General features: G+C 75.9%; 201 protein-coding genes, 3 tRNA genes and 2 pseudogenes (1 of these 206 running past the window's edge). 57 read left to right on the top strand and 149 right to left on the bottom strand.

Going from position 1 to position 213,419, the window contains the following annotated elements:
* Positions 1 to 271: 271 nt before the first annotated feature.
* The 8 genes from dapB to CHB98_RS03505 form a co-directional block, all read right to left on the bottom strand.
* Positions 272 to 1,078, bottom strand: a complete 807-nt coding sequence (gene dapB, locus CHB98_RS03540; protein WP_089304163.1) for a 4-hydroxy-tetrahydrodipicolinate reductase — start codon at positions 1,076 to 1,078, stop codon at positions 272 to 274.
* Positions 1,079 to 1,122: 44 nt separating this feature from the next.
* A complete protein-coding gene (locus tag CHB98_RS03535; protein WP_089304162.1) occupies positions 1,123 to 1,491 on the bottom strand; it encodes a VanZ family protein in 369 nt (122 codons plus the stop codon).
* Entirely contained in the window at positions 1,491 to 2,861 is a 1,371-nt protein-coding gene (locus tag CHB98_RS03530; RefSeq protein WP_089304161.1) for a M16 family metallopeptidase, read from the bottom strand. The genes CHB98_RS03535 and CHB98_RS03530 overlap by 1 nt, the downstream gene beginning before the upstream one ends.
* Positions 2,858 to 5,134, bottom strand: a complete 2,277-nt coding sequence (locus tag CHB98_RS03525; RefSeq protein ID WP_089304160.1) for a polyribonucleotide nucleotidyltransferase — start codon at positions 5,132 to 5,134, stop codon at positions 2,858 to 2,860. The genes CHB98_RS03530 and CHB98_RS03525 overlap by 4 nt, the downstream gene beginning before the upstream one ends.
* Before the next feature lie 234 nt (positions 5,135 to 5,368).
* Entirely contained in the window at positions 5,369 to 5,638 is a 270-nt protein-coding gene (gene rpsO / locus CHB98_RS03520; RefSeq protein ID WP_075015773.1) for a 30S ribosomal protein S15, read from the bottom strand.
* Between the two features lie 163 nt (positions 5,639 to 5,801).
* Positions 5,802 to 6,806, bottom strand: coding sequence for a bifunctional riboflavin kinase/FAD synthetase (locus tag CHB98_RS03515; protein ID WP_089304159.1), 1,005 nt, complete (start codon positions 6,804 to 6,806; stop codon positions 5,802 to 5,804).
* A 4-nt stretch (positions 6,807 to 6,810) separates the two neighbouring features.
* Positions 6,811 to 7,950 (bottom strand): branched-chain amino acid aminotransferase, encoded by a 1,140-nt coding sequence (locus tag CHB98_RS03510; RefSeq protein WP_179224102.1) that lies wholly within the window; start codon positions 7,948 to 7,950, stop codon positions 6,811 to 6,813.
* A 109-nt stretch (positions 7,951 to 8,059) separates the two neighbouring features.
* The gene (locus tag CHB98_RS03505) at positions 8,060 to 8,383 is read right to left on the bottom strand and encodes an antibiotic biosynthesis monooxygenase family protein (RefSeq protein ID WP_089304250.1); all 324 of its coding nucleotides are present in this window, start codon (positions 8,381 to 8,383) and stop codon (positions 8,060 to 8,062) included.
* A gap of 78 nt (positions 8,384 to 8,461) precedes the next feature.
* On the opposite strand from CHB98_RS03505, the gene CHB98_RS03500 reads away from it, so the two are divergent.
* Complete coding sequence (locus tag CHB98_RS03500; RefSeq protein WP_089304158.1) at positions 8,462 to 9,139, top strand: HAD family hydrolase; 678 nt, start codon at positions 8,462 to 8,464, stop codon at positions 9,137 to 9,139.
* A 16-nt stretch (positions 9,140 to 9,155) separates the two neighbouring features.
* Here CHB98_RS03500 and truB read toward each other — a convergent pair whose 3' ends face one another.
* The 11 genes and pseudogenes from truB to rimP all read right to left on the bottom strand — a co-directional run bounded on the left by truB (position 9,156) and on the right by rimP (position 18,898).
* Positions 9,156 to 10,070 (bottom strand): tRNA pseudouridine(55) synthase TruB, encoded by a 915-nt coding sequence (gene truB / locus CHB98_RS03495; protein WP_089304157.1) that lies wholly within the window; start codon positions 10,068 to 10,070, stop codon positions 9,156 to 9,158.
* Positions 10,067 to 11,383: an MATE family efflux transporter gene (locus tag CHB98_RS03490; protein WP_245820898.1), complete on the bottom strand. Its 1,317-nt coding sequence runs from the start codon at positions 11,381 to 11,383 to the stop codon at positions 10,067 to 10,069. Before CHB98_RS03490 ends, truB begins: the two co-directional genes overlap by 4 nt.
* Positions 11,380 to 12,396, bottom strand: coding sequence for a DHH family phosphoesterase (locus CHB98_RS03485; RefSeq protein WP_245820897.1), 1,017 nt, complete (start codon positions 12,394 to 12,396; stop codon positions 11,380 to 11,382). The genes CHB98_RS03490 and CHB98_RS03485 overlap by 4 nt, the downstream gene beginning before the upstream one ends.
* Positions 12,393 to 12,626 carry a hypothetical protein gene (locus CHB98_RS03480; protein WP_089304156.1) on the bottom strand — a complete coding sequence of 78 codons (234 nt, stop codon included), beginning with the start codon at positions 12,624 to 12,626 and terminating at the stop codon, positions 12,393 to 12,395. The genes CHB98_RS03485 and CHB98_RS03480 overlap by 4 nt, the downstream gene beginning before the upstream one ends.
* 64 nt (positions 12,627 to 12,690) lie before the next feature.
* Positions 12,691 to 13,206, bottom strand: coding sequence for a 30S ribosome-binding factor RbfA (rbfA, locus tag CHB98_RS03475; RefSeq protein WP_089304155.1), 516 nt, complete (start codon positions 13,204 to 13,206; stop codon positions 12,691 to 12,693).
* A gap of 82 nt (positions 13,207 to 13,288) precedes the next feature.
* Positions 13,289 to 13,603 carry a DUF503 domain-containing protein gene (locus CHB98_RS03470; protein WP_245820896.1) on the bottom strand — a complete coding sequence of 105 codons (315 nt, stop codon included), beginning with the start codon at positions 13,601 to 13,603 and terminating at the stop codon, positions 13,289 to 13,291.
* A gap of 61 nt (positions 13,604 to 13,664) precedes the next feature.
* Complete coding sequence (infB, locus tag CHB98_RS03465) at positions 13,665 to 15,827, bottom strand: translation initiation factor IF-2 (protein ID WP_245820908.1); 2,163 nt, start codon at positions 15,825 to 15,827, stop codon at positions 13,665 to 13,667.
* A gap of 684 nt (positions 15,828 to 16,511) precedes the next feature.
* Positions 16,512 to 16,655, bottom strand: a pseudogene (locus tag CHB98_RS22625) (translation initiation factor IF-2 N-terminal domain-containing protein); the annotation flags it as partial.
* Between the two features lie 106 nt (positions 16,656 to 16,761).
* Positions 16,762 to 17,157 (bottom strand): YlxR family protein, encoded by a 396-nt coding sequence (locus tag CHB98_RS03460; RefSeq protein ID WP_089304153.1) that lies wholly within the window; start codon positions 17,155 to 17,157, stop codon positions 16,762 to 16,764.
* A 5-nt stretch (positions 17,158 to 17,162) separates the two neighbouring features.
* A complete protein-coding gene (nusA, locus tag CHB98_RS03455) occupies positions 17,163 to 18,293 on the bottom strand; it encodes a transcription termination factor NusA (RefSeq protein ID WP_245820895.1) in 1,131 nt (376 codons plus the stop codon).
* 8 nt (positions 18,294 to 18,301) lie between these two features.
* Positions 18,302 to 18,898: a ribosome maturation factor RimP gene (gene rimP / locus CHB98_RS03450; protein ID WP_089304151.1), complete on the bottom strand. Its 597-nt coding sequence runs from the start codon at positions 18,896 to 18,898 to the stop codon at positions 18,302 to 18,304.
* A 215-nt stretch (positions 18,899 to 19,113) separates the two neighbouring features.
* Between rimP and CHB98_RS03445 the strand changes: the two genes are divergently transcribed.
* The 3 genes from CHB98_RS03445 (at position 19,114) to CHB98_RS03435 (ending at position 20,887) form a co-directional block, all read left to right on the top strand.
* Positions 19,114 to 19,608, top strand: coding sequence for a hypothetical protein (locus tag CHB98_RS03445; RefSeq protein WP_089304150.1), 495 nt, complete (start codon positions 19,114 to 19,116; stop codon positions 19,606 to 19,608).
* A gap of 15 nt (positions 19,609 to 19,623) precedes the next feature.
* Positions 19,624 to 20,094: a ferritin-like domain-containing protein gene (locus CHB98_RS03440; RefSeq protein WP_245820894.1), complete on the top strand. Its 471-nt coding sequence runs from the start codon at positions 19,624 to 19,626 to the stop codon at positions 20,092 to 20,094.
* Between the two features lie 70 nt (positions 20,095 to 20,164).
* Positions 20,165 to 20,887: a hemerythrin domain-containing protein gene (locus CHB98_RS03435; protein ID WP_089304149.1), complete on the top strand. Its 723-nt coding sequence runs from the start codon at positions 20,165 to 20,167 to the stop codon at positions 20,885 to 20,887.
* Here CHB98_RS03435 and CHB98_RS03430 read toward each other — a convergent pair.
* From CHB98_RS03430 to dxr, 5 genes are all read right to left on the bottom strand, one after another.
* On the bottom strand, positions 20,878 to 22,779 hold the full coding sequence (locus tag CHB98_RS03430; RefSeq protein ID WP_089304148.1) for a penicillin-binding transpeptidase domain-containing protein: 1,902 nt from the start codon (positions 22,777 to 22,779) through the stop codon (positions 20,878 to 20,880). The genes CHB98_RS03435 and CHB98_RS03430 overlap by 10 nt on opposite strands.
* Positions 22,780 to 22,947: 168 nt before the next feature.
* Positions 22,948 to 23,799 carry a GNAT family N-acetyltransferase gene (locus CHB98_RS03425; protein WP_218822219.1) on the bottom strand — a complete coding sequence of 284 codons (852 nt, stop codon included), beginning with the start codon at positions 23,797 to 23,799 and terminating at the stop codon, positions 22,948 to 22,950.
* 8 nt (positions 23,800 to 23,807) lie between these two features.
* The gene (gene ispG, locus CHB98_RS03420; protein WP_089304147.1) at positions 23,808 to 24,983 is read right to left on the bottom strand and encodes a flavodoxin-dependent (E)-4-hydroxy-3-methylbut-2-enyl-diphosphate synthase; all 1,176 of its coding nucleotides are present in this window, start codon (positions 24,981 to 24,983) and stop codon (positions 23,808 to 23,810) included.
* 41 nt (positions 24,984 to 25,024) lie between these two features.
* Entirely contained in the window at positions 25,025 to 26,419 is a 1,395-nt protein-coding gene (locus CHB98_RS03415) for a M50 family metallopeptidase (RefSeq protein ID WP_245820893.1), read from the bottom strand.
* Complete coding sequence (gene dxr, locus CHB98_RS03410) at positions 26,400 to 27,596, bottom strand: 1-deoxy-D-xylulose-5-phosphate reductoisomerase (RefSeq protein ID WP_089304146.1); 1,197 nt, start codon at positions 27,594 to 27,596, stop codon at positions 26,400 to 26,402. The genes CHB98_RS03415 and dxr overlap by 20 nt, the downstream gene beginning before the upstream one ends.
* Before the next feature lie 71 nt (positions 27,597 to 27,667).
* Here dxr and CHB98_RS03405 point away from each other — a divergent pair, with 71 nt between their 5' ends.
* Positions 27,668 to 27,994 carry a DUF2631 domain-containing protein gene (locus CHB98_RS03405; RefSeq protein WP_089304145.1) on the top strand — a complete coding sequence of 109 codons (327 nt, stop codon included), beginning with the start codon at positions 27,668 to 27,670 and terminating at the stop codon, positions 27,992 to 27,994.
* An 81-nt stretch (positions 27,995 to 28,075) separates the two neighbouring features.
* Here the strand turns inward: CHB98_RS03405 and CHB98_RS03400 are convergent, their stop codons facing one another.
* The 3 genes and pseudogenes from CHB98_RS03400 to CHB98_RS22855 form a co-directional block, all read right to left on the bottom strand.
* Positions 28,076 to 28,792 carry a VIT1/CCC1 transporter family protein gene (locus tag CHB98_RS03400; RefSeq protein WP_089304243.1) on the bottom strand — a complete coding sequence of 239 codons (717 nt, stop codon included), beginning with the start codon at positions 28,790 to 28,792 and terminating at the stop codon, positions 28,076 to 28,078.
* Positions 28,789 to 29,964: a dual-specificity RNA methyltransferase RlmN gene (gene rlmN / locus CHB98_RS03395; protein WP_089304242.1), complete on the bottom strand. Its 1,176-nt coding sequence runs from the start codon at positions 29,962 to 29,964 to the stop codon at positions 28,789 to 28,791. The genes CHB98_RS03400 and rlmN overlap by 4 nt, the downstream gene beginning before the upstream one ends.
* Before the next feature lie 208 nt (positions 29,965 to 30,172).
* A pseudogene (locus tag CHB98_RS22855) lies at positions 30,173 to 30,904 on the bottom strand (pentapeptide repeat-containing protein); the annotation flags it as partial.
* 233 nt (positions 30,905 to 31,137) lie between these two features.
* Between CHB98_RS22855 and CHB98_RS03385 the strand changes: the two are divergent.
* The 4 genes from CHB98_RS03385 (at position 31,138) to CHB98_RS03370 (ending at position 33,831) form a co-directional block, all read left to right on the top strand.
* A complete protein-coding gene (locus tag CHB98_RS03385) occupies positions 31,138 to 31,767 on the top strand; it encodes a TrmH family RNA methyltransferase (RefSeq protein ID WP_089304144.1) in 630 nt (209 codons plus the stop codon).
* A gap of 75 nt (positions 31,768 to 31,842) precedes the next feature.
* Positions 31,843 to 32,613 carry a polyphosphate kinase 2 family protein gene (locus tag CHB98_RS03380; RefSeq protein WP_089304143.1) on the top strand — a complete coding sequence of 257 codons (771 nt, stop codon included), beginning with the start codon at positions 31,843 to 31,845 and terminating at the stop codon, positions 32,611 to 32,613.
* 169 nt (positions 32,614 to 32,782) lie between these two features.
* Entirely contained in the window at positions 32,783 to 33,310 is a 528-nt protein-coding gene (locus CHB98_RS03375; RefSeq protein ID WP_143424918.1) for a hypothetical protein, read from the top strand.
* Positions 33,250 to 33,831, top strand: a complete 582-nt coding sequence (locus tag CHB98_RS03370) for a GNAT family N-acetyltransferase (RefSeq protein ID WP_281251821.1) — start codon at positions 33,250 to 33,252, stop codon at positions 33,829 to 33,831. Before CHB98_RS03375 ends, CHB98_RS03370 begins: the two co-directional genes overlap by 61 nt.
* Here CHB98_RS03370 and CHB98_RS03365 read toward each other — a convergent pair.
* The 5 genes from CHB98_RS03365 to rpsB all read right to left on the bottom strand — a co-directional run bounded on the left by CHB98_RS03365 (position 33,755) and on the right by rpsB (position 38,236).
* Positions 33,755 to 34,801, bottom strand: a complete 1,047-nt coding sequence (locus CHB98_RS03365; RefSeq protein WP_089304141.1) for a phosphatidate cytidylyltransferase — start codon at positions 34,799 to 34,801, stop codon at positions 33,755 to 33,757. The genes CHB98_RS03370 and CHB98_RS03365 overlap by 77 nt on opposite strands.
* A gap of 18 nt (positions 34,802 to 34,819) precedes the next feature.
* Positions 34,820 to 35,377: a ribosome recycling factor gene (frr, locus tag CHB98_RS03360; protein WP_089304140.1), complete on the bottom strand. Its 558-nt coding sequence runs from the start codon at positions 35,375 to 35,377 to the stop codon at positions 34,820 to 34,822.
* A 68-nt stretch (positions 35,378 to 35,445) separates the two neighbouring features.
* Complete coding sequence (gene pyrH / locus CHB98_RS03355; protein WP_425432508.1) at positions 35,446 to 36,231, bottom strand: UMP kinase; 786 nt, start codon at positions 36,229 to 36,231, stop codon at positions 35,446 to 35,448.
* A 161-nt stretch (positions 36,232 to 36,392) separates the two neighbouring features.
* Complete coding sequence (gene tsf, locus CHB98_RS03350; RefSeq protein WP_089304139.1) at positions 36,393 to 37,208, bottom strand: translation elongation factor Ts; 816 nt, start codon at positions 37,206 to 37,208, stop codon at positions 36,393 to 36,395.
* A gap of 71 nt (positions 37,209 to 37,279) precedes the next feature.
* Complete coding sequence (gene rpsB / locus CHB98_RS03345) at positions 37,280 to 38,236, bottom strand: 30S ribosomal protein S2 (RefSeq protein ID WP_089304138.1); 957 nt, start codon at positions 38,234 to 38,236, stop codon at positions 37,280 to 37,282.
* Between the two features lie 300 nt (positions 38,237 to 38,536).
* Between rpsB and CHB98_RS03340 the strand changes: the two genes are divergently transcribed.
* The gene (locus CHB98_RS03340) at positions 38,537 to 39,040 is read left to right on the top strand and encodes a murein hydrolase activator EnvC family protein (RefSeq protein WP_089304240.1); all 504 of its coding nucleotides are present in this window, start codon (positions 38,537 to 38,539) and stop codon (positions 39,038 to 39,040) included.
* Positions 39,041 to 39,065: 25 nt separating this feature from the next.
* On the opposite strand, the gene hepT is transcribed toward CHB98_RS03340, so the two are convergent.
* The 17 genes from hepT to CHB98_RS03245 form a co-directional block, all read right to left on the bottom strand.
* Positions 39,066 to 39,491 carry a type VII toxin-antitoxin system HepT family RNase toxin gene (gene hepT / locus CHB98_RS03335; protein WP_089304137.1) on the bottom strand — a complete coding sequence of 142 codons (426 nt, stop codon included), beginning with the start codon at positions 39,489 to 39,491 and terminating at the stop codon, positions 39,066 to 39,068.
* Between the two features lie 445 nt (positions 39,492 to 39,936).
* Positions 39,937 to 40,737, bottom strand: a complete 801-nt coding sequence (whiG, locus tag CHB98_RS03325) for an RNA polymerase sigma factor WhiG (RefSeq protein WP_089304136.1) — start codon at positions 40,735 to 40,737, stop codon at positions 39,937 to 39,939.
* Between the two features lie 115 nt (positions 40,738 to 40,852).
* Complete coding sequence (locus CHB98_RS03320) at positions 40,853 to 41,788, bottom strand: tyrosine recombinase XerC (protein ID WP_089304239.1); 936 nt, start codon at positions 41,786 to 41,788, stop codon at positions 40,853 to 40,855.
* Positions 41,789 to 41,858: 70 nt separating this feature from the next.
* Positions 41,859 to 43,115, bottom strand: a complete 1,257-nt coding sequence (dprA, locus tag CHB98_RS03315; protein ID WP_245820891.1) for a DNA-processing protein DprA — start codon at positions 43,113 to 43,115, stop codon at positions 41,859 to 41,861.
* Positions 43,112 to 44,632, bottom strand: a complete 1,521-nt coding sequence (locus CHB98_RS03310; RefSeq protein ID WP_089304135.1) for a YifB family Mg chelatase-like AAA ATPase — start codon at positions 44,630 to 44,632, stop codon at positions 43,112 to 43,114. Before CHB98_RS03310 ends, dprA begins: the two co-directional genes overlap by 4 nt.
* Positions 44,629 to 44,988 carry a YraN family protein gene (locus tag CHB98_RS03305; protein WP_089304134.1) on the bottom strand — a complete coding sequence of 120 codons (360 nt, stop codon included), beginning with the start codon at positions 44,986 to 44,988 and terminating at the stop codon, positions 44,629 to 44,631. The genes CHB98_RS03310 and CHB98_RS03305 overlap by 4 nt, the downstream gene beginning before the upstream one ends.
* 132 nt (positions 44,989 to 45,120) lie before the next feature.
* Positions 45,121 to 45,441 carry a DUF2469 domain-containing protein gene (locus CHB98_RS03300; protein WP_089304133.1) on the bottom strand — a complete coding sequence of 107 codons (321 nt, stop codon included), beginning with the start codon at positions 45,439 to 45,441 and terminating at the stop codon, positions 45,121 to 45,123.
* Positions 45,438 to 46,214, bottom strand: a complete 777-nt coding sequence (locus tag CHB98_RS03295) for a ribonuclease HII (protein ID WP_089304132.1) — start codon at positions 46,212 to 46,214, stop codon at positions 45,438 to 45,440. Before CHB98_RS03295 ends, CHB98_RS03300 begins: the two co-directional genes overlap by 4 nt.
* 137 nt (positions 46,215 to 46,351) lie before the next feature.
* Entirely contained in the window at positions 46,352 to 47,059 is a 708-nt protein-coding gene (locus CHB98_RS03290) for a response regulator transcription factor (RefSeq protein ID WP_245820890.1), read from the bottom strand.
* Positions 47,060 to 47,318: 259 nt separating this feature from the next.
* The gene (gene lepB / locus CHB98_RS03280; protein WP_089304130.1) at positions 47,319 to 48,251 is read right to left on the bottom strand and encodes a signal peptidase I; all 933 of its coding nucleotides are present in this window, start codon (positions 48,249 to 48,251) and stop codon (positions 47,319 to 47,321) included.
* A 68-nt stretch (positions 48,252 to 48,319) separates the two neighbouring features.
* A complete protein-coding gene (gene rplS, locus CHB98_RS03275) occupies positions 48,320 to 48,676 on the bottom strand; it encodes a 50S ribosomal protein L19 (protein ID WP_089304129.1) in 357 nt (118 codons plus the stop codon).
* 145 nt (positions 48,677 to 48,821) lie between these two features.
* Complete coding sequence (locus CHB98_RS03270) at positions 48,822 to 49,322, bottom strand: NUDIX domain-containing protein (RefSeq protein WP_089304128.1); 501 nt, start codon at positions 49,320 to 49,322, stop codon at positions 48,822 to 48,824.
* Positions 49,315 to 50,055 carry a tRNA (guanosine(37)-N1)-methyltransferase TrmD gene (gene trmD, locus CHB98_RS03265; protein ID WP_089304127.1) on the bottom strand — a complete coding sequence of 247 codons (741 nt, stop codon included), beginning with the start codon at positions 50,053 to 50,055 and terminating at the stop codon, positions 49,315 to 49,317. Before trmD ends, CHB98_RS03270 begins: the two co-directional genes overlap by 8 nt.
* On the bottom strand, positions 50,052 to 50,573 hold the full coding sequence (gene rimM / locus CHB98_RS03260) for a ribosome maturation factor RimM (RefSeq protein WP_089304236.1): 522 nt from the start codon (positions 50,571 to 50,573) through the stop codon (positions 50,052 to 50,054). Before rimM ends, trmD begins: the two co-directional genes overlap by 4 nt.
* A 37-nt stretch (positions 50,574 to 50,610) precedes the next feature.
* The gene (locus tag CHB98_RS03255) at positions 50,611 to 50,847 is read right to left on the bottom strand and encodes an RNA-binding protein (RefSeq protein WP_089304126.1); all 237 of its coding nucleotides are present in this window, start codon (positions 50,845 to 50,847) and stop codon (positions 50,611 to 50,613) included.
* 3 nt (positions 50,848 to 50,850) lie between these two features.
* Positions 50,851 to 51,336, bottom strand: a complete 486-nt coding sequence (gene rpsP / locus CHB98_RS03250; RefSeq protein WP_089304125.1) for a 30S ribosomal protein S16 — start codon at positions 51,334 to 51,336, stop codon at positions 50,851 to 50,853.
* A 216-nt stretch (positions 51,337 to 51,552) separates the two neighbouring features.
* Positions 51,553 to 53,679 carry a molybdopterin-containing oxidoreductase family protein gene (locus CHB98_RS03245; protein WP_245820889.1) on the bottom strand — a complete coding sequence of 709 codons (2,127 nt, stop codon included), beginning with the start codon at positions 53,677 to 53,679 and terminating at the stop codon, positions 51,553 to 51,555.
* Between the two features lie 186 nt (positions 53,680 to 53,865).
* On the opposite strand from CHB98_RS03245, the gene CHB98_RS03240 reads away from it, so the two are divergent.
* Positions 53,866 to 54,801 carry a helix-turn-helix domain-containing protein gene (locus tag CHB98_RS03240; protein ID WP_143424917.1) on the top strand — a complete coding sequence of 312 codons (936 nt, stop codon included), beginning with the start codon at positions 53,866 to 53,868 and terminating at the stop codon, positions 54,799 to 54,801.
* Positions 54,802 to 54,858: 57 nt separating this feature from the next.
* On the opposite strand, the gene CHB98_RS03235 is transcribed toward CHB98_RS03240, so the two are convergent.
* The 4 genes from CHB98_RS03235 to CHB98_RS03220 all read right to left on the bottom strand — a co-directional run bounded on the left by CHB98_RS03235 (position 54,859) and on the right by CHB98_RS03220 (position 59,875).
* Complete coding sequence (locus CHB98_RS03235; protein WP_245820888.1) at positions 54,859 to 56,598, bottom strand: proline--tRNA ligase; 1,740 nt, start codon at positions 56,596 to 56,598, stop codon at positions 54,859 to 54,861.
* A 147-nt stretch (positions 56,599 to 56,745) separates the two neighbouring features.
* A complete protein-coding gene (locus tag CHB98_RS03230) occupies positions 56,746 to 57,825 on the bottom strand; it encodes an amidohydrolase family protein (RefSeq protein ID WP_089304122.1) in 1,080 nt (359 codons plus the stop codon).
* Positions 57,822 to 59,411 carry a signal recognition particle protein gene (ffh, locus tag CHB98_RS03225; protein ID WP_089304121.1) on the bottom strand — a complete coding sequence of 530 codons (1,590 nt, stop codon included), beginning with the start codon at positions 59,409 to 59,411 and terminating at the stop codon, positions 57,822 to 57,824. Before ffh ends, CHB98_RS03230 begins: the two co-directional genes overlap by 4 nt.
* A 149-nt stretch (positions 59,412 to 59,560) precedes the next feature.
* Positions 59,561 to 59,875, bottom strand: coding sequence for a helix-turn-helix transcriptional regulator (locus tag CHB98_RS03220; protein WP_245820887.1), 315 nt, complete (start codon positions 59,873 to 59,875; stop codon positions 59,561 to 59,563).
* 202 nt (positions 59,876 to 60,077) lie between these two features.
* Between CHB98_RS03220 and CHB98_RS03215 the strand changes: the two genes are divergently transcribed.
* The gene (locus tag CHB98_RS03215) at positions 60,078 to 60,527 is read left to right on the top strand and encodes a hypothetical protein (protein WP_089304119.1); all 450 of its coding nucleotides are present in this window, start codon (positions 60,078 to 60,080) and stop codon (positions 60,525 to 60,527) included.
* A complete protein-coding gene (locus CHB98_RS03210; protein WP_089304118.1) occupies positions 60,524 to 61,570 on the top strand; it encodes a baeRF3 domain-containing protein in 1,047 nt (348 codons plus the stop codon). Before CHB98_RS03215 ends, CHB98_RS03210 begins: the two co-directional genes overlap by 4 nt.
* A gap of 38 nt (positions 61,571 to 61,608) precedes the next feature.
* Here CHB98_RS03210 and CHB98_RS03205 read toward each other — a convergent pair whose 3' ends face one another.
* From CHB98_RS03205 to CHB98_RS03190, 4 genes are all read right to left on the bottom strand, one after another.
* On the bottom strand, positions 61,609 to 61,830 hold the full coding sequence (locus tag CHB98_RS03205) for a hypothetical protein (protein ID WP_089304117.1): 222 nt from the start codon (positions 61,828 to 61,830) through the stop codon (positions 61,609 to 61,611).
* An 88-nt stretch (positions 61,831 to 61,918) separates the two neighbouring features.
* Positions 61,919 to 64,297, bottom strand: coding sequence for a [protein-PII] uridylyltransferase (locus CHB98_RS03200; RefSeq protein WP_089304116.1), 2,379 nt, complete (start codon positions 64,295 to 64,297; stop codon positions 61,919 to 61,921).
* Between the two features lie 132 nt (positions 64,298 to 64,429).
* Entirely contained in the window at positions 64,430 to 64,768 is a 339-nt protein-coding gene (locus CHB98_RS03195) for a P-II family nitrogen regulator (protein WP_089304115.1), read from the bottom strand.
* Complete coding sequence (locus tag CHB98_RS03190; RefSeq protein ID WP_089304114.1) at positions 64,765 to 66,138, bottom strand: ammonium transporter; 1,374 nt, start codon at positions 66,136 to 66,138, stop codon at positions 64,765 to 64,767. Before CHB98_RS03190 ends, CHB98_RS03195 begins: the two co-directional genes overlap by 4 nt.
* Before the next feature lie 336 nt (positions 66,139 to 66,474).
* Between CHB98_RS03190 and CHB98_RS03185 the strand changes: the two genes are divergently transcribed.
* The 6 genes from CHB98_RS03185 to CHB98_RS03165 all read left to right on the top strand — a co-directional run bounded on the left by CHB98_RS03185 (position 66,475) and on the right by CHB98_RS03165 (position 70,426).
* Positions 66,475 to 67,176, top strand: a complete 702-nt coding sequence (locus CHB98_RS03185; RefSeq protein WP_179224100.1) for an energy-coupling factor ABC transporter permease — start codon at positions 66,475 to 66,477, stop codon at positions 67,174 to 67,176.
* Positions 67,173 to 67,505, top strand: coding sequence for a PDGLE domain-containing protein (locus CHB98_RS21335; protein ID WP_179224098.1), 333 nt, complete (start codon positions 67,173 to 67,175; stop codon positions 67,503 to 67,505). Before CHB98_RS03185 ends, CHB98_RS21335 begins: the two co-directional genes overlap by 4 nt.
* A gap of 1 nt (position 67,506) precedes the next feature.
* Complete coding sequence (gene cbiQ, locus CHB98_RS03180) at positions 67,507 to 68,289, top strand: cobalt ECF transporter T component CbiQ (protein ID WP_089304113.1); 783 nt, start codon at positions 67,507 to 67,509, stop codon at positions 68,287 to 68,289.
* A complete protein-coding gene (locus tag CHB98_RS03175) occupies positions 68,286 to 69,032 on the top strand; it encodes an energy-coupling factor ABC transporter ATP-binding protein (RefSeq protein WP_089304112.1) in 747 nt (248 codons plus the stop codon). Before cbiQ ends, CHB98_RS03175 begins: the two co-directional genes overlap by 4 nt.
* Positions 69,033 to 69,108: 76 nt before the next feature.
* A complete protein-coding gene (locus CHB98_RS03170) occupies positions 69,109 to 69,345 on the top strand; it encodes a hypothetical protein (RefSeq protein WP_089304111.1) in 237 nt (78 codons plus the stop codon).
* A gap of 4 nt (positions 69,346 to 69,349) precedes the next feature.
* Positions 69,350 to 70,426, top strand: coding sequence for a threonine aldolase family protein (locus CHB98_RS03165; RefSeq protein WP_089304110.1), 1,077 nt, complete (start codon positions 69,350 to 69,352; stop codon positions 70,424 to 70,426).
* Between the two features lie 554 nt (positions 70,427 to 70,980).
* Here CHB98_RS03165 and ftsY read toward each other — a convergent pair.
* On the bottom strand, positions 70,981 to 72,207 hold the full coding sequence (gene ftsY / locus CHB98_RS03160) for a signal recognition particle-docking protein FtsY (protein WP_089304109.1): 1,227 nt from the start codon (positions 72,205 to 72,207) through the stop codon (positions 70,981 to 70,983).
* Positions 72,208 to 72,281: 74 nt separating this feature from the next.
* Between ftsY and CHB98_RS03155 the strand changes: the two genes are divergently transcribed.
* Complete coding sequence (locus tag CHB98_RS03155; RefSeq protein WP_089304108.1) at positions 72,282 to 73,976, top strand: alkaline phosphatase D family protein; 1,695 nt, start codon at positions 72,282 to 72,284, stop codon at positions 73,974 to 73,976.
* Positions 73,977 to 73,980: 4 nt separating this feature from the next.
* Positions 73,981 to 74,796, top strand: a complete 816-nt coding sequence (locus tag CHB98_RS03150) for an endonuclease/exonuclease/phosphatase family protein (RefSeq protein ID WP_089304107.1) — start codon at positions 73,981 to 73,983, stop codon at positions 74,794 to 74,796.
* 65 nt (positions 74,797 to 74,861) lie between these two features.
* Here the strand turns inward: CHB98_RS03150 and CHB98_RS03145 are convergent, their stop codons facing one another.
* The 13 genes from CHB98_RS03145 to CHB98_RS03085 form a co-directional block, all read right to left on the bottom strand.
* Entirely contained in the window at positions 74,862 to 77,195 is a 2,334-nt protein-coding gene (locus CHB98_RS03145) for a glycoside hydrolase family 65 protein (protein WP_089304106.1), read from the bottom strand.
* A gap of 101 nt (positions 77,196 to 77,296) precedes the next feature.
* On the bottom strand, positions 77,297 to 80,863 hold the full coding sequence (smc, locus tag CHB98_RS03140) for a chromosome segregation protein SMC (RefSeq protein WP_089304105.1): 3,567 nt from the start codon (positions 80,861 to 80,863) through the stop codon (positions 77,297 to 77,299).
* 86 nt (positions 80,864 to 80,949) lie between these two features.
* Positions 80,950 to 81,141 (bottom strand): hypothetical protein, encoded by a 192-nt coding sequence (locus CHB98_RS03135; RefSeq protein ID WP_089304104.1) that lies wholly within the window; start codon positions 81,139 to 81,141, stop codon positions 80,950 to 80,952.
* A 148-nt stretch (positions 81,142 to 81,289) separates the two neighbouring features.
* Complete coding sequence (locus CHB98_RS03130) at positions 81,290 to 81,556, bottom strand: acylphosphatase (RefSeq protein ID WP_245820886.1); 267 nt, start codon at positions 81,554 to 81,556, stop codon at positions 81,290 to 81,292.
* Positions 81,553 to 82,443 carry a bifunctional DNA-formamidopyrimidine glycosylase/DNA-(apurinic or apyrimidinic site) lyase gene (mutM, locus tag CHB98_RS03125; RefSeq protein WP_089304103.1) on the bottom strand — a complete coding sequence of 297 codons (891 nt, stop codon included), beginning with the start codon at positions 82,441 to 82,443 and terminating at the stop codon, positions 81,553 to 81,555. Before mutM ends, CHB98_RS03130 begins: the two co-directional genes overlap by 4 nt.
* Positions 82,444 to 82,447: 4 nt before the next feature.
* The gene (gene rnc / locus CHB98_RS03120; protein WP_089304102.1) at positions 82,448 to 83,272 is read right to left on the bottom strand and encodes a ribonuclease III; all 825 of its coding nucleotides are present in this window, start codon (positions 83,270 to 83,272) and stop codon (positions 82,448 to 82,450) included.
* A gap of 17 nt (positions 83,273 to 83,289) precedes the next feature.
* Positions 83,290 to 83,469 (bottom strand): 50S ribosomal protein L32, encoded by a 180-nt coding sequence (rpmF, locus tag CHB98_RS03115; RefSeq protein WP_089304101.1) that lies wholly within the window; start codon positions 83,467 to 83,469, stop codon positions 83,290 to 83,292.
* 1 nt (position 83,470) lies between these two features.
* Positions 83,471 to 84,091 (bottom strand): YceD family protein, encoded by a 621-nt coding sequence (locus CHB98_RS03110; protein ID WP_089304100.1) that lies wholly within the window; start codon positions 84,089 to 84,091, stop codon positions 83,471 to 83,473.
* A 109-nt stretch (positions 84,092 to 84,200) separates the two neighbouring features.
* Positions 84,201 to 84,893 carry a hypothetical protein gene (locus tag CHB98_RS03105; protein WP_089304099.1) on the bottom strand — a complete coding sequence of 231 codons (693 nt, stop codon included), beginning with the start codon at positions 84,891 to 84,893 and terminating at the stop codon, positions 84,201 to 84,203.
* On the bottom strand, positions 84,890 to 85,378 hold the full coding sequence (coaD, locus tag CHB98_RS03100; RefSeq protein WP_089304098.1) for a pantetheine-phosphate adenylyltransferase: 489 nt from the start codon (positions 85,376 to 85,378) through the stop codon (positions 84,890 to 84,892). The genes CHB98_RS03105 and coaD overlap by 4 nt, the downstream gene beginning before the upstream one ends.
* A complete protein-coding gene (gene rsmD / locus CHB98_RS03095) occupies positions 85,375 to 85,929 on the bottom strand; it encodes a 16S rRNA (guanine(966)-N(2))-methyltransferase RsmD (RefSeq protein WP_089304097.1) in 555 nt (184 codons plus the stop codon). Before rsmD ends, coaD begins: the two co-directional genes overlap by 4 nt.
* A gap of 58 nt (positions 85,930 to 85,987) precedes the next feature.
* Complete coding sequence (gene recG, locus CHB98_RS03090; RefSeq protein ID WP_218822217.1) at positions 85,988 to 88,168, bottom strand: ATP-dependent DNA helicase RecG; 2,181 nt, start codon at positions 88,166 to 88,168, stop codon at positions 85,988 to 85,990.
* Positions 88,168 to 89,796 (bottom strand): DAK2 domain-containing protein, encoded by a 1,629-nt coding sequence (locus CHB98_RS03085; RefSeq protein WP_089304096.1) that lies wholly within the window; start codon positions 89,794 to 89,796, stop codon positions 88,168 to 88,170. The genes recG and CHB98_RS03085 overlap by 1 nt, the downstream gene beginning before the upstream one ends.
* Before the next feature lie 173 nt (positions 89,797 to 89,969).
* Between CHB98_RS03085 and rpmB the strand changes: the two genes are divergently transcribed.
* Both rpmB and CHB98_RS22615 read left to right on the top strand, forming a co-directional pair.
* Entirely contained in the window at positions 89,970 to 90,152 is a 183-nt protein-coding gene (gene rpmB, locus CHB98_RS03080) for a 50S ribosomal protein L28 (RefSeq protein WP_425432354.1), read from the top strand.
* Between the two features lie 147 nt (positions 90,153 to 90,299).
* A complete protein-coding gene (locus tag CHB98_RS22615; protein WP_089304094.1) occupies positions 90,300 to 90,785 on the top strand; it encodes an endonuclease domain-containing protein in 486 nt (161 codons plus the stop codon).
* 76 nt (positions 90,786 to 90,861) lie between these two features.
* On the opposite strand, the gene CHB98_RS03070 is transcribed toward CHB98_RS22615, so the two are convergent.
* The 3 genes from CHB98_RS03070 to CHB98_RS03060 are packed head-to-tail and all read right to left on the bottom strand — an operon-like array spanning position 90,862 to position 93,006.
* Positions 90,862 to 91,488 carry a cytidylate kinase-like family protein gene (locus CHB98_RS03070; protein WP_089304093.1) on the bottom strand — a complete coding sequence of 209 codons (627 nt, stop codon included), beginning with the start codon at positions 91,486 to 91,488 and terminating at the stop codon, positions 90,862 to 90,864.
* Positions 91,485 to 91,988, bottom strand: coding sequence for a GNAT family N-acetyltransferase (locus tag CHB98_RS03065; protein ID WP_089304092.1), 504 nt, complete (start codon positions 91,986 to 91,988; stop codon positions 91,485 to 91,487). The genes CHB98_RS03070 and CHB98_RS03065 overlap by 4 nt, the downstream gene beginning before the upstream one ends.
* Positions 91,972 to 93,006, bottom strand: a complete 1,035-nt coding sequence (locus CHB98_RS03060) for a thiamine-phosphate kinase (RefSeq protein WP_089304091.1) — start codon at positions 93,004 to 93,006, stop codon at positions 91,972 to 91,974. The genes CHB98_RS03065 and CHB98_RS03060 overlap by 17 nt, the downstream gene beginning before the upstream one ends.
* Positions 93,007 to 93,098: 92 nt before the next feature.
* Between CHB98_RS03060 and CHB98_RS03055 the strand changes: the two genes are divergently transcribed.
* Positions 93,099 to 93,332, top strand: a complete 234-nt coding sequence (locus tag CHB98_RS03055) for an Lrp/AsnC ligand binding domain-containing protein (RefSeq protein ID WP_089304090.1) — start codon at positions 93,099 to 93,101, stop codon at positions 93,330 to 93,332.
* Between the two features lie 74 nt (positions 93,333 to 93,406).
* On the top strand, positions 93,407 to 93,958 hold the full coding sequence (locus tag CHB98_RS03050) for a DUF3515 domain-containing protein (RefSeq protein ID WP_245820884.1): 552 nt from the start codon (positions 93,407 to 93,409) through the stop codon (positions 93,956 to 93,958).
* Position 93,959: 1 nt separating this feature from the next.
* Here the strand turns inward: CHB98_RS03050 and CHB98_RS03045 are convergent, their stop codons facing one another.
* Positions 93,960 to 94,604 (bottom strand): DUF7373 family lipoprotein, encoded by a 645-nt coding sequence (locus tag CHB98_RS03045; protein WP_089304089.1) that lies wholly within the window; start codon positions 94,602 to 94,604, stop codon positions 93,960 to 93,962.
* On the bottom strand, positions 94,601 to 95,752 hold the full coding sequence (locus tag CHB98_RS03040; protein WP_089304088.1) for a D-alanine--D-alanine ligase family protein: 1,152 nt from the start codon (positions 95,750 to 95,752) through the stop codon (positions 94,601 to 94,603). Before CHB98_RS03040 ends, CHB98_RS03045 begins: the two co-directional genes overlap by 4 nt.
* A gap of 116 nt (positions 95,753 to 95,868) precedes the next feature.
* Between CHB98_RS03040 and CHB98_RS03035 the strand changes: the two genes are divergently transcribed.
* Positions 95,869 to 96,627, top strand: a complete 759-nt coding sequence (locus CHB98_RS03035) for a CDP-alcohol phosphatidyltransferase family protein (protein ID WP_089304087.1) — start codon at positions 95,869 to 95,871, stop codon at positions 96,625 to 96,627.
* Here CHB98_RS03035 and CHB98_RS03030 read toward each other — a convergent pair.
* From CHB98_RS03030 to CHB98_RS03020, 3 genes are read right to left on the bottom strand one after another with little or no spacing between them, the layout of a single operon-like run.
* The gene (locus CHB98_RS03030; protein ID WP_089304086.1) at positions 96,624 to 97,760 is read right to left on the bottom strand and encodes a cystathionine gamma-lyase; all 1,137 of its coding nucleotides are present in this window, start codon (positions 97,758 to 97,760) and stop codon (positions 96,624 to 96,626) included. The genes CHB98_RS03035 and CHB98_RS03030 overlap by 4 nt on opposite strands.
* Positions 97,757 to 98,752: an NAD(P)H-dependent glycerol-3-phosphate dehydrogenase gene (locus tag CHB98_RS03025; RefSeq protein ID WP_089304085.1), complete on the bottom strand. Its 996-nt coding sequence runs from the start codon at positions 98,750 to 98,752 to the stop codon at positions 97,757 to 97,759. The genes CHB98_RS03030 and CHB98_RS03025 overlap by 4 nt, the downstream gene beginning before the upstream one ends.
* On the bottom strand, positions 98,749 to 99,564 hold the full coding sequence (locus tag CHB98_RS03020; protein ID WP_089304084.1) for a lysophospholipid acyltransferase family protein: 816 nt from the start codon (positions 99,562 to 99,564) through the stop codon (positions 98,749 to 98,751). Before CHB98_RS03020 ends, CHB98_RS03025 begins: the two co-directional genes overlap by 4 nt.
* 134 nt (positions 99,565 to 99,698) lie before the next feature.
* On the opposite strand from CHB98_RS03020, the gene cofC reads away from it, so the two are divergent.
* From cofC to CHB98_RS03005, 3 genes are read left to right on the top strand one after another with little or no spacing between them, the layout of a single operon-like run.
* Complete coding sequence (cofC, locus tag CHB98_RS03015) at positions 99,699 to 100,352, top strand: 2-phospho-L-lactate guanylyltransferase (protein WP_245820883.1); 654 nt, start codon at positions 99,699 to 99,701, stop codon at positions 100,350 to 100,352.
* A 48-nt stretch (positions 100,353 to 100,400) separates the two neighbouring features.
* Complete coding sequence (locus CHB98_RS03010) at positions 100,401 to 102,449, top strand: RNA degradosome polyphosphate kinase (RefSeq protein WP_089304082.1); 2,049 nt, start codon at positions 100,401 to 100,403, stop codon at positions 102,447 to 102,449.
* Positions 102,439 to 103,383 (top strand): NUDIX hydrolase, encoded by a 945-nt coding sequence (locus tag CHB98_RS03005; protein WP_089304081.1) that lies wholly within the window; start codon positions 102,439 to 102,441, stop codon positions 103,381 to 103,383. The genes CHB98_RS03010 and CHB98_RS03005 overlap by 11 nt, the downstream gene beginning before the upstream one ends.
* Positions 103,384 to 103,405: 22 nt before the next feature.
* On the opposite strand, the gene leuD is transcribed toward CHB98_RS03005, so the two are convergent.
* Entirely contained in the window at positions 103,406 to 104,005 is a 600-nt protein-coding gene (leuD, locus tag CHB98_RS03000) for a 3-isopropylmalate dehydratase small subunit (protein WP_089304080.1), read from the bottom strand.
* Positions 104,006 to 104,020: 15 nt separating this feature from the next.
* Positions 104,021 to 105,439 (bottom strand): 3-isopropylmalate dehydratase large subunit, encoded by a 1,419-nt coding sequence (gene leuC, locus CHB98_RS02995; protein WP_089304079.1) that lies wholly within the window; start codon positions 105,437 to 105,439, stop codon positions 104,021 to 104,023.
* Between the two features lie 13 nt (positions 105,440 to 105,452).
* Here leuC and CHB98_RS02990 point away from each other — a divergent pair, with 13 nt between their 5' ends.
* Positions 105,453 to 106,202: an IclR family transcriptional regulator gene (locus CHB98_RS02990; RefSeq protein ID WP_425432507.1), complete on the top strand. Its 750-nt coding sequence runs from the start codon at positions 105,453 to 105,455 to the stop codon at positions 106,200 to 106,202.
* 21 nt (positions 106,203 to 106,223) lie between these two features.
* On the opposite strand, the gene CHB98_RS02985 is transcribed toward CHB98_RS02990, so the two are convergent.
* The 10 genes from CHB98_RS02985 to CHB98_RS02940 form a co-directional block, all read right to left on the bottom strand.
* Positions 106,224 to 106,535, bottom strand: a complete 312-nt coding sequence (locus CHB98_RS02985) for a hypothetical protein (protein WP_089304077.1) — start codon at positions 106,533 to 106,535, stop codon at positions 106,224 to 106,226.
* A gap of 29 nt (positions 106,536 to 106,564) precedes the next feature.
* Complete coding sequence (locus tag CHB98_RS02980; RefSeq protein WP_245820881.1) at positions 106,565 to 108,229, bottom strand: sodium:solute symporter family protein; 1,665 nt, start codon at positions 108,227 to 108,229, stop codon at positions 106,565 to 106,567.
* A gap of 29 nt (positions 108,230 to 108,258) precedes the next feature.
* The gene (gene galK, locus CHB98_RS02975; RefSeq protein ID WP_089304076.1) at positions 108,259 to 109,416 is read right to left on the bottom strand and encodes a galactokinase; all 1,158 of its coding nucleotides are present in this window, start codon (positions 109,414 to 109,416) and stop codon (positions 108,259 to 108,261) included.
* Positions 109,413 to 110,531 (bottom strand): galactose-1-phosphate uridylyltransferase, encoded by a 1,119-nt coding sequence (galT, locus tag CHB98_RS02970; protein ID WP_089304075.1) that lies wholly within the window; start codon positions 110,529 to 110,531, stop codon positions 109,413 to 109,415. Before galT ends, galK begins: the two co-directional genes overlap by 4 nt.
* A 208-nt stretch (positions 110,532 to 110,739) precedes the next feature.
* Positions 110,740 to 110,812, bottom strand: a tRNA-Glu gene (locus CHB98_RS02965).
* A 108-nt stretch (positions 110,813 to 110,920) separates the two neighbouring features.
* Positions 110,921 to 110,993, bottom strand: a tRNA-Glu gene (locus CHB98_RS02960).
* A 54-nt stretch (positions 110,994 to 111,047) separates the two neighbouring features.
* Positions 111,048 to 111,119 (bottom strand) — tRNA-Gln (locus tag CHB98_RS02955).
* A complete protein-coding gene (locus CHB98_RS02950) occupies positions 111,105 to 112,328 on the bottom strand; it encodes a CPBP family intramembrane glutamic endopeptidase (RefSeq protein ID WP_089304074.1) in 1,224 nt (407 codons plus the stop codon). Before CHB98_RS02950 ends, CHB98_RS02955 begins: the two co-directional genes overlap by 15 nt.
* Positions 112,328 to 113,794 (bottom strand): glutamate--tRNA ligase, encoded by a 1,467-nt coding sequence (gene gltX, locus CHB98_RS02945; protein WP_089304073.1) that lies wholly within the window; start codon positions 113,792 to 113,794, stop codon positions 112,328 to 112,330. Before gltX ends, CHB98_RS02950 begins: the two co-directional genes overlap by 1 nt.
* Positions 113,791 to 114,603: a fumarylacetoacetate hydrolase family protein gene (locus CHB98_RS02940; RefSeq protein ID WP_089304072.1), complete on the bottom strand. Its 813-nt coding sequence runs from the start codon at positions 114,601 to 114,603 to the stop codon at positions 113,791 to 113,793. The genes gltX and CHB98_RS02940 overlap by 4 nt, the downstream gene beginning before the upstream one ends.
* A gap of 115 nt (positions 114,604 to 114,718) precedes the next feature.
* Here CHB98_RS02940 and CHB98_RS02935 point away from each other — a divergent pair, with 115 nt between their 5' ends.
* Positions 114,719 to 115,048 carry a putative quinol monooxygenase gene (locus tag CHB98_RS02935; protein ID WP_089304071.1) on the top strand — a complete coding sequence of 110 codons (330 nt, stop codon included), beginning with the start codon at positions 114,719 to 114,721 and terminating at the stop codon, positions 115,046 to 115,048.
* Positions 115,049 to 115,278: 230 nt separating this feature from the next.
* Here CHB98_RS02935 and CHB98_RS02930 read toward each other — a convergent pair whose 3' ends face one another.
* Together CHB98_RS02930 and serA are read right to left on the bottom strand one after the other, a co-directional pair.
* A complete protein-coding gene (locus CHB98_RS02930) occupies positions 115,279 to 116,301 on the bottom strand; it encodes a 3-isopropylmalate dehydrogenase (protein WP_089304070.1) in 1,023 nt (340 codons plus the stop codon).
* A 14-nt stretch (positions 116,302 to 116,315) separates the two neighbouring features.
* Positions 116,316 to 117,929, bottom strand: coding sequence for a phosphoglycerate dehydrogenase (serA, locus tag CHB98_RS02925; RefSeq protein ID WP_245820880.1), 1,614 nt, complete (start codon positions 117,927 to 117,929; stop codon positions 116,316 to 116,318).
* 159 nt (positions 117,930 to 118,088) lie between these two features.
* Between serA and CHB98_RS02920 the strand changes: the two genes are divergently transcribed.
* Positions 118,089 to 118,844, top strand: a complete 756-nt coding sequence (locus CHB98_RS02920; protein WP_089304069.1) for a hypothetical protein — start codon at positions 118,089 to 118,091, stop codon at positions 118,842 to 118,844.
* A 17-nt stretch (positions 118,845 to 118,861) separates the two neighbouring features.
* A complete protein-coding gene (locus tag CHB98_RS02915; RefSeq protein ID WP_089304068.1) occupies positions 118,862 to 119,278 on the top strand; it encodes a hypothetical protein in 417 nt (138 codons plus the stop codon).
* A gap of 43 nt (positions 119,279 to 119,321) precedes the next feature.
* Here CHB98_RS02915 and ilvC read toward each other — a convergent pair whose 3' ends face one another.
* The 5 genes from ilvC to ilvD all read right to left on the bottom strand — a co-directional run bounded on the left by ilvC (position 119,322) and on the right by ilvD (position 127,784).
* On the bottom strand, positions 119,322 to 120,350 hold the full coding sequence (ilvC, locus tag CHB98_RS02910; protein WP_089304067.1) for a ketol-acid reductoisomerase: 1,029 nt from the start codon (positions 120,348 to 120,350) through the stop codon (positions 119,322 to 119,324).
* A gap of 92 nt (positions 120,351 to 120,442) precedes the next feature.
* On the bottom strand, positions 120,443 to 120,970 hold the full coding sequence (gene ilvN, locus CHB98_RS02905) for an acetolactate synthase small subunit (protein ID WP_089304066.1): 528 nt from the start codon (positions 120,968 to 120,970) through the stop codon (positions 120,443 to 120,445).
* Positions 120,971 to 121,068: 98 nt separating this feature from the next.
* Positions 121,069 to 122,973, bottom strand: coding sequence for an acetolactate synthase large subunit (locus CHB98_RS02900; protein WP_089304065.1), 1,905 nt, complete (start codon positions 122,971 to 122,973; stop codon positions 121,069 to 121,071).
* Positions 122,974 to 123,286: 313 nt separating this feature from the next.
* On the bottom strand, positions 123,287 to 125,923 hold the full coding sequence (locus tag CHB98_RS02895; RefSeq protein ID WP_089304064.1) for a putative bifunctional diguanylate cyclase/phosphodiesterase: 2,637 nt from the start codon (positions 125,921 to 125,923) through the stop codon (positions 123,287 to 123,289).
* A gap of 157 nt (positions 125,924 to 126,080) precedes the next feature.
* Positions 126,081 to 127,784, bottom strand: a complete 1,704-nt coding sequence (ilvD, locus tag CHB98_RS02890) for a dihydroxy-acid dehydratase (protein WP_179224096.1) — start codon at positions 127,782 to 127,784, stop codon at positions 126,081 to 126,083.
* A 90-nt stretch (positions 127,785 to 127,874) separates the two neighbouring features.
* Between ilvD and CHB98_RS02885 the strand changes: the two genes are divergently transcribed.
* Genes CHB98_RS02885 through CHB98_RS02875 form a run of 3 tightly spaced genes read left to right on the top strand, consistent with a single transcriptional unit; the run spans position 127,875 to position 130,328 of the window.
* Complete coding sequence (locus CHB98_RS02885) at positions 127,875 to 128,726, top strand: helix-turn-helix transcriptional regulator (protein WP_089304063.1); 852 nt, start codon at positions 127,875 to 127,877, stop codon at positions 128,724 to 128,726.
* 24 nt (positions 128,727 to 128,750) lie between these two features.
* The gene (locus CHB98_RS02880; RefSeq protein ID WP_089304062.1) at positions 128,751 to 129,116 is read left to right on the top strand and encodes a PH domain-containing protein; all 366 of its coding nucleotides are present in this window, start codon (positions 128,751 to 128,753) and stop codon (positions 129,114 to 129,116) included.
* 51 nt (positions 129,117 to 129,167) lie between these two features.
* Positions 129,168 to 130,328 carry a PQQ-dependent sugar dehydrogenase gene (locus CHB98_RS02875; RefSeq protein WP_089304061.1) on the top strand — a complete coding sequence of 387 codons (1,161 nt, stop codon included), beginning with the start codon at positions 129,168 to 129,170 and terminating at the stop codon, positions 130,326 to 130,328.
* Positions 130,329 to 130,405: 77 nt separating this feature from the next.
* Here CHB98_RS02875 and gatB read toward each other — a convergent pair whose 3' ends face one another.
* The 4 genes from gatB to gatC are packed head-to-tail and all read right to left on the bottom strand — an operon-like array spanning position 130,406 to position 133,918.
* Entirely contained in the window at positions 130,406 to 131,905 is a 1,500-nt protein-coding gene (gene gatB, locus CHB98_RS02870) for an Asp-tRNA(Asn)/Glu-tRNA(Gln) amidotransferase subunit GatB (protein ID WP_089304060.1), read from the bottom strand.
* Positions 131,902 to 132,081: an LPXTG cell wall anchor domain-containing protein gene (locus CHB98_RS02865; protein ID WP_089304059.1), complete on the bottom strand. Its 180-nt coding sequence runs from the start codon at positions 132,079 to 132,081 to the stop codon at positions 131,902 to 131,904. The genes gatB and CHB98_RS02865 overlap by 4 nt, the downstream gene beginning before the upstream one ends.
* Positions 132,078 to 133,598 (bottom strand): Asp-tRNA(Asn)/Glu-tRNA(Gln) amidotransferase subunit GatA, encoded by a 1,521-nt coding sequence (gene gatA, locus CHB98_RS02860; protein WP_089304058.1) that lies wholly within the window; start codon positions 133,596 to 133,598, stop codon positions 132,078 to 132,080. Before gatA ends, CHB98_RS02865 begins: the two co-directional genes overlap by 4 nt.
* Positions 133,595 to 133,918: an Asp-tRNA(Asn)/Glu-tRNA(Gln) amidotransferase subunit GatC gene (gene gatC / locus CHB98_RS02855; protein ID WP_089304057.1), complete on the bottom strand. Its 324-nt coding sequence runs from the start codon at positions 133,916 to 133,918 to the stop codon at positions 133,595 to 133,597. The genes gatA and gatC overlap by 4 nt, the downstream gene beginning before the upstream one ends.
* A gap of 156 nt (positions 133,919 to 134,074) precedes the next feature.
* Between gatC and CHB98_RS02850 the strand changes: the two genes are divergently transcribed.
* Entirely contained in the window at positions 134,075 to 134,755 is a 681-nt protein-coding gene (locus tag CHB98_RS02850; protein ID WP_089304056.1) for an ACT domain-containing protein, read from the top strand.
* Between the two features lie 85 nt (positions 134,756 to 134,840).
* Here CHB98_RS02850 and ligA read toward each other — a convergent pair whose 3' ends face one another.
* Positions 134,841 to 137,051 (bottom strand): NAD-dependent DNA ligase LigA, encoded by a 2,211-nt coding sequence (gene ligA / locus CHB98_RS02845; protein ID WP_089304055.1) that lies wholly within the window; start codon positions 137,049 to 137,051, stop codon positions 134,841 to 134,843.
* 157 nt (positions 137,052 to 137,208) lie between these two features.
* Here ligA and CHB98_RS02840 point away from each other — a divergent pair, with 157 nt between their 5' ends.
* Positions 137,209 to 139,242 (top strand): cation:proton antiporter domain-containing protein, encoded by a 2,034-nt coding sequence (locus CHB98_RS02840; protein WP_089304054.1) that lies wholly within the window; start codon positions 137,209 to 137,211, stop codon positions 139,240 to 139,242.
* A gap of 21 nt (positions 139,243 to 139,263) precedes the next feature.
* Here the strand turns inward: CHB98_RS02840 and CHB98_RS02835 are convergent, their stop codons facing one another.
* The 10 genes from CHB98_RS02835 to CHB98_RS02790 all read right to left on the bottom strand — a co-directional run bounded on the left by CHB98_RS02835 (position 139,264) and on the right by CHB98_RS02790 (position 151,381).
* Positions 139,264 to 140,331 (bottom strand): methionine synthase, encoded by a 1,068-nt coding sequence (locus CHB98_RS02835; protein ID WP_245820879.1) that lies wholly within the window; start codon positions 140,329 to 140,331, stop codon positions 139,264 to 139,266.
* A gap of 89 nt (positions 140,332 to 140,420) precedes the next feature.
* Complete coding sequence (gene mnmA / locus CHB98_RS02830; RefSeq protein ID WP_179224094.1) at positions 140,421 to 141,497, bottom strand: tRNA 2-thiouridine(34) synthase MnmA; 1,077 nt, start codon at positions 141,495 to 141,497, stop codon at positions 140,421 to 140,423.
* Complete coding sequence (locus CHB98_RS02825; protein ID WP_089304053.1) at positions 141,494 to 142,711, bottom strand: cysteine desulfurase family protein; 1,218 nt, start codon at positions 142,709 to 142,711, stop codon at positions 141,494 to 141,496. The genes mnmA and CHB98_RS02825 overlap by 4 nt, the downstream gene beginning before the upstream one ends.
* Positions 142,708 to 144,096 carry an MFS transporter gene (locus CHB98_RS02820; protein WP_245820878.1) on the bottom strand — a complete coding sequence of 463 codons (1,389 nt, stop codon included), beginning with the start codon at positions 144,094 to 144,096 and terminating at the stop codon, positions 142,708 to 142,710. The genes CHB98_RS02825 and CHB98_RS02820 overlap by 4 nt, the downstream gene beginning before the upstream one ends.
* 107 nt (positions 144,097 to 144,203) lie before the next feature.
* Positions 144,204 to 145,166: an electron transfer flavoprotein subunit alpha/FixB family protein gene (locus tag CHB98_RS02815; RefSeq protein ID WP_089304052.1), complete on the bottom strand. Its 963-nt coding sequence runs from the start codon at positions 145,164 to 145,166 to the stop codon at positions 144,204 to 144,206.
* 31 nt (positions 145,167 to 145,197) lie between these two features.
* Positions 145,198 to 145,977 (bottom strand): electron transfer flavoprotein subunit beta/FixA family protein, encoded by a 780-nt coding sequence (locus CHB98_RS02810; protein ID WP_089304051.1) that lies wholly within the window; start codon positions 145,975 to 145,977, stop codon positions 145,198 to 145,200.
* 125 nt (positions 145,978 to 146,102) lie between these two features.
* Complete coding sequence (locus CHB98_RS02805) at positions 146,103 to 146,888, bottom strand: enoyl-CoA hydratase/isomerase family protein (protein ID WP_089304050.1); 786 nt, start codon at positions 146,886 to 146,888, stop codon at positions 146,103 to 146,105.
* A gap of 38 nt (positions 146,889 to 146,926) precedes the next feature.
* Positions 146,927 to 148,576: a glycosyltransferase family 39 protein gene (locus CHB98_RS02800; protein WP_089304049.1), complete on the bottom strand. Its 1,650-nt coding sequence runs from the start codon at positions 148,574 to 148,576 to the stop codon at positions 146,927 to 146,929.
* Positions 148,577 to 148,691: 115 nt separating this feature from the next.
* Positions 148,692 to 150,383, bottom strand: a complete 1,692-nt coding sequence (locus tag CHB98_RS02795) for a hypothetical protein (RefSeq protein ID WP_089304048.1) — start codon at positions 150,381 to 150,383, stop codon at positions 148,692 to 148,694.
* Between the two features lie 197 nt (positions 150,384 to 150,580).
* Positions 150,581 to 151,381 (bottom strand): ABC transporter ATP-binding protein, encoded by an 801-nt coding sequence (locus CHB98_RS02790; protein WP_089304047.1) that lies wholly within the window; start codon positions 151,379 to 151,381, stop codon positions 150,581 to 150,583.
* Between the two features lie 68 nt (positions 151,382 to 151,449).
* Here CHB98_RS02790 and glgX point away from each other — a divergent pair, with 68 nt between their 5' ends.
* Positions 151,450 to 153,582: a glycogen debranching protein GlgX gene (gene glgX / locus CHB98_RS02785; protein ID WP_089304046.1), complete on the top strand. Its 2,133-nt coding sequence runs from the start codon at positions 151,450 to 151,452 to the stop codon at positions 153,580 to 153,582.
* A gap of 96 nt (positions 153,583 to 153,678) precedes the next feature.
* On the opposite strand, the gene CHB98_RS02780 is transcribed toward glgX, so the two are convergent.
* Together CHB98_RS02780 and glgP are read right to left on the bottom strand one after the other, a co-directional pair.
* Complete coding sequence (locus tag CHB98_RS02780) at positions 153,679 to 154,653, bottom strand: FHA domain-containing protein (protein ID WP_089304045.1); 975 nt, start codon at positions 154,651 to 154,653, stop codon at positions 153,679 to 153,681.
* A gap of 127 nt (positions 154,654 to 154,780) precedes the next feature.
* Positions 154,781 to 157,330, bottom strand: coding sequence for an alpha-glucan family phosphorylase (glgP, locus tag CHB98_RS02775; protein ID WP_089304044.1), 2,550 nt, complete (start codon positions 157,328 to 157,330; stop codon positions 154,781 to 154,783).
* A gap of 179 nt (positions 157,331 to 157,509) precedes the next feature.
* Here glgP and CHB98_RS02770 point away from each other — a divergent pair, with 179 nt between their 5' ends.
* The 5 genes from CHB98_RS02770 (at position 157,510) to CHB98_RS02750 (ending at position 167,201) form a co-directional block, all read left to right on the top strand.
* The gene (locus CHB98_RS02770; RefSeq protein WP_089304225.1) at positions 157,510 to 159,543 is read left to right on the top strand and encodes an alpha-1,4-glucan--maltose-1-phosphate maltosyltransferase; all 2,034 of its coding nucleotides are present in this window, start codon (positions 157,510 to 157,512) and stop codon (positions 159,541 to 159,543) included.
* Positions 159,544 to 159,646: 103 nt separating this feature from the next.
* Complete coding sequence (gene treS / locus CHB98_RS02765; RefSeq protein WP_089304043.1) at positions 159,647 to 161,479, top strand: maltose alpha-D-glucosyltransferase; 1,833 nt, start codon at positions 159,647 to 159,649, stop codon at positions 161,477 to 161,479.
* Complete coding sequence (locus tag CHB98_RS02760) at positions 161,476 to 162,849, top strand: maltokinase N-terminal cap-like domain-containing protein (protein ID WP_089304042.1); 1,374 nt, start codon at positions 161,476 to 161,478, stop codon at positions 162,847 to 162,849. Before treS ends, CHB98_RS02760 begins: the two co-directional genes overlap by 4 nt.
* Positions 162,850 to 162,899: 50 nt before the next feature.
* Positions 162,900 to 165,680, top strand: a complete 2,781-nt coding sequence (glgB, locus tag CHB98_RS02755) for a 1,4-alpha-glucan branching protein GlgB (protein WP_089304041.1) — start codon at positions 162,900 to 162,902, stop codon at positions 165,678 to 165,680.
* A 123-nt stretch (positions 165,681 to 165,803) separates the two neighbouring features.
* Positions 165,804 to 167,201: a neutral zinc metallopeptidase gene (locus CHB98_RS02750; RefSeq protein WP_089304040.1), complete on the top strand. Its 1,398-nt coding sequence runs from the start codon at positions 165,804 to 165,806 to the stop codon at positions 167,199 to 167,201.
* Here CHB98_RS02750 and CHB98_RS02745 read toward each other — a convergent pair.
* Positions 167,198 to 168,166: a tetratricopeptide repeat protein gene (locus CHB98_RS02745; protein ID WP_089304224.1), complete on the bottom strand. Its 969-nt coding sequence runs from the start codon at positions 168,164 to 168,166 to the stop codon at positions 167,198 to 167,200. The genes CHB98_RS02750 and CHB98_RS02745 overlap by 4 nt on opposite strands.
* Before the next feature lie 42 nt (positions 168,167 to 168,208).
* Positions 168,209 to 168,733 carry a MarR family winged helix-turn-helix transcriptional regulator gene (locus CHB98_RS02740; RefSeq protein ID WP_179224092.1) on the bottom strand — a complete coding sequence of 175 codons (525 nt, stop codon included), beginning with the start codon at positions 168,731 to 168,733 and terminating at the stop codon, positions 168,209 to 168,211.
* A 146-nt stretch (positions 168,734 to 168,879) separates the two neighbouring features.
* On the opposite strand from CHB98_RS02740, the gene CHB98_RS02735 reads away from it, so the two are divergent.
* Positions 168,880 to 169,770, top strand: a complete 891-nt coding sequence (locus CHB98_RS02735; RefSeq protein ID WP_089304038.1) for a hypothetical protein — start codon at positions 168,880 to 168,882, stop codon at positions 169,768 to 169,770.
* A gap of 61 nt (positions 169,771 to 169,831) precedes the next feature.
* Here CHB98_RS02735 and CHB98_RS02730 read toward each other — a convergent pair whose 3' ends face one another.
* From CHB98_RS02730 to CHB98_RS02720, 3 genes are all read right to left on the bottom strand, one after another.
* Positions 169,832 to 171,307 (bottom strand): phytoene desaturase family protein, encoded by a 1,476-nt coding sequence (locus tag CHB98_RS02730; protein WP_089304037.1) that lies wholly within the window; start codon positions 171,305 to 171,307, stop codon positions 169,832 to 169,834.
* 87 nt (positions 171,308 to 171,394) lie between these two features.
* Positions 171,395 to 172,411 (bottom strand): methylmalonyl Co-A mutase-associated GTPase MeaB, encoded by a 1,017-nt coding sequence (gene meaB / locus CHB98_RS02725; protein ID WP_089304036.1) that lies wholly within the window; start codon positions 172,409 to 172,411, stop codon positions 171,395 to 171,397.
* Positions 172,408 to 173,598, bottom strand: a complete 1,191-nt coding sequence (locus CHB98_RS02720) for an acetyl-CoA C-acetyltransferase (RefSeq protein ID WP_089304035.1) — start codon at positions 173,596 to 173,598, stop codon at positions 172,408 to 172,410. The genes meaB and CHB98_RS02720 overlap by 4 nt, the downstream gene beginning before the upstream one ends.
* 304 nt (positions 173,599 to 173,902) lie before the next feature.
* Between CHB98_RS02720 and CHB98_RS02715 the strand changes: the two genes are divergently transcribed.
* The 7 genes from CHB98_RS02715 to CHB98_RS02690 all read left to right on the top strand — a co-directional run bounded on the left by CHB98_RS02715 (position 173,903) and on the right by CHB98_RS02690 (position 180,616).
* Positions 173,903 to 174,649: an alpha/beta fold hydrolase gene (locus tag CHB98_RS02715; RefSeq protein WP_281251827.1), complete on the top strand. Its 747-nt coding sequence runs from the start codon at positions 173,903 to 173,905 to the stop codon at positions 174,647 to 174,649.
* A gap of 61 nt (positions 174,650 to 174,710) precedes the next feature.
* Entirely contained in the window at positions 174,711 to 175,187 is a 477-nt protein-coding gene (gene mce, locus CHB98_RS02710; RefSeq protein WP_089304034.1) for a methylmalonyl-CoA epimerase, read from the top strand.
* 149 nt (positions 175,188 to 175,336) lie between these two features.
* Positions 175,337 to 176,668, top strand: coding sequence for a crotonyl-CoA carboxylase/reductase (gene ccrA / locus CHB98_RS02705; protein WP_089304033.1), 1,332 nt, complete (start codon positions 175,337 to 175,339; stop codon positions 176,666 to 176,668).
* A gap of 178 nt (positions 176,669 to 176,846) precedes the next feature.
* Complete coding sequence (locus CHB98_RS02700) at positions 176,847 to 178,121, top strand: coiled-coil domain-containing protein (protein WP_089304032.1); 1,275 nt, start codon at positions 176,847 to 176,849, stop codon at positions 178,119 to 178,121.
* 60 nt (positions 178,122 to 178,181) lie between these two features.
* Positions 178,182 to 179,075 carry a hypothetical protein gene (locus CHB98_RS20930; RefSeq protein WP_143424916.1) on the top strand — a complete coding sequence of 298 codons (894 nt, stop codon included), beginning with the start codon at positions 178,182 to 178,184 and terminating at the stop codon, positions 179,073 to 179,075.
* A gap of 91 nt (positions 179,076 to 179,166) precedes the next feature.
* Positions 179,167 to 179,994, top strand: a complete 828-nt coding sequence (locus CHB98_RS02695; RefSeq protein WP_245820877.1) for a DUF4397 domain-containing protein — start codon at positions 179,167 to 179,169, stop codon at positions 179,992 to 179,994.
* 10 nt (positions 179,995 to 180,004) lie between these two features.
* On the top strand, positions 180,005 to 180,616 hold the full coding sequence (locus tag CHB98_RS02690; RefSeq protein WP_089304222.1) for a class F sortase: 612 nt from the start codon (positions 180,005 to 180,007) through the stop codon (positions 180,614 to 180,616).
* Here CHB98_RS02690 and CHB98_RS02685 read toward each other — a convergent pair.
* The 3 genes from CHB98_RS02685 to nucS all read right to left on the bottom strand — a co-directional run bounded on the left by CHB98_RS02685 (position 180,606) and on the right by nucS (position 183,435).
* On the bottom strand, positions 180,606 to 180,848 hold the full coding sequence (locus tag CHB98_RS02685) for a hypothetical protein (protein WP_245820876.1): 243 nt from the start codon (positions 180,846 to 180,848) through the stop codon (positions 180,606 to 180,608). The two genes, CHB98_RS02690 and CHB98_RS02685, sit on opposite strands and share 11 nt — an antisense overlap.
* A 73-nt stretch (positions 180,849 to 180,921) precedes the next feature.
* Positions 180,922 to 182,703 (bottom strand): 3-hydroxyacyl-CoA dehydrogenase family protein, encoded by a 1,782-nt coding sequence (locus tag CHB98_RS02680; protein WP_089304030.1) that lies wholly within the window; start codon positions 182,701 to 182,703, stop codon positions 180,922 to 180,924.
* Between the two features lie 60 nt (positions 182,704 to 182,763).
* Positions 182,764 to 183,435: an endonuclease NucS gene (nucS, locus tag CHB98_RS02675; RefSeq protein WP_089304029.1), complete on the bottom strand. Its 672-nt coding sequence runs from the start codon at positions 183,433 to 183,435 to the stop codon at positions 182,764 to 182,766.
* Between the two features lie 78 nt (positions 183,436 to 183,513).
* On the opposite strand from nucS, the gene CHB98_RS02670 reads away from it, so the two are divergent.
* Positions 183,514 to 184,374: a hypothetical protein gene (locus tag CHB98_RS02670; RefSeq protein ID WP_089304028.1), complete on the top strand. Its 861-nt coding sequence runs from the start codon at positions 183,514 to 183,516 to the stop codon at positions 184,372 to 184,374.
* A 15-nt stretch (positions 184,375 to 184,389) separates the two neighbouring features.
* Here CHB98_RS02670 and CHB98_RS02665 read toward each other — a convergent pair whose 3' ends face one another.
* Both CHB98_RS02665 and CHB98_RS02660 read right to left on the bottom strand, forming a co-directional pair.
* On the bottom strand, positions 184,390 to 185,724 hold the full coding sequence (locus tag CHB98_RS02665) for a dicarboxylate/amino acid:cation symporter (RefSeq protein ID WP_089304027.1): 1,335 nt from the start codon (positions 185,722 to 185,724) through the stop codon (positions 184,390 to 184,392).
* 182 nt (positions 185,725 to 185,906) lie between these two features.
* A complete protein-coding gene (locus CHB98_RS02660; RefSeq protein ID WP_089304026.1) occupies positions 185,907 to 186,680 on the bottom strand; it encodes an enoyl-CoA hydratase-related protein in 774 nt (257 codons plus the stop codon).
* 80 nt (positions 186,681 to 186,760) lie between these two features.
* Here CHB98_RS02660 and CHB98_RS02655 point away from each other — a divergent pair, with 80 nt between their 5' ends.
* Positions 186,761 to 187,489, top strand: a complete 729-nt coding sequence (locus CHB98_RS02655; RefSeq protein ID WP_089304025.1) for a YqjF family protein — start codon at positions 186,761 to 186,763, stop codon at positions 187,487 to 187,489.
* A gap of 24 nt (positions 187,490 to 187,513) precedes the next feature.
* On the top strand, positions 187,514 to 188,539 hold the full coding sequence (locus tag CHB98_RS02650; RefSeq protein WP_089304024.1) for a Gfo/Idh/MocA family protein: 1,026 nt from the start codon (positions 187,514 to 187,516) through the stop codon (positions 188,537 to 188,539).
* Here CHB98_RS02650 and CHB98_RS02645 read toward each other — a convergent pair.
* On the bottom strand, positions 188,536 to 190,560 hold the full coding sequence (locus tag CHB98_RS02645) for a methylmalonyl-CoA mutase family protein (protein ID WP_089304023.1): 2,025 nt from the start codon (positions 190,558 to 190,560) through the stop codon (positions 188,536 to 188,538). The two genes, CHB98_RS02650 and CHB98_RS02645, sit on opposite strands and share 4 nt — an antisense overlap.
* A gap of 95 nt (positions 190,561 to 190,655) precedes the next feature.
* Here CHB98_RS02645 and CHB98_RS02640 point away from each other — a divergent pair, with 95 nt between their 5' ends.
* Positions 190,656 to 190,970 (top strand): hypothetical protein, encoded by a 315-nt coding sequence (locus tag CHB98_RS02640; RefSeq protein ID WP_089304221.1) that lies wholly within the window; start codon positions 190,656 to 190,658, stop codon positions 190,968 to 190,970.
* 13 nt (positions 190,971 to 190,983) lie between these two features.
* Here the strand turns inward: CHB98_RS02640 and murA are convergent, their stop codons facing one another.
* Positions 190,984 to 192,261 (bottom strand): UDP-N-acetylglucosamine 1-carboxyvinyltransferase, encoded by a 1,278-nt coding sequence (murA, locus tag CHB98_RS02635; RefSeq protein WP_089304022.1) that lies wholly within the window; start codon positions 192,259 to 192,261, stop codon positions 190,984 to 190,986.
* A 139-nt stretch (positions 192,262 to 192,400) separates the two neighbouring features.
* On the opposite strand from murA, the gene CHB98_RS02630 reads away from it, so the two are divergent.
* Entirely contained in the window at positions 192,401 to 193,009 is a 609-nt protein-coding gene (locus CHB98_RS02630) for a cob(I)yrinic acid a,c-diamide adenosyltransferase (protein WP_089304021.1), read from the top strand.
* A gap of 64 nt (positions 193,010 to 193,073) precedes the next feature.
* Here the strand turns inward: CHB98_RS02630 and CHB98_RS02625 are convergent, their stop codons facing one another.
* The 22 genes from CHB98_RS02625 to lysA form a co-directional block, all read right to left on the bottom strand.
* Entirely contained in the window at positions 193,074 to 193,475 is a 402-nt protein-coding gene (locus CHB98_RS02625) for a DUF2550 domain-containing protein (protein ID WP_245820875.1), read from the bottom strand.
* Positions 193,476 to 193,517: 42 nt separating this feature from the next.
* Entirely contained in the window at positions 193,518 to 193,907 is a 390-nt protein-coding gene (locus tag CHB98_RS02620) for a F0F1 ATP synthase subunit epsilon (RefSeq protein ID WP_089304019.1), read from the bottom strand.
* A gap of 182 nt (positions 193,908 to 194,089) precedes the next feature.
* Complete coding sequence (locus CHB98_RS21330; protein WP_179224090.1) at positions 194,090 to 194,254, bottom strand: hypothetical protein; 165 nt, start codon at positions 194,252 to 194,254, stop codon at positions 194,090 to 194,092.
* Positions 194,255 to 194,485: 231 nt separating this feature from the next.
* Positions 194,486 to 195,922 (bottom strand): F0F1 ATP synthase subunit beta, encoded by a 1,437-nt coding sequence (gene atpD, locus CHB98_RS02610; protein WP_089304017.1) that lies wholly within the window; start codon positions 195,920 to 195,922, stop codon positions 194,486 to 194,488.
* Positions 195,923 to 195,969: 47 nt separating this feature from the next.
* Entirely contained in the window at positions 195,970 to 196,941 is a 972-nt protein-coding gene (locus CHB98_RS02605; RefSeq protein WP_089304016.1) for a F0F1 ATP synthase subunit gamma, read from the bottom strand.
* A gap of 2 nt (positions 196,942 to 196,943) precedes the next feature.
* Positions 196,944 to 198,581 (bottom strand): F0F1 ATP synthase subunit alpha, encoded by a 1,638-nt coding sequence (gene atpA, locus CHB98_RS02600; protein WP_089304015.1) that lies wholly within the window; start codon positions 198,579 to 198,581, stop codon positions 196,944 to 196,946.
* Between the two features lie 49 nt (positions 198,582 to 198,630).
* Positions 198,631 to 199,503, bottom strand: coding sequence for a F0F1 ATP synthase subunit delta (locus CHB98_RS02595; protein ID WP_089304014.1), 873 nt, complete (start codon positions 199,501 to 199,503; stop codon positions 198,631 to 198,633).
* Positions 199,503 to 200,090 (bottom strand): F0F1 ATP synthase subunit B, encoded by a 588-nt coding sequence (locus CHB98_RS02590; RefSeq protein ID WP_089304013.1) that lies wholly within the window; start codon positions 200,088 to 200,090, stop codon positions 199,503 to 199,505. Before CHB98_RS02590 ends, CHB98_RS02595 begins: the two co-directional genes overlap by 1 nt.
* A 46-nt stretch (positions 200,091 to 200,136) precedes the next feature.
* Positions 200,137 to 200,364, bottom strand: a complete 228-nt coding sequence (atpE, locus tag CHB98_RS02585; protein ID WP_089304012.1) for an ATP synthase F0 subunit C — start codon at positions 200,362 to 200,364, stop codon at positions 200,137 to 200,139.
* A 76-nt stretch (positions 200,365 to 200,440) separates the two neighbouring features.
* Positions 200,441 to 201,268 (bottom strand): F0F1 ATP synthase subunit A, encoded by an 828-nt coding sequence (gene atpB, locus CHB98_RS02580; RefSeq protein ID WP_089304011.1) that lies wholly within the window; start codon positions 201,266 to 201,268, stop codon positions 200,441 to 200,443.
* Entirely contained in the window at positions 201,265 to 201,489 is a 225-nt protein-coding gene (locus CHB98_RS02575) for an AtpZ/AtpI family protein (protein WP_245820874.1), read from the bottom strand. The genes atpB and CHB98_RS02575 overlap by 4 nt, the downstream gene beginning before the upstream one ends.
* Before the next feature lie 118 nt (positions 201,490 to 201,607).
* Positions 201,608 to 202,084 (bottom strand): Cg1360 family ATP-synthase-associated protein, encoded by a 477-nt coding sequence (locus tag CHB98_RS02570; protein WP_089304009.1) that lies wholly within the window; start codon positions 202,082 to 202,084, stop codon positions 201,608 to 201,610.
* Complete coding sequence (locus CHB98_RS02565) at positions 202,081 to 203,319, bottom strand: glycosyltransferase family 4 protein (protein WP_089304008.1); 1,239 nt, start codon at positions 203,317 to 203,319, stop codon at positions 202,081 to 202,083. The genes CHB98_RS02570 and CHB98_RS02565 overlap by 4 nt, the downstream gene beginning before the upstream one ends.
* A gap of 257 nt (positions 203,320 to 203,576) precedes the next feature.
* Positions 203,577 to 204,218 carry an L-threonylcarbamoyladenylate synthase gene (locus CHB98_RS02560; protein WP_245820873.1) on the bottom strand — a complete coding sequence of 214 codons (642 nt, stop codon included), beginning with the start codon at positions 204,216 to 204,218 and terminating at the stop codon, positions 203,577 to 203,579.
* 14 nt (positions 204,219 to 204,232) lie between these two features.
* Positions 204,233 to 205,075 (bottom strand): peptide chain release factor N(5)-glutamine methyltransferase, encoded by an 843-nt coding sequence (prmC, locus tag CHB98_RS02555; RefSeq protein WP_281251825.1) that lies wholly within the window; start codon positions 205,073 to 205,075, stop codon positions 204,233 to 204,235.
* 14 nt (positions 205,076 to 205,089) lie between these two features.
* Complete coding sequence (gene prfA / locus CHB98_RS02550; RefSeq protein ID WP_089304005.1) at positions 205,090 to 206,184, bottom strand: peptide chain release factor 1; 1,095 nt, start codon at positions 206,182 to 206,184, stop codon at positions 205,090 to 205,092.
* An 82-nt stretch (positions 206,185 to 206,266) separates the two neighbouring features.
* The gene (gene rpmE, locus CHB98_RS02545; RefSeq protein ID WP_089304004.1) at positions 206,267 to 206,491 is read right to left on the bottom strand and encodes a 50S ribosomal protein L31; all 225 of its coding nucleotides are present in this window, start codon (positions 206,489 to 206,491) and stop codon (positions 206,267 to 206,269) included.
* Between the two features lie 181 nt (positions 206,492 to 206,672).
* The gene (rho, locus tag CHB98_RS02540; protein WP_089304003.1) at positions 206,673 to 208,790 is read right to left on the bottom strand and encodes a transcription termination factor Rho; all 2,118 of its coding nucleotides are present in this window, start codon (positions 208,788 to 208,790) and stop codon (positions 206,673 to 206,675) included.
* Between the two features lie 248 nt (positions 208,791 to 209,038).
* A complete protein-coding gene (gene thrB, locus CHB98_RS02535) occupies positions 209,039 to 209,995 on the bottom strand; it encodes a homoserine kinase (RefSeq protein WP_245820871.1) in 957 nt (318 codons plus the stop codon).
* Positions 209,992 to 211,077: a threonine synthase gene (thrC, locus tag CHB98_RS02530; protein WP_089304002.1), complete on the bottom strand. Its 1,086-nt coding sequence runs from the start codon at positions 211,075 to 211,077 to the stop codon at positions 209,992 to 209,994. The genes thrB and thrC overlap by 4 nt, the downstream gene beginning before the upstream one ends.
* Positions 211,074 to 212,375: a homoserine dehydrogenase gene (locus CHB98_RS02525; protein ID WP_089304001.1), complete on the bottom strand. Its 1,302-nt coding sequence runs from the start codon at positions 212,373 to 212,375 to the stop codon at positions 211,074 to 211,076. Before CHB98_RS02525 ends, thrC begins: the two co-directional genes overlap by 4 nt.
* Positions 212,372 to 213,419 carry the 3' portion of a diaminopimelate decarboxylase gene (gene lysA / locus CHB98_RS02520; RefSeq protein WP_089304000.1) on the bottom strand. Its footprint extends 476 nt past the window's final position, so 1,048 of the gene's 1,524 nt are visible here — the last part of the coding sequence; its start codon lies beyond the right edge, outside the window — the gene reads right to left on this strand; it ends in the stop codon at positions 212,372 to 212,374. Before lysA ends, CHB98_RS02525 begins: the two co-directional genes overlap by 4 nt.

The following is a 213,419-nucleotide window of genomic DNA, read 5'->3' as shown; positions in this document are numbered from 1 at the left end:
GACGCTCTCGATCAATCAACCAAAGGAACCCACAAAGGGGTCAAATACTTGGCACTGACTTTCGGCACGCTGTTGAGTTCTCAAAGAGCGGACGCGCAGCGACTCGACCCTTCCGGGCGTCGTCTCTCGCGGCTTGTCCCACTGTACGCCGGTTCGCGGATCCCGCACCTCGAGGGTGCTCTCCGCGACCCTCTCGGGCCCGTCCGGCGCGTAGGAGACCATACACGACACCTGGGGGCGGTGCGCAAGTCGAGCGCGGGGGCGGCGGCCGTCACAGGTCGAGGAGGGACTCGACCCCCACGGTCAGCCCCGGACGCCGGCGGACCTCCCGGACCGCGAGCAGGACCCCGGGCATGAAGGAGGCCCGGTCGTAGGAGTCGTGCCGGAGGGTGAGGGTCTCCCCCGCCGCCCCCATGAGCACCTCCTGGTGGGCGACCAGGCCGGTCAGCCGCACCGCGTGCACGCGGACACCGTCGACGTCGGCCCCGCGCGCCCCGGGCAGCGAGTCGGTCGTCGCGTCGGGGGATGGCGGCAGGCCGGCCGCGTCCCGGGCGGCCGCGACCAGCCGCGCGGTGCGGGCCGCCGTCCCGGAGGGGGCGTCGACCTTCCCCGGGTGGTGCAGCTCCACGATCTCCGTGGACGGGAAGAAGCGGGCCGCCTCCTGGGCGAAGCGCATCAGCAGCACCGCCCCGATGCCGAAGTTCGGGGCGATCACCACGCCGACGTCCGGCTTGGCCCGCAGCCAGCCGGCCACGGTGGCCAGCCGCTCCTCGTCGAAGCCCGTCGTCCCGACGACGCAGTGGATGTCGTGGTCGATGCAGAAGCGGATGTTGTCCATGACGACGTCGGGCCGGGTGAAGTCCACGACCACCTGCGCGCCGGCGTTGGCCACGTCGAACAGCCAGTCGCCGGCGTCGACCATCGCCACCAGCTCGAGGTCCCCGGCGGCGGTGACCGCCTTGACCACCTCGGTGCCCATCCGGCCCCGCGCGCCCAGCACCCCGACGGGGACGACGGGCGCGGCCCCCGCCTCGACGGTGGCGCCGTGCTGCTCGGGGACGGGGGTGCTGGTGGTCACCGGGTCAGGCTTCCCGGCGGCACGGCGCCGTGCAAGACAGCAGGTCAGCCGGTCCGGCGCCGGCCGGCCCAGGTCCAGGCCAGCAGCCCGGTGAGGACGCCCACGACGTCGGCGGCCCAGTCGGCGACCGACGCCGAGCGCCCGAGAGCCGACACGCCCTGGACCACCTCGCTGACCGCGGCGTAGCCGACCAGGAGCCAGGCGAGGGTCCCGGCCCGGGCGCCGGCCCACCGGCCGCTGGCCGCCAGGGCGGCGAACAGCAGCAGGTGCACCAGCGTGTCCACCCCCGGCGGCGCCGACGGGACGTCGTCCGCGGGGGCGAACAGCACCGCCAGCGACACCAGGACGGCGACGGCGAACACGCCACGCGCGAGCGCGCCGTGGACGGCGAGGGCCGGGTGGGGGTGGGGCATCAGAGCCGCTCGAGCTCCGACTCGCGGTAGGGACCGACCACCGCCAGGCAGGTGTCACGGGCGAGCAGGTCGGCGGCCACCGCCCGGACCTGCGCCTCGTCGACACCGTCGAGCCGGGCGAGCACCTCGCGCACCGGCAGGTACTCGCCGTGGGACAGCTCGCTCTTGCCCAGCCGGCTCATCCGCGAGCCGGTGTCCTCCAGCCCCAGCACGAGACCGCCCCTGAGCTGGCCGCGGCCGCGGACGACCTCCTCGGTGGTGAGGCCCTCGGCCGCCACCCGGGCGAGCTCCTCGCGCACGATCCGCAGCACCTCGGGCACCCGCTTGGGCGAGCAGCCGGCGTAGACCGAGAAGGACCCGGTGCCCGCGTAGTGGGACAGCGCGGACCCCACGCTGTAGACCAGACCGCGCTTCTCCCGGATCTCCTGGAACAGCCGCGAGCTCATGCCCCCGCCGACCGCGGTCTCCATGACCGCCGCCGCGTACCGCCGCTGGTCGGCCCGGGCGAGGCCCACCGAGCCGAGCAGCAGGTGCGTCTGCTCGGTGCGCCGCCGGACCAGGCCGGTCGGCCGGGCCGGGGTGGTCGACGCGCGCTCCTCGCCCTGCCGCAGCGCAGCCGGCCGCGCCGGACCCGACAGCCGCGACCCGAAGGCCGCGGTGACCAGGTCCAGCACCTGCTGATGGGTCACCCGGCCGGCGGCGGTGACCACGATCGAGGGCACCGTGTAGCGCCGGCGGTACCAGCCGTCGACGTCGTCCCGGGTCAGCGCCTCGATGGACTCGACGGTGCCGAGCACCGACCGGCCCAGGGCCGTCCCGCCGAAGAGGGTCTCGGCGAACAGGTCGTGCACCAGGTCGGAGGGCTCGTCGTCGCGCATGGCGATCTCCTCGAGCACCACCGTCCGCTCGCTCTCGAGGTCCGCGGCGGTGTTCAGCGCGTCGGTGACCAGGTCGCCGAGCAGGGTGACGGCCAGCGGCAGGTCGCTGGCGAGCACGTTGGCGTAGTAGCAGGTGTGCTCCTTGGCGGTGAAGGCGTTCATCTCCCCGCCGACGGCGTCCATCGCCGTGGCGATCTCCAGCGCGCTGCGGCTGCCGGTGCCCTTGAACAGCAGGTGCTCGAGGAAGTGCGAGGACCCGGCGACGGTGTCGGTCTCGTCCCGCGACCCGACGCCGACCCAGATGCCGACGGTCGCCGAGAGCACCCCGGGCATGGTCTCGGTGAGCACCCGCAGCCCGCCGGGCAGCTCGGTGCGCTCGACGGTGCCGCCGACCTCGTCGACGTCGAGGACGGCGGTCCCCCCGACACCGGCCGGGGCCGGGACGGGTGCAGTGCCCGTCCCGGCCCCGGTCACAGCCTGACCCGTGGTCATGCCCCCGCGGGTGCCGGCTCGGCGTCACCGGCCGGGGCTGCGGCGTCGGCGGCGCCGTCACCCTCGGCCGCCACCGGCACCAGGCTGATCTTGCCGCGGGCGTCGATGTCGGTGATCTCCACCTGCAGCTTGTCGCCGACGTTGACGACGTCCTCGACCTTGCCGATGCGCTTGCCGGCGCCGAGCTTGCTGATGTGCACCAGGCCGTCCTTGCCGGGCAGCAGGGAGACGAAGGCGCCGAACGGCGTGGTCTTGACGACCGTGCCGAGGAAGCGCTCCCCCACCTTGGGCATCTGCGGGTTGGCGATGGCGTTGATCCGGTCCACCGCGGCCTGGGCCGAGGGACCGTCGGAGGCGCCGACGTAGATCGTCCCGTCGTCCTCGATGGTGATGTCCGCGCCGGTCTCGTCCTGGATGGCGTTGATCATCTGGCCCTTGGGGCCGATGACCGCGCCGATCTTGTCGACCGGGATGCGCACGGTGGTGACCCGCGGGGCGTACGGGCTCATCTCGTCGGGGCCGTCGATGGCCTCGCCCATGACGTCGAGGATGTGCAGCCGGGCCGCGCGGGCCTGGGTCAGCGCCTGGGCCAGCACGTCGGAGGGGATGCCGTCGAGCTTCGTGTCCAGCTGGAGGGCCGTGACGAAGTCCTTGGTGCCGGCGACCTTGAAGTCCATGTCGCCGAACGCGTCCTCGGCGCCGAGGATGTCGGTCAGCGCGACGTACTCGGTCTTGCCGTCGACCTCGTCGGAGACCAGGCCCATGGCGATGCCGGCGACCGGCGCGCGCAGCGGCACGCCGGCGTTGAGCAGCGCCAGGGTGGAGGCGCAGACCGAGCCCATGGACGTCGAGCCGTTGGAGCCCAGCGCCTCGGACACCTGCCGGATCGCGTAGGGGAACTCCTCGCGGTCGGGCAGCACGGGCAGCAGCGCCCGCTCGGCCAGCGCGCCGTGGCCGATCTCCCGGCGCTTCGGCGAGCCCACCCGGCCGGTCTCCCCGGTGGAGTACGGCGGGAAGTTGTAGTTGTGCATGTAGCGCTTGCGGTTGACCGGCGAGAGCGTGTCCAGCTGCTGCTCCATGCGCAGCATGTTCAGCGTGGTCACGCCCAGGATCTGGGTCTCGCCGCGCTCGAACAGCGCCGAGCCGTGCACCCGCGGGAGGACCTCGACCTCGGCCGACAGCGGCCGGATGTCGGTCAGGCCGCGGCCGTCGATGCGGACCTTGTCGCGCAGGATCCGCTGCCGGACGACCTTCTTGGTGAGCGCGCGGAAGGCGGCCGAGACCTCCTTCTCGCGCCCGGGGAACTGCTCGGCCAGCGACGCGAGCACCTCGTCCTTGAGCGCGTCGGTGGCGTCGTTGCGCTCGGTCTTGCCGGCGATCGACTGTGCCTGGGTCAGGCGGTCGAGGGCGGCGGACTCCACGGCGGCGTAGACGTCGTCCTGGTGGTCCAGGAAGCGGGGGAAGTCCGCGACCGGCTTGGCGGCCTTCGCGGCCAGGGCCGCCTGCGCCTCGCACAGCGCCCGGATGAAGGGCTTGGCGGCCTCCAGGCCCTGGGCGACGACCTCCTCGGTCGGCGCGGGGGCACCGCCGGCGACCAGCGCGATCGTCTTCTCGGTGGCCTCGGCCTCGACCATCATGATCGCGACGTCGCCGTCCGGGAGCACCCGGCCGGCCACGACCATGTCGAAGACGGCGTCCTCGAGCTCGGCGTGCGTCGGGAAGCCCACCCACTGGCCGTTGACGAGCGCCACGCGGGTGCCGCCGACCGGGCCGGAGAACGGCAGGCCGGACAGCTGGGTGGACGCCGAGGCGCCGTTGATGGCCAGCACGTCGTACAGGTGGTCGGGGTCCAGCGACAGCACGGTGATGACGACCTGCACCTCGTTGCGCAGGCCCTTGGCGAAGGTCGGGCGCAGCGGGCGGTCGATCAGCCGGCAGGTGAGGATCGCGTCCTCCGACGGCCGGCCCTCGCGGCGGAAGAACGAGCCGGGGATGCGCCCGGCGGCGTACATGCGCTCCTCGACGTCCACGGTGAGCGGGAAGAAGTCGAAGTGCTCCTTCGGCTGGCGGCCGGCCGTGGTGGCCGACAGCAGCATGGTGTCGCCCATGGTGACGACGACCGAGCCGGCGGCCTGCCGGGCCAGCCGGCCGGTCTCGAAGGTGACCGAGCGGCTGCCGAAGCTGCCGTTGTCGATGACCGCGGTGGCGGTGGTGACCCCGTCCTCGGGGTCGAACTCCGCGGCGGGGGTGTTCTGGGTGGTGGGTGCGGACACGCTGTCCTCTTCCTACGTCGCATGCGGCGACGTCCTCTTCGTGGCTCGCGCTGGCTGCGCCCGGGTGACCGGTCTTCGATCGAGGCCCACGGGAACCCCCTCGCGCGGAGGGGCGGGCCCGGGGGCCACCACCGAGGACCGATCAGCGACGGGGTCCGGCGCGGGGCCCTGGTCCCGTGCGGCGGGTGCCGCACGAGAGAGGGGACCGTCCCGGCCGGGACGGTCCCCTCTGCTTCACCGGCGCAGGCCGAGCCGCTCGATGAGCGACCGGTACCGGTTGATGTCGGTCTTCGCCAGGTAGTTCAGCAGCCGGCGCCGGCGACCGACGAGCAGCAGCAGCCCCCGGCGGCTGTGGTGGTCGTGCTTGTGCTGCTTGAGGTGCTCGGTCAGGTCGCTGATCCGGCGGGTCAGCATGGCGACCTGCACCTCGGGGGAGCCGGTGTCCTTCTCGACCGTCGCGTAGTCGGTCATGATCTGCTGCTTGGTCGCGCTGTCGAGCGCCATGGTCGCCCTCCTGGGCAGGTCGGGTGTGGCCCCCGGTCTGGGTCACGAGGGCAGGCTGCGCACACGTCGGGTGACCCCGATGCCACGTGACGATACGCCGTCCCCGCGACGGCCCGGCCGCCAGGTGGCCGACCGGCCCGACCGGCCGCCGGACCGGCCGGGGTCAGCCCGGGCCGGGGACGGCGCCCGGCCGGGGTGCCGTCCCGTACGCCGACGCCGTGATCGCCCGCGTCGCGCCGACGTCGCGGTCCATGGCGGCGACGAGCTCGGCCACCCCGGCGAAGGTGGTCATCGGGCGCAGCCGCTGCACGAACTCCACTCCCACGTGCTCCCCGTAGAGGTCGCCGTCGAAGTCCAGCAGGTAGGCCTCCACGGTGCGCCGGCTGCCCTGGAAGGTGGGGTTGGTGCCGACCGAGATCGCCGCCGGCGCGGTGCGCACGCTGGCCCCGGTGCGCGGGTCCAGGATGACCAGTCCGCCGGCGTAGACCCCGTCGGCGGGGACCGCGGTGTACGGCGGGGACTCCACGTTCGCCGTCGGGTAGCCCAGCTCCCGCCCGCGCCGCTCCCCGCGCACGACGACGCCCTCGATGCGGTGCGGCCGGCCCAGCGCGCGGGCGGCGGCCTCCATGTCGCCGGCGGCGACGCACGCGCGCACGTAGGTCGAGGAGATGGTGATCTCGCCGTCGGCGGAGGTGTCGCCGGCCAGCGACACCCCCTCCACGGTGAAGCCGAAGCGGCGGCCCTCCTGGGCCAGCGTCGTGACGGTGCCCGCCGCCCGGTGCCCGTAGGTGAAGTTCTCCCCCACGACCACCGAGGCGGCGTGCAGGTGCTGGACGAGCACGGTGTGCGTGAAGGTCTCCGGGGCCAGCCGCTGGAACTCCGGGGTGAAGGGCAGCACGCACATCGCGTCGACGCCGAGCGCGGCCACCAGCTCGGCCTTGCGGTCCAGCGAGGTGAGGATCGCCGGGTGCGACCCGGGCCGGACCACCTCGGAGGGGTGCGGGTCGAAGGTGAGCAGCAGGCAGGGGCGGCCCAGCGTGCGGGCCCGCCGCACCGCGGTGCCGATCAGCTCCTGGTGACCGCGGTGCACGCCGTCGTACATGCCCACGGTGACCACGGTGCGTCCCAGGTCGCCCGGGGTGGCCTCCAGCCCCCGCCAGCGCAGCACGGTGTCAGGCGACCCGGTGCAGCCAGCCGTGGGTGTCGGGCACCCGGCCGTGCTGGACGTCGAGCAGGTGCCCGCGCAGCCGCATGGTGAGCGGCCCGGGCCCGCCGTCGCCGACGGTGAAGTCGCCGGTGCGCGCCTTGACCTCCCCGACGGGGGTGATGACCGCCGCGGTGCCGCAGGCGAAGGTCTCGGTGACCGTGCCGTCGGCCACGCCCTGCCGCCACTCGTCGACGCTGAACCGCCGCTCGGTGACCCGGTGCCCCATCTCGCGGGCGACGGTGATCAGCGAGTCGCGGGTGATGCCGGGCAGCAGGGTGCCGGTCAGCTCGGGGGTGACCAGCTCGGCGTCGTCCCCGGAGCCGAGGACGAAGAACAGGTTCATCCCGCCCATCTCCTCGACGAAGCGCTTCTCCACCGCGTCCAGCCACACGACCTGGTCGCAGCCGGCCTCGATCGCCTGCTCCTGGGCCAGCAGGCTGGCCGCGTAGTTGCCGGCGCACTTCACGTCGCCGGTGCCCCCGGGGGCGGCGCGGATGTAGTCCTCGCACAGCCAGACCGACACCGGGTGGACGCCGCGCGGGAAGTAGGCGCCGGCCGGGCTGGCGATCACCAGGAACAGGTACTCGTGCGCCGGGCGGACGCCGAGGAACGGCTCGGTCGCCAGCTGGTAGGGCCGCAGGTAGAGGGTCTGGTCGGGGCCGGTGGGCACCCAGGCGCGGTCGGCGTCGACGAGCGTGTCGACGGCGGCGAGGAAGGCCTCCTCCGGCACCGTTGGCATGGCCAGCCGCCGGGCACTGCGCGCGAAGCGGGCGGCGTTGGCCTGCGGGCGGAAGGTGGCCACGCTGCCGTCGGGCTGGGCGTAGGCCTTCAGGCCCTCGAAGACCGACTGGGCGTAGTGCAGCGCGGCGGTCGCGGGGTCGACCTGCAGCGGTGCGTAGGCGGTCAGCCGGGCGTCGTACCAGCCCTCGCCGGCCCGGTAGCGGGCCACGAACATGGAGTCGGTGAAGTAGCGGCCGAAGCCGGGGTCGGCCAGCAGGGCGTCGCGCTCTGCGGCGGGGCGGCGCGGCACGTCCTCCACGACGACCGGCACGCCCTCCGTGAACACCCGGGAGGAGGTACGGCTGTCGGCGAGCGTGTCGGTCATGGCTCCCACCTGCGGCGTGCGCGGAACTCCCGGGCGGTCCGGCGGCTGCCGGACCGCCTGCTCACCCTAGCTCCGCCGCGGGCCGACCCGCCGTCGACCGCACGGGTGGTCACGGCCGGTCGGGCGCGGAGCTCTCTATGACCTCGTAGGACCACAGGTGGGAGGAGTCGCTGGCCGCCGGCGCCAGCTCCGAGCCGCCGCCCTCGTGCGCGCGGGCGAAGTCCTGACCGGACTCCCAGGCACGGTAGGCCTCCTCGCTCGCCCACCGGGTGTAGACGAGGTACTGGTCGGTGCCCTCCAGCGGGCGCAGCAGCTCGAACCACTCGAAGCCCGGGGTGCTCTCGACGGCACCGGCGCGCCCCCGGAAGCGCTCCTCGAAGCGGTCCTTGGCGTGCTCGGGCACGCTGATCGCGTTGATCTTCACGACGCTCATGGACGCCCCCTTCCCGGCGGGGGCGCCGGTCAACCCCGCGGTCGTGCGGCCCGGTGGGGCGCGGGCGAGGATGGCCCGATGACGGCGGCCCCGCGTCCCGGCGTGCTCTTCGACGTCGACGGCACCCTGCTGGACACCAACTACCTGCACGTCCTCGCCTGGTGGCAGGCGTTCCGGGACACCGGCCACCCCGAGGTGTCGATGGCGGCCTGCCACCGGTCGATCGGCATCGCCAGCGCCGAGCTGGTCGGCCACCTGCTGGGCGACGTGCCGGACGCCGAGGAGGTCGTCGAGGCGCACGACAAGCGGTACCAGGCGCTGCGCGACCAGGTGGCCGCCTTCCCCCGGGTGGACGAGCTGCTCGCCGCGTGCCGGGACCGCGGGCTGGCGGTCGTCCTGGCCACCAGCGGCCGGGAGTCCGACCTGGAGTGGATGCAGCCGGCCGTGGGCGGCGGGGACGCCGTCGACGGGGCGACCACCTCGGGCGACGTCGCGTCGGCCAAGCCGGCGCCGGACCTCCTGGAGACCGCCGCCGACAGCCACGGGCTGGACCGCGGGCGCACGGTCGCCGTCGGCGACACCGTCTGGGACGTCCGCGCCGCGCGGGACGCCGGGATGCCGTGCATCGCCCTGACCTGCGGCGGCATCTCGCGGGCCGAGCTGACCGAGGCCGGCGCCGCGGAGGTCTACGCCGACCCGGCCGACCTGCTCGCCCACCTCGACGACTCGCTCATCGGCCGGGCCGCCCGCCGCTGAGCTCCTCTCCCCGCCGTCACGCGGGCGGGAAGCCGACGGCGACGCGGGCGGTGTCCCCGGCGTCCTCCACGAGCGCGACCAGCCGGTCCCCGCCGTCGACGGCGGCGTGCAGGCCGGGGGCGCCGGTGGCCGGGATGCGCCGGCCGTACCCCAGGGCGCGGGCCTCGTCGTCGGTGAGCACCCGCACCGGGAAGACGGCGCGGGCGGCCGCGGTCAGCCCGAGCACCCCGGCGGTCCCGCCCCCGGCCAGCGCCCGGCCGGCCTCCTCGACCGGCGCGGCGTCGGCGACCGCGAACGGCCCCGACGCGGTGCGGCGCAGGGCGGTGAGGTGCCCCCCTACGCCGAGGGCGGCTCCGGCGTCGCGGGCGATCGCCCGCACGTAGGTGCCCGCGCTGCAGGTGACGGTCACGTCGACGTCGACCAGGTCCGGGGTGGGGCGGGTGACGCGGTGGACGTCGAGCCGGTGGACGGTGACCGCCCGCGGCTCCAGCACGACCTCCTCGCCGGCCCGCACCCGGTCGTAGGAGCGCCGGCCGGCGACCTTGACCGCGCTGACGGAGGAGGGCACCTGCAGCAGCGGGCCGGTCTGCGCGGCCAGGGCGGCGGCGACGGCGGCCTCGTCCAGGTGCGCGGCGGAGGCGGTGGTGAGGACCTCGCCCTCCCGGTCGTCGGTGACGGTGCTCTGGCCGAGCCGGATCGTGGCCGCGTAGGTCTTGTCGTGCCCGCCCACGTGTCCGAGCATCCGCGTCGCGGCGCCGACGCCGAGGACCAGCAGGCCGGTGGCCATCGGGTCCAGCGTCCCGGCGTGGCCGACCCGGCGGACCGACAGCACCCGGCGGGCCCGGGCGACCACGTCGTGGGAGGTCAGGCCGCCGGGCTTGTCGACGAGCAGCAGGCCCGGCGGGACGTCGGCGTCGGGACGGCGGCTCACGCCGTCACGGTGTCAGGTGCGGTCAGCCACCGCTCACCCGCCACCCGGACGACGACGGCGACCAGCCGCAGCACCACGAACAGGGTCAGGCCGGTCCACACGCCGGCCAGCCCCCAGCCCAGCGGGACGGCGAGCAGCGACAGCGGCAGGAAGCCGGCGAGGGCCGCGCCGATCGTCACCGTGCGCAGGTAGCCGACGTCGCCGGCGCCCATCAGCACGCCGTCCAGCGCGAAGACGACGCCGGCCAGCGGCTGCACCGCGGCCAGGAACCACCACGCGACGGCGGCCTGCGCGAGCACCGCGGGGTCGTCGGTGAACAGCGGCAGCAGCACCGGGCGCAGCGCCAGCAGCGCGACGGCGACCACCACGCCGGTGCCCAGGCCCCAGCGGGTGACCCGGCGGGCGGTGTCGCGGGCGGCGTCCGGCCGGCCGGCGCCGAGGGCCTGGCCGACGAGGGTCTGCGCGGCGATGGCGTAGGCGTCGAGGACCAGGGCGAGGAAGAAGAAGAACTGGACCGCGATCTGGTGGGCGGCGAGCTCTGCGGTGCCGGCGCGGGCGACCACCCCGGTGGCGACGAGGAAGGACACCTGCAGCACGGCGGAGCGCAGCAGCAGGTCGCGGCCGATGACCAGCTGGGACCGCAGGGCGGCGGCGCGGGGCCGCCAGGCGACCCCCTCGCGCAGCAGCGCGCGGACGAACAGCCCGGCGGTCAGGGCCTGCCCGGCCACGTTGGCCACCGCCGACCCGACCAGCCCGAGACCGGCCGGGTGCACCAGCAGCGGGCAGAGCACCAGGCTCAGCAGGCTGCCGGCCAGCACGTAGCGCACCGGGCGGCGCAGCTCCTGCACGCCGCGCAGCCACCCGTTGCCGGCCAGGGACACCAGCAGCAGCGGCGCCCCGAGGCAGGCCACCCGCAGCCAGCTCTCCCCCGCCGCGGCGACCGGGCCCGTCCCGCCGGCGAGCAGCCGGGTCAGCGGCCCGGCGAGCAGCTGGAAGAGCACCACCACGAGCGCGCCCAGCGCCAGGGCCAGCCAGGTGGCCTGCACGCCCTCGGCCAGCGCGCCGGCCCGGTCGCCGGCGCCGGCACGGCGGGCGGCGCGGGCGGTGGTGCCGTAGGCGAGGAAGTTCAGCAGCGCCGCGGCCCAGGCGAGCAGCCCGCCGCCGACGGCGAGCCCGCCGAGCGCGACCGTGCCGAGGTTGCCGACGACCGCGGTGTCGACCAGCAGGTACAGCGGCTCGGCCGCGAGCACCACGAGCGCCGGTGCGGCGAGGGCGAGCACCGACGGCGCCGGCGCCCTGTCCCCCGCGGTCACGGCGCGGTGGTCGCCGCGGTCAGCTCCGCCCTCAGTGCCTCGACGGTCCGCTCGCAGTCGAGGTGCGAGGTGTAGCCCGCGGCGGCGCGGTGGCCGCCCCCGCCCAGCGCCATCGCGACGCGGGCGACGTCGGTGGCGCCGCGGGAGCGCAGCGACACCGACCACGACCCGTCGTCCTGCCCCTTGAGCACGCAGGCGACGTCGGCCTCGCGGGTGGACCGGACCACGTCGACCAGCGCCTCCAGCTGCTCGCCGGGCAACCCGTGCGCGGCGGCCTCGGCGGTGGTGGACCAGGTCCACACCAGGCCGGCGCCCACGTCGGGCTCGAGGACGGCGCGGCCGGCCGCGGCCGACAGCAACCGCAGCCAGCCGAACGGCGCGGTGTCGAACAGCCGCTGGCTGATCGCGGCGTGGTCGATGCCGGCGGACAGCAGCCGGGCGGCGAGCAGGTGGGTGTCGGGGCGGGTGCTGCCGAACCGGAAGGAGCCGGTGTCGGCGGCCAGCCCGGCGTACAGGCAGGTGGCCAGCCGCTCGTCGAGCGTCACCCCGAGCCCGTCCAGCAGGTCGGCGACGAGGACGGCGGTGGCCGGCGCGGCGGGGTCGACGAGGCGGACGTCGCCGAAGCCGCCGTTGCTGGCGTGGTGGTCGACGACCACGGAGGTGCCCGCGTCGTCCAGCAGCGCGGCCAGCTCGCCCAGCCGGCCCGGGGAGGCGGCGTCGCAGCTGACGAACACGTCGGGGGACGCCGGGACCGCCGACGAGGGCACCAGCGCCGCGGCCCCGGGCAGCCAGGCCAGCGACGACGGCAGGGTGAACGGGCCGGGGAAGGTGGCCAGCACCCGCGCACCGCGGCGGCGCAGCCCCTCGGCGAGCGCGAGGGTGCTGCCGAGCGCGTCGGCGTCGGGCTGCACGTGCCCGGAGAGGACGACGGTGGCCCGGGCGCCGGCGGCCTCGTCGAGCACGGCGACGGCCCGGTCGGCGGGCTGGGCGCTCCGCGGCGGGGACAGCGTCACGAGCCAGGCTCGGCCGGGGGCGCGTTCTCGTCCTCGGTCACCTGGCCGCCGCCGACCGGGTAGCCCTGCCCGTCGTCGGGCTCGTCGGAGGTGACGCTGGGGGCGTCCCCGATCTGGCCGCGCCGGCCGCCCTGCGTCGGGTCACCGCGGTCGGGCTCGGGCCGGCCACCCAGCTCCGAGCGGCCCTGTCCCTCGTCGGGCAGGTGCGGATCGGGGTCGTTCTCGCTCACGGGGTCTCCTCGGTGCCGGTCGCCGGCCGCGGACGCGGTCCGGTGGGGTGCGCGCGCCGCCCGCTCACGTGCCGCTCACGTGCCGGGCGGGCAGGTCGGCCCCGTCGCCGGCCGGGCCGGCCGCCGACGGGTCCTCCGCGGCGGGGTCCTCGTCGTCGTCCTCGGCCGGGCGGCGGTAGGGGTCGGCGTCGCCGGCGTACTCGGCACCGGCGCGGATGCGGGCCAGCTCGGCGTCGGCGTGCCGGGCCCGCTCGAGGGCCTCGTCGAGCTCCCGGGCGGTGTCGGGCACGTGGTCGGCGACGAACGTCAGCGTGGGCACGAACTTGATGCCGGTCTGCCGGCCGACCGTGGAGCGCAGCACGCCGGTCGCCGAGGCCAGTGCCCTGGCGGAGTCCTCGACCGCGGTGGCGTCGCCGTAGACGGTGTAGAAGAGCGTCGCCTCGCGCAGGTCGCTGGTGACCCGGGCGTCGGTGACGGTGACCATGCCCAGCCGCGGGTCCTTGACCTGCATCTCGATCGCGGCGGAGACGATCTGGCGGATGCGCACCGCCAGCTTGCGGGCGCGAGCCGGGTCGGCCATCGGATCTCCTCGGGACGGGACGGAACGGCCTCCTCGCAGGGCCCCGCGCTGAGCTTGCGAAGCGTGGGGGGCGAGGAGGTCCTCAATCGGTGGAGCTGAACAGCTGCCGGTGCGTCGAGAGCAGCGTCACCTCCGGCCGGTCGGCCAGCAACCGCTCGCAGGCGTCGAGGACGTCGGCCACCTGGCCGGCGTCCCCGGCCACCGTGGCCACCCCGACCTGCACGCGGCGGTGCAGGTCCTGGTCACCGACCTCGGCGGCGGCGACGGCGTACCGGCGCCGCAGCTCGGCGACGATCGGCCGGACGACGGCGCGCTTGCCCTTGAGCGAGTGGACGTCGCCCAGCAGCAGGTCGGCGGTCAGCGACCCGGTGAACAGCGGACGACCCCTCTCTCGCACCGCTTGCCGGCTCGCAGCGGGGCCCGTGGGGGCCCCGCTGCGAGCGGCGCGGGTCCTCCGGTTACGCGCGCGGCTTCTCGCGCATCTCGAAGGTCTCGATGACGTCCTCGGTCTTGATGTCGTTGAACGACCCGAGACCGATACCGCACTCGTAGCCCTCGCGGACCTCCGTCACGTCGTCCTTGAAGCGACGCAGCGACTCGACGGTGAGGTTGTCGGCGACGACCACCCCGTCGCGCACCAGCCGGGCCTTGGAGTTCCGGGTGATCGTCCCGCTGCGGACGATGGAGCCCGCGACGTTGCCGATCCGCGGCACGCGGAAGACCTCGCGGACCTCGGCCGAGCCGAGCGCGACCTCCTCGTACTCCGGCTTGAGCATGCCCTTGAGGGCCGCCTCGATCTCCTCGATCGCCTGGTAGATGACCGAGTAGTACCGGACGTCGACGCCCTCGCGGTTGGCCAGCTCGGTGGCCTGGCCCTCGGCCCGGACGTTGAAGCCCAGGACGATGACGTCGTCGGCCAGCGCCAGGTCGATGTCGCTCTTGGTGATGCCGCCGACGCCGCGGTGGATGACCCGCAGCGAGATGTCGTCGCTCACCTCGATCTTCATCAGGGCCTCCTCGAGCGCCTCCACGGTGCCCGAGTTGTCGCCCTTGATGATCAGGTTGAGCTGGCGGTTCTCCTTGAGCGCGGCGTCGAGGTCCTCGAGGCTGATCCGCTTGCGCATGGAGGCGTTCTGCGCGTTGCGGATGCGGGCCTGGCGGCGGTCGGCGATCTGCCGGGCCACCCGGTCCTCCTCGACGACCAGGAAGGTGTCGCCGGCGCGGGGCACCGAGGTGAGACCCACGACCTGCACGGGGCGGGCCGGCAGGGCCTCCTTCAGCTTGTTGCCGTGCTCGTCGAGCAGCGACCGGACGCGACCGTAGGCGTCGCCGGCCACGATCGAGTCGCCCTGGCGCAGCGTGCCGCGCTGGACGAGCACCGTGGCGACGGGGCCGCGGCCCTTGTCCAGCTTGCCCTCGATGACGACGCCCTGCGGGTCCATCTGCGTGTTGGCGCGCAGGTCCAGCGAGGCGTCGGCGGTCAGCAGGATCGCCGTCTCGAGTTCCTCGATGCCCTGGCGGGTGGTCGCGGAGACGTCGACGAACATCGTGTCGCCGCCGTACTCCTCGGCCACCAGCCCGTACTCGGTGAGCTGCTGGCGGATCTTGGCGGGGTTGGCCCCCTCCTTGTCGATCTTGTTGACCGCGACCACGATCGGCACCTCGGCGGCCTGGGCGTGGTTGAGCGCCTCGACCGTCTGCGGCATGACGCCGTCGTCGGCCGCGACGACCAGCACGACGATGTCGGTGACCTTCGCGCCTCGGGCACGCATCGCGGTGAACGACTCGTGACCCGGGGTGTCGATGAAGGTGATCGGACGCTCGTCGTCCTCCAGCTCGGTGACGATCTGGTAGGCGCCGATGTGCTGGGTGATGCCACCGGCCTCCCGCGCCACCACGTTGCTGTTGCGGACGGCGTCCAGCAGCTTCGTCTTGCCGTGGTCGACGTGACCCATGACGGTCACCACCGGCGGACGGGCCTCCCAGTCCTCCTCGTCGCCCTCGTCACCGAAGGTGAGGTCGAAGGTCTCCAGCAGCTCGCGGTCCTCGTCCTCGGGGCTGACCACCTGGATGTCCCAGTCGATCTCGGCACCGAGCAGCTGCAGCGTCTCGTCGTTGACCGACTGCGTCGCGGTGACCATCTCGCCCAGGTGGAACAGGGCGGTGACCAGCGCGGCCGGCTGGGCACCGATCTTCTCGGCGAGGTCGGTCAGCGAGGCACCCCGCGGCAGCCGGACGGTCTGCCCGTTGCCGCGCGGCAGGCTGACGCCGCCCATGCTGGGCGCCGCCATCGAGTCGAACTCCTGGCGCCGCTGCTTCTTGCTCTTGCGCCCGCGGACCGGGCCACGCCCGCCGGGACGGCCGAAGGCACCCGCGGTGCCCGCACCGGAGCCACCGCGGCCGCGGCCGCGGCCACCGCCGCCGCCGCCGCCGCTGCGGAAGCCACCGCCGGCCGGCGCACCGGCACCGGCACCGCCGCCGCCACCGGGGCGGAAGCCACCGCCACCGCCGCCGGGGCCGCCACCGGGGCGGCCGCGGCCGGCGCCACCGGGCCCGCCACCGGGTCGGCCGGCACCGGCCGGCCGCGGCGGCATCATGCCGGGCGAGGGGCGCTGCGGCATCATGCCCGGGTTCGGGCGCGGGCCGCCGGGACCGGCCGCGGGGCGGGGACCGCCGGCTCCGGGACCGGGACGGGGACCGGCCGCGGGCCGCGGGCCGCCGGCACCGGCGCCCGGACGGGGACCGCCGGGACCGGCCGGGCCCGGACGGGGACCGGCTGCCGGACCCGGCCGCGGGCCGGCCGGGCCGGGACGCGCCGCGCCGCCGGCCGGGGCCGGGCGGGGGGCGCTGCTGAACGGGTTGTTGCCCGGGCGCGGAGCCGGGCGGGGGCCCGGACGCGGGCCGGCGCCGGGCGTGGCCGGACGCGGACCCGGGGCGTTGCCGCCGGCCGGGCCGGGACGGGGACCCGCCGGGCGCGGGGCGCCGGGGGCCGCGGGCGGCTGCTGGACCGGCGCACCGGCCGCCGGCGCCTCGGGCGCCGGGGTGGTCGGCCGCGGACCGGGGACCGCCGCACCCGGCCGGGGGGCACCCGGGCGCGGGCCGGGCGTGGGCCCACCCGGGACGCCGGTCACCGGCGACTGCGGCGCAGGGGCCGGGGTGGACGGGGCAGCGGGCGCGGACGGGGCGGCCGGAGCCGCGGCGGCCGGGGCCTGCGGGGCGGGCGGGCTCGGGCGGGGGGCGGGCCGCGGCGCGGTCGCCTGCTCGGCGCCGTTGCCGCCGCTGCCGTTGCTGCTGCCGAGGGCCTCCCGGAGCCGCCGGGCCACGGGGGCCTCGACGGTCGAGGAGGCGGACTTCACGAACTCGCCCTGCTCCTTGAGCTTGGCGAGCACGGTCTTGCTGTCGACGCCGAACTCCTTGGCGAGTTCGTGGACGCGGGCTTTGCCTGGCACGGGTCTCCTCTTGTGAGGCCGGCGGCTCGCCCGCGCGACCTCGTCGTCAGTGCTGCATGGTCTGGCTTGTCATCTGTCGTGTCCCAGTGGGGACTTCACGGCTTGCTCATCCGACGACGTCCTGCTCTCGACGTGCGGACCCGCCGGGTGCGGGTCCGTCTGTGTTGGTGCGGTTGTCGTTCGTGTGCTGTCGCCCGCCCGGGCCGCTCCCCGCCGGCACCGTGGACGGCGTGCCGAGGACGTGGTCCCGGAGCAGACCGGCCTCCACGGGGGAGCCGCCGCCTCCGGGGAGGCGCAGCGCCCGGGGGAAGGCCCGGCGTCGCTCCGCTGCGTGCAGGCACTCCGGGGTGGGGTGCAGGGACGCCCCCCGGCCGGGGAGCCTCCGTCGCGGGTCGGGGACCAGCACCCCGTCCCGCGCGACGACGCGCAGCAGATCGGTGACCGGAGCGCGCTCCCGGCAGCCCACACACGTGCGCACCGGGATCGACGTTTCGGCCACCATGGACTCTAGCGCGCCGAGGGCCCCCGGTGTTCCGGGCTCCGGCTCCCGGCCACCCAGCCGGGGCGGCCGGCCGCACCGGGGGCACCCGGGCGGCCCCCGGGGGCGCCGCGGCCGGCGGGCGCACCGGACCGCAGCGGTGCGCGGCCCACGCCGGGCGAGGGGGTGGCGTCGTCGGGCTGGGCGTCGCTGCGGATGTCGATCCGACAGCCGGTCAGCCGCGCGGCCAGGCGGGCGTTCTGGCCCTCCTTGCCGATGGCCAGCGACAGCTGGAAGTCCGGGACGACGACCCGCACCGCCTTGGCCTGCGGGTCCACCACCCGCGCGCTGCTCACCCGCGCCGGGCTCAGGGCCGAGGCGACGAAGGTGGCCGGGTCGTCCGACCAGTCGACGATGTCGATCTTCTCGCCGTGCAGCTCGCTCATGACGTTGCGCACCCGCTGCCCCATCGGGCCGATGCAGGCGCCCTTGGCGTTGAGCCCGGGCACGGAGGTGCGGACGGCGATCTTCGAGCGGTGCCCGGCCTCGCGGGCGACCGCGACGATCTCCACGCTGCCGTCGGCGATCTCGGGGACCTCGAGGGCGAACAGCTTGCGCACCAGGTTGGGGTGGGTCCGGGACACGGTGACCTGCGGGCCGCGCAGGCCCCGGGCGACCGACACCACGTAGGCCTTGAGCCGGCTGCCGTGCGGGTAGCTCTCCCCCGGTACCTGCTCGGCGGCCGGCAGCACCGCCTCCACCTTGCCGATGTCGACGAGCACCGTGCCGCTGGCGTTGCGCCGCTGGTCGGCCTGCACGATGCCGCTGACGATGTCGCCCTCCTTGCCGGCGTACTCGCCGAAGGTCTGCTCGTGCTCGGCGTCGCGCAGCCGCTGGACGATGACCTGCTTGGCGGTGCTGGCCGCGATGCGGCCGAAGTCGGAGGGGGTGTCGTCCCACTCGCGGAGGACCTCGCCGTCCGGCCCGAGCTCCTGGGCCAGCACGGCGACCTCGCCGGTCTTGCGGTCGACGTGCACGCGGACGTGCCGGCTGGCGCCGTCGGCGTGCCGGTAGGCGGTCACGAGCGCCGTCTCGAGCGCCTCGATGACCGTGTCGGTGGGGATGCCCTTCTCCCGCTCGACCGCCTTGAGAGCGGTCACGTCGATGTTCACTGTCCTCCTCCGTCGTCGTCGTCCGCGGGCTCCGGGCGGGCCTCGTCCGGGTCGCTGCCGGGGTCGTCATCCGGCTCGTGCCGGCCGAACTCCACCTGCACGCGGCCGGTGCCCAGCTCGTGCCACGGCACCTGCCGCCGGGTGGGCGGCCGCTTCCTCGCGCCGGGCCTGCCCTTCGCCTCGACGGCGAGGGTCACCCCGTCGCCGTCGGCCGCCAGGACGCGGGCGGTGACCTGCTCCGCCGACCCGGTGGGGCCCACGGCGACGGTGACCAGGCGGCCGGTGTTGCGCTGCCAGTGCCGCGGGTCGGTGAGCGGGCGGTCCACCCCGGGGCTGGTGACCTCCAGGACGTAGGGGGCGCTGCCGAACTCGCCGTCGAGGTCGTCGAGCGCCGCGGACACCGCGCGGCTGACCTCGGCGACGTCGTCGAGGGTCACGCCGGTGTCGCGGTCGACCACCACGCGGACGACGCTGCGCCGGCCGGCCGGGGTGACGACCAGCTCCTCCAGGTCGTACCCGGCGGCCTCGACGACCGGCGCGACCAGCCCGGCCATCCGGGTGGCGGCGGGGTCGGTGCGGGGGGCGGCGCCCACGGCTCCCTCCCTCTCCTGGCTCGGTCGGTGGCACGCGTGCGGCAGTCCGGTGCCCCGCGCGGGGCCTGGTCCGCGGGCGGCGGCAGGCCGTCGGCCCGGTCCCGGGCAGAGGGTCAGGCTACCGCTCCCCCGCCCGGCCCGAGACCGCGCGGCCCGGGGGACCCACCGCCGTGTGCTGCCCGCCGGGCACCGGCGCGGCTGCCAGGATGGGGCGGATGGCCCCCACCTCCGCACCCGTCCCCGCGGGCCCGTCGCGGCGCGCGTTCCTGGCGGCCTCGGCCGGGCTGGCGCTGCTCGCCGCCGGCTGCACCGCCGGGTCGCCCGGCGCCCCGGCGGTCAGCACGGAGGAGGCCGACCGGCTGGCCGGGCAGGTGGCCGTGCAGGAGGCGGTGGTCGCCGCCTACGCCGCGGCGACGACCGCCGACCCGGCACTGGCGCTGAGCGACCTGGCCGCGCAGGCGGCCGGGCAGCTGGACCGGCTGCGGGCCGCCGCGCCGTCCGCGACGTCGGCGCCGGCTCCGTCCGCCGCGTCCGTCCCGGTGCCGCCCGCTCCCCCGCCGGGGGCGGACGTGCGCGGCTGGCTGCGCGGCCAGCTGGCCGGCGCGGCCGCCGCCCACGCGCAGGCCTGCACCGGGCAGTCCGGCGCCCGGGCCGCACTGCTGGGGTCGGTCGCGGCGTCGCTGCGCGGGCACGAGGCGGCACTGGCGTGAGGGGGGTGCGGGGGCGTGGCTGACGACGTGGCTGACGACGGCGTCCGGGACGAGGGCACGGAGACCGCGGCGCTGCGCGCGGTGGTGGCCGCCGAGCACGCCGCCGTGTGGGGGTACGGCACGGTGGGCGCGGCCCTGCCCGAGGACGCGCGCGGCCCGGCCGCGGCCGCCGACACCGCCCACCGCGACGTGCGCGACCGGCTGGTCGCGCTGCTGGCCGAGCGGGGCGCCGACCCGGTGCCCCGGGAGCCCGGCTACGCCCTGCCCTTCCCCGTGCTGTCCGCCGTGGACGCCGCGACGCTGGCCGTCGTCCTGGAGGAGGGGGTGTCCGCGGCCTGGGTGCGGCTGCTCGACCAGTCCGTGCAGCCCCCGGTGCGCGAGCTGGCGGTCGCCGAGCTGGGCGCCGCGGAGGTGCGTGCCGTCGGGTGGCGCTCCGCCGCCGGCCGCACACCGGTCACCGACCCCCTGCCGGGCCTCCCGGGGTAGGAGGGCCCTGGTACGGGGCCGGCGCGGCGGAGCAGGCTGCAGGCACCAGTGCCGCACGGGAGGACCCGTCATGAGCGCGACCGCCGCACCCCACCCGCCACAGCTCACCCTGCCGGGCCAGGCGCACACGGCCGAGGGCCCGCTGGACATGAGCGGGATGTACCTCATGCACCACGCCTTCCGCCGGGACCTGGTCCGGCTCGCGGCGGCCGTCCGCGCCACCCCGCTGGACGACGGGGAGGTGTGGCGGGCGCTCGCCGACCGGTGGCAGCGCTTCGCCATGGTGCTGCACCACCACCACAGCACCGAGGACGACGACATCTGGCCGCTGCTGCTGGCCCACGCCGACGTGTCCGGGGACGCGCGGGCGCGCCGGACCCTCGACGAGATGGCCGCCGAGCACGGCACGCTCGACCCCCAGCTGGACGCCTGCAGTGCGGACCTCGCGGCGATGACGCGGGCACCGGACGCCGACGTCCGGGCCCGGCTCGCCGAGCGGCTGGCGACGCTGCGCGACGGGCTGCACACCCACCTCGCGCACGAGGAGTCCGCCGCCCTGCCCCTGGCGCAGCAGCACCTGTCCCCCGCGGAGTGGAGGACCGCCGAGGACGCCGCGAAGAGGGCCTACCGGCCACGGGAGCTGGGCTTCCTCATCCCCTGGGCCGCCGAGGGCCTGGACGCGGCGGCGCGGGACCGGGCCTTCGCCGGAGCCGGGCTGCTCTTCCGGGTGCTCTACCGGCTCACCCGGGGACGCTTCCGTCGAGCCGAGCGGACCGTCTTCCGCTACGCCTGAGGCAGCCCGCCGAGGAAGACGTCGGTCACGTCGACGGCCACGCTGCTGGACTGGCCGCTCTCGACCAGGACGGCGAACGCGAGGTCGCCCTGCGGCCCGCCCAGCTGGTAGCCGGTGAACCAGCCGTGGGCGTCCGGCGGGGTCTTGCTGCCGTACTCGGCGGTGCCGGTCTTGCCGTACACCTCGCCGCGGTCGGCCAGCGCGCCCGCCGTCCCGGACAGCACCACCTCGCGCATCATCGGCCGCAGCGCGTCGAGGACCGCGGCGTCCGGGCCGGCCGGCGTCGGCCCCGCGGGCTCGGCGCCGACCACCTCGACCGGCACGGCGGGGGTCCCGCCGGCCACGCCGGCGGACACGAGGGCCAGCTGCACCGGGCTCACGAGCACCTGGCCCTGGCCGATGGCGTTGGCCGCCTTGGTCGTCCCGGTGCTGTCGGCCGGCACCTCGCCGCTGAAGACGTCCACCGGCAGCTGCCAGTCCGTCCCGACGCCGTAGGACGCCGCGGCAGCCGCCAGCGCGTCGTCGGGCAGCGCCAGGCCCTGCTGCATGAAGGTCGTGTTGCACGACTGCGCGAAGGCCTCGGTGAACGGCACCGTGCCCAGGTCGAACCGGTCGGCGTTCTGGAACTCCCGGCCCTCGACGACGAGGGTGCCCGGGCAGGCCACCGGCGTCTGCGCGGTCAGCGTCCCGGTCTCCAGCAGGGCGGTCGCGCTGACCACCTTCATGCTCGAGCCGGGCGGGTACTGCCCGGTGAACGCGTTGCCCGCGGCGGCGGCCTCGTTGGAGGAGACCGCCAGGATCTCGCCGGTGCCCGGCCGGACGACGACCAGGTGGGTGGGCAGCTGCTGGGTGGCGACCGCGGCGTCCGCGGCGGTCTGCACCGCGCGCACCAGCGGGGTGCGCACCGGCCGGCCGGGCACCGGCTCGAGCGCGTCCACCTCCCGCCCGGCGTCCCCGACCGACCCGTCGGCGGCGACCACCCGCACGGCGAACCCGGGGGTGCCGGTCAGCTGCTCCTGCAGCGCGCGCTGCAGGCCGGACAGCCCGAGCTGGTCGCCGGCGGCGTAGCGGGGCGCGCCGTCCTCGGCGGACTCCTCCAGCACCTCGGCGGTCGCGGGGCCCACCCGGCCGAGCAGGGCGGAGGCGAAGCGGGCGCTGGGGGCCAGCAGCCGGGTGTCGGTGGGGAAGACCGCGCCCGGCAGGTCGAACACCTGCGCGCGGATGGCCTCGAAGTCCGGCCGGCGCAGCGTGATGACCGGGACGAACCGGCCCTCCGGGGCGGCCTCGACGTCGGCGACGACCTCCTCGGCGGCGACGCCGGTGGCCGCCGCCAGCGCCGCGGCCAGCGCGGGCAGGTCGGTGACCTGGGCCGGGTCGACGCCGACGGTGACGACCTCGGTGGGGGTGAACAGCGGCTGGCCGCCGGCGTCGGTGATCGGCGCGCGCTCGGGGAGGGACCGTTCCAGCTGCAGGCGCTGCCCGTCCCCCAGCTCCGGGTGCACCAGGGTGGGCTCGGCGACGACGTCCCAGCCGTCGTCGGCCTCCTGCAGCCGCAGGGTGGCCGGGTAGCTCCAGGCGGGGGCGGCGGCGAGGTCCCAGGTGGCGGTCCAGCCAACGGTGGCGGTGCCGTCGTCGACGGCGACCTGGCCGACGTCGGCGGCGAGGACGGCCCCGGGCAGGTCGGCGGCGGTCTGCTCGAGCAGCGCGCTCGCCGCGTCGGGGTCGGTGGTGGCACCGGCGGCGGCCGCGGTGTCGCCGGCGGACCAGGCGCCGAGGAAGGCGCGGGCCGCGGCCCGGACGTCGTCCTCCGCGTTGCCCGAGCAGGCGGCCAGCACCGGCACGGCCAGCAGCGCGAGCGTGGACCCCAGGACCGTCCCCCGACGTGTGCGCACGGGCAGACAGCGTTCCAGACCCGCGGTCGCGGTCGCAGGCGGCAGGCGGGTGACGGGCTGCAACGGCCCTCCTGCAGGGACCCGGCCCGAGCTGGTGAGGTGCCGGAACGGCCTCCCCGCAGGGGCCCGCGGCGAGCGTGCGAGCGGTGGGGGCGGGGAGGTCCTCCTTCAGAACAGGACGCTGGAGAAGAGCCCGACCTCGCGGAAGCCGACCCGCGCGTAGGCGGCGCGGGCGGCGGCGTTGAAGTCGTTGACGTAGAGGCTGACGACCGGCGCGATGGCGGTGCGGGCGTACTCGACGACGGCGGCGGTGCCGGCGGTGCCGATGCCGCGGCCGCGGTGGGCGGGGGCGACCCAGACGCCCTGCACCTGGCAGGCGCTGCGCGACACCGCGCCGATCTCGGCCTTGAACAGCACCTCGCCGCCCTCGATCCAGGCCAGCGACTGCCCGGCGCGCACCAGGTCGGCCACCCGCGCGCGGTAGCCGGCGCCGCCGTCCACCCGCAGCGGGCTGACGCCGACCTCCTCGGTGAACATCGCCACCGCCGCGGGCAGCAGCACGTCGATCTCGGCCGGGCGCACCGGGCGCACCCGCGGCTCGGGGGCGAGGGCCGGCGGCCCGTCGATGGCCAGCAGCGGCTGGCGGGGCCGGTGGTCGCGGGCCGGGCCCCACGCCGGTGACAGCAGCTCCCACAGCGGCTCCACCGACGCGGCGGGACCGACGATGGTCGAGCAGCGCCGGCCGGAGCGCAGCGCGCGGTCGGCGAACGCGGCTGCCGCGGCGCGCTCGGCCCCCGGCAGGGCGAAGGGGATCAGGTTGGCCCCGGCCAGGCACACGGCGTCCAGGGCGCGCCCGCGGCCCAGGCCCCACAGCGGGGCGCCGAGCGCCGCCGGCGCGGTGCCGGCGGCCTCCACCCGGCCGGCGACGACGCAGGCGGCCACCGGGTCGGTGGCGAACAGGGCGCGGACGGCGGGTTCGTCGGTCTCGTCGAGGACCCGCGCGGTCGGGGTGCGGAGCACCGGGAGGGTCAGCCGACGCTGACGACGGGCGGGCCGGACGGCGTCCCGCCGTCGACCTGCTCGGCCGCAGGCATCTCGGCGGCCAGGCGCATGGCCTCCTCGATGAGGGTCTCGACGATCTTGGACTCGGGCACGGTCTTGATGACCTCGCCCTTGACGAAGATCTGGCCCTTGCCGTTGCCCGAGGCCACGCCCAGGTCGGCCTCGCGGGCCTCCCCGGGGCCGTTGACGACGCAGCCCATGACGGCCACCCGCAGCGGGACCTCCATGCCCTCCAGCCCGGCGGTGACCTCGTCCGCGAGGGTGTAGACGTCGACCTGCGCCCGGCCGCACGAGGGGCAGCTGACGATCTCCAGGCCGCGCTGGCGCAGGTTCAGCGACTCCAGGATCTGGTTGCCGACCTTGACCTCCTCGGCCGGCGGGGCCGACAGCGAGACGCGGATCGTGTCGCCGATGCCCTGGCTCAGCAGCGCGCCGAAGGCGACCGCGGACTTGATGGTGCCCTGGAAGGCGGGGCCGGCCTCGGTGACGCCGAGGTGCAGCGGGTAGTCGCACTGCGCGGCGAGCAGCTCGTAGGCGCGGACCATGACCACCGGGTCGTTGTGCTTGACCGAGATCTTGAGGTCGCGGAAGTCGTGCTCCTCGAACAGCGAGCACTCCCACAGCGCGGACTCCACCAGCGCCTCCGGGGTGGCCTTGCCGTACTTGGCGAGCAGCCGCTTGTCCAGCGAGCCGGCGTTGACGCCGATCCGGATCGGGGTGCCGGCCGCCTTGGCCGCCTCGGCGATCTCGCCGACCTTGTCGTCGAACTTCTTGATGTTGCCCGGGTTCACGCGGACGGCGGCGCAGCCGGCGTCGATCGCGGCGAACACGTACCGCGGCTGGAAGTGGATGTCGGCGATGACCGGGATCTGCGACTTGCGCGCGATGATCGGCAGGGCCTCGGCGTCGTCGGTGTCGGGGACGGCGACCCGCACGATCTGGCAGCCGGAGGCGGTGAGCTCGGCGATCTGCTGCAGCGTGGCGTTGATGTCGGCGGTCTTCGTCGTCGTCATCGACTGCACGCTGACCGGGTGGTCGCTGCCGACGCCGACGGAGCCCACCATGAGCTGGCGGGTCTTGCGCCGGGGCGCGAGCACGGGCGGGGGCAGCGCGGGCATGCCGAGACCGACGGAGGTCGTCATGGTCCCGAGTATCCCCGTACCGGCCCGGTCGGTGCCGCGGCCTACTGCAGTGTGATCGGGTTGACGATGTCGGCGATGAGCAGCAGGCCGGAGAGCACCACGAACAGCCCGGCGACGACGTAGGCCACCGGCATCAGCCGGGCGATGTCGAACGGGCCGGGGTCGGGGCGGCCGCGCAGCCGGGCGACCACCGACCGCGCCTTCTCGTACAGCGCCCCGGCGACGTGCCCGCCGTCCAGCGGGTAGATCGGCAGCAGGTTGAACAGGAACAGCACCAGGTTGATGCTGGCCAGCAGCTGGACGAACGTGCTGACCTTCTGCAGCGTGGTCAGCTCCGGGATGGCGAACACCTCCCCGGAGATGCGGCCCACGCCGACGACGCCGATCGGGCCGTTGGGGTCGCGCTCCTCCCCGAGGAACGCCGCGCGGAACAGCTGCGGGATGCGCTCGGGGATCTCGACCAGGCGCTCCACCGCGTTGGTCACGACCATGGCGAAGTAGCCGGGGACGGCGGCGACGTCCTGCCGGGCCACCGTGTCGTCCGGCGCGATGCCGAGGTAGCCGGCGGTCGTCGTCCCCTCGGAGGGGTCGGTCGGGTCGGCGTAGACGGTGTTGGGGATCGGCGTCACGGTCACCAGCCGCTGCTCGCCGTCCCGCTCGACGGTGAGGCCCAGCGGCTGCCCGGGGCTGGTGCGGATCGCCTCCTGCACCACCGTCCAGCTGTCGTACGCGGTGGGCTCCAGGCGCTGCCCGGCGACGGCGGCGATCGTGTCCCCGGGGCGCAGCCCGGCGGCCGCGGCGGGGCTCTGCTGGGGCAGCGCGCAGCCCGGCGTCCCCGCCTCGCAGGTCTGACCGGCCGGCGTGATCGGCACCGAGCAGGCGTCCTCCCGCCCGGCGGTCACCGCACCGGCGGGCAGCACGCACTCCGGGACGGCGCGCACCGTCGTCGTCAGCACGCCGGTGCCGACGACGGTCAGCAGCACGGTGAACAGCAGCACCGCCAGGACCAGGTTGTGCACCGGGCCGGCGGACATGACGACCACCCGCTGCCACCACGGCTTGGCCCAGAACACCCGGCCCTCGTCGCCGGGGCGGACGTCGTTGAGTGCCGCACCGCGCACCTCGGCGATGAACGAGCGCATGCGGGTGGCCCGCGCGCTCTCGTCCTCCTCGGCCGGCGGGATCATCCCGACGATGCGGATGTAGCCGCCGAGCGGGACGGCCTTGACGCCGTACTCGGTCTCCCCGCGGGTGCGCGACCACAGGGTCGGGCCGAAGCCGACCATGAACTGCGGCACCCGCATGCCGAACTTCCGCGCCCAGAAGAAGTGCCCGTACTCGTGGAAGGCGATGGAGAACAGCAGCCCGGCCGCGAAGGCGGCGATCCCGAGGACGGTCAGCAGGATCCCGCTCAGCTCAGCCTCCGGCGATGACACCCCGGGCGTGCTCCCGGGCCCACTCCTCCGCCGCCAGGACGTCGTCGACGGAGGTGGGGGCGCCGAGGTCCGGCGCGTCGTCGAGGGTACGCGCGACGGTGTCGACGATGCCCCGGAACGGCAGCCGACCCGCCACGAACGCCGCCACGGCCTCCTCGTTGGCCGCGTTGTAGACCGCCGGCGCGACACCGGCGGCCGCGCCGGCGGCCCGGGCCAGCCGGACGGCCGGGAACGCCCCGTCGTCCAGCGGGGCGAACTCCCAGGTGCTGGCCGCCGACCAGTCCAGCGCCGGCTGCACGTGCGGCAGGCGGTCGGGCCAGGCCAGGGCCAGCGCGATGGGCAGCCGCATGTCCGGCGGGCTGGCCTGGGCGATGGTGGCGCCGTCGGCGAAGGTGACCATCGAGTGCACGACCGACTGCGGGTGCACCACCACGTCGATGTCGGCGAGGGGGACGGCGAACAGCAGGTGGGCCTCGATCAGCTCCAGGCCCTTGTTGACCAGGGTGGCGGAGTTGATCGTCACCACCGGGCCCATGTCCCAGGTCGGGTGCGCCAGGGCCTGCTCCACGGTGACGCCGTCCAGCTCGGCGGCGGTGCGGCCGCGGAACGGCCCGCCGCTGGCGGTGAGCACCAGCCGGGCGACCTCGCTGCGCTCCCCGCCGCGCAGGCACTGCGCCAGGGCCGAGTGCTCGGAGTCGACCGGCACCAGCTGCCCCGGCGCGGCGGCGGCGGTGACCAGCTCCCCGCCGGCCACCAGCGACTCCTTGTTGGCCAGCGCGACGGTGCGCCCGGCGTGCAGCGCGGCCAGCGTGGGACGCAGCCCGATCGACCCGGTGATGCCGTTGAGGACGACGTCGGCCGGCCGGGCGGCCAGCTCCTCGGCCGCCCGCGGGCCGGCCAGGATCTCCGGCAGCGCGTACTCGCCCCGCGACCAGCCGCGCCGGGACGCCTCCGCGTAGAACGCCAGCTGCAGGTCCTGGGCCGCGGTGGCCCGCGCCACCGCCACGGTGCGGACGCCGAGGGACAGCGCCTGGTCGGCGAGCAGGCCGACGTCCCCGCCGCCCGCGGCCAGGGCGGTGACCCGCAGCCGGTCGGGGAACTGCCGGGCCACCGCGATCGCCTGCCGGCCGATCGACCCGGTGGAGCCCAGAACCGTCACCTCGCGCACGCCGCCCACGGCCGCATCCTCCCCGACGCGCCCTCCTCCCTCGGCGGGTGCCGCCCATCGGGGGCTGGCAGGATGGGGGCGTGAGCGAGCAGACCCACCGCGAGCGCAACAGCCTGCACGACCCCGCGACCGACCGGGTCAACCAGCCCGGGCGCGAGGAGGGCATCGTGCGGGCCGACGCGCACCCGGTCGAGCACGAGCGGCCGGAGGACTGGGGCTGGCACGGGGAGACCGGCCGGTGGGGGCGCGTCGGGGCGGTCGTGGCGACGCTGTTCATGCTCGCCTACCTCGTCGGCAACCACGAGGGGCGCGTCGAGGACCTGTGGGTCGTCGGCATCGCCGCCGGCATGGTCCTCATCCTGGTCATGGACTGGCGGCGGCGGCGCAACGCCTGGCGCGCCAAGTAGGCCCCGTCCAGGGCACCGCCCCGAGCCTGCGAGGGGTGGGGAGGACGGGGTCCTTCCGGGGGTCCTCCCGGCGGTCCTCCCTCAGGCGACGGTGACGCCGATGGCCAGCCCGACGGCGTAGGTGGCGCCGGCCGCCACGGCGCCGAACAGCAGCTGGCGGGCCGCGGCGTACCACCACGGCCGCGGGGTGGCGCGCGAGGACAGCGCACCGGCGACCGCCAGGCCCAGCCCGCCGCAGAGCAGCGCCACCCACAGCAGCGACAGGCCGAGCAGGTAGGGCAGCAGCGGGACCGCCGCACCGACGGCGAAGGTGACGAACGACGACGTCCCCGCCGTCCACGGCGAGGGCTTGTCCGCCGGGTCGAGCCCGATCTCGGCGACGACGTGCAGCCGCAACGCGGTGTCCGGGTCGCGGTGCAGCTGGACGGCGACCCGCTGGGCCAGGTCCTCGTCGACGCCGCGGGCCCGCATGACCTGCACCAGCTCGGCCAGTTCACCGCCCGGGTTGCGCTGCAGCTCGCGGCGCTCCTTCTCCACCTCGAGGTCGAGCTGCTCGTTCTGGGTGCGCACCGAGGTGTACTCCCCGAGCGCCATGGAGATCGCGCCGGCCACCAGGCTGGCCACCCCGGCGAGCACGATCGTGCGGGGCGGTGCCCCGCCGCCACCGACGCCGGCGACCAGCGCGGTGTTGGTCACCAGGCCGTCCATGGCGCCGAAGACCGCCGCACGCAGCCGGCCGCCGGACACGTCGGCGTGGGCGTGCTCGTGCGCCTCGGCCGGCGGGGCGTCGGCGCTCACTGGTCGGCCTCGGCGCCCATCTCCACCGGTGGCTCCAGGGACGGCTGGGGCAGCGCGACCGCCGGCACGCCCTCCACCCGGTCGGCCGCGGCCAGCTGCCCGCAGGCGCCGTCGATGTCCTGCCCGCGGGTGTCGCGGACCGTCGTCGGCACGCCGTGCGCGCGGAGCCGGGTGACGAACTCGCGCTGCGCGGGCAGCGGGCTGGCGTCCCACCGGCTGCCCGGGGTGGGGTTGAGCGGGATGAGGTTGACGTGCGCGCGCCGGCCGGCCAGCAGCCGGCCGAGGGCGTCGGCGCGGTCCGGCTGGTCGTTGACGTCGCGGATCAGCGCGTACTCCACCGAGTAGCGGCGGCCGGTGCGCTCGGCGTAGGCGTCCGCGGCGGCGACCACCTCGGCCACCTTCCAGCGGGTGTTGACCGGCACGAGGGTGTCGCGCAGCTCGTCGTCCGGCGCGTGCAGGCTGACCGCCAGGGTGACCGCGAGGCCCTCCTCGGTGAGCCGCCGGATGGCCGGCACGACGCCGACGGTGGAGACGGTGACCGAGCGCTGGGACAGGCCGAGCCCGTGCGGGGCGGGGGTCACCAGCGCGTCGAGGGTCCGGCGGACCCGCGCGTAGTTGGCCAGCGGCTCGCCCATGCCCATGAACACCACGTTGGACAGCCGGCCGGGCCCGCCGGTGACCGCACCGCTGGCCATCGCCGCGGCGGCCGCGACCGCCTGGCCGGTGATCTCGGCGGCCGACAGGTTGCGGGTCAGCCCGTTCTGGCCGGTGGCGCAGAAGGGGCAGGCCATGCCGCAGCCGGCCTGGCTGGAGATGCAGACGGTGGCCCGGTCGGGGTAGCGCATCAGCACGCTCTCGACCAGCGCGCCGTCGTGCAACCGCCACAGCGTCTTGCGGGTGCGGCCGCCGTCGGCGGAGAGGGTGCGCACCGGGGTGAGCAGCCCGGGCAGCAGGGCGGCGGCCAGGTCCTCGCGCACGGCGGCCGGCAGGTCGGTCATCTGTGCCGGGTCGGTGACGCCCCGGTAGAAGTGCCGGGCGAGCTGGTCGGCCCGGAAGGCGGGCTGGCCGAGCTCGGCGACCGCGGCGCGGGCCTCCTCGCGGGTGAGGTCGGCCAGGTGGCGCGGCGGCCGGCCCCGGCGGGGGGCGTCGAAGACCAGGGGGAGGGCAGTCATGGCGCCGTCCATGGTCCCACCCCGCACCGGCCCGTGGGCCCGGCCGCGGGTGAGGTGCCTCGCTCGGCCCTACCCGGTGGGGTCCGCGGCGGTGGGCAGCGGGACCCCGGAGGTGGGGGCCGCCGTGGTCGTCGGGGCCGGCTCGGTGGTGTCGGTCGGCGCCGCGGTCGTGGTCGGCGCCGCGGAGGTGGGCGCCGCGGAGGTGGGCGCCGCGGAGGTGGGCGCCGCGGAGGTGGGCGCCGCGGAGGTGGGCGCCGCGGAGGTGGGCGCCGCGGAGGTGGGCGCCGCGGAGGTGGGCGCCGCGGAGGTGGGCGCCGCGGAGGTGGGCGCCGCGGTCGAGGTGGCGGTGGCGGTGGCGGTGGCGGTGGGTGCCGGGTCCTCGACGGGGTCCTCGGCCGGACGTGTCGGCGGGGGCGCGGGTGCCGCCGTCCGGACCGGGACTGCGCGGCGCGGGTCCGTGGGGGACCGGTCCGCGCGGGCGGCGGCCGGCGGGCGGGCCGGGGCCGCGGCCGCGCGGACCCGCACCCGCCCGGGGTCGGTGCCCGGCGCCGGCGTGGCCGGCGGCGGGGCGGCGGAGGTCGGCGCGGCGGGCGCTGCGGTCGTCGGCACGACCGGTGCGGCCGTCGGCGCGCTGCGGGTGGGGGTGGCGGCCGCACCCGGCGACGGGCGCGCGTCCGCGACCGGGACCGGCCCGGAGGGCGACCCGGCCAGCAGGACCGCCCCCGCGACGCAACCCGCCGCGAGCAGGCCCACCGCCACGGCGAGCGCCCGGCGCCGGGGTCGCGGCCGCGGGCCGACGACGACCCGCGGCGGCCGGGTCGTCGCGGAGGCGGGACCGGGCAGGGGTGGGTCCGCAGGATCCACGGGGAGCGCCGGCTGAGGACGTGGACCCTCGGGGGCGGTCGGCTGCATGACGTCGGCGGCGGGTGCGGACACCCATCCCGGCAGCCAGTCCTGCTCCCACTCGCGAGCCGGGGGTGCGGCGGCCGTCGGGGTGGGGTCCTCGGGGCCACCCGGCACCCCGTCGTCCTCGCCTGCCGTCATCGCACCTCCCGCGCACGCACAGTCGCACTCCGCTCACTCGACGGAGCCACCCATGGTGCCGGACGGGTCCGCCCGGCTCGCGGAGGCGCGGCCGCCCGCCGGCCCGGGACGGCGGGCTAGCGTCGCCCGGTGACCGGGGCCGGGGAGGACGACGGCGCGGCCGTCGAGGTCGGCGTGGGTCCGTGGGCGGGACCGTGGCCCGACGACCCCCGCTACGACCCCGAGCTGCTCGCCGCCGGCGACCGGCGCAACGTCGTCGACCGGTACCGCTACTGGACCGTCGAGGCCGTCGTCGCCGACCTCGACGCCCGCCGGCACCCCTTCCACGTCGCCATCGAGAACTGGCGGCACGACCTCAACATCGGCACGGTCGTCCGGACCGCCAACGCCTTCCTGGCCGCGGAGGTGCACATCGTCGGGCGGCGCCGGTGGAACCGCCGCGGTGCCATGGTCACCGACCGTTACCAGCACGTGCGCCACCACGCCGGCGTCGCGGAGCTGGTGGAGTGGGCCCGGGCCGGGGGGCTGCCGCTGCTCGCCGTCGACAACCTGCCCGGCGCCCGCCCGCTGGAGACCGAGCCGCTCCCCCGCGCCTGCGTGCTGCTGTTCGGCCAGGAGGGCAGCGGGCTGTCCGACGCGGCGCGGGAGGCGGCCGACGGTGTGCTGTCGATCGCCCAGTTCGGGTCCACCCGCTCGATCAACGCGGGCGTGGCCGCGGGGATCGCCATGCACGCCTGGGTGCGGCAGCACGCGGGGTGACCCCGCGGCCTCCGGCCCCCGTCCGTCGCGGCACCACGTGTGGTCGCCTCCGGCGGTCTGCGCCAGGCTGCGGGCATGAGCCGTCTCGCCGACGTCGACCTGTCCGTGCGGCTGAAGAAGAAGGAGGCCGCCGAGCAGCTCGCCGAGGCCCAGCGGCGGCTGGTGCACCTGCGGCTGCTGCTCGGCGGGCAGATCGGCTCCGGGGCGCTGGGCCCGCCGCTGTGCGTGCTCTTCGAGGGCTGGGACGCCTCCGGCAAGGGCGGGGCGATCAAGCGGCTGGTCGAGCAGCTGGACCCGCGGCACGTCCGGGTCGCCCAGTTCGCCGCCCCGACCCACGACGAGAAGCGGCACCACTTCCTGTGGCGCTTCTGGCCGGTGCTGCCCGGCTGGGGCGGGATGGCCGTGCTCGACCGCACCTGGTACGGCCGGGTGCTGGTCGAGCGCGTGGAGGGCTTCGCCACCGAGGAGCAGTGGCAGCGGGCCTACGGCGAGATCGTCGACCTGGAGACCACGCTGGCCGCCGAGGGCACGGTGCTGGTCAAGTTCTGGATGCACGTCTCCCCCGAGGAGCAGCTGCACCGCTTCGAGTCCCGCCGCGACGACCCCTACCGGGCGTGGAAGCTCACCGACGAGGACTGGCGCAACCGGGAGAAGCGCGACGCCTACGAGGAGGCCGTCGAGGAGATGCTCGAGCGCACCGACACCGACGCCGGCCGCTGGCACGTCGTCCCCGCCGACGACAAGCGGCACGCCCGCGTGGCCGTCGTCCGCACGGTCTGCCAGGCCGTCGAGTCCGCGCTCGCCGCCCGGGGCACGGACCCCGACGCCCCGCTGCGGACGGGCTGACCGCAGGCGCAGCCCCCGGGTCCGCCGCCGGACGCCAGGAGTTCACCTGCCATCGGGATCGCGTCCCGCTGCCCGCCCGGTGGCGGCTGCCATGCTGCCGCCCGGCAGGTGCACGGCCGGCCCCGCGCGGACCGGCACCGGCACGCCACGCGGACGGCTGGGGACCACCATGGACGGTGTCGCGGATCAGTCGGTGGTCGGGCGCCGGTCCGGCTGGGCCCGGCTGGACACGGTGCAGCGGCTCGTGCTGGTCGTCATCCCGCTGGGGCTGCTGCACCACGCCGACCACGTCGGGCGCGCCGACCACAGCAGCTGGCCCTCCCGACCGGAGGTCGGCCCGTTCACCGCGACCCTGCTCATCTACCCCGTGCTCGTGCTCGTCCTCCTCGCCGGCCGGAGGCCTTGGGTCCGGGTCACCGGACTCGGCGTCGTGTCCCTGTTCACCCTGCTCGCCCACACGGTGATCGAGCCTCCGCAGCAGGTCTACGGGACGTGGGCCCACAATCGGAGCACCGACGCCGTGCTCTACACGGTGGACGCCGAGCACCTGCACAACCGGTTCGGCATCGAGTCGTCCGTGCTCGGCGTGGTGGCGGCGTCGGTCACCGTCGTGCTGACCACGCTGCTGCTGGTGGCGTGGGCGGTCGCGATCCGCGACGCCCGGCGGGCCGGGACGAGGACCGGCGCCGGCCGGTAGGCAGGATCGCCGCATGGCCCGCGACCTGCTGGTGCACCCGGTCGAGCCCGCGGTCTGGCGCGCGGCGCTGCGCACGGGGGTGCTGCTGGTGGTCGACCCCGCCCGGCTGCCGGCCCGGCCCACCGGTGGGCGCGGGGTCCGGAGCCGATCCGGACGAGGTGGTCGCCCAGCTGCGAGTGGACGGCGCGACCGCGGCGGTCGAGTCCATGATGACCGACCCGGCGGCCCGGGGGCGCGGGCACGGGGACGCCGTCCTGGGCGCGGCGCCGGACCGGGCAGCGGACGCCGGCTGCGACCTCGTCGTGCTGGAGGCCGACGCCGCGGACCGGCCGCGGCCCTGGTGTGCCCGCCGGGGGTTCCGCGTCGTGGGCTCCACCTGGGCGGTTGCCCGCCTGCAGGGGCCCGCCGCGAGCCCGCGAGTGGCGGGGGCAGCGGGGTCCTCCGTCAGGCCGGGACGACCACCGACAGCAGGAGGTAGGCGACGGCCGCCGACGGCAGCAGGGAGTCCAGCCGGTCCATGATCCCGCCGTGGCCGGGCAGCAGGTGCCCCATGTCCTTGATGCCGAGGTCTCGCTTGATCAGCGACTCCCCCAGGTCGCCGGCGGTCGCGCTGACGGCCAGGGCCACGCCGACCAGCACCCCGCCCCACCAGGGCCCGCCCAGGCCCAGCGTCACGATGGGGGTGGCGACCAGCACGCAGGCGACCACCGACCCGGCCATCCCCTCCCAGGACTTCTTGGGGCTGACCGAGGGCGCCATGGGGTGCCGGCCGAACAGCACGCCCGCGGCGAAGCCGCCGACGTCGTTGCCGACCACCGTCGCGATGAACACCAGCACCCGGAGCGCGCCGTCGTCCGGCGCGAGCAGCAGGACGGCGAACCCGGCCAGCAGCGGCACGTAGAGGGCGACCAGGACGCCGGCCGAGGCGTCGCGGAGGTAGCCCGCCGGCCCGCCGCGCAGCCGCCACAGCAGCACGGCCAGGACGGTGGCCAGGAAGGCGGCGACCAGCCCGGAGGCGCCGCGGGTCCAGGCCAGCCCGAGCATGGCGACGGTGCCGGCGAGCACCGGCGCCAGGGGTGCGCGCACGTCGCCGGCCCGCAGCGCCCGCGTCAGCTCGACGACGCCGACCAGGATGGCGACCAGCAGCACCGCCAGGAAGACCGGCGGGTGGACCAGCAGCGAGACCAGGATGGTCCCGCCGAGGGCCAGGCCCACGCCGATCGCGGCGACCATGTCGCGGCCGGCGCGGCCGGGCTTGCGCGCGGCGCCCTCGACGAGGACCGGGCCGACGGACTCCGTCGTCGACGTCGGGACGTCGGCCCCCACCGGCGGGGTCGCCGCCTGCGGCTGCTCCCCGGCGGGCGGGTCCGCGGCCGGCGGCCCGGGCAGCGGGGCGGTGCGCAGCTCGGTGACCGGGCGCGGCGCCCGCAGCGGCGGGCCCGGGTGCCGGCGGACGGCCGGGGGCGGCCCGGTGCCGGGGTCGGTGGTCATGGCACGCGCTCCGCCCGCTCAGACCTCGAGCAGCTCGGTCTCCTTGTTCTTGACCGCGTCGTCGATGGCGTGCGTGTGCTTGGCGGTGAGGTCGTCGAGCTCCTTCTCCGCGCGGCGCACGTCGTCCTCGCCGGCCTCGCCGTCCTTGGCGATGCGGTCAAGCTCCTCCTTGGAGCGGCGGCGGACGTTGCGGATCGCGACCTTGGCGTCCTCGCCCTTGGCGCGGGCCTGCTTGACCAGGTCGCGGCGGCGCTCCTCGGTCAACTGCGGGAAGACCACGCGGATGACCTGGCCGTCGTTGGTCGGGTTGACGCCGAGGTCGCTGTCGCGGATGGCCTTCTCGATGGCCGACAGCTGGCCGGTGTCGTAGGGCTTGATGACCGCCATCCGCGCCTCGGGCACGGTGATGGAGGACATCTGCGGCACCGGCGTCGGGGCGCCGTAGTAGTCGACGAGCACCTTGTTGAACATCGACGGGGCCGCCCGGCCGGTGCGCACCGACCCGAGGTCCTCCCGCGCGACCGACAGGGCCTTGTCCATCCGCTCCTCGGCGTCGAGCAGGGTGTCGTCGATCACGGGTCTCTCCTCCAGGTGCGGTGCGAGTGCTCCGCCGCGGGGTGCGGGTGTGCGGGCGACGGGGGCGCTCAGGCCTTGTCGCTGATCAGGGTCCCGATCCTCTCACCTGCCACGGCACGGGCGATGTTGCCGTCGCGCAGCAGGTTGAACACCACGATCGGCATGCTGTTGTCCATGCACAGGCTGATCGCCGTCGCGTCGGCGACCTTGAGCTGCTTGGCCAGCACGGTGCCGTAGTCGAGGTCCTCGTAGAGGACGGCGTCGGGGTTGGTGCGGGGGTCGTCGTCGTAGACGCCGTCCACCCCGTTCTTGGCCATGAGCAGCACCTGGCAGCCGATCTCCAGCGCGCGCTGGGCGGCCACCGTGTCGGTGGAGAAGTAGGGCATGCCGGCGCCGGCGCCGAAGATGACCAGCCGGCGCTTCTCCAGGTGCCGCACCGCCTTGCGCGGGATGTAGGGCTCGGCGACCTGGCCCATCTCGATGGCCGTCTGCACGCGCGTCGCCAGGCCCACCTGCTCGCAGAACGCCTGCAGCGCCAGGCAGTTCATGACCGTGCCCAGCATGCCCATGTAGTCGGCGTGCCGGCGGTCCATGCCGGCCTGGGACAGCTCGGCGCCGCGGAAGAAGTTGCCCCCGCCGACGACCACGGCGACCTGGGTGCCGCCGTCGACGACGTCGGCCAGCTGGCGGGCGATGCCGCGCACGATGTCGGAGTCCACGCCGACCTTCCCGCCGCCGAACGCCTCCCCGGACAGCTTGAGCAGGACCCGCTTGTAGCCCGCCCCGTCGGCGGGCTGGAAGGCGGTGGGTGCGGAGGTGGGCACGGTGGCCTCCGGCGCGGCGGTGTCGGTCAACGGCTCATCCCTCGCTCGGCGTCGTTCCCCTGATCCTGCCCCACGGGGTCCGCGGCAGCCTGCGGACCGGGCGGTCCCCGACCGCCCGGACGCGCCACCGGCCCCGTCCCGGAGGTGGGACGGGGCCGGTGGACGGCGGCACTGCAGCGCAGTGCGCCCGTTCAGGCCTGGCCGACCTCGAAGCGGGCGAACCGCTGCACGGTCAGGCCGGCCTCGTCGAGGATCTGCTTGACCGTGCGCTTGGGCTCGGTGATCGACGGCTGCTCGAGCAGGACGAAGTCCTTGTAGTAGGCGTTGACCCGCCCCTCGACGATCCGGCTGATCGCCTGCTCGGGCTTGCCCTCCTCCTTGGCGGTCTGCTCGGCCACGCGCCGCTCGGTCTCCACCGCCTCGGCGGGGACCTCCTCGCGCGCGAGGTAGCGCGGGCGGGCCGCGGCGATGTGCATCGCCAGGCTGCGCGCCGCGTCCTCGCTGCCTCCGCTGTACTGCACCGCGACACCGATGGCCGGGGGCAGGTCGGTGGCCCGCTTGTGCAGGTAGGTGGCGGTCGGACCGTCGAAGACGGCGAACCGGCTGAGGACCAGCTTCTCGCCGATGCGCGCGGACTCGGACTCGATGAGCGCGGCGACGGTCTGGCCGTCGACGTCGGTGGCGAGCAGCGCGTCGAGGTCGGCCGGCCGCTGGGCCAGGACGACGTCGAGCAGCCGCTGGGCCAGCGTCACGAAGTCGGCGTTCTTGGCGACGAAGTCGGTCTCGCAGTCGAGCTCGAGCAGCGCGCCGTCCCTGCTCACGACGACGCCGTTGGTCGTCGAGCGCTCCAGGCGCTTGCCGACGTCCTTGGCGCCCTTGACGCGGAGGAACTCGACGGCCTTGTCGTAGTCGCCGTCGGCCTCGGTGAGCGCCTTCTTGCAGTCCATCATGCCGGCGCCGGTGGCGTCGCGGAGACGCTTGACGTCGGCCGCGGTGAAGTCAGCCATGCCTCTTCCTCGAAGGTCTCGGTGGGGTGGGGAGCGGTGCGGCCCCGCCCCCGGGGGGACGGGGCTGCCGCTCAGCCGTTCTGGGCGCCCTGGGTGCCGGTGGCCGTGTCGCCGGTGGCCGGCACGCCCGCGACGGGGGCGATGTCGGCGGCGCTGACGGCCGGGGGCTCGGTGGGCGTCTCCGGCAGTGCGGCGGCGCCGGCCGTGGTGTCGGCCGGGGCGTCCGCCGGGGCGTCGCCCTGCTGGCCGGTGAGCAGCTCGCGCTCCCAGTCGGCCAGCGGCTCGTCGCCGCCGATGGCCGCCGGGGCGCCGTCCTCGCGGCCGGCGTTGGCCTGCTGCGCCGAGCGGGCCATGAGGCCCTCGGCCACGGCGTCGGCGATCACGCGGGTCAGCAGTGCGGCGCTGCGGATGGCGTCGTCGTTACCCGGGATCTTGTAGTCGACCTCGTCGGGGTCGCAGTTGGTGTCGAGGATCGCGACCACCGGGATGTTCAGCTTGCGGGCCTCGCCGACGGCGATGTGCTCCTTCTTGGTGTCCACGATCCAGACGGCGCTGGGCACCTTCTGCATGTCGCGGATGCCGCCGAGGCTGCGCTCGAGCTTGGCCTTCTCGCGGGTCAGGCCCAGCTGCTCCTTCTTGGACAGGCTGACCAGCACTCCGGTCTGCTCCATGTCCTCGAGCTCCTTGAGCCGCTGCAGCCGCTTGTGCACCGTGGAGAAGTTGGTGAGCATGCCGCCCAGCCAGCGCTGGTTGACGTAGGGCATGCCGACCCGCTGCGCCTGCTCGGCGACGACCTCCTGCGCCTGGCGCTTGGTGCCGACGAACAGGATCGTCCCGCCGTGCGCGACCGTCTGCTTGACGAACTCGTAGGCGTTGTCGATGTACCCGAGCGTCTGCTGCAGGTCGATGATGTAGATGCCGTTGCGCTCGGTGAAGATGAAGCGCTTCATCTTCGGGTTCCAGCGACGGGTCTGGTGCCCGAAGTGGACGCCGCTGTCGAGCAGCTGCTTCATGCTGACGACTGCCATGGCCGCAGCCTCTCTGTCCTGTGCGCGCGGCCACGCGGGCCGCGCTCCTCGGTTGTCGCGGGCACCGGGTGGCGCTCCGCCCTGGCGTCCCGGGCCGCCACGACCCCGCGAGCGGGGACCGGGGTGGCGACCGTCCCGCTGCTGCCAGCGGGGTGGAGGACGCGCGAAGTCGACCCGTCACGGACGGGCCGCACCGCCGAGCATACGCCCCGCCGGGAGCGCCCCTCCCCCGCGGCCGGGACCGTCCACAGCCCGCCGTCCGGCGCCCCGCCGGGCGTGGCGCGGCGGCAGCCTGGCCGGGTGCGCCCCCGGGTCCTCGCCCCCCTGCTGCTCGTCGCCGTCCTGCTGCTGCCGGCCGGCGGTGACGCGGGAGCCGCGCCCGCCGCCGGGGCCGCCGCCGGTCCGTGGTCGCGGCCGGTCGACGGGGAGGTGACCCGCGCCTTCGACCCGCCGCCGGACCGCTACGGGACCGGGCACCGCGGCGTGGACCTCGCCGGCTCCCCCGGCGCCCCGGTCCGCGCCGCCGGGGACGGCGTGGTCGTCTTCGCCGGGATGGTGGCCGGGCGGCCGGTGGTCAGCGTCGCCCACGCCGGCGGCCTGCGGACGACGTACGAGCCGGTGGTCCCGGCCGTGGGGGCGGGGCAGCCGGTCGCGCGCGGCGCCGTGCTCGGGGCGCTGGCCGCCGGGCACGCGGGGTGCCCGGTCGCGGCCTGCCTGCACTGGGGCCTGCGCCGCGGGGAGGACTACCTGGACCCGCTGTCCCTGCTCGAGCCGCCCGAGGTCCGCCTGCTGCCGATGGGGTGAGCCGACCCCTCGCGGCTCCCACCCGTCAGCTCTGGTCGGCCACCAGCCAGCGCGACGCCAGCTCGACGAAGCGCAGGAGGTCGCCCACGTCGTCGAGGTTGGCGACGACCCGGTCGTCGTCCACCTCGGCGTACTGGTGCACCAGCACGTTGCCGAAGCCCACCCCGCCAGCGAGCCGCTCCGCCAGGTCGCCGTCGACCACACCGTGGACGCCGAGGAGCCGGACGCTGTCCGCGTTCGACCGCGGCGGGCCCCATCCCTCGGAGGCACACAGGTGCTGCGCGATGTCGACCAGCGTCTCCAGGGCGGTCACGAAGCGGTACCTCAGGCCGCTGAGCCGCTCCTCGTCGGCACGCAGGGCCGCGCGGTCCTGGGCCGCGCGTGCACGCAGGTAGCCGACCTCCACGTCGAGGCGGCGCAGGAGCGCGACGACGCGCTCGGCGTCGACCACGTGCCCGTGCTGCGAGGAAGTCGCGGCCGGCCGACCGCCGGCGCCAGGTCTCATCGAGGTAGCGCAGCCGGGTGTCGGCCTCCCACCGGACACGAGCGGGCGGGTCGTCGTCGAACAGCAGGACGCCGTCGAGTGCGACCCGGCCGGCGACGTCGAGCGGCAGGTCGTCGAGCGCGACCAGGTCGACCACGTCGGGCAGGTCGCGCGTCCACGGCTCGGCGGACGGACGGCCGAACCAGGCGGCCACGTCGAGATCGGAATCCGGCCGAGCACCACCGCCGACCCGGCTGCCGTGCACGTAGGCGAACCGAGCGCCCGCGGCGCGCAGCACCGTGACGAGGCCCTCGCGGTCGACGCCGGCTGCTGTCACGCAGTCGTCGGGCTGGGCCCCCACCGGCAGATGACCCCACGGCGTCGGCCGGCCCCGTGGTGGCCGGCGTCGCGGTCAGGCGATGTCGGCGAGCTTGGTGCGCAGGTGCAGTACGGCCTTGGTGTGCAGCTGGCAGATGCGGCTCTCGGTGACGCCGAGGACGCGGCCGATGTCGGCGAGGGTCAGCCCCTCGAAGTAGTAGAGGCTGACCACGACCTTCTCCCGCTCGGGCAGCTGCTCGACCGCGCGGGCCAGCATCTGGCGGGCCTCGCCGTGCTCGGCCATGGCCTGCGGGTCCAGCGCGCTGGTGTCCTGCAGGGTGTCGACCAGGCGCGGGGCGCCGCCCTCGTCGTCGGAGAGCAGCTCGTCCAGCGCGACGACGTTGACCAGGGAGAGCTGGCCGAGGAACCTGCGGACGTCCTCGACGTCCATGCCCATGTCGGCGGCCACCTCCTCCTCGGTGGGGCTGCGCTGCAGCCGGGCCTCCAGCGCGGCCACGGTGCGCTCGAACTGCCGGGCCTTCATCCGCACCGACCGCGGGATCCAGTCGGTGCTGCGCAGCTCGTCGATGATGGCGCCGCGGATGCGCGCCATCGCGTAGCTCTCGAACTTGACCTCGCGGGAGGGCTGGTACCGGGTGATCGCGTCGATCAGGCCGAAGGTGCCGTAGGAGACCAGGTCGGCCTGCTCCACGTGCGCGGGCAGGCCGCTGCCGACGCGGCCGGCGACGAACTTGACCAGGGGCGCGTAGTGCAGGATCAGCCGGTCGCGCAGCTCCGGCGCCCGGTCGGCGACGTAGCCGGCCCACAGCTCGGCCAGCGCGGCGTCGGCCTCGTCCGGGGTGTCGGCGAGCCGGTGGATGGCGGCCTCGGTCACGGTCTGCGCTCCCGACGGTCGGAGGTACCGGGCAGGTGTCCTCGGGGTGGGCACGGGTGGTGCGCGATCCGGCGGCGCGCAGGGTCAACTGTGTCAGACACGGGCAACGGTCCGGTCAGGCACGCGGGTGCGCCCGGGCGTGCACGGCGCGGAGCCGGTCGACGGTCACGTGCGTGTAGAGCTGGGTGGTGGCCAGGCTGGCGTGGCCGAGCAGCTCCTGGACCAGGCGCAGGTCCGCGCCGCCCTCCAGGACGTGCGTGGCGACCGAGTGCCGCAGCCCGTGCGGGCCCATGTCGGGAGCGCCGGGCGCGGCGGTCAGCGCCGTGTGCACGGTGCGGCGCGCCTCGCGGGGGTCCAGCCGGCCGCCGCGCACCCCGAGGAGCAGCGCCGCCCCCGAGCGCTCGGCGGCCAGCGCCGGGCGCCCGCGGGTGAGCCAGGCGTCCAGCGCCCGCTCGGCCGGGGCGCCGTAGGGCACCGTGCGCTCCTTGCGGCCCTTGCCGAGGACCCGGAGCAGGCGGCGGGCCCGGTCGACGTCGTCGACGTCCAGGCCGACCAGCTCGCTGACCCGGATGCCGCTGGCGTAGAGCAGCTCGAGGACGACGGCGTCGCGCAGACCCACCGCGTCCTCCGCGCCGGCGGCGGAGTCGACCACGGCGCGGGCCTGGTCGGGGGCGAGCACCTCCGGCAGCGTGCGGTGCGCCTTGGGGCTGACCAGGCGCAGACCGACGTCCTCGGGCGTGCGGCCGGTGCGGCGCAGCCAGCGGGTCAGCGACCGGGCGGCCGCGGCGCGGCGGGCGATGGTGGCCCGGCCCGCGCCGCGGGTGCGGTTGTGCGCCAGCCAGCTGCGCAGGGCGGCCAGGTCGAGGTCCTCGACCCGGGTGCCGCCGCGCCGGACGAGGTGCTCCAGCAGCCAGGTCGCGTCACCGACGTACCCGCGCACGGTGTGCGCGGAGAGGTCCCGCTGCCAGCGCAGGTGCTCCTCGTAGGCCGCCAGCACCTCCGCCAGTGCCGGCGGCAGCGCGGCGCGCACGGCGGCGGTGCGAGCGGTCACCTGCACACGGTCGGCCGCGGCCCATCGCGGGTCAAGCCGAAGCGCCGACCGCGGGCGTCCGGTCCCGCCCTCACCTCCTCCCCGCCGACGGCGCGCGGGCCAGCCGCCACCCGGCGTCGGTGCACTCGACCAGGTCGGCGAGCTGGAGCACCGGCAGCACCCGCAGCACGTCGAGGACGTCGCAGCCGGCCACCCGCGCCAGCCGCTCGGGGCTGACCCCGGAGCGCACCGGGCAGGCGTCGAGCACCCGGACGGCGACGTCGGACAGGCCGTCGCGCGCGCCGGTGGGGCGCGGCGGCGGGTCGGCGAGGTCCTCCCCCAGCCGCCCCACCGCCTCGGCCACGTGCGCGGCGCCGGCGACCAGGACCGCGCCCAGCCCGGTGTCGCGCAGCAGCTCGTGGCAGCCGACCGACATCGCCGAGGTGACCGGCCCCGGCACGACCATCACCTGCTTGCCCAGCCGCTGTGCCCGCCGGGCGGTGGCCTGCGCGCCCGAGCGGGCCGCCGCCTCCACCACGACCGTGCCGCGGGTCAGCGCGGCGATCAGCCGGTTGCGCACCAGGAACCGGTGCCGGTGCGGGGCGGCGCCGGGCGGCCACTCGCTGACCAGCAGGCCGGACTCGGCGATGCGGTGGAACAGCGCGCCGTGCGCGGCCGGGTAGACCCGGTCGACCCCGCAGGCGAGGACCGCCACGGTGGGGGCGTCGGCGGCCAGGGCGCCCCGGTGCGCGGCCGCGTCGATGCCGAAGGCCCCGCCGGACACCACCGTCCAGCCGCGCTGCCCCAGCTGGTGGCCGAGCTCCGCGGCGACGTGCTCGCCGTAGGCGGTCGAGGCCCGGGCCCCGACGACGGCCACCGAGCGCTCGGCCAGCTCGTCGAGCCGGGCCGGCCCGCGCACCCACAGGGCCACCGGCGGCACCGGTGAGACCGTGCGCGCCGGGTGGTGCCGCGGGTCGTCGGGCTCCCGGCCGGTGGCCAGGGTCAGGCAGTGCAGGGGGTGGCCGGGCCACTCGTCGTCCTCGGGGACCACCAGCCGCGCACCGCAGCGCTGCGCCCGCAGCAGGTCGGCCAGCGAGGCGTCCTGCTCCGCCCGGGCGCCCACCAGCGCCCGGACGGCGTCCGGCGCCCGGCCGGCCCGCAGCCGGCGCACCGCCTGCACCGGCCCGGCGTCCTCCACGAACCGCCAGAAGGCGACGCTGCCCGGCTCGGCGGCCCGGCTCAGCCACGCGCGGGCCCGGCGCACCGCGGGGCCGGCGGTGCCGTCCGGGCCCACCGGCTCGGCCAGCCCCTGCTCCATGTCCTCGTCGAGACCCGGGACGGCGGTCACGCCGCGGTCCGCTGCAGGCGCAGGCCGAGGGCCTCGGCGACGTCGTCGCCCCCGGGGACCGTCCGGCCGGCCAGGTCGGCGAGCGTCCAGGACACCCGGAGCACGCGGTCGTAGCCGCGGACCGACAGCGCCCCGCGCTCCAGTGCCCGCTCGACCAGCCGCAGCGCCGGGCGCGGTGGCGACCACCGCTCGCGGAGCAGCCGGCCGGGCACCTGGCTGTTCAGGCTCACGCCGGTGTCGTGCAGCCGCGCCGCGGCGGCCGCCCGGGCCTGCGCGACCCGGCCGGCGACGGCGGCGGTCGGCTCGGGGGCCGTGCCGGCCTCCAGCCAGGCGGCCCGGGTCACGGCCGGCAGGTCGACCCGCAGGTCGATGCGGTCCAGCAGCGGGCCCGACAGCCGGGTCTGGTAGCGCCGCCGCTCCGGCGGGGTGCAGGTGCAGGCGGTGTCCCCCGCGGCGCTGGCGCACGGGCAGGGGTTGGCGGCCAGCACCAGCTGCGCGCGGCAGGGGAAGGTGGCCGACCCGCCGGCGCGGGAGATGGTGACCGAGCCGCGCTCCAGCGGCTGGCGCAGCGTGTCGAGCACCGCGCGCGGGAACTCCGGCGCCTCGTCCAGGAAGAGCACCCCGCGGTGGGCCCGGCACAGCGCCCCGGGGCGGATCAGCCCCGACCCGCCGCCGACGAGGGCGGCCGTCGTCGCCGAGTGGTGCGGGGCCTCGAACGTCGGACGGGTCACCAGCGGGGACTCCGGCGGCAGCGTCCCGGCCACGGAGTGGATGGCCGTGACCTCCAGCGCCGCCTGCTCGTCCAGCGGCGGGAGCAGGCCGGGCAGGCGCTCGGCGAGCATCGTCTTGCCGGCTCCCGGCGGACCGCTGAGGAACAGGTGGTGCCCGCCGGCGGCCGCGACCTCCACCGCCCGCCGGCCGATCGGCTGGCCGACGACGTCGCCGAGGTCCGGGCCCGGCGCGTCCGGCGGCAGGGCGCCGCGGGTGTGCCGGGGCAGCGGTGCCCGGCCCCGCAGGTGGGCGACGACCTCGGCGAGCGTGCCGGCGGCCAGCACCTCGACGCCCTCGACCAGCGCGGCCTCCCCCGCGTTGCCGGTGGGCACCACGACCGTCGCGTGCCCGGCACGGGAGGCGGCGAGCACGGCCGGGAGCACACCGCGCACTGCCCGCACCGAGCCGTCGAGCCCGAGCTCCCCGATGAGCACCAGCTGCTCCACCGACGCCGCCGGTACCGCGCCGTCGGCCGCCAGGACGGCGGCGGCCAGCGCCAGGTCGAAGCCGCTGCCCTGCTTGGGCATGGCGGCCGGGGACAGCCCGATGGTGATCCGGCGCAGCGGCCACCGGCCGCCGGCGTTGACCACCGCCGCCCGCACCCGGTCCACCGACTGCCGCACGACGGCGTCGGGCAGGCCGACCAGCACGACGCCGGGCACGCCGGCCGACAGGTCCACCTCGACGTCGACCATCGCGCCGTGCACGCCGGCCAGGCCCACCGACCACGTCCGCGCCAGCGTCACGAGAACGCCGCCCGCAGGTGGGTGACCAGCGCGGGCCGGTCGCCGCGCACCAGCACGCCGACGACGTCGAAGCGCAGCTCGGGCGCGTGCTCGTCGTGCGCGGCCAGCCAGCGCTGCGCCAGCGTCCGCAGCCGGCGCTGCTTGGCGTGCCCGACGGCCTCGACGGGGTGGCCGAAGCCGACCGCGCGGCGCGTCTTGACCTCGCAGAAGACCAGCGTGTCGCCCTCGCGGGCGACGATGTCCAGCTCGCCGTCCCGGCAGCGCCAGTTGCGGTCGAGGACCCGCAGGCCGCGCTCGGTCAGGTAGGCGGCGGCGATGCGCTCACCGTGGGCGCCGAGGTCCGATGTGGTTGCCACCGGGCGACCGTCGTCCCGCGGGCGGGCCGCCCGCCACGTCCGGCGGCGGTCTGTGGACGGCCGGGGTGCCTGTGGACGGCCGGCGGCCGGTCGTCGCCGCCGGGCGGCAGGGTGCCCGGCGTGCGCAGCGGATCAGGTCAGGCGGGGACCGTCGGGCAGCTCGAGGTCGGGCTTGTCCAGCTCCTCGACGTTGACGTCCTTGAAGGTCAGCACCCGGACGTTGCGCACGAAGCGGGCCGGCCGGTACATGTCCCAGACCCAGGCGTCGGACAGCTTCAGCTCGAAGTAGACCTCGCCGGCGGCCTCGCGGACCTGCAGGTCCACGGAGTTGGCCAGGTAGAAGCGGCGCTCGGTCTCCACGACGTAGGTGAACTGCCGCACGATGTCCCGGTACTCGCGGTAGAGCTGCAGCTCCATCTCGGTCTCGTACTTCTCCAGGTCCTCGGTGCTCATCGCGGCTCTCCGGAGACAGTGCCCATGGGCCCATCATCGACCATCGGCGCGGAGCCGGTGAGCTGGAGTCCCCGACCGGCGTGTGCGTCGCGGGCCCGCGCCACGTTGACGAAGCGCGCCCGGTGCGCCGGGCAGGGCCCGTACCGCTGGAGGGCGGCGTCGTGCGCCGCGGTGCTGTAGCCCTTGTGGCCGGCGAAGTCGTACTGGGGCCAGCGCTCGTGCAGGTCCAGCATGATGCGGTCCCGCGTGACCTTGGCCAGCACCGATGCCGCCGCCACGCACGCCGCCACCCGGTCGCCCTTCCACACCGCGAGGGTGGGGCGGGCCAGTCCCGGGACGGGGAAGCCGTCGGTGAGCACGTAGTCCGCGCCGGGGTCCAGGTTCCACACCGCCCGGCGCAGCGCCTCGATGTTGGTCACGTGCATGCCGCGCGCGTCGAGGTCGTCGACGGGCAGGACGACCACCGACCAGGAGTCGGCCCGCTGCACCACCTCCTCGTAGACCCGCTCGCGCGCGGCGGCCGTGAGCAGCTTGGAGTCGGCCAGGCCGGGCACCCGGCCGCCGCGGCCGGCCGGCAGGACGCAGGCGGCGGCGACGAGCGGGCCCGCGCAGGCCCCGCGGCCGGCCTCGTCGGCGCCGGCGACCGCGGCGAACCCGCGGCGGCGCAGCGCGCGCTCCATGTCCCACAGGGCGTCGGGCCGGTCCTCGGCGGGGCCCGGGGGGCGGGTGCGGGCGCGCGTCGCGGGGGGTGCCTGGGTGGTACGGAGGGCCATCGCGGTCCGACAGTACGACGCCCGCCCGAGGGGCCGGACGGGACCCGGGACGCGGGGACGCCACGGGCCGGCCCCCGGGGTCAGAGGGGGCCGGCCCGTGGACGGTCGGGCGCCGGGCGCCGGGCAGGTGGCCGCGTTCAGGCCTCGGCGGGGGCCAGGGCGTGGGTGCCACAGGTGCACGCCGCCGGGGTGCGCGAGGACAGCACCAGGGAGACCGCGTGCGCCCGGTCGCGGGCACCCAGCTTGCGCAGGATCGCCTTGACGTGGGACTTGACGGTGTCCTCGCTGATGAACAGGTTGCGGCCGATCTGGCGGTTGGACTGGCCCTGGAGGAGCTCGTCGAGGACGTCGGACTCGCGGCGGGTCAGCGGCACCTCGGGGGTGAGCGGCTTCGCGGCCGGGACGGCGGACGGCTCGACCCGGCGGATCTGCGGGTCCACGACGGTGCGGCCGGCCCGGGCGGCCAGGATGGCCCAGCCGAGCAGGGTCGGCGACGTGCTGATCATGAGGTAGCCGCGGACACCGGCGGCCAGCGCCTCGTTGACCACGGCCGGGTCCTCGGAGGTGCCGAGGGCGACGATGGTGACCCGGGGGTACCGGCGGCGCAGGTCGCGGCAGGCGTTGAGGGTGGCGGCGCGACCGGAGCCCAGCTCCACGACCACCGCGTCGGGGCGGGCGGTCTCGACCAGGGTGAGGGCGCGGCGCAGCTCGCCGGGGGTGCCGACCGACTGCATGCCGGCGGTCTCGTTGACCATGCTGACCAGCCCACGGCGCAGGACCGGCGCGTCGGCGAGGATGAGCACGCGGGTGACGCCGCGGGCGGCGTTCGCCATGGGTGCGGACACGATGGGCTCCATTTCACACGTCCGGTGGATCTCTCGAGAGCTCCATCGGACGGGTGAGATGGGTGCTTGAACACTTTTCCAACATTTCTGGAGATTTTTTCGGACGTCCGTGGAATGGCCGTCGAGTCGCAGCAGGAACAGGGAATGGTGATGCCACCCATTCGTGTCGACATGGCGATGCCATTCCGGTACGACCCCGGGGACGACCCGACCCGCACGCCCGGGGTCGGGGGTGCGGGTCGGGTCGGGGCGGTGCCGCTCAGCGCGGACGCGCGCGGCGCCGTCGTCGCCAGGCGGTGAGCGGCACGGCCCCCACGAGGCCCAGCGCGTACGGCGCGGCGACCGCGGCGGGACCGGAGACCGGCATGGGCCGCCCGGCGGCCTCGGTGCCCTGGATGTCGGGTGCGGCCAGGGTGCCGATCCGGTCCAGCGGCCAGACGATCAGCGCGGCCTTGCCCACCACGTCGTCCACCGCGACCGTGCCCGACCACTCGTCGCCGATGTGGTGCTTGGAGTCCGCCGAGGCCGAGCGGTGGTCGCCCATGACCCACAGCCGGCCGTCGGGGACGGTCACCGGCCCGAACGCCCGGCTCTCCAGCGGGGTGTTCTCGTAGACGTAGGGCTCCTCGAGCGGCTCGCCGTCCACGGTGACCCGGCCCTCGGCGTCGCAGCACTGCACGGTCTGCCCGCCGGTGGCGATGACCCGCTTGACGAAGTCGTCCTCGCTGGGCGGGGCCACCCCGATCGCGCGACCGAGCCACAGCAGGCTGCTGGAGGCCCAGTTGCCCGGCTCGGCGACCTGCACCTCCGGCGACCAGCTCTCCGGCCCCTCGAAGACGACGATGTCGCCGGGCTCGGGCTCGCCGAACCAGTAGGGCACCTTGTTGACCAGCACCCGGTCGCCGGTGCAGCCGGGGCAGCCGTGCAGCGTCTGCTCCATGGAGCCCGACGGGATGAAGAACGCCTGCACGAGGAAGGTCTTCACCACCAGCGCCAGCACGAAGGCGGTGAGCAGGAGCACCGGCAGCTCGCGCAGCAGCGAGCCCTTCTCCTCCTTGCCGCCGCCGCCGCCGCGGCGCGCGCGGCGCCCGGAGGGCCGCAGGGGTCCGGTGTCGGCGGCGGAACCGGCCTGCCGGGGGTCCTCCCCCTCCGGGACGACGTCGGCGGGCCGCCCGGGCCGGTCGCTGCTCATCGGGGCCAGCGTACGGCGCGGGGGACCCGCCGTGGTCGGAGCGGACCGGACGTCCGGCCCGCGTCGCGTCAGCGCGAGACGGTCTCGCGCTTCTGCTTGATCTTGGCGGCCTTGCCGCGCAGCTCGCGCAGGTAGTACAGCTTGGCCCGGCGCACGTCACCGCGCGTGACGACCTCGATCTTCTCCACGACCGGGGTGTGCACCGGGAAGGTGCGCTCCACGCCCACGCCGAAGCTGACCTTGCGGACGGTGAAGGTCTCGCGGATGCCCCCGCCCTGCCGGCGGATGACGACGCCCTGGAAGACCTGGATGCGGGAGCGGTTGCCCTCGATGACGCGCACGTGGACCTTCACCGTGTCCCCCGGGCGGAACCCGGGGATGTCGTCGCGCAGGGAGTCGGCGTCGAGTACGTCCAGGGTGTTCATCGCGGCAGTCCTGTCCTCACGGTCATGTCGGTGCAGTGCGGACGGCAGCCGGCTCCGGCTGTCCGATCCGGGGAGCCGGACTCCGACGGGAGCCCGGCATCGACGCAGCGGTGCGTCCGCAGCAGCTCTCTACTGTGCCACAGAGTCAGCCGACGAAGCGCGGCGGCCCCGTCCAGGGTCCGGCGGCCAGCTCGGCGAGCAGCTCGGCCAGCCCGGCCGGGGCGAACGCCTCGGTGCTCCCGGCGACCTCGGCCGCGCTCCACCACCGGTGCGGCTCGGCGCCCAGGAGCTCCAGGTCGGTGCGTCCGCTCGGGTCCACCTCGTGCACGACGTCGCGCAGCACGAAGAACGTCTCCCGCGAGTCGACCAGGACCCCCGCGAAGGGGCCGACGTGCCGCCGCAGCCACACCGGGCCCTCCAGGTCCGCCGGCGCCGCGACGAGCCCGATCTCCTCGGCCAGCTCCCGGGCGGCGGCCTCCCGGACGCCCTCCCCCGGCTCCACGCCACCGCCGGGGGTGTACCAGAACAGCACGTCCCCGGGCGGGACGGCCGGGTCGGTCAGCCGGGCGCCCAGCAGCAGCACCCGCCCGCCGGGGTCGAGGACGACGACGCGCGCGGTGGGCCGGACCCAGGCGCGGTCAGCCATCGAGGACGGCGCGGTCGGCCTCGCCCAGCGCGCCGTCGCGCAGCGCCGCCAGCAGGTCCGGCCGGCGGGCCGCCGTCCGCCGCAGGGACTCCGCGCGCCGCCAGCGGGCGATCGCGGCGTGGTCGCCGGAGAGCAGCACCGGGGGGACGTCGTGGCCGCGCCAGGACGCCGGCCGGGTGTAGGCCGGACCCTCCAGCAGCCCGTCGGCGTGCGAGTCGTACTCGACGGACTCCCGGTTGCCCACGACGCCGGGCAGCAGGCGGGTCACCGCCTCCACCATGACGAGCACCGCGGACTCACCGCCGGCCAGCACGTAGTCCCCGATGGAGACCTCCGACACCGGCCCGGCCCCCGCCGCCCAGTCGGCGACCCGCTGGTCGATGCCCTCGTAGCGCCCGCAGGCGAAGACCAGGCCCGGCTCGGCCGCCCACTGCGCGGCGAGGGCCTGGGTGAACGGCCGGCCGGCCGGGGTGGGCACGACCAGCCGGGTGCCCGGCGGGCGCACGGCCTCCAGCGCGCGCGCCCACGGCTCGGGCTTCATCACCATGCCGGGGCCGCCGCCGTAGGGGGCGTCGTCCACGGTGCGGTGCAGGTCGTCGGTCCACTGCCGCAGGTCGTGGACGCCCACGCTGACCAGGCCGCGCTCGGCGGCCCGGCCCAGCAGCGACTGGCGCAGCGGGGCGAGGTACTGGGGGAAGATCGTGACGACGTCGATCCGGAACGGCGGGCTCACAGGTCGAGCAGCCCCTCGGGCGGGTCGACGACGAGAAAGCCGCCGGCGAGGTCGACGGTGGGCACGATCGCCGTGACGAACGGCACCAGCAGCTGCCCGCCGCCGACCCGGTGGACGACGAGCAGGTCCGCACCCTCGTGGCGCACCGCGGCGACGGTGCCCAGCTCCGCGCCGTCGGGCAGCCGGGCGGTCAGGCCGACGAGCTGGTGGTCGTAGAAGACGTCGTCCTCCAGCGCCGGCAGCTCGGCCACCGGCACGTGCAGCTCGGTGTCGCGCAGCTGCTCGGCGGCCTCGCGGCTGTCCACCCCGTCGAGGGCCAGCAGCAGCACCTGGCCGTTCCACCGGTGCCCGGCGACGGTGAGCGGGCCACGGCCGGCGGGCTCGGTGCGCAGCACGCTGCCGGGGGCGAACCGGAGGGCCGGGTCGTCGGTGCGGACCTCCACGGTGACCTCGCCGCGGACACCGTGGGGCCGGCCGATCCGGCCGACCACCACGGTGTCGTCGTGCGCTATGTCCACGGCGGGGTGGTCCACGGCGGGGTGCTCGGGCGGACGCTCAGCGCCCGTCGGTGTCGACGACGTCGACCCGCAGGCCGCGGCCGCCCACCCCGGTCATCACGGTGCGCAGGGCGCGAGCGGTGCGCCCGCCGCGGCCGATGACCTTGCCGAGGTCGTCGGGGTGCACCCGCACCTCGAGGGTCTTGCCGCGGCGGTTGGTCAGCAGGTCGACCGTGACCTCCTCCGGGTGGTCGACGATGCCCTTGACCAGGTGCTCGAGCGCCTCTTCGAGCACGGGCTACTCGGCGGCCGTCGTGGGCGCACCACCGGAGGCCGTGCCCTCGCCGCCGGCACCGGCGGCCTCGGCCACCGTGTCGGCGGGCGACTCGGTCCGGGGGGCGGCCTTCTTCTTCGGGGTGGTGGCGCCGGCGGCCGGCTCCTCGCCACCGGAGGCGCGGACGGCCTCCTCGTAGAGGGCCTTCTTGTCCGGCTTGGGGGCGGCGACCCGCATGGGCGGCGGCGCGGCCTCGCCCTTGAACCGCTGCCAGTCGCCGGTGACCCGGAAGATGGCCGCGACCGGCTCGGTCGGCTGCGCGCCGACACCCAGCCAGTACTGCGCCCGCTCGGAGTCGACCTCGATGAAGGAGGGCTCCTCCTTGGGGTGGTACTTGCCGATCGTCTCGATGACGCGGCCCTCGCGCTTGGTGCGGGAGTCGGCGACGACGATGCGGTAGTACGGGGCACGCATCTTGCCCAGACGCATGAGCTTGATCTTGGTGGCCACGGTGGGTGGGTTCTCCTCGAACGCTGTCTGTCGGTGCTCGCCGGACGGACGCGTGGGGTTACGCCGGGGCGGAGCCAGGGACACGGCCGGCAGCGGTGAGAGGGCCGCGCACCGCCGTGTTCGACGGTCCATGATGCCAGACGGAGGACCCCCCGCCTCCCCACCCCTCGCAGGTTCGGGGCGGGCCCGGATGGGAGGCGGGAACAGAGGTCCCCCTCAGGCGGGCTCGACCTGCACGAGGTTGTCCGAGAAGGTCGGCGCGTTGCCCAGGTCGGCGAACACCGAGGGGCTCAGCGCGTTCACCGTCGCGCCGCGCGAGTGCTTGCGCCAGGCGCCCATCGGCGAGACGACCACGCCGGGTGCGACGTCCGTCGTGACGTGCAGCCGCGCGGTGAAGCGGCCCCGGTCGTTGACGACGGACACCTGCGCGCCGTCGGCCAGCCCGCGGGCCGCGGCGTCCTCCGGGTGCACGTGCAGCGCGGGCTCGCCCTGCACCCGCTGCTGACCGGGCCGGTCGGCGAAGCTGGAGTTGAGGTAGGCGTGCGACTTCGGCGACAGCAGCGCCAGCGGGTACCGGCCGTCCGGCCGCTCCCGCGGCGGGACGTAGTGCGGCAGCGGGTCCACCGGGTCGCCGGGCTGGTGCTCGGTGGAGCCCTGGCGGAACAGCGGCAGGACGAAGTTGCCCCCGGCGGCGGCCGAGGAGACGAACTCCACCCTGCCCGACGGCGTCGGGAAGCCGCCCTCCGCGTGCGGGGCGTACTCGTCCGGCCCGGGCAGCCGCAGCCGGGCCCAGCCGTCCCGCGCCAGCGTCTCCGGCGTGATGCCCTCCAGCACCGGCGAGGACCAGTCGAACGCCTCGGCGACCATCTGCTCGTCGGTGCGGGTGAAGACCGGCTCGGTGAAGCCCATCCGCGCGGCCAGCCGGCGGAAGAGCTCGGTGTTGGGCACCGCCTCCCCCAGCGGCGCGACGGCCGGCTCGTTGCTCGTCACGTAGAGGTGGCCCCAGGAGAACATCAGGTCCCGCTGCTCGAGCTGGGTGGTCGCCGGCAGCACGATGTCGGCGTAGTCGGCGGTGTCGGTGAGGAAGTGCTCGCTCACGACGGTGAACAGGTCCTCCCGCGACAGCCCGGCGACCAGCGTGTCCTGCTCCGGGCAGACCACCAGCGGGTTGCTGTTGTAGACCATCAGCGCGCGGATGGGCGGGTCCAGGTCGAGCGCGCCGGTCAGCGCCCGGCCGAGCAGGAACTGGTTGACCACGCGGGTGCCCGGGCGGATGAACTCCGCGCCGAGGAAGGCCGGCCAGTTGACCGGGAACGCCCACAGCGGCAGCTGCAGCAGCCCGCCGCCGGGCCGGCGCCAGGCCCCGGTGAGCGCCGGCAGGCAGGAGATGGCGCGCACCGTCTGCCCGCCGCCGGCGTGCCGCTCGATCGCGACCCCGATCCGGATCACCGACGGCTCGGCCGCGGCGTACTCGCGGGCCAGCGTCCTGATGTCCTCGGCGGGGATGCCGGTCTCCCCGCTGGCCCACTCGGGGGTGTACTGCCGCACCCGCTCGGCGAGCTCGTCGAACCCGACCGTGTACCGGGCGACGTAGTCGTCGTCGGTCAGCCCCTCGCCGATGATCACGTGCATCATCGCCAGCGCCAGCGCGCCGTCGGTGCCCGGCCGGATCGGGATGTACCAGTCGGCGTGCTGCGCCGTCCGGTGCCGGACGGGGTCGATGACGACGACCTTGGCGCCGCGCCGCTGCGCCTCGGCCACGAACGGCCACAGGTGCAGGTTCGTGCTGAGCATGTTGTTGGCCCAGATGAGGATGTACCGGGCGTGCACGAAGGACTCCGGGTCGACGCCGGCGGTCGCGCCGACCGTCATCGCGTAGGCGGTGCACGACCCGGAGTCGCAGTAGGTGCGCTCGCTGATGGTGGCGCCCAGCCGGTTGAAGAACGGGTCCCCGACGTTGAGGCCGTTGAGGATGCCCTGGGTGCCCAGGTAGCTGACCGGCATGATCGCCTGGGGGCCGGACGTCGCGGCGATCTCGGTGAACCGCCCGGCGATCTCGTCCAGCGCGTCGTCCCAGGAGATCCGCGCGAACTGCCCGCTGCCCTTGGGCCCGGTGCGCCGCAGCGGGTACAGCACGCGGTCGGGGCTGTAGACCGTGCGCTCGTAGTCGTTCATCTTCACGCAGAGCACGCCGCGGGTGTACGGGTGCGAGCGGTCGCCGCGGACGCGGACGGCCCGGCCGTCCTCGACGGTGACCTCCATCGCGCAGGTGTCCGGGCAGTCCAGCGGGCAGGCGCCGTGCACCGTCGTCGTCCCGGGCATCGGCAGGTCGGTCACGGACACGGTCGCCTCCTGGGGGTCCGGCGCTGCGGCGATCGTGGCGGGACACCCGGGTCGCCGGTCGACGCTGCGTGCCCGGTCCTCGACTCCCCGCGCCTTCCCCGGGCCGGTGTCCCCGTGGCACGCTCGGCGGCGTCCTGCCCGGGACCCGCCGACCGGTCCCGCGCGGCCGACCCGAGCGAGGTCCCGATGCCGACGTCGACGAGTGCCCGGTGCACCGGCGTCCGGCCGTGGCGGGACCTGCTGGGCGAGCACTTCGTCGGCCTCGACGTCACCCCGGCCGGCGACCGGCCGGTCGCCGGCGAGGTCACCAGCCGGGCCGTGGGCTCGCTGCAGCTGTCCCGGGTGGGGTCGGTGGACCAGCGGGCGGTGCGCACGGCGGGCCTGGCCCGCGCCGACGGGCGGCGCTACGTGCAGGTCGGGCTGCTGGAGCGGGGCGCCGCCCGCGTGCAGCAGGACGGCCGGGAGTGCTGGCTGCGGCCCGGGGACTACGCCCTCTACGAGACCGACCGGCCGTTCACCTGGGAGCTCTCCGCCGGGACCGCGCCGGCCTGGTCGCTGCTCGTGCTCACCTGGTGCCGGCCCGAGGCCTCCGCCGGCGGGCTGACCGCGCGGCGGCTGGACGGCTCGGCCGGCCTGACCAGGGTGCTGGGCCGGATGATCACCGACCTGGTGGGCAGCCCCGACGTCGTCGACGCCGGGCCCGCCGACCGGCTCGCCGGTGACCTGCTCGGGCTGGTCACCACCGCCGCCGGGGCCGCGCCCCCTCCCCCGGCCGGGACGCCGCGCGGCGAGGACGCCCTGCTGCGCGCCGTGCGGGCCCACGTGGAGGAGCACCTGGGCGACCCCGCGCTCGGCCCGCGCGACATCGCGGCCGCCCACTTCGTCTCCGTCCGGCAGCTGCACCGGCTGTTCGCCGGCCGCCAGGACACCGTGGCGGGCTACGTGCGGCGCCGGCGGCTGGAGCGCGCCCGCGACGAGCTCGCCCGCGCACCGGACGTGCCGCTGTCGGCGGTGGCGCACCGGTGCGGCTTCACCGACCCCTCGGTGTTCGGCCGGGCCTTCCGCGCGGCCTACGGCACGACGCCGTCGCGCTACCGGGCGCGGGTCGCCGGGGGCCGGTGAGCGGCCCGGTCCAGAGGCTCGCGCCGAGCGTGCGAGGCGTGAGGAGGACGGGGTCCTTCACCAGCCTCGGACGGCGGCCAGCACCGCGGCGGCGGCCTCGGCCACCGGCACCTCCGACCGCTCCCCGGTGGCCCGGTCGCGCAGCTCGACGACGCCCTGCGCCAGCCCGCGGCCGACGGTGACGATCGTCGGCATCCCCAGCAGCTCGGCGTCCTTGAACTTGACCCCGGGCGAGACCCTCGGCCGGTCGTCGTAGAGCACGGTGAGCCCGGCGGCGACCAGCTCGCCGGACAGCGCCCCGGCGGCCTCGAACACCGCCGCGTCCTTGCCGGTGGCCACCACGTGCACGTCGGCCGGCGCGACCTCCCGCGGCCACACCAGGCCCAGCTCGTCGTGGGTGGACTCGGCGATGGCGGCCACGGCGCGGGAGACGCCGATGCCGTAGGAGCCCATGGTGACCGTGACGAGCTTCCCGTTCTCGTCGAGCACCTGCAGGCCCAGGGCCTCGGCGTACTTGCGGCCGAGGGCGAAGATGTGGCCCAGCTCCACGCCGCGGGCCAGCTCCAGCGGGCCGGAGCCGTCGGGCGCGGGGTCGCCGGGCAGCACCTCGGCGGCCTCGATGACGCCGTCCCAGGCGAAGTCCCGGCCGGCGACGAGGTCGAACACGTGCCTGCCCGGCTCGTTGGCCCCGGTGATCCACCGGGTGCCGGGCACCACCCGCGGGTCGACGAGGTAGCGGATGGCGGCCTTGCCCCCGCTGCCGAGCACCTGCGGGCCGATGTAGCCCTTGACCAGCTCCGGGTGCGCGGCGAAGTCGGTGAACGGCTCGACCTCGGCCGGCGCGACCTGCGCCTCCAGCCGCTTGGCGTCCACCTCCCGGTCGCCGGGCAGGCCGACGACCAGCGGCTCGCGGGTGCCGTCGGGGTGCACGAGGGTGACGACGACGTTCTTCAGCGTGTCCGCCGCCGTGTACCCGGCGTCCGGGAACAGCTGGCGGGCGACCGCGACCAGGGTCTCGATGGTCGGGGTGTCGGGGGTGTCCTCGACGTGCGCGGCCGGCAGGCCGTCGATCGGCACCTCGTCCGGGACGACGGTGGTCACCGCCTCGACGTTGGCCGCGTAGCCGCCCGCGGAGCGTACGAAGGTGTCCTCGCCGATGGCGGTCGGGTGCAGGAACTCCTCGCTGCGGGACCCGCCCATGGCGCCCGACATCGCCGAGACGACCACGTAGTCCAGGCCCAGGCGGTCGAAGACGCGGATGTAGGCGTCGCGGTGGGCGGCGTAGCTGCGGTCCAGCCCGGCGTCGTCGACGTCGAAGGAGTAGCTGTCCTTCATGGTGAACTCGCGGCCGCGGAACAGCCCGGCCCGGGGCCGCGCCTCGTCGCGGTACTTGGTCTGGATCTGGTACAGCGACAGCGGCAGGTCCTTGTAGGAGGAGTACAGGTCCTTCACCAGGAGCGTGAACATCTCCTCGTGGGTGGGGCCGAGCAGGTGGTCCACACCGCGGCGGTCCTGCAGCCGGAACAGGTTGGGGCCGTACTCGGTCCACCGGCCGGTGGCCTCGTAGGGCTCGCGCGGCAGCAGCGCCGGGAAGTGCACCTCCTGGGCGCCCATCGCGTCCATCTCCTCGCGGACCACCCGCTCGACGTTGCGGAAGACGCGGTAGCCCAGCGGCAGCCAGGTGAACCCGCCGGGCGCGGCCCGCCGGATGTAGCCGGCCCGCACCAGCAGGCGGTGGCTGGGGACCTCGGCGTCGGCCGGGTCGTCGCGCAGGGTGCGCAGGAAGAGGGTCGACATGCGAAGGAGCACCCGGGGAGTCTCCCAGGCGCCCGGCGGCGGCCGCGCGCGACTTCCGGCGTCCGGGCTCACCTCCGCGGGTCCGGGCTCACGACCGGCAGTGAGCCAGGACCCGCGACGATCAGCTCAGCTGATCATCGGGGGCCCTCAGGCGACGACGCGGCCGCGCAGGACGATGCGCTGCGGGCGGGCGAGGGTGTCGAGGTCGGCACGCGGGTCGGCGTCGTAGACGACCACGTCGGCCGGGGCGCCGTCCTCGATGCCGGGCAGCCCCAGCCACGAGCGCGCCGACCAGGAGGCCGCGGCCAGCGCCGCCTCGGCGGGGATCCCGGCCGCGTGCAGGGCGCGCACCTCGTCGGCGATCCGGCCGTGGTCGATGCCGCCGCCGGCGTCGGTGCCGGCGAACACCGGCACGCCGGCGTCGAAGGCGGCGCGGACGACGGCGCCCGAGGAGGCGTGCAGCCGGCGGATCGTGCTGGCGTAGGCGGGGAACCGCTTCTCCCCCGCCGCCGCGAAGCCGGGGAAGTTCGCCACGTTGACCAGCGTCGGGACGACGGCGGTGCCGCGGGCGGCCATCTCCCCGACGAGCTCCTCGGTCAGGCCGGTGCCGTGCTCGATGCAGTCGATGCCGGCGCGGACGAGGTCGGGCAGCGCGTCGGTGCCGAAGGTGTGCGCGGTGACCCGGGCACCCTCGGCGTGCGCGGCGGCGATCGCCGCGGCGAGGGCGTCGGCCGGCCACTCCGGGGCGAGGTCGCCGACGCCGCGGTCGATCCAGTCCCCCACCAGCTTCACCCAGCCGTCGCCGCGGCGGGCCTGCACCCGCACCTCCTCGACCAGCGCGTCGGGCTCGATCTCCACGGCCAGCCCGGGGATGTAACGGCGGGTGCGGGCGATGTGCCGCCCGGCGCGGACGATCGTCGGGAGCTCCGGGTCGCCGTCCAGGTCCCGGGTGTCGACCGGGGAGCCGCAGTCGCGCAGCGCCAGCACCCCGGCGGCGCGCTCGGCCAGCGCCTGCTCCCGGGCGGCGGCGAGGTCGGCGACGTGCCCCCCGCCGCGGGCGATGCCGACGTGGCAGTGCGCGTCGACCAGGCCCGGCACCAGCCAGCCGCCGCGGCCCACCGTCTCCGCGCCGGGCACCGGCTCGGAGGTGAACCGCCCGTCGCGCACCCACACGTCCCGGTGCTCCCCCGCGGGCAGCACGACGCCGGAGAGGTGCAGCGCGCTCACCGGGAGGGCCGCTCGTCCCCGGGCTGGTCGAAGCGCAGCTTGGTGAGGTCGGGCAGGCCCTGGCCCGGCGGCAGGCCGGGCATCCCGCCCGGCAGTCCGCCGAAGGGGTCGCCGCCACCGAACGGGTTGCCCGCACCCGGCGGGAGCGCCGGCCCGCCCGCCGGCCGGCGGGCGGGCCCGCCCCGCGCCTTCCCGCCCCTGCCCTTCTTGCCCTTCTTCGGCTGGGCCTGCATCTGCCGCCCGCGGGCCTTCTTCGACATGGGGCCCATCCCGGGCAGGCCCATGCTGCCGGCCATCTGGCCCATCATCTTCTGGGCCTGCGCGAAGCGCTCCAGCAGCTGGTTGACCTGGGTGACGGTGACCCCCGAGCCGTTGGCGATGCGCACCCGCCGCGAGGCGTTGATGATCTTCGAGTTGACCCGCTCCTCCGGCGTCATCGAGCGGATGATCGCCGCGGTGCGGTCCAGGTCGCGGTCGTCGACCTGCTTGAGCTGCTCCTTCATCTGCCCGGCGCCGGGCAGCATGCCGAGCAGGTTGGCGATCGGCCCCATCTTGCGGATGGCCATCATCTGCTCGAGGAAGTCCTCGAGGGTGAAGCCCTCGCGGCTGGCCAGCTTGCCGGCCATCTTCTCGGCCTGGTCGGCGTCGAAGGCCTGCTCGGCCTGCTCGATGAGGGTGAGCACGTCGCCCATGCCGAGGATGCGCGAGGCCATCCGCTCGGGGTGGAAGACGTCGAAGTCGGTCAGCTTCTCGCCGGTGGAGGCGAACATGATCGGCTGGCCGGTCACGTAGCGCACCGACAGCGCGGCGCCGCCGCGGGCGTCGCCGTCGAGCTTGGTGAGGACGACGCCGGTGAAGCCCACGCCGTCGCGGAAGGCCTCGGCGGTGGTGACGGCGTCCTGACCGATCATCGCGTCGACGACGAACAGCGTCTCGTCGGGCCGCACGGCGTCGCGGATGCCGGCGGCCTGCGCCATCAGCTCCGCGTCGATGCCCAGCCGGCCGGCGGTGTCGACGACGACGACGTCGTGCAGGGTGCGCCGGGCGTGCTCGATGGAGTCGGCCGCGACGCGGACGGGGTCGCCGACGCCGTTGCCCGGCTCGGGGGCGTAGACGTCGACGCCGGCCTGGCCGGCCACGATGGACAGCTGGTTGACCGCGTTGGGCCGCTGCAGGTCGCACGCCACCAGCAGCGGGGCGTGGCCCTGGGCCTTGAGCCAGCGGCCGAGCTTGCCGGCCAGCGTGGTCTTGCCCGAGCCCTGCAGGCCGGCGAGCATGACCACGGTCGGCGACTGCTTGGCGAAGCGCAGCCGCCGGGTCTCGCCGCCGAGGATCTGGACGAGCTCCTCGTTGACGATCTTGATGACCTGCTGCGCCGGGTTCAGCGCCGAGGAGACCTCCGCGCCGCGTGCCCGCTCCTTGACGGCGGCGATGAAGGCCCGCACCACCGGCAGGGCGACGTCGGCCTCCAGCAGCGCGATGCGGATCTCCCGCGCGGTCGCGTCGATGTCGGTCTCGGTGAGCCGGCCCTTGCCGCGCAGGCCGCTGAAGACCTTGTCCAGGCGGTCGGAGAGGGTCTCGAACACAGCACGTCCTCGTCAGAACTCGCGGGCGCGGCCGGCCGGTCGCTGCGACCGGCTGCTCGGCCTCGGGCGCCCGGGAGCCCCGGAGCCGTCGCGCCACCTGGGGCCAGCCTAACCAGCGCGGCCCGCCGCCGGGCCGGTGCGCGGAGCCGTCAGGCGGGTCCCGGCGGCGGCGGGGGGTCACCGGCGCCGAGCACCAGCGCCAGGAAGTCACCGACCCGCACGTGCTGCTCGAGGGGGTGCCGGAACCGGCCCCGCGGCACCACGGTGTAGCGGTTGCGCCGGCCGACCCGCTCCCGGACGACGTAGCCGGCGGCCTCGAGGTCTCCGACGATCGTCTGCACCGCGCGCTCGGTGATGCCCACCCGGTCGGCGACGTCGCGGATCCGGGCGTCCGGGTCGGCGGCCAGGCTGACCAGCACGTGGCCGTGGTTGGAGAGGAAGGTCCACCCGGAGGGCGCGATCACGGGCAGGACCGTACGGGAGGAGCCGCGCCGACGGAGTCCCCCGGCCCCCTGTCACCTGATGACGTCTTCCTGTATCGTGCTTCCAGCGAGGGGAGTACCCGACCGCGCCAGCGACAGCCGTCACCCGTCAGTCCCGGCTCCGGCCCGGGTGGCGCCGGTCCTCCGGGACCGGGGGAGACCTCGCCACACCCGGGAGGCCCCCGTGACCCTGCCCCTCGCCCCACCCGGGCGCACCGCCCCACCCGCGCCCACCGCGCCGGCGGGGTCCCCCGCCGGGACGCCCCGGGGGAACGCGCCCCGCCTCCTGGCCGTCGTGCTGGGCCGGGACGGCGCGGTGGACGTCCTCGACGCGGCCTACGGCCGGGCCGGGGAGACCGGGCAGGAGGTGCACACCGCCGTGCTCCTCCCCCGCGTGCCGCTCACCCTGGACGCCCGGCTGCTGGCCGGCCTGGCGGAGGAGGCCGACCGCGAGGCCGCCGACCTCCTCGCGCTGGCCCGCTCCCGCGCGGCCGCGGCCGGCGTCCCGGCGCGGATCAGCCTGCACCGCCTGGCCGGTCTGCGCGGCCGGCGTCGCGAGCGCGTCCTCGACCGCGCGGTCAGCCGGCTGGCCCGGCGCCTGGACGCGGTGCCGCTGCGCGGGGACGGGGCATGACCGGCGCCCCGCCGCGGGCCGACTGGCCGACGCCGGAGCAGGTGCTGCTGCTCCAGTCGGTCCGGGCCGACCCCTGTGTCTCCCTGCTGGCCTCCACCCGGCCCGCCCCGCGGATGACCGAGGCGGACGCGGCGACGCTGGAGCGGCTGGCCGCCGACGCCACCGTGCGGCTCGCGGGCGACGGGCGGGTCGGGTCCGACCTGGCCGGCGCGCTGGCCGAGACGGTCGCCCGCGCCCGGTCCGGTCCGACCGGCCGGGGCATCGCGGTGTTCGTCAACCCGGTCGTCCGCGAGGTGGTGCGGCTCCCGGTGCCCGTGACCGACCGGGTCGTCGTCGACCCGACCTTCGCCACCCGGGACCTGGTCCGCACCCTGCACCGCACGCCGCGGCACCTCGTGCTGCTGCTGTCGGACCGGGAGGCGCGGCTGCTGGAGGGCGTGGCCGAGGACCTGCGGCCCCCACCCCGCTCGCCGTTCCCGCTGGTCGCCGACGGCGTGTCCCGGGACGCCTTCCTGCGCCGGGTGGACCAGGCGCTGGCCACCCACCGGCGGCTGCACCCGGCCCCGCTGGTCCTGGTCGGCGCGGAGCGCACGGTCACCCGCTTCCGCCGGCTGTCCCGGGACCTCGACCGGCTCGCCGGGACGGTGACCGGGAGCCTGCTGCGCGCGCCGCTGCCGGACCTGGTGCCGCGGGAACGGGAGGTCCTGGACGCCTACCTGCTGAGCCGGCAGGACGAGGCGCTCGCGCTGCTCGACCGGCGGCGCTCGCGGGCGGCGGTGGTCGAGGGCATCGACGCGGTGTGGCTGGCGGCGCGGTGCGAGCGGCCGGAGATGCTGGCGGTCGAGGAGGGCTTCACCTACCCGGCCCGGCTGAGCGCGGACGGCGACTTCCTGACCCCGGCGGCCGACGTCGACCACCCTGACGTGGTGGACGACCTCGTCGACGAGGTCATCGAGACGGTGCTGCTGCGCGGTGGCTGGGTGGCGCTGGTCACCGACGGCGCCCTGGCCGGCCGGGGGCGGGTGGCGCTCACGGTCCGCTGACCGCCGGCCCCCGCGGTGTCGTCCCCGTCCGTCCTCGCTCAGGCGGCGGCGCGGCGGGTGGGCCCGGCGGCCACCCCGGCCGGGCTGCCGGAGACCAGGGCCGTGCCGCAGTCGGCGCACGCCCACTCGGGGCACTCGCCGCCGTCCTCGGTGTGCCCGTCCCCGCACGGCGGCTGGACGAACTCCCGGTCGGCGTCGCAGGACGGGCAGGGCCACACCCGGCCCTCGGCTGCGGCGACGGCGGCGGACTGGCCGGGCATGGCGATCGTCTCCCTGCGGTCGGTGTCGGGACCGGTCCGTCCCGCTCGCCCGGGAGCGTCACACGGGGGTGTGACAGGACCGCGGAGCTCAGGCCGGCGTGTCCGTCCGGTCGGCCACCGCGTCGGGCACGGCGCCGCGGACGGCGGCGGCCAGCGCGGCCTCCACCCGCCCCCGCTGCTCGGCGCCGATCGGCTCCCCCGAGGGGTTGTGCACGTAGAAGTGGTCGGCGGCGTCGGCACCGAGGGTCTCGATCCGCGCCGACGTGACGTCCAGCCCCTCGGCCACCAGCGCCGCGGTCAGCCGGTACAGCAGCCCGGCGCGGTCCCCCGCCCGGACCTCGACGATGCCGGTGGCGTCGCCGGTCACCTCGCCGTTGTGCCAGGAGACCCGCGGGGGCGCCGCCCGGGCGGCGTCCTGCCGGTAGTCGGCCTCCCGCTGCCGGAGCCGCTCGGCGAGCGGCAGCGTGCCCTCCAGCGCGGCGCGGACCGCGTCGGCCAGGATGGCGGCGACCGGCGGCCGCCCGAAGCGCGGCCGGACGGCGAACACCGCGGTGGCCCGGTCGCCGACGACGTCGACCTTCGCGGCGCGCACGTCGAGCTGGTTGAGCGCCAGCACCCCCGCCAGCCGGCTGAACAGGCCGTGCCGGTCGGGGGCGACGATGGTCACCCGCTGGCCGTCGGCCACGTCCGCCACGCCCACCGCCACGCCGGCGTCGGCGGGGTCGTCGGTGCGGACCTGCGGCTCCCCGGGGTGCAGCACCGGCTCGGGCTCGGGCACCGGGGCGCCGCCCAGCCGCGCCTGCACGCGGGCCACCAGCGCGGCGACCAGGTGCGCCTTCCACGGCGACCACGCCGAGGAGCTGGTCGCCGCCCCGTCGGCCTGGGCCAGGGCGTGCAGCAGGTGCAGCAGCGCCGGGTCGTGCCCGATGGTGGCGGCGACCCGGTCCACGGTGGCCGGGTCGTCGATGTCCCGGCGGGTAGCGGTGTCGGGGAGCAGCAGGTGGTGGCGCACCATCGCGGCCAGCGTGGCGACGTCGGCGGCGCCGAAGCCCATCCGGGTGGCGACCTGCGCCGCGATCGGCTCGCCGACGACGCTGTGGTCCCCGGGCCAGCCCTTGCCGACGTCGTGCAGCAGCGCCCCGACCAGCAGCAGGTCGGGGCGGTCGACGTCGCGGGTCAGCTCCGCGGCGGCCGCGGCGGCCTCCGCCAGGTGGCGGTCGACGGTGAACCGGTGCCACGGGTGGCGCTGCGGCAGCGACCGCACGCGGTCCCACTCCGGCAGCAGCCGGGACAGCAGGCCCTCCTGGTCCAGCTGCTCGAGCACCGGCACTGCCGAGCGCCCGCTGGCCAGCAGCCGCAGGAACGACCAGCGCACCTCGGCCGGCCAGGGCTCGGGCACCGGCGGGGAGTGCACGGCGAGCACCTTGAGGGTGTACGGGCTCAGCAGCAGGTCCGCCCGGGCCGCGGCGGCCGCGCCGCGCAGCACCAGGCCGGGGTCGGCGGCCGGGCGGGCGTCGCGGGCCAGCACCACCTCGTCGCCCTGGCGCACCACGCCCTCGGCCAGCGGCTCGCGGCGGACCCGGCGGTAGCGGCCGCGGGGACGGCGCACCAGCGCGTCCTCCACCCGCCGCCAGGTCTCGTCCGCGACGAAGGCCAGCCGGCGCCCGGCCAGGCTCACCTCGCGCAGCAGCGCGTCCTCGTCGGGCAGGCCGAGCGCGACCGCGACCGGCCGCTGCTCCTGGCGGACCAGCACGTCGGTCGGCCGGCCGGAGCGCCGGCGCAGCTCGTCGCGCACGTCGAGCAGGAAGGCGTAGGCCTCCCCGACCTCGGCGGCCGGCTCGTCGGTCAGCTGGGCCGCGGCCGCCGCCCGCATCACCTGACCCTCCCGCAGCCCGCCGTAGGCCTCCTTGAGGTCGGGCTCCAGCAGGAAGGCCAGCTCGCCGACCTGCCGGGCGCGGCCGCGGCGCAGGTCGCGCAGCTGGGGCAGCAGCCGGGATGCCGACTGCCGCCAGCTGCCCAGGGTGGCGGTGCGCAGCGCGGCGGCGAGGCCGGCGTCCCCGGCCACCAGGCGGACGTCGAGCAGCCCGAGCCCGGCCTTGACGTCGGTCGAGGCGACGCGGACGGCCTCGGCGACGGTCCGCACCGAGTGGTCCAGCCGCAGCCCGGCGTCCCAGATCGGGTACCAGACGGCGTCGGCGAGGGCGGCGATCTCCGGGCGCCCCTCGTGCACCAGGACGAGGTCGAGGTCCCCGAACGGCGGGGGCTCCCGGCGGCCGAGGCTGCCCACGGCGACCAGCGCGAGCCCCTCGGTGCCGCTGCGCGCCCCGGCGTCCCGCCCGCCGCCGCGGCGCGAGCGGGCCGGCGGCGTGCCGGCGACGGCCGCGTCGAGCAGCCCGGCGAGCCAGCCGTCGAGCACCTCGGTGCGTCGCGCCCGCGGCAGTGCGGGCAGCGACCCGGTGTCCAGCACGTCTCCCCCTCGGTGTCGGGGACCCTCGAACGGCGTCGGCCGGGGTGGCGGGCCTGCCCGCCACCCCGACCGACGGCCCCGTCCCGAGGCTCGCGCCGAGCCTGCGAGGCGTGAGGAGGACGGGGTCCTTCTTCAGAGGGCGTCGGCGCCGCGCTCGCCGGTGCGGACGCGCACGATCTCGTCGATCGTGGTCACCCACACCTTCCCGTCGCCGATCTGGCCGGTGGACGCGGCCTCGACGATCGCGTCGACCACGCGGGCGGCCTCCACCTCCCCGACGACGACCTCGATGCGGACCTTCGGCACGAAGTCCACCTGGTACTCCGCCCCGCGGTAGACCTCGGTGTGACCCCGCTGGCGGCCGAAGCCCTGGACCTCGCTCACGGTGAGCCCGGCGATGCCGATCAGCTCCAGGGCGTTCTTGACGTCGTCGAGCTTGAACGGCTTGACGATCGCGGTGACGAGCTTCACGCCCGGCTCCTCTCGGTCGGAACGGTGACCCCCCGGGCCTCGGCGGAGGTCTGGGCCCCCAGTGTCGCGGCACCGCGGCCACCACCGCCGCCGAGGGAGTCGAGGTCGTAGCCGGTCTCGGCGTGCACGACCGAGTCGATGCCGGTGACCTCGTCCTCCTCGGTGACCCGGAAGCGCATGGTCCCGGCGATGGCGGAGCCGATGAGCAGCGTGAGGACGAAGGAGTAGACCAGCACCGCGCCGGCGCCGACGGCCTGCCGCCACAGCTGGTCGAGGCTGCCACCGTAGAACAGGCTCTCCACGCCGGCCGTGGCCGTCGGGGAGGCGAGCAGGCCCACGGCCAGCGTGCCCCAGAGCCCGCCGACGAGGTGCACGCCGACGACGTCGAGGGAGTCGTCGTAGCCCAGCCGGTACTTCAGGCCCACGGCGAGCGCGCAGAGCACGCCGGCGACCAGGCCGACGGCGATCGCGCCGACCGGCGTGACCGCGGAGGCGGCCGGGGTGATCGCGACCAGCCCGGCGACGACGCCGGAGGCCGCGCCCAGCGAGGTGGCGTGCCCGTCGCGCACCTTCTCGGTCGCCAGCCAGCCCAGGGTGGCCGCGCCGGTGGCCACCAGGGTGGTGACGAAGACCTCGGCGGCCTGCCCGTTGGCGGCCAGGGCGGAGCCGGCGTTGAAGCCGAACCAGCCGAACCACAGGATGCCGGCGCCGATCATGACCAGCGGCAGGTTGTGCGGCCTCATCGGGTCGCGGCCGAAGCCGCGCCGCTTGCCCAGCACCAGGGCCAGGGCCAGGCCGGCCGCCCCGGCGTTGATGTGCACCGCGGTGCCGCCGGCGAAGTCGATGGCCAGCAGGTCGTTGGCGATCCACCCGCCGGTCTCGGACTCCGCGCCGTCGAAGGCGAAGACCCAGTGCGCGACGGGGAAGTAGACCAGCGTCGCCCAGACCCCGGCGAAGACCATCCACGGGCCGAACCGGGCCCGGTCGGCGATGGCGCCGGAGATGAGCGCGACGGTGAGGATGGCGAACATCGCCTGGAAGGCGACGAAGGCCATCGAGGGCACCGTGAAGACCAGCTCGTCGGCGGCGAAGGAGCCCTCGAGCCCGGCGGTGCCCATCAGCGCGGAGAGCCCGAAGAACTCCAGCGGGTCGCCGAGCAGGCCCCCGCCGACGTCGTCGCCGAAGGCCATCGAGTAGCCGTACAGCACCCACAGCACGCTGACCAGGGCGAGCGCGCCGAAGCTCATCATCATCATGTTGAGTACGCTCTTCGCGCGGACCATGCCGCCGTAGAAGAGCGCCAGACCGGGGGTCATGAACAGCACCAGGGCGGCGCTGACCAGCACCCAGGCGGTGTCGCCGGTGTCCACGGCAACCTCCTGACGGATCGGTGCGGCCGCGTCGGACGCGGCCACGGGGCGGGACCGGGCGGCGGCGCCCGGGCGGCGGGTGGACCGTCGCCCCTCCGCGGAGGGGCGACGTGCGACCACCGTGCCGCCGGGACGTTTCGGCGACCGGCACGGCGCTGTTTCCGTGCGGTGAACTCCGCGCCGCGTGTCCGGCCGGCGTGTTCCAGTCGTGTTGCGTGGGCCCCGGGAGGGTGGTCGGGGAGCTTGTTGCAAGAGATGTGCAACTGCGAGGGGTGTGCAATAAGGTCGCCGCAGCCGTCCGCCGCACGGGCCGGGCAGCCCACCGCAGGAGGCAGCGTGCACGTCCCCGACGGGTTCCTCGACGCCCCGACGTCCGCGGCCACGGCCGCCGTGGCCGCCGCCGGGGTGGCCCTCGCCCTGCGCGGCGCCCGCCGCGAGCTCGACGAGCGCACCGCTCCGCTGGCCGGGCTGTCCGCGGCCTTCGTCTTCGCGGTGCAGATGGTGAACTTCCCGGTCGGCGCGGGCACCAGCGGCCACCTCATGGGCGGGGTGCTCGCCGCGGTGCTGGTCGGGCCGTGGACGGCGGCGCTGTGCCTGACCGTCGTGCTCGTCGTGCAGGCGCTGCTGTTCGCCGACGGCGGGCTGACCGCCATCGGCACGAACGTGACCCTGCTCGGGCTGGTCGCGATCGGGGTGGGCTGGGGGGCCTTCCGCCTGCTGGCCGCGGTGCTGCCGACGACGCGCGGCGGCGTGCTGGCCGCGGCCGGGGTGGGCGCCTTCCTGTCGGTGCCGGTGGCGGCGCTGGCCTTCACCGGGCTGTTCGCCCTCGGCGGGGTCGCCGACGTCGCCCTGGGCACGGTCGCGGCGGCCATGGGCGGGGTGCACGCGCTGATCGGCCTGGGCGAGGCGGCGATCACCGTCGTGGTCCTCGGCGCCGTCCTCGCCGTCCGCCCGGACCTGGTGCACGGCGCGCGGGCGCTGCGCCGGGCCACCCTGCTGGCCGGCCGGCCGCCGTCGGTGCCGGCGGGTGCCCGGTGAGCGCCGGCACGGCGCTCCGCCGCGGCCGCACCCCGTGGCTCGCCGGTCTCGCGGTCGCCCTGCTCGTCGCCGGGGTGCTCAGCTGGTACGCCAGCGCCTCCCCGGACGGGCTGGAGTGGGCCGCCGGGCAGGCCGGGTTCCTGGACACCGCGGAGGACAGCGCGGCCGCGGGCTCGCCGCTGGCGGACTACCAGGTGGGCGGGGCGGACAGCCGGCTGTCCGGCGGCCTGGCCGGCGTGGCCGGCGTCGCGGTGACCCTGCTGCTCGCCGGCGGCCTGGCCTGGGCGCTGCGCCGCCGCGGCCGGGACGCCGCGACCCCGGCGGACTGACGTGGCCGCGGTGCACGGCGGCGTCCTGGGCGCGGCCTACCTGGCCGGGTCCAGCCCGGTGCACCGGCTGCCGCCGCACCTGAAGCTGGTCGCCGTCCTCGGCTTCGCGCTGGTCGTCGTGGCCACCCCCGTGCACGCCGACTGGGCCTGGGCGGCCCACGGGGGGCACCTGGCGCTGGTCCTGCTGGCCGCCGCCGTGGCCGGTGTCGGGCCGGCCCGGCTGGCCCGCGGGCTGGCGATCGAGGTGCCGTTCGTGCTGTTCGCGGTGCTGCTGCCGTTCGTGGCGCAGGGACCGCGGGTCGAGGTCGCCGGGCTCGCGCTGTCCGAGAGCGGCCTGGTGGCCGCCGGCGGGCTGCTGGCCAAGGCGACGCTGTCGGTGCTGGCCGCGGTCGTCCTGGCCGCGACCACCGAGCCGCGGGCGCTGCTGGCGGGCCTGGAGCGGCTGCGGCTGCCCGCGCTGCTCGTGCAGATCCTGATGTTCATGATGCGGTACACCGACGTCGTCGCCGGCGAGCTCGCCCGGATGCGGGTGGCCCGGGAGTCCCGCGGGTTCCGGGGCCGCCACCTCGGCGCGCTGCGGGTGCTGGGCCCGGCCGCCGGCTCGCTGTTCGTCCGCTCCTACGAGCGCGGCGAGCGGGTCCACCTGGCGATGCTGTCGCGCGGCTACGCCGGCCGGTTGCCGGGCGGGCCGGCCCCCGCGGTGCCCGCCCGGGCCTGGCTCGCCGCGCTGGCCCTCCCCCTGGGTGCGGCCGCCGTCCTGGCGACGGGCCTGCTGCTCGGGTGAGCGCGCCCCCCTCCCTGCTCGTCGAGGACCTCGCCTTCGCCTACCCCGACGGGCACCAGGCCCTGTACGGCGTGGACCTGCGGGTCGACCGCGGCGAGCGGGTCGCGCTGCTCGGGCCCAACGGCGCCGGGAAGACCACCCTGGTGCTGCACCTCAACGGCATCCTCACCGGCGGCCGTGGCGCGGTGACGGTGGCCGGGCTGCCGGTGCAGCGGGCGCACCTGCCCGAGGTGCGGCGACGGGTCGGCATCGTCTTCCAGGACCCCGACGACCAGCTGTTCATGCCGACCGTCGGCGAGGACGTCGCCTTCGGCCCGCGCAACCTGGGCCTGCCCGAGGACGAGGTGCGGGCCCGGGTGGACGCCGCGCTGGCCCAGGTCGGCATGACCGGGGCCGCCGGCCGGCCACCGCACCACCTGTCCTTCGGCCAGCGGCGGCGGGTCGCGGTCGCCACGGTGCTGTCCATGCACCCGGAGGTGCTGGTGCTCGACGAGCCGTCGTCCAACCTGGACCCGGCCGGGCGCCGGGAGCTCGCGGAGGTGCTGGCGGCCCTGCCGGTGACGCTGCTGATGGTCACCCACGACCTGCCCTACGCCCTGCAGCTGTGCCCGCGCTCGGTCGTCCTCGACGGCGGGGTGGTGGTGGCCGACGGGCCGACCCGGGAGCTGCTCACCGACACCGACCTGCTCGCCCGCCACCGGCTGGAGCTGCCCTACGGCTTCGACCCGCGCACCGTCCCCTGAGCGCTGCGGGAGGTGTCACACGCCGGAACCGGGTAGTGCGTCGTGGACGGCACCCGTCCGGGAGGGGACCAGCACCGTGACCGCGGACGAGCAGGGCCGGGACGGGCGGCAGGCGGGACGCCGCGCGTCCGCGGACCTCCCGGTGCCCGACTCCGCCCGGGTCGTCGACGAGGCGCCGGCCCTCTTCCCGCTGGTCACCCCCGGCACCGTCGCCCGGCTCGCCCGGTCGGCCCCGCAGCACGCCGACGACGTCGCGCTGGTCGCCCGCCCCCAGGAGCCGCGGGCCGCCGGGTGCGCGGCCCGGCGGGACTGACCGGGTGGACGACGACCTGGCGGTCCTGCGCGCCGCCTGCGACCGGTCGCTGGGCGGCCACGGCGACCGGCGGGCGGCCGACCTGCTGGCCACCGTGCCGGCGGACACCGCGCTGGACCGCTACGGCGAGGGCGGCGTGGTCGCCGAGCTGGAGGCCGAGGTGGCCGCGGTGCTCGGGCTGCCCGCGGCCGTGTACCTGCCCAGCGGGGTGATGGCCCAGCAGGCGGTGCTGCGGGTGCACGCCGACCGGCGCGGGCGGCGCACCGTGCTGTACCACCCCGAGTGCCACCTGGCCCGGCACGAGGAGCAGGCCCCCGAGCGGCTGCACGACCTGGTCGGCCGCCCCGTCGGCGACCGGCACCGGCTGCTGCTGCGCGCCGACCTCGACGGCGTCGCCGAGCGCCCGGCCGCGCTGCTCGTCGAGCTGCCGCAGCGCGACCTCGGCGGCCGGCTGCCGCCGTGGGAGGACGTGGTCGCGCAGGCGGCCTGGGCGCGGGAGCGGGACGCGGCCGCCCACCTCGACGGTGCCCGGCTGTGGGAGGCCTCGGCCGGCTACGAGCGCTCCCCCGCCGAGCTCGCCGCGGCCTTCGACACCGTGTACGTGAGCTTCTACAAGGGCTTGGGCGCGCTGGCCGGGTGCTGCCTGGCCGGGCCGGCCGACGTGGTCGCCGAGGTGCGGGAGTGGCGGCGCCGGATGGGCGGCACGCTGTTCGGCATGTGGCCGGGGGCGGCGTCCGCGCTGACCTGCCTGCGCCGCCGGCTGCCGCTGATGCCGGCCTACCTGCGGCGGGCCCGCGAGGTCGCCGACGCGGTGCGCGGCCTGCCGGGCGTCACCGTCGTCCCGGACCCGCCGCAGACGCCGATGCTGCACCTGCTGCTGCGCACCCCGCCGGACGCGGCCGCCGCGGCCGCCCGCGCGCTGGCCGCCGAGCAGGGCCTGTGGACCGGGGTGCCCGTGGCGACCGGGGACCCGGGCACCGCGCGGCTGGAGGTCGCGGTCGGCGACGCGACGCTGGCGCTGCCCGACGGCGACGTGCGCGCCGCCGTGGCGGCGCTCAGCGGCGGCGGGGGCGCCGGGTGAGCCGGCCGGCAGCTTGGTGAAGGGGACCGGCGCGGACCACGGCGCGGCCGCCGAGGGGCCCAGGGCGCGGTCGAGCACCGCCCCGCCGGCCGTGGTGACCAGGCCGAGCACCCGCCGGGCGCGGCGGTCGCGGGGCGCGGTGAGCACGGCGGTGCCCCCAGCAGGTAGCCGTACAGGCGAGGGCCCACCGCAGCCGGGCCCGCCGCGGGCCGCCGTCCAGCACCGCGAGGGCGAAGGGGTGCACGTGCCCCGGCGAGAAGGCGAGGTGCGAGGCCGGACCCGTGCCGTCGCGGTGGTACCAGCGGGCGGCCGCCGGGGTGTCGTTGCACCACACCCCGCCCCACAGGTCGACGGCCAGCAGCCGCAGCACCGGGCCCGGCGGCCCCGGCGCCGGGGCCCGCGAGGCGGTCCCACACCTCGGGCAGCCCGCCGCGGACCGCTGACCGGTGGCTGCCCTCCAGGGGCCCGCGCCGAGCCGGTGACGTACCGGAACGGCCCGACTGCAGGGGCCCGCCGCGAGCCTGCGAGCGGTGGGGGGGCAGGCGGGTCCTCCTTCAGTCCGCGCCGCCGACCAGTGCCTCGGCGAAGGTCTCCGGCTCGAAGGGGGCCAGGTCGTCGGCGCCCTCCCCCAGCCCGACCAGCTTGACCGGGATGCCCAGCTCGCGCTGCACGGAGACGACGATGCCGCCCTTGGCCGTCCCGTCGAGCTTGGTGAGCACGACGCCGGTCACGGTGACCGCCTGGGTGAACACCCGCGCCTGGACGACGCCGTTCTGCCCGGTCGTGGCGTCGAGCACGAGCAGCACCTCGGTCACCGGCGCCACCTTCTCCACGACCCGCTTGATCTTGCCGAGCTCGTCCATGAGGCCGCCCTTGGTGTGCAGCCGCCCGGCGGTGTCGACGACGACGGTGTCCACCTCGCCCTCCACCCCCGTGCGGGCGGCCTCGAAGGCGACCGAGGCCGGGTCGGCCCCCTCCCGGCCGCGCACGGTGAGCACGCCGACCCGCTCGCCCCAGGTCTCCAGCTGGTCGGCGGCCGCGGCGCGGAAGGTGTCCGCGGCGCCCAGGACCACGCTGCGGCCGTCGCCGACGAGGACGCGGGCGATCTTGCCGCAGGTCGTGGTCTTGCCCGCGCCGTTGACGCCGACGACGAGGACGATCCCCGGCCGCCCGTCGCGGCGTTCCACGGCCAGGCTGCGGTCGAGGTCCGGGCCCAGCACCGCGGTGAGCTCGCGGACCAGCAGCGCGCGCAGCTCCGCACCGGACGCGGTGGCCAGCACCATCGACTGGGTGCGCAGCCGGGCGACGATCTGCTGGGTGGCGGCCACGCCGACGTCGGCGGCGAGCAGGGTCTCCTCGAGCTCCTCCCAGTCGTCCTCGGTGAGCCGCTCGCGGGCCAGGACGGTGAGCAGGCCGCGGCCCAGGTCGGACTGGGAGCGGGCCAGCCGGGAGCGCAGCCGGACCAGCCGGCCCGACGACGGCGGCGGGGTCTCGAAGACCAGCCCCGGCTCGGGCTCGGCCGGGGGCAGGACGACCGCCGGGGGCGCCTCGGGCTGCACGGCGTCCGGCTCGGCGGTGGTCCCCAGCCCGCTGGCCGTGGACCCCGACGGGCGGGGCGGGGCCTCCGGCGCCGGGGCGGGCGGGCGCGGCCGGGTCAGCGTGGTGCCGGTGGCGGCGTCGTCGTCCAGCCGGGTGGTCCGCCGGCCGCGGCCGACGAGGAGGCTGACCCCGAGGACCAGGCCGACGAGCAGGATCGCGATCGCGATCAGCACGAACTCCATGGCCCCAGTCTCGCAGCCGGGGGCCTCGCAGCCAGGAGCACTGCGCCACCCGCGACGGTGGGACGCTGTGCGGCATGCCGCTGCCCGGCCGGGAGAACCCGGTCCTCCTGATCGGTCCCCTCCTGCGGCACGTCGACCCGGTCTCGGCCACCGTCTGGGTGGAGACCGACCGGCCCTGCGAGGTGCAGGTGCTCGGCCGGCGCGCGCGCACCTTCACCGTGGGCGGCCACCACTTCGCCCTCGTGCTGGTCGAGGGCCTGGAGCCGGGCAGCACCACGCCCTACGAGGTGCACCTGTCCACCGACGGCGGGGAGCCGCAGCGGGTCTGGCCGGACGCCGCCTCGCCGTTCCCGCCCAGCCGGATCCGGACGCCGGGCCGACCGGGGCCCTTCCGCATCGCGTTCGGCTCCTGCCGCTACGCCACGCCCAGCACCGTCGACGCCGCCGACGGCATCCCGCCCGACGCGCTGGACTGCTACGCCGCGCGGCTGGCCGCCCAGCCCGAGGACGAGTGGCCCGACGCGCTGGTGCTGCTCGGTGACCAGGTCTACGCCGACGAGCTGACGCCGGAGACGCGCCGGTGGCTGTCGCTGCGCCGGGGCCGGCCGGCGCCGGCGGACGCCCAGGTCGACGACTTCGAGGACTACACCCGGCTCTACGCGGAGTCCTGGAGCGACCCGCAGGTGCGCTGGCTGCTGTCCACGATCCCCTCGTCGATGATCTTCGACGACCACGAGATGATCGACGACTGGAACACCTCGGCCGCCTGGCGCCGGGAGGTGACCGGGCAGGACTGGTGGACCCGGCGGATCTGCGGCGGCCTGGTCAGCTACTGGGTCTACCAGCACCTGGGCAACCTCAGCCCGCAGGAGCTCGCCGAGGACCGGACCTGGCGGGCGGTCCGCGAGCGGCCCGGCGACGCCGAGGCGGTGCTGCAGGCGATGGCCGAGGCCGCCGACCGCGACCCGCGCTCGGTGCGCTGGAGCTACGTCCGGCACTGGGGCGAGGCGCGGATGGTCATGGTGGACAGCCGGGCCGGCCGGGTGCTGGAGGAGTCCGCCCGCGCGATGCTCGACGACGACGAGTTCGCCTGGGTGGAGGCGGCGGTGCGCCGCGCCGTCGACGAGGGCGTCGAGCACCTGGTGCTGGGCACCTCCCTGCCGTGGCTGCTGCCGCACGCCATCCACGAGGTCGAGCGGTGGAACGAGACGCTGGTCCGCCGCCACCTCGGCCGGCCGGTCGGCTGGGCGTCGGAGCGGCTGCGCCAGGCGGCCGACCTGGAGCACTGGGCGGCGTTCGGCGACTCCTTCGAGCGGCTGGGCCGGCTGCTGCTCGCGGTGGGGCGTGGGGAGCACGGCCGGGCGCCGGCGACGGCGCTGGTGCTCTCCGGCGACGTCCACCACGCCTACGCCGCCGAGCTGGTGGCGCCGGACGGCCTGGCCACCCGGGTGCACCAGCTGACCGTGTCGCCGCTGCACAACCAGGCGCCGCACCCGATCCGCGTGGGTTTCCGGATCGGCTGGAGCCGCTGGGCCCGCCGGCTGACCGCCGCGGTGTCCCGCCTGACCCGGGTGGCCCCCTCGGAGCTGGACTGGACCAAGCACGCCGGCCCCTACTTCGGCAACCAGCTCGGCGAGCTGGTCCTGCACGACCGCCGGGCCTCCTTCCGGCTGTTCGTCAGCGAGCTCGACGGCGCCGGGGAGGAGCAGCTGCGCCTGGTCGCCGAGCTGCCGCTCGCGGCCCCGGTCGCGGCGGAGGTGACAGGCTGAGCGGGTGACCGACGCCCTGCACCCCCGGCCGGCCCCGGGCCCGGACCAGCCGCCGGTGCCCGTCCGGCTGGTCACCTTCAACACCCACCACGGGGTCGGGGACGACGGCCGGCACGACCTGCCGCGGCTGGCCACCGTGCTCGCCGCGGCCGACGCCGACGTCATCTGCCTGCAGGAGGTCGACCGGCACTTCGGCGAGCGCAGCGAGGACGTCGACCAGGCGCTGCTGCTGTCGCGGGCGCTGGACATGCAGCTGGCGTGGGGGCCGGCGATCGACGAGCCGCGCCGCGACGGCGGGGCCCGCCGCCAGTACGGCAACGCGCTGCTGTCCCGGCTGCCGATCCTGGTCAGCGACGTCCACCCGCTGCCCGGCGGCGGCGAGCCGCGCAGCGCGCTGCGGACCATGGTGGAGCTCGACGGCGCCGCGCTGTGGGTGACGACCACCCACCTGTCCACCCGCTCCCCGGCCGAGCGCGCCGAGCAGACCGCCGCGATCGCCGCGCTGCACACCGAGTCGATGGAGACCGGCGTCCTCGTCGGGGACTTCAACGCCGACCCCCGCGCGCCGGAGCTGGCCGGACTCGCCGGGCGGTTCACCGACGCCTGGGAGCTGGCGCCCGACCGCGAGGACCGGGCCGGCTGGCGGTTCTGGCACCACCAGCACGGGGAGACGCACCCCGCCCGCCGTCCGCACCGGCGGATCGACCAGGTGTGGGTGTCCCCCGGCGTCGGCGTGACCCGCGCGCACGTGCTCGACGCCGCGGGCGCCTCGGACCACCTGCCCCTCGTCGTGGACCTGCTGGTGGCCTCCGGCGTCTGAGCGCCGGCTACGCCACCGGGGCCAGCCGCGATCCGTACGCCACGATCCGGGGTGCCCGCGGACCGTCAGGTGCGCGGCTCGCGGCCGGCCGGCTGCCGCGGCTCGCCGAGCAGCGGGTCGGGGGCACGCAGCGGGACGTGCGCGGGGGCGTCGGCCGTGACCGACAGGCGGGCGCCGTCGGCGACGACGGTCACCGGCCCGTCCCCGCGCACCAGCGTGACGCTGGTGCCCGCGCGGGTGGTCTCCACGCGCAGCAGCCGGCCGCGCCAGGTGACCGACCAGGCGGTGCGCGTGAGGGCGGCCGGCAGCAGCGGCGCGATCTCCAGGTCCTCGTGGTCCTCCCGCAGCCCGCCCAGGCCGGCGACGAGCGCCAGCCACGCCCCGGCCACCGAGGCCATGTGCAGCCCCTCGGCGGTGCCCTCGGTGACGTCCCGCAGGTCGACGAGGGCGGCCTCGCGCAGGTAGCGCAGGGCCAGGTCGGGGTGCTGCGCCTGGGCGCACACGACGGCCTGGATCGCGGCCGACAGGGAGGAGTCCCGGACGGTGCGCGCCTCGTAGTAGTCCAGGTCGCGCGCCACCTCCTCGGCGGTGAAGTCGTCGCGGCACCACCACAGCGCCTGCACCAGGTCGGCCTGCTTGAGCACCTGCCGCCGGTAGAACGTGGCGTAGTGCTGGTGCTCCTGGACCGGGTAGCGGTCCCGTTCCTCCTCGAACCGCCACTCCCGGTAGGCGGTGAAGTTCGCGTTCATCGGGTGCACCCGCAGGTCGCCGTCCCACGGGACGTGCACCGCGTCGGCCGCGGCCCGCCACGCGGAGGTCTCCGCGTCCTCCACACCGAGCTCCGCCGCGCGCTCGGGCCACCGCCGGCAGGCGTCGGCGGCCCACCGCAGGTTGCGCCGGGCCATGAGGTTGGTGAAGACGTTGTCGTCGACGACGCCCGTGTACTCGTCCGGCCCGGTCATGCCGAAGAGGTGCCAGCGCCCGGCCGCGTCCTCGTGGCCGAGGGACGTCCACAGCCGCGCGGTCTCCACCAGCACCCCCACGCCCCCCAGGGCGACGAGGTCGGTGCCGGTGGCGTTCTGGTGCAGCCAGAAGGCGCGGGCGATGTCGGCGTTGACGTGCATCGCCGCGGTGCTCGCCGGCCAGTAGGCGGAGGTCTCCCGCCCGCCGATGGTGCGCCACGCGAAGGCCGCGCCGTCCAGCCCGAGCGTGCCGGCCCGCTCGCGGGCGAGGTCGAGGGTGCCGGAGCGCCAGCGCAGCAGGCGGGCCGCCGCGTCCGGGCGCAGCAGCGTCAGCGCCGGCAGCACGAACCCCTCGACGTCCCAGAAGGTGTGCCCGCTGTAGCCCACACCGGTCAGGCCCTTGGCGCCGACGGGGGCGTCGGAGATGCAGGCGGCGGAGCAGAACAGCTGGAAGACGGCGTAGCGCAGGGCCTGCTGGAGCTCGGTGTCGCCGTCGACCTCGACGTCCGCCGTCGCCCACAGCTCGTCGAGGACGGCGCGCTGGCCGGCGAGCAGGCCGTCCCACCCGCGGTCGACGCCGGAGCTCAGGGCCGCCGACGCCTCCCCGACGACGGAGCCGGCCCCGGCGTCGTAGGACCAGCTGTACCCGACGGTCTTGACCACCGCGAGGCCCTCGCCGGGGCCCAGGTCGGCGGTGACGGTGGTGACGACGTGGTGGGGGTCGACGTGGGTGTGCACCTGCCCGCCGTCGACCTCGTGCCCGACGGCGGCGGAGACGGTGATCCCCGACCGCCGGGTCCGGGACGCCAGCGCGCCCCCGTGGTCCGCGCGGACGTGCACGAGCGGCTCGAAGGCGGAGTCCAATACCTCGGCGACCCGCGGGTCGTCGTTGCGCACGCCGGTGGGCGTGACCGCCCCGGAGACCAGCTCGGAGCGCAGGACGACGTGCGCGGGGCCGTCCAGGGCGCGGACCTCGTACCGCACCGCGCACACGGAGCGCTCGGCGAGGGACACCAGCCGCCGCGAGGAGACCTCCACCGTCGTGCCCGACAGCGCGGTCCAGCGCACCCGGCGGTCCAGCGTGCCGGCCCGCAGGTCCAGCGTGCGCTCGTGCAGCTCCGGCCGGACCTCGCGCACGTCGAGCGGGACCCCGTCGACCAGCAGCCGCAGCGGCGTGCCGTCGGCGACGGTGAGCATGGCCTGCCCCTCGCCGGGGTCGCCGTAGCCGCCCTCGGGGTAGGACAGCGGGTGGGTCTCGTAGACCCCGGACAGGTACGTGCCGCGGGTGGCGCACGGCTCGACCTCGTCCAGCGTCCCGCGCATGCCCAGGTACCCGTTGGAGAGGCTGAACAGCGACTCGGCGACGGCGAGCGTCCCGGGGTCCACGTGCGGCTCGCGGACCGTCCACGGGTCGGTGTCGAGGGTGGGGGCGGCCACGGGCGTCCTCGCGTCGTCGGGGCAGGGGGCGCCGGGCGGCGCGCCGTCCCCCGTCCTACCGGTCGGTGCGCGACGGCGCGATCCGGGCGCGACCGCGACGGTCAGGCGGGCTCGGCCTCGCGCAGGCGCTGGCTGATGACGCCGGTGATGCCGTCGCCGCGCATGCTCACCCCGTACAGCGCGTCGGCGATCTCCATCGTCCGCTTCTGGTGGGTGATGACGATCAGCTGCGAGGTCGCGCGCAACTGCTCCACCAGGGTGAGCAGCCGGCCGAGGTTGACGTCGTCGAGGGCGGCCTCGACCTCGTCGAGCACGTAGAACGGCGAGGGCCGGGCCCGGAAGATCGCCACCAGCAGCGCGACGGCGGTCAGGGACCGCTCGCCGCCGGACAGCAGCGACAGCCGCCGCACCCGCTTGCCGGGCGGGCGGGCCTCGATCTCCACGCCGGTGGTCAGCATGTCCGAGGGGTCGGTGAGGTGCAGCCGGCCCTGCCCGCCGGGGAAGAGGACGGCGAAGACCTGCTCGAACTCCCGCTGCACGTCGGCGAACGCGGAGGCGAAGACGTCGTGGATGCGCCCGTCGACCTCGCGGACGACGGTGAGCAGGTCCCGGCGGGTGGCCTTGAGGTCCTCCAGCTGGGTGGCCAGGAACCCGTGCCGCTCCTCCAGCGCGGCGAACTCCTCCAGCGCCAGCGGGTTCACCTTGCCCAGCGTGGCCAGGTCGCGCTCGGCCCGGGCCGCGCGGCGCTCCTGGGCGGCCCGGTCGTAGGGCACCGCCTCCGGCTCCGGCTCCCCCGCCGCCTGCGCGGCGGCGACCTCCGCCGGGGTGGGCGGCACCGGTGCGGCCGGGCCGTACTCGGCGACCAGGGTGGGCAGGTCGACGCCGTACTCCTCGGCGGCGCGGCCCTCCAGCGCCTCGATGCGGTAGCGCTGCTCGGCGCGGGCCACCTCGTCGCGGTGCACCTCGTCGGTGAGCCGCTCCAGCTCGGCGGTGGCCGCGCGGACGGCGACGCGCACCTCCAGCAGCCCGGCCTCCGCCGCGGTGCGCAGCCGGGCCAGCTCGTCGCGCTCCGCGGCGGCCCGGGCCAGGGACGACGCCAGCGCGGTCAGCGCCGCCTCGGCGCCGGCCCGCACCCCGGCGGCCACCCGCGCGCCGCGCTCGCGGGCGGCCCGCGCGGCGGCGGCCCGCTCGCGGGCGGCCCGCTCCTGGCCGGCCTGCCGGCGCAGCGACTCCGCCCGCCCGGTCAGCGCCCGGGCCCGCTCCTCGGCGGTCCGCACGGCCAGCCGCGCCTCGGTCTCCGCCTGCCGGGCGGCGGCCGTCTCCCGGCGCAGCCGGTCCCGCTCGGCCGGGTCGGGCTCGTCGGCGACCGGCGCCGCCTGCGCGTCGGCGAGCCGCTGCTCCAGGCCGGCCAGCGCGGTCCGCGCCTGCTCCAGGGCCTGCTCGGCACGGACCCGCGCGGCCGCCGACCGCTCGGCCTCGGCGGTGGCCGACCGGGCGGCGGCGCCCCGCTCGGCGAGCTGCGCGGCGGCGGCCGAGCGGGTGCGGTCGGCCGCCTGGCGTGCGGCGAGGGTCGCCTCGACGTCGGCCGAGCGCTCGCGGGCGGCGTCTCGCGCCGCGGCCAGCCGGTCGGCGAGCTCGGCGGCACGGGCGGAGGCGGCGGCCAGGTCCCGCTCGGCGTCGTCCACCCGGGCGCGGACCTCCAGCCCCGAGGGAGCGTCGGCCTGCCCGCCGACCGCCCGGTCGGCGCCGACCAGGTCGCCGTCGGCGGTCACCGCCCGCACCCGCGGGTGGGTGGTGACCAGGGTGACCGCGGCGTCCAGGCCGGGGACGACGGCGACGCGGTCCAGGGCGCGGTCCAGGGCGGGCTGCAGCTCCGCGGGGGCGTCGACGAGGTCGCGCGCCCAGCGCACGCCCTCGGGCAGCGGCGGCCAGCCGTCGCGGGGCAGGGCGGGCGGGCCGCCGGTGACCAGCAGGCCGGCGCGGCCGCCGGCGACGTCCTTGAGGTGGGCGAGTGCGGCGGCGGCCCCGGCGACGGAGTCCACGACGAGGGCGTCGGCCAGGCCGGCCAGCGCGGCGGCCAGCGGCACCTCCGCGCCGGGCGCGACCGTGACCCGCTCGGGGACCGCGCCGAGGACACCGGGCAGGCCGGCGGCCAGCACGGCGGCGACGCCGTCGGCCGGCGCCAGCCCCTGCGCGAGGGTGTCCCGGCGGGCCTGCGCGGAGGCACGGTCGCGCTCGGCGGCCCGCTCGGCGGCGGCGAGCTCGGTGACCGCGCGGGCCGCCTCGGCGTGCGCGGCGACCGCGTCGGCGTGGGCGGTGACCAGCGCGACGTCCTCGTCCTCCCGGCCGGCCAGCGCCGCCCGGTGCTCGGCCAGCCGGCCGGCGGCCACCTCGGCGCGGTCGGCGGCCTCGGCGGCGGCCGCGGTGAGCCGCTCGATCTCCGCCTCCCCCGCCGTGACGCGGGAGCGGGCTGCGGCGACCTGGCCGGACAGCCGGGCCAGGCCCTCCCGGCGGTCGGCCAGCGCGCGGGCCGCGGCGACCCAGGCCCGCTCGGCGGCGGCGAGCGCGGTCTCCAGCTCCGTGCGGGAGGCCACGGCCGTCGCCAGCCGGCCGCGCTCGGCGTCCAGGCCGGTGGCGAGCTGCGCCTCGGTGGCGGCCACCCGCTCGGCCTCGGCCTCCAGCTGGTCGGGGTCGCGGCCGGCGGCGCCCGCGGGCGGGGCGGCGGAGAGGTGCCGGTGCCGCTCGGCGGCCAGCTGGGCGGTGCCGCGGAAGCGCTCGGTGAGGGCGGACAGCCGGTACCAGGTGTCCTGGGCGGCGGCCAGCAGCGGTGCGTCGGCGGCCAGCCGGGTCTCCAGCGCCGACTCGCGGGACGCCGTCCGCGCCAGCTCGGCCTCGACGGAGGCCCTCCGCCGGCGGGCCGCGGCCTCGTCGGCGACGTCCTGGTCGAGGGCGTCGCGCAGCCGGACGAGGTCGTCGGCCAGCAGCCGCAGCCGGGCGTCGCGCAGGTCGGCCTGCACGCCGGCCGCGCGGCGGGCCACCTCGGCCTGCCGGCCCAGCGGCTTGAGCTGGCGGCGCAGCTCCGCGGTGAGGTCCCCGAGGCGGTCGAGGTTGGCCTGCATCCCCTCGAGCTTGCGGAGGGCCTTCTCCTTGCGCTTGCGGTGCTTGAGGACGCCGGCGGCCTCCTCGACGAAGGCGCGGCGGTCCTCGGGGCGGCCGGACAGGACGGCGTCGAGCTGGCCCTGGCCGACGACCACGTGCATCTCCCGGCCGATGCCGGCGTCGCTGAGCAGCTCCTGGACGTCGAGCAGCCGGACCTTGTCGCCGTTGATCTCGTACTCGCTCTCCCCGGAGCGGTACATGCGCCGGGTGATCGAGACCTCGGTGTACTCGATCGGCAGCGCGCCGTCGGCGTTGTCGATGGTCAGCGTCACCTCGGCCCGGCCCAGGGCGGGGCGGCCGGCGGTGCCGGCGAAGATGACGTCCTCCATCTTGCCGCCGCGCAGGCTCTTGGCGCCCTGCTCGCCGAGGACCCAGGCGATGGCGTCGACGACGTTGGACTTCCCGGAGCCGTTGGGGCCGACGACGGCGGTGATCCCCGGCTCGAGGCGCAGGGTCGTCGCGGACGCGAAGGACTTGAAGCCCTTCAGCGTCAGGCTCGAGAGATGCACGACGGCGAGTTACCTGCCCAGCGGTCGGCTCCTCTGCAGGGTCCCGCTGCGAACCTGCGAGTGGCGGGGGGCAGAGGGGTCCTTCTTCAGGCGAGCGCGGGCTCGGCGTTGTCGCCGGCGAGGCTGAGCAGTTCGTGGGCGATGGCGGCGTCCCGCTGGGCGCGGAGCGCCTCCAGCTCCTGCTCCAGACGACGCACCCGGGCCCGCAGGACGGCGTTCTCCTCGACTACTCGGAGCTCCGCGGGGGCGACGACGTGACCGAACAGGGCCTTGGCCATGGCGACAACGGCCTTTCGACTGCGTGAGGGGATGACCTGCGCCCCGTACGACGGTCGGCGCGGTCCTGTGTCCCCAGGGTGACAGGCCCGGACACGCAGGTCAACGGGCACACTGCAGACCCATCGTGTCAGGCGGGTGTCGCGTTCGTCACGTCGTGGTGAACCCGCGGACGCCCTGCACCGGCTCGTCACGGACGTCGACCGACGTCACCGCGCCGGGCGCCCGTGGACCGTCGAGATCGGCCAGGACGGCGGCCACCGCGGCGTCCGGACCCTCGAGCACGACCTCGACGCGGCCGTCGGGGAGGTTGGTCGCCGATCCGGCCAGGTCCGCTGCGGTGGCCCGCCCGCGGACGAACCACCGGTAGCCCACGCCCTGCACCGAACCTCCGACCAGGGCGACGACCCGCCTCACGGCCGCCTCGGGCGGGCGGGTGACGAACGGGGCCGCGGCTGGCAGCGCGGGCAGCTGTAGCTGGAGCGGTTCATGAACGACTCGCGCACGATCGGCGTCCCGCACCGGGGGCAGGGCCGGTCGGCCTGGCCGTAGACCGCCAGGTGGCGGGAGAAGTAGCCGCTGCGCCCGTTGACGTCGACGTAGAGGGAGTCGAAGGACGTCCCGCCCTGCGCCAGGCTCTCGGTGAGCACGTCGCGCACCCCTTCCAGCAGCTCGGCCACCTGGGCCCGGGTGAGCCGGTCGGTGGGGCGGGCGCCGTGCAGCCGGGCCCGCCACAGCGACTCGTCGGCGTAGATGTTGCCGACCCCGCCGATCAGCGTCTGGTCCAGCAGGGCGCGCTTGACCTCGGTGCGCCGGCGGCGCAGGGCCGCGCTGAACGCGTCGGTGTCGAAGGAGCCGTCCAGCGGGTCGATGGCGATGTGCGCCAGCCGGGCCGGGATCTCCTCTCCCGCGCACGGCTCGACCGCCAGCCCGCCGAAGGTGCGCTGGTCGACGAAGCGCAGCTCCCGGCCGCCGTCGGTGAAGGTGAACCGGGCGCGCAGGTGCGTGCCGTCGGGCTGGCTGGGCTTCTCCACCAGCAGCTGGCCGCTCATCCCGAGGTGGGCGACCAGCGCCTGCCCGGCGGGGGTGCCGTCGGTCTCGGCCAGCGGCAGCCACAGGTACTTGCCGCGGCGGTGGGCGGCGGTGAGGGTACGGCCGGTCAGGGCGGCGACGAAGTGGCCGGTGCCCTCCAGGTGCCGGCGGACGGCGCGTGGGTGGTGCACCTCGACGGTGGCGACGGTGCGCCCGGCGACCCAGCGCTCCAGGCCGCGCCGGACCACCTCGACCTCGGGCAGCTCGGGCACGCGCTCAGCCCGCGCCGGTCACGGCTGCGACGGCCTCGCCGTCCCGGGGCGCCCCCTCCGGCGTGACGTCGGACAGCGCCCGCCAGGCGGCTTCGGCGGCCTCCTGCTCGGCGGCCTTCTTGGTGCGCCCGGCCCCGCGGCCGTGGACGGTGCCGGCGAGGACGACGGCGGCGGTGAAGGTCTTGGCGTGGTCGGGGCCGGCGTCCTCGATCTGGTAGGCCGGGGCGCCCAGGCCCAGCCGGGCGCCCAGCTCCTGCAGGCTGGTCTTCCAGTCCAGGCCGGCGCCCCGGGTGGCGGCCTGGTCGAGCAGCGGGTCGAACAGCCGGTGCACGATGGCCGCCGCGGCGTCCAGGCCGAGGCCGACGTGCACGGCGCCGATGAGGGCCTCCACCGCGTCGGCCAGGATCGAGTCCTTGTGCCGGCCGCCGGTGGTCTCCTCCCCGCGGCCCAGCAGCAGGTGCGGGCCCAAGCCGCCGTCGCCGAGCCGGCGGGCGACGCCGGCCAGGGAGGTCATGTTGACCACGGAGGCGCGCAGCTTCGCCAGCCGCCCCTCGGGCAGCTCGGGGTGGCGCCGGTAGAGCTCGTCGGTGACGACCAGGCCGAGCACCGAGTCCCCGAGGAACTCCAGGCGCTCGTTGGTGGGCAGCCCGCCGTGCTCGTAGGCCCAGGACCGGTGGGTCAGGGCCAGCGCGAGCAGGCCGCCGGGCAGCTCGATGCCGAGGGCGTCGAGGAGCCAGGCGGCCGCGCGGTCGGCGTGCGCGGCACCGGCCGGGGAGCGGCCGGCCGACCCGTCGGCGGCCGGCCGGGCGCCTGGTGGCGTCGTCCCCACGGCTGGTGCGACCGGCGTCAGACGGAGAGGACCTGGCGGCCGGCGTACTGGCCGCAGTTCCGGCAGGCCTGGTGCGGCGGCTTGGGCTGGCCGCAGGCCTTGTTCGGGCACGGCGTCAGGGTGGGCGCGGTGGCCTTCCACTGCGAACGCCGGGCGCGGGTGTTGGAGCGGGACATCTTCCGCTTCGGGACGGCCACGTCAGTTCTCCTCTGGGTCGGCCGCGCCGGGGGTGCCCGGTGCGGCGAGTCGTGCGGCCAGCCCGGCCCAGCGCGGGTCGAGCTGCTCGTGGGTGTGGTCGGCCGGCAGGTCGTCGAGCCGCTGCCCGCAGTCGACGCACAGCCCGGCGCAGTCGTCGGTGCAGGTCGGCGCCAGCGGCAGGCTCAGCACGACGAGGTCGCGGACCATCGGCTCGAGGTCGATGTGCTCGCCCTCGACGGAGCGGACCTCGTCCTCCTCGCTCGTGGCCTCCGTGGTGCTGCCCGGATAGGCGAACAGCTCCTGGACGTCGAGCTCCAGGGTGTCCTCGACCGGCTCGAGGCAGCGGGCGCAGGAGCCGGCGACGGGGACGTCGACCTCGCCGGAGACGAGCACCCCCTCCATCACCGACTCCAGCCGCAGCCGCAGCGCGACCGGGGCGCCCTCGGGGACGCCGATGAGCTCCACCCGCCAGTCGGCGGGCGCGGGGAGCGAGCGCTCCAGCTCGTGCATCGACCCGGCCCGGCGGCCGAGCTCGCGCAGGTCCACGGACCAGGGGTTGGCGGCCGGACGCCGGGCGTCCGGGGACGCGGCGCCGGAGCGGGGCAGCGGTGCGGCAGGCATGTCGGTACTCGCGGTAGGCAGCGGGGAAGGGCCCGGCGGGGGTACGGGACCTCCGGCGGTCGGACCAGGAGGTCAGCCTACCCGATCGCGCGGACGGCGCCGTCCCGGCTCAGGTCGCGCGGAGGCTGGACCGGGCCTTCTCCACCGAGCGCAGCATCCGCTCCAGCGTGCCGCCGAAGTCGGCGAGCCGGCTGTCGACGTACTCGTCGACCTCGGTGCGCATGCGGGCGACGTCCGCCGCGGTCTGCGCCCCCAGCTCGTCGGCGCGGTCCACGGCGCCGCGGTAGACCTCGGTCTCGCTGACCAGCCGCTCGTGCTCGGCCTGCGCGGCCGCCAGGATCTCCGCGTGCTGGGCCTGCGCGTCGGCGAGGACGGCCTCGTGGTGCCGGCGGGCCTGCTCGACGATCTGCTCGGCCTCCTCCTCGGCGCGGGCGAGCAGGTCCTCGGCCTCGGCCTGGGCGCGGGTGAGCAGGTCGTCGCGCTGCCGCCGGGCCGTGCCGAGGATCTCCTCCCGCTGCCGGCGGGCCGCGCCGACGACCTGCTCGGTCTCGCTGCGGGTGCGCCCGGTCAGCCGCTCGGCCTCGGCCTGCGCCTGCTGGAGGATCTCGGTGCGCTGCTCCACGATCGCGCCGGCCTTGTGCACCTCGGCGGGCAGGTTCTCCCGGAGGTCGTCGAGCAGGTCGAGCAGCATGTCGCGGGACACCATGCACGTCCCGCCGGACATCGGCACGCTGCGGGCGTTCTCGATGACGCTGCCCAGCTCGTCGACGACCTCGTACAGGCGGTACACCACCTCGGTCACGGACTGCCCTCCCGCTCCCGCTGCGCGACCAGCCGCTCGTGCACGGCCTTGGGCACCAGGCCGGAGACGTCCCCGCCGAAGGTGGCGATCTGCTTGACCAGGCTGGAGGACAGGTGGCCGACCTGCGGGGCGGTGGGGACGAACAGCGTCTCCACCGCGGCCAGCTCGCGGTTCATCTGCGCCATCTGCAGCTCGTACTCGAAGTCGCTGACCGCCCGCAGCCCCTTGACGATCACCGGGACGTCGTGGGCGCGGCAGTAGTCGACGAGCAGGCCCTGGAAGCTGTCGACCCGCACGTTGGGCACGTCGGCGACCGCGTCGCGCAGCAGCGCCATGCGCTCGTCGACGGTGAACAGCCCGGCCTTGCCGGGGTTGACCAGCACGGCGACGACGAGCTCGTCGTACAGGGCCGCGGCCCGGGTGATGACGTCGACGTGCCCGTTGGTCACGGGGTCGAACGACCCGGGGCAGACGGCACGTCTCACGGACAGCGACCGTACCGGAGCACCGCCTCGCCGTAGCGGCGGTCGCGCAGGCCGCGCAGGGGTGTCGGCCAGGCGAACGGCGCCTCGCGGCTCGGCCGCTCGACCACCACGACGGCGCCCTCGGCCAGCCACTCGCCGCTGACCAGCGCCTGCAGCACGCCGACCACGTCGGCCGGCGGCGTGGCGTAGGGCGGGTCGGCGAGGACCAGGTCGAAGCGGGCCGGCGGCGCCCCGGCGACGACGGTGGGCACCGAGCCCGGCACCACCCGTCCGCCGGGCAGGCCGACGGCGTCCAGGTTGGCCCGCAGCACCGGCAGCACGCGGGGGGCGTGCTCCACGAACACCACCTGCGCCGCGCCGCGGCTGAGCGCCTCCAGCCCGAGCGCACCGGAGCCGGCGTAGAGGTCGAGGACGGTGGCGCCCTCGAGGTCCAGCAGCGTCGAGAGGGTGTTGAACAGCCCCTCCCGCGCGCGGTCGCCGGTGGGCCGCACGCCCGACGGCGGCACCCGCAGCCGGCGCCCGCCCGCGACCCCCGCGACCAGCCTGGTCATGGCCCCGTCCCGAGGCTCGCCCCGAGCCTGCGAGGGGTGAGGAGGACGGGGTCCTCTCTCATGTCTTCTCCAGGTACGTGGCGCGCTCGTCGGTGGCCAGCGCGGCCACCTCCATCGCCAGGCTGGGGAAGTCGGCCAGGCCGCGGTCGGTGGCCAGCAGCGCGGTGGCCTCCGCGCGGGCCTCGGCGATGAGCTGCTCGTCCTCCAGCAGCGAGAGCATCCGGATGCCCGAGCGGCGCCCGGACTGCGCGGCGCCGAGCACGTCGCCCTCGCGGCGGGTCTCCAGGTCCAGCCGGGCCAGCTCGAAGCCGTCGGAGGTGGCGGCCACCGCGGCCAGCCGCTGGCCCGTCGCCGAGGAGGGGGACGCCTCGGAGACCAGCAGGCACAGCCCCTGGTGCTCCCCCCGGGCGACGCGGCCGCGCAGCTGGTGCAGCTGGCTGACGCCGAACCGGTCGGCGTCCATGACCACCATCACGGTGGCGTTGGGCACGTCCACGCCGACCTCGACGACGGTGGTGGCGACCAGCACGTCGACCTCGCGGGCGGCGAAGGCCCGCATGGTGGCCTCCTTGACCTCCGGGGCCAGCCGGCCGTGCAGGACCTCCAGGCGCAGCCCGGCCAGCGGGCCGGCGCGCAGCTCCTCGGCGACGTCGAGGACGGCCAGCGGCGGACGGCGGTCCGAGCCGCCCTCGGCCGCGGCGCCGCCGGCCTCGTCGGGCTCCTCCCCGCTCGCGGCGTCCTCCCCGATGCGCGGGCAGACGACGTAGGCCTGCCGGCCGGCGGCGACCTCCTCGCGCAGCCGTTCCCAGGCGCGGTCCAGCCAGGCCGGCCGGTCCCGGACGGGGACCACGGAGCTGGCCACGCCGCCGCGCCCGCCGGGCAGCTGGCGCAGCGTGGAGGTCTCCAGGTCGCCGTAGACGGTCATGGCGACCGTCCGCGGGATCGGCGTCGCGGTCATCACCAGCACGTGCGGGGGCCGGTTGCCCTTGGCGCGCAGCGCGTCGCGCTGCTCCACGCCGAAGCGGTGCTGCTCGTCGACGACGACCAGCCCGAGGTCGGCGAACTCCACGCCCTCCTGCAGCAGCGCGTGGGTGCCGACGACGATGCCGGCGCTGCCGCCGGCGACCGCGGCGCGGCCCTCCCGGCGGGCGGCGGCCTTCTGCGACCCGGTGAGCAGCACCACGCGGGTGCCGGCCGGGTCGCCGTCCAGCTCGCCGGCGCGGCCCAGCGGGCCGAGCATGGCGCCGATGCTGCGGGCGTGCTGGGCGGCGAGCACCTCGGTGGGGGCCAGCAGCGCCGCCTGCCCGCCGGCGTCGACGACCTGCGCCATGGCGCGCAGCGCGACGACCGTCTTGCCGGCGCCGACCTCGCCCTGCAGCAGCCGGTGCATCGGCTGCTCCCGGGACAGCTCGGCGGCCAGCTCCTCTCCCACCTCGCGCTGCCCGTCGGTGAGGGCGAAGGGCAGCGCGGCGTCGACGGCGTCCAGCAGCCCGCCGGCCCGCCGCGGCCGGGCCACGCCGGGCTCCAGCGCGGCGGCGCGGCGGCGGGCGGCGAGGGTGAGCTGCAGGGTGAGCGCCTCGTCCCACTTGAGCCGGTGCGCCGCCCGCTCGACGTCGTCGTCGGAGGTGGGCCGGTGCACGTCGAGCAGCGCGGCCGCCAGGCTGGGCAGCCCGTGGCGGGCGCGCAGCCGCTCGGGCAGCGGGTCCTCGACGAAGCCGAAGCCGCCGGTGGCGTCCAGCAGCAGCTTCACGGACCGCTGCAGGACCCAGCTGGACACCTCCTTGGTCGCCGGGTAGATCGGGATGAGCGCGCGGGCCCAGTCGGTGTCGTCGTCCCCGGTGATGAGGTGGAAGTCGGGGTGGGCGAATTGCTTGCTCCTGCGGTACTCGCCGACCGTGCCGGCGAACAGTCCCCAGGCGCCCGCGGTGAGGTCGCCGTGCCGGCGGTTGAAGAAGACCAGCTGCATGGTGCCGGCGCCGTCGCCGACGGTGACCTCGGTGAGCGACCCCGGGCGGTTGCGCATCTTCCGCGTGCTGACCGTGCGCACCTGGGCCAGCACGGTGACGCGGTCGCCGACCTGCAGGTCGTCCAGGCGGGTCATCTCACCGCGCCTGGCGTAGCGGCGCGGGTAGTGCCGCAGCAGGTCGCGCACCGTGTGCAGGTCCAGCGACTCGGCCATCGCCCTGGCCGTCCTGGCGCCGAGCACCCGGTCCAGCCGGGTCGCCATGTCGACGGCCACTACTCCACCCCCACCTGCAGCCGGACCCCCTCGGGCGCGCCGTCGTAGCGGGTCACCTCGACCGTCGGGTGCCGGCCGGCCAGGTGGGCCAGCACGGCGGCGGCGAGGTCGGTGTCGGGGCCGAGCACGAGGGTGACCAGCTCCCCGCCGGCGGACAGCAGGCGGTCCAGCAGCTCGCAGGCGACCGCCGGAGCGGCGCCGCCCACGAGCAGCACGTCGCCGTCCGCCGAGCCGAGCACGTCACCGGGCACGCAGCGGCCCGCGCTGGTCAGCGCCTCCTGCTCCGCGACGGTGACCTCCGCCCAGCGGGTCGCGGCGGCCGCCTCGGCCATGGTGATGACGTCGTCGCCGAAGCGCCGGGCCGGGTCGGCGACGGCGAGCGCGGCCAGGCCCTGCACCGGCGACCGGGTGGGGACCACGGCGACCTCGCGTCCCTCCTCGCGGGCCCGCTCGGCGGCGCGGGCGGCCGGGGCGGTGAGGTCGGCGTCGTTGGGCAGCACGACGACGCCGGCCGCGCCGCAGCCCAGGACCGCGGCGAGCACGTCGTCCTCGGTGACGCCGCCCGGCCCGCAGGGGACGACGGTGGCGCCCCCACCGCGGAACAGCTCCGCCAGGCCTCCGTCGGGGACGATCGCCACGACGGCGCGCGCCCCGGGCACCGGCGCCGGGGACCGCACCGGGGCCAGCGGGCTGACCGAGATGCGGTGGGGGCGGCCGGCCTCGATGCCGGCCTCGATGGCCGCCCCCACGTCGCTGACGTGCACGTGCACGTTCCACTCGCGCCCGGCCGGGGTGTCGACGCCCACGACCACCAGGCTGTCGCCGAGCGCGGCGAGCCGGTCCCGGAGCCGGGCCACGGCGGCCTCGTCGCTGCCGGCCAGCAGGTACTGGACCTCGCTGCCCGGGCCGGCGGGCGGCTGGTGCGGCAGGTCGCCGGGGTCCGGGCCGTGGTGGTGCCCGGCGTGCGCCCCGTGCCGGGGCCGGCGGACCAGCGGCGGGCGGTCGGGCCCGACGCCGGTCACCGTGGCCACCAGCGCGTCGAGGACCAGGCACAGCCCCGCCCCGCCGGCGTCGACCACGCCGGCCTCGCGCAGGGCGGCCAGCTGCCCCGGCGTCCGCTCCAGGGCGGCCCGGGCGCCGTCGGCGGCGGCCCGCACCACCTCGGCCAGCCCGGTGTGCCCGCCGGCGACCGCGGCCCCCGCGGCCTCGGCGCCCGCGCGGGCCACCGTGAGGAAGGTCCCCTCCTCGGGGTCGGCGACCGCGCCGTAGGCGGTGTCGGCGGCCTTCTGCAGGGCGGCGGCGAGGGTCGGCCCGTCGGCCGGCGGTTGCCCGGCGAGCTGGTCGGCGAGCCCGCGGACGAGCTGGGCGAGGATCGTGCCGGAGTTGCCGAGGGCGCCCAGCACCGCGCCGCGGGCCATCACCGCCCACACCGGCTCGGTGCCCCCCGGCGGCGCCTGCTCCAGCTCGGCCAGCGCCGCCCGGGCCGTGGCCAGCAGGTTGGTGCCGGTGTCGCCGTCGGGCACGGGGAAGACGTTGAGGTCGTCCAGGCGCCCCCGGGCCGCGGACAGCGCGTCGACCGCGGCCCGGCACCACTGGCCGACCGCGGCGTCGTCGAGCGCCCGCAGCACGGCCGGAGACTACCCAGCCGGGCCGACAGCCCCGGGTGCGCGAGCGGGCCCCGGCGACCCCTCCGACGTCCCGGCCGGGGAGCGGTTAGACTCCTCGGAGGTCTTGTGTGCGGGCGCGTCGGCGTGCCGCCGTCCGCGAAACGAATCTCTGGGAGTGATCCACCGTGGCTGCCGTGTGCGACGTCTGTGGCAAGGGGCCCGGTTTCGGCATGTCGGTGTCGCACTCGCACCGCCGCACGCCGCGCCGTTGGAACCCGAACATCCAGTCCGTGAAGGCGCTCGTCGCCCCGGGCAACCGCCGCCGCATCAACGCGTGCACCTCCTGCATCCGCGCGGGCAAGGTCGTGCGCGCCTGACGCAGCGGTCACCGTTCGACCGGAGCCCGGAGGTCCTCGGACCCCGGGCTCCGTCGCGTCCGCAGCTCGCCACTCCCCCGGCGAGATCGCCGATCTCACTCGCCTGCGTCCCCCGATCCGTGCGGGACCGCCGATCTCGCCCGCCCTGTGGACGACGCAGGTGGACCCGCGTCGTCCCCGGCAGGCTGCCGCGGTGCCCCGTCGACGCCCCGTGTCCCGCCAGACCGGACCCGCGACCCGCGCCATGGTCCGTGCGGCCGGGATCACCGACCGCCAGTTGAAGCACCCGGCGGTGGTCCGCCTGTCGCGGGACACGTACCTGCCGCAGGGGGTGGCCGCGGAGGCGACCGTTCGGCTCGCCGCCGTGCTGCTCACCGCCCCGCCCGGTGCCGTCGTCAGCCACCGGACGGCCGCCGGGCTCGGGGGCATCGAGATCCCGATGCAGGAGCGGGACCTCCGGTCCTCGTCGAGTTCGACGGCGACGTCCACCGCGAGCGCGACGTGTTCGTCAACGACCTGCGCCGGCACAACCGGCTCGTCGCCGCGGGGTGGACGGTGCTGCGGTTCACCTCGGCCGACGTCCTGGGCCGCCCTGCGGGGGTCGTCGCGGAGATCCGCCGCGCCCTCCGCTGACGAGATCGGCGATCTCGCACGCTGCGGGGCCCGGATCCGTGCGAGATCGCCGATCTCGCCGGGAACGGCCCGGCGCTCACGCGATGCCGCGGCCGCGGGCAGCCTCGACCACCAGGTCGACGACGGTCAGCAGCGGCAGCGCGGTGCTGTCGATGACCAGGTGGTAGCTGCCCGGTGCGGCCGGGTCGACGCGGTAGTTGCGGCGCACGTACCCCTCCCGCGCGGCGTCGTTGGCGCGCATCTCCCGCCGCACCTCCTCCGGCGGGCGGCCGCTGCGGGCCACGGCGGCGGCCAGCCGGCGCTCCGCGGGCCCGTCGAGGCGCACGTGCAGGGCGTCGGGCCGGTCGCCGAGGACCATCGCGGCGGCCCGGCCCAGCACCACCCCGCCCGGCCCGTCGGCGATCTCGCGCACGACCCGCTCGGTCTGCAGCCGGAAGGTCCGCTCGTCGAGCTGCTCGGTCACCGGGACGACGCCGCCCATCGGGTCGGGCATGGAGCCCAGCGAGGCGACGATCCGCCAGAGCCCCCGGGCGACGGTCTCGTCGTTCGCCTCCGCCTCGGCCACCGGGATGCCCAGCCGCCCGGCCACCCGGGCGGGGATGGCGCGGTCGTGGAAGAGCGTCCCCAGCCTGGCCGCGACGGCGGGCCCGACCTCGGCCCCCCCGGCGCCGTAGGACGCCGAGACGGTCACGACGCCGCTCACCGCCCACCCGCCAGGTCCTTGCCCAGGTGCACCGCGCCCGGCGCGTCGGCGTAGACGCCGTACCCGGGCACCGGGGTGTAGCCCAGGCCCGCGTACAGCGCCAGCGCCTCGGGCTGCTCGGGCCCGGAGTTGAGCACCACCGACCGGTGCCCGGCGGCCGCGACGCTGTCCTCCAGCGCGGCCATGAGCAGCTGCGCGAGCCCCTGCCGCCGGAACACCGGCGCCACGTAGACCCGCTTGACCTCGGCCACGCCGGGCGCGTGCACCCGCCAGGCGCCGCACCCCGCGGGGACGCCGCCCACCTCGGCGACGAGGAACAGCCCGGCCGGCGGCTCGAACTGCGCCGCGTCGACGACCGCCTCGTCCGGGCCGCCGTAGCGCGCCACGTACTCCTGCTGCACGCGGGACACCATCTCGCGGGCGAGCGGGTCGTCGTAGGGGACCGCGCGCAGGGCCACCGGACGGCCGTCGGCCAGCCGGGGCTCAGCGGAAGTGCGCATGACCGGTCCCCTCCGCCCCGACGGCCGCGGCCACCGCCTCCGCCGGCTGGCCGTCCACCCACACCCCCGGCTGGCCGGCGCGGACCGCGCCGACCGGCGTCCAGCCCTCGGGCAGGGGCCGGCGAGCGGGGAAGGTGGCCAGCAGGGCGTGGTCCTCCCCGCCGGTGAGCACCCAGGCCATCGGGTCCCCGCCGAGGGCGGCGGCCACCTGCTGCAGCGGACCGGGCGGCTCCAGGGTGGCCCGCACCAGCGCGGCCCGGTCGACGTCGATGCGCACGCCGCTCTCCCGGGCCAGGTGCCCGGCGTCGGCCAGCAGCCCGTCGCTCACGTCGCACATCGCGGTCGCCCCGGCGCCGGCCGCCGCCGGTCCGGCCGCGTACGGCGGGGTGGGCCGCCGGTGCGCGGCCACCGCAGCGGCCGGGCTGGTGAACCCGCGCCGCAGCACGGCCAGCCCGCAGGCCGACCAGCCCAGCCGCCCGGCCAGGGCCAGCACGTCGCCGGGCCGGGCACCGGAGCGCAGCACCGGGGCCCGCCCGCCCAGGTCGCCCAGGGCGGTCACCGACAGGACGACGGCGCCGCTGCCCGGCGCGGCCGACACCGTGTCCCCGCCGACCACCGCGGCCCCCAGCGGCGCGCACTCGGCGGCCAGGCCGGCGGCGACGCCCTCCAGCCACGTCGTCGGGGTGTCCGGCGGGCAGGCGAGCCCGACCAGCAGGGCGGTCGTCACCGCGCCCATCGCGGCCACGTCGGCCAGGTTGGCCGCCGCCGCCTTGTGCCCGACGTCCTCGGCCGAGGACCAGTCCCGCCGGAAGTGCCGCCCCTCGACGAGGACGTCGGTGGTGGCGACCACCCGGCCGTCGGGGGTGCGCAGGACGGCGGCGTCGTCCCCGGGCCCGACCTCGGCCGCCCGGGCCACGCCGGAGCGCGCCAGCACGCGGGCGATGACGCCGAACTCGCCCACGACCCGGACGCTGTCGGCGGGGTCGGTCCGTGGGACCAGCGGACGGGGACGACTCACCGGCTCCTCCAACGTGCTGCGGTAGGTTGCGCAACTGTCCGCCCAGCGGCGCGGACGCCGCACCTGCAGCGCCGCCCGAGGAAGGGTCTCCCGTGGTCCACGCCTACATCCTGATCCAGACCGAAGTCGGCAAGGCCGCCCAGGTGGCGTCGACCATCAGCGAGATCGCGGGCGTCTCCCAGGCCGAGGACGTCACCGGCCCCTACGACGTGATCGTGCGCGCCGAGGCCGAGACCGTCGACGAGCTCGGCCGGCTGGTCGTGGCCCGGGTGCAGTCCGTCGACGGCATCACCCGGACGCTGACCTGCCCCGTCGTCAACATCTGAGCACCCTGACCGAGAGCCCCGGGCCCGCCGGCGACCCGACGCCGCCGCCCCGGGCGGAGGACCCGCTGCGGCGGGTGGCGCTGCTCGTCACCGCCGTCGTCGTGCCGCTGGTGGTCGTGCTGCTGGTGCTCACCCGCGTCCTCGGCGACGACGAGCCGGCCGGCGGGCCGGACGGCGACGCGGTGGCCGACGTCGAGGGCTCCCCGGTGCCCGGTCGCGCCGACCTCCCCCCGCTGCCGGTGCCGGTGCCGCCGGTCACCCCGGAGGCCGAGGCCGCCTGCCCGGCGCTGATGGGACAGCTGCCGCTGGAGCTGGCCGGCGAGCAGTCCCGCCCGGTGGACTCCGACTCCCCCTTCGCCTACGCCTGGGGCGAGCCGCCGGTGGTGCTCGTCTGCGGCGTCGAGCGGCCGGCCGCACTGGAGCCGACGTCCCCGCTGATCCAGATCAGCGGGGTCAACTGGCTGGTGGACACCACCGACCCCGACCGGGTCGTCTGGACCGCCGTCGACCGGCCGGTGTACCTGCAGGTCACCGTCTCCGCCGACACCGACAGCGCCCCGGTCACCGCGCTGGCCCCGGTCATCAACGACACCCTGCCCCTGCAGCCGATCGGCGCCGGCGGCTGAGTCAGCCCGGGAGCCGGTCCAGCTGGGCGGCGGTGACCGCCCGCGCCTCCCCGGTGGCGACCTCCACCGAGCCGGCCACCGCGGTCACCGACACGCTGAACACCCCGTGCGGGCACCAGGTGAACGCCGCGGGCGAGGCCACCCGCGCCGCCGGGGCGCCGTCGGGCAGCACCAGCAGGGAGCAGCCGGCCGGCAGCTCCGCCGGGTCGGCCTGCAGCCGGCCGCCGTAGACCCGCGCGTCGTGCGCGGCGACGTCCTCGGTGAACGTCCCGGCGCCCTCGGCGGTGGCGAACCGGTGGACGGCGACGGTGGTCAGCCGGCCGGACCCCGACCCCCAGTAGCGCTCCCAGCCGAAGAGGTAGCCGTAGTCGTCGAGCACCTCGCGCTCGCGGTCGGCGTCCTCCGCGTAGCCCGCGACGTCCTGGACGGACTTCGCCCCGGCCGGCGGCGACAGCGAGTCGTCCGGTACCCGGGGCAGGCCGGAGGGCACCGCGGTGACGACGAGCGGCTCCAGCTCCGCGACCGCCTCCGGGGTCGCCGCGGCACCGGGAGCCGGGGGGCCGCCGTCCGGCGGGGCGGTGCACCCCAGGAGCAGGGCCAGCAGCAGCGCCGGCCCGCCGTGCCGGACCACCGCCGGCGGGGTCACGCCCAGGTGCCGTCCAGCGCCGCGGCCGGGCCGGTGGCCCTCACGCCGGCCAGGGCCACCTCGACCAGCCGGTCCACCAGCGCGGCGAAGTCCACCCCGGAGGCGGCCCACATCCGCGGGTACATCGAGATGGGCGTGAACCCCGGCATGGTGTTCACCTCGTTGACCACCAGCCGCTCGGCGCCGTCCGGGCCGGCGCCGAGGAAGAAGTCGACCCGCGCCAGGCCCCGGCAGTCCAGCGCCAGGTAGGCGCGGCGGGCCGCCTCCTGCACCGCGCGGGTCTGCTCGGCGGTCAGGTCGGCCGGGACGTCGAAGTCGGCGGCGTCGTCGAGGTACTTGGCGGCGAAGTCGTACCAGTCGGTGCCGGGGTGCAGCCGGATCTCGGCCGGCAGGCTGGCCTCCGGAGGCCCGCCGCCGGGTCCGGCCAGCACGCCGCACTCGATCTCCCGGCCGGGCACGGCGGCCTCCACGACCACCTTGGCGTCCACCGCGGCGGCGGTCGCGACGGCCTCGGGGAACTGCGCCCAGTCCGTCACCCGGGTGATCCCGATGCTGGACCCCGCCCGCGCGGGCTTCACGAACACCGGCAGGCCCAGCCGCTGGCGGGCGGCGGCGTCCAGCGCGCCGGGGTCGGCCGTCAGCGCGCCCGCGGCGTCGCGCAGCACCACGTGGTCGCCCTGCGGCAGCCCGGCGGCGGTGAGCAGCTTCTTGGTGAACTCCTTGTCCATCGACGCCGCGCTGGCGAAGACCCCGGAGCCCACGTAGGGGATGCCACTCATCTCCAGCAGTCCCTGGACCGTGCCGTCCTCGCCGTGGGTGCCGTGCAGCGCCGGGAAGACGACGTCGAGCCCGATCCGCTCGCCCCCGCCGTCCAGGCGCAGCAGCCCGGGCCCGGCCGGGTCGCCCACGAGCGTCACCGCCGTCCCGCCGGTGACCTCGGGCAGCGCGCCGTCGACGATCGCCAGCCGCAGGCCGGGGTCGGGCAGCACCCAGGCGCCGGCGCGGGTGATGCCCACGGGGACGACGTCGTAGCGGTCGCGGTCCAGGGCCGCGAGGACGGCCCCGGCCGAGACGCAGGAGATGGGGTGCTCCGCGCTGCGGCCGCCGAACACCACCGCCACCCGCAACCGCTGCACTGGCCCGCTCACAGCGGCTTCCCCGGCTGTCCGCTCATCGCGGCCGACCCTAGTGGAGGCGACGCGGCCGGCCCCGGCGACGGGCACGACGGCGCCGGTGCACCCCCGGTGTGGGAACCTCAGTCGCGATGGCCCAGAACAGTGCCGGGACGGCGTCCCCCCCGCTCGGCCTGCGGCTGGCCGGGGCCGCCGTCCACCTCTACACCGCCAGCGGCTCGGTGCTCGGCCTGCTCATCGTGCTGGCGGCCTTCGAGGGCGACGCCGTGGCCGCCCTGTGGTTGGGGCTGGTCGCCCTCGTCGTCGACGGCACCGACGGGATGCTGGCCCGCCGGCTGCGGGTCAAGGAGACGATCCCCTGGTTCGACGGCGCCCGGCTCGACGACATCGTCGACTACCTCACCTACGCCTTCGCCCCGGTCGTGCTGCTGTGGACCACCGGGTCGCTGCCGGCCGGCACCCTCGGGTGGGTCGTGGCCGCGCTGCCGCTGCTGGCGTCGAGCTACCAGTTCTGCCGGATCGACGCGAAGACCGAGGACCACACGTTCCTGGGCTTCCCGAGCTACTGGAACGTGGTCGCCTTCTACGCCATCGTGCTGGACCTGGCGCCGGGCCTCGTGGCGACCGTGCTGGTCGTCTGCTCGCTGCTGGTGTTCGTGCCGGTCCGCTACCTGTACCCCTCGCGCACCCCCGTCCTGCACGGCCTGAGCCTGGTGCTGACGGCGGCGTGGCTGGTGCTCTACGGCGTCCTGCTGCTGCAGGTGCCCGACCCGCACCCGGTCGTGGTGACCCTGTCGCTGGCCTACATCGGCTACTACGTCGGCGTGAGCCTGTGGCTGACCGCGCGGGCGGCGCACCGCCGCCGCGGCGAGCCCGCGCCCGTCGGCTAGACCGCGTCGAGGGCGGTGCGGAGGTCGGCGACCAGGTCCGCGGTGTCCTCGATGCCGCAGGACAGCCGCACGAACCCCTCGCCGACCGCGTCACCGCCCCACTGGGCCCGCCGGTCGACCGTGCTGTGCACCCCGCCGAAGCTGGTGGCCGCCGCCCAGAGCCGGCTGGCGCCCACCAGCCGCGCGACCGCCGCCGCGTCGGGCAGCTCGGCGGACACCACGCCGTTCGGGCGCAGCATCTGCCGGCAGGCCAGCTCGTGGGAGGGGTCGCCGGGTCGCCACGGCCAGCGCACGCCGCCCACCGCGGGGTGCGCCGCCAGCAGGTCGGCGACGGCCGCGGCGGTCGCCGCCTGGCGGGCCAGCCGCAGGTCCAGGGTGCTCAGCGAGCGGTGCCCGAGCCAGGCCTCGAACGGGCCGGGCGTGGCGCCGGTGTGGTCGCGGAAGTCCTTGAGCCGGGCGTACAGCGCGTCGTCGGCGGTGCTCACGTGGCCGAGCAGCAGGTCGCTGTGCCCGGTGAGCGCCTTGGTGTCCGCGCCGACGGTCAGGTCGGCGCCCAGCTCCAGCGGCCGCTGCCCCAGCGGGGTGGCGGTGGTGTTGTCGACGGCCAGCACAGCTCCGGCGGCGCGGGTGGCGCGGGCGACCGCCGCGACGTCGCAGACGTCGAGCAGCGGGTTGCTCGGCGTCTCCAGCATCACGAACCGCGCGCCCGCCAGGTCGCCGCGGGCCGCCACCGCGCCGATCTCCGGGGTCGGCACGTACTGCACCGTCACGCCGTAGCGCTCGAGCTCGTCGCGGGCCAGCAGCCGGGTCGCGTAGTAGCCGTCCGAGGGGAGCACGACGCGGTCGCCGGCGCGGACGACGGCCAGCACCGCTGCGCTGATCGCGGCCATGCCGGTCGCGAAGGACAGGCAGCGACCGCCGTCCAGCTCGCCGACGGCGGCCTCGAAGGCGCGCAGCGTCGGCTGGCCGGTGCGGGCGTAGGTGTCCGCGCCGTCGGCGCCCGGCGGGCGGTCGCCCAGGTGGAAGGGGGCGGCGAACACCGGCGACGGGCGCATCGGCGCGCCGGGCACGGGCGGCTCCTCGCCGGCCCGCACCGACCGGGTGCCGTCACCCCACGCGGTCTGCCCGCTCACTCCGGCTTCGCCTCCCGGGACATGATCTCCTTCACCATCTGCGGCACGGGCACGCCCTCGTGGCACACCCGCACGACGGCCTCGGTGAGCGGCATGTCCACCCCGCGCGCCCGGGCCAGGTCCAGCACCGGCCGGCAGCTCTTGACCCCCTCGGCGACCTGCCGGGTGCCCCGCTGCACCTCCTCCACGGACATCCCGCGTCCCAGCCGCTCGCCGAAGGTGCGGTTGCGCGACAGCGGGGAGCTGCAGGTGGCCACCAGGTCCCCGAGGCCCGCGAGCCCCGCGAAGGTGGTCGGCTCGGCGCCGAGCGCCGCGCCCAGCCGGGCGGTCTCGGCCAGGCCGCGGGTGATCAGCGAGGCCCGGGTGTTGTCGCCGAAGCCCATCCCCTCGGTGATGCCGCAGGCCAGCGCGATGACGTTCTTGACCGCGCCGCCGAGCTCGCAGCCGACCAGGTCGGCGTTCGTGTACGGCCGGAAGTAGGGGGTGTGGCAGGCGGCCTGCACCTGGGCGGCCCGCTCGCGGTCGGGGCAGGCCACCACGGTCGCGGCCGGCTGCTCCTCGGCGATCTCGCGGGCCAGGTTGGGGCCCGACAGCGCGGCGACCCGGTCCGGGCCCGCGCCGGTGACCTCGCAGATCACCTCGCTCATCCGCTTGGTGCTGCCGAGCTCGATGCCCTTCATCAGCGACAGCAGGACCGCGTCGGCCGGCAGCAGCGGCGCCCACTCGCCGAGGTTGGCCCGCAGCGACTGGGAGGGGACGGCGAGCACCACGATCTCGGCGCCGGCGAGCGCCTCGGCGGGGTCGGCGGTCGCCCGCAGCCGGTCGGGCAGCCGGATGCCGGGCAGGTAGTCGGGGTTCTGCCGCGTCTCCCCGATCGTCCCCGCCAGCTCCGGCCGGCGGGCGTGCAGCAGCACCGAGCAGCCCGCGTCGGCCAGCACCTTGGCGAACGTGGTGCCCCAGGAGCCGGCGCCGAGGACGGCGACGCGGGTCACGCGGCGCTCCCCGGCAGGTCGCCGGGCAGCGCACGCCGGGGGTGGGGAGTGGTCGTGGGAGGGGCCGGCTCCCCGCGGAGCTCGGCCAGCTGGTCGCGCACGCTGGCCATCATCCGGTCGGTCACCTGCCGCAGCAGGTCACCGGTCATCGGCCGCCCGGCGCGCGCTCGCGCCCGCAGGTCGGTGAGGTCGACCGGCTCGCCGACCAGGTACTCGGCGGGCGCGCGCAGCCGCGGGTGCAGCCGCTTGGCGTGGTAGTCGTGCACGCGCTGCGGGCCCCACTGCGCCACCGGCAGGACGACGGCGTCGGTGGCCAGCGCCAGCCGCGCCACCCCGGTGCGCGCCTCCATCGGCCACCAGTCCGGGTCCCGGGTCACCGACCCCTCGGGGTAGATGACCACGACGTTGCCGGCGGCGAGGTCGGCCTCGGCGGCCGCGAGCGAGGTGCGGGCGTCGGCCGAGCCGCGGGCCACCGGGATCTGCCCGGCACCCCGCAGCAGCCGGCCCGCCCACCCGGTGAACAGCGACTCCTTGGCCAGGAAGTGCGGCACGCGGCCGCAGTCCCAGACCAGCCGGGCGCAGGCCAGCGGGTCCAGCACCGACACGTGGTTGGCCACCAGCAGCACCGGCCCGGTGCGGGGGAACCGCTCGGCGTGCCGGTAGCGCATCCGGAACAGCAGCACGGTGGCCGGGTAGATGACCAGCACGCAGAACAGCAGCGCCGGCGTCAGCGGCCGGCGGGTGCGCCACCGGGACCGCGCGGCCGGGGCGCGCCGCGTCCCCCCGGCGTCCGGGGACCCGTCCTGCGTCACCGGCCCCTCCCCTCCGTGCCGCCCGGCGCCTGTCCGGCCGGGTCTGCGATCCCCCCATGATCGACCCTCGGCTGTCCCGGAGGGCGCACCGGGTCCGTCGGCCGGGTGTCGGCGGGTGTGTCCACACTGGCGCCGTGCGCGCGTGGTCGGTCGTCGTCCCGGCGAAGCGGCTGTCGCTGGCCAAGACCCGGCTGCGGCCGCGGTCCGGCGCGGTCGCCGGGCCGCCGGGGGCCGCGCACGACCGGCTGGTGCTGGCCCTGCTCGGCGACACCGTCGCCGCGGCGCTGTCCTCCCCCGCCGTCGGCGGCGTCCTGGTGGTCACCGACGACCCGGCCGCGGCCGCCGAGGTGCGCGCCCTGGGCGCGCGCACGGTGCCCGACGAACCGGACGCCGGCCTCAACGCGGCGCTCGCCCACGGCGCCCGGGCCACCGGGGCCCGCGCGGTGGCGGCCCTGTCGTCGGACCTGCCGGCGCTGCGCCCGGCGGAGCTCACCGCGGCGCTGGCCGCCGCGGAGGCCACGGCAGGAGGCACGGGCCGGTGCTTCGTGGCCGACGCGCAGGGCACCGGGACGACGCTGCTCACCGCCGCCGGCACCGGGCTGTCCCCCGCGTTCGGGCCCGGCTCGGCGCGGCGGCACGCGGCCGGCGGCGCGGTCCGGCTGACCGGCCGCTGGCCGGGCCTGGCCCGGGACGTCGACACGCCCGGTGACCTGCGTGCCGCCCTGGCGCTCGGGGTCGGGCCGCGGACCGCCGCGCTGCTCGGCGCCGCCGGGCACGCCGCCGGCTGACCCCGCGGCGGTCACCCGCCGGCCACCGGACTGCGGCACGATGACCCCGTGGCCCCGACCCGACCCGCCGACCGGTACATCAACCGTGAGTTGTCGTGGCTGGACTTCAACGCCCGCGTGCTGGAGCTCGCCGAGGACGACTCCGTGCCGCTGCTGGAGCGGGTGAAGTTCCTGGCGATCTTCGCGGGCAACCTCGACGAGTTCTACATGGTCCGCATCGCCGGCCTCAAGCGCCGGCAGAGCACCGGCCTGACCGTGCGCTCGCCCGACGGGCTGACCATCCGCGAGCAGCTGGCCCGGGTGAGCGAGCGGACCCGCGACCTGGTGCACCGGCACGCCGACGTGTTCACCAAGGACATCACCCCGCGGCTGGAGGAGGCCGGGGTCCGGATCGTGCGCTGGCACGACCTGGGCGAGTCGGAGCTCCCCCGGCTGCGAGAGTACTTCCGCGACCAGGTGTTCCCCGTGCTGACGCCGCTGGCGGTCGACCCGGCGCACCCGTTCCCCTACATCAGCGGCCTGTCGCTGAACCTCGCGGTCCGGGTGCGCGACCCCGACACCGACGCCGCGCGCTTCGCCCGGCTCAAGGTGCCCAACAACGTGCCCCGCTTCGTGCCGGTGGCGGTGGACTCCACGGCGGCCTTCCTGCCGCTGGAGGACCTCATCGCCGCGCACCTGCCGGCGCTGTTCCCCGGCCTGGACGTCATCGACCACCACCTGTTCCGGGTCACCCGCAACGCCGACCTGGAGGTCGAGGAGGACCGCGACGAGGACCTGCTGCAGGCCCTCGAGCGGGAGCTGGCCCGCCGCCGGTTCGGGCCGGCGGTGCGGCTGGAGGTCGCCGAGCCGATGCACCCGGAGGTCCTCGAGGTGCTGGTCTCGGAGCTGGAGGTGGACGCCTCCGACGTCGTCCACGTGCCCGGGCTGCTGGACCTCGCCGCGCTGTGGGAGCTCTACGAGCTGGACCGCCCGGAGCTCGGGGACGACCCGTTCGTGCCGGCCACCCACCCGCGCCTGTCGGAGGGCGAGACGCCCAAGAGCGTGTTCGCCACGCTGCGGGAGGGGGACGTGCTGGTTCACCACCCGTACCACTCCTTCGCGACCAGCGTGCAGCGCTTCATCGAGCAGGCCGCCGCCGACCCGCACGTGCTGGCCATCAAGCAGACGCTGTACCGCACCTCGGGTGACTCCCCGATCGTCAACGCGCTCATCGACGCGGCCCAGGCCGGCAAGCAGGTCGTCGTCCTCGTCGAGATCAAGGCGCGCTTCGACGAGGAGGCCAACATCAGCTGGGCCCGCTCGCTGGAGCGGGCCGGGTGCCACGTCGTCTACGGGCTGGTGGGGCTCAAGACGCACTGCAAGACCGCGCTGGTGGTGCGCCGGGAGGGCCCGCTCATCCGCCGCTACTGCCACATCGGGACGGGCAACTACAACCCCAAGACCGCCCGGCTGTACGAGGACCTCGGCATCCTGACCGCCGACCCGCGGGTGGGCGCGGACCTCACCGACCTGTTCAACACCCTGACCGGCTACTCGCGCCAGACGTCCTACCGCCGGCTGATGGTGGCGCCGCACGGGATCCGCCCGGGGCTGGTCGAGAAGATCCGGCGGGAGGCCCGCAACGCGAGCGAGGGCCGGCCGGCCGGCATCCGGGTCAAGGTGAACTCGCTGGTCGACGAGGAGCTCATCGACGCCCTCTACGACGCGTCGGCGGCCGGCGTCCCGGTGGAGCTGCTGATCCGCGGGATCTGCTCGCTGCGGCCCGGCGTCCCCGGGCTGTCGGAGACCGTGCGGGTCCGCTCCATCGTCGGCCGGTTCCTCGAGCACTCGCGGGCGATGTGGTTCGCCGGGGGCGGGGAGGGCGAGTGGTGGATCGGCAGCTCCGACCTCATGCACCGCAACCTCGACCGCCGGGTCGAGGTGCTGCTGCGGGTCTGCGACGACACCGCCGAGCGCCAGCTGCAGGAGATGTTCGACGGGGCGATGGCCGGGGACGTGCGCTGCTGGGAGCTGGGCAGCGACGGCACCTGGACCCGCACCGGGGAGCGGGACTACCAGGCCGGGCTGATGGCCGCGGCGGTGGACCATGCCGGGTGAGCCCGGCGGCCCGGTGCGCGCGGCCGGGGGCGCGCTCTGGCGGCCGACGGCCGGCGGCGGCATCGAGACCGCGCTGGTGCACCGGCCGCGCTACGACGACTGGTCGCTGCCCAAGGGCAAGCCGGAGGCCGGCGAGCACCTGCTGCAGACGGCGGTGCGCGAGGTGGCCGAGGAGACCGGGCTGCAGGTGGTCGTCGGCCGGCGCAGCCTGCGCACCCAGTACCGGGTGCCCGAGGGCTCCAAGCTGGTCGACTACTGGGTGATGCGGGTCGTCGGCGGGGGGTTCGAGCCCAACCGGGAGGTCGACGAGCTGCGCTGGCTGCCCGTCGACCGGGCCTGCGCGCTGGTCACCCACCCGCACGACCGCGCCGTGCTCGTCGACCTGGCGCGCACCGACGTCCCGCGGCAGCCCGCGTTGCTGCTGGTGCGGCACGGCAAGGCCGGCAGCAAGGCCGACTGGGACGGGCCCGACGAGCTGCGGCCGCTGGAGCCCCGCGGCCGGCAGCAGGCGCAGCGGCTGGCCGAGGTGCTGCCGTTGTTCGGGCCGACCGCCGTCCTGTCCGCCCGGCGCACCCGCTGCCGGGACACCGTGGCCCCCCTGGCGCAGCGCCTGGGGCTCACCGTCGAGGACCTGCCCGAGCTGGGCGAGGAGGAGTTCGCCGCGGACCCGCCGGCGGCCCTCGCCACCCTCCAGCGCCTGCTCGAGCCGGCCGGCCGGGACGGGCGGTCAGGGCCGACCGTGGTGTGCAGCCAGGGCGGGGCCATCCCGTCGGTGCTGCTGGAGTTCGGCGTCCGCTGGGAGGGGGAGGCCGCGCGGCCGCACCCGCCGGCGGCCAAGGGCAGCACCTGGGTGCTGGCCGGCCGGCCCGGCGCGCTGGCGGCCGACTACTACCGGGACTTCTGGCCCGACACCGAGGACACCCCCGCCCGCTGAGGGAGGACCCCCCTCGCCTGCGTCAGCGCGCGGGCAGGACCTGCGGCAGCCAGGCCGGGCGGCGGGCCTCGTACTGCTCGACGTCGGCCAGGTGCCGCTCGGTGAGCCCGACGTCGTCGAGGCCCTCCAGCAGCCGCCAGCGGGTGTAGTCGTCGACCTCGAACGGCACGGCGCGCCCGCCGTGGGTGACCCGCCTCTCGCGCAGGTCGACGGTGACCGGGGTGGCCGGGTCGGCCTCGGCGGCGTCCCACAGCGCCTCGACCTCGGCCTGCGGCAGGACGACGGTCAGCAGCCCGGACTTGGTCGAGTTGTTCTTGAAGATGTCGGCGAACCGCGAGCTGATGACGACGCGGAACCCGCCGTCCAGCAGGGCCCAGCAGGCGTGCTCGCGGGAGGAGCCGGTGCCGAAGTCGGGGCCGGCCACGAGGACCGAGGCGCCGGCGTACTGCGGCTGGTTCAGCACGAAGTCCGGCTCGTCCCTCCGCCAGGCGACGAACAGGCCGTCCTCGAAGCCGGTCCGGGTGATCCGCTTGAGGTACTCGGCCGGGATGATCTGGTCGGTGTCGACGGCGCTGCGGCGCAGCGGCGCGACCGTGCCGGTGTGCGTGGTGAAGGGCTGCACGGCGGGGCTCCTCTCTCAGACGCCGGCGGGGACGTCGGCCAGGTCGGCCGGGGCGGTGAGCTTCCCGGTGAGGGCGGTGGCGGCGGCGACCGACGGGGAGACCAGGTGGGTGCGCCCGCCCTTGCCCTGCCGGCCCTGGAAGTTGCGGTTGCTGGTGGAGGCCGACCGCTCCCCCGGCTGGAGCTGGTCGGGGTTCATGCCCAGGCACATGGAGCACCCCGCGCCGCGCCACTCCGCGCCGGCCTCGGTGAACACCCGGTCCAGGCCCTCCGCCTCGGCCTGCAGCTTCACCCCGACCGACCCGGGGACGACGAGCATCCGGGTGCCGGCGTCGATCCGCCTCCCGCGCAGCAGCGCCGCGGCGGTCCGCAGGTCCTCGATGCGGCCGTTGGTGCACGAGCCGAGGAACACGGTGTCCACCTCGATCTCGCGCAGCGGCGTGCCGGGGGTCAGGCCCATGTAGGCCAGCGCCTGCTCGACGGCCCGGCGCTCGCCCTCGTCGGCGAGGGACGCCGGGTCGGGCACCGACCCGGAGATCGGCAGGCCCTGGCCGGGGTTGGTGCCCCAGGTGACGAAGGGGGTCAGCGACGCGGCGTCCAGCACGACCTCGGTGTCGAAGACCGCGCCCTCGTCGGTGCGCAGCGTCCGCCAGTGCGCGACGGCGGCGTCCCAGTCCGCGCCCTGCGGGGCGTGCGGGCGGCCGCGCAGGAACTCGACGGTGGTCTCGTCCGGCGCGATCAGCCCGGCGCGGGCGCCGGCCTCGATGGACATGTTGCAGATCGTCATCCGGGCCTCCATCGACAGCGCCTCGATGGCGCTGCCGCGGTACTCGATGACGTGGCCGGCCGCCCCGTTGGTGCCGATCTGCGCGATGACGGCCAGGATGACGTCCTTGGCCGACACGCCCTCGGGCAGCTCGCCGTCCACGGTGACGGACATCTGCCTGGCCCGGTACTGCGGCAGCGTCTGGGTGGCCAGCACGTGCTCGACCTCGGAGGTGCCGATGCCGAAGGCGAGCGCGCCGAAGGCCCCGTGGGTGGAGGTGTGGCTGTCCCCGCAGACGATGGTCGTGCCGGGCTGGGTCAGGCCCAGCTGCGGGCCGATGACGTGCACGATGCCCTGGTCGCGGTCGCCCATGGGGGCCAGCCGGATGCCGAACTCCGCGGCGTTGCGGCGCAGCGCATCGACCTGCGCCCGGCTGACCGGGTCGGCGATCGGGCTGAGGACGTCCAGCGTCGGGACGTTGTGGTCCTCGGTGGCCATCGTGAGGTCCGGCCGGCGCACCGTGCGGCCCGCGGCACGCAGGCCGTCGAAGGCCTGCGGGCTGGTCACCTCGTGCACCAGGTGCAGGTCGATGTACAGGAGGTCCGGCTCGCCCGCGGTGCTGCGCACCACGTGGGCGTCGTAGACCTTCTCCGCCAGGGTCTTCGGCACGGGTACCTCCGCAGTGCGACCGGGCTGGGCATCTCATTGTGTGGGATGCGAGTATTGCTGTGTGGGACAGCCTAACCCCGTCGCCGTCTTGGACAAAGCGGTGGCCATCCTCCGCGCCGTGTCCGCCGAACCCGCGACCCTCGCCGAGCTCGTGGAGCGCACGGGGCTGCCCCGGGCGACCGCGCACCGGCTGGCGGTCGCCCTCGAGGGCCACCGCCTGGTGCGGCGCACCCCGGCCGGCGCGTGGGCGCCCGGCCCGGCGCTGGCCGAGCTCGGCCGCGGGGTCGCCGACCTCGCCGCGGTCGCCGGCCGGCACCTCCCGGCGCTGCGGGACGCCAGCGGGGAGAGCGCCCAGTTCTACGTCCGGGACGGCGCCAGCCGGGTCTGCGTGGCCGCCGCCGAGCGGGCCCACGGGCTGCGCGACACCGTGCCGGTCGGCGCGCGGCTGCCGATGACCGCAGGCTCGGCGGCCCACGCGCTGCTCGCCTTCGCCCCCGCCGACGAGGTGACCCCGCTGCTGCCGGCCGCCAGCTTCACCGCCCGCACGCTGCTCGACGTCCGCCGCCGCGGCTGGGCGCACAGCGTCGCCGAGCGGGAGCCGGGGGTCGCGTCGCTGTCCGCGCCGGTCCGCGACGCCGGGGGCGGGGTGCTCGGTGCGGTGTCGATCTCCGGGCCGGTCGAGCGGCTGGGCCGCCGCCCGGCCCCGGAGGTGGTCGGCGCGGTGCTGGAGACCGCCGGCGCCATCGCCCGCGCCGCCCGCTGAGCCGCGCGGACGGGCCGCCGGTCACCGGCCGGGAGGGGGGTCCCCGTCGTCGTCGGCGGTGTCGTCGTCGTCGGTGGGGTCGACGACCACCGGCCGCAGCCGGGACCACAGCACGAAGGCCGCGGCGAAGGCCAGCATGCCGAGACCGGCCCACAGGTTGGCCGGCACGCCACCGGTCTTGGCCTGCTCCGCGGCGCTGTCGCCGACCAGTCCCACGACCACCAGGACCGCGCCGTAGAAGCCGATGAGGGCGGCGATGACGTTGCGCACGTCGTAGGCGCCGGCCGCGTGCCGCCGGCCCGGGGCCGCGCCGTCCGCCCCGCTGCTGCCCATCGGGCTCTCCTCCCCCGACCGCGACGCCATCAGGCGAAGGCCACGTTGAGCGCGATCACCATGACCAGCGCGATCCCGGCCAGCTTGGTGGGCGACCGGTACCAGGGCAACCGGGCGGCGTCGGGGTCGGTGCGCTGCTCCCGGGGCGTCTCGGAGTAGACCAGCCCGGCCAGCTGGGCCACCGGCTTGGGCTCGGTCACCCGGCTGACCGCGACGCTGACCACGATGTCGACGACGAACGCCGCCCCGGCCGCGACGAAGGCCGCGCCCTGCCCCGGCAGCGAGATGAGCCCGGTCTCGTTGGCCAGGAACACGGAGACGGCGGCCACGGTGCCCGAGACCAGCCCGACCCAGCCGGCCGTCGGCGTCATCCGCTTCCAGAACATGCCGAGGATGAACGTGGCGAACAGCGGGGCGTTGAAGAAGCCGAACAGCGTCTGCAGGTACTCCATGAGGTTGCTGTAGCCGGCCGCGATGAACGCCGTCCCGATCGCCACCACCGTCGCGCCGACCGTGGCCAGCCGGCCGATCCGCAGGTAGTAGTCGTCGGGCCGGTCCCGGCGCACGTAGGTCTGCCACAGGTCGTAGCTGAAGACGGTGTTGAAGGCGGAGATGTTGGCCGCCATGCCGGCCATGAAGGAGGCCAGCAGGCCGGCGATTGCCACGCCCAGCAGTCCGTTGGGCAGCACGTCGCGGATGAGGACCAGCAGCGCCTCGTTGTAGGTGATCGGGCTCTCCGCGCCCTCCTTGAGCGCGCGGACCTCCGGCACGATCGCGGCGGCGATCATCCCGGGGACGACGACGAGGAACGGGATGAACATCTTCGGGAAGGCCCCGATGACCGGGGTGCTGCGCGCCGCCGACATCGAGTTGGTCGCCATCGCCCGCTGCACCTCGACGAAGTTCGTCGTCCAGTAGCCGAAGGACAGCACGAAGCCCAGGCCGAACACGATGCCCAGCACCGACCACACCGGGCTCTGGAAGCCCGACAGGTCGGTGGCCGGCCAGGTCGACAGCGGGTCGGTGTACCCCGGCGTGCCGGTGACCGCGTCGGCGAAGCCGCCCAGGCCCCCGACCCGGTTGAGGCCGATGAGGGTGAGCGGCAGCAGGGCGGCGACGATGACGAAGAACTGCAGCACCTCGTTGTAGATGGCCGCCGACAGCCCGCCCAGGGTGATGTAGCTGAGCACCACGGCGGCCGCGGCGATCAGCGACACCCACAGCGGCCAGCCCAGCAGCGCCTCGACGATGGTGGCCAGCAGGAACAGGTTGATGCCCGCGATGAGGACCTGCGCCAGGGCGAAGGAGACCGCGTTGACCAGGTGCGCGCCGGTGCCGAACCGGCGGAGCATGAACTCCGGGACGCTGCGCACCTTCGACCCGTAGTAGAAGGGCATCATCACGATGGCCAGGAAGAGCATCGCGGGGACGGCGCCGATCCAGAAGTAGTGCATGGTCGGGAAGCCGTACTGGGCGCCGTTGGCCGACATGCCGATGATCTCGACCGCGCCCAGGTTGGCCGAGATGAACGCCAGCCCGGTGACCCAGGCGGGCAGCGACCGGCCGGACAGGAAGAAGTCCAGGCTGTCGGACACCCGGCGGCGGGCGGCGAAGCCGATCAGCAGCACGACGGCGAAGTAGGCGGCCACCAGCAGGTAGTCGACGAACGAGGCGTCCAGGCGCAGGGTGTCCACGGCGGCAGACCTCCGGTGTCGGTGTGGGCTCAGGCGAGGCGCCGGGCGCCCGCGGACGGCACGACCGCGAAGGCGCGGGGTGCGGCGAAGCCCTCGCGGGCGAAGCGGTCGGTGACGGCCCGGGCGACGGCCTCGGTGCGCCCGGCGTCGACGAGCACGACGGCGCTGCCGCCGAACCCCCCGCCGACCATGCGGGCGCCGGCGGCGCCCGCGGCCAGGGCGGTGTCGACGCACGTGTCGAGCTCCACCGTGGAGATCTGGAAGTCGTCGCGCAGCGAGGCGTGCCCCGCGGTGAGCACCGGCCCGATCCGAGCCGGTCCCCCGTCGCCGCGCAGGACCGCCACGACCTCCAGCACCCGGGCGTTCTCCGTGACGATGTGCCGGGCCCGCCGCAGCAGCACGCCGCCGTCGGGGGTGCCGTCGTGCAGCGGGCCGAGCGCGGCCACGTCCGGGACGTCGCGCAGCGCGGGCACGCCGAGCCGGGCGGCGGCCTGCTCGCACTCGCGGCGCCGGTCGCCGTAGCCGCCGGTGGCGTGGTCGTGCGTCGTCCCGGTGTCGACGACGAGCAGCTCCAGCCCCGCCGCCCGCAGGTCCAGCGGCACCTGCCCGGTGCTGCGGTCCCGGGTGTCCAGGAACAGCGCGTGCCCGGCGGTGCACAGCAGCGACGCGGACTGGTCGAGGATGCCGGTCGGGGCGCCGACGAAGTCGTTCTCCGCGCGCCGGGCGACGTCGACCAGGTCGGCGACCGCGAGGTCGGGCGCGGCCAGGTCGCGCAGCGCCAGCGCCACCGAGCAGGACAGCGCGGCCGACGAGGACAGGCCCATGCCCGCCGGGACGTCGCCGTCGACCAGCACGCTGACCCCGCCGGGGACGCGGTCGCGCAGCGCGTCGACCACCCCGGCCGGGTAGCCGGCCCAGCCGCCGGGGTGCCCGGGGGCGAGCTCCGCGACCGGCACCTCCACCCGGTCGCCCGGGTGCTGCGCGGACACCAGGGCGACCAGCCCGTCGTCCCGGCGGGCCACCGCCGCCCGGGTGGTCTGCGGCAGGGCCACCGGCAGCACGAAGCCGTCGTTGTAGTCGGTGTGCTCGCCGATGACGTTCACCCGCCCCGGCGCGGCCCAGACCCCCTCGGGGTCGGCGCCGAAGGCCGCCGCGAAGGCCCGCCGGGCCGCCTCGACCGCACTCACGGCGCGATCCCCACGGTTCGGCCCCGCGGCTCCACGTCCCGCAGCTGCCGGGCGACGTCCTCGGGCACCGTGTCGGTGATGAACGCGCCCATGCCGGACTCCGAGCCGGCCAGGTACTTGAGCTTGCCCGGCGCCCGGCGCAGCGAGAACAGCTGCAGGTGCAGCCACCAGTCCGCCCGCCCATGGGTGACCGGCGCCTGGTTCCAGGAGGAGATGTAGGGCATCGGGGTGTCGAAGCGGCGGGCGAAGCGGCCCAGCACGTCGAGGTAGAGCCCGGCCAGCGCGTCCCGCTCGGCGTCGTCCAGGGCCGGCAGGTCGGGCACCCGGCGGTGCGGGAACACCTGCAGCTCGTAGGGCCAGCGCGCGGCGGCCGGCACGAACGCCGTCCAGTGCTCGTTGGCCGCGACCACCCGCGGCCCGGCCCGCTCGGCGGCCAGCACGTCGGCGAACAGGTCCCCGCCGGTCGCGCGCCGGTGCCGCTCGACCGAGGCCAGCACCCGCTCCACCCGCGGCGCGACGAAGGGGTAGGCGTAGATCTGGCCGTGCGGGTGGGACAGCGTCACCCCGATCTCCTCGCCGCTGTTCTCGAACACGTAGACCTGCTCGACCCCGTCGATGCCCGAGAGTTCGGCGGTGCGCTCGGCCCACACGTCGACGACCAGGCGGGCCCGGTCGGCACCGAGGGTGGCGAAGGACCGGTCGTGCTCGCTGGTGAACACCACGACCTCGCAGCGGCCGAAGCCGGGCCGCAGCTCGGTCAGCGGGGCGCCGGGGGCGGTCGGGGGCACGTCGCGCTCGACGGCCGTGGCCAGGGACGGGAAGCGGTTCTCGAAGACGGCCACCTCGTAGTCGGCCTCGGGGACCTCGGTGGGCTCCCTGCCGGGCCGGGTCGGGCACAGCGGGCACAGGTCGGCGGGCGGCAGGAAGGTGCGCGTCTGCCGGTGCGAGGCCAGCACGACCCACTCGCCGAGGAGCGGGTCGAAGCGCAGTTGGGAGCGGGTGCTGACCGGCGGGAGGTCGCGCGGGTCCTCGACGGTGCGCGGCGGGGCGGCGTCCCCGGCGTCGAAGTACAGGACCTCCCTGCCGTCGGCCAGCCGACGACTCGTCCGGATCACCGCGCGCCCTGCCTCCCTGCCGCTCGTCACGGAGCGTGAGCGGCGTCGGAGACGCTAGCCCTGCGCCCCCGGCCGGGCCACCCCGGCCCCCGAGGACGGCCAGACCCCGGGGCCGGGACGGCCAGACCCCGGGACCGGGACGGCCAGGGCCCGGGACCGGGACGGCCAGGGCCCCCGGCCGGGTCGGCCGGGGGCCCTGGCACGGGCGTAGCCCCGAAGGGATTCGAACCCTCGCTACCGCCGTGAGAGGGCGGCGTCCTGGGCCGCTAGACGACGGGGCCGTGCGCGCCCCATGGTGCCAGGGGAGCAGGCCGGGCCCGTGGCTCGGGGTACCGGCCGGGAGACGACGAGAGCCCCCGGCCGGGCAGGCCGGGGGCTCTCGCCCGCTGTAGCCCCGAAGGGATTCGAACCCTCGCTACCGCCGTGAGAGGGCGGCGTCCTGGGCCGCTAGACGACGGGGCCGTACAGGTGGTGCGGTGGTGCCGAGGACCGCTGTTCCAGGCAACAGCTGCCTCGCTGGGGTACCAGGACTCGAACCTAGACTAACGGAACCAGAAACCGTCGGGCTGCCAATTACCCCATACCCCAAGGGTCGTGCTGCGCCTCGCGGCGCCGGTTGACACCATACCCGATGGCCGTGGGCGGCCCGGGCACCCCCGGGGGTGACGGTGCTCGCAGGTCCAGGGCGGCGGTCCGCGTCTCCGGCCGCAGCCGGCCGCGGTAGCGGGCGACCAGCGCGACGTAGCCGGCCATCGCCAGCAGGTCGACGAGCACCACCAGCACGCCGGCGCCGGCCGGGACGGCGTCCGTGGCCAGCCCCTCCCCCAGCCCGCCGGCCAGCGCGAAGACCACCACGTTGTTGACCGCGTGCAGCACGATCGCCGCCTCCAGCCCGCCGGTGAGCCAGACGACCGCCGAGGCGGCCAGCCCGAAGGCGAACCGGTCGAGGAAGGTCCACAGGTCCGGCGGGAGGTGCAGGGCGGAGAACAGCGCGGCGGTGGAGACCGCGGCGACCACCGCACCCGCCCGCGGCCGGCCGACCCACGCGGCGAGCGCCTGGCTGAGGTAGCCGCGGAACACGTACTCCTCGGCGGCGGACTGCAGCGGCGTGGTCAGCAGCACGACGAGCAGCAGCCAGCCGTACCCGGCCGTCGGGCCGGTGGCCGACCAGTCCCCCGCCACGAGGCCGAGGCCGACGCTGAGCAGCAGGCCGGCGACGAGCGTGGGCAGGGTCAGCAGCGTGTACGGCGCGAGCAGCCGCCAGCGCAGCCGGGCCAGCACCGACGACGACCAGCCGATCCGCTTGCCGTGCGCGGCGGCCCAGGCCAGCCACACGCACGGGATGGCGACGATCAGCGAGACGTTGGTGACCAGCAGCAGGCCCGGGTCGGTCAGGTCGGTGGGGTCGATCGCCGTCGGGTCGGGGAAGACCCCGGTCAGGAAGCCGGCGAGGACCACCAGCACGGCGGCGACCGCGTACACGACGGCGACCAGCAGGAGGCCGAGCACCGGCCGCCACCAGCGCCAGTCCCGCATGCGCATGACCTGCAGGTACTCGGCCGGCTCGTCGTGCGGCGGCGTCCCCGGCGGCGGCTCCCAGCCCACGCCCGGCGGCGGCCCCGGCCCCGGTGCCGGCTGCCACCGCAGGACGGCCTGCTGCCAGGCGGGGGTGTGCACGCCGTGCAGCGCGCCGGGGACGTACGGCGGCGCGGCGTAGGGCCCGGTCGGCGGCGGGCCGGTGTACGGCTCGTCGTCGGCGGCGCTCCGGGCCGGCGGCCCGCCGGGGAAGGGGCCCATCAGCGCGCGTACGCCTCCCGGGCACCCTCGAGGCGGCGCAGCGTGCGGTCGCGGCCCAGCAGCTCGAGGGACTCGTACAGCGGCGGGGACACCGTGCGCCCGCTGACCGCGACCCGCACCGGCCCGAAGGCCTGGCGGGGCTTGCGGCCCAGGTCCTCGACCAGGCTCTGCTTCAGCGCGCCCTCGATGTCGGCGGCGGTCCAGGCCGGCACCGCCCGCAGCGCGGCGGCCGCGGCGTCGAGCACCTCGCCGTCCTCGGGGCGCAGGTTCTTCGCCGCCGCGGCGGCGTCGATGTCGACGTCGTCGGTGAACAGGAAGCCGAGCAGGCCCACGGCGTCGGACAGCACGATCATCCGCTCCTGGGCCAGCGGGGCGATGGCGTCGAGGACCCGCTGCTGCTCGGCGGTGGGCGGGTCGCCGACCAGCCCGGCGCGGACGAGGAACGGCGTGACGCGGGCGGTGAACTCCTCGACCGGCAGGGCGCGCAGGTGGGTGGCGTTGATCGCCTCGGCCTTCCTGAGGTCGAAGCGGGCCGGGTTGGCGCTGACCCGGGTGACGTCGAAGGCCTCGACCAGCTCGGCGGGTGAGAAGACGTCGCGGTCGTCGGCGATGGCCCAGCCCAGCAGCGCCAGGTAGTTGACCAGGCCCTCGGGCAGGAAGCCGCGGTCCCGGTAGACGTCGAAGTCCGACTGCGGGTCGCGCTTGGACAGCTTCTTGTTGCCGTCGCCGAACACCAGCGGCAGGTGGCCGAACCGCGGCGTCCCGGAGGCCACGCCGATGTCGGTGAGCGCCCGGTACAGGGCGATCTGCCGTGGCGTCGAGGGCAGCAGGTCCTCCCCGCGCAGGACGTCGGTGACGCCCATGAGCGCGTCGTCCACCGGGTTGGTGAACGGGTACAGCGGCGCGCCGGTGGCGCGCACCAGCACGGGGTCCGGTACCGAGCCGGCCGCGAAGGAGATCTCCCCGCGGACCAGGTCGGTCCAGCCGAGGTCCTCGTCGGGCATCCGCAGCCGCAGCACCGGCTCCCGGCCCTCCGCCCGCAAGGCCGCCACCTGCTCCGCGGTGAGGTGCCGGTCGGCGTTGTCGTAGCCGAGCTTCGGGTCCTGGCCGGCCGCCCGCCGGCGCGCGTCGACCTCCTCGGTGGTGGAGAAGGACTCGTAGGCGTGCCCGGCCGCGAGCAGCCGCGCGGCCACGTCGCGGTAGACCTCGTGCCGCTCGGACTGCCGGTAGGGGCCGTGCGGCCCGCCGACCTCGGGGCCCTCGTCCCAGTCCAGCCCCAGCCACCGCATGCAGTCCAGCAGGTGCCGGTAGGACTCCTCGGAGTCGCGGGCGGCGTCGGTGTCCTCGATGCGGAACACGAACGTGCCGCCGGTGTGCCGGGCGTGCGCCCAGTTGAACAGCGCCGTCCGCATGGCCCCGACGTGCACCAGGCCGGTGGGCGACGGGCAGAAGCGGGTCACCGTCACCGGGCGCCGCCCGCGGTGGAGACGGTGTCGGCGCCGGAGACCGGGTTGGTCAGCGTGCCCAGCCCCTCGATGCTGCACTCGACCTGCTGGCCGGGGCGGATCTGCCCGACGCCGGCCGGGGTGCCGGTGAGCACGACGTCCCCGGGCAGCAGGGTCATCACCTCGGAGATGTGCGAGACCAGCGTCGGGATGCCGAACAGCAGCTGGCTGGTGCGCCCGGACTGGCGCAGCTCCCCGTCGACGGTGCAGGTGACCGCCAGGTCGGAGGGGTCCTTGCCGAGGGCGGCGAGGTCGGTCTCGATCCACGGGCCCAGCGGGCAGAAGGAGTCGAAGCCCTTGGCGCGGGTCCACTGCCCGTCGCTGCGCTGCATGTCCCGCTCGGTGACGTCGTTGGCGATCGTGTAGCCGAAGACGCTGCCCAGGGCCTGCTCCGGGGTGACTCGCCGGGCGCCGCGCGCGCCGATGACGACGGCCAGCTCCACCTCGTGGTGCACGTTGGTGCTTCCGGGCGGGATGCGGATGGCGTCGCCGGGGCCGATGACCGTGGTCGAGGGCTTGAGGAACAGCAGCGGCTGCGCCGGCGCGTCACCGGTGCCCATCTCCCGGACGTGGTCGGCGTAGTTCTTGCCGACGGCCACCACCTTGCTCGGCAGGATCGGCGAGAGCAGCCGGACGTCGGCCTGGGCGAACCGGCGGCCGGTGAAGGAGATGGTGCCGAACGGGTGGCCCTCGATCTGGGCGACCTGGCCGTCACCGTCGAGGACGCCGAAGGACATGCCGGTGGGCGAGGCGAAGCGGACGATGCGCACGCCCCGAGGCTACTGACCCCGCGGGGCCCGCCGTCCTGCCTGCTGGGCAGCCGCGTCCGTCCGCTGTGACACTGTCGTCGCCCGGACGACACCCGGATCGACCAGAGGAGACGCCGTGATCCTGATCGTCATCAAGATGCCCGTCCGCCCCGACCGGATCGACGAGTTCCGGACCCACGCCGACGAGTACGCCCGGGCGGTGGACGCCGAGGAGGGCAGCCTGTTCTTCGAGTGGTCCCGCAGCGTCGAGGACCCGAACACCTTCGTCTGCATCGAGGGCTTCCGCGACTCCGAGGCCGGCGCCGCGCACGTCGCGACCCCGCACGCCGAGGCCGCCTTCGACTGGATGTCGGAGTACGTCGCCGAGCAGCCGCAGATCATCTACGTGGACGCGCCGGACGTCAGCGGCTTCGGCCCGATGGGCGAGGTCCGGCCGCGCGGCTGACCCCGCCCGGGTGGTGGTGTGCACCCGTGGCGCGTCCGGGACGCACCGGCGAGCACGGCACCGGCCCCCGGGCACAGGCGGACCACCCGCGACGCCGTCCCCGGGTGCCCACCACGCGTCGCGGTGCCCGACCTCGCCCCGCAGCGCGAGGTCAGGCACCGCGGGACGCGGGTGAGGTGGTGGAACGGCCCTCCTCACGCCGCGCACGCGCGGCAGGAGCCCGGCGCGGCTCAGCCGCCGGCGAGCGCGGCGAGCCGGTCGCCCACCTCGGCGGTCCGCACCGGGGCGCGCGGGTCGCGGGTGGACAGGTCGAAGGCCACCGCGGCGTCGACCTTCCGGGCATGGTCGCCGCGGCCGAGGTGGTCGAGCAGGAGGGCGACGGAGAGCACGGTGGCCGTGGGGTCGGCGACGCCGGTGCCGGCGATGTCCGGCGCCGAGCCGTGCACCGGCTCGAACATGCTGGGGTTGGTGCCCGACGCGTCGAGGTTGCCGCTGGCGGCCAGCCCGATGCCGCCGGTGACGGCCGCGGCCAGGTCGGTGACGATGTCGCCGAAGAGGTTGTCGGTGACCAGGACGTCGAAGCGGCCGGGGTCGGTCACGAAGAACATCGAGGCCGCGTCGACGTGCTGGTAGGCGACGGCGACCTCGGGGAACTCCGCGGAGACCTCCTCGACCGTCCGCGACCACAGCGACCCGGCGTGGGTGAGCACGTTGGTCTTGTGGATGAGCGTGAGGTGCCGGCGCGGCCGGGCCAGGGCGCGCTCGAAGGCGTACCGGACCACCCGCTCGACCCCGAACGCGGTGTTCAGGCTGACCTCGGTGGCCACCTCCTGCGGGGTGTCGCGGCGCAGCACGCCGCCGTTGCCCACGTAGGGGCCCTCGGTGCCCTCCCGGACGCACAGCATGTCGATCCTGCCGGGGTCGGCCAGCGGGCTGGCGACGCCGTCGAAGAGCCGCGCCGGGCGCAGGTTGACGTGGTGGTCGAGCTCGAAGCGCAGCCGCAGCAGCAGGCCCCGCTCGAGGATGCCCGGCGGCACGCTGGGGTCGCCGATGGCGCCGAGCAGGATCGCGTCGTGCCCGCGCAGCTCGTCGAGCACCGGCTCCGGCAACAGCTCCCCGGTGCGCTGCCAGCGCGAGGCACCGAGGTCGTAGGGGGTGGTCTCGACGTCGGGGGCGACCGCGCGGAGGACCTTGAGGCCCTCGGCCACCACCTCCGGGCCGATGCCGTCCCCGGGGATCACTGCCAGTCGCATGGGGTGACCCTAGGTCAGGACGCGGTGAGGTCGGCGGAGCGGGCCTCACGGGCGCCGATCCGGCCGGCGATGTCCCCGAGCAGCTCGGCGGGGACGGGGCTGTCGACGGTCACCGCCATCAGCGCCTCGCCGCCGCGGGTGGTGCGGCTGACCTGCGCGCCGGCGATGTTGACGCCGGCCTCCCCGAGCGCCGCGCCGACCGTGCCCACCACGCCGGGGCGGTCGGTGTAGACGAAGAAGAGCAGGTAGCCCGCGGCGTCCAGGTCCATGTCGAAGCCGTTGACCTCGACCAGCTTGGGCACCTGGTTCTTGCCGAACAGGGTGCCGGAGACGGTGACCTCCGTGCCGTCGGCCATCGCCCCGCGGACGGTGATCAGGTTGCGGTAGTCCGGGCTCTCCACGTCGCTGGTGAGCGCCACCGCGAGGCCGCGCTGCTCGGCGAGCAGCGGGGCGTTGACGTAGGTCACCTGCTCCTCGACCACGTCGGAGAAGACGCCCTTGAGGACGGCGAGCTGCAGCACCGAGTCGTCGAACTCGGCGATCTTGCCGCGGACCTCGACGGTCACCGACTGGGCCAGTCCACCGGCCACGGCGGTGAACACCCGGCCCAGCTTCTCGGCCAGCGGCAGGCCGGGGCGGACGTCCTCGGCGACGACCCCGCCGGCCTGGACGTTGACCGCGTCGGGCACGAACTCCCCCTGCAGCGCCAGGCGCACCGAGTGCGCCACCGCGGTGCCGGCCTTGTCCTGCGCCTCGGTCGTGGAGGCACCCAGGTGCGGGGTGACGACGGTGTTGGGCAGCTGGAACAGCGGGCTGTCGGTGCACGGCTCCGTCGCGTACACGTCGATGCCGGCGGCGCCGACCTGCCCGGAGGCCAGCGCGTCGGCCAGTGCCGCCTCGTCGACCAGCCCGCCGCGGGCGGCGTTGACCAGGATGACGCCGCGCTTGGTGGTGGCCAGCTCGGCGGCGCCGATCAGCCCGACGGTCTCCGCCGTCCTGGGCAGGTGGACGGTGAGGAAGTCCGCCTCGCGCAGCAGCTCCTCCAGCGACACCATCCGCACGCCCAGCTGCGCGGCGCGGCCGGGCTGGATGTAGGGGTCGTAGGCGATCAGCGTGACGTCGAAGGCGGCCAGCCGCTGGGCGACCAGCTGGCCGATGCGGCCCAGCCCGACCACGCCGACGACCTTGTCGGTCACCTCGACGCCGGTGAACGCCGAGCGCTTCCAGGTGCCCGCGCGCAGGGAGGCGTCGGCGGCCGGGATGCGCCGGGCGGCGGCCAGCAGCAGGGCCACCGCGTGCTCGGCGGCGCTGACGATGTTCGACGTCGGGGCGTTGACCACCATGACGCCGCGCTCGGTGGCCGCGGCCACGTCCACGTTGTCCAGCCCGATGCCGGCCCGGGCGACGACCTTGAGGGCCGGGGCGGCGGCGAGCGCCTCGGCGTCGATCTGCGTGGCGCTGCGGACCAGCACCGCCGCCGCGTCGGCCAGCGCCGGCAGCAGGGCGGCCCGGTCGGTGCCGTCGACCTGCCGGATCTCGACGTCGCGCCCCAGCACCTCCAGCACGCTGGGGGCGAGCTCCTCGGCGATGAGGACGACGGGCGCGGGCCCGGACAGCGGAACGGTCACGGGCAGACAGCCTAGGGACGCGGCCCGCCACCGGGCCGACCAGCCCCGGTGCGCCGCCCGGCACCCCCCGCCTCGGGTGGGCTCGCTTGCCGGGGCGGGTGCGGACTGGACATCCTGGCGGCCGGCGGGCGTCGGACGCCGGCACCGACGGAGGGGATCATGAGCAGTCACGACGACGAGCACGGCACCGGTCCGCGGCCGGGGCAGTACGGGCAGCCGCCCCCGTACGGGGGCCCGCCGTACCAGCCCTCCCCCTCCGGCCCGTCCGCCGCGACGCAGGGCCGGCCGTACGGCCAGGCCGGCCCCCCGCAGTACGACCCCTACGGCCAGTACGGCTCGCACGGCCAGTACGGCCCGTACGGGTCCCCGGCGGCGGGTCCGCCCGGCCAGTACGGGCCCTACGGGCCGGGATCGGTGCCGGCCCGGCCCACCCCGGTGGTGGTGGCCGCGGTGCTGGGCTCCCTGTTCGGCGCGCTGGGGGCGCTGGTGAGCCTGGGGCTCATCCTGGGCGGCGCGGTCCTGGGCGCCCTCGTGGAGGACCTGGTCGCCAGCGACCCGTCGGTCAGCGCCACCGACCCCGGCGAGGTCGCCGAGTTCACCGACGCCGCGCAGGTGTTCGCGATCAGCGCCGGCGTGGTCGCCCTGCTCTGGACCGCGCTGGTGATCTGGGGCTCGGTCCGCGCGCTGACCGGGCGCAGCCGCGTCCCGCTGCTCGTGGGCGGGGCGATCGCGGTCGCGGTGACCGCCGTCCCGCTGCTCGCCGCCCTGTCCGGGCTGGCCTCGGGCGGGACCGGCGGCGCCGAGGTGGTGTTCGTCCTGCTGTTCTTCCTCCCCGCCCTGGCGATCGTCGTGCTGCTGTGCCTGCGGCCGGCCGCGCAGTTCTACGCCGCGCACCGCGCGCGGCGGGCGCGCTGAGCCCGGGCGGGCGGCCGGTGCCGAGCGGCCGCCCCGCGGGCGGTGGCGCCCGGCCGCGGCCGCCGCACGTGCTGATGGCCGGCGTCGCCGGGTTCGTCCAGGCGACGCTGGTGTTCGTGGTGGCCCTCTACTCGCTCAGCTTCAGTGGCCAGGCGGCGCTGTTCGCGCTCATCGGCGTCGCCGCCCTGGGGTTGACGGCGGCCTGCCTGTGGGGCGCCGTCGCCGCCCTGCGGGGCCGGACCCGGCGGGTCCTCATCACGGCCTCGACGCTGGTCGGGCTGGTCGCCCTCGCGGGCCTGGCCGTCGGCTTCGCCGCGGGCGTGGTCGCCCCGCTGCCCTCGCTGCTGGCGCTGCTCGCCGTCGGCGCCGTGGTGCTCCTGCTGCAGGCGCCGTCCCGCGAGTGGTTCGCCGCCTCCCGGGGCGGCCCGGGATGAGGGCGGCCCGCTGCCGGGCGGCAGCGGGCCTCCCTCGCCCGGCTCAGCCGCGCGCGGCCGTCCCGGTGTAGTCGTCGGACGTCGACACCCAGCTCATCAGGCCGCGCAGCCGGCGGCCGGTCTCCTCGATCGGGTGCGCCTCGGCCTCGGCGCGGCGGCGCCTGAAGTCCGGCGCGCCGGCGTCCTGGTCGGCGATGAAGTCCGCGGCCCAGGAGCCGTCCTTGATGCGCGCGAGCACGTCGCGCATCGCGTCCTTGACGTGCTGGTCGATGATCTTCGGCCCGGAGGTGTAGTCGCCGTACTCGGCGGTGTCCGACACCGACCAGCGCTGCTTGGCGATGCCGCCCTCGTACATGAGGTCGACGATCAGCTTCAGCTCGTGCAGGCACTCGAAGTAGGCGACCTCGGGCTGGTAGCCGGCCTCGGTGAGGGTCTCGAACCCGGCGGTGATCAGCGCGCTGGCGCCGCCGCACAGCACCGCCTGCTCGCCGAAGAGGTCGGTCTCGGTCTCCTCGGCGAAGGTCGTCCGGATGACACCGGCGCGGGTGCCGCCGATGGCCTTGGCGTAGGACAGCGCGAGCGGCAGGGCCTGCCCGCTGGCGTCCTGCTCGACGGCGACCAGGCAGGGCACGCCCTTGCCGTTCTCGAACTCGCGGCGCACCAGGTGGCCGGGGCCCTTGGGGGCGACCATGGCGACGTCGACGCCGGCCGGGGGCTTGATGTAGCCGAACCGGATGTTGAAGCCGTGCCCGAAGAACAGCGCGTCGCCGTCCTGCAGGTTGGGCTCGACCGACTCCGCGTACAGCTTCCGCTGCACGTGGTCCGGCGCCAGGACCATGACCAGGTCGGCCTCGGCGGCCGCCTCGGCCGGCGTGACCACGCGCAGGCCCTCGGCCTCCGCCTTGGCGCGGCTCGCGCTGCCCTCGGGCAGGCCGACGCGGACGTCGACGCCCGAGTCGCGCAGGGACAGGGCGTGCGCGTGCCCCTGGCTGCCGTAGCCCAGGACGGCGACGGTGCGCCCCTGGATGATCGACAGGTCGGCGTCGTCGTCGTAGGAGATCTCGGCGGCCATGCGGTGCGTGCTCCTTCGGAGGTGAGGTGGTGGAACGGCCCTCTCCAGAGGCTCGCCCCGAGCGTGCGAGGGGTGAGGAGGAGAGAGGTCCTTCAGGCGGTGCGGTCGACCGGGCGCAAGGTACCGGCGCCGCTCATCGAGCGCGGCCCCCGGCCCAGGGCGACCGTCCCCGACTGCGCCATCTCCTTGATGCCCAGCGGGGCGAGGACGGCGAGCAGGGCCTGGAGCTTGTCCGGCGTGCCGGTCGCCTCCAGGGTGACGGTCTCGGTGTTGACGTCGACGACGCGGGCGCGGAACAGCTCGGCGGTCTGCAGCACCTGCGTGCGGTCGGCCATGGGCGCGCGGACCTTCACCAGCAGCAGCTCGCGCTGCACGGCCGCGGTGGGGTCCAGCTCGACGATCTTGATCACCTCGATCAGCTTGTTGAGCTGCTTGGTGATCTGCTCGAGGGGCTGGCTCTCCGCCTCGGCGACGATCGTCATCCGGGACAGGTCCGGGTTCTCCGTCGGCCCGACGGCGAGCGACTCGATGTTGAACCCGCGCCGGCTGAACAGCGCCGAGACGCGCGCCAGCACGCCGGACTTGTTCTCGACCAGCACCGACAACGTGTGGCGTGACAACGCAACGCTTCCTTCCATGAGCAACCGGGTGGCGGCGGCCCCCGTTCAGGGCCCCGCCGCGAGCGGAGCGAGTGGTGGGGGGAACGGGGGTCCTTCTCCTACACCTGGTTGTCGCCGAAGACCGGGCGCAGGTCGCGCGCGGCGAGGATGTCGTCGTTGCTCGCGCCGGCGGCGACCATGGGCCACACCTGCGCGTCGGCCCCGACGACGAAGTCGATGACCACCGGCGCGTCGGTGATCGCCATGGCCTTCTCGATCACCGCGTCGACGTCGTCGCGGGACTCGCAGCGCAGGCCGACGCAGCCCAGCGCCTCGGCCAGGGCGACGAAGTCGGGGATGCGCACCGGCTTGGGCGTGGCAGCGCCGTCAGAGCCCCCACCCGACCCCCGCGCGTGCAGCTTGGTGTTGGAGTAGCGGCCCTCGTAGAAGAGGGTCTGCCACTGCCGCACCATGCCGAGGTTGCCGTTGTTGATGACGGCGATCTTCACCGGGATGCCCTCGATGGCGCAGGTGGCCAGCTCCTGGTTGGTCATCTGGAAGCAGCCGTCGCCGTCGATGGCCCAGACGGTGGTGTCGGGGCAGCCGACCTTGGCGCCCATCGCGGCGGGGACGGCGTAGCCCATCGTGCCCAGGCCGCCGCTGTTGAGCCAGGTGCCCGGCTTCTCGTACCGGATGAACTGGGCGGCCCACATCTGGTGCTGGCCGACGCCGGAGGTGTAGATCGCGTCGGGCCCGGCGATGGCGCCCAGCCGCTCGATCACGTACTGCGGCGACAGGGCGCCGTCCTCGGGCCAGTCGTAGCCCAGCGGGTAGGTCGTCCGCCACCGGTCGACCTGCGCCCACCAGGCGGCCAGGTCGGGGGTGCGGCCGGCCTCGTGCTCGGCGCGCAGCGCGACGACGAGCTCGGCGATGGTCTCCCGGGCGTCGCCGACGATCGGCACGTCGGCCCTGCGGTTCTTGCCGATCTCGGCCGGGTCGATGTCGGCGTGCACGACCTTCGCCTCCGGCGCGAAGGAGGACAGCTGGCCGGTGACGCGGTCGTCGAACCGGGCGCCCAGCGCGATGAGCACGTCGGCCTTCTGCAGCGCGGTGACCGCGGCGACGGTGCCGTGCATGCCCGGCATGCCCAGGTGCTGCGGGCTGCTGTCGGGGAAGGCCCCGCGGGCCATCAGGGTGGTGACCACCGGGGCGCCAGTCAGCCCGGCGAGCTCGGCCAGCTCCGCGGTGGCCTGCGCCTTGAGCACGCCGCCGCCGACGTAGAGCACCGGGCGGCGGGCAGCGGCGATCAGTGCCGCGGCCTCGCGCACCTGCTTGCCGTGCGGCCGGGTGGTCGGCTTGTAGCCGGGCAGCTCCAGCCGCGGCGGCCAGGCGAAGTCGGTGGTGGCCTGCAGCGCGTCCTTGGAGATGTCGACGAGCACCGGGCCGGGGCGGCCGGTGGCGGCCAGGTGGAAGGCCTCGGCGATCCGCTGCGGGATCTCGTCGGCGTCGGTGACCAGGAAGTTGTGCTTGGTGATCGGCATGGTGATGCCGCGGATGTCGGCCTCCTGGAAGGCGTCCGTGCCGATCGCGTGGCTGGGCACCTGGCCGGTGATCGCCACGAGCGGCACCGAGTCCATGTGCGCGTCGGCCAGCGGGGTGACCAGGTTGGTCGCGCCCGGCCCGGAGGTCGCCATGCACACGCCGACCCTGCCGGTGGCCTGGGCGTACCCCTGGGCGGCGTGCCCGGCGCCCTGCTCGTGGCGGACCAGCACGTGGCGGACCCGCGAGTCGAACAGCGGGTCGTAGGCGGGCAGGATCGCCCCGCCGGGGATGCCGAAGACCACCTCGACGCCGACCGCCTCCAGGGACCGCACGAGGCTCTGCGCACCGGTGATGCCGGTCGCGGGCACGGCGGCGGCCTCCTCGATCGAGCGGGCCGTGGTCTCCACCCCGGTGAGGGCGGCGGCGGCCTCGCGGGTGGCGGCCTCGCGGGTGGCGGACTCCCGCGGGGTGGTGCTCGTCATGGCGTCTCCTGGCCGTGCTCGGTGCTGGGCGGACGCCCCGGGCGCGGGGCGCCGGTGCGGTGTGCGGCGCGGGTGCCTGCGGCGCCGGGGAGACCGGGCCCGCAAACGAATAACCCCTCGTGCCTGCGGGCACAGAGGGGTCAGCGCGTCGGTCGGGCGACCGACGCGCTAGGCGACTACGAGGAGCAGGCAGACCGGACGCACCCGGCCACTGTGCGCCCCGGACGGCCGGGTCGTCAACCACGCCGTCCCATGGCGTGGGACGACGCGTCGCGCGCGATGGGACGGGGGCCCGGCCACCGGCCCGGCGGCGTCAGCGGGACCCGACCAGCCCCGGCCAGACCATGCCGGCGCCGGTGCCGAGCACCTCGGCCAGTTCGTGCACCCGCATCGGGCGGGCCAGCAGGAAGCCCTGGGCGAAGCCGCAGCCCGCCGCGCGCAGCGCGCCGAGCTGGGCCGGCGTCTCCACGCCCTCGGCCACCACGTCCAGGCCGAGCGCGGCGGCGATCCCGACCACCGACTCGCACAGCGCGCGGGTCTGCCGGTCGCGGTCGACCCGCAGCACGAACGAGTGGTCCAGCTTGAGCACGTCGATCGGCAGCCGGGTCAGGTGCGCCAGCGAGGAGCGGCCGGTCCCGAAGTCGTCCAGCGCGACGTGCACGCCCATGAGCCGCAGCGCGCGGATGTCGGCGGCCACGTGCTCGCCCTCGGAGGTGAGCGTCGCCTCGGTCACCTCCAGGACGAGCCGCTCCGGGGCCAGCCCGGTCGACTCCAGCACGGCGGCGACGTCGCGGACGAGGGTGCGGGCGGCGACGTGCGAGGCGGAGATGTTCACGCCCAGCCGCAGCGGGGTGCCGCCCTGCGACAGCGGCAGCGCGGCGGTGGCGGCGTGCTCCAGCGCCCAGCGCTGCAGCTCCCCGATCACCCCGGCGCGCTCGGCGATCGGGACGAACTCCGCCGGCAGCACCTCGCCCAGCTCCGGGTGGGTCCAGCGCAGCAGCGCCTCGCAGCCGGTCACCCGCCGCTCCTCCAGCGAGACCACCGGCTGGAAGAGCACCGAGAGCTCGCCGCGGTCCCAGGCGCCGGGCAGGTCCTCGCGCAGGCGGGCCCGCCGCTCGGCGGCAGTGCCCAGCGCCGGCCGGTAGCGCAGCGCGGTGCCGGTGCCCGCGGCGGAGGCCGCGCGGACGGCGAGCTCGGCGCGGGTCATCAGCTCCGCCACCGAGCCGCCGGTGGCCAGGTCGACGACGCCGACGTCGGCGCCGAGGTCGAAGACGCCGGCGGTGGTGTCCAGGGGCTGCTCGACCACCGACAGGCAGCGGTCGGCCAGCAGGTCCACCGCCTGCGGCGCACCCTCGGCGAGGACGGCGAAGGCGCCGCCGCCGACCCGCATGACCGGGTCGCCGGCGCGCACCGTGGCCCGCAGCCGGCGGCCGACCTCGACCAGCACCTCGGTGACGACGTCGCGGCCGGCGTCCTCGCGCACGGCGTCCAGACCGTCGAGCTCGACGAGCAGCAGGCTGCGCGGCGGCGCCCCGGCCTGGGTGAGGGCCTGCTCCAGCGTCCGCTCGCACCCGGCCCGGTTGGGCAGCCCGCTGACCGGGTCGGTGAACGCGACCTGCTCCAGGGTGCGCTCGCGGGCGACCCGCTCGGTGGTGTCCCGGCAGTGCAGGACGACGGCGCCGACGACGGTGTCCGAGCGCAGGTCGGAGACGCTGGCCTCCAGGATCCGCCACGTGCTGTCGGCGTGCCGCAGCCGCAGCCGCAGCACGCCGGACGGCCCGCCGTCCCCGGCCCCGGGCTGCAGCGCGCCGGCGACCGGCTGCACGTCGTCGGGGTGCAGCAGCGCGAGCAGGTCGGCGCCGACGGGGACGGCGGCGGGGTCGCCGAGCGTCGTCCCCAGGGTCGGTGAGGTCCAGCTGACCCGCAGGGTGCGGTCGAGGATGAGGACGGCGTCGCTGCTGGCGGCGACCAGGGAGCGGAAGTAGGCCTCGCTGCGCCGCAGCCGGGCGCCCAGCCGCTCCTCCTCCCGCGCGGTGACCCACCGGTGCAGCACGGCCAGCGCGGCGCACAGCGAGCCGCCGACCGCGATCACCGGGCTGATCCGGTGGCCGCCGAGCGACACCCCGGCCGCGCCGATGCAGGCGACGGTCATCGCCAGGTGCGGCAGCAGCTGGCGCAGCGCGGTGGAGCGCCCGTTGCGCGGCTGCGCGGCGGGCTCCGGGCAGGGGCCCGGGTCGAGCAGCGCGGCCGCGCCGAGCAGCACCAGCCCGCCGGCCACCAGGGCGCGGCCCACGTCACCGTCGCCCTGTTCGGCGGTCAGCAGCGCGGAGGTGCCGAGCACCCGGCCGGGGGCCAGCAGGGCCGTGGCACCCAGCAGGGCCAGGGCCATCGGCTGGCGGCGGCTCTCGATGACGCCGAGCAGCAGGACCGCGGCCGCGACCGTGGCCGAGGTGACCGCCACCGCCGCGGCGAGGACGGCGGAGCCGGCGGGGGGCAGGTCCCGCCAGCCGAGGTCCGGGTCGAGGACGAGCACCTGCAGCACGAGGACGCACGCGATGAGGAACAGGGCCAGCTCGACGGCCGACCGTGCGCCGCCGCGCAGCCGTGCGGGCGTGACGAGGGTGAGGATGCCGGCGGCGGCGAGCACGTAGCCGGGCACGGTGGGCAGCCAGCGCAGGACCACCTCGAGCACCGGGTCCTGCGGCTCGGCGACCGCGACGGCGACCTGGCCGAGCACGGGCATCAGCGGGGCGAGCGCGAACAGCCGCCAGCCCCGCAACCCGGCCGACCGGGACCGGCCGGCGGTCCACAGCACCGCGGCGGTGGCGACGCCGAGGGCCGCGAGCGCGAGGTCGCCGAGGGCGTCCGGGCCGGCCGTGGCCGCGGACACCGCGCAGGCGGCACCCACGGGCACCGTGCTCGCGAGCAGCCACCACCTCAGCGCGTCCACACCTGCTCAGTCGGCAGGCGGGGGGGCCCGCGACAGCGCACGGGCCCCGCCCTCACCCGTTCGGGGTGGCGGGCCCCCTGGTGACGTGCTGGAACGGCCCCCTTCCAGGGTCCCGCCCTGAGCGTGCGGAGGGTGGGGTGGAAGGGGGTCCTCCCTCTCAGCCGCAGACGGCGCCCTGGGCCGCGGAGCTCACCAGCTTGGCGTACTTGCCGAGCACCCCGGTGGTGTAGCGCGGGGGCAGCGGCGCCCAGCCCTCCCGGCGGCGGGCCAGCTCGGCGTCGTCCACCAGCAGGTCGAGGGTCCGGCGGGCCAGGTCCAGCCGGACCCGGTCGCCGTCCCGGACGAACGCGATCGGTCCGCCGTCGGCGGCCTCGGGGGCGACGTGGCCCACGCACAGGCCCGTCGTCCCCCCGGAGAACCGGCCGTCGGTGAGCAGCAGCACGTCCTTGCCGAGGCCCGCGCCCTTGATCGCGCCGGTGACGGCGAGCATCTCGCGCATGCCCGGCCCGCCCCGGGGCCCCTCGTAGCGGATGACCACGACGTCGCCGGCCTGCAGGGTCCCCTCGGTGACGGCGTCCATGGCGCCCTGCTCGCCGTCGAAGACCCGCGCGGTGCCCTCGAAGACGTCGGCGTCGAAGCCGGCGGACTTCACCACCGCGCCCTCCGGGGACAGCGTGCCGCGCAGGACGGTCAGCCCACCGGTCTTGTGGATCGGGTCGCTCATCGCGTGCACGATCGTGCCGTCGAGGTCCGGCGGGGCGATCTCGGCGAGGTTCTCCGCCATCGTCTTCCCGGTCACGGTGAGCACGTCGCCGTGCAGCAGGCCGGCGTCGAGCAGCGCGCGCAGCACGACCGGGACGCCGCCGACGCGGTCGACGTCGGTCATGACGAACCGGCCGAAGGGCTTGACGTCGGCCAGGTGCGGGGTGCGGTCGCCGATCCGGTTGAAGTCCTCGAGGGTGAGGTCGACCCGCGCCTCGTGGGCGATGGCCAGCAGGTGCAGGACGGCGTTGGTCGAGCCGCCGAGCGCCATGACCACGGTGATGGCGTTCTCGAACGCCTCCCGGGTCATGATCTGGCGGGCGGTGATGCCCCGGCGCAGCAGGTCCACCACGGCCTCGCCCGAGGCGACGGCGACGGCGTCGCGGCGGCTGTCGGGGGCCGGCGGGGCGGCGCTGCCGGGCAGGGCCATCCCGAGCGCCTCGGCGACGCTGGCCATGGTGTTGGCGGTGTACATGCCGCCGCAGGAGCCCTGGCCCGGGCAGGCGGCCCGCTCGATCGCGTCGAGCTCCTCGCGGCTGATCAGCCCGCGGGCGCAGGCGCCGACGCCCTCGAAGACGTCGATGATGGTGAGGTCGTCGCGGTCGCCGAGCCTGCCCGGCAGCGTCGAGCCGGAGTAGACGAAGACGCTGGCCAGGTCCAGCCGCGCCGCGGCCATGAGCATGCCGGGCAGCGACTTGTCGCAGCCGGCGAGCAGCACGGTGCCGTCGAGGCGCTCGGCGAACACGACGGTCTCCACCGAGTCGGCGATGACCTCGCGGGAGACCAGTGAGGCGCGCATGCCCTCGTGGCCCATCGAGATGCCGTCGGAGACGGAGATGGTGCCGAACTCCAGCGGGAAGCCGCCGGCGGCGTGCACCCCCTCCTTGGCCCGCTTGGCCAGCCGGTCCAGGGACAGGTTGCACGGGGTGATCTCGTTCCACGACGAGGCCACGCCGATCTGCGGCTTCTCCCAGTCGTCGTCGCCCATCCCGACCGCACGCAGCATCGCGCGGGCCGGCGCACGGGTGATGCCGTCGGTCACCTCCCGGCTGCGCGGCTTGACGTCGACGCCGGTGCGCGGTTCCTCCACGGTGGTCACGGCACAGGAGCGTAGGCCGATCCGGGTCGCCGCCCCAGGGACGGTCGATACTGGTACCGGCGCCACCACCGCCGTCCCCGGGAGGCCGCCGTGCCCACCGCCGCCACCGCCCGCCGTGCCGATCCCCCGCCCGCCCGCCGTGAGCTCGCGGAGTTCCTGCGGTCCCGCCGCCGCCAGGTCGACCCGCGGGTCGCCGGCGTGCCCGCGGGGGGTGCGCGGCGGACGCCGGGGCTGCGCCGGGAGGAGGTCGCGCTGCTCTCCGGGGTGAGCCACACCTGGTACACGTGGCTGGAGCAGGGCCGGGACATCCGGCCGTCTCGCCAGGTCGTCGACGCGCTGGCCCGCACGCTGCGGATGTCGCCGGCCGAGCACGAGTACGTGCTGGGGCTGACCGGGCACGGCGGCGGCAACCCGGCCGGTGCGGCCGACGGCATGCCGGCCCACGTGCAGCGGCTGCTCGACGCCCTGGGCGCCTCCCCGGCCTACGCGATCACCGCCGGCTGGACGATCGCCGGCTGGAACCGCGCCTACGAGCGGCTCTACCCGGGGGTGGCCGCCGTGCCCGCGGCCGAGCGCAACCTGCTCTGGCTGATATTCACCGACCCCGCCGTCCGCGACCTGCTGGGGGACTGGACGGCCGACAGCCGCCGCTTCCTCACCCAGTTCCGCGCCGAGGTGGGCCCGCGGCTGGCCGACCCCGCGGTGGTCGACCTGGTGGCCCGGCTCGAGGCGGCCAGCCCGGAGTTCCGCGCCGGGTGGGCCAGCCGCGACGTCGACCGGTTCAGCTCCTCGGAGCGCCGCTTCGAGCACCCGCTCGTCGGCACCCTGCTGCTGGAGCACCACCAGCTCGCGCCGGCCGACGCCCCCGGCCTGTCGCTGGTCGTCTACACCGCCGCCGAGGGCGGGGCCGCGGCCGGGCGGCTGGCGCGGCTGTCGGCCTGAGCGCGTCTGGGAGGATGTGCGGACGTGGCGACGGCGCGCTTGCGGACCAGCCGGGTGGCGCTGCTCCCGGTGTCCTTCCTGGCCATCTGCGTCCTGCCGCTGGCCGCCGCCGCGCCCTGGGCGCCGCTGCTCCTGGTCGTCCCCGCGCTGATCGCCGCGTGGGTGCTGCGGGTCGGGGTGGACGTCGCCGACGACGGCGTCACCGTGCGCTCGATGGTGGCCGGCCGGCACGTGCCCTGGCGGGAGGTGGCCGGCATCCGCGTCGCCGAGCGCGGCGACCTGCACCTGGTGACCACCCGGGGCACCGAGCTGCGGCTGCCGGTGCTGCGCGCCCGCGACCTCCCCCGGCTGGCCGCGGCCTCCGGTGGGCGCATCCCCGACGTCGGGTAGCGGCCGCTCGGACCGCCCGTCCCGCCGGGCCGCGCACGTACTGTTCGAGGGGTGAGCCGGCTGCGCGCGCGACGGGGACGGCGCCTGGCCGGGGCCGCCGTCCTGGCCGCCGTCCTGGCCGGCTGCGGCAGCGACGGCTACGAGCCGGCCGGCCCGTTCCGCCCGCAGCCGGAGGGCCCGCCGCCGCAGGTCGGCCCGCCCACGGAGTCACCGTCGGTGCCCGGCCCCGGCGACCCGGCCGACCCGGAGTCCGACGAGGAGGCCGGTGACCCGAACGTGGTCGCCTCCGGGCTGGCCGTGCCCACCGGCCTGGTCGTGCTGCCCGACGGCAGCGCGGTCGTCGGCGAGCGGGAGACCGGCCGGCTGCTGCAGGTCTTCCCCGACCGCTCCCCCGCCCGCGAGCTCATGACGCTGCCCGGCGTCGACACCGCCGGGGACGGCGGGCTGCTGGGCCTGGCGCTGTCGCCGACGTTCCCCGAGGACGGGCTCTTCTACGCCTACGTGTCCACGGCCACCGACAACCGGGTGGTCCGCTTCCCGATGGGCGGCACCCCCAACCCGGTGCTCACCGGCATCCCGCGCGGCGAGACGCACAACGGCGGCGGGCTGGCGTTCGCCCCCGACGGCACGCTGTTCGTCGGCACCGGGGACACCGCCGACCCCGCGCTGGCCCAGGACCCCGCCTCGCTGGCCGGCAAGGTGCTGCACGTCGACGTCTTCGGCCGCCCGGTGGGGGCCGGCCCGGTGTACAGCTCCGGCCACGCCGACGTGAGGGCGCTGTGCCCGGGCGGCGAGACGCTGTTCGCGACCGACGACTCCGCACAGGGGCCCGACGCGCTCGAGGCCGTCGTCGAGGGCGGGGACGCCGGGTGGCCGGCCGCGGACCCGGACAGCGCCCGCCCGGTCGTGGAGTTCCCGCCGGCCGAGGGCGGCCTCGGCGGCTGCGCGGTCGCCGGGCGCAGCGTGTTCCTCGGGTCGCTGGACGGCCGCCGCATCCACACGGTGCTGCTCGACGGCACCGGCACCCTGGCCGAGGAGCCGGGCGAGTTCCTCGTCGACCGCTACGGCCGGCTGCGCACCGTCGTCGTCGACGGGGAGGGCGCCCTGTGGGTCACCACGTCCAACCGGGACGATGTCGGCACCCCGGTCGAGGACGACGACCGGGTGCTGCGCGTCTTCCCGCCCGGCGGGGCCGCCGACAGCCCGTTGTAGGACGAGTCCTCGACGGTCATGGCGCCGTGACCGTCGTCGGGCCGGCGAGGTGGTCAGGACGCCGTGACCGCGGGGGATCAGCTCCCGGCGACACGTTCTTCCAGCATGCGCTTGACCGTCGCGGCGTCGGCCTTGCCGCGGGTGGTCCTCATGACCGCGCCGACCAGGGCCCCGAGCGCCGCCACCTTGCCGGCCTGCACCTTGGCGACGACGTCGGGGTTGCCGGCGAGGGCCTCCTCGACCGCGGCGACCAGCTCGTCGGACTCCCCCATCACCGCCAGCCCGCGGGCCCGCACCACCTGCGCCGGGTCGCCCTCGCCGGCCAGCACCCCGTCGAGCACCTGCCGGGCCAGCTTGTCGTTGACCGTGCCGTCGGCGACCAGCCGGCCGAGCTCGGCGACCTGCGCCGGGGTCACGGCCAGCGCGGTCAGCTCCACGCCGGCGTCGTTGGCCCGCCGGGCGAGCTCGCCGAGCCACCACTTGCGGGCGTCGGCCGGCCCGGCGCCCGCGGCGACGGTGGCCTCCACCAGGCCGAGCGCGCCCGCGTTGACCAGCCAGGTCATCTCGGTGCCGGACAGCCCCCACTCCTGCTGCAGCCGGGCGCGGCGGGCGGCGGGCAGCTCCGGCAGCGCGGCGGCCAGGGCGGCCACCCACTCCTCGTCCGGTGCGACCGGCACGAGGTCCGGCTCGGGGAAGTACCGGTAGTCGGTGGCCTCCTCCTTGCTGCGCCCGGGCGAGGTGCTGCCGGTGTCCTCGTGGAAGTGCCGGGTCTCCTGCCGCACGCGGCTCCCGGCGTCGAGGACGGCGGCCTGCCGGCGCATCTCGTACCGGACCGCCCGCTCGACGCTGCGCAGCGAGTTGACGTTCTTGGTCTCGGTGCGGGTGCCCCACTCCAGGCTGCCGATCGGTGCCAGCGAGGTGTTCACGTCGCAGCGCAGGCTGCCCTGCTCCATCCGGACGTCGGAGGCGCCCAGGCTCTGCACGATGTCGCGCAGCTCGGCGACGTAGGCCCGGGCGACCTCGGGGGCCCGCGCGCCGGCCCCCGGGATCGGCCGGGTGACGATCTCGACCAGCGGGATGCCCGCCCGGTTGAAGTCGACCAGCGAGTGCGAGGCGCCGTGGATGCGCCCGGTGGACCCGCCGACGTGCAGGTTCTTGCCGGTGTCCTCCTCCAGGTGCACCCGCTCGATCTCCACCCGGTACGTCTCGCCGTCCACCTCGACGTCGAGGTGACCGGCGGTGCACAGCGGCTCGTCGTACTGGCTGGTCTGGAAGCCCTTGGGGATGTCCGGGTAGAAGTAGTTCTTCCGGGCGAAGCGGCACCACGAGGCGATCCGGCAGCCCAGGGCCAGCCCGATCCTGATCGTGGCCGCGATCGCCTCCGCGTTGACCACCGGCAGCGAGCCGGGCAGGCCGAGGCACACCGGGCAGGTCTGGGTGTTCGGCTCCGCGCCGAAGGTGGTCGCGCAGCCGCAGAACATCTTCGACGCGGTGCCCAGCTCGACGTGGGTCTCCAGGCCGACGACCGGCTCGTAGCGGGTGAGGAGCTCGTGGTACTCGACGAGGGTGTCGCTCATCGGGAGTCGTTCTCCTTGCGGACGGAGCGGCCGGTCACCACGGCGCCGACGGCGGTCAGCAGGCCGAGCACCAGGAAGAAGGCGAAGAAGACCTCGCCGGTGGCGATCCAGCCGACCAGCCCCACGAGGACGACGAACGCGGTGAGCGCCCAGGCGGCCTTGAGCGCGCCGTTCACGCCGGCGTCCGTTCGGTGAGCTGGTCCAGGAAGCGGGTGCCGCGGGCGGCGTCCAGCGCGGCCTCGACCGCGGCGGCGACCCGGTAGCAGCGGTCGTCGGCCAGCGCCGGCGCCATGACCTGGAAGCCGACCGGCAGGCCCTCGGCCAGCCCGCACGGCACCGAGATCGCCGGCAGGCCGGCCAGGCTGGCCGGCAGGGTGCACAGGTCGGCGGCGTACATGGCCAGCGGGTCGTCGACGCGCGCGCCGATCGGCCAGGCCACCGTGGGGCTGGTCGGGCTGACCAGGACGTCGACGTCGGCGAACGCGGCGGTGAAGTCGCGGGTGATCAGCGTGCGGACCCGCTGCGCCTGCCCGTAGTAGGCGTCGTAGTACCCGGCCGACAGCGCGTAGGTGCCCAGCACGATGCGCCGCTTGACCTCCGGGCCGAAGCCCTGCTCGCGGGTCAGCGACATGACCTCCTCCAGCGAGCGGCTGCCGTCGTCGCCCACCCGCAGGCCGAAGCGCATGCCCTCGAAGCGGGCCAGGTTGGACGACGCCTCGCTGGGCGCGATCAGGTAGTAGGCCGGCAGCGCGAGGTCGAACGCCGGGCAGGACACCTCGCGGACGTCGGCGCCCATGCCCTCGAGCAGCGCGACGGTCTCGCGCACCCGGTCCAGGACGCCGGCGTCGTAGCCGTCGGTGTGCCCGTCGCCGCCCAGCTCGCGGACGACGCCGACGCGCAGCCCGGCCAGCTCGCCGCGGGCGCCCTCCTCCGCGGCCCCGACCAGCAGCGGGACGGGGGCGTCGATGCTGGTCGAGTCGCGGGGGTCGTGGCCGCCGATCGCCTCGTGCAGCAGCGCGGCGTCCCGGACGGTGCGGGCCATCGGGCCGGCCTGGTCGAGGCTGGAGGAGAACGCGATCAGCCCGTACCGGGACACCGAGCCGTAGGTGGGCTTGTGCCCCACCAGGCCGGTGACCGCGGCCGGCTGGCGGATCGAGCCGCCGGTGTCGGTGCCCAGCGCCCACGGCGCCAGCCCGCCGGCGACCGCGGCCGAGGAGCCACCGGAGGAGCCGCCCGGGATGCGGTCGGGGTCCCACGGGTTGCGGGCCGGGCGGTAGGCGGAGTTCTCCGTGGAGGAGCCCATGGCGAACTCGTCCATGTTGGTCTTGCCGAGCAGCACCGTGCCGGCCGCCTTGAGCCGGGCGGCGACGGTCGCGTCGTACGGCGGCCGCCAGCCCTCGAGGATCCGCGACCCGCTGGTGGTGGGCACGCCCTCGGTGACGAACACGTCCTTGAGTGCCACCGGCAGGCCGGCCAGCGGGCCGAGCTCCTCGCCGGCGGTGCGGGCGGCGTCGACCTCGGCGGCGCGGGCCAGGGCGGCCTCGGCGTCGACGTGCAGGTAGGCGCCGAGGGTCTCGTCCTGCTCGGCGATCCGGTCCAGGTAGGCGCGGGTGAGCTCGACCGAACCGGCCTCCCCGGCGGCCAGCCGTCGGCCGAGCTCGGCGGCGTCCAGGGTCGTGAGGTCGGCGGTCACTCCTCCTCCCCCAGGATCTGCGGCACGCGGAAGCGGTCGTCCTCCGCCGCGGGCGCCTGCGACAGGACGACGTCCCGCGGCAGGCTGGGCGTGACGACGTCCGGGCGGGTGACGTTGGTCAGCGGCACCGCGTGGGTCATCGGCGGGACGTCGGCGACGTCGGCCTTCCCGACCTCGGCGACCGCGTCCAGCACCGCGGACAGCTGCCCCGCGAAGGAGTCGAGCTCCTCGTCGGTCAGCGCGAGCCGGGCCAGCCGGGCCAGGTGCGCGACGTCGTCACGCCCGAGTCCGGCGGTGCCCTGCGGGGAGGGTGTGCTCATGCTGGGGCGCGGGTCTCCTCGGTCGTCGGAACCCCGCCACTGTACGTGGACGGCCCGCCGGGCCGGTCGGCCGCTCGACCCCGGGCCGTGCATGGGGGAAGCTGTCGCCACCCGCGATCGACGGAGATCGGCCCGCACCTCGAGCACGGAGGAACCGTGTCCCATCTCCTGCGGCTGGTCGTGCCCGACCGTCCCGGCATCCTCGGCGCCGTGGCCACCGCGCTGGGCGACGCGGGCATCGACATCGTCTCCGTCGACGTGCTCGAGCGCGGTGGCGGCGTGGCCGTGGACGACATCGTGGTGGACCTGCCGCCCGACCGGCTGCCGGACAGCCTGATCACCGCCGCGCAGGCGGTGCCCGGCGTGCAGGTCGAGTCGCTGCGCCCGTTCGCCGGCCCGCTGGACACCCACCGGGAGCTGGAGCTGCTGGAGGCCCTCGCCCGCGCGGCGGCGCCCGGCCTGCCGACCCTCGCGGTGAAGCTGCTGGCGGCCGAGCTGCCGCGGGTGTTCCACAGCGGCTGGGCGGCCGTCCTCTCCGGCGACGCCGGGGGCCCGTGCGAGGTGCTGGCCGCCTCCGACGCCGCGCCGTCCTTCGACGGGATGACGCTGCCGTGGCTGCCGCTGGACGGCCCGCGGCTGCTGCCCAGCGAGGCGGACTGGCTGCCCGAGCGCTGGCGGGAGATGGCCATCGAGATGATGGCCACCCCGTTCGGCAGCCCGCGGACGGCGGTGGTGACCGGCCGCTCCGGCGGACCGGCGTTCCGCCGCTCGGAGCTGCTGCGCCTGGTGCACCTCGCCGGCATCGCGGCCAGCGTGGCCCACCTGCCGCCGGTCTGACGCGCCCCGGCCCGACGGTGGGCGCTGACGCCCCCGTCCCCGCCGTCGAACGGTGCGCACGCGCACACCGTCGGGCTGAGCCGGCTCACTCCCCCGCCGGCTGCTCGCCGTCGGGAGCCGGCGGTGCGGCCGGCTCCGGGGCCGGCTCGGTGCCGTCGCCGACGGTCGCCACCGCGCGGGCCGCCTCGGGCCCCTCCTCCAGCAGCACGCGGAAGCCGTCGTCGTCCAGGACCGGCGCCTTGACCTGAACCGCCTTGTCGTACTTGCTCCCCGGGTCGGCGCCGACGACGACGAAGCCGGTCTTCTTCGACACCGACCCGGTCACCTTGCCGCCGCGCTCCTGGACGGCGGCGATCGCCTGGTCGCGGCTGAAGTCGCGCAGCGACCCGGTGACGACGACGGTGACGCCGGTCAGCGGCCCGGGCCCGGCGGCGTCGCCCTCGTCGGCCATCCGCACGCCCGCGGCCCGCCACTTATCCACCACCTCGCGGTGCCAGTCGACGGCGAACCAGTCCAGCACCGAGCGCGCGATGGTCGGCCCCACCCCGTCGGCCGCCGCCAGCTCCTCCTCCGAGGCCGTGGCGATCCGGTCGATCGAGCGGAAGTCGCGGGCCAGCGCCTGCGCGGCCGTCGGGCCGACGTGCCGGATGGACAGCGCCACCAGCACCCGCCACAGCGGGACGTCCTTGCGCGTCTGCAGGTTCGCCAGCAGCTTGCGCCCGTTGGCCGAGAGGGCGCCGTCCTTCCTGGTGAAGAACGCCGTCCGGCACAGCGCCTCCTCGTCGAGGGAGAAGACGTCGCCCTCGTCCTCGAGCAGGTGCTCCTCCAGCAGCGCGATCGCCGCCTCGTAGCCGAGCACCTCGATGTCGAAGGCGCCGCGGCCGGCGACGTGGAACACCCGCTCCCGCAGCTGCGCGGGGCAGGACCGGGCGTTGGGGCAGCGGATGTCGGCGTCGCCCTCCTTCTCGTGCCGCAGCTCGGTGCCGCACTCGGGGCAGTGCGTGGGCATCACGAACGGGCGCTCGTCGCCGGTGCGGGCCGCGACCACCGGCCCCAGCACCTCGGGGATGACGTCGCCGGCCTTCCGGATGACCACGGTGTCGCCGATGAGGACGCCCTTGCGGGCCACCTCGCCGGCGTTGTGCAACGTGGCCAGCTGCACCGTGGAGCCCGCGACCTTCACCGGCTCCATGTGGGCGAACGGGGTGACCCGCCCGGTGCGCCCGACGTTGACCCGGATGTCGAGCAGCTCGGTGGTGGCCTCCTCCGGCGGGTACTTGAACGCGATCGCCCAGCGCGGTGCCCGCGAGGTGGAGCCCAGCCGGCGCTGCAGCGCCACCTGGTCGACCTTGACGACGACGCCGTCGATCTCGTGCTCCACGGAGTGCCGCTGCTCGCGGTACCGCTCGACGTAGCCCCACACGCCCTCGAGGTCGTCCACCACGGCGAACCGGTCGCTGACCGGCAGGCCGAGCTCGCGCAGCCGCGTGTAGGCCTCGGACTGCCGCTCGGGCGCGAACCCCTCGCGGGCGCCGAGGCCGTGCACCACCAGGCGCAGCGGCCGGGAGGCGGTGATCCGCGGGTCCTTCTGCCGCAGGGAGCCGGCGGCGGCGTTGCGCGGGTTGGCGAACGGCGCCTTCCCGGCCTCGACCATGCCGGCGTTGACGTCGGCGAAGGCGGCGATCGGGAAGTGGATCTCCCCGCGCACCTCCAGGAGCGGCGGGACGTCCTCCCCGGACAGCTGCTGCGGGACGTCGTCCATCGTGCGCACGTTGGCGGTGACGTCCTCGCCGGTGACGCCGTCCCCGCGGGTGGCCGCGCGCACCAGCCGGCCGCGCTCGTAGACCAGGTCGACGGCCACGCCGTCCACCTTGAGCTCGCACAGGTACACCGCCGCCGAGCCGACCTCCCGCTCCACCCGCGCGGCCCAGGCCGACAGCTCGTCGCTGCTGAAGGCGTTGTCCAGGCTCTGCATCCGCTCCAGGTGGCGGACCGGTGCGAAGGTGGCGGTGAAACCGCCGTTGACCTTCTGGCTCGGCGAGTCCGGCGTGACCAGCGCCGGGTGGGCGGCCTCGAGCGCCCTGAGCTCCCCCATGAGCTCGTCGTACTGCCCGTCGCTGACCAGCGGCGCGTCCTGCACGTAGTACGCGAACGCGTAGCGGTCCAGCTCCTCGGCGAGGTCGCGGTGCCGGGTGCGGGCCGCGTCGGGGACCTCGGTGAGGTCCTCCCGGTCGGCCGGCGCCCTGACTTGAGGCGCGTCGACCTGCGGCTCCTCCAGCTCGGCGTCGGTGGTCACGGCGGAACGGTAACCGGCCGGTACGACGCGGGACCGGCTCCGTCACCCGCCCGGGCGCCCGGTCGGGACCTCGACCGTGGTGGCGCGGCACCGCCCGGCGGGGGGAGCATGCGCGCGGAGCCGGCGTGGCCGGCTCCTCCCGCCAGCAGGAGGCGCCATGGAGTCACTGACCGTCCTCGCCGCGGACGCCGAGGGACCGCCGGCCTACCTCGGTCCGGCGGCCGGCCTGGTGGTCACCGCCGCCGTCATCGGCTACCTGATGGCCCGGGCGCGGATCGTGCCCATCGTCGGCTTCCTCGCCGCCGGCGTGCTCATCGGGCCCGCCCAGCTCGGCGTGGTGCAGAACGGGGAGGTGGTGCAGGCGGCCGCCGAGATCGGCGTCATCCTGCTGCTGTTCACCATCGGGATCGAGTTCTCCCTGGAGCGGCTGGCCCGGGTGTGGACCTGGATCGCGGTGGGCGGCGTGCTGCAGGTCGGGCTGGCGACGGCGGCGGGCGTCGCACTCACGCTGGCCTTCGGCGGCAGCTGGCAGGAGGGGCTGTTCACCGGCTTCCTGCTGGCCCTGTCCTCGACCGCGATCGTGCTCAAGCTGCTCGGCGAGCGTCACGAGCAGTCCGGCCGGCGCGGGCAGCTGGCCCTGGCCCTCCTCATCGCCCAGGACCTGGCCGTCGTCGCCATGGTGCTGCTCGTGCCGCTGCTCGGCAGCGAGGGCGGGGAGGACGGCGGGGGGTCGCTGCTGCGCGCCGCGGTCACCGCGGTGCTGGTGATCGCCGCCGTCCTCGTCGTGGCCCGGCGGGTGCTGCCCCCGGTGCTGGAGATCGTGGCCCGCACCTGCTCGCCCGAGGTCTTCCTGCTCGCCGTGGTCGCGGTGTGCTTCGGCACCGCCTTCCTGACCGCCCTGGCCGGGGTGAGCGTCTCGCTCGGGGCCTTCCTCGCCGGGCTCATGGTCAGCGAGAGCCGCGCCAGCTCGCAGGCCTTCGCCGAGGTGCTGCCCCTGCAGATCGTGTTCAGCGCGGTCTTCTTCGTGTCGGTCGGCATGCTGCTCGACGTCGGCTTCGTGATCGACAACTGGGCGCTGGTGATCGGTGCCGCGCTGGCCGTGCTGGTGGTCAAGACCGTCACCACCGCGGCCGCCGTCGCGGCGCTGCGCATCCGGGTGCGCACCGCGGTGGCCTCGGGACTGCTGCTGGCCCAGGTCGGCGAGTTCTCCTTCGTGCTGCTCACCGTCGGCACCGCCGCGGGCCTGTCCCCCCTCGGCCTGGGGGACGACGGCGCGCAGACCTTCGTGGCGACGACGGTCCTGCTGATGGTGGCCACCCCGTGGCTGGCCGCGCTGGGCGCCGGCATCGACCGCCGGGCGTCCACCGGCCCGGCGGTCCCGGAGGGCGGGGACCGCGGGGAGGAGCCGCTGTCCGATCACGTGGCGATCCTCGGCTGGGGCCCGACGGCGCTGCACCTGGCGGACACGCTGCGCTCCCGCGGGGTCGCGCTGGTCATGACGACGCTCAACCCCGACGGTGCCGCGGAGGCGGCCGCGGCCGGGCACACCGTGCTGCGCGGCGACCCCACCAAGGTGCGGGTGCTCCAGGACGCCGGCGTGCCGCGGACCCGCCTGGTGGTCGTGGCCGAGGACCGGCCGGAGGAGGCCCGGCAGGTGGTGTCCGTGGCCCGCTCGCTGACCCGCGCGCCGATCGTCGTCCGCCCGCGGGGGGACGCCGACGTCGCCGCGCTGGCCGAGGCGGGTGCGGACGCCGTGGTCGACCGCGACCGCGCCTCCGACCACGCGCTGGTCGTGTCGGTGCTCGGCCGGCTGGGGCACCGCAAGCACACGCCGGGGGACGGCGAGACGGTCGTCGACACCACCGCCGTCGTCCGGTACGCCTGGCCGCGCGACACCGGCTGCGACCACGGGTCGGCGTCCCGCCCGGTGCTGCCGGCGGCCTGGGGGTGCGTGGAGTGCCTGCGCGACGGGCACGGCTGGGTGCACCTGCGCACCTGCCTGACCTGCGGCCACGTGGGCTGCTGCGACTCCTCTCCCGGCCGGCACGCCCGCGCGCACGCCGGGGAGTCCGGCCACCCGCTGGTCACCTCGGGGGAACCGGGCGAGACCTGGGCCCACTGCTTCGTCGACGACGTCACGGTCGCCGAACCCGACGACGCCCCGCGCGCCGGCTCGCTCGAACCCCGCTGAGCCGTCCCGGGCCGGGCGGGGTCAGTCCGGCAGCAGGTACCGGGCCGCCTCGCGCACGTGCGTCATGGCCGCCCGCGCGTACCCGGGGGTCGCACCGGCCAGCCCGCAGGCCGGGGTCAGGGTGACCGCCTCGTGCAGCCGGTCGGCGGGGAAGCCGAGCTCGTTCCACCACGCCCGCAGCCGCGACGCGGTGGCCTTCGGCGCGGGCAGGGGGGCGTCGGTGCCCGGGACGACGCCCGGGACCAGGTGGGTGCCGGCCTCGACGGCGGTCCCGAGCGCGTCGAGGTCCTGCACCAGCCCCAGGTCGAAGGACAGCGCGCCGGCCCCGGCCGAGCGGAACAGGTCCAGCGGTGCCCGCTGGGCGCAGCAGTGCACCACCACCGGCCCCGGCAGCGCGCGGACGACGGCGGCGAGCTCCTGCTCCACCACCGGCTCCTCGACGGCGGCCAGCTTCCCGAACCCGCTGGCCGTGGGCAGCGCCCCGAGCAGGACGGCGGGCACCGAGGGCTCGTCGAGCTGGACGACCACCCGGGCGCCGGGGACCCGCGCGGCGACGGCCGCGGCGTGCGCGGCCAGCCCCTCGGCCAGCGACTGGGCCAGGTCGCGGCGGGCGCCGGGGTCGACGACGGCGCGGTCGCCGCGGGTCCGCTCCAGGCCGGCGGCCAGCGTCCACGGGCCGGCGGCCTGCACCTTGAACGGGCCGGTGTAGGTCCCCGCGACGTCGTGCAGGGCGTCGAGGTCGCGGTCCAGGAACTCCCGGGCGCGGCGCTGGTCGAGCCCCGGCCGCGGGACCAGCCGCCAGCCGGCCGGGGTCAGCTCGACGGCGAGGTCGACCAGCAGCGCCGCGCTGCGGCCGACCAGGTCCGCCCCGGGGCCGCGGCCGGGCAGCTCGGGCAGGTGGGCGAAGCCGGGCAGCTCGCCGGTGACCACGCGCAGCGCCTCGGCCGGGTCCGCACCGGGCAGCGAGCCGACGCCGGTGGCCGGGCCCCACGGCGTCGCCGCCGGCTCCGCACCGGAGGCGGTCCCGGCGCCGGCGAGGTCGGCGGGCAGGTCGGGGTCGGCGGGCGAGGCGGGGTGCAGCGGGGCCACGGCGGGAACGGTAGTCCGGTGCCCGGCATGGCGGCCCTGCTGCAGGGTCCCGGCGCGAGCGTGCGAGCGGCGGGGGGCAGGAGGGTCCTTCACCAGGCGGTCGAGGCGACCGCGGCCTGCCCGAGCACCCGGTCGCCGCGCTCGGCGTCGGGGGCGTACAGCACCGCTGACTGGCCCGGCGCGACGCCGCGCTGCGGGGAGTCGAGCAGCAGCCGAAGCCCGCCGCCGTCCCCGGCGGTGACCGTGCACGGCACCGGGGTGCCGTGCGCGCGCAGCTGCACCTCGGCGCGCAGCGGCAGCGCGGCTGCCGGCCCGGTCCAGGTGGGCGGGTCGGTGCGGACCTCCCCCACCCCGGCGAGGTCGGCGGTGCCGATGGTCACCGTGCGGGTCACCGGCTCGATGCCCAGGACGTAGCGCGGCCGGGAGTCCCCGGCGGCGACCCCCAGCCCGCGGCGCTGGCCCACCGTGAACCCGTGGGCGCCGGCGTGCTCCCCCACCACGGCGCCGGTGGCGGCGTCGACGACCGGGCCGGGCCGGGCGCCGAGCCGCCGGGTGAGGAAGCCGCGCGTGTCGCCGTCGGGGATGAAGCAGATGTCGTGCGAGTCGGCCTTGGCGGCCACGGCGAACCCCCGCTCGGCGGCGACCTCGCGCACCCGCCGCTTGGTCATCGACCCCAGCGGGAACACCGCCCCGGCCAGCTGGTCGGCGGTCAGCACGGCGAGCACGTAGGACTGGTCCTTGGCCGCGTCGACCGACCGCCGCAGCTCGCCGCCGGCCAGCCGGGCGTGGTGGCCGGTGACGACCGCGTCGAAGCCGAGGGCCCGCGCCCGGTCCAGCACGGCGGAGAACTTGATCCGCTCGTTGCAGCGCAGGCACGGGTTGGGGGTGCGCCCGGCGGCGTACTCGGCGACGAAGTCCTCGACGACGTCCTCGGCGAACCGCTCGGCGAGGTCCCAGACGTAGAACGGGATGCCCAGCTCGTCGGCGACCCGGCGGGCGTCGTGCGCGTCCTCGACGCTGCAGCAGCCGCGGGCGCCGCTGCGCAGGGTCTGCCGGTCCGGCGAGAGCGCCAGGTGCACGCCGGTGACCTCGTGCCCGGCGTCCACGGCCAGGGCGGCGGCGACCGCGGAGTCCACTCCGCCGCTCATCGCGGCGAGCAGCCTCACCGCCGGCCCATCCCCGCCCGGCGGGCGCGCTCCACCACCGGCCCGATCACCGCGAGCAGGGCGTCCACGTCGGCGTCGGTCGAGGTGTGCCCCAGGCTGAACCGCAGCGAGCTGCGGGCGCGGTCCGGGTCGGCGCCGGTGGCCAGCAGCACGTGGCTGGGCCGGGCGACGCCGGCGCTGCACGCCGAGCCGGTCGAGCACTCCACCCCGCGGGCGTCGAGCAGCATGAGCAGCGCGTCGCCCTCCGCCCCGGGGAAGGACAGGTGCGCGTTGCCGGGCAGCCGCCCCGGCCCACCCTCGACCGTCCCGTCGAGCAGGTCGTCCAGGGGGGCGCCGTTGAGCTGGACGTCGGGGACCTGCGCCACCACGCCGGCCACCAGCCGGTCACGCAGCGCGGCCAGCCGGTCGGCGCGGTCCTCGCGATCGGCGACGGCGGTGGTGGTGGCCACCTGCAGCCCGACGATGGCGGCGACGTCCAGGGTGCCCGAGCGCACGTCGCGCTCCTGGCCGCCGCCGTGCAGCAGCGGGGTGCAGGCGACGTCGCGGCGCAGCAGCAGCACGCCGGCGCCCATGGGCCCGCCGAGCTTGTGCGCGGTCATGGTCAGCGCGTCCACGCCGCTGGCGGCGAAGTCGACCGGCACCTGACCCACGGCCTGGACGGCGTCGGTGTGCAGCGGGACGCCGACGGCGTGCGCCACCCCGGCCAGCGCCGCCAGGTCGCTGACCGTGCCGATCTCGTTGTTGGCCCACATGACGCTGGCCAGGGCGACGTCCTCGCCGGTGCCCAGCGCGGCCCGCAGCGCCCGGGGGGTGACCCGGCCGGTGGGCTCGACGGGCAGCCAGGTGACCTCGGCGCCGTCGTGCGCCGCCAGCCACTCGACGCTGTCCAGGACGGCGTGGTGCTCGGCGGGGCTGACCACGATGCGCCGGCGGCGGGGGTCGGCGTCCCGGCGGGCCCAGAACAGGCCCTTGACGGCGAGGTTGTCGCTCTCCGTGCCGCCGCCGGTGAACAGCACCTCCGACGGCCGGGCACCCAGCGCCTCGGCCAGCCGCTCGCGGGACTGCTCGGCGACCCGCCGCGCGGCCCGGCCGCTGGCGTGCAGCGACGAGGCGTTGCCGACCCGGCCGAGCTGCCCGGCCATCGCGGCCAGCACCGCGGGCAGCAGGGGTGTGGTCGCCGCGTGGTCCAGGTAGGCGGCCTCGGAGGAACTCATGACGTGGCCAATGTAGTCGCGTCCGCCGGGGCCCTCCCCCGCACCGGGGCGGCCGTCCGCCCGGCCACGCCGATGCCGGCCAGGGCCAGCACGGTCAGCGCGGCGACCGAGCCGAGCACCGCGGCGGGCAGGGACAGCGCCCCGGCGCCGGCGGCCGCCAGGAGGACGCCGGCCAGGCCGACGCACAGCGCCGAGGCGGTGACGTCGGAGACCTGCAGCGCCGCGGAGTTGGCGCCGCGCTCGTGCCCGGGCGACTGGTCGAGCAGCAGCACGCCGACGCTGGGCATGCCCAGGCCCATGCCGAGCCCGGCGACCGCCCAGGTGAGGTAGGCGGGCCAGCCGCCGAGGGCCGGGACGGCGGCCAGCGCGGTCCCGGCCAGCCCCACGGCCAGCAGCACGAAGCCGGCCCGCAGCACCCTCTCCCGCGGGACGCCGGGCCGCCGGCCCTGCAGCTGGGAGGCGGCGGCCCAGCCGATCGCGCCGGCGGTCAGGGGCAGCCCCGCCGCGGTCGGGCCGTGGCCGTGCACCGCGGTGAGGGTGAGCGGCAGCAGGGCGTCCACGCCGAAGAAGGCACCGGCCAGCAGCCCGCGCGAGGCGATGACGGCGGGCAGACCGCGGCGGGCCCGGACGGTGCCGGCCGGCAGCAGCCGGCGCAGGCCGGCGGCCAGGGCGCCCGCCCCGGCGACGGCGAGGGCCAGGCCGGCGCCGTCCAGCCGCTGCCCGGCGTACTGCAGCAGCCCGATGCCCAGGCCGGCGAGCACCGCCCAGCCGACGGCGCCGCGCCGCGCCGGCTCCTGCCCGGCTCCCGGCGGGCCGAGCCGGCTGACCGGCACCACCAGCAGCAGGCCGACGGCCACCAGGGGCAGCAGGCCGAGGAACACCAGCCGCCAGGAGGCGTGCGAGGTGACCAGCCCGGCGACCACCGGACCGACCAGCGCCGGCAGCACCCACGCGGCGGAGATGGCCCCGAACAGCCGCGGCCGCAGGCCGGCCGGGTAGGCGTGCCCGGCGATGACGTAGAGCAGGGTGACCATGACCCCGGCGCCCAGGCCCTGCACCGCGCGACCGGCGACGAGGACGGCCATGTGCCCGGCCACGCCGGACACCAGCAGCCCGGCGGCGAACGTGCCGACCGCCAGCGGGAGGGCCGGCCAGGCGCCCCTGCGGTCGCCGGCCTGCCCGCCGAGCACCATGCCGACGACGGAGGCGACGAGGAAGGCGCTGAACGGCCACGCGTACCAGGCCAGCCCGTCGAGCTCGGTCACCGCCGTGGGCATCGCCGTCCCGACCGCCATGGCCTCGAAGGCGATCAGCGTGACGAGGGTGAGCAGCCCGGCCGTCGTCCGGCGGTGGGACCGGTCCCAGACCCCGCTGTCGCCGGCCACGTCCACCTCCCCGCCAACCCGCCGGACCCGCGGCGGCTTCCCCGGCCCCGGACACGCCGGGGCGCCGGCCCCCGAGGGGGACCGGCGCCCGGACTCACTGGGTGCTGCTACCTGCGGGCGGCGATGGACTCGGTGGCCTGCGGGACGACGGTGTTCAGGTCGCCCACGACGCCGAAGTCGGCGAGCTCGAAGATCGGTGCCTCGGGGTCCTTGTTGACCGCGACGATGGTCTTCGAGGTCTGCATGCCGGCCCGGTGCTGGATGGCCCCGGAGATGCCCACGGCGATGTAGAGCTGCGGGCTGACGGTCTTGCCGGTCTGCCCCACCTGGAAGGTGTGCGGGTAGAAGCCGGAGTCGACCGCGGCGCGGGAGGCGCCGACCGCCGCGCCGAGGCTGTCGGCGAGGCCCTCGATGAGGGAGAAGTTCTCCGCCGAGGCGACGCCGCGGCCGCCGGAGACCACGATCGAGGCCTCGGTGAGCTCGGGGCGGGAGGACTTCTGCTCCACGACCCGGTCGAGGACGCGGGTGGCCCGCGCGGCGTCGGACAGCTGCACCGCCACCTGCTCCTCCTCGGCCGCGCCGGGGGCGGGCTCGGGGGTCACCGAGTTGCCGCGCACCGTGTAGATCGGGGTGCCGGTGGTGACCTTGGAGTGCACGATGGTCGCCCCGGCGAAGGCGACCTGGGTCGCGGTGCCGTCGGGGGCGATCTCGGTCACGTCGGTGAGGAACCCGCTGCCGGTCTTGATGGCCAGCCGGCCGGCGATCTCCTTGCCCTCCGGGGAGGAGGGGATGACCACCGCAGCGGGCTGCTTGCCGGCCACCAGCTGCGCGAGCACCTCGGCCTTGGGGGCCACGAGGAACTGCTCGACCTCCTCGGACTCGGCGACGTAGACCCGGGCCGCGCCGTACTCGGCCAGCTGCGGTCTGACCGCGGCCGCCGTGCCCGGGGCGCCGACGACGACCGCGGACGGCTCGCCGAGCGCGCGGGCGGCGGTCAGCGCCTCCAGGGTGGTCTTGCGGAGCCCCTCACCGGTCGGGTTGAGCTCGACGAGGACCAGCACCTCTGCCATGACTGTCTCTCCTCCTGCGCGTCGCTGCGGGTCAGACGATCTTCTGGCCGGCCAGGTAGTCGACCAGCTTCGCGGCACCGTCACCCTCGTCGGTCACCTTGACGCCGGCGCCCTTGGGCGGGCGGCCGGCGAAGTCGACGACCTGGCTGGTCGCGGTCGCCAGGCCCACGGAGGACGGGTCGATGCCGAGGTCGGCCAGCGACTTCTTGGTCACCGGCTTCTTCTTGGCGGCCATGATCCCCTTGAAGGAGGGGTAGCGCGGCTCGTTGATGGTGTCCCAGGTGGACACGATCGCCGGCAGCGGCGCCTCGAGCGCCCAGTAGCCGCCGTCGGTCTGGCGCTCGACCTTCGCCACGCCACCCTCGATGGTCAGCTTGCGGGCGCCGGACAGCTGCGGGATGCCCAGCCGCTCGGCCAGCAGCGCCGGCATCACCGACAGCTGGCCGTCGGTGGACTCCGCGCCGCACAGCACGATGTCGAAGGGCATCTGCTGCAGCGCGGCGGCCAGGACCGCCGAGGTCTGCGGCGCGCACGAGCCGTGCATGGCGTCGTCGACGACGTGCACGGCCTTGTCCGCGCCCATGGACAGCGCCTTGCGGATGGCGTCGGCCGCCGACTCGGGGCCGACGGTCAGCACGGTGACCTCGCCGCCGTGCGCCTCCTTGAGGACGAGCGCCTCCTCGATGGCGTACTCGTCGATCTCGTTGACGACGTTGTCCGCACTCGCCCGGGCGACGGTCTTGTCCGCCGGGTCCAGGGTGCGCTCGCTGCCGGAATCCGGGACCTGCTTGACCAGAACGACGATGTCCATCGTCGGACCCTCCTCCACGCGTCAGGGCGCGGGCGGACGCCCGCCTGCTCTCAATGGTGGAGGTTACCGGCCGGTAACGGCCGGGGGGTGGCGGACCCGGTGACCCGAGTCACCGGGCCGCGCGCTCAGCGCCCGGCGAAGGTGGCCCTGCCCGGTCCGTCCTCCAGGAACGAACGCATGCCGGTCGCCTGGTCCTCGGTGTCGAACAGCTCGGCGAACAGCTGGCTCTCCAGGACCAGGCCCTCGCGCAGCGGCCGGTCCAGGCCCTCGTCGATCGCCCGCTTCGCCGCGGCCAGCGCCAGCGGCGGGCCGGCCGCGAACTTGCGCGCCATGGCGACCGCGGTGTCGTAGACCTCGGCGTCGGGGACGACGGCGTCGGCCAGCCCGAGCTCGAGCGCCTCCTCCGCCCCGACGTGCCGGCCGGTGAAGACCAGGTCCTTGGCCTTGGCCGGGCCGACCAGCCGGGCCAGCCGCTGGGTGCCGCCCGCGCCGGGGATGACGCCGAGCAGGATCTCCGGCTGGCCGACCTTGGCGCCGGCGCCCATGACGCGGAAGTCGGCGCACAGCGCCAGCTCGTAGCCGCCGCCCAGGGCGTACCCGGTGATGGCGGCGATGACCGGCTTGGGGATCTCCTGGACCGTGGTGAAGGAGTTGGTCAGCTCCCGGCCCCACGCCACCATGCCGCGGCGGTCCAGCCGGGACATCGCCTTGATGTCGGCGCCGGCGGCGAACACCCGCTCCCCGCCGTAGACCACGACGGCCCGCACGTCGGCCCGCTCGCCGGCCTCCAGCGCCGCGGCGCGCACCTCCAGGTGCAGCTGCTCGTCGATCGCGTTCATCTTCGGCCGGTCGAGGCGGATCGTGCCCACCCCGTCCTCGACCTGCAGCGTCACGAACTCCGGCTCTGCCACGGGGACCTCCAGCGGGTGGACGACGTCGTCGCCGCACCCTAGCCAGCGACCGGCGCCAGGTAGTCCAGCCGGTGGTTCTCCTCGGCCGAGGGGTCCGGCGTGACGACCGGCTCGGCCGTCCCGCGGGCGCGCTCCAGGGCGTCGACCAGCCCGCCGCAGCGCTGCGTCGACGGCACGCGGTAGCCCGGGCCGGTGACCACCCAGACGCCCGACCCGTCGCCGGCGCGCCGCAGCACATCGGCCGCCACGGCCGAGGACGGCGTGCCGTTCATCCGCGCCTCGTAGTCGGTCCAGTCGACCCGGTCCGCCGGGCGCAGGTCGGGGTAGACGACCAGGTCCAGCCGCTGCTCCGGCGGCACCAGCCGGGCCACCGCCGGCCCGAGCTGGTCGGGGCAGAAGACGACGACGTCCCCGGGTGCGGCGTCCTCGAGGGCCTGGGCCACCTCGCCGGCCTGGGTGCGCGGCTCGGTCAGCCCGGGCAGCGAGGTCCACAGCCCCAGGCCGGCGACGAGCACCAGGCCGGTGGCGCGCACCCCGGTGCCCGGCAGCGCGGCCAGGCCCAGGGCGGCCAGCGCGAGGAAGGCCAGCACCGCCACGCTGGTGTAGCGGTCGGCGACCGCGGTGCCGCTGAGCGCGCTCACCGCCCCGGCCACGAGCAGGGTGCCCAGCGACATCGCCAGGAGCACCGCGCGGGAGGGCCGTGGCGGCACGGCGAGCAGCACCGTGCGCGCGCCGGGGCGGCGGGCGGTGGGGGCGGCGAGCAGGCCGATGAAGGCGAGCAGGAGCAGCGCGGTGCCCAGGACGTGGTCGCGCACCTGGAACCCGCCGCGCCAGGCCTCCAGCGCCATCGGCAGCACCGCGAAGGCCGGCGGTGCGGCCCACGGCGTCCCGGTGTGCGCCAGCTGCACGAGCAGCGACAGCAGCCAGGGGCTGAACAGCAGGCCGCCGACGGCCAGCCCCGCGAGCACCCGCAGCGCCACGGCGCGCCGCGAGCGCAGCGCCGCCAGCGCGAGCAGCCCGGCGACCGCGGCGACGTGGAAGGCCCACATGTGGGTCAGCAGCAGCGCGCCGGTGACCACACCGAGACCGATGACCGGCCCCGGGCCGGGGTGGCGCAGCACCGCGGCGCCGGCGGCCGCGGCCAGGACGGTGAGCAGCACCAGCAGCGCGTACATGCGCGTCTCGCTGGAGTAGCGGATCAGGAACGGCGAGGTGGCCAGCAGCACGACCAGCGCGACGGCGACCCGGCGGCCGGCCAGCCGGCGGGCGACGTGCCAGGCCAGCGGCAGGGTGAGCACGCCGATGACGGCCGACATCGCCCGCACCGCGGTCGCGCTGGTCCCGAACACCGACGTCCAGGCGTGCAGCAGCAGGTAGTACAGGGGGGGTGAGCCGTCCTGCTCCAGCGCGGCGAACAGGTCCGGCAGCGGCAGGCTGGCGATGGCGACGCTCTGCGCCTCGTCCAGCCACAGCTCGGGCGGCGCCACGAAGCGGGCGAGCACGCCGACGACGACGGACCCGGCGAGGACGACGGCCAGCGCGGCGAGCGGCCAGGGCTGGCCGGAACGCTCGCCGAGCCGGGTCCAGAGTCCGGGGCGGCGGGGGGTCCGGCGGTCCGGTCGGGCGGGTGCCTGGTGGACCCGGGTCGCGGGAGGAGCGGCCTGCGCGCCCTCGGGACTAGCGGTCACGCGTACGACGGTGGGGCAGTCGCACGACGGTGGGGCCGGTTCCCGGCTGTGGACTGCGCACGCATCCTCCGCTGACTCTCCCCCCGGTCACCCGGGACTGCATCCGGCTGCTGGCTCAGCCGGGCGTCGGCGTCCCGCCCCGGTCGGACCGACCGGTACCCGCGGGTCCGCGCTGGGGGACGGCCGCGCTGCCGCCCCTGGCAGTCTCACCCGACGCCGGGGCAGCGCGCCACAGGACGGCCAGGCCGGACGGCGAGGTCGCCACCGCTGCGTAGTGGGTCCCCAACTCCTCGGTGACGGCTCGCGTGTCAGCGGCCTGCCGGACGTCGTCGCCGGCCCGGGTGAGCCCCAGCACGACGACGGCGTCGAGGTCGCCGCGCACCGCCGGCAGGTCGACCGCCGGCGGGACACGCTCCAGCCCGCGCAGCCCCGGGTCCGCGTCCAGCCGCTGCCGCAGGGGCGGCGTCCCGGCGAAGCGGACCTGGAAGTAGTCGTACACCGCCTCGTAGTGGCCGACGTCGACACCGCCGGCGCGGACGGCCAGCCGGCTGGACTCGTGGCGCAGCGGGTCCGGGGAGCCCGTGCCGGGCCAGACCACCGACCGGCCGTACTGCAGGACGGCGACGGTGGACCCGGGCGGGACCTCCTCGGCCAGGGCGAGCAGCTCACCGACCTCCTCGGCCGCGGCGGCCTGCGCCGGCAGCCGGGCCAGCGCGGCCGCGGAGGCGGCGGTGACCAGCAGCACGGTGGCGGCCGCGGCGGCGCGCGGGCCGGGGACGCGGGTGGCGGCGAGCAGCACCAGCAGCAGCGGCGGGAACCAGGCCAGCCGGTCGGGGAGGAAGCCGAAGTCCTCACCGAGGCGGTCGGGGGTCAGCCAGTGCACCGCGGTGACGCCGGCCAGCAGCAGCGCGACCGCGACCCGCTCGGCGCGGAGGCCGGGGCCGCCGGGCCGGGCCCGCCGCAGCGCCGCGGCGGCGAGGACGGCGAGCAGCACCACGGTGGCCTGCGCCGCGAGGCCCTCGTCGGCCCAGCCGGTGACGAAGGGCCGCAGCCCGGTGAGCAGCTCCCGGACCCGCTCGTGCTGGGGCGCGACCTCCGCCCCGCCCGGCGGCCCCTCCCCCGTGCCCAGGTACGCGGCGGTCAGCGCCCCCGACGGCGCGACGGCCAGCAGCACCGGCAGGGCGTGCCGGCGGACGGCGGTCGCCGTCCCGGTGGCGCGGGCCGCGCCGGCGGCGCGGACGGCGGCCAGCACCAGCGCGCTGCCCGCGGCGAACACCCACGGCAGCAGGTGGGCGCTCCAGGTGAGCACCAGCAGCCCGGCCAGCCCCGCGGCGGCGGCCACCCGCCAGCCGCCCGGGCGGCGCAGCACCACGGCCAGCACCAGCAGCGCCCCGATGACGCCGAGCACGAAGTTGTAGAAGCCGTAGGCGACCAGGTGGCTGCCGGCCAGCGGCAGCCCGGCCGCGGCCAGCCACCAGGCCCGGCGGTCCAGGGCGCGGACCGCCGCGGCCAGCGCGCCGACCAGGCCCAGGACGAGGCCGGCGACCAGCAGCTTCTCCGCGCCGTCCGGCCCGGCCAGGGGCAGCAGCGCGGCCAGCAGCAGGGTGGCCAGCATGTTGGGCACCGGGGTCAGGTCGGTGCGGTAGTGCTCGCGGAGCACGGCGCCGGTGGCGCCGTCGTCCCCGTGGTGCAGCAGGACCCAGGCGCCGGCCACGTGCGCCGGGCCGTCCTGGCTGAGCACGGTGGGGAACAGCAGCAGCGGCAGCAGCGCGACGACCACCCCGACGCCCAGTGCCGTGGCGGCCACGGCCGCCGGGGCACCGGGACGGCGACTCGCCCGGTCGGACACGGCCCCTCCGCAGGGGCCCGCCACGAGCGGGCGAGTGGTGGGGGCGGCCCCGTCCAGGGCACCGCCCCGAGCCTGCGAGGTGGCCCCCTGCAGGGTCCCGCCGCGAGCCCGCGAGTGGCGGGGGGCAGGGGGTCCTTCCAGGGGTCCTTCCACCCTCAGGCGGCCCGGCGGGCGGTCCAGCGCCCCTGGGAGCGCTGCACCGACAGGGCCAGGCCGAAGGTCTCCGACAGGGCCTCCTGGCCGACCACCTGCTCCAGCGGCCCGGCGGCGACCACCCCGCCGTCGCGCAGCAGCAGCGCGTGGGTGTACCCGGGCGGGATCTCCTCGACGTGGTGGGTGACCAGCACCTGCGCGGGGGCCGACGGGGAGCGGGCGAGGTCGGTCAGCCGGCTGACCAGGTCCTCCCGGCCGCCGAGGTCCAGGCCCGCGCCGGGCTCGTCGAGCAGCAGCAGCTCCGGGTCGGGCATCAGCGCGCGGGCGATCTGCACCCGCTTGCGCTCGCCCTCGCTCAGGGTGCCGAACGGCCGGTGCGCCATCGGGGTGACCCCCCACTGGTGCATGAGCGCCGCCGCGCGGGTGAGGTCGTCGACGTCGTAGCGCTCCCGCCCGCGGCCCACCACGGCGTACCCGGCGGACAGCACGACGTCGCCGGCCCGCTCGCCGCCCTGCAGGCGCTGGGCGAGCGCCGCGCTGGTCAGCCCGATCCGCGGCCGCAGCTCGAAGACGTCGACCGCGCCGAGGGTCTCGCCCAGCAGCGCGACCTCCCCGCGGGTCGGGTGCAGGTGTGCCCCGGCCAGCTGCAGCAGCGTCGTCTTGCCCGCGCCGTTGGGGCCCAGCACCACCCAGCGCTGGTCGGACAGCACCGTCCAGTCGATGCCGCGCAGCAGGTGTGACTGCCCCCGGACGACGTCCACCCCGTGCATCTCGACGACCGGCTCGCTGGACACGCCCCCCATCCAACCTCCCGCACCGCACCCGCGCCGCTGCGGCCCGGACGCGGGGCGGTGCTGACAGGATCGTCGGCGTGCGCAGCAGCCCCGACGAGTACGAGGTGTGGCCCGGCTCCCCCGCCCCCCTGGGCGCGCACTGGGACGGCACCGGCACCGACTTCGCCCTGTGGTCGGCCGGAGCGCAGGCGGTGGACCTGTGCCTGTTCGACCCCGACGGCACCGAGCACCGCCTGCGGCTGCAGGAGAACACCCACCAGGTGTGGCACGGCCGGCTGCCCGGCGTGGGCCCCGGCCAGCGCTACGGCTACCGGGTGCACGGCGGCTGGGACCCGGGCTCGGGGCTGCGGCACAACTCGGCCAAGCTGCTGGTGGACCCCTACGCGCGCGCCCTGGACGGCGAGCAGTCGCTGCACCCGGCGCTGTTCGGCTTCCGCGTCGAGGGCGGCGACGGCCCCGACCCGCGGGACTCCGCGCCGTACGTCCCCCGCGGCGTCGTCGTCCACGACCCGTTCCCGTGGGACGGCGACCGCCGTCCGGCCACCCCGTGGTCGGACACGGTCATCTACGAGGTGCACGTCAAGGGCGCGACGCGGTGCCACCCCGAGGTCCCGCCGGCCCTGCGCGGCACCTACGCGGGGCTGGCGCAGCCGGCGTTCGTCGAGCACCTGCGGTCCCTGGGCGTCACCGCGGTCGAGCTGCTGCCGGTGCACCACTTCGTCAGTGAGCCACACCTGCTGCGCCGCGGGCTGACCAACTACTGGGGCTACAACACCCTCGGCTTCTTCGCCCCGCACGCCGCCTACAGCTCCTCGGGGACCGCCGGGCAGCAGGTCACCGAGTTCAAGGCGATGGTCAAGACGCTGCACGCCGCGGGCATCGAGGTCATCCTCGACGTGGTCTACAACCACACCGCCGAGGGCGACCACACCGGCCCGACGCTGTCGTTCAAGGGCATCGACAACGGCGGCTACTACCGGCTGCGCGAGGGCGACCCCTCCCGCTACCAGGACTACACCGGCTGCGGGAACACCCTGGACGTGCGCCGTCCGCAGGTGCTGGCGCTGCTCATGGACTCGCTGCGCTACTGGGTCACCGAGATGCACGTCGACGGCTTCCGCTTCGACCTGGCCGCGGCGCTGGCCCGCTCGCTGCACGACGTCGACCGGCTCTCGGCCTTCTTCGACGTCGTGCACCAGGACCCGGTGGTCAGCCGGGTCAAGCTGATCGCCGAGCCGTGGGACGTGGGCCCCGGCGGCTACCAGGTGGGCAACTTCCCGCCGCTGTGGACGGAGTGGAACGGCAAGTACCGCGACACCGTGCGCGACGTGTGGTCCGGCGCGCACGTCGGGGTCCGGGACCTGGCCTACCGGCTGACCGGTTCCTCGGACCTCTACCGCTCCGACGGCCGCCGGCCGTTCGCCAGCGTCAACTTCGTCACCGCGCACGACGGGTTCACCCTCGCCGACCTGGTCACCTACCAGCGCAAGCGCAACGACGCCAACGGCGAGGACAACCGGGACGGCGAGAGCCACAACCGGAACTGGAACTGCGGCGTCGAGGGCCCCACCGACGACCCGGCGATCACCGTGCTGCGGGGGCGGCAGGTGCGCAACCACCTGGCCACCCTGCTGCTGTCGACCGGCGTCCCCATGCTCACCGCCGGCGACGAGCTGGGCCGCACCCAGCGCGGCAACAACAACGCCTACTGCCAGGACACCGAGCTGTCCTGGCTGGACTGGGCCGACGTCGACGAGGACCTGCGCGCCTTCGTCGCCCGGCTGCTGCGGCTGCGCCGGGCGTCCCCCGTGCTGCGCCAGGAGGCGTTCTTCGAGGGCCACGAGGTGCCCGGCAGCGGCGGCACCCGCGACGTGGCCTGGTTCGCCCCGGGCGGCGCCCAGCTGACCACCGGCGACTGGTTCGACAACGACCTGCAGACCGTCGGCATGTACCTCGACGGCCGCGGCATCCGGCACCGCGACCAGCGCGGCCGCCCGGTGCAGGACGACTCCTACCTGGTGCAGCTGCACGCCGGCGCCGAGCCGATCAGGGTGCACCTGCCCGGGCCGCCGTGGGCCGACGGCTACGAGCTGGTCGTCTCCACCGAGTGGCCGACCGGCGCACCGCCGCGGCCGGCCGTGGTCGCCCCCGGCCCGATCGAGGTCCCGGCGCGCTGCGTCTGGCTGCTGCGGGTGCTCCGCCGGCCGTAGCCCCGCCCTGTGCCGGTGTTCCTCGTGCCCTGCGGGTGTCGCAGCGCCGGCAGGGCACGAGGAACGCCGGCGATCCCACTCGGAGCCGGGACCTGCTCAGTCCGGCTGCTGCTCGAAGGTGATGACCGTCCAGCCCAGCAGCAGGCGGTCGCCGTCGGACAGCGGGTGGGCCACGCCGGGCTCCAGCTGGGTCCACTCGGTGGCCTCGGGGCCGGCGACGTGGGTGCCGTTGAGCGAGCCGAGGTCGACCAGCGAGACCTCCTGGCCGTTGCGCTGGATCGCCGCGTGCGCCGAGGACAGCACGTTCTGGGTGTCCGCGATCGGCACCGGCCGCGCCGAGCCGGCGGTGACCATCTCGTGGTTGTCGGGACGGCGGCCCAGGACGAGGTCCTCGTCGACGGTGACGACCAGGCCGTCGTCGAAGCGCAGCACCGGGGTCACCGGGGCCTCGGGCTTCCAGAAGGCGGTCGACTCGCCCTCGTCCTCCTGCGGGCGCTGGGCGGCGGCCGTGGCGCCGTAGCCCGAGGAGCCCCCGCCGAAGCCGGCGTCGGAGCCCGCGGGGAACGGCGAGGCGGCCTGCGGGACGGCGGCGGACGACGCGTGCGCCGCCGCGGCAAGCTGGAGCATCGCCCCGGAGCCGGGGACGGTGCCCGCGACCAGGTCGTAGGCCACGCCGGGCGGCATCGACGGCACCGGCTGGCCGGGACCGACGTAGAGGGTCTGCCCGAGCTGGAAGCCGCTGGCCAGGGTGCACCCGTCGACCGACGAGCCGGGCACCGGGACGCCGTCCACGGCCGGCTGTCCCTTGCCCGACCACAGCGCGACGCCGGTGCCGGTGCCCTCGGCGGTGTCGACCAGGACGAGCGCGAAGGACGCCCCGCCGCCAGCGAGGGCCGACACCTGGCCGGCGACGGCGGCGAGCACCCGCTCGGCACCCGGGCCGGACACCCCCATGCAGGCGTGCAGCGCGGCGACCAGGGCGGGCGAGCCGGGGGCGTCCACCCACAGCAGACCGCCTCCCCGTCGGGCGACGACGGAGTCTCCGGGCAGGACTTCACAGCGGTCGGGCATGGCGTCAGCCTAGAGGCGGCTCACCCGAGTGGGTGAGCGGTCTGCACCGCCACGCCGATCACCGGACAGCGCCGCGGGACCGGTGCGACACGCGGGGTGAGAGTGACCGCGGCGGCGGGTCGCCGGCTCACGGCGTGGCGACGACCCCCAGCTCGGCCGGGTCGGCCAGGTGCGCGGAGTGCGGCAGCACCCGCACCGTGTACCCGAACGCGCCGGTGCGCTCCAGCGGGACCGTGGCGCTGAACCAGTGCCGCGACCCCTCGGTGTGCTCGTGGGCCATCGGCAGCGTGGTCACCTGGTGCAGGCCGTCGGAGTCGTCGACCCGCCCGTAGGCCGCCTGCACCAGCACGTCGGACGGCGTCAGCCCCGGCAGCTCGACCTCCGCCCGCAGCGCCAGCGTGGAGCCGATCTCCGGGGTGTCGCCGGCACCGGTGGCCTCGACGTGGGCCACCCGCACGGTGCCCCAGTGGTCGAGCAGCCGCGCGCGCCAGCCGGCCTCGGTGCGCGCCGCGCCGTAGCCGCCCTCGGCCATCGCCCGCGACGAGCCGGCCGCGGGCACGTACAGCTGCTGCACGTAGTCGCGCACCATCCGGGTGGCCAGCACCTTGGGGCCGGTCTCGCGCAGGGTGTGCCGCACCATCTCCACCCACCGGGTCGGGACGCCGTCCCGGTCGGTCTCGTAGAACCGCGGGACCACCTGGCTGGTCAGCAGGTCGTAGATCGCCCGGGCCTCGATGTCGTCGCGCCGCTCGGGGTCGGCGATGCCGTCGGCGGTCGGGATGGCCCAGCCGTTCTGGCCGTCGAACCACTCGTCCCACCAGCCGTCGCGGATGGACAGGTTCAGCCCGCCGTTGAGCGCGGCCTTCATGCCCGACGTCCCGCAGGCCTCCAGCGGACGCAGCGGGTTGTTCAGCCAGACGTCGCAGCCCCAGTACAGGTAGCGGGCCATGCCGATGTCGTAGCCGGGCAGGAAGGCGATCCGGTGGCGCAGCTCCGGGTCGTCGGCGAACTTCACCATCTGCTGGATCAGCTGCTTGCCGCCGTCGTCGGCCGGGTGGCTCTTGCCGGCGATGACCAGCTGCACCGGCCGCTCGCGGTCCAGCAGCAGCGCCCGGAGCCGCCCCGGGTCGCGCAGCATCAGGGTCAGCCGCTTGTAGGAGGGCACCCGGCGGGCGAAGCCGATGGTGAGGACGTCGGGGTCGAAGGCGCTGTCGGTCCAGCCGACCTCGGACTCCGCCGCCCCGCGGGACAGCGCGGTGTCGCGCAGCCGGCGGCGCACCTCCTCGACCAGCCGGCCGCGCAGCATCCGGCGGGTGCTCCACAGCTCCCCGGAGGGGATCCGGTCCACGCCGTCGAAGTGCACCTCGCCGCCGGCCTCGACCGGGTCGCCCTGGCTGCTGGCCTGGGTGCCCATCTCGACCAGCTCGCGCGCGGTCCAGGTGGGCGCGTGCACGCCGTTGGTGATCGAGCTGATCGGCACGTCGCCCTGGTCGAAGCCCGGCCACAGGTAGTTGAACATGCCCCGGCTGACGTGCCCGTGCAGCCGGCTGACGCCGTTGGCGCGCTGGCCCAGCCGCAGGCCCATGTGCGCCATGTTGAACTTCGTCGGGTCGGACTCGGAGCCCAGCGGGATCATGTGCTCCAGCGGGACGCCGAAGCCGGCGAAGTAGCGCTCGATCAGCGTCCGCGGGAAGCGGTCGATGCCGGCCGGCACCGGGGTGTGCGTGGTGAACACCGTGCCGGCGCGCACCGCCTGCAGCGCCTCGGCGAAGGACAGCCCGTGGGACTCGGTGAGCTCGCGGATCCGCTCGATGCCGAGGAAGCCCGCGTGCCCCTCGTTGGCGTGGTAGACCTCCGGCGCCGGCGTCCCGGTGAGCTGGCAGTAGGCGCGCAGCGCCCGGACGCCGCCGATGCCGAGCAGCATCTCCTGGCGCAGCCGGTGGTCCTCGTCGCCGCCGTAGAGGCGGTCGGTCACGCCGCGCTCGGCGGGCGCGTTCTCCTCGATGTCGCTGTCCAGCAGCAGCAGCGACACCCGGCCGACCTGCGCCCGCCAGACGTGGGCGAACAGCGTGCGCCCCTCGGGCAGCGGGACGTTGATGACCACGGCCGTGCCGTCGGACTGGCGCAGCAGCTTCAGCGGCAGGCCCTGCGGGTCCAGCGACGGATAGTGCTCCAGCTGCCAGCCGTCGGCCGACAGGCCCTGCTCGAAGTAGCCGGCCCGGTAGAGCAGCCCGACGCCGACGAGGGGGACGCCCAGGTCGGAGGCGGCCTTGAGGTGGTCGCCGGCCAGGATGCCCAGCCCGCCGGAGTACTGCGGGAGCACCTCGGTGATGCCGAACTCCGCGGAGAAGTAGGCCACCGTCGCCGGGGCCTCCGGTCCCAGCGACTGGTACCAGTGCGGCGCGGACAGGTACTCCTCCAGGTCGTCGACGACGTCCTGCAGCCGGCGCACGAAGCGCCGGTCCCGGGCCAGGGTGGCCAGCCGGTCGGCGGAGACCTCGCCGAGGACCTGCACCGGGTCCCCGTTGCAGGTCCGCCACAGCTCGGGGTCCAGGGCCTCGAACAGGTCGCGGGTCTCGGCGTGCCAGGACCAGCGCAGGTTGGCGACGAGCTGGGACAGCGGCATCAGCTCCTCGGGGAGCGACGCCCGGACGGTGAACCTGCGGAGAGCGCGCACGGGGCGAGACTAGCGACGGACGCCCCGGTCGCCAGAGCGGCGCAGGCCGGGACGCGCCAGGATGGACCATGGCCAGCCGACGCCCGGGTCACCCGGCGGTCCCGCCCGTCCCGCACCGTGTCCGGCAGGCCACGGCAGCCGATGTGCTCACCCGACGGCCCCTCGATAGCGTGGCCGGGATGACTGGCCGCGCTGACCTCCGTCTCGGCATCACCGATGTCGACCCCGTCGTGTCCTGCGGCGCCTTCTCCGCGCGCGCGGTGGTCGGCGAGCACGTGCCGATCACCGCCACCGTCTTCCGCGAGGGTCACGACGCGGTCGCCGCCAACGTGGTCTGGACCCCGCCGGGGGCCGACGGCGCCGGGCAGCCCCTGCGCCGGATGGCGCGCTTCGGCGACCAGCCCGACCGCTGGCTGACCACCGTCGTCCCCGACCGCGAGGGCCGGTGGACCTTCCAGGTGGAGGCCTGGAGCGACCCGCTGGCGACCTGGCACCACGCCGTCGACGTCAAGACCGCCGCCGGCCAGGGCGCCGAGGAGCTGGCCAACGACCTCGAGGAGGGCGCCCGGCTGCTCGACCGGGTGGCCGGCGGGGCCGACGCCGAGTGGCGGGCGCGGCTCACCGAGGCCGCCGCCGCGCTGCGCGACGCCTCGCTGGAGATGCCCGCGCGCATCGCCCCGGCGATGGCCGAGGCCGTGCAGCGGTACCTGTACGAGCACCCGGTGCGCGAGCTGGTCACCGGCGGCCCGGTGTACGAGGTGTGGGTCGACCGGCCCCGCGCGCTGTTCGGCTCCTGGTACGAGTTCTTCCCCCGGTCCACCGGCCCGGTCGTGGACGGCCGGGCCACCCACGGCACGTTCGCCACCGCCGCCGAGCGGCTGCCCGCGGTCGCCGACATGGGATTCGACGTCGTCTACCTGCCGCCGATCCACCCGATCGGCACGGTCAACCGCAAGGGCCCGAACACGCCGCAGTACCCCGGCGGCAACCCCTACGAGATCGGGCCGGACGACCCGGGCTCGCCCTGGGCGATCGGCAGCGCCGAGGGTGGGCACGACGCCGTCCACCCCCAGCTGGGCACGATGGAGGACTTCCGCGCCTTCGTCGAGCGCACCCGCGAGCTGGGCATGGAGGTGGCGCTGGACTTCGCGCTGCAGGCCGCCCCGGACCACCCGTGGGTCGCCGCGCACCCGGAGTGGTTCACCACCAAGCCCGACGGGACGATCGCCTACGCGGAGAACCCGCCGAAGAAGTACCAGGACATCTACCCGGTCAACTTCGACAACGACCCCGAGGGCTTCTACGCCGAGTGCCTGCGGGTGCTGCGCGTGTGGATGGACGCCGGCGTGCGCGTCTTCCGCGTCGACAACCCGCACACCAAGCCGCTGAACTTCTGGCACTGGCTGATCTGGACGGTCAAGGAGACCGACCCCGACGTGCTGTTCCTCGCCGAGGCCTTCACGCGGCCGGCGATGATGCACCAGCTGGCGCGGATCGGGTACACGCAGTCCTACACGTACTTCACCTGGCGCACCGCCCGCGGCGAGCTCGAGGACTACGGCCGCGAGCTGGCCGCGAACTGCCACTACATGCGGCCCAACTTCTTCGTGAACACCCCGGACATCCTGCACGCGTCGCTGCAGCTCGGCGGGCCGCCGATGTTCAAGATCCGCGCGGTGCTCGCGGCGATGATGAGCCCGACGTGGGGCGTCTACTCCGGGTTCGAGCTGTTCGAGCACGTCGCCGTGCGGCCCGGCAGCGAGGAGTACCTGGACAGCGAGAAGTACCAGCTGCGCCCGCGCGACTTCGCCGCCGCCGAGGCCTCCGGGCGCAGCCTCGCGCCCTACCTGCGCCGGCTCAACGAGATCCGCCGGGCCCACCCGGCCCTGCAGCAGCTGCGCACGCTGCGGTTCCACGACGTGGACAACCCGAACCTGATCTGCTTCTCCAAGACCGACCCCGGCTCCCAGGACGCCGTCCTCGTCGTGGTGGCCCTGGACGGCCACAACACGCAGATCGGGACGACGTCCCTGGACCTGCCCGCGCTCGGCCTGGACTGGTACGAGCGCATGACCGTGACCGACGAGCTGACCGGCGCCTCCTACGACTGGGGCCAGTTCAACTACGTCGAGCTCGACCCGTACCGGGAACCGGCGCACGTCCTCGCCATCACCCACCCCCGGACGGTCCAGGTGCCTCCCCCGGTCACCTGAGGTCTCCCCGGCCCCGTCCCGGGTCCCGCCCTGAGCCTGCGAAGGGCGGGGAGGACGGGGTCCTTCAACCGCTCCCCTGCTGAACCGAGGGCCACCCACAGCGATGACCGTTCCCGTCCCCGACCTCCCCGCCCGCCGCTCCCCCGGCACGGCGTCGGCGCTGCCCGCGCCCGGCACCGACCCCGAGTGGTACAAGCGTGCCCTGTTCTACGAGGTGCTGGTCCGCGGCTTCGCCGACAGCAACGCCGACGGCGTCGGCGACCTGCGCGGCATGATCGACAAGCTGGACTACCTGCAGTGGCTGGGCGTCGACTGCCTGTGGCTGCCGCCGTTCTTCGCCTCCCCGCTGCGCGACGGCGGCTACGACGTCAGCGACTACACCGCGGTGCTGCCGGAGTTCGGCGACATCGAGGACTTCACCGACTTCCTGGCCGCCGCCCACGCCCGCGGCATCCGCGTGATCATCGACTTCGTCATGAACCACACCTCGGACCAGCACCCCTGGTTCCAGGCCAGCCGCAGCGACCCCGAGGGCCCCTACGGCGACTTCTACGTGTGGAGCGACGACGACACCCGCTACGCCGACGCGCGGATCATCTTCGTCGACACCGAGAGCTCCAACTGGACCTTCGACCCGGTGCGCAAGCAGTACTTCTGGCACCGGTTCTTCTCCCACCAGCCCGACCTCAACTTCGAGAACCCGCGGGTGATCGAGGCGATCCTGGACGCGCTGCGGTTCTGGCTGGACCTCGGCATCGACGGGTTCCGGCTGGACGCCGTGCCGTACCTCATCGAGGAGGAGGGCACCAACTGCGAGAACCTGCCGGGGACCCACGAGATCCTCAAGCAGGTCCGCAAGGTGGTCGAGGCCGACTATCCCGACCGGGTGCTGCTGTGCGAGGCCAACCAGTGGCCGGCCGACGTCGTCGAGTACTTCGGCGAGGACGGCGACGAGTGCCAGATGGCCTTCCACTTCCCGGTGATGCCGCGGTTGTTCATGGCCGTCCGGCGGGAGCAGCGCTTCCCGATCTCGGAGATCATGGCCCAGACGCCGGCGATCCCGGACAACTGCCAGTGGGGCATCTTCCTGCGCAACCACGACGAGCTGACCCTGGAGATGGTCACCGACGAGGAACGCGACTACATGTGGGCCGAGTACGCCAAGGACCCCCGCATGAAGGCCAACATCGGCATCCGCCGCCGGCTGGCGCCGCTGCTGGACAACGACATGGACACCCTGGAGCTGTTCAACGCGCTGCTGCTCAGCCTGCCCGGGTCACCGGTCCTCTACTACGGCGACGAGATCGCCATGGGCGACAACATCTGGCTCGGGGACCGCGACGGCGTCCGCACGCCCATGCAGTGGACGCCGGACCGCAACGGCGGCTTCTCCACCGCCGACCCCCAGCGGATGTACCTGCCGCTCAACCAGGACCCGGTCTACGGCTACCAGGTCACCAACGTCGAGTCCCAGCTGCGCAACACCAACTCGATGCTGCACTGGCTGCGGCAGATGATCCACGTCCGCAAGCAGCACCCCACCTTCGGCCTGGGCAGCTTCGGCGAGATCGGCTCGCGCAACCCGACGGTGCTCTCCTTCGTCCGCGAGTTCGGCGACGACGTGGTGCTCTGCGTCAACAACCTGTCCCGCTTCCCGCAGCCGGTGGAGCTGGACCTCCGCCGCTTCGAGGGCTACACGCCGATCGAGCTGACCGGCCGGGTGGAGTTCCCGCAGATCGGCGTGCTGCCCTACATGCTCACGCTCTCCGGCCACGGCTTCTACTGGTTCGAGCTGGCCAAGCCGGCCGCGCCGGTGGAGGAGCCGGCCGCGACCGACGACACCGCCGTGGCCGACTCCCTGCTGGCCGCCGGCCTCGTCGGCACCGGCGAGGACCCGCCCGCCGGCGCCACCACCGACACGGGGGGACCCCGATGACCGCGCTGACCGGACTGTTCCGCGACTGGATCCCCTCGCAGCGGTGGTTCGGCGGCAAGGGCCGGGAGTGGGCGAGCGTGGAGGAGGAGAGCTTCTTCCTCGACCGCTCCCACCCGGTGCTGTCCATCCACCGGGTCACGGTCACCTACGCCGACGGTGGGACCGGCACCTACCTGGTGCCGCTGTCGTGGCGCGACCACCCCGTCGACGACCTGGCCGCGGCGCTGATCGGGACCGTGCCGCACGAGAACGGCGAGAACTACGCATACGACGCGATGCGCGACCGCGAGGCGACCACCACCTGGCTCACCCACCTGGCCGAGGGCGCCACGGTCGGCCCGATGCGCTTCGTCCCGGGCGACAGCGCGGAGATCCCGGTCGGGCTGCCCGGCGACATCGTCTCCACCGAGCAGAGCAACACCTCGCTGGTCTACGGCCAGGAGGCGATCCTCAAGCTGTTCCGGCGGCTCGAGCCCGGCCTCAACCCCGATGTCGAGGTCCACGACGCGCTGCGCCGGACGGACAACCCGCACATCGCGCCGCTGCTCGGGTACGCCGAGATCGACCACGACCGGGACGCCGGCACCCCGCCGGCGACGGTGTTCATGCTGCAGCGGTTCGTGCCCAACGCCAGCGACGGGTGGCGGCTGGCCACCGCCAGCGTCCGCGACCTGTACGCCGAGGGCGACCTGCACGCCGACGAGGTGGGCGGGGACTTCGCCGCGGACAGCGAGCGGCTGGGTGCCGCGACGGCCTCCGTGCACGCCGACATGGCCGCGGTGCTGCCGACCGAGGAGGCCGGCCGCGACTGGTTCGCCGCCGTCGCCCGGCAGATGGGCGAGCGGCTGGACGCCGCCATCGAGGTCGTCCCGCAGCTGGCCGACCACGCCGACGGGCTGCGCGCCGTGTACGCCGCGGTGGCCGACAGCGGCGAGCGCGTCGTCCGCCAGCGGGTGCACGGCGACCTGCACCTGGGCCAGGTGCTGCGCACCACCACCGGGTGGATCGTGCTGGACTTCGAGGGCGAGCCCGCCCGGCCGCTGGCCGACCGGCGCGTGCTGGACAGCCCGCTGCGCGACGTCGCCGGGATGCTGCGCAGCTTCGACTACGCCGCCCGGCACATGCTGGTCGAGCAGCCGGGTGACCCGCAGCGCGCTTACCGCGCGCAGGAGTGGGCAGAGCGCAACCGGAGCGCCTTCTGCGCGGGCTACGCGGCCGCGAGCGGGACGGACTCCTGCGGCGACAGCCCGTTGCTGCGGGCGTTCGAGGTGGACAAGGCCGTCTACGAGTGCGTCTACGAGGCGCGCAACCGCCCGCACTGGCTGATGATCCCGCTGCAGTCGCTGTCCCGGCTCACCGCCGCGGGCTAGCGCGCGCGGCACGACCACCGACACACCGGCAGGGAAGAGGACCGCGAGCGATGACATCCCCGGACGAGACCGAGCGCACCACCGGCTCCCCGACCGGCGACCGCCAGCCCGCGACGCGGGAGGAGCTGCAGGCCGTCGTCGAGGAGAAGACCGCGCAGGCCGCCGCCGCCGAGGAGGGCCCGATCGTCAACGCCGCCCCGGCGCGCGAGCGGGCCGCGGCCAAGAAGGCCCCGGCGAAGAAGGCCGCGGCCAAGAAGGCGCCCGCGAAGAAGGCGACGGCGGCCGAGGCCACCGCGAAGAAGGCCGGCGCCAGGAAGACGGCGCGGAAGGCCGCCGGCGGGCGGGGCACCGCCGGCCCGCAGGGCGACGCCGTCGCCGAGCAGGGCGGCACCGCGAGCCCCGTGGTCGCCCCGGCGCCGATCGCCGAGCCGGGCAGCCCGACGGGGGCCCCGGCCGACCAGCCGGAGCCGCCCAGCCCCGACCCCGCTGAGCCCAGCACCCCGCAGGCCCCGGACGAGGACGGCGGCACGCCCCCCACCGGCAGCGCCGCCGCCGGCCGCCCGGAGGTGGCGGCCGCCACCGGGCCCGGGGGGCAGGAGCCGGCCGAGGAGGGCCCTGCCGTGGAGGGTGCAGCGCAGCACGACGCGCCGGCCGAGGTCGGCGAGGAGCAGCTGCGCGCCGTCGTCGACGGCTCGTCGCACGCCCCGCACAGCGTGCTGGGCGCCCACCCGGCGCGGGACGGCTGGGTGGTCCGGACGCTGCGGCCCGACGCGGTCTCCGCGACCGTCGTCGACGAGGACGGCGCCCGGTACGACGCCGCCCGCGTGCACGACGGCGGCATCTTCGCCGCCCACCTGCCCCAGCAGCCGGGTGACTACCGCATCGAGGTCGGCTACGGCGACGGCCGGGGCGGCACGGACACCTTCGTCGTCGACGACCCCTACCGGTGGCTGCCCACCGTGGGCGAGCTCGACCAGCACCTGATCCGCGAGGGCCGCCACGAGCGGCTCTGGGAGGTGCTCGGCGCGCACGTCCGGCGCTACGACACCCCCCGCGGCGAGGTGGCGGGCGTCTCCTTCGCCGTCTGGGCGCCCAACGCGCAGGGCGTGCGGGTGACCGGCGACTTCGACTACTGGGAGGCCCGCGCGTACCCGCTGCGGTCGCTGGGCTCCTCCGGCGTCTGGGAGGTCTTCATCCCGGGCGTCGCGGTGGGCACCAAGTACCGCTACCACGTGCTCGGCCGCGACGGCGTGTGGCGGCACAAGTCCGACCCGCTGGCCTTCCAGACCGAGGTGCCGCCGCTCAACGCCTCGGTCGTCACCGAGTCCCGGCACGAGTGGCAGGACGACGCGTGGCTGGCCGAGCGGGCCCGCGGCGGCTGGCACGAGCGGCCGATGAGCGTGTACGAGGTGCACGCGGGGTCCTGGCGGCAGGGCCTGTCCTACCGGCAGCTGGCCGACGAGCTGGTCGACTACGTCGTCGAGCACGGCTTCACCCACATCGAGTTCATGCCGCTGGCCGAGCACCCCTTCGGCGGCTCGTGGGGCTACCAGGTCACCTCCTACTACGCCCCCACCGCCCGCTTCGGCAGCCCCGACGACCTGCGGTACATGGTCGACCGGGCCCACCAGGCCGGCATCGGGGTCATCGTCGACTGGGTGCCCGCCCACTTCCCCAAGGACGACTGGGCACTGGCCCGCTTCGACGGCACCCCGCTCTACGAGCACGCCGACCCGCGCCGCGGCGAGCAGCTGGACTGGGGCACCTACGTCTTCGACTTCGGCCGCTCGGAGGTCCGCAACTTCCTCGTCGCCAACGCGCTGTACTGGTGCAAGGAGTTCCACGTCGACGGCATCCGGGTCGACGCGGTCGCCTCGATGCTCTACCTGGACTACTCGCGCGACGAGTGGGCGCCCAACGTGCACGGCGGGCGGGAGAACCTCGAGGCGATGGCGTTCCTGCAGGAGATGAACGCCACGGTGTACCGGGAGGTCCCCGGCGTGGTCACCATCGCCGAGGAGTCGACCGCCTGGCCCGGCGTCACCCGGCCCACCCACCTGGGCGGCCTGGGCTTCGGCTTCAAGTGGAACATGGGCTGGATGCACGACTCGCTGGGCTACATGACCAAGGAGCCGGTGCACCGCAGCTACCACCACGGCCAGATGACGTTCTCGATGATCTACGCCTACTCCGAGAACTACGTGCTGCCGATCAGCCACGACGAGGTCGTCTACGGCAAGGGCTCGCTGCTGCGGAAGATGCCCGGCGACCGGTGGCAGCAGCTGGCCAACCTGCGGGCCTACCTGGCCTACATGTGGGCCCACCCCGGTAAGCAGCTGCTGTTCATGGGCTCGGAGTTCGCCCAGGACGCCGAGTGGGCCGAGAGCCGCTCGCTGGACTGGTGGCACCTCGACGACCCCGCCCACCGGGGCGTGCTGCAGCTGGTCACCGACCTGAACGCCCGCTACCGGGAGAACGCCGCGCTGTGGTCGCAGGACGTCGACCCCGAGGGCTTCCAGTGGATCGACGCGAACGACGCCTCGGGCAACGTGCTGTCCTTCCTGCGCCTCGGCCGCTCCGGCGACGCGGCCGCCCCCGCGCTGGCCTGCGTGGCCAACTTCTCCGGCGCACCCCACGAGGGGTACCGGATCGGCCTGCCGCGGGCCGGGAGGTGGCGCGAGGTGCTCAACACCGACGCCGAGGGCTACGGCGGGTCCGGCGTCGGCAACATGGGCGGCATCGAGGCCGTCGAGCAGCCGTGGCACGGCCAGCCGTGCTCCGCGACCCTGGCCGCCCCGCCGCTGGGCACCGTCTGGTTCGTGCACGAGTAGGAGCCCCCCTGCCCCCCACCGCTCGGCCCCCTCCAGGGCACCGCCCCGAGCGGAGCGAGGGGTGGGGAGGAGGGGGTCCTTCCGCCTGCAGGGGGGCCTGCCCGATGCGACGATCCGAGGGACATGCCTGCCTCCTCCCCGCGACGCGCGGCCGTGGCGCCGGTGGCCACGGCCGCGCTGCTCGTCCTGTCCGGCTGCTCCTCGGTCGTCATCGGCCTGCCGAGCGCGGCACAGCCACCGGCGTCCGACCTGCCGGCCGCCGAGCTGACCGTCGTCGGCGCCACCGACGGGCCGGTGGACACCCTGGCCCGCAACGCGCTGGCCGACCTGGAGACGTTCTGGGCCCAGCAGTCCCCCGAGGTCTTCGGGCGGGACTTCGAGCCGCTGGCGGGCGGCTACTTCAGCGTCGACCCGGGCGACGTCGACCCGGTGGACCACCCGCAGGGCATCGGCTGCGGCTCGGACCCGCGCGAGGTGGAGGGCAACGCGTTCTACTGCCAGGCCCCCGACGCCCCGAACTCCGACTCGATCAGCTACGACCGCGCGTTCCTGGGCGAGCTCGCCGAGCAGCACGGGCGGTTCATCCCGGCGCTGGTGATGGCCCACGAGTTCGGGCACGCGGTGCAGGGCCGGGTCGGCTACCCCGACTACTCCATCTCCGTGGAGACCCAGGCCGACTGCTTCGCCGGCGCCTGGACGGCGTGGGTCGCGGACGGGCAGGGCCGGCACTCGCAGATCCGCGCGCCCGAGCTCGACGAGGTGCTGGCCGGCTACCTGCTGCTGCGTGACCCGGTGGGCACCAGCATCACCACCGAGGCCGCCCACGGCTCCTACTTCGACCGCATCTCGGCCTTCCAGGAGGGCTTCGACGCCGGTAACACCGCCTGCCGCGACAACTTCACCGCCCAGCGGCCCTACACCCAGAGTGCCTTCCGCAGCGCGAACGACGCCGCCAGCGGCGGGAACGCGCCCTTCCAGGCGGCCCAGGGGTTCGCCGCCGACGGCCTGGCCGAGTTCTGGACCCTCACCTTCGACCAGGTCTTCGGCGAGACCTTCACCGCGCCGGGGGTCCAGCCGTTCGCCGGCACCGCCCCGGACTGCGCCACCGACGATCTCGACCTGGTCTTCTGCCCCGACGAGGGCCTCGTCGGCTACGACGTCGAGGACCTGGCCGGACCGGCCTACGAGCAGCTCGGCAACGCCGACTACGCCGTCATCACCGCCGTCTCGCTGCCCTACGCGCTGGCCGCCCGTGAGCAGCTGGGGCTGTCCAGCGACGGCGGGGAGGCCGTCCGATCGGCGGTGTGCCTGACCGGGTGGTTCTCCGCGGTCTTCTTCGACAACGAGCTCAGGACCGCGGAGATCTCACCCGGCGACATCGACGAGGCCGCCCAGTTCCTGCTCGCCTACGGCACCGACCCGTCGGTGGTGCCCGACGTGCAGCTGAGCGGCTTCCAGCTGGTCGACCTCTTCCGCAACGGCTTCTTCGAGGGCGCCGCCGCCTGCGACGTGGGGGTCTAGTAGAGCGCCAGGGTGAGCTGGCGGCGGGCGGCGGCCACCCGCGGGTCCTGGTCGCCGACGACGCCGAACAGCTCCACCAGGTGGCGGCGGGCCTGGTCGCGGTCCTCCCCCGCGGTCCGGCGCACGACGTCCAGCAGGCGGCCGAAGGCCCCCTCGACGTCGCCGGTGCCGAGCAGGAAGTCCGCGGCGCGGGCCTGCGCGGCGACGTCGTCCGGGGCATCGTCGGCGGCCACGAGCGCGTCCGGGCCGGCCTCGTCGGCCCGCCGGAACAGCTGCACCTGGCGCAGCGCCAGCCCGGCCACCGGGTGGTCGGGCTCGGCGTCGAGGATCGACTGGTAGGCGGCCTCGGCGGCGCCCAGGTCGCCACGCTCCAGCGCCGCCTCGGCGGCGTCCAGGCGCGGGTCCTCCGCCTCGCCGTCGTCCGCGGCGCCGGTGCCCGGGACGGCGCCCCCGGTCGTGGCCCGCACCAGCTCGGTGACGAACTGCCGCGCCTGCTCCTCGGGGATCGCGCCGGTGAACTCCGCCACCAGCTGGCCCTGCCAGACCGCCTTCACCGCCGGGATGCCCTGCACCCGCAGGCCCTGGGCCAGCGCGGGGTTGGCGTCCACGTCGACCTTGGCCAGCACCCACGAGCCGCCGCCCTCCGCGGCCAGCCGCTCGAGCACCGGGGACAGCTGCTTGCACGGCCCGCACCACTCGGCCCACAGGTCGAGCACGACCGGCACCTGGAAGGACCGGTCGAGCACCTCGGCCTGGAAGGTGGCCTCGGAGACGTCGACGACGGCCGAGCCCGGCGCACCGGCGGGCGCCGCCGGGCTGGGCGGGGGTGCGGCCTGGGCCCGTGCCGCGGCCTCGGAGCGGGCCTTGACGGCGGCGAGGTCGACCGCGCCGGCGAGGGAGGCGGCCAGCTGCGCCTGCTGGGCCTGCGCGCGCGGGTCGGGGCGTCCGGGACGGGTGGGCTGCATGGCCTCGATCATCCCATCGCCGCAGGGACGGTGCCGCGGCGGTCAGCCGGCAGGGGTCCCGTCGTCGGCCACGTCACCGGCCCCGCGGCGGACCCGCTCGAGGATGGTGAACAGCGTGTCCAGCTCCGCGTCGGGGACGTCGCCGAGGCCGAAGTCCAGCCCGGTCAGCGCGGCGGTGGCCTCCTCGACGACGGCCCGCCCGCGGTCGGTGATCGCGGCCAGCACGCCGCGCCCGTCGGCCGGGTTGGGCCGGCGGGCGACGTAGCCGGCGGCGACCAGCCGGTCGATGGCGTTGGTGACGCTGGTCGGGTGCACCATCAGCCGGCTGCCGATGACCTTCAGCGGCAGCTCGCCGGTGCGGCTGAAGGTGAGCAGGACCAGCACCTCGTAGCGGGCGAAGGTCAGCGCGTGGGGCCGCAGCGCCTCGTCGAAGCGGGCGAGCAGGATCTGCTGCACGCGGAAGACCGACGTCGCCGCCCGCATCGCGGCGGCCGGGCCGAAGCGCCGCTCCCAGGACTCCCCGGCGCGCGCGATGGGATCGAACGGCAACCCCAGCGGACGGACCACGGGTGCCGAGGGTACGGGGACCGCCTCCCGGCCTCGAGATCCGTCCCGTGGCGGCATCGGCCGCCCCGACGCCGCCCTCGGCCGGATGTCGGCGGCGCCCGTGGACAGCCGGGAGCCCGCACCCCGTTCTCCGGCAGGGTGCAGCGGTGCCCCCCGCCCCGATCCGGCCGGCCCGGCTGCACGGCCGGGTCTTCCGGGGCTCGGCCGTCCTGCGCGAGGGGTGGTTGACCCGCGGCCAGCTGCGCAGCTCGGCCTGGCAGCGGGTGTTCCCCGACGTGTACGCCTGCTCGACGCTGGACGTCACCCATCGGGTGCGGACGGTGGCCGCCGTCCGCGTGCTGCTGCCCGGTGCCGTGGCGAGCGGGCACAGCGCCGGGGTGTGGTGGGGAGCCGACCTGGCCGGGCCCGACGACGTCGTCGACTGCACCCTCCCGCCGGGCGCCCACCACGGGGGCATCGACGGGGTGCGGCTGCGCCGCCGCCGGCTGGCGCCCGAGGACGTGGTCACCTGGTGGGGGCTGGCCGTGACCAGCCCGGTGCGCACGGTGCTGGACCTCGCCGCCCTCCGCCCGCCGGACGAGGCCGTGGTGGCCGTCGACCGGTTCCTGCGGCTCGGCCGGGTCTCGCTCGCCGACGCCCGCGCGGCCGGTGAGCGGTTGGTGGGCCGCGACTGCCGCCTCGTCCGGTCGGCACTGGCCCGCGCCGACGGCCTGGCGGAGTCACCGCAGGAGACCCGGCTCCGGCTGATTCTGCACGCCGCGCCGCTCCCCCGGCCCGTCGCGCAGTACGTGGTGCTGGACGCCGGCGGACGGTTCGTGGCGCGCGTCGACCTGGCCTGGCCGGAGCACCGCCTCGCCGTCGAGTACGAGGGGACCTGGCACGGACAGCCGCAGCAGGTGGCCAGGGACCGTGCGCGGCTGAACCGGCTCACCGCGGCCGGGTGGCGGGTCGTCTTCGTGACGGCGGCCGACCTGCACCGCGAGGCGGAACTGGTCGCCCGCATCTGCGCGGCCCTCGGCGCCCCGAGATCCGCCTGAGCGCTGCTTCCCGCACCTCCGACGCCGCCCCCAGGCGGATCTCGGCGCCGGCGAGGGGCGGTCAGGCGGTGGACGGGGCGGGACGCAGCGGCGGCACGTGCCGCAGGCCGAAGACCTCGCGCAGCGCCACCCGGGCCGCGTTGTCCCCGCACATGCCGTGGACGGCCGGCCCGGGCGGGGTGGCGGCCGAGGCCAGGTACGTGCCCGGCACCGGGGTCTTGTAGGTGTTCCACCGCGGCACCGGGCGGGCCAGCATCTGCAGCAGCGACGCCTCGCCGTTGGAGATGTCCCCGCCGACGTGGTTGGGGTTCCACGCCTGCATCTGCGGGGCGTTCTTGGTGGCCCGCTCGACGATCGTGTCGCGGAAGCCGGGCGCGAACCGCTCGATCTGCGCCTCGATCGCCCCGGTCACGTCGACGTCCGAGCCGTGCGGCACGTGCACGTAGGCCCAGAACACGTGCCCGCCCGCCGGGGCGCGGGTCGGGTCGACCACCGTGGGCTGGACGGCGAGGACGTAGGGCCGGTCGGTGTCGCGGCCGGCCGCGGGGGCGGACTCCCCCGCCATCGTCTCCTCCAGCGTGCCGGCCACGTGGATGGTGCCCGCCCGGCGGACCTCGGGGTTCGCCCACGGCACCGGCTCTGACAGGATCCAGTCGATCTTGAAGACGCCGGGGCCGTGCTTGTAGCGGGACACCCACCGGCGGTAGCCCTCGTGCACCCGGTCACCGGCCATGTCGACGAAGGCGCGGGGCGTGGTGTCCAGCAGCACCACCGGCACCCCGTCGAACTCCCGCAGGTCGGTCACGGTGTGCCCGGTGACCACCTCGCCGCCCTGCTGCTCGATCGCGGTGACCATGGCGTCGGCGAGGTTCTGCGAGCCGCCCTCGATCAGCGGCCACCCGCCGTGGTGCGCGGTCATGCCGAGGACCAGGCCGAGCCCGGCGGTGAGCGGCCGGGACAGGTCGAGCATCCCGTGGGCCGCGGCACCGGCGATCAGCGCCCGCGCGCCGTCGGTCTGGAAGTACCGGTGGGCCAGCCAGCGGATGTTCGGCAGCGCGTTGAGCGCGAACCGGGTCACCGCGCCCACGCTGCGGGTGGGCAGCCGGCGCAGCCGGCTGGTGAGGAAGTAGTCGACGACGTCCTGCCCGTGCTCGACCAGCGGGCCGAACAGCTGCCGGTAGGCCGGCCCGTCGGGGCCCAGGCCGTCGGCGGTCTCCTCGAGCGAGCGCCGGGACACCGAGGCCCGCCCGCCGTCGAGCGGGTGGGCGTAGCAGACCTCGGGGTGCACCAGCCGCACGCCGCGGCTGGCCAGGTCGAACTCCTGGAAGAAGGGGGACGCCGCGGCCATCGGGTGCACGATCGAGCAGACGTCGTGCCGGTAGCCGGGGCGCATGAGCTCCTCGGTGCGCATCCCGCCCCCGGGCCGGGACGCGTGCTCCACGACCTGCACCCGCAGCCCGGCCGCGGCCAGCCGCAGCGCCCCGGCCAGTCCGTTCGGGCCCGCGCCGACCACGACGGCGTCCGGCCTGCCGTTCACTGCCACTGCCCGTCCACCCCGGCCATCCTGCCCGCCGCGCCGCGCCGCTGCCCGGGCAACACCCACCAACTGCTCCAGGAGCAGGCCCTACAGCCGGTCCAGGAGCAGCGCGGCGGCCCGGAAGGGGTCGGTCCGCCCGGCGGCCACCTGGTCGGCCAGCGTGGCCAGCGCCGCCGACCCGCGCACGTCGCCCATCCGCTCGCGCAGCGCGCCCAGCGCGACCGCCTCGATCTCCCGCGCCGCGCGGGCCGACCGCCGCCGGGGCCCCTCCCCCGAGGACGCGAGCCACGCGCGGTGCTCACCGAGGGCCCGCACCAGGTCGTCGACGCCGGTGCCGGTGGTCGCCACGGTGCGCACGACGGGCGGGCACCAGGCCCCGGGGGTCTCGTGCCGCCCGCCGAGGCCCAGCGCCGACCGCAGGTCGCGCACCGTGCGGTCGGCACCGTCCCGGTCGGCCTTGTTGACCACCAGCACGTCGGCGACCTCGAGGATCCCGGCCTTGGCCGCCTGGATGCCGTCGCCCATGCCGGGCGCGAGCAGCACCACGGTGGTGTCGGCCAGCGAGGCGACCTCGAGCTCGGACTGGCCCACGCCGACGGTCTCCACCAGCACCACGTCGCACCCGGCGGCGTCGAGCACCCGCAGCGCCTGCGGGGTGGCCCGGGCCAGCCCGCCGAGGTGGCCGCGGGCGGCCATCGAGCGGATGTAGACCCCGTCGTCCCCGGCGTGGTCCTCCATGCGCACCCGGTCGCCGAGCAGCGCCCCGCCGGAGAAGGGGGACGACGGGTCGACGGCGAGGACGCCGACCCGGAGGCCGCGCCCGCGCAGCACGCGCACCAGCGCGGTGGTCGTCGTGGACTTGCCGACACCGGGCGCGCCGGTGAGGCCGACGACCTGGGCGTGCCCGGTGTGCGGGGCCAGCGCCGCGGCGACCTCGCGCACCGCGGGGCCGGCGTCCTCGACCAGCGAGATCAGCCGGGCCACCGCGCGGGCCTCGCCGTCCCGGGCGCGGTCGACCAGCTCACGGACGTCCGGCGCGCGCCCCCGCCCCCCGGAGGGGGAGGCGGGGCCGGGGGTCGGGTCGGGGGTGTCCCCTGGGGTCACGCGCGGGCGGGCACGTGCAGGATGAGCGCGTCGCCCTGGCCGCCGCCGCCGCAGAGCGCCGCGGCACCGACACCGCCGCCGCGACGGCGCAGCTCGAGGGCCACGTCCAGGACCACCCGGGCGCCGCTCATGCCGATCGGGTGCCCCAGGGCGATCGCGCCGCCGTTGGGGTTGACCTTCTCCGGGTCGATACCGAGCTCCCGGGTGGAGACGAGGGCGACGGCGGCGAAGGCCTCGTTGAACTCGACGAGGTCGAGCTCCCCCGGGTCGATCCCCTCGCGCTCGCAGGCCCGCTGGACCGCGCGCGACGGCTGGCTCTGCAGCGTGGCGTCGGGTCCGGCGACCACCCCGTGGGCGCCGATCTCGGCGATCGGGGTGATGCCGAGCTCCGCGGCCTTCTCGGCGCTCATGACGACGACCGCGCAGGCGCCGTCGGAGATCTGCGAGGAGGTGCCCGCGGTGATCGTGCCGTCCGCCGCGAAGGCCGGCTTCAACCGCGCCAGCGTCTCGACCGTGGTGTCGGCGCGGACGCCCTCGTCGTCACGGAACTCGATCGGGTCACCCTTGCGCTGCGGGATGAGCACCGGGGCGATCGCCTCGTCGAAGATGCCGTTCTTGCCCGCGCGGGCGGCCTTCTGGTGGCTCTCGGCGGCGAACGCGTCCTGCTCCTCGCGGGTGAGGTCGTAGCGGCTGTTGGCCTGCTCGGTGAGCTGGCCCATGGCGACCTGGTCGAAGGTGTCCGACAGCCCGTCGTGCGCCATGGCGTCGACCAGCGTGGCGTTGCCGTACTTGGTGCCGGTGCGTGAGTTGGGCAGCAGGTGCGGGGCGTTGGTCATCGACTCCTGCCCGCCGGCCACCACGACGTCGAACTCGCCGGCGCGGATGAGCTGGTCGGCCATCGCGATGGCGCTCAGGCCCGACAGGCAGACCTTGTTCACGGTGATCGACGGCACCGACATGGGGATGCCGGCGGCCACCGCTGCGGGACGGGCGGGGTTCTGGCCGGCGCCGGCCTGCAGCACCTGCCCCATGATCACGTACTCCACCTGGTCGCCGGAGATCCCGGCCCGGTCGAGGGCGGCCTTGATCGCCACCGCGCCGAGGTCCGCGGCGGAGAAGTCCTTGAGCGAGCCGAGCAGCCGGCCCATCGGGGTGCGGGCGCCGCTGACGATGACCGAACGGGACATGGGTTGCCTCCAGGGGCGGGTCGCCGACGCTGGCGACTGCGGGTCGGGGCCGCCGCACCCCGGGGACACGGCGTCGATCTCCCCCCGAGGATAGGGCGTTCGGCGGGGGTGCCCCGCGCGCCCGGGCCGCCGGATGCGTCCGGTGGCGCACGACCGGGTAGGGGACGAGCTGACCGCTCACCCGCTCCGAGGAGGACACCCCATGCCCCGCGTGACCGTCGGGAGCGACAACGGCCAGCCGGTCGAGCTGCACCACCAGGACGTCGGGACCGGGCGGCCGGTCGTGCTCATCCACGGGTAACCGCTGTCCGGCCGCTCCTGGGAGGCGCAGGTCGGCCCGCTGGTGGCCGCCGGCCACCGCGTCGTCACCTACGACCGCCGCGGCTTCGGCGAGTCCTCGCAGCCCTGGGGCGGCTACGACTACGACACCTTCACCGCCGACCTGCACGCGCTGCTCGAGCACCTGGACCTGCGCGACGTCGCGCTCGTCGGCTTCTCCATGGGCGGCGGGGAGGTCGTGCGCCACCTGGCCACGCACGGCACCGAGCGGGTCAGCCGCGCGGTGCTGGCCGCCGCCGTCCCGCCGTACCTGTACGAGTCCGCGGACAACCCCGACGGCGGGCTGGACGACGCGACCATCGAGCAGTTCCAGCAGGGCGTCACCAGCGACCGGCCGGCCTTCCTCGACGGGTTCACCGAGGACTTCTTCACCCCGGGCGGCAGCAGCCTGCTCAAGGGACCGGCGGTCAGCGAGCAGCAGCGGCAGTACGCCCTGCGCATCGCCGAGTCCGCCTCGCCGAAGGGCACGCTCGACTGCATCACGGCGTTCGGCCGCACCGACTTCCGCGGCGACGTGGCGCGGGTGACCGTGCCGACGCTGGTCGTCCACGGCGACTCCGACGCGATCGTGCCGCTGGAGGTCAGCGGCAGGCGCTCGCACGAGCTGATCCCGGGCAGCGAGCTGGTCGTCATCGAGGGCGGCCCGCACGGCATCAACACGTCGCACCCCGAGCAGTTCAACGAGGCGCTGATCCGCTTCCTGGCGCGCTGACGCCCCGCGTCCGGGTGCCTCCTGCGCACGGGGGCGCCCGGGCGTGCGGGAGGATGCCGCGGTGACCACCGACCCGCGCACCGGCCTGCCGGCCGAGCTGTTCACCGCCGTCGACCACGTCGGCATCGCCGTCCCGGACCTCGACGAGGCGCTGGCCTTCTACGCCCAGGCCCTCGGCGTGCACGCGGTGCACGAGGAGGTCAACGAGGAGCAGGGCGTCCGCGAGGCGATGCTCGCCGTCGGCGACGGGGACACCCGCATCCAGCTGCTCGCCCCGCTGACCCCCGAGTCGACGATCGCGAAGTTCATCGGGCGCTCCGGTCCAGGCCTGCAGCAGCTGGCCCTGCGGGTGACCGACGTGGAGGCGGCCGCGGCGACGCTGCGCGAGCGCGGCCTGCGGCTGCTCTACGACACGCCCCGGCGCGGCACGTCCGGCAGCCGGGTCAACTTCGTGCACCCCAAGGACGCCGGCGGCGTCCTCGTCGAGCTGGTCGAGCCGGCGGCGGACGGGCACCGACCTGCCCGACCGGCGGGCTGACGTGCGTGCTACCCACCGGTAACATCTGCCGCCACGCTCCAGCCGGCGGCGGACGGGCACCGACCTGCCCGACCGGCGGGCTGACGTGCGTGCTACCCACCGGTAACATCTGCCGCCACGCTCCAGCCGACGACACCCGGGAGACGCACGTGGACGAGATCAGGGACGCCATCCTCGCCGACGAGTTGGACGCCGTCGCGGCGCTGCCGGTGCCGGGGTCCTACCGCGCCGTGCTGGTCCGCAAGGACGAGCAGGACATGTTCGAGGGCCTGAGCACCAAGGAGAAGGACCCCCGCAAGTCCCTGCACGTCGAGGAGGTGCCCACCCCGGAGCTCGGCCCGGGCGAGGCGGTCGTCGCCGTCATGGCGTCCTCGGTGAACTACAACACCGTCTGGACGTCGATCTTCGAGCCGGTGTCGACCTTCGGGTTCCTGGAGCGCTACGGGCGCCTGCACGACCTGGCCAAGCGGCACGACCTCCCGTACCACGTGGTCGGCTCCGACCTGGCCGGCGTCGTGCTGCGGGTGGGCCCGGGGGTGAACCGCTGGAAGCCCGGTGACGAGGTGGTGGCGCACTGCCTGTCGGTGGAGCTGGAGGACCCGGCCGGGCACGACGACACGATGCTGGACCCGCAGCAGCGGATCTGGGGCTTCGAGACCAACTTCGGCGGCCTGGCCGAGCTCGCACTGGTCAAGAGCAACCAGCTGATGCCCAAGCCGGCGCACCTGACGTGGGAGGAGGCCGCCGCGCCCGGGCTGGTCAACTCCACCGCCTACCGGCAGCTGGTCAGCCGCAACGGCGCGGGCATGAAGCAGGGTGACGTCGTGCTGATCTGGGGGGCGTCGGGCGGGCTGGGCTCCTACGCCACCCAGATGGCGCTCAACGGCGGCGCCATCCCGGTCTGCGTCGTCGGCAGCGCCGAGAAGGCCGAGATCGTCCGGTCCATGGGTGCCGAACTCGTCATCGACCGCTCCGCCGAGGACTACCGGTTCTGGAAGGACGCCGACACCCAGGACCCGCGGGAGTGGCAGCGGCTGGGCAAGAAGATCCGGGAGCTCACCGGTGGCGACGACGTCGACATCGTCTTCGAGCACCCGGGCCGGGACACCTTCGGCGCCAGCGTCTACGTCGCCAAGAAGGGCGGCACGATCGTCACCTGCGCCTCCACCACCGGGTACCTGCACCAGTACGACAACCGCTACCTGTGGATGAACCTCAAGCGGATCATCGGCTCGCACTTCGCCAACTACAGCGAGGCGTGGGAGGCCAACCGGCTGATCGACAAGGGCCTGGTGCACCCGACGCTGTCCAAGGTCTACCCGATGGAGGACGTCGGCCAGGCCGCCTGCGACGTCAAGGGCAACCTGCACCAGGGCAAGGTGGGTGTGCTGACCCTCGCCCCGCGGGAGGGCCTCGGCGTCAAGGACACCGCCAAGCGGGAGAAGCACCTGGCCGCGATCAACCGCTTCCGCGGGGTCTGACGGAGGACCCTCCGGCGGGACCCTGCAGCAGGGCCGCCCAGACCTCCCACTGCCGCGCCGGGGGTGTCCCGACGGGACACTCCCGGCGCGTGGCGCGGCCCCGGGCGGTGCTGGCACCCTGCAGGGGAGGGTCCGGGAACACGCCGGGCCCGTCCGCCGACTCTGCGAGGATGACCGCATGACCGATCCCCGCCGCGACATGCTGCCGATGCGCGAGGCCCAGCACTCGTTCGACGTGGTGCTCCGGGGCTACGACCGGCACCAGGTGGCCGAGACGATCGAGCGGCTCGAGGCCGACATCCAGGTCGCCCTCGCCGACCGGGACGCGGCGATGACCCGCTCGTCGGACCTCGCCGGCCAGCTGTCGGCGCTGCACGGGGAGGTCGACCAGCTGCGCCGCAAGGCCGCGTCCTCGGGGCCGACGACCTTCGAGAACATCAGCGAGCGCATCCAGCACATGCTCCGGCTGGCCGAGGAGGAGGCTGCGGAGATCCGGCGGTCGGCCGCCCAGGAGGCGCAGGCCCTGCAGGAGCACACCGCCGCCGAGGAACGGGCGATGCACGAGCGGCACGCGGCCGGCCAGGCCGAGGTGGACCGCATGATCGCCGAGGCGCGGCAGGCCGCCGAGCAGATCGCCAGCAAGGCACAGATCCGCGCCGACGAGCTGGTCGCCAAGGCCCTGGAGAAGGTCGCCCGGCTGGACGCGGAGTCCCAGGCCCGGCGGGCCAAGGTCGAGGAGGACTTCGACATCGCCCAGCGGGCGCGCCGGCAGGAGGCCGCCCGGATCGACGAGGAGCGCGACCGGACGTCGGCCGAGGCCGCCCGGCAGCGCGTCGCCGCCGCCGAGGAGCACGCCGCCCGGCTGGTCAGCGACGCCGAGGCCGCCGCGGCCGCCGTCCGCTCGGTGCGCGACGAGCTCACCGGCCGGCTGCTCGAGGCCCGCCGCCTGCTGGAGCGGCTGCCGGACCTCGGTGACCGGCGGCCCGAGCCGCAGGGGGACGCCCGGCCGCAGGCCCCGGTCCGCCCGCAGCCCACGCCCCGCTCCGTGCCGGGCCAGACCGAGCAGGTCCGCGACGAGTGGTCGCCCGCCGGCCCGGTCATCTCCTCCCCGCCGCCGGTCGGCCCGGTCACCGGCCACCGGCCCGTGGTGCGGCCCACCCCCTCCCCGCAGCAGGGGCAGCGGCCCGTCGAGCCGCTGCCGGGCAACGGCGAGGCCGCCGCGGCCCGCCAGCCCACCCGGCCTGCGGCCCCGCCCACGCAGCCGGCGGTCACCCCGGCCGACCCGGCGACACCGGACCCGCAGACCACCCAGCAGCTGCGCCCGGTCACCACCGGCAGCTCCCCTGCCGCGACGCCGTCCCGGGTGGACCCGCCGACGCTGGTGCAGCCGGCCGTGGGCGCCGAGGCCGACACCGCGGACACCGACGAGCCGGTCACCCCCGGCCGGCGCTGACCCCGGCCGCCGGCGGCCGGGCACCGCAGGACCGCCCACGGACGCCGGGGAGGAGACCAGGTGCCGACCCGCCGTCCCCGGCCGCCCGCGCTGCCGGCGGGCCGTCGCGGTGCGGCCGTCGTGGCGGTGGCGCTGCTGGCGGTGCTCACCGCCGCCGTCACCGGGCTCGTCCTCGGCGGGGACGGCGGGCAGCCCGCGACCGGGGCCCCGCCCGCCGCCGGCAGCGGCGCACCGCCACCGGCGGCCGTCCCCACCCCCGCCGACCCGCCCCGGGCCTCCGACGTCGCCGCCGGCCCCACCGGGACACCGGCGGCCGAGCTGCTGGAGTGGGCCGGCCGCGAGCTGCCGCCCGGCACCCGGCTGCGCCCGACCGACGGCGCCCGCGGGGACCTGCTCGCCGCCGGCGCCACCGACGACCTGCTGGGCGCCACGGCGCCGACCGGCCCCGGCGACCTGGTCCTCACCGTGACCGACGGCCGGCCGCCCCCGGGCGCCCGGGTCGTCGCCGCCTTCGACGGGCTCACCCTGGTGGACCCCTCCCCCGGCACGCCCACTCCCGAGCAGCTCGGCATGCGGGAGGCGCTGGCGCAGGCGGTGCTCGCCAACCCGACCACCCGCACCACCGGGGAGGCCGCCGCGGTGCTGGGCGCGGCCGACGTCGACATGCGCCTGCTGTCCCTGCTGGCCGTGCTGACCGCCCAGGACGGCATCGGCCTGGGCGCCCTGCCGCGGGCCGAGGGCAGCGGGGGGCCGGCGCGCAGCGCGCTGCTCACCTCCGTCGGCGGCGCCCCGGTCGGTGCCGGGCAGCCGGCGACCGAGCGGCTGCGGACCTGGCTGGATGCCCAGCTGCCGCCCTTCGCCCCCGACCGCGTGGAGGTCACCGACGACGGCGTCCGGGTGTCCCACCGCTACGCCTCGGACCCCGACGCGCTCGTGGCCGACGCCTCCTCGTGACTCCCGGTTGGACAGGAGTCGCGGGGAGTGCGGAGATGGACGCCGGGCCGGGCGCGACCGGCCCGCTCCCCGGACCCGCTGGAGGACGACCGTGGACCGCTGGATCCGCGTGCTGGCCGTGACCGCCCTGAGCGCCGGCGCTGTGCTCCTCACCCCGGCCGGGGCCGGCGCCGCCGAGACCGGCCTGCTGCGGCTGGCGCACCTGTCCCCCGACACCCCGGCGGTCGACGTCTACGTCGACTCCGTCGCCGACCCGGGCCACGGCACCGCGCTGCTCACGGTGCCCGGGGTCGGCTACGGGACCATCTCCGACTACCAGGGCGTGCCCGCGGGGGTCTACACGGTCAGCATGCGCCAGGCCGGCGCGGACCCCGCCACCCCGCCGGTGCTGTCCACCACCGTGCAGGTCGGCCCGGACAGCGCGCGCACCGTCGCCGGGGTCGGCCGCTTCGCCGACCTGGGCCTGGAGGTGCTCGAGGACGACCTCGCGCCCCCACCGCCGGGGCAGGCGCGGGTGCGCGTGGTGTCGGCGGCCAGCACCGCCCCGACGCTGGACGCCTCCGCCGGGGGGACGCCGGTCGCCGACGACCTGGCGTTCGCCGAGGCCGGGGAGCACGCCACCGTGGCCGGCGGCGCGGGCCGCCTGCAGGTGACCGTGGACGGCGAGCCGACCGAGCTGCCGCTGGACCTGGCCCCGGGCTCGGTCTACAGCCTGTTCGTGCTGGACCGGCCCGGGGGTGGGTTCACCGTGCGCACCGTCCTGGACGCGGCGGGGGCCGGCACGGTCCCGGCCGGGGGCGTGGAGGCCGGTGCCGGGGGCAGCGCGGCGCAGCGGCCGGTGCCGGGCGTCCTCGGTGCCGTGGGGCTCACCGTGCTCGCCGGTGCCGGGCTGGTCCTGGCCCGGCAGTCCCGCCGGTGAGCGGCCCGCCGTGAGCCGGCACCGCAGGCCGACCCACCCGGCGCTGCCCTGGGTGCGGGGGCTCCTGGCCGCCGCCGCGGTGGTGGCCGGGGTGGCCGTGCTGACCCCCGGCGCCCCGGGGCCGGCCGCCGCGACCGCCGCGGTGCCGGTGGTCGTCGAGCGCGGCACGGAGCGGGCGGCGGCCGCACCGGTCCGGGTGCGGGTGCCCGCCGCCGGGGTGCACAGCGAGCTGCTGCGGCTGGGCACCGACGCGTCCGGTGCCCTGGTGCCCCCGGAGGACTACGGCCGGGCGGGCTGGTTCACCGGCGGGGCCGTGCCCGGGGACGTCGGCCCCGCGGTGGTGGCCGGGCACGTGGACTCCGTCGACGGCCCGGCGGTGTTCGCCCGCGTCGGCGGGCTGGCCCCCGGGGACGAGGTGCTGGTCGACCGGGCGGACGGGACGACGGTCCGCTTCGCCGTCACGGAGGTGACCCGGTACCCCAAGCGCGACTTCCCGACCGAGGCCGTCTACGGCCCCACGCCGCGGGCGGAGCTCCGGCTGGTGACCTGCGGCGGGGACTTCGACCGCTCCGCGCGCAGCTACCTCGACAACGTCGTGGTGACGGCGGTGCTCACCGGCTGAGCCGGTGGCCCCGGGCCTGCCAGCAGGCCGTGTGCCAGTGCCGGCGCAGGTCCGCGGCCGACGCGGTGTCCCACGGCTCGGCGTCGGAGTCCCGCGGGTAGGCCGGCCAGGTCACCAGGTGCGGCGTCCCGGGGCGGATCTCCTGGTCGCAGCCGGGGCACCGGTAGTTCTTGCCGCTGGCCGCGCCGGTGAGCCGGCGGACCACCCAGTCGCCGTCGGTGGCCTCCTCCACCGTCTCGGGACGGTGGATCGGGTCGCGGCCGGCCGGCCCGGGCCGGGGCCGTCCGCTCCGGCGGGGCACCGGCTCAGCGGCGGGCGTGGTCGCGGAAGCCGCGGCCGGTCTTGCGGCCGAGGTACCCGGCGGTGACCAGGTGCTCCAGCAGCGGCGCGGGCGCGAAGCCGGGCTCGCGGAACTCCGCGTAGAGCTCCCGCTCGATGGCCAGCGCCACGTCCAGGCCCACGACGTCCAGCAGCTCGAAGGGGCCCATCGGGTAGCCGCAGCCGACCTTCATCGCCGCGTCGATGTCGTCGGCGGTCGCGTAGTGCGCCTCGAGCATCCGCACCGCGTCGTTGAGGTAGGGGAACAGCAGCGCGTTGACGACGAACCCGGCACGGTCGGCGCAGGAGACCGCGTGCTTGCCCAGCCGCTCGGACACCGCGTGCGCGGTGGCCGCGACGTCGGGTGCGGTGGAGATCGTGGAGACCACCTCGACGAGCTTCATCACCTGGGCGGGGTTGAAGAAGTGCATGCCGACGACGTCCTCGGGACGGCCGCTGGCACGGGCGCACTCGATGACCGGCAGGCTGGACGTCGTGGTGGCCAGCACCGCGCCGGGCCTGGCGATCTCGCCCAGGTTCTCGAACAGCGCCTCCTTGACCGGCAGCGACTCCGCGATCGCCTCGATGACCAGGTCGCGGTCGGCGAGGTCGTCCAGCGACGTCGTCCCGGCGACGCGGGCGAGGGCGGCGTCGCGCTCGGCCTCCTCCAGGCGGCCGCGCTGCACCTGCTTCTCCAGCGACCGGGCGAGCTCGCGGCCGACCGCCTCCACCTTCTCCGGGGAGCGGGCGACGAAGCGGACGTCGTAGCCGCCGCGGGCCAGCACCTCGACGATGCCGGTGGCCATCGTCCCGGAGCCGACGACGCCGACCGTGCGCACCTCACGGGCGCCCTCGGCGGCCCCGCCCGGCGCGGGGGTGTGCGCGTCGGGCACCACCTCGGCGGAGTCGCGGCCGGCGTAGGTGTAGAAGCCCCGGCCGGACTTCCGGCCCAGCAGCCCGGCGGTCACCATCTGCTTGATGACCGGCGTGGGCGCGTGCAACCGGTCGCGCGACTGCCGGTACATCGTGTCGAGGATCTCGTAGGCGGTGTCCAGGCCGATGAGGTCCATGAGCGCCAGCGGGCCCATCGGCAGGCCGCAGCCCAGCCGCATGGCCGCGTCGATGTCCTCGCGGCTGGCGTAACGGTTCTCGTACATGGCGACCGCGTGGTTCAGGTAGCCGAACAGCAGCGCGTTGGCGATGAAGCCGGCCTTGTCGCCGATGGTGACGTCGACCTTGCCCAGCCGGGCGGCCAGCGCCTCGACGTCCTCGACGACCGAGGGCTCGGTGACCACGGTGCGCACGATCTCGACGAGCTTCATGACCGGCGCCGGGTTGAAGAAGTGCATCCCGATGACCTTGCTCGGCCGCCCGGTGGCCACCGAGATCTCGGTGACCGACAGGCTCGAGGTGTTGGTGGCCAGGATGGTGTCCGGCGGGCAGATCTTGTCCAGCGTGGAGAAGATGTCGCGCTTGAGCTCCATCCGCTCGGGCACGGCCTCCACCACCAGCTCGGCGCCGGACAGCTCCTCCATCGAGGTGGTGAAGCGGATCCGGCCGAGGATGGTGTCGCGCTCGGCGGCGTCGAGCTTGCCGCGCGCCAGGGCCTTGCCGGTGGACTGCTCGACGTGCCCCCGGCCGCGGGCCACGGCCGCCTCGTCGACGTCCACGGCGGTGACCGACAGGCCCGCGCGCGCGAGCACCTCGGCGATGCCGGCACCCATCGTGCCCAGCCCCACCACGCCGACCTCGGTCAGTTCTCTGGCCACGCTGCCAACCCCTCCGCCACGGACGTCGGCAGCGAGTCTCTCACCCCGCCGGCCGCGTCTTCAGAACAGCCGCTGGGAGGGGTCGTCGGTGCCCTTGAGGGCGGCGTAGTCGACGGTGAGGCAGTCGATGCCGCGGTCGCCGGCCAACACCCGGGCCTGCGGCCGGATCTCCTGCGCGGCGAACACCCCGCGCACCGGCGCGAGCAGCGGGTCGCGGTTGAGCAGCTCGAGGTAGCGGGTCAGCTGCTCCACGCCGTCGATCTCCCCGCGGCGCTTGACCTCCACGGCGACGGTGGTCCCGTCGGCGTCCCGGCAGAGCAGGTCCACCGGGCCGATGGCGGTCGGGTACTCGCGGCGCACCAGGGACCAGCCGGTGCCGAAGGTCTCCACGTGCAGCGCGAGCAGCCGCTGCAGCTCGGCCTCCACGCCGTCCTTCTGCAGGCCCGGGTCGACGCCCAGCTCGTGGGAGCTGTCGTGCTCGACGGACTCGATGGTGATGACGAGCTGCTCGCCCACCCTGTTGGTGACCGTCCAGGTGCCCGCGCCGTCGGTCAGCTCCTCGCGCAGCGAGCAGGGCGGGGTCATCCAGTTCAGCGGCTTGTACGCGCGGTCGTCGGCGTGCACCGACACCGAGCCGTCGGCCTTGACCAGCAGCAGCCGGGAGGCCATGGGCAGGTGGGCGGTGAGCCGCCCGATGTAGTCGACCGAGCAGCGGGCGATGACCAGGCGCACGGGCGCCGACGGTACCGAACGGGTGACGACGCGCCCGGCACGGCGGGGCCCGGTGGGCGGCCGGGGCATCCTGGCCGGGTGCGCCGCGCCCCGCTCCTGGCCCTCGTCGTGCTGCTGGCCGGCTGCGCCGCGGGCGGCGGCGCTGGTGGGGACGGCGGGGCGGCCGCCCGGCCAGCCCCGGTCGCCGACGGGCCGGGGCGGCTGGTGCTGGCCGTCGAGCACGTCGGGGGCTTCACCACCCCGGAGGCCCTGGCCGCCCGGGTGCCGCTGGTCGCCGTCTACGGGGACGGCCGGGTCGTGGCCCCCGGTGCGCAGATCGAGATCCACCCGCCGCCGGCCCTGCCCTCCCTGCAGCAGTGGCGGCTGGACGCCGAGGGCCTGCAGGAGGCGGTCGACCGCGCGGTGGCGGCCGGGGTGACCGACGACGGCGACCTCGGCACCCCGCCGCTGGCCGACGTCCCGGCGACGCGGTTCACCCTGGTCACCGACCAGGGGACGTCGGTCCGCGAGGTCGCCGCGCTGTTCGAGCTGCCCGACGACGCCGGGCTGACCCCCGAGCAGCGGGCGGCCCGCGGGGAGCTGCTCGGCCTGCTGGGCGAGCTGGCCGCGCCGGAGGCGCTGGGGGCGACCGGCCCGGAGCCCTACGCGCCCGATGCCGTGGCCGCCGTCGTCGGGCCGTGGACCCCGCCGGCCGAGCCGGAGCTGGTGCAGCCCGACCTGCCCTGGCCCGGGCCGGCGCTGCCCGGCGAGCCGCTGCCCGGCGGGCCGGCCCTGTCCTGCGTGACCGCCCGCGGCGCGGAGGCCGAGGCCGTGCTGGCCGCCGCCGCCGGGGCCACGACGCTGACGCCGTGGGTCGCCGGCGACGGCGGCCGGTGGGCCCTCACGCTGCGCCCCCTGCTGCCGCACGAGACCGGCTGCGCCGACCTGGGCGGGGGTTGAGGCGCCCGCGGGGTCCTACACCTGGACGGGCCGGCGCAGGTCGTCGTCCACCTCGACCCGGGCGACCGGGTCGGCCGTCGAGGTCGACCGGAACCGCTCCAGGTCCAGGATGCCCTCGCGCTTGGCGACGATGGTCGGGACCAGCGCCTGCCCGGCGACGTTCACCGCGGTGCGGCCCATGTCCAGGATCGGGTCGATCGCCAGCAGCAGGCCGACGCCGGCGAGCGGCAGCCCGAGCGTGGACAGGGTCAGCGTCAGCATGACCACCGCGCCGGTGACGCCGGCGGTGGCCGCCGAGCCCACCACGGAGACCAGCGCGATGAGCAGGTAGTCGGTGAGCGACAGGTCCACGCCGAAGAACTGCGCGACGAAGATGGCCGCCAGCGCCGGGTAGATGGCCGCGCAGCCGTCCATCTTCGTGGTCGCGCCCAGCGGGACGGCGAAGGACGCGTAGGACCGCGGGACACCGAGGTTCTGCTCGGTCACCCGCTCGGTCACCGGCAGCGTGCCGATGGAGGAGCGGGACACGAAGGCCAGCTGGATGGCCGGCCAGGCGCCGGCGAACCAGCGCAGCGGCGAGAGGCCGTGCAGCCGCAGGAGCACCGGGTAGACGACGAAGAGCACGAGGGCCAGGCCGGCGTACACGGAGCCGGCGAAGACGCCGAGCGAGCCGAGGGACTCCCAGCCGTAGCTGGCCACCGCGTTGCCGATCAGACCGACGGTGCCGACGGGGGCGAGCAGGATCACCCACCACAGCAGCTTCTGCACGACCGCCAGGGCCGAGCGGACCAGCGCCAGGAACGGCTCGGCCGGCTCGCCCACCTTGAGGGCGGCGACGCCGACGGCGACCGACAGCACGATCAGCTGCAGCACGTTGAACGACAGGCTGCCGTCGTCGCCTGTCTGCAGGCCGAGCACGTTGGCCGGCACCAGGCCGGTGAGGAAGTCCCACCAGGAGCCGGTGGTCGCAGGCTGGGCCTGGGCGGCGGCGTCGACGGAGCTGTTGCGACCCGGCTGGGTGAGCAGCCCCAGGCCGATGCCGAGGGAGACGGCGATGAGCGCGGTGATCGCGAACCACAGCAGGGTCTGGCCGGCCAGCCGGGCGGCGTTGGAGACCTGCCGGAGGTTGGCGATGCTGACGATGACCGCGGTGACCACCAGCGGCGGGACGAGGACCCGCAGCAGCGTGACGAAGGTGCTGCCGACGGTCTGCAGGGTGCTGGTCAGCCAGTTCGGCGTGCCGTCGGCGACGGGACCGATGTCGCGGGCGACGAGGCCGAGGGCGACGCCCAGCACGAGGGCGAGGAGGACCTGCGCCGCGAACGGGACGCGGCGGAGACGAGCGAGCACGGGGGACTTCTCCCGGGACGGAGGGACGGGGACGGCGGAGCGCGCGGGCGCTCAGGAGTCGGCCGTCATCCGTCCGAAGTCGAGCGCACGCCGCCGGGTGAGGTCCCACCTGTCGCGCACGTCAGGGCACAAGGCGCCCCGCGCGCCGTCCCATCCCCCTGTGCGCGGTCTCACTGTCTTCCTCAGTCGGTCCAGACGGCGCGGCGCTTCTCCAGGAACGCCGACATGCCCTCGACGGCGCCGGGCAGCTGGCTGGCGGCGGCCATCACCTCGACCGCGGTGGTGTAGGCGTCCCGCTCGGGCCGGCCGAGCTGGGCGTACATCGTCTGCTTGCCCCACGCCTTGCTGGCCCGCGAGCCGCGGGTGGCCCGGTCCACGAGGTCGGCGACGGCGTCGTCCAGCGCGTCGTCGGGCACCACCCGGTTGACCAGGCCCCAGTCCAGCGCGGTGGCCGCGTCGATGACGTCACCGGTGAGCGCCAGCTCCATGGCCCGCTTGCGGCCGATGTCGCGGGCGATGGCCACCATCGGCGTGTGGCAGAACCAGCCGCCCTTGCCGCCCGGGGCGGCGAAGGCGGCCGACTCGGCCGCCACGGCCAGGTCGCAGGAGGCGACCAGCTGGCAGCCGGCGGCGGTGGCCAGGGCGTGCACCCGGGCGACCACCACCTGCGGGACGTCGTGCAGCGTCTGCATCAGCTCGGTGCACAGCTGCAGCAGGTCGCGCACCTCGGCGAGCGGCCGGCCGGCCACGTCGGCGAAGTCGTGCCCGGCGCTGAACACCGGCCCCTCCGCGGCCACCACCAGCCCGGCGGCGTCGCTCTCGCCCACCGCCCGCACCGCGGCCAGCAGCTGCTGCACGTGCTCCCGGGACAGCGCGTTGCGCCGGGCCGGCCGGCACATCGTGAGGGTGACGACGTCGCCGTCCCGCTCGACCCGGGGCGCGCCCTGTGCAGTCATGCGCCGACCCCACCACGGCGGGGCGGGTGGGGCAATGGAGGCAGGGCGGCCCGGGGCGACGGGCTGGGACGCTCGGGGGCGTGGAACCCGAGCAGGTCACCGACACCGCCCCCCGGCCGGCCGGGCGCACCGTGTTCACCCAGGGCTGGCGCGACGTCACCTTCCTGCACTGGGCGGTGGACCCGGCGCTGGTCGCCCCGCTGCTGCCGGCGGGCACCCGGCCCGACGTGCTCGACGGCGCCACCCACGTCGGGCTGATCCCGTTCCGGATGCGCCGGATCGGCCTGCTCGGCGCGCCGGGCGTGCCGTGGGCGGGCTCCTTCGCGGAGACCAACGTCCGGCTGTACTCCGTCGACGGGCAGGGCCGCCGGGGGGTGGTGTTCCGGTCGCTGGACGCCGACCGGCTGCTGCCGGTGCTCGCCGCCCGCTGGGTGGCCGGGCTGCCGTACTGCTGGGCCCGGATGCGCGTGCACCGCGACGGCGACGTGGTCACCTACACCTGCCGGCGTCGCTGGCCCGGGCCGCGCGGTGCCGGCGGGCGGGTCGCCGTCCGGGTGGGGCCGCGGCTGGCCGACCCCGGCCCGCTGGCCGGCTTCCTCACCGGCCGCTGGGGGCTGCACCAGACCGCCGGCGGCCGGCTGGCCTACTGGCCCAACGAGCACCCGGCCTGGCCGCTGCACGCCGCCGAGCTGGTCGGCTGCGAGGACGACCTGCTGGCCGCGGGCGGGCTGCCCTCGGTGGGCGGCGCGCCGGACAGCGTGCTCTTCTCCCCCGGCGTGGACGTGCGGTTCGGCCCCCGCCTGCGCTGACCCGCGGCACGGCAGGATCGCGGGATGGACCCCGTGCGCTTCGGACTGGTCGGCTACGGCTTCGGCGGGCGGTGGTTCCACGCGCCGCTGCTGGCCGCCGCGCCCGAGGTGGACCTGCTCGGCGTGGTGACGACGTCGGCCGACCGGCGGGCGCAGGTCGCCGCCGAGCACCCGGGCCTGCGCGCCTTCGGCTCGCTGGAGGAGCTGGCCGACGCCGGCGCCGAGGCGGTGGCGATCTCCACCCCGGCCGGCACGCACACCGCGCTGACCGACCGGGCGCTGCACCTGGGCCTGGCCGTGGTCTGCGACAAGCCGTTCGCGCTCGACGCGGCGTCCGCGCGCGGGTCGGTGGCCCTGGCCGCCGAGCGCGGCCTGCCGCTGGCGCCGTACCAGAACCGCCGCTGGGACTCCGACTTCCGCACCGCCCGCGCCCTGGTCGACGCGGGCCGGCTGGGCACGGTGACCCGGTTCGAGTCGCGCTTCGAGCGGTTCGCGCCCGACCCCGGCCCGCCGGCCGCGGGCGGCGGCACGCTGCTGGACTTCGGCAGCCACCTGGTCGACCAGGCGCTGGTGCTGCTCGGCCCGGTGAGCGCCGTCTACGCCGAGTGGCGGCCGGGCGGGTCCGGCCTGGACGACGACGTCTTCGTCGCGCTCACCCACGCCGCCGGCGCCCGCGCGCACCTGTGGGGCAGCTGGAGCCAGGGCGCGCCCGGGGACCGCTTCCGGGTGGCCGGCACCGAGGGCGCCTACGTCGTCGGCGGGCCGATGGACGGGCAGGAGGCCGCGCTGCTGGCCGGGCACACGCCGGCCACGCTGGGCGAGCGCTGGGGCGCCGAGCCGGAGCAGCGCTGGGGCCGGCTGCGCCGCGGCGACGAGGGCGTCGTGGTGCCGACCGAGCGCGGCCGCTGGGACACCTTCTACCCCGCCTTCGCCGCCGCCGTCCGCGGGCAGGGCCCGGTGCCGGTCGACCCGCGGGACGCCGTCGCCACCGCCACCGTGCTCGACGCCGCCCGCCGCAGCGCCACCCAGGGCGCCGTCGTCCGGCTCTAGCCCGAGCGGACGGCGGGCACCAGGTCGTCCAGACCGTGGGCCTCGCGGACGACGTCGACGATCTGGCCCATGATGCCGGTGAGCCCGACGTCCTTGGGGGTGAACACCCGGGCCACGCCCTGCTCGCGCAGCCGCCGGGCGTCGCTGTCGGGCACGATCCCGCCGACCACCACCGGGACGTCGTCCAGGCCGGCCGCGCGCAGCCCGCGCAGCACCGCCGGCACCACCTGCAGGTGCGAGCCGGACAGCACCGACAGGCCGACGACGTGCACGTCCTCCTCGACGGCGGCACGGACGATCTGCGCCGGGGTCAGCCGGATGCCCTGGTAGACGACCTCGAAGCCGGCGTCCCGCGCGCGGACGGCGATCTGCTCGGCGCCGTTGGAGTGCCCGTCGAGGCCGGGCTTGCCGACCAGCAGCCGCAGCCGCCCGCCGAGCTCGGCGCCCGTCGCGCGCACCCGCTCCCGGACGCCGGCCAGCGCGGCGTCGGCCACCCCGCCCCCCGCGGCGGCGGCGACCCCGGTCGGCGCCCGGTACTCGCCGAACACCTCGCGCAGCACGCCGGCCCACTCCCCCGTCGTCACCCCGGCGCGGACGCACTCCAGGGTGGCGACCATCAGGTTCTCGTCGGTGCCGGCCGCCGCGCGCAGCCGGTCCAGCGCGCGGCGCACCGGCTCCGGCTCGCGGCGGGCGCGCCACTCCTGCACCGACGCGCAGGCGGCCGCCTCGACCGCGGGGTCGACCACCTGGATGGCGCCGTCGAGGTCGGCCAGCAGCGGGTTGGGCTCGGTGGCCTCGAACCGGTTCACCCCGACGACGACGTCCTCGCCGCTCTCGATCCGGCGGCGGCGCTCGGCCAGCGAGGCCACCAGCCGGCCCTTCATGTAGCCGGACTCGACGGCGGCGACCGCCCCGCCGAGCTCCTCGACCCGCGCCATCTCCGCGCGGGCGCCCTCGACCAGCTCGGCGACCTTGCGCTCCACGACGACCGAGCCGGTGAACAGGTCGTCGTACTCCAGCAGGTCGGTCTCGTGGGCCAGCACCTGCTGCAGCCGCAGCGACCACTGCTGGTCCCACGGCCGGGGCAGGCCGAGCGCCTCGTTCCACGCCGGCAGCTGGACCGCGCGGGCGCGGGCGTCCCGGGAGAGGGTGACGGCGAGCATCTCCAGCACGATCCGCTGGACGTTGTTCTCCGGCTGCGCCTCGGTCAGGCCCAGGGAGTTGACCTGCACGCCGTAGCGGAACCGGCGGTCGCGCGGGTCCTGCACGCCGTAGCGGTCGCGCGCCAGCTCGTCCCAGAGCTGGGTGAAGGCGCGCACCTTGCACATCTCCTCGACGAAGCGGACACCCGCGTTGACGAAGAAGGACATGCGGGCGACGACGTCCCCGAAGCGCTCGGCCGGCACCTGGCCGGAGTCGCGCACCGAGTCCAGGACGGCGACCGCGGTGCTCATCGCGTAGGCGATCTCTTGCACCGGCGTGGCCCCGGCCTCCTGCAGGTGGTAGCTGCAGATGTTGATCGGGTTCCACCGCGGCATGGCCGTCACCGTGTAGGCGACCATGTCGGTGACCAGCCGCATGCTCGGCCCCGGCGGGAACGCGTGGGTGCCCCGCGACAGGTACTCCTTGATGATGTCGTTCTGCGTCGTGCCCGCCAGGGCGCTGACGTCGTGCCCGTTCTCCTCCGCGACCACCTGGTAGAGGCCGAGCAGCCACATCGCGGTGGCGTTGATCGTCATCGACGTGTTCATGCCGTCCAGCGGGATGCCGTCGAACAGCGCCCGCACGTCGCCGAGGTGGGCGACCGGCACGCCGACCTTGCCCACCTCGCCGGCCGACAGCTCGTGGTCGGGGTCGTACCCGGTCTGCGTCGGCAGGTCGAAGGCCACCGACAGGCCGGTCTGCCCCTTGGCGAGGTTGCGCCGGTACAGCGCGTTGGACTCGGCCGGGGAGGAGTGGCCGGCGTAGGTGCGCATGACCCAGGGGCGGTCGCGCTCCCCCGGCGTCGACGGGAACGGCATGGCCGCGGAGTGTAGGCGGTGTTACCGGCCAGTAGGGAGCGCACGGCCGGTGCCCGCACCGATGGCACACTCGCTGGCGGGAGAGGAGGCCCGTGATGTCACCCGTGGCCGGCACGCACTACCTGGCAGGTCCGGTGATCGCCTTCACGGTGATCGCCGGGCTCGCGCTGTTCCTGCGCTGGGCCTTCCGCAGCGACCCGCGCCGCCGCCCGCCGGCCGACGACGGCCTGCTCACCCGGGTGGCCACGATGACCGGCCGGGACTCCGCCCTGGCGCTGCGCGCGGTGCTCTCCGACGCCGGCATCCGCTCCACGGTCCGCTTCCCGGGGCCGCACCGTGCCGAGGTGCTGGTCTTCCCCGAGGACGCTCCCCGCGCCCGCGCCCTGGCCGCCGGCTTCCCCTCCACCTAGCGAGGGCCCTCCTTCAGGAGGGGCGCTGGACCCGCTCGATCTGCACTCCCAGGCCGCGCAGCTGGGTGACGAAGTCGGGGTAGCCCCGGTCGACGTGGTGCACGTCCTGCACCTCGGTGACGCCGTCGGAGACCAGCCCGGCCAGCACCAGGCCGGCACCGGCGCGGATGTCGGTGGCCAGCACCGGCGCGCTGGACAGCCGCTCCCGGCCGCGGACGACGGCGTGGTGCCCGTCGATGCGCACCGAGGCGCCGAGCCGGACCAGCTCGTTGGCGAACATGAAGCGGCCCTCGAACACGTTCTCGGTGATCAGGGCCGTCCCCGTCGACACCGCCGCGAGCGCGACCGCCATCGGCTGCAGGTCGGTCGGGAAGCCCGGGTAGGGCAGCGTGACGACGTCCACGCAGCGCGGGCGGCCCTCCATCGCCACCCGCAGCCCGTCGGGCAGCGGCTCCACGTGCGCCCCGGCGTCGGTGAGCTTGGCCAGCGCCACGGTGAGGTGGTCGGCGACCGCGCGCTCGATGACGACGTCCCCGCGGGTCATCACCGCCCCGATGGCCCAGGTGCCGGCGACGATCCGGTCGGGGACGGTGGTGTAGGTGACCGGCTTGAGCGACGGCACCCCGTCGACGGTGATCGTCGACGTGCCGGCGCCCTCGATCTGCGCGCCCATCGCGGTGAGCATCGCGCAGATGTCGGCGATCTCCGGCTCGCGGGCGGCGTTGTCGATGACGGTGGTGCCCTCGGCCAGCACCGCGGCCATGACCAGGTTCTCCGTGGCCCCCACCGACGGGAAGTCCAGCCAGATGGTGGTGCCCGTCAGCCGCGGCGCGGAGGCGACCAGGAAGCCGTGCTCGCTGTGGATGGTGGCGCCGAGCCGCTCCAGGCCGGAGATGTGCATGTCCAGGCCGCGGGAGCCGATCGCGTCACCGCCGGGCAGGGCCACCTTGGCCGACCCGCACCGGGCGACCAGCGGGCCGAGCACGCTGATCGAGGCGCGCATCCGGCGGACCAGGTCGTAGTCGGTCTCCGTGGAGGGCTGGTCGGGGACGTCCACGACCAGCCGTCCGCCGCCGCCCTGCGGGTGCCGCTCGTAGCTCACCTCGCAGCCCAGCCGCCGCAGCACCTCGCTCATGATCGCCACGTCGAGGATGTCGGGGACCTCGTCGATGGTGGTCCGCCCGGCGGCCAGCAGCGCGGCCGCCATGAGCTTGAGGGCGCTGTTCTTGGCGCCGGTGACCCGCACCCGGCCGGTCAGGGCCGTGCCGCCGGTGACCTCGAAGCACTCCACCGGGCCACCCTACGGGGCCCCGCTGCAGGGTCCCGCCCGCGAGCTCGGTGACCTGCCGGAACGGCCCTCCTGTCGGGACCCGCTCCGAGCGTCGGCGAGGAGTGGGGGGCAGGAGGGTCCTTCTTCTAGGCTCGCTCGCATGACCGTCCGGCTGACCCGCATCTACACGAAGACCGGCGACGCCGGCCAGACCCACCTCGGGGACATGAGCCGGGTGACCAAGACCGACCCGCGCCTGGTGGCCTACGCCGACGTGGACGAGGCCAACAGCGTGATCGGCGTGGCGCTGGCCCTCGGGTCGCCGCCCGCGGAGCTCACCGGGCTGCTGCGCAGCGTGCAGAACGACCTGTTCGACGTCGGCGCGGACCTGTCCACGCCGATCGCGCCCGACCCCGAGTACCCGCCGCTGCGGGTGACCGCCGCCTACACCGAGCGGCTGGAGGCGGCCTGCGACCGGCACAACGAGGCGCTGCCGTCGCTGACCAGCTTCATCCTGCCCGGCGGCACGCCGCTGGCCGCGCTGCTGCACCAGGCGCGGGTCGTCGTCCGCCGGGCCGAGCGCAGCGTGTGGGCGCTGCTGGACGTCGACGGCGAGCGCACCAACGGCGAGACCGCGCGCTACCTCAACCGGCTGTCGGACCTGCTGTTCATCCTCTCCCGCGTCGCCAACCCGGGCGGGGACGTGCTGTGGGAGCCCGGCGCGCACAGCGGCGCGCACGCCCAGCGCGCGGGCCGTAGAGAAACGTGATGGAACGGCCCCCTGCAGGGACCCGCCGCGAGCGTGCGAGCGGTGGGGGGCAGGGGGTCCTCCCTCAGCGGACAGGCGGGGCGGACTCCACCCAGGACAGGAAGCCGGTCACCGTCGAGGTGTCCATCGCCAGCTCGCGGGGCCCGGCGGCGGTCCGGCAGGCGAGCACGACGACGTCGGCGGGCAGGGAGACGTCGGCGGCCCCGGCGCGGCGCCGTCCCTGGATCTGGAACTCCGAGCGGCACAGCCGCTGCTGCGGGCGGACCGACAGGGACACCGCCCGGTACCAGAGCAGGGCGTCACCGCCGTACCAGGCCACCCCCACCGACCAGCGCGGTGCGCCGGTCGGCCGCAGCCACATGGTGACCGCACCGAGGCCGGAGAGCAGGAAGCGGCGGCGGAGCAGGAAGGCGACGACCAGCGCGACGACACCCACGACGGCGACCAGGACGAGTAGTTCGGCCATCATCCGGGGCTGCCGCGGGTCGTCGGGAGGGGGCGCTGGGGCTCAGGCGTCCTGACCGGCGGCACGCAGCCGCGACTGGGCCCGCCTCGCCGCGGCCACGGCCTCGGGGTCGTCGCCGGCGGACTCGGCCCGGCGCAGCGCCTCGCGCGCGCGCTCGACGTCGATCTCGCCGGAGATCTCGGCGGTCTCGGCCAGGATGGACACGCCCCGGTCGGTGACCGACAGGAAGCCGCCGTGGGCCGCGACGACCATGTCCTCGCCCTCGACGGTGCGCACGGTCACGATTCCCCCCTCGGCGAGCTGGCCGAGCAGCGGGGCGTGGCCGGGGAGGACGCCGAGTTCGCCCTCGGTGGTGCGCGCCACGACCATGCTGGCCTCGCCGGACCAGATCATCCGCTCGACGGCCACCAACTCGACATGCAGGGTCGCCACGACACTCCCTCGGGTCCACGGACCGGCGGTACGGATCGCCACGCCCGGGAGGGACACGGCGACGGGTCGGCCCACTCTAGCGGCGCAGCCGGGGGCCCCGACGCGAGGCTGCGGGGTGGGGCACGGCCCCGTCCAGGGCACCGCCCTGAGCCTGCGGAGGGTGGGTGGGACGGGGTCCTTCTTCAGGCGCAGCGGCGGTACAGCAGGGTCCAGCGGCCCACCCGCACCCAGGGGCGACGGACCGTGGAGGCGGGCGCCCACGAGTCGGTGTGGAACGGCCGGCCGCCCACGTGGGGCACGGGGGCCGACGGCGGCCAGCTCCAGTCGGTGCCGTCCGTCCTGCTCACCGTCGTGCCGTCCACGTGCGCTCTCCCGATCGTCGTCCGCACCACCCGGGCGCCCCGACCGTCATCGGCACGGCGGGGCGGGCCCTGGAGCAGCGCGCACCGGGGTGCGCGCTGCCCGGCGGGGGCTACCCCACACCACCGGCCGGACACACGGGAACGGCCGGCTCCCCCCTCGGGGGGAACCGGCCGTCCGAAGGTGCTACGGGGGGTCCCCCGGTCAGGGGGCCCCGCTCAGTTCTTCTTCAGCTTGTCGGCGTTGCGCTCGAGGTCCTCGAGGCCACCGCACATGAAGAAGGCCTGCTCCGGCGTGCTGTCGTACTCGCCGTCGGTGATCGCCTTGAACGCCTGCAGGGTCTCGGCCACCGGCACGAACGACCCCGGCTGACCGGTGAAGGCCTCCGCGACGAACATGTTCTGGGACAGGAAGCGCTCCACGCGGCGGGCCCGGTTGACCGTGACCTTGTCCTCCTCGGAGAGCTCGTCGATGCCGAGGATGGCGATGATGTCCTGCAGCTCCTGGTAGCGCTGCAGCACCTGCTTCACCGTCTGGGCGATCGCATAGTGCTCCTGGCCCACGTACTGCGGGTCGAGGATCCGGCTGGTGGAGTCCAGCGGGTCCACGGCCGGGTAGATGCCCTTCTCCGAGATCGGCCGGCTGAGCACGGTCGTCGCGTCGAGGTGGGCGAACGTGGTGTGCGGCGCCGGGTCGGTGATGTCGTCGGCGGGCACGTAGATCGCCTGCAGCGAGGTGATCGAGTGGCCGCGGGTGGAGGTGATGCGCTCCTGCAGCTCGCCCATCTCGTCGGCGAGGGTGGGCTGGTAGCCCACCGCGGAGGGCATCCGGCCCAGCAGCGTGGACACCTCGGACCCGGCCTGGGTGAACCGGAAGATGTTGTCGATGAAGAGCAGCACGTCCTGGTTCTGCTCGTCGCGGAAGTACTCCGCCATCGTCAGCGCCGACAGCGCGACCCGCAGCCGGGTGCCCGGCGGCTCGTCCATCTGGCCGAACACCAGCGCCGTGGACTCGATGACCCCGGACTCGGTCATCTCGGTGATCAGGTCGTTGCCCTCGCGGGTGCGCTCGCCGACCCCGGCGAACACCGACACACCACCGAACTCCTGGGCGACGCGGCGGATCATCTCCTGGATGAGCACCGTCTTGCCCACGCCGGCGCCGCCGAACAGGCCGATCTTCCCGCCGGCCACGTACGGGGTCAGCAGGTCGATGACCTTGATGCCGGTCTCCAGCATCTCGGTGCGGCCCTCGAGCTGGTCGAAGCGCGGCGCGTGCCGGTGGATCGTCCAGCGCGGTGCGTCCAGGCCGTAGCCGGGGGTGTCCAGGCACTGGCCCAGCGCGTTCCACACGTGGCCGGTGGTCACGTCCCCGACCGGTACGGAGATCGCCGACCCGGTGTCCCGGACGTCCGCCCCGCGGACGAGGCCGTCGGTCGGCTGCATGGAGATGGTGCGGACCACGTTGTCGCCCAGGTGCTGGGCGACCTCGAGGGTCAGCGTCTTGCCCAGGTCGGCGAGGGTGACCTCCACCTCCAGGGCGTTGTACAGGTCGGGCATCGCGTCGCGCGGGAACTCGACGTCGACGACCGGTCCGGTGACCCGGACGACGCGGCCGCTCGTCTGGGTGGTCGGACGGTCCTCGGTGACGGTCATGTGTGGTGCTCTCCTGCCCTGGGACTGTCTGTCTGGGGTGGGTCGGGTCAGTCGTCGGCGCCGGCGGACACCAGGGCGTCCGCGCCACCGACGATCTCGCTGATCTCCTGGGTGATCTCCGCCTGGCGGGCCTGGTTCGCCTGCCGGGACAGGTTCTTCGCCAGCTCCTCGGCGTTGTCCGAGGCCGACTTCATGGCCCGCCGCCGGGACGCCGACTCCGACGCCGCCGACTCCAGCATCGCGGCGAAGATGCGCGTCGTCACGTACTTGGGCAGCAGGGCGTCGAGCAGCGCGTCCGGCGAGGGCTCGAACTCGTAGGACGTCGGGACGCCGGAGTCGCCGGTGCGCCCGGCGGCCCGGTCCTCGCGCTCGTAGTCGAACTCCTCGACCTCCTCGACCTCCAGCGGGGCCATCCGCTTGGCGACCGGGATCTGCGCGAGCAGCGACCGGAACTCGGTGTAGACGATGTGCAGCTCGTCCACCCCGAGGACCCCGTCGGCACCGGCGCCGCCCTCGTCGTCGTCCTCACCGGCGGTGAAGGCGGCGATGAGCTGCTCGCCGACGCGCTGGGCGTCGGCGTAGCCGGGCTGCTCGGAGAACCCGGTGAAGGTCTCGGCCACCGGGCGGTTGCGGAAGGAGTAGTAGGTCTCGCCCTTGCGGCCGACGACGTAGAGGACCGGCTCCTTGCCCTCCTGGCGCAGCAGGGACAGCAGCTCCTCCGTGCGGCGCAGCACGTTGACGTTGTAGGAGCCGGCGAAGCCACGGTCGGAGGTGATCACCAGCACCGCCGCCCGCCGGGCACCCTGCCGCTCGGTGAGCAGCGGGTGGTCCAGCGACGCCGACCCCGCCAGGGCCGACAGCACCCGGGTGATCTCCCGGGCGTAGGGCTTGGACGCCTCCACCCGGGCCTGGGCACGCACGATGCGGGCACCGGCGATCAGCTCCTGCGCCGAGAAGATCTTCTTCGTCGACTTGGTGGAGCGGATGCGGCGGCGCAGCGCGCGGAGGTTGCTGGCCACGGTCAGGCGCTCCGCTTGACCTGGACGCGCTCCTGGCCGCGCTCGGACGCGTCCATCGCCTCGGCCTCCTCCTCGTGCACCCGCAGCGTCGCGCCGTCGGAGGTCTGGAACTGGCCGTAGAACTGCTCGACGGCGGACTCCAGGCCCTGCACGGCGTCGTCCCCGAGCGTCCGGCTCTGCCGGATCCCGTCGAAGACGCCGCCGTGGTTGCGGGCGACGAAGTCCAGGAACTCCCGCTCGAAGCGGCGCACCTCGGACACCGGCACCCGGTCCAGCTTGCCGGTGGTGCCCAGCCACAGGGAGACGACCTCGCGCTCCACCGGGTAGGGCTCGTACTGGCCCTGCTTGAGCAGCTCGACCAGCCGCTGGCCCCGCTCGAGGGTGGCCCGGCTGGAGGCGTCCAGGTCGGAGGAGAACGAGGCGAAGGCCTCCAGTTCGCGGTACTGGGCGAGGTCCAGGCGCAGCCGGCCGGCGACGGACTTCATCGCCTTGATCTGTGCGGAGCCACCCACGCGGGAGACCGAGATGCCGACGTTGATCGCCGGGCGGACACCGGAGTTGAACAGACCCGTCTCGAGGAAGATCTGCCCGTCGGTGATCGAGATGACGTTGGTCGGGATGTAGGCCGACACGTCGTTGCCCTTGGTCTCCACCAGCGGCAGACCGGTCATCGAGCCGGCGCCCAGGTCGTCGGAGAGCTTCGCGCAGCGCTCCAGCAGCCGGGAGTGGAGGTAGAAGACGTCGCCGGGGTAGGCCTCGCGGCCCGGCGGGCGGCGCAGCAGCAGGGAGACCGCGCGGTAGGCCTCGGCCTGCTTGGACAGGTCGTCGAACACGATCAGCACGTGCTTGCCCTCGTACATCCAGTGCTGGCCGATGGCCGAGCCGGTGTAGGGGGCGATGTACTTGAAGCCCGCGGCCTCCGAGGCGGGGGCGGCGACGATGGTCGTGTACTCCATCGCGCCGGCCTCCTCCAGCGAGGCGCGGATGGCGGCGATCGTGGAGCCCTTCTGACCGACGGCGACGTAGATGCAGCGGACCTGCTGGGCCGGGTCGCCGGTGGCCCAGGCGGCCTTCTGGTTGATGATCGTGTCGGTGACGATCGCGGTCTTGCCGGTCTGCCGGTCGCCGATGACCAGCTGGCGCTGGCCGCGGCCGATCGGGGTCATGGCGTCGATGGCCTTGATGCCGGTCTGCATCGGCTCGTGCACCGACTGCCGCTGGACCACGGTGGGCGCCTGCAGCTCCAGGGCGCGGCGGCCGGTGGTGGTGACCGGGCCGGCCCCGTCGATCGGGTTGCCCAACGGGTCGACCACGCGGCCGAGGTAGCCGTCGCCGACCGGGACGGAGAGGACCTCCCCGGTGCGGCGGACCTGCTGGCCCTCCTCGATCCCGGCGTAGTCGCCGAGGACGACGACGCCGACCTCGCGCACGTCGAGGTTCAGCGCCAGGCCGCGGACGCCGCTCTCGAACTCGAGCAGCTCGTTGGTCATGACCGAGGGCAGGCCCTCGACGCGGGCGATGCCGTCGCCGGCCTCGGTGACGATCCCGACCTCCTCGCGCGAGACGTCCGGCGAGAACTCGGTGACGTAGTTCTGGATGGCACTGCGGATCTCGTCCGCGGAGATCGTCAGCTCGGCCATGGCGTGGTGTCCTCTTCCCTGCTCGGGTGGTGTCTGGGTGGGTCGCCGGTCAGCCGACGAGTCGTCGGCCGGCGACCTCGAGGCGGTGCGCGACGCTGCCGTCGATGACCTCGTCGCCGACGCGGATGACCAGGCCGCCGAGGACGGCGGGGTCGACGGTCACCTGCAGGCCGATCGGCCGGGAGTACAGGCGGGTCAGCAGCTCGGCCAGCCGGCGCTCCTGCTCCGTGGTCAGCTCGACGGCGCTGGTCACGCGGGCCACCGACTGGCCGCGGCGGCGGGAGGCCGCCTCGGAGAGCCGCTCGACGACGTTCTCGGCGTTGCCGACCGCCCGCCCGCTGAGGTGGCCGCGCAGCAGCAGCGCGGTGACCGGGCTGACCCGGCCGGCCAGCAGCTGCTCGAGCAGCGCCGCCTTGCCCTCGGCCGGGGCCGTGCGGTCGCTGAGGATCCGGGACAGCTGGGCATCGCCGCCGACGATACGTCCGAACCGGAACAGCTCGTCCTCGACGCCGTCGAGCTCGCCGCGGGCCTCGGCGGCCTCCAGGGCGGCGTCCGTGGCCAGGGCCTCGGTCGCCTCCACCAGGTCCAGCGGCCGCGACCAGCGCTGCCGGGCCGCGGTCTCGACCAGGTCCAGCGTGACGTCGGAGACCCGGCCGGAGAGCAGCCGCCGGGCCACGCCGGCCCGGTCGGACGGGGAGCCCGACGGGTCGGACAGCGCCCGGCGCAGGGCGACCTGGCCGTCGAGCAGCCGGGCGACGGCGAACAGCTCGTCGGCCAGGGCGAGCATCTCGTCACTGGTGGCGGCGCGGTCCTGGCCGGTGATGCGGTCGCGTGCCTTCTCCAGCAGGCCGGACGCCGGCCGGGTGAGCTCGGCCAGACGCTCTCGGACCGCGGTCAGCGCCCCGCGGCTGGAGGCGTCCATCAGCGGTCGCCCTGGACGTACACCGAGCTGCCGGTGGCCCCGCCGCGGCCGTTCGGGGAGGCCCCGGCGGACATGCCGTCGAGCTGGTCGAGGAACCGGTCGACGGTGCCGCTGCGGCGGGCGGAGTCCTCCAGGGACTCGCCGACGACCCGGCCGGCGAGGTCGACGGCCAGCGCGCCGATCTGCCCGCGCAGCTCGTTGACCACCTGCTGGCGGTTGGCGGCCAGCTGCTCCTCGCCCCGGGCGACGATCCGGGCGGACTCCTGCTGGGCCTGGGCCCGCAGCTCCTCGAGGATCTGCTGGCCCTCCGCCCGGGCCTGGTCGCGGATCTGTGCCGCCTCGGTCCGGGCCTCGGCCAGCTGCGCCTGGTAGCGCTCGAGCGCCGCCTTGGCCTCGGCCTGCATGGCCTCGGCCCGCTCGATGCCGCCCTCGATCGCCTCGCGGCGGGCCCGGAAGACCTGCTCGAAGCGCGGCCAGACGAACCTCGCCAGCACGAAGAACGCGATGGCGAAGGTGATCGTCCCGATGATGATCTCCCCCACCGGGGGGAGCAGCGGGTTGGCCGACTCCGCAGCCAAGGTGTTCATGCTCTGCACGTCCCTACGTCAGATGGGGTCCGACCCGGGGACCAGGTCACTGACCGAAGATGAAGGGCACGACCAGGCCGATGAGCGCCAGCGCCTCGGAGAGTGCGGCGCCGAGGAACGCGTAGGTCCGGGTCAGGCCGGCGGACTCGGGCTGCCGGGCGGTCGCCTGGATGTAGGCGGCCCACACGATGCCGACACCGATGCCCGGGCCGATCGCGGCCAGGCCGTAGCCGACCGAACCGATGCTGCCGGTCAGCTCTGCCAAAGCGTCCATTGCTTGGGTTTCCTCCTGTGTCGGTCGCCCGGGGTCGTCCCGGGCGGCTGGCGGGGGGTGGTGCGGGGTGGTGCGGTCAGTGGGCCGGCTCGACCGCGCCGTTGAGGTAGGTCGCGGTGAGCACGGTGAAGACGTAGGCCTGCAGGAAGATGACCAGCAGCTCGAAGAAGGTCATGATCAGCGCCATCAGGAACGACAGCGGCGCGAAGACCACCGAGAAGTTGCCCACGCTGAACAGGTAGACGGCACCGAGCGAGAACACCACCAGGAGCATGTGGCCGGCGAACATGTTGGCGAAGAGCCGCACGGCGAGGGTGAACGGCCGGATCACGAAGACCTGCAGCAGCTCGATCGGAGTCACCAGGATCAGCGCGGCGGCCGGGACGCCGGGCGGGATGGCGGCGTCCTTGAAGTAGCGCGCCGCGCCCTGCTCCTTGATGCCGATGTAGTTGTAGAGCACCCAGACGATCACCGCGAGGACCAGCGGGATCGCGAACTTCGAGTTCGGCGAGATCTGCGCGAACGGGAAGATGCTCATGAAGTTGTTGAACAGGATGAAGAAGAACAGCGAGGCGAGGAACGGCGCGAACGGCAGGCCCTTGGGGCCGATGACGTCGCGGGCCATCCCGTCGCGGATCAGCGAGTAGCCGCTCTCCCCGATGTACTGCAGCTTGCTCGGCACGATCGAGGCGTTCCGGGCGGTCAGCAGCAGGAACACGAGCATCGCGGCGGTGGCGAGCCAGAAGATCAGGATGATCCGGGTGATCGAGAAGTCGATGCCCAGGACGGAGAACTCGAAGATCGCCGGCGGGTAGAACTCCGCGATGGTCGGGGCGACGAAGCCGCCGCCCGGGTCGCTCTCGACGGCGAGCACGTCGGTGAGCGCGTGGGCGCTGGAGGTCACCGTTGTCCCTTCTGCGTCCTGGTCGGGCCACTCCGCCCGCCCCGGGTGGAGCCGGTGCGCCCCGGCCCCTCGGCCGGGGGCAGGGCGCCGTACTTGACGACCACCAGGTAGATGGCCACCGTCAGGCCGAGGAGCACGCCGATCAGGGCGACGAACTGGGTGCCCCACCAGCGGTCGAGCGCCATCCCGACCCCGCCCCACACGACGATCCCCGAGAGCATGGTCCCGGTGATGCCCCAGCCGATGTCGGCCCCGCTGGGCTGACGGACGGCAGACTGTGCAGGTCGGGGTCGAGGACCCCCGGTGGAGGAGCTGTCCTCGGCCATCGGCGGGACACTATCAGCCGCGTGTCGGGCCGCCTCCCGGCGGCAGGGGCGGCCCCGCGGGCGGGGGTGGGTCCGGCGGGGGGACGTAGTACAGCCGGCGGGTCCACACCCACCGCTGCTGGACCACGCTCCACACCAGGGCGCCGGCGACCACCGTCCAGGCCAGCGCACGCCGGTCGACCCAGCCGTCGGCCGGCAGGGCCTGCAGCACCGCGGCCAGCAGCAGGATCTTCACGACGAACGAGCCGAGCGCCGCCGGGAGCGTGTAGGCGTCGCCGTGCCGCCCCGCCCAGGCGATGACCAGGCCGGACAGGACGAAGAAGGACGCGACGACGGCGGCGCCCAGCAGCACCCCCACCGCCGCGCCGGACCCGGCGAGCAGGCCGGCGACCGGCGCGGCGACGGCGGTCAGGCCCGCGGTCACCGCCGTCCCCACGCGGAGGAAGGACAGGTCCCACGGGGCCTGGCGGTCGGTGCCGGCGGCGGTCATCGGACTCCCTGGGGGGACGGCTTGGCGGCCGGGTCACCGGGCCGGCCGGCGGTGGCGCGGACCGCGCGCGCGGTGGGGTGGTCGGCCCGGCTGCGCCGCCGCTGCGCGGCCAGCTCGGCGGCGCGCGCCTCGCGGGCGGCCCGCCGGGTGCGCGGGCTGAGCACGACGACGACGCCGAGCACGAGCAGCACCGCGATGGAGGCCAGCAGCTCGGCCCGCCCGCCGGTGATGGACAGGCCGACCGCGCCGAAGGAGAGCAGGGCCGCCCAGAAGTACATGACCAGCACCGCGCGCCGGTGCGAGTGGCCGATCGCCAGCAGCCGGTGGTGCAGGTGCATCTTGTCCGGTGAGAACGGCGAGCGCCCGCGCAGGCTGCGGCGGACGACGGCCATGACCAGGTCGATGAACGGGATGGACAGCACCGCGATCGGCACCAGCAGCGGCAGGGCCAGCGGGAGCAGGGTGGCCGCGGAGTCGAACGTCTGCGGGTCGGCCTGCCCGGTCGCGGAGACCGCGGCCGCCGACAGCATGAGGCCGACGAGCATCGAGCCGGAGTCGCCCATGAAGATGCGGGCCGGGCTGAAGTTGTGCGGCAGGAAGCCCAGGCAGGCGCCGGCCAGCACCGCGGTGATCAGCGTCGGGGCGCTGGCGATGTCGTCGTAGCCCTCGATGCCCAGGTTGTAGCTGTAGGCGAAGAAGGCCAGCGCGGCGATCGCGGAGACGCCGGCGGCCAGGCCGTCGAGGCCGTCGATGAAGTTGAGCGCGTTGACCGTGGCGACGGTGAGCAGGAGCGTGAGCGGGACGCCGATGTCCGGGCCGAGGGAGAGCGTCCCGATGTCGGCGACCGGCAGGAAGACGAAGGCCAGCTGGACGCCGAGCAGCACCATGACGCCGGCCGCGGCGATCTGGCCGGTGAGCTTGGTGAGCGCGTCGAGGCCGAACTTGTCGTCGAGCACCCCGAGGGCGCAGATCAGCCCCCCGGCGACCAGGACGGCGGCGGTCTGGGAGTCGTCGAACGTCCGCTGCAGCGCGGGCAGCCGGGTGGCGACCAGGATCGCCGCGGCGACCCCCAGGTACATCGCCACCCCGCCCCCGCGCGGTGTGGGGATGACGTGCACGTCGCGCTCGCGGGGCGCGGCCATCATGCGCAGCCGGACCGCCGCGACCCGCACCACCGGGGTGGCCAGGAAGGTGACCAGCCCCGCCGTGAGCAGGACGACGACGTACTCGCGCATGGGTCAGGCGGCGCCGGGGACGGGGCCCCGGGAGAGCGTGCTCATCGCGGCGGATCTCCCGGGGATCGACGACGGACTGGAGTCCCACGGTATCGCCCCGGGCACCGGCCCACCGCCAACCGGCGACCGCTCGGGGCGACACCTGCCGCGGTGTCGTGCCCGTCGACGGGCCCGGAGGGTCCTCGGCGGGTGCGACGGCGGCCCCGTCCAGCGGCTCGCCGCGAGCGTGCGAGCGGTGAGGAGGACGGGGTCCTTCCTCAGTCGACGAGCTCGGGGACGACCTCGCGCAGCCGGTCGACCGGGATCGCACCGACGCGCAGCACCCGCGGGGCCGGCACCGTGCAGTCGACGATGGTGCTCGCCGCGGAGCCGGTGCGGGGGCCGTCGTCCAGGACGACGGCGGCGCGGCTGCCGAGCTGGGCGACCGCCTCCCCGGCGGTGGTGGCGGCCGGGCGGCCGGAGCGGTTGGCGCTGGAGACCGCCAGCGGGCCGGTGCGCCGCAGCAGGTCGCGGGCCACGGCGTCGTCGGGCAGCCGGACGGCGACCGTCCCCTCGGCGTCGCCGAGGTCCCAGGCCAGCGACGCCGCGTGCTCGACCACGAGGGTCAGCCCACCGGGCCAGAACGCCTCGGCCAGCCGGGTCGCGACCGGCGGGACGACGGTGACCAGGCCCACCAGGGTGGACGCCTCGCCGATGAGGACCGGCACCGGCATGGTGCGGCCGCGGTTCTTCGCGGCCAGCAGCGCGGCGACCGCCGGCGGGGTGAAGGCGTCGGCGGCGACGCCGTAGACGGTGTCGGTGGGCATGAGCACCAGCTCGCCCTCCCCGATGGCCGCCGCGGCGGCGTCCAGCCCGGCGGCGCGTGCGTCGGGGTCGGAGCAGTCGTAGAGGTCGGCCACGGGGGGCGAGTGTGTCATCCCCCGGTCCGGGAGGCGGTCGTGTACCGGGGGCGGCCGGCCAGGTCGGGGTGGTCCGCGACGTCGGCCCACCCGCCGGAGGCGCGCACCAGCGCGGGCAGGGCACCGCCCTGCGCGTCCGCGTGCTCGATGCCCAGTGCCCCGCCGGGGCGCAGCAGCCGGGCGCCGGTGCGCAGCAGCCCGCGGACGACGTCGAGGCCGTCCGGCCCGCCCCACAGCGCCAGCGGGGGGTCGTGGTCGGCGACCTCCCGCGGCACCGCGGCGCCGTCGGGCACGTAGGGCGGGTTGGAGACGACGAGGTCCACGCCGCCGTCGAGGTCGCGCAGCAGGCCGGGGTCGGTCATGTCGCCGGTGCACACCTCGACCGGGGTGTCCCCCGCCGCGGCGCGCGCGGCGGCGTTGGCCCGCGTCCACTCCACCGCGACCGGGTCGCGCTCCACCGCGGTGACCCGCGCACCGGGGTGCTCGTGGGCGATCGACAGCGCGATCGCCCCCGACCCGCTGCCCAGGTCGACGACCACCGGGGCGGCGATCGTGGCCAGCCGGGCCAGCGCCCACTCGACCAGCTGCTCGGTCTCCGGCCGGGGCACGAAGACGCCGGGGCCCACGGCCAGCTCCAGGTGTCGGAACGGGGCGCGACCGGTCAGGTGCTGCAGCGGCACCCGGTCGGCACGCTGGCCGACGAGGTCGGCGAACCGCGCGGCCGCCTCGTCGGGCACCTCGCCGAGGGTCAGCAGGCCGCTGCGGGTGGTCCCGAGCACGTGGGCCAGCAGCAGGTCGGCGTCCACCCGCGGGGAGTCGACCCCGGCGGCGGCGAGCCGGCGCGCGGCGTCGGCCAGGAGGTGCCGGGTGTTCAGGAGCCGGCCGCCAGCAGCTCGGCGGTGTGCGCGCGGGTGAGCGCGTCGATGACCGGGTCGAGCTCGCCGTCCAGCACGGCGTCGAGGTTGTGCGCCTTGAAGCCGACCCGGTGGTCGGAGATCCGGCTCTCCGGGAAGTTGTACGTGCGCACCCGCTCGCTGCGGTCGACGGTGCGCACCTGGCTGCGCCGCTGGTCGCTGGCGGTGGCCGCGGCCTCCTCGCGGGCGGCGGCCAGCAGCCGGGAGCGCAGCACCCGCAGCGCGGACTCCCGGTTCTGCAGCTGGCTCTTCTCGTTCTGCGAGCTGACCACGATGCCGGTCGGCAGGTGGGTGATCCGCACGGCGGAGTCGGTGGTGTTGACGCTCTGCCCGCCGGGGCCGGAGGAGCGGAAGACGTCGATGCGCAGGTCGTTCGGGTCCACGGTGACGTCGACGTCCTCGGCCTCGGGCAGCACGAGGACGCCGACGGCGGAGGTGTGGATGCGGCCCTGCGACTCGGTGACCGGCACCCGCTGCACCCGGTGCACGCCGCCCTCGAACTTCAGCCGCGCCCAGATGCCCTCGGGTGCTCCCCCGCCCGCCCCACGGGACTTCACCGCGATGGCGACGTCCTTGTACCCGCCGAGCTCGGCGGGCACGGCGTCGAGCACCTCGGTGGCCCAGCCGCGCCGCTCGGCGTAGCGCAGGTACATGCGCAGCAGGTCGCCGGCGAACAGCGCCGACTCCGCGCCGCCCTCCCCCGCCTTGATCTCCAGGATGACGTCCTTGTCGTCGTCGGGGTCCTGCGGCACCAGCAGGGAGCGCAGCCGCTCCTCCAGCTGGGGCACCCGCTGCTCGAGCTCGGCGGCCTCGGCGGCGAAGGAGGCGTCGTCGGCGGCCAGCTCGCGGGCGGCGGCGAGGTCGTCGCGGACGGCGTCCAGCGCCCGCTTGGTCTCCACCAGCGGCGCCAGCTGGGCGTAGCGGCGGCCCAGCCGGCGGGCCCGGGCGGTGTCGGCGTGCACGGCCGGGTCGGCCAGCTCGGTCTCCAGGGCGGCGTGCTCGGCCAGCAGCCCGCTCAGCCGGTCGGGTGCGGCGACGGGAGAGCTGCTCATGCGGGGGTGCTCATCTCGGGAGGGGGCGGACACGACGACGGCGCCCGTCCCACGCGAGGTGGGGCGGGCGCCGTCGGGGGTGCTACTGGCCGGCGTTCGCGCCGCGCTTGCCGAAGCGCTTCTCGAAGCGGGCCACGCGGCCGCCGGTGTCGAGGATCCGCTGCTTGCCCGTGTAGAAGGGGTGGCAGGCCGAGCAGGTCTCGACCGTCAGCGTGCCGCCGGGCGCCGTGCTGCGGGTGGTGAAGGTGTTCCCGCAACCACAGGTCACCGTGGTGGTGTGGTAGTCGGGGTGGATGCCCTGCTTCATGTCGCCTCTTCCGGGGTCTGTGTCGTCCAGGTGCTCGAACGCCGGCGGCCGGCCGCTCATTCCGGCCGCACAGCGGGTCCAGCTGGTCAGTGTCCCTGACCGCTGGTGACGTACGGGAACGGCCCTCCTGCAGGGTCCCGGCCCGAGCGGAGCGGGGGTCGGGGAGCAGGAGGGTCCTTCCTCAATCGCGCTCGGGGCCGAGGGTCGTCTTCTGGATCTGCATGAGGAACTCGACGTTGTTGCGCGTCTTGCGCAGCTTGTCCAGCAGCAGTTCCAGCGCCTGCTGGGGCTCCAGCGCGGCGAGCACCCGGCGCAGCTTGATGACGATGGCCAGCTCGTCGGGCGACATGAGGATCTCCTCCTTGCGCGTGCCCGACGCGTTCACGTCGACGGCCGGGAAGACCCGCTTGTCCGCCAGCCGGCGGTCGAGCTTGATCTCCGCGTTACCGGTGCCCTTGAACTCCTCGAAGATGACCGTGTCCATCGTGGAACCGGTCTCCACCAGCGCGGAGGCGATGATGGTGAGGGAGCCGCCGTTCTCGATGTTGCGGGCGGCACCGAGGAAGCGCTTGGGCGGGTACAGCGCCGTGGAGTCCACACCACCGGACAGGATCCGCCCGCTGGCGGGGGCCGCCAGGTTGTAGGCGCGGCCCAGCCGGGTGATCGAGTCCAGCAGGACGACGACGTCGTGGCCCATCTCGACCAGGCGCTTGGCCCGCTCGATGGACAGCTCCGCGACCGTGGTGTGGTCCGACGGCGGCCGGTCGAAGGTCGAGGCGATGACCTCGCCCTTCACCGAGCGCTGCATGTCGGTGACCTCCTCGGGCCGCTCGTCGACGAGGACGACCATGAGGTGGCACTCGGGGTTGTTCGTCGTGATCGCGTTGGCGATCGACTGCAGCACCATCGTCTTGCCGGCCTTGGGCGGGCTGACGATGAGCGCGCGCTGCCCCTTGCCGATCGGCATGACCAGGTCCATGACCCGGGTGGTCAGCTGGTGCGGCTCGGTCTCCAGCCGCAGGCGCTCCTGCGGGTAGAGCGGGGTCAGCTTGGTGAAGTCCGGCCGGTTGCGCGCCTGGTCGGGGTCCAGGCCGTTGACCGAGTCGAGCCGGACCAGGGCGTTGTACTTGTCCTTGCGCTCGCCCTCGCGCGGCTGGCGGACGGCGCCGGTGATGGCGTCACCGCGGCGCAGCCCGTGGCGGCGCACCTGGGACAGCGACACGTACACGTCGTTCGGGCCGGTCAGGTACCCGGAGGTGCGGACGAACGCGTAGTTGTCCAGCACGTCGAGGATGCCGGCGACCGGCAGCAGGACGTCGTCCTCGCTGACCGTCGGCTCACCCTGGTCGAAGCGCTCGCGGGTGGGGTTGGTGCCGCGGCGGTTGCGGTCCCGGTAGCGGCGGCCGCGGCGGCCGCGACCGCCCTCGAAGTCGTCGTCGTCCTCGTCGTTGCGCGGGTCGTTGCGCGGGTCGTTGCGCGGGTCGTTGCGCGGGTCGGTCCGGGTGTCCGGGCCGCGGTCGGTGCGGTTGTCCGGCCGGCCGCCGCGCTCGCCGCGGTCGGGGCCGCGGGTGCCGTCCCGCTCCGCCCGGCCGTCGCGGCCGTCGCGGTCGGTGCGGGGGCCGCGCTCGGGCCGCTCGCCGCCGTCCCGATCCCCGCGGGGGGCGCGCTCGCCGCCGTCGCGGTCGCCGCGGGTCCGCCCGCGGTCCCGGTTGCGCTGCGGGCGGTCGTCGCCGGGGCGCTCGCCGTCGGCCTGCTCGCCGTCGGTCCGCTCGCGGGCCGGGGCCGTGGTGTCGGCGACCGGGGCCTCGACCTGCGCCGCGGGCGCCGCGGCCAGCGCCGCGTCACCGCCGGGGGGCGCGTCGCCGTCGCTGCCGTGGGCGACCGGCGAGCCGGCGGGGCGGCTGGCCCCGCGCCGGCGGCGCGGCGCGGCCTCGCCACCGGTCTCGGCCGGCGCGGTGACCGGGCCGCCGTTGGCGCCCCCGCTCACGGGCGCCTCGACCGGCGGAGCCGTGGCGGCGGCCGGGCGCGGGGCCTCGGCCACGGGGGCGGCGGGGGCGGCATCGACCGCGCCGTCGCCGTTCACCTGGCGGGCGGAGATGGCGGCGACCAGGTCGCCCTTGCGCATCCGGCCGGTGCCGGAGATGCCGAGCTCGGCGGCCAGCCGCTGCAGCTCGGGCAGCAGCATGCCGGAGAGCCCGCTGCCGCGGCGGCGGGTGCGACCCGTCGTCCCAGGAGCGGCAGGTGCCTCGTCGGAGGTCGCGCCCTGCGGCGCGGTGACGAGGTCGGTGGTCTCGCTCACGTACAGGTCCTTCCCTGCGGAGACCTGCGCCTACCAGCGCAGGGGGTGACCCGGTCCCTCCCCCGCCCGGTGGTCTTGAGCAGGCAGCGGGAGGTGCGGATCAAGTGGGTGCGGAGCCGTTGTGCGGCGACGGACATCAGATCGTCTGCAACGCCCCGCGCGAGGCTCGCCCTGCTGGGCGGCTACGTCCTGAGCCTAGTGCGGGCCCATGGACGCGACAACACTGGTGAGTACCGGTGTGTTCCTCGTTACCGAGACGATACCCGCTCGGCCGGCCCCGTGACCTGCGCCCCCCGCGGATCCACCCCGAGTGGCAGCACGATCCACCCCGGTGGGGTGAGATCGACCACCTCGCGGACCCGGACGGCGCCGTCCGGGTCGCCCGGCGGGTCGTCGGGGTGGCGCCGGGTGAGCACCAGCAGGCTGGGCCCGGCGCCGGAGACGACGGCGGCGTGCCCCGCGGCGCGCAGCCGCCCGAGCAACCGCGCGGAGTCCGGCATCGCCGCGGCGCGCTGCCGCTGGTGCAGCCGGTCCTCGGTGGCCTCGCCCAGCAGGCCGGGTTCGCGCGTCAGCGCGTGCACCAGCAGGGCTGCCCGCCCGGCGGTGAAGGCCGCGTCGGCGTGCGGGACGGCATCGGGCAGCAGCCCGCGGGCGAGCGGCGTGGACAGCGTGCCGCCGGGCACGAGCACGACGGGCAGCACGTCGTCGTGCACCCGGAGGGTGTCGGCCGACGCGCCGGCGTCGGTGGTCCAGGACAGGGTGAACCCGCCCAGCAGGCAGGCGGCCACGTTGTCCGGGTGGCCCTCCATCGCGGTGGTCAGCCGCAGCACGGCGTCCCGGTCGACCACCTCGACGTCCGGGCACATCGCCCAGGCGGCCAGCGCGCCGGCGACCACGGCGGCGGCCGAGGAGCCCATCCCGCGCCCCTGCGGGATGGCGTTGCGGGCCTCGATGCGCAGGCCGGGGGCGTCCCAGCCGAGCTGTGCGCACGCCGCCCGGAAGGCGCGGGCGACCAGGTGGGTCTCGTCGCAGACGAGGGTGTCGGCACCCTCGCCGTGGGCGACGATCTCGGTGTGCCCGCGGTCGAGCAGGGACACCTCGACCTCGTCGTACCGGGTCAGCGCCAGGCCCGCGCAGTCGAACGCGGGGCCGAGGTTCGCGCTGGTGGCCGGCACCCGGACCCGCACCGCCGGGGCTCCGCTCACAGGCCGAGCTTGGCGGCGGCGACGGCGGCGTCCACGGGCACCGTCACCGGGGACGGGGCGCCGGAGATCGCCCACTCCGGGTCCTTGAGGCCGTTGCCGGTCACCGTGCAGACCACCCGCTGGCCGGGCTCCAGCTCCCCGGCCTCCGCGACCTGCAGCAGCCCGGCGACCGAGGCCGCGGACGCCGGCTCGACGAACACCGCCTCGGTGCGGGCCAGCAGCCGGTAGGCGGCGAGGATGGCGCGGTCGGTCACGGCGTCGATGCGCCCGCCGGACTCGTCGCGAGCGGCCAGCGCCTTGGTCCAGGACGCCGGGTTGCCGATGCGGATGGCGGTGGCGATCGTCTGCGGCTGCTCCACGACGTGCCCGGTGACGATCGGCGCGGACCCGGCGGCCTGGAACCCCCACATCCGCGGCGTCCGCGAGGCGGTGCCGTCGGCGGCATACTCCCGGTAGCCCTGCCAGTACGCGGTGATGTTGCCCGCGTTGCCGACCGGCAGGCAGTGCACGTCCGGCGCGTCCCCGAGGACGTCGACGACCTCGAAGGAGGCGGTCTTCTGCCCCTCGATGCGGAACTGGTTGACGCTGTTGACCAGGCTGACCGGGTAGTCGATGGCCAGCTTGCTGGCCAGCGCGAGGCAGTCGTCGAAGTTGCCGTCGACCTGCAGCAGCTTGGCGCCGTGCACCAGCGCCTGGGCGAGCTTGCCCAGCGCGATCTTCCCCGTCGGCACCAGGACGGCGCAGACCAGCCCGGCGCGGGCGGCGTAGGCGGCGGCACTGGCGCTGGTGTTGCCGGTGGAGGCGCAGATGACCGCCTGCGCGCCCTCCTCCCGGGCCTTGGTGATGGCCATGGTCATCCCGCGGTCCTTGAAGGACCCGGTCGGGTTGGCCCCCTCGACCTTGAGGTAGACCTCGCAGCCGGTACGGCGGGACAGCTCCGGTGCCGGCACCAGCGGGGTCGCACCCTCCTGCAGGGTGACCACCGGCGTGCCCGGGCTGACCGGCAGCCGGGAGCGGTAGGCCTCGATCAGCCCGGGCCAGTGCGGGGAGACGGTGCCCCGGACGGGCAGCTGCGTCGTCATGACAGTCCCTCCACGCGCAGGATGCTGGTGACGCCGCGGACGGCGGGCATCTCCCGGAGCGCGGACACCGTGGCCGACAGGGCGGCGTCCGGCGCGCTGTGCGTGACGATGACCAGCGTCGCGGCGTCGCCGCGCCCGTCCTGCCGGACGGTGGCGATGCTCACCCCGTGCCGGGCGAACTCCTGGGCGACGGTGGCGAGCACTCCCGGGCGGTCGGCGACGTCGAGGCTCACGTGGTAGCGGGTGGGCGTCTCCGCGATCGGCCGCGCGGGCAGGCCCGCGTAGGTGGTGACGCCGGGGCCGGCGGTGCCGGTGACCCGGTTGCGCGCCACGGCGACCAGGTCGCCGAGGACGGCGCTGGCGGTCGGCTCGCCGCCGGCGCCCTGGCCGTAGAACATCAGCTGCCCGGCGGCCTCGGCCTCGACGAACACCGCGTTGAACGCCCCGCCGACGGCGGCCAGCGGGTGCGTCGTCGGGATCATCGCCGGGTGCACGCGGACGGCCACCGAGTCGCCCTCGCCGTCCTCGTTCCCGGGCACCCGCTCGCAGATGGCCAGCAGCTTCACCGTGCAGCCGATCTCCGTCGCGCGGGCGACGTCGGTCGAGGTCACCGCGGAGATGCCCTCGCGGTGGACGTCGGCGGCGGTGACCGTGGTGTGGAAGGCCAGCGAGGCGAGGATCGCGGCCTTGGCGGCGGCGTCGAAGCCGTCCACGTCGGCAGTCGGGTCGGCCTCGGCGTAGCCGAGCTCGGTGGCCTCGGCCAGCGCCTCGGTGAAGCCGTGCCCGGTCTCGGCCATCCGGGACAGGATGTAGTTGGTGGTGCCGTTGACGATGCCGACCACCCGGCGCAGCTGGTCACCGGCCAGCGACTCGCGCAGCGGGCGCAGCAGCGGGATGGCCCCGGCGACCGCGGCCTCGTAGTAGAGGTCGACCCCGGCCTTGGCGGCGGCCGCGTGCAGCTCGCCGCCCTCGTCGGCCAGCAGCGCCTTGTTGGCGCTCACCACCGACTTGCCGGCCTCGAAGGCGGCCATGAGCAGCGACCGGGCGGGCTCGGTGCCACCGATCACCTCGACGACGAGGTCGACGTCGGGCCGGGTCACCAGCCCGTGCGCGTCGGTGGTGAGCAGCTCCGCGGGGACGTCGGGGTGCCGGTCGGGACGGCGGACGGCGACCCCGGCGACCTCCACCGGCCGGCCGATGCGCGCGGTGAGGTCGCCGGCCTGGTCGGCCAGCAGCCGCAGCACCGCGCTGCCGACGGTGCCGCAGCCGAGCAGCGCCACCCGCAGCGGCGCGGTCACGACCGTGCCTCCGCGCCGACTCGCGAGCTCGTCGACCGGGCTCCGGCGGCGTGCTCCGGTGCGGGCTGGGACGGCGCCGGCGCGGGCGCGGGGACGTCGGCGAGGACGGCGTCGAGGGCGAACACGTCGGCCAGTGTCTGCCGCCGGACCACCTCCGTGGCGACGCCGTCCCGGACGGCGACCACCGGCGGCTTGAGCAGGTAGTTGTAGTTGCTCGCCATCGACCAGCAGTAGGCCCCGGTGGCGGCGACGGCGAGCAGGTCGCCGGGCTGCACGTCGGCCGGCAGCCACAGGTCGCGGACCAGGACGTCGCCGCTCTCGCAGTGCTTGCCGACGACCCGGCACAGCGCCGGGGGGGCGTCGGAGGACCGGTTGGCCAGCACGCAGGTGTAGGACGCGTCGTAGAGCGCGGTGCGGATGTTGTCGCTCATCCCGCCGTCGACCGAGACGTAGTTGCGCACCTGCGGGGCGCCCTGCCCACCGCTGCCCAGGCGCACCGGCTTGATCGTGCCGATCTCGTACAGCGTCACCGTGCCGGGGCCGGCGATCGCCCGCCCGGGCTCGACGGCCAGCCGGGGCACCGGCAGGTCCAGGGCCGCGCACTCGGCGGCGACGACGGTGCGCAGCCGGCGGGCGATGTCGCCCGGGCCGACCGGGTCGTCCTCGGGCAGGTAGGCGATGCCGAAGCCGCCGCCGAGGTTCAGCTCGTCCAGCACCTGGCCGGTGGCCTGCCGCACCTGGCCGAGCAGGCCGACGACGCGGTGCGCGGCGGCCTCGAAGCCGGCGGTGTCGAAGATCTGCGAGCCGATGTGGCTGTGCAGGCCGGTGAGCCGCAGCGCCGGCTCGCGGATCACCCGGACGGCGGCGGTCAGCGCGTCGCCCGTGGCCAGCGAGAAGCCGAACTTCTGGTCCTCGTGCGCGGTGGCGATGAACTCGTGGGTGTGCGCCTCGATGCCGACGGTGGTGCGGATGAGCACCGGCACCGGTCGCCCGCCGGCGGCGACCCGGGCTGCGGCCAGCGGCACGAGGCGGTCGATCTCGTCG

Source organism: Geodermatophilus pulveris, assembly GCF_900188375.1.
In the GTDB taxonomy this organism is placed as follows: Bacteria; Actinomycetota; Actinomycetes; order Mycobacteriales; family Geodermatophilaceae; genus Geodermatophilus; species Geodermatophilus pulveris.
The sequence above is the reverse complement of the archived record's forward strand: the minus strand, read 5'-3'. Positions and strand labels throughout refer to the sequence as shown.

What these genes read in the sequence shown, in the direction of transcription:
- CHB98_RS03235 (WP_245820888.1), bottom strand. Translation starts at nt 56,598, where the DNA reads ATGTCGACCCTCTTCCTGCGCACCCTGCGCGACGACCCGGCCGACGCC.
- CHB98_RS02575 (WP_245820874.1), bottom strand. Translation starts at nt 201,489, where the DNA reads ATGCTCTCGGGGATCGTCGTGTGGGGCGGGGTCGGGATGGCGCTCGAC.
- CHB98_RS02700 (WP_089304032.1), top strand. Translation starts at nt 176,847, where the DNA reads ATGACCGATCCCCGCCGCGACATGCTGCCGATGCGCGAGGCCCAGCAC.
- CHB98_RS02780 (WP_089304045.1), bottom strand. Translation starts at nt 154,653, where the DNA reads ATGCCCGACCGCTGTGAAGTCCTGCCCGGAGACTCCGTCGTCGCCCGA.
- CHB98_RS02950 (WP_089304074.1), bottom strand. Translation starts at nt 112,328, where the DNA reads ATGGGCCCCTTCCCCGGCGGGCCGCCGGCCCGGAGCGCCGCCGACGAC.
- CHB98_RS02920 (WP_089304069.1), top strand. Translation starts at nt 118,089, where the DNA reads ATGAGCAGTCACGACGACGAGCACGGCACCGGTCCGCGGCCGGGGCAG.
- ftsY (WP_089304109.1), bottom strand. Translation starts at nt 72,207, where the DNA reads ATGGAGTTCGTGCTGATCGCGATCGCGATCCTGCTCGTCGGCCTGGTC.
- CHB98_RS03500 (WP_089304158.1), top strand. Translation starts at nt 8,462, where the DNA reads ATGACGGCGGCCCCGCGTCCCGGCGTGCTCTTCGACGTCGACGGCACC.
- CHB98_RS03435 (WP_089304149.1), top strand. Translation starts at nt 20,165, where the DNA reads ATGAGCGCGACCGCCGCACCCCACCCGCCACAGCTCACCCTGCCGGGC.
- treS (WP_089304043.1), top strand. Translation starts at nt 159,647, where the DNA reads ATGACCGTTCCCGTCCCCGACCTCCCCGCCCGCCGCTCCCCCGGCACG.
- rsmD (WP_089304097.1), bottom strand. Translation starts at nt 85,929, where the DNA reads ATGACCAGGCTGGTCGCGGGGGTCGCGGGCGGGCGCCGGCTGCGGGTG.
- CHB98_RS02745 (WP_089304224.1), bottom strand. Translation starts at nt 168,166, where the DNA reads ATGCAGCCCACCCGTCCCGGACGCCCCGACCCGCGCGCGCAGGCCCAG.
- CHB98_RS03205 (WP_089304117.1), bottom strand. Translation starts at nt 61,830, where the DNA reads ATGCCCGGCCAGTCCGCCGCCGTCGCCGCAGCCGAGGGCCGGGTGTGG.
- CHB98_RS03155 (WP_089304108.1), top strand. Translation starts at nt 72,282, where the DNA reads ATGCCGCTGCCCGGCCGGGAGAACCCGGTCCTCCTGATCGGTCCCCTC.
- CHB98_RS02815 (WP_089304052.1), bottom strand. Translation starts at nt 145,166, where the DNA reads ATGGCAGAGGTGCTGGTCCTCGTCGAGCTCAACCCGACCGGTGAGGGG.
- CHB98_RS02720 (WP_089304035.1), bottom strand. Translation starts at nt 173,598, where the DNA reads ATGTCCCGTTCGGTCATCGTCAGCGGCGCCCGCACCCCGATGGGCCGG.
- CHB98_RS03510 (WP_179224102.1), bottom strand. Translation starts at nt 7,950, where the DNA reads ATGACCGACACGCTCGCCGACAGCCGTACCTCCTCCCGGGTGTTCACG.
- CHB98_RS03300 (WP_089304133.1), bottom strand. Translation starts at nt 45,441, where the DNA reads ATGAGCACCGAGGACCTGGAGAAGTACGAGACCGAGATGGAGCTGCAG.
- infB (WP_245820908.1), bottom strand. Translation starts at nt 15,827, where the DNA reads ATGCCGCAGCGCCCCTCGCCCGGCATGATGCCGCCGCGGCCGGCCGGT.
- gatC (WP_089304057.1), bottom strand. Translation starts at nt 133,918, where the DNA reads ATGAGCACACCCTCCCCGCAGGGCACCGCCGGACTCGGGCGTGACGAC.
- CHB98_RS03530 (WP_089304161.1), bottom strand. Translation starts at nt 2,861, where the DNA reads ATGACCACGGGTCAGGCTGTGACCGGGGCCGGGACGGGCACTGCACCC.
- CHB98_RS03135 (WP_089304104.1), bottom strand. Translation starts at nt 81,141, where the DNA reads ATGGCCAAGGCCCTGTTCGGTCACGTCGTCGCCCCCGCGGAGCTCCGA.
- CHB98_RS02645 (WP_089304023.1), bottom strand. Translation starts at nt 190,560, where the DNA reads ATGCCGTTCCCGTCGACGCCGGGGGAGCGCGACCGCCCCTGGGTCATG.
- rbfA (WP_089304155.1), bottom strand. Translation starts at nt 13,206, where the DNA reads ATGGCCGACCCGGCTCGCGCCCGCAAGCTGGCGGTGCGCATCCGCCAG.
- CHB98_RS02825 (WP_089304053.1), bottom strand. Translation starts at nt 142,711, where the DNA reads ATGAGTTCCTCCGAGGCCGCCTACCTGGACCACGCGGCGACCACACCC.
- CHB98_RS02590 (WP_089304013.1), bottom strand. Translation starts at nt 200,090, where the DNA reads ATGAACACCTTGGCTGCGGAGTCGGCCAACCCGCTGCTCCCCCCGGTG.
- gatB (WP_089304060.1), bottom strand. Translation starts at nt 131,905, where the DNA reads ATGAGCGACACCCTCGTCGAGTACCACGAGCTCCTCACCCGCTACGAG.
- rpsB (WP_089304138.1), bottom strand. Translation starts at nt 38,236, where the DNA reads ATGGCAGTCGTCAGCATGAAGCAGCTGCTCGACAGCGGCGTCCACTTC.
- CHB98_RS03375 (WP_143424918.1), top strand. Translation starts at nt 32,783, where the DNA reads ATGGACGGTGTCGCGGATCAGTCGGTGGTCGGGCGCCGGTCCGGCTGG.
- CHB98_RS03270 (WP_089304128.1), bottom strand. Translation starts at nt 49,322, where the DNA reads ATGGCTGACCGCGCCTGGGTCCGGCCCACCGCGCGCGTCGTCGTCCTC.
- CHB98_RS03005 (WP_089304081.1), top strand. Translation starts at nt 102,439, where the DNA reads ATGCCGGGTGAGCCCGGCGGCCCGGTGCGCGCGGCCGGGGGCGCGCTC.
- CHB98_RS03460 (WP_089304153.1), bottom strand. Translation starts at nt 17,157, where the DNA reads ATGGTGGCCGAAACGTCGATCCCGGTGCGCACGTGTGTGGGCTGCCGG.
- rplS (WP_089304129.1), bottom strand. Translation starts at nt 48,676, where the DNA reads ATGAACACCCTGGACGTACTCGACGCCGACTCCCTGCGCGACGACATC.
- CHB98_RS02770 (WP_089304225.1), top strand. Translation starts at nt 157,510, where the DNA reads ATGACTGGCCGCGCTGACCTCCGTCTCGGCATCACCGATGTCGACCCC.
- CHB98_RS03065 (WP_089304092.1), bottom strand. Translation starts at nt 91,988, where the DNA reads ATGCGCACTTCCGCTGAGCCCCGGCTGGCCGACGGCCGTCCGGTGGCC.
- CHB98_RS03295 (WP_089304132.1), bottom strand. Translation starts at nt 46,214, where the DNA reads ATGGCCCTCCGTACCACCCAGGCACCCCCCGCGACGCGCGCCCGCACC.
- CHB98_RS03035 (WP_089304087.1), top strand. Translation starts at nt 95,869, where the DNA reads ATGGCCCAGAACAGTGCCGGGACGGCGTCCCCCCCGCTCGGCCTGCGG.
- CHB98_RS03365 (WP_089304141.1), bottom strand. Translation starts at nt 34,801, where the DNA reads ATGACCACCGACCCCGGCACCGGGCCGCCCCCGGCCGTCCGCCGGCAC.
- CHB98_RS02570 (WP_089304009.1), bottom strand. Translation starts at nt 202,084, where the DNA reads ATGACCGCCGCCGGCACCGACCGCCAGGCCCCGTGGGACCTGTCCTTC.
- thrC (WP_089304002.1), bottom strand. Translation starts at nt 211,077, where the DNA reads ATGACGACGCAGCTGCCCGTCCGGGGCACCGTCTCCCCGCACTGGCCC.
- glgB (WP_089304041.1), top strand. Translation starts at nt 162,900, where the DNA reads ATGACATCCCCGGACGAGACCGAGCGCACCACCGGCTCCCCGACCGGC.
- prfA (WP_089304005.1), bottom strand. Translation starts at nt 206,184, where the DNA reads ATGAGCAGCTCTCCCGTCGCCGCACCCGACCGGCTGAGCGGGCTGCTG.
- CHB98_RS03505 (WP_089304250.1), bottom strand. Translation starts at nt 8,383, where the DNA reads ATGAGCGTCGTGAAGATCAACGCGATCAGCGTGCCCGAGCACGCCAAG.
- CHB98_RS02750 (WP_089304040.1), top strand. Translation starts at nt 165,804, where the DNA reads ATGCCTGCCTCCTCCCCGCGACGCGCGGCCGTGGCGCCGGTGGCCACG.
- rpmE (WP_089304004.1), bottom strand. Translation starts at nt 206,491, where the DNA reads ATGAAGCAGGGCATCCACCCCGACTACCACACCACCACGGTGACCTGT.
- CHB98_RS02790 (WP_089304047.1), bottom strand. Translation starts at nt 151,381, where the DNA reads ATGGGGGGCGTGTCCAGCGAGCCGGTCGTCGAGATGCACGGGGTGGAC.
- CHB98_RS02630 (WP_089304021.1), top strand. Translation starts at nt 192,401, where the DNA reads ATGACCGTCCGGCTGACCCGCATCTACACGAAGACCGGCGACGCCGGC.
- CHB98_RS03240 (WP_143424917.1), top strand. Translation starts at nt 53,866, where the DNA reads ATGCCGACGTCGACGAGTGCCCGGTGCACCGGCGTCCGGCCGTGGCGG.
- ispG (WP_089304147.1), bottom strand. Translation starts at nt 24,983, where the DNA reads ATGACGACCTCCGTCGGTCTCGGCATGCCCGCGCTGCCCCCGCCCGTG.
- CHB98_RS03535 (WP_089304162.1), bottom strand. Translation starts at nt 1,491, where the DNA reads ATGCCCCACCCCCACCCGGCCCTCGCCGTCCACGGCGCGCTCGCGCGT.
- CHB98_RS03445 (WP_089304150.1), top strand. Translation starts at nt 19,114, where the DNA reads ATGGCCCCCACCTCCGCACCCGTCCCCGCGGGCCCGTCGCGGCGCGCG.
- CHB98_RS02760 (WP_089304042.1), top strand. Translation starts at nt 161,476, where the DNA reads ATGACCGCGCTGACCGGACTGTTCCGCGACTGGATCCCCTCGCAGCGG.
- CHB98_RS02650 (WP_089304024.1), top strand. Translation starts at nt 187,514, where the DNA reads ATGGACCCCGTGCGCTTCGGACTGGTCGGCTACGGCTTCGGCGGGCGG.
- CHB98_RS02640 (WP_089304221.1), top strand. Translation starts at nt 190,656, where the DNA reads ATGTCACCCGTGGCCGGCACGCACTACCTGGCAGGTCCGGTGATCGCC.
- CHB98_RS03380 (WP_089304143.1), top strand. Translation starts at nt 31,843, where the DNA reads ATGAGCCGTCTCGCCGACGTCGACCTGTCCGTGCGGCTGAAGAAGAAG.
- CHB98_RS02595 (WP_089304014.1), bottom strand. Translation starts at nt 199,503, where the DNA reads ATGGACGCCTCCAGCCGCGGGGCGCTGACCGCGGTCCGAGAGCGTCTG.
- CHB98_RS02565 (WP_089304008.1), bottom strand. Translation starts at nt 203,319, where the DNA reads ATGCGCGAGTACGTCGTCGTCCTGCTCACGGCGGGGCTGGTCACCTTC.
- CHB98_RS02900 (WP_089304065.1), bottom strand. Translation starts at nt 122,973, where the DNA reads ATGACGAGCACCACCCCGCGGGAGTCCGCCACCCGCGAGGCCGCCACC.
- rpsO (WP_075015773.1), bottom strand. Translation starts at nt 5,638, where the DNA reads ATGGCGCTCGACAGCGCGACCAAGCAGCAGATCATGACCGACTACGCG.
- CHB98_RS02625 (WP_245820875.1), bottom strand. Translation starts at nt 193,475, where the DNA reads ATGGCCGAACTACTCGTCCTGGTCGCCGTCGTGGGTGTCGTCGCGCTG.
- CHB98_RS02840 (WP_089304054.1), top strand. Translation starts at nt 137,209, where the DNA reads ATGGAGTCACTGACCGTCCTCGCCGCGGACGCCGAGGGACCGCCGGCC.
- CHB98_RS03110 (WP_089304100.1), bottom strand. Translation starts at nt 84,091, where the DNA reads ATGCCTGCCGCACCGCTGCCCCGCTCCGGCGCCGCGTCCCCGGACGCC.
- CHB98_RS02985 (WP_089304077.1), bottom strand. Translation starts at nt 106,535, where the DNA reads ATGGGCAGCAGCGGGGCGGACGGCGCGGCCCCGGGCCGGCGGCACGCG.
- tsf (WP_089304139.1), bottom strand. Translation starts at nt 37,208, where the DNA reads ATGGCTGACTTCACCGCGGCCGACGTCAAGCGTCTCCGCGACGCCACC.
- CHB98_RS02660 (WP_089304026.1), bottom strand. Translation starts at nt 186,680, where the DNA reads ATGACTGCACAGGGCGCGCCCCGGGTCGAGCGGGACGGCGACGTCGTC.
- CHB98_RS02930 (WP_089304070.1), bottom strand. Translation starts at nt 116,301, where the DNA reads ATGCGACTGGCAGTGATCCCCGGGGACGGCATCGGCCCGGAGGTGGTG.
- ilvC (WP_089304067.1), bottom strand. Translation starts at nt 120,350, where the DNA reads ATGGCCGCCGAGATCTCCTACGACGACGACGCCGACCTGTCGATCATC.
- atpE (WP_089304012.1), bottom strand. Translation starts at nt 200,364, where the DNA reads ATGGACGCTTTGGCAGAGCTGACCGGCAGCATCGGTTCGGTCGGCTAC.
- rlmN (WP_089304242.1), bottom strand. Translation starts at nt 29,964, where the DNA reads ATGACTGCCCTCCCCCTGGTCTTCGACGCCCCCCGCCGGGGCCGGCCG.
- lepB (WP_089304130.1), bottom strand. Translation starts at nt 48,251, where the DNA reads ATGAGCAGCGACCGGCCCGGGCGGCCCGCCGACGTCGTCCCGGAGGGG.
- atpA (WP_089304015.1), bottom strand. Translation starts at nt 198,581, where the DNA reads ATGGCCGAGCTGACGATCTCCGCGGACGAGATCCGCAGTGCCATCCAG.
- atpD (WP_089304017.1), bottom strand. Translation starts at nt 195,922, where the DNA reads ATGACCGTCACCGAGGACCGTCCGACCACCCAGACGAGCGGCCGCGTC.
- CHB98_RS03210 (WP_089304118.1), top strand. Translation starts at nt 60,524, where the DNA reads ATGACCGGCGCCCCGCCGCGGGCCGACTGGCCGACGCCGGAGCAGGTG.
- CHB98_RS02810 (WP_089304051.1), bottom strand. Translation starts at nt 145,977, where the DNA reads ATGGACATCGTCGTTCTGGTCAAGCAGGTCCCGGATTCCGGCAGCGAG.